Here is a 230,686-nt window from a genome sequence, read left to right on the forward strand (position 1 = left end):
CAGGTGGATGTGATCGGGATCAAGGCTGCCGACAGGCACAATTTCTTCGACCTCCATGACGCAGACCTTGCCGCACATGGCTGCGGGCGGATTGAAGTTGCGCGCTGTCTTGCGGAAGATTGCGTTGCCCGTGGCATCCGCCTTCCATGCTTTGACGATGGACAGATCGGCGAAAATACCTTCTTCGAGGATGTAATCCTGTCCACCCCAACTTTTTACGTCCTTACCCTCGGCAATCACGGTGCCTACGCCGGTTTTGGTGTAGAACCCGGGAATACCGGCACCTCCTGCGCGCATCCGCTCGGCCAATGTACCTTGCGGGTTGAACTCCAGCTCCAGCTCACCTGACAGGTATTGGCGCATGAATTCAGCGTTCTCACCCACATAGGACGCCATCATTTTGGAAATCTGACGTGTGGCGAGCAGTTTGCCCAAACCGAAATCATCCACGCCTGCGTTATTGGACGCAACCGTCAGGTTCTTGGCGCCATGCGCGACAATTCCGTCGATCAGCAATTCGGGTATGCCGCAGAGGCCAAAGCCGCCGGCCGCAATCAGCATCCCATCCTCCAGCACCCCGTCGAGCGCTGCCTGCGCTGTCTCAAACACCTTTTTCATGCTGATACTTCTTTCAATTCAAGGATCGCGCGGGCCTGCCGCCAGTTGGCCACGGGCCGTTCGTATTTCTCGCACAGTTGCGCTGCTCGGGTTACGAGGGCCGCATTCGATGGGGCCAGCGTGTCGCGATCAAGGCGGACGTTATCCTCCAGACCTGTGCGCGCATGACCGCCCGAAGAGATCGCCCAGTCGTTCAGTGTGAACTGCTGCGCACCGATCCCCGCTGCGCACCAAGGCGCATCTGCCCCAAACAGGCGGCGCACGGTGCGGATGTAGTAATCAAACACATCACGGTCCACGGGCATCGCGTTCTTCACACCCATGACAAACTGTACATAAGGCGTACCCGCCAGCTGGCCTTTGTCGGCCATGTCCTTGGCCTTGAGGATATGCGACAGATCAAACGCCTCGATCTCGGGCTTCACATCATGCTTGAGCATCTCCCCCGCAAGCCAGTCGACCAACGCGGGCGGATTTTCATACACGCGATTCGGAAAGTTGTTGGACCCAACAGACAGCGAGGCCATATCAGGCGAAAGCGGCAGCATCCCACCACGCGTCTCCCCCGCGCCCGAACGTCCACCCGTTGAGAACTGGATGATCATGCCCGGACAGTGTTTCTCCAACCCCTCCTTGAGGCGCGCAAATTTCTCGGGGTCCGACGACGGTGTCTCGTCCTCGTTACGCACATGGGCATGGCAGATGGTGGCGCCCGCCTCGAAGGCTTCGTGGGTGCTCTCAATCTGCTCAGCGACTGTCACAGGCACGGCGGGGTTGTTGGCTTTTGTCGGCAATGATCCTGTGATGGCAACGCAGATGATACATGGGTTACTCATGCGGCACCTCCCGCAGGCATCCGCTTGAGTGCGTCGACAAAGAAGGGACGGAACCCCACAGGATGCTCGCTCATCGGGAAGTGGCCCAGCTTGTCCATCACCGCGAGGGTTGCACCGTCAATGGCGTCGGCCGTGCGCTTTGCGTCCTCGGGCGTGCAAGTCAGATCATATGCACCCACGATCAGATGAACTGGCGTTTTGGCCGTGTCGATATCCCCCAAACGGGCAATCAGACTGTCATCCTTGGTGTAGAAACTCAGGTCCCCACGGAACACGCCCGGACCACTTTGCATGAACATCCACAGCGTATTCCACCGCTCGGCGTTTGGCGCAAAGGGCGAGATATTGGCAGAGACGAGCGCCGCACCCATTTCGCCGCCATGGGCATCGGGGCGGTGAAACCAGTCGATGTCATACCAAGCGGGTTGGAAATCCGACGCCTCGATGGCGATAAAACCGCTGAATTTATCCGGATGCAGCGCCGCAAGTTGCAGCGCAATGCGGCCGCCCATGGAACAGCCTGCAAGCACGGGGCGGTGCAGCCCCAGCCCATCAATCACGGCAAGGACTGTCTCTATGTAGGCCTCGGTGGTGAGCAGGTATTCTTCCGTCTCAAAGCCTTCAGGCGGCAAGGATTTGCCGTGCCATGGAAGATCAAAGGCGATCATGCGATTGTTTGCCGTTATGCCCGCATCATTCATGAGATGCCGCCATTGCCGCGTGTCCGCACCCGCCGTGTGCAGGCACAAGACAGGACGGCCCTGCCCCGCTTCCTCGAAATAAATCCGGCGCGGCGCGCCCTCAACAGTGACGGTGAGGTAGCGGCCTGTGATCGGTTCAATGCTCATGCTGCGTCCTCCCGCTTGGCGCGGGGCAGCGCCATGAATTCTTTGAAAAAGCGCAGGTTTTTGACGAGGCACAGAATATCACCATCAATGTTGCCACGGCCGACTTTTAGAAGACCAAAGATGTCGTGAAACCCCGGTGCCGGCAGCGGTTGCCAAAACTGCGCCAGCGCCTCTCCATCGGTGCGCAGCGCAAAGCGCCAAGGCGTCTTGCGACTGGGGCCTGCGGTTACGTGGGTCAAATGCCCCTTATCGAAGGTCAGGTAAATCTCATCATCGCCCACCTGAACAAGAACGTTCTCGGAGAACAAGCGCCCGAGGCGCAGCAAATGCGGCGTGGCCTCCAGCTTTGCCTGCATGGTGTGGAACGTCTCAATCATCGCGCTTTCCTCTTCATATCCCTGACACTGTGGTGCCATGAGGGCGGGCTTTACGGCCATACCGATGCGGGTATTACGCAATACCGCCCACGGCATTGGATCATCTGCCCCTTTCGCAGACGGTACACACCAAGGGTCGCCCGCCAAGGCGCCCAAACCGGCACCAACATTGCCACTTTGGAGGAAGAAAAATGGGTATCGTTAACATCGACAACATCAGCGACGTGGTCATCGCAAGTCTGGGTCAGCACGGTGACATCACCGACCGCCAGCGCGAGATCATGTCATCGCTCATCCGTCACCTGCACGGTTTTTGCAAAGACGTGAACCTGCAGCACGGCGAATTCCTTGAGGGCTGCGAATACCTCAAGCGCGCAGGCCAGACCTGTGACGAGAACCGTCAGGAATTCATCCTGCTGGGTGACATTCTGGGCGTCGAAGTGCTGGTGGATATGTTGTCCAACCCCGTTGACGGACCCGAGAGCGAGTCCACCGTGCTTGGACCCTTCTACCGTGAAAACCCGCCGGTTCTACCAAAAGGTGCGTCTACCATCAAAAAGCACTACGACAACGAAGAAACCGCCTATTTCGAGGGGTACATTCGTGACGCAAACGGCAATGGCGTGGCCGGTGTCCAGATGGACGTCTGGGAAGATGCGCCAAACGGCGTGTATGAAAACCTCGACCCCGATCAGCCGGAATATAATCTGCGCGGCCGCTTCGAGACGGACGAGAATGGCCATTATGCCTTTGTCGCCGTGCGCCCCGTGCCTTATCCGATCCCCGACAATGAAACCGCTGGCGAATTGCTGCGCTATATGGGGCACCACCCAAACCGTCCGGGGCACATGCACTTCATCATTTCCAAAGACGGCTTCCGCCCGCTGATCAGCCAGATTTATGATGCAGAGAGCAAATGGCTCGACGATGATAGCGTGTTTGCTGTCAAGGAAAGCCTGATCGGTACGTTCAAAAAAGCAGCACCCGAGTTGAAGACAGACCTGCACTTCGAATTCGACTTTGTCATCAAGTCTGAGGCCATCGCCGCCGAGTAAACCGCAAAATCTCCCTGAGACTGGCCTCCGCTAATGCGGGGGCCTTTTTTTATGCAAACACGCGGTCTAAGGTAGCAAACCGGAAACGATTGCTTGGGAGAGCAGTTTGCGGGAGATCTCCATTTTCACGGGAGGATAAATGAACTTCAAACAGATGACCTATTTCATTGCCGTCGCGGAGGAGCTGCATTTCGGCCGCGCCGCAGAGCGGCTGGATATGGCGCAACCGCCGCTGAGCCGACAGATCAAACAGATCGAGGAGGAGCTGGAAGCGGTCCTATTCAACCGCGGGCGCAGTGCGATCAGCCTGACCCAAGCGGGCGAGAAACTGCTGGAGCGCAGCCGCGCGATCCTCGCCTTGCTGGATGATACAAAGCTCGAAATGCGCAGGCTTGGCCAAGGGGCGGAAGGGCGTTTGCGCATCGGCTTTGTCGGCTCCTCCACCTATGGAATTTTACCGAATATCGTCAAAGCGTTCCGCGCCGCCTATCCGTCGATCAACCTGAGCCTCCAGCCGATGAACAACGCCCAATTACGAAAGCAACTGGTGGCGCGCATGATTGATGTGGCTGTTGCACGTCCTGCGCTGGATGATGCAGAATTTGCGGTAAAGCATTTAGTTAAAGAGGATCTGATCCTGGCACTTCCCGACACGCTGGATACAGGCACGCGCGAGGTCGCCGACCTTCGGCGCCTTGAGACGCACAACCTGATCCTATACCCTGAATACCCCCGCCCCAGCTATGCCGATACAGTGATAAACGCCTGCACAGAAGCAGGGTTTCCTGTGCCAAAGCGAGTATTCACCATGGACCTGCAAACCGCGCTGAGCCTTGTGGCGATTGGCGAAGGGGTTTGTGTCGTGCCCAGCTCTGTAGGTTCTGCCCCGCGCAACGGGATCAAGTTCCTGCGGATCGAGCCGGAGATTGCGCGGACATCCCTATCCGTCAACTACCGCGTCGACGAACAGGGTGTGCATGTGCAGAACTTCATCAAGGTGGCACAAAGCGTCGCACGCGAGGCACGGTAAAACCCGCACCTCTCCGGGTTCAGACACCCAGCCATTTATGCTGTGTTTCAACGTCGGCACGGATTTCATCCGCGCTGCCGCTCCAGACCACCTGACCTTTACCCACGACGACGACATCGTCGGCCAGAGATGTGGCAAACCCGAAGTTCTGCTCGACCAGCACCATCGACAGGCCTTCGCGGCGCAGATCCTGCAATTTGTCATGGATCAGCTTCACAATGATTGGAGCAAGCCCCTCTGTCGGCTCATCCAGCACCAGCAGGCGCGGATTCATCAGTAGCGCACGTGCGATGGCAAGCATCTGCTGCTCTCCGCCCGACAGTTGCATGCCGCCATTGTCCAACCGCTCGCCCAGCCGCGGGAACAGGTCGATCACCCGCTCGATCGTCCACGCACCATCACCAAAGCGTTTCGAGGCGATCTCGAGGTTTTCGCGCACGCTGAGCGAGGGGAAGATATCGCGCGTCTCAGGCACATAGGCGATGCCGGATTTGGCGATGTCAAAAGGCCGCTTGGCAATGGGTGCGCCATCAAATGTGATCGTGCCAGACTTCGTCGGCAACAACCCCATGATCGTCTTGAGGGTAGTAGATTTGCCCGCTCCGTTGCGCCCCAGAATGGCCAGCACGCGGCCAGGTTGCGCGGTGACGTTCATCCCGTACAGGACCTGTGTTTCGCCGTAGCCGGAATTCACTGCATTCAGTTCAAGCATCTTCCCAGCTCCCCAAATAGATTTCTTTGAGCAGATCAGACCCGCGTGCAGCATCCGGCAGCCCATCAAAGACGACCTCGCCATAGTTCAGCACGGTGATCGTATCGGCCACGTCAAAAGCGAGGTCCATGTCATGCTCGATGATCAACAAGGTCAAATCACGTGGCAGGTTGTTCAGCAGATCATGGAAACCTTTGGCCATCTCCGGCCCCACACCGCTCGTCGGCTCGTCCATCAACAGAACCAGCGGACGCGTGGCCAGCGCCACACCGACCTCCAGCTGACGCCGCACACCATAGCTGATCTGCGAGACTTTTGCATGCAGGAACGGCATCAGGTCCACCTGATTGGCAACATCCTTGACGATCTCGCGCACCTCCGCTTTGCCAAGGCTGTCCGACCATAACGTGGTTGCATTGCCCGTATGGATCGCAGCCGCAAGGCCAAGGTTCTCTTCAACGGTCAGTCCGTCGAACAACGTGTTTTTCTGATAGCTGCGCGATAGTCCTTGCCGCGCACGCTTGGCCACCGGCAGTGCGGTAACATCCTCACCCGCCAGATTCACAGTTCCACTGTCGGGCGTCAGCTCGCCAACCAGCTGGTTAAACAGCGTAGTCTTGCCCGCCCCATTCGGCCCGAGGATCACCCGCCGCTCGCCGCGCTCAAGCTTGAGCGAGACATCTCGGGTGACATGAACCGCGCCGAAGCTTTTGTTCAAGTTGCGTGTCTCAAGCATCTTTTGTCACCTCCATGGCTTTCGGGTTTATCTCTGTCGTCTTGCTGCGCGCTGCGAAGGAATTCTCGATGAAGCCGAAAATCCCATTGGCGCGGCTCATCACGACACCGATCAGAATGACGCCCACGATCAGGTGCCAGTAGGTCGTGAGGGAGCTCAGCTCGTGCTTGAGCACCACAAAGACTGCAGCTCCCACCAGCGGCCCAACCAATGTGCCAAGCCCGCCAAGGATCACGACAACAAGGGCTTCGCCTGAGACGGTCCAGGCCATCAATCCGGGCGAGATATACATGATGTGTTGTGCTGCCAGAACGCCGGCAACGCCTGCAATCATGCCCGAAAGCCCGAAGACATCGGCCTTTATCCGCCACACGGTCAGGCCGAGTGCGCGCATCCGCTGCTCATTGTGCATCACCCCTGAGAAGGAGCGGCCAAGCCCCGAGCGCAGGATCATAACCGCAAGCCCGTACATGGCGGCCAGTGTGACGAGGCAGAACAGTGCAAATGTGCGCGTGTCATTCAGATCGACGCCGATGATGGACAGATCAAGACGCTCGATCCCGCCCAAGCCGTCATCACCGCCAAAGATCGGAGCCTCGAACACATAGGAATAGGCCATCTGGCCAAAGGCGAGCGTTGCCATGATGAAATAGATGCCATGGCTGCGCGAACAGATCGCACCGATGACCCATGAGATGCCAGCGGTGATACCCACGGCCGCCGCCATCGCTACTGGCGGGGTGAGACCTGCCGTGGTGGAGAGCACAGCATAGCCATAAGCCCCCACCCCCATTAGCGCGCCGTGGCACAGTGATACCATGCCGCCAAATCCGGCTACCATATCAAGCGCCAGCACCAACATGGCGAGGATGAGAATTTCGGTCAGAATTTCCAGCCCGAAGTATTGTGCCGTGAAGGCCTGAAACAGCGCACCCGATGCCAAGAGCACCAAGGCCGCATATCGGAAAGGCGTGTGATGGAACATGATCTATCCTTTCGCCGGAAAGAGGCCCACCGGCTTGATCACAAGGACCGCGGCCAACAGGGCGTAAATGAGAACAGAAGAGAGTTGCGGTGCCAACACGGCCCCGAAAGTCTGCACAAAGCCGTAGATAAGCGATCCCGCGACAGCGCCCTTGAGCGACCCGAGACCGCCGATCACGATCACGATCAGCGTGGGGATCAGGATTTGCAGCCCCATATCGGGCGAGACGCTGAGCAGCGGCGCAGCGACTGCACCGGCCAGACCCGCCAGCGCGCAACCGACGCAGAAAACGCAGAAGAAAAGACGCTCCACGTTGATGCCCAGACAGGCGGCCATCTCGTCGTTGTCGACACCTGCCCGGATCATCGCACCGATCTGAGTCCGCCCCAGAACGAAGGCGAGACCGGCTAAAACGACGAGGCCAAGAACAATGATAAACAAACGATAAGTCGGATATTCGACACCGAGGAACGCGAGCCGTCCGCCCAGCATTGCTGGCACTTCGATCGCAAGAGGCAGATCGCCCCAGACGATGCGGGTCAGGTCTAACAGCACGAAAATAAGGCCAAAAGTCACCAGAACTTGCGCCATCGGCCCCGATTTGCGCATCCGCTGGATGAAGCCAGAATAGAGCAGAACCCCCACTCCCGCGACAGCCACAGGCGCGAGTAAAAACGCCGCCCAGTAGCCCCAGATCGCGGCAAAAGAGGCCGCGAAATACGCACCAAGGGCATAAAGCGCACCATGGGCAAGGTTAACGAAATGCATCAGGCCGAAGATCACAGTCAGGCCGACAGATAGAAGAAACAAAAGCATCGACAGCTGTAGCGCGTTGAGCGCCTGTAGCGTCCAGAAGCCAAGATCGGTTGTCATTTTAGGACCTCCCCCCACATGAAAAACCCGGCCACAAAACGCAGCCGGGTTGTTGTTTTAGTTAGATACCGGATCCATCACGCAACCATTGGCAGGATCAGCTTCGGACGGCAGCTGGGCCAGAACTTTTTGCGTGAGGCCATCTGCACCTGCGACAGTCTCGTAGACATAGATCGGCTGCACGATGTTGTTGGTCGCAGGATCAATCGACAATGTGCCGCGTGGTCCGTCGAACGTGACCTGACGCAGGGCGGCAGCAAGCGAAGCGCGGTCTGTCGCACCCGCTTTTGTCGCCTCGATGAGCGCGCGTGCGGCATCATAGCCCTGAACCGCAAACTCGGACGGGGCGCGGCCGATTTTGGCCGTAAAGCCGTCCACGAAGACCACATTCGCATCGTTTTCGATTGTTGGGACGTAATGTGACGCAGCGATCACCCCCTCAGCCGCAGGACCTTGTGCGTTCACATAAAGCGACGATGTGAGAAAACCCGAGCCATAGAGCGGCAGTTCAGCCTTCAGACCAAAGCTGTCGTATTGTTTGACGAAGGAGATCGCCTCACCGCCTGCATAGAACACATAGACCGCATCGGCACCGCTGGATTTGGCTTGGGTCAGGTAGGGGCCAAAATCTTGTGTTTTCTGGAAGGGCGTGAAGTCTTGCCCGACAATCTCGCCACCTGCGGCAGTGAATGTGGCCTCGAATGCTTCGATCATCTGACGACCGGCCGCATAATCAGGGGCAAGGGTATACACCTTGCGGACACCCTGCTCATACATCCATGTGCCCATGGGGCGATTTACCTGACCGTTGGAAAACGACATACGTGTGATGAATGGGGAGCAATCTGCGCCCGTCGCCTCATCATTGCCCGCGTTAGACACAATCAGCGGCACGCCTGCACCGTGGACCATATCGCGAACAGCGCCCAGAACGCCCGAGCTTACGATACCCGCAATCACGTCCACATTTTCTTGCAAGATCAGCTTCTTGGCTTTGCCAAGGGCAACCGGTGGTTTCACTTCGGTGTCCTCGCGGACAATCTCGAAAGTAGCATCTGTCTCGCCGCCGAATTGCTCAAGCCCCAGCGCAAAGCCTGCGTCAATCTCGTTGCCAAGGGCCGCATAAACGCCGGAATAGGGCAGCAGCAGGCCGATCTTGATGTCCTCGGCGGTTGCTGTGGTCGCGATAGTGGTGGCAAGGCCGATGGCCGCCAGTGTTGTCGTTTTCATTTTGGTTCCTCCAGTTGATTTTCAGACCGTTCTTATGTCGGCCTATCCAAGGTCGCCGCCGCCCACGGGCACAGTGAGGCCCGTGATGTAGGAGGCGTCATCCGACGCCAGAAACAGGATTGGCCCTGCCTGTTCGTCGAGTGTTCCGTATCGTTTCATGGGCGAGGACTGGATCGTCTGGTCGACGATGGTCTGGTACCAATCCGCGCGTTGTTCCTGCTCTGCGTCCGGGTTGCGCGGGGTCACACGTTCGGGGGCTTCAGTGCCGCCCGGTGCCGTGGCTACAACGCGAATACCGCGCTCAGCCATTTCCCACGCCAGACTGGCAGTGATGGCATTCACGCCGCCCTTCGCCGCTGCGTAAGGCACACGGTTCAACCCGCGTGTCGCGATGGAGCTGACATTGACGATCACGCCTGACCCTTGAGGCAGCATCCGCTCGATCGCGGCGCGGCAACAATAAAGCGTCGGGAACAGCGAGCGGCGCACTTCGGCGTCGATTTGCGCGGGCTCATAATGCTCATATGGTTTGGCCCAGATGGTCCCGCCCACGTTGTTGACCAGAATATCAATGCGGCCCCAGAGGCTCTGGGCCTTTTCCATCGCCTCGTCGCAACCGGTCCATGTCTCCAGATCGACATTGATCGCCTCTGCTACACCACCGTTGGCGCGGATCGCTGCCACCACGTTGTCGCGCGCGGGCGAGCGGTCTACGATCAGCACCTTTGCGCCCTCACCCGCTGCACGCTCGGCCACGCAGCGGCCGATGCCCTGGGCGGCACCGGTCACGACCATCACCTTATCTTCAAAGCGGCGGATCATGCGGCATCCGCCTCTGTTTCTGTCGGGTTGAACTTCTCGAAGTAGAAATTGGCAGGTTCCACACCAAGTGTAGCGAAATGGCCACGCACCGCATCCACCATGGGCGGCGGGCCACACAGATAGACATCGACATTGCCCCCGTTCAGATCATCCCCCGAGAGATGATCGGTGACAAAACCCTTACGTTCGTGCGCGTCCTCTTCTGCCGCCAGAACCGTGATCACTGTGACATTGCCGATCTGCTTGGCCAGCGCTTGCACGCGGTCCAGTTCCACCAGATCCGCAGCACGGGTTACTGCATAATAGAGCGTGATCGGCTGATCGTTGCCCTGCTCCGCCAGATGCTCCAGCATCGACAGGAAGGGGGCAAGACCCGTACCACCTGCCAGCCAAAGCTGGGGACGTTCCATCGGGCGCAAGTAGAATGCGCCCATCGGTCCGGTCAGCGTGATTGCATCACCACCCTTGGCGCGCTCGCCCAGATAGCTGCTCATCACACCACCGGGGATGTTGCGGATCAAAAAATGGCCTTCATCCGCGCCCGGTTTGGACGAGAATGAATAGGAGCGGTGTTTGTCTGTGCCCGGCACGCTGACGTTCACATATTGACCGGGCAGAAAGCCCATAGTCTTGGCCATCTTAACGCGCAGGCCAAACGACGTATCGGACAGCCGGTCCACACCCAGAACTTCGCCGACCACAGGCTCAGGCGCTGTTTTGCAGACAGCAGAGGTAGCAGGCACCCGCACGACACAATCGCTCAACGGTGACATCTGACAGGTCAGGACATAGCCTTCGGCGGCTTCCTCCTCCGTCATCGCTTCGTCAAGGTAGAATTCCAGCTCGAACTCGCCCTTTTCGGCAAAGCACTTGCACGTCCCGCAAACGCCATCACGGCAATCCATGGGGATGTTAATTTTCTGGCGAAAGGCGGCCTCGGTCACCATCTCGTCGTCTTCACATTGAATGACGCGGGTGACGCCATCCTCGAAATTCAGGGCTACGTTATAGGTTGTCATGGCATACTCCTCCCTTGGTCGCGCGCCCGTCGGTGGGCGCGCGCTGTGTCAAAAACCGCAGTATTGGCCTGCTTTAGATGTGGTAGACGTCAATCACGTGGTGGATGTGGTCGTTCTTGAGCACGATTTTCTTGTCCGTGATCAGAGGCTTGGGGCCGGACGTATCCAGCGTGTAGAACGACATCCCCCAATGGCTGTCCGTATTGCCATAGCGGTAGGTCAGCGTGTGCCAGTTAAAGCGCAATTTGATCTGCGTCCCTTCGCGGCTCAGTACCTCAATGTTGGCAAGGTGGTGCTGGGTACGCGGCTCTGGCAGAGACGTGGCCGAGGAACGGTCCGTCTGGATGCGGAATACGCGGTCCTCGATCCCCGATTTGTTCGGGTAATAGATCAGGGACATCTCGTTTTGTGGATCTTCCGTCAGCATGTCCTCATCGTCCCATGCGGGCATCCAGAACGGGCAGTCAGCGTGATAAAACCCCAGCCATGTATCCCAATCGCGATCATCAAGGGCACGCGCTTCGGCATAAAGGAACGACTGGATGTCTTCGAAACCCAACGATGATGTCTTCTCGAGTGTTGCAGTTGTCATGATCTTATCTCCTCATTCAGCCGCAACTTGGGCACTGGCTGCGTTTTCGCGTTCCTTGGCAACGGCTGCTGCCATACGCTCGGCCCATTGAGTGTGCTGGATCACGAACAATCCCTCGTCCTCGGTGCGCGCACCTGACATGATCGGATTGATCCCCAATGCCTTTGCATCCTCGTCCGGCCCCTCGATCCACTGGGTTGCACCCCGGCAGATGTCGTTCCATTTGGCGTGTGCAGCGCCCGCATACCCGCGCTGGGTCGCACGGAATTCTTCGGTGTCATCGGGCGTCGCCATGCCGGAAGCGTTGAAAAAATCCTCATATTGGCGGATGCGCAAGGAGCGTGACACCTGATCTTCGCCCTTTGGCGCGATGCAATAGATCGTGACTTCGGTCTTATCGACACTGATCGGGCGAAACACTCGGATCTGGCTGCTGAACTGGTCCATCAAGAAGACGTTGGGGTAGACGCAGAGGTTGCGCAGCACGCCGACCATCCATTCGGCCTTGGTCTTGCCGTAGGTCTCGGTCCATTCGTCCAGACGGGCATAGTTCGGGCGTGTGGTCGGATTGTCCCATGTGGTCCAGAGCAGCAGGTGGCCGTTCACATAGGAATGAAAACCACCCTTCTGCTTGGCCCATTTGGAGGCATCAGTCGCTTTGATATTGTCCTCTTTACCGTCCACGGTGCGGTGCGATGTGGTGGCAACGTAATTCCAGTGAACCGCCGAGACGTGGTAGCCATCCGCGCCGTTCTCGGCCTGAAGCTTCCAGTTGCCATCGAAGGTGTAGGTGGAGGAGCCGCGCAGCACTTCCATGCCGTCCTCGGACTGGTCAACGATCATGTCGATCATCTTGCAGGCCTCGCCGAGGTATTCCTCGAGCGGTGCAACATCAGCATTAAGCGAGCCGAACAGGAACCCGCGATAGTTCTGGAACTTCGCCACTTTTGTCATGTCGTGGCTGCCGTCTTTGTTGAACTGCTCGGGGTAGCCCGCGCCTTTGGGGTCTTTGACCTTCAGGAGCTTACCGGTGTTGGCAAAGGTCCACCCGTGGAATGGGCAGGTAAATGTCTTTTGGTTGCGGCGCTTGAACCGGCACAGCATGGCACCGCGGTGCGAGCAGGAATTGACCAGTGCGTTCAGCTCGCCGTCTTTGTCTCGGGTGATGACCACAGGTGTGCGGCCCATATGCAGTGTGAAATAATCGCCCGGGTTCGGGATCTGGCTCTCGTGGGCCATGTAAATCCAATTGCCCTCATAGATGTGCTTCATCTCCAGCTCGAACAGCTCTTCGTCTGTAAACATGTCGCGGCGGGCGCGGAAAATTCCCTTTTCTGGGTCGTCTTGCACGATGCCGTCAAGGCGGCTTTCAAGCTCGTCGAGATTTGAATGGGTAAACATATTCAGTCCTCCTCTGGGTGCCGCGCCTTTGTGGCTGGCGGCGTTTTGATGGTGTTAAACTTCCGCGAGATGCTTTTGCGGGGTGCTCTTGTTACGGTCGAAATAGGCGACCTTGTCGTCGTCGAGCGCCACGCCAATGCCGACGCCTTGCGGGACCTCAACGCAGAAATCATTGTAATTTATCGGCTCTGCCAGAATATCGTCGGTCAGCAGAAGCGGGCCGAACAACTCGGTCCCCCAACTCAGCTTCTCGACGGTGCAGAAAAGCTGCAGCGCCGCCGCCGTGCCCAGCCCAGTCTCCAGCATGGTGCCTGCGTAGAGGCCAAGGCCCGCTGCCTGCCCGATGGCCACAACCTCGGAGGCGCGCTTGATCCCGCCCGATTGTGCGACTTTCACCGCGAAGACATCCGCCGCCGCATTGGCAGCAATCTCAAGCGCGTCCTCGGGGCCGTTCAGTACCTCGTCCGCCATGACCGCAATCTCGTATTTCGCTGTCAGTTCGCGCTGCGCCTCGACATAGCGGCCCTGCACTGGCTGCTCGACCAGCTCACAACCAGCGTCCTGCAACCCTTTGAGACCCCAGCGCGCATCGTGTAACGACCACGCTTGATTGATGTCCACCCGCACAGAACCTGCATCGCCCACAGCGCGTTTGATGGCGGCCACATGGGCTACATCATCGCGAACAGAGCGTTTGCCGATCTTGAGCTTGAATATATTATGGCGGCGCGTCTCGATCATCTCCAGCGCCTCAGCGATATCGGTATCGGAGGAGCCGGAAGCCAGCGTCCATGCCACCGGCATGCGGGCATACACCTGCCCGCCAAACAACTGCGAAACCGGCACACCAAGACGCTTGCCCAGCCCGTCCCATAGCGCGATCTCAACTGCCGCTTTGGCAATCCGGTTGCCGCGCACAAGCTTGTCCATCAGCTGGATTGAGGTGTTCACATCGTCCGCACCTTTGCCCTTGAGTGCAGGTGCGATGTAAGTAGCGATGGCAGATTGAATACTTTCGGGGCTCTCGACACAATATGTGAGGCCGCCGATTGTCGTGCCTTCCCCGATTCCAGTCGATCCATCCGAAAACCTGATCCGCACAAGAACGGCCGTTTGCGAGCGCATCGTCGCCATCGAAAGTACATGGCCGCGAATGGTCGGGACATCGACAACGACGGTTTCAATCTGATCAATCTTGGTCATGCGGCGTCCTCTGGTAGCAATGATGCTTCGAGGATCAGAATGCGCAGGAGGAGTGGTTGTCGGCGATACACGGGCAGGTCTTGGTTGATACCCTTCGCGGCAATGCTGCATTTGAGAGCCCGCGCCTGCGCCGCATCATGACTTGGATCATCAGCCGATTATCGAGCCTTGCACGGGCAACCAAAACCATGGCTGATTGCAGGTCGAAACATAGAATAGGACCTAAAAAAAACCGCCGTTCAGGCCGCGGCTCCATTTGCGACACAAATTGGCTGTGCATGGAGATTGACAGTATAGGGTACAGCGGTCCGTCAGTTGGAATAAGCCAATGGCCGAGTAAACCTTTCTTTTTCTAATTTCTGTTCATGAAGCGTAGCTATCATCAAACCAAATGCACAGTCTCAGGAATGTCGACTTTCGAAATCGCGAGAAATCGTATTTTAAGCCGCTGCGAACGACCGCATTCCGCCCGTTATACCTATAGTCGCTCCCGGCACAGACCGGACCGTCGTCAGGTAGATTATCGCTGCGTCGCAACCTACCCGAAGCTGTCATTCTTGTTGCGTCGATTGACCCCACTCGGATTGGCTTTTCGCGCCTCTTCAAGGCAAGGCGCGCACATCTTCGGCAGCGAAGTCGATGAGCGTCCGTATCTTTCGAGGTAAGGTCCGACCCTCAAGATAAACGGCAGTAATCGGCCCCCCATCCATGTCGAAATCCTCCAGCAAAGGAACAAGGCGCCCGGTCTCCAGCATGTCCGAGATAGCAAACCGCGGCGCATAGGCGACTCCCATGCCGACCGCGGCCAGCTCGATTGCTGCCCTGGCTGAGTTGACATGGAATCTGCCTCGCACTTGGGCGATGACCTCAGCACCGTCCTTTCTGAACCTCCACCGATGTGGCTGGCGCCGGTTGGTGTCGACGATGCAGGCGTGTCGAGAGAGGTCATCTGGTATTTGCGGACAACCATATTTATTCACGTAGTCCGGATGTGCCACCAGTGAGGTGTGAAACATGCCGAGCTTGCGCGTCTTCAGTGACAGCGTCTCCGACACGCCCATCCGGAACGCGAGGTCGATGCCGTCGGCGGCCAAGTCGACGTAGCGATCGTCCAGCCTCAGGTCAAAAGTCACATCCGGGTGTGCTTCGGCAAAGCGGGCCAGCATGCCAGCCACGTAGACCTCACCAAAAGTTACAGGCGCCGAGACCCGGATGATCCCGGTCAAACCGCGCGACCCCTCTGACACGGAGCCCAGAAGAGCGTCGAGTTCATCGAGGACGGCTGGCGCCCTCGCGAGAAGATCCTCTCCGGCCGGCGTTAGCCCGACCTTCCGGGTCGTTCGCTGGAGTAGCCGCGTGCCGAGGCGCGCTTCCAATTCGGCCACGTATTTCGAGGTCAGGCGGTTCGATACACCCAGTTGTGCGGCGCCCGCGGTGAAGGAGCCGGTCCGCGCGGTGGCCACGAAGGCCTTGAGCTCGTCGACAATATCCATGGGCATCCTTTTAGGAACAAAATCGCGACAGTCATTCCATAACATCGTCATTTGATGGAAGATTGGGAAGCCTTACTTTCGCTCCAGTGAACACAGGCTGCCCCGAGGGCGGCGAAGCGAAGGAGAGTGCAATGCGTATCGCTGTAATAGGAAACGGAAACGTCGGCTCCGGGCTTGCTTTGGCGCTGGGCCGGGCCGGTCACGAGGTGACCACCATCGGCCGCAGCGACGATCTCTCCGCCGCCGTCTCTTCGGCGGAGCTGGTGGTTCTGGCCACGCCATACGGCGCCCTTGCGGAACTTGCCGGCAAGGCCGACTTCATCGGCAAGACCGTCATCGATGTCTCGAACTCGGTAACCGAGGATTTCTCAGGTCTTCAAGTCAGGCACAAAACCTCGGCCGCCGAGGAGATTGCATCCCTGCGGGCTGGCGCGACGATGGTGAAGGCTTTTAACACGATCTTCGCCAAGAACTACGGCAAGGGCCTCAAGGTGAACGGACAACCGATCCGGGCTTTCGTCGCCGCCGATGACGATGCCGCGCGCGGAACGGTCAAGACCCTGGCAGCCGATATTGGCCTCGAGCCGGTCGATGCCGGCCCGCTCGTCAACGCTCGCTATCTCGAACCCATCGGCTTCCTCAATATCCAGTTCGGCTACGTCTTCGGTCACGGCACCGAGATCGCACCGCGCTGGCAGTTTTCTTAACCTACCCCCACGGAGTATTTCACATGACCACGCAAACTAATACCGCCTATGCCGCCGCCGCCCTTCGCATCTCGACCGGTGTCCTATTCCTCGCCCATGGCTGGATGAAGGTAAGCGTCTTCACGATCCCCGGCACGGTAGCCTTCTTCGAAAGCCTCGGCCTGCCCGGCGTGCTCGCCTACTTCACGATCTTCGCAGAGCTGGCGGGCGGCATCGCCCTGATCCTCGGCGTCGGCACCCGCCTCGTCTCGCTCGCACTGATCCCTGTCCTCCTGGGCGCGACTTGGGCCCATTCCGGCTTTGGTTGGAGCTTCTCGAACGAAGGTGGCGGCTGGGAATACCCGCTGTTCTGGGCGGTAGTGCAAGGTGTTGTTGCCGTCCTGGGACGCGGAGCCTTCGCGCTGCACATCACGGAACTCGACCGTCGGCGCGGCCAGTTCGCCTGAACGCCCTTGGCGGCCGCGAGCCACCGCCCGCGGCCGCGCTCTCTACGAAGGAGAACTGACATGACCATTAACAATAACTTTTTCGACACGCATGCAGCACCGCTTCGCGTTGGGACTGTCCGGCTCAAGGTGCGTGATCTCGATGCGGTCTCCACCTTCTACCAGAGTGTACTCGGGCTTAGCGCGGTCGCGACCAGCGACCATCGCGTCACCCTTGGCGTCGGCAGCTCTCCACTTCTGGTACTTGAGGGCGACTCGAGTCTCTCCCCGCTTGATCCGCGCCAGGCCGGACTTTTTCACACCGCCTTCCTTATGCCAACCCGATCTGACCTGGCCCGCTGGGTCGCCCATGTCGCCGAGGCGCGGGTGCCGCTTCAGGGGGCCTCGGATCATATCGTCAGCGAGGCAATCTACCTTGCCGATCCAGAGGGCAATGGCATCGAGGTCTATGCGGACCGACCGGTCTCGGCATGGCTTGGTGAGGCCGGCGAGATCCAGATGAGCACTGACCCGTTAGATCTGCCAGGCTTGCTGCAAAGTGCCGAAGGCACCGAATGGTCAGGATTTCCGAACAACGGCAGCATCGGCCATGTCCACCTGCAAGTGGGCGGCACGGCCGAGGCCGATGCTTTCTACCGCGACGTGCTCGGCCTTGATATCGCGGCGCGCTATCCGGGTGCCAGCTTCTACGGCAGCGGCGGTTACCACCATCAGCTTGCCGGCAATATCTGGAACAGCCGGCGGGTCGGCAAACGCCCCGAGGGGATGGCCGGTCTCGATGCTGTAGAGATTCTTGTCCGGAGCCCGAACGACCTCGCGGCCATTGCCGCACGAGCCGAAAGCGCCGGCAATGCAAGTATCACGGACACGAACGGCCTCACCCTGCACGACCCCTGGGGCACCGCCATCACGCTCAGGACCTGAGGAGAGACGACCATGCTGAAAAACGGAAAATGGGTTGCCGACTGGCAGCCGGTCCAGGCCAAGGACGAAAAAGGCGGCTTTGTCCGCCAGACCTCCAGCTTCCGCAACTGGATCACGCCGGACGGCAGCGCCGGGGCGACCGGCAAGGGCGGCTTCAAGGCCGAGCCGGGGCGCTACCACCTCTACGTTGCACTGATCTGCCCGTGGGCCTCGCGGACGCTTATCGGGCGCAGGCTGAAGGAGCTGGAAGATGCGATCTCGGTCTCCGTGGTCGAACCGGAGCTCTCCGACCAGGGTTGGCGGTTCGGCGATCCGGCCGAGGCTGAGGGTGCTTCCTACATGCACGAGATCTACACCCGGGCCGATCCGACTATCTCGGGCCGGGCGACGGTACCGGTGCTTTGGGACAAGAAGCGCGGGACCATCGTGAACAACGAGTCCGCCGACATCCTGCGGATGCTGAACTCCGGCTTCGGAGAGCTAACAGACGAAAACATTGATCTCTATCCGGTGGACCTTCGCGAGAAAATCGACGCTCTGAACGACCGCATCTATCCAAGCTTGAACAACGGCGTCTACCGCACGGGCTTCGCGACGACGCAGGTCGCCTATGAGGAAGCATTCCACGATGTCTTCGCGATGCTCAATGAACTTGAGGAGCGCCTCGCTGACGGCCGCAAGTTCCTTTTGGGAGATCGCTTCACCGAGGCCGATCTGCGGCTCTTCGTGACGTTGGTGCGCTTCGATGTGGCCTATTTCGGTCTCTTCAAGTGCAACCTGCGCCGCATCGCGGACTATCCCGCCCTGAGCCGCTATCAAGCCCGTATCCTCGCCATCCCCGGGGTGCGCGATACGGTCAGCATTGACCACATCAAGCGCGGCTACTACTCGATCAAGGCGCTGAACCCCACCGGTATCGTTCCTCTCGGACCGGAGCGGGCCCCGGTCTGAAGCTTCGGTCATCCGCCCGGATCAAAACCTTGGCACGCGCGGGGCGCACCAGCGCCGCCAGCCACTGCTCACTCGGAACCCGAAGGCCGCCACGACGTTGGTGACGGCAGTCCAAAAATGTCCGCTTTAAGATCACCGAAGTCGCCGCTTCGCACTTGCAGCGGAGGTCCGCTTTCCGCCCATTCTGTTGAAAAACTCTTCGCTGCGTCTGCAAATTTTCAGAAATCAGAAACCTGTTCTCCGTTAATCATAGCACACTCAGAAAATACGGAAAAACTTTAGAAAATCAAAATAGTATTCTGCCAGATTTGCCCTGAAGGTCCGATATCGGAGTTTTTCAACGAAATACGCCTATTGTGTTGAAAAACTTTAATGCACCGCATCAGGGCCAAATTTGGGAGAACAAAATTCCGAACTACCCAAATTTCGACGGCGTCAGGTGGCGCGATAAAACTCGTCAGAGAACCGTTTCCCACATTCCCGAAATTTTCAGTTGCAGCAGAGAGTTGGTGAACCCGGCCCGCAGGATGAAGCTGCGGCCTTCGTGAACCTCGTAATCGGTTCCGTCGTGGCTGGTGACGATGAAATGGCCGTTCAGGATGCCGCACTATTTCCATTCATCGTTCGGATGCGCGACTTGCCCAGTGTCGAACGCCAGATGCCACAATAAAGGCCATCGCGCTCATCGACATTCCAAGTCGTGAACACCGGGGTCCATTCTATGAGGCAGTCGGGCGCCGGCCTGTCGGTCTCGGACGCGACTTAGGTATCTACTCTGAAAAAAGCGTCGGTCACGTGGCACTCCCGGCATGCCCTCTGGATAGGTACTTCCTCATTTCGTTTTGCTCGTCGAACGGTCTTCGACAGGCATCTATATGCATGACAGTCCTGGGTATGAGATGGAACGAATGCCGTCAGCTCAAAACGGTTTCGTCCAGAAATGCCTGCACGCCGCGGATAGACGATGCACCAGCCTATGCGAACGGGGTTACAATTCGCAGGACAGCCAAATTTTTTATCTATTAAGATCATCGCATTACGCTGCAAACGGCCAGATTTCTGAGATTTCTGCCGAAGATTCCTTCCGTCATTTTCATATCGACCAACCTCCTTCTTAGGTCGGGCATTGTCCGGCCATTAGCATAGCAAAAAGGGAACAAAGATGGATCAAGACCGGATTGGCACTTCCAGCGAGAGGGCTGAGGGCATGATGCCCCATCGGGCCGACGATGCCACCGCCAACGCGCCCGCCAATGATGCGCTGCCTGAGCGTCCGGACACCGACCGCAAACCGGGGGTGGGTGCCAAGAAGCACTTCTCCTGTGCCTTCGTGTACGGCCCTGGCGCGGGTGTTGTTATGAACACGGACAGCCTCACCGAGAAACGTGTCGCGCTCGTGCTGCTGGCGCGACCCGATGTCGTCAAGCTGGAAAACCAGGTAGGCTTCATCTGGGAGGCACGCGACGGGTCGACTCACACGCACTTCTTCGACTTCCGGGCGACAATGGTGGATGGCATCCGTGTGGCGATCATGGTCAAGTACGACGCGAAGCTCAAGCAGGAAGAGTTCCGGGCCGAGATCGCCGAAATTGCAACCCAGGTCACCCCGGAGTTCGCGGACCGCGTAACACTGATGACCGAGAAGCATCTCGATCCCATCGACGTGTTCAATGCAACCCTGTTCAATTCCGTCCGGCACCCGGACGATGAAGCCGACGCCATCATGCGCCAAACCATCCGCAGGCTGAATGGCGCCGCGAAGGTTGGTGACCTAATCGCTCATACCGGCCTGAAGGGTCGTGGTTTTCGGTCCATAGCGCGCCTCATCGGGTCCCGCGAACTCGCACTCCAGGAACGGGTCCGCGTGGATTACGATAGCCTGGTCATGCGGGGTGTTGCCTGATGCTCAATTTACAATGCAGCCCGAACATGCCGCGCTTTGCCTTTGGCGAATATGATGAGGTGCTCATCGACGGGGTTTCGTACCGCGCGACGGATTGCTCCGTCGACGGCTACGTGTTCGTCCGAACCGACGCCAGAGGCGTTGCAGAGTCCTTTCCCCACGCCGTCCTGTCCCAGCGCGTAGCAAACGGGACGCTCGAACATCGGCGTGACGAGTTCCTCCCGGAAAATGCAAAACGGCGCCTTCGCCAGCCGACCCGGGAACTATCGACCCTTTCGCCGAAGGCTCAACGCAGGGCCAAGTATCACGAGTCACTCGTTCTGGCGTTCCTCAAAATGGAAAAGGAGGGCAAGGTCAAACGTACCGAAGCGTCCACCAAGACCGTCCTTGAAGAGATAAAATATCGAGCAGGTAAATACTACTCGGTGCCCAGCGACTCCGATGAAGGACAAGTTAAAAGGAACACGCGAGTGTCACCCAACAAGGTCAGTGCAGGCAGGCTGCTGAAGCGCGTTGCGGCATACTCCCGGGATGGTCTCACGGCGCTGTACGGGCAGGACATTCAGAACAACCGCGCGCGGCGCATCGGTCCGGATGAACTGTGCCTGCTGTCGAGGACAATTCGCAACTACCTGTCCCCAGAGCAGCCCACGATTGCTTTCGTTGTCGAAGACGTCCATCGCGCCTTCCTTGCGGAAAACGAACGCCGAAAGGCACTGATCGAACAGGAACGGAATGGCGAAGTTCGGGGGCGAAAAACTTCCCTCTTGGAATTGCCATCCCGCGAAACCATTCGGCGAGAAATCGGCAAGCTCGACCCTTTCGAAGTCGTCGTTTCGCGTGAAGGCCTCGAGAAGGCACGCAAGAAATTTGCCCCAGTTGGCATGGGGCTGACCGTGACCCGGCCGCTCCAGCGGGTCGAGATGGACGCATGGAAGGTCGATCTCAAGACTATCATGGCGACCGCTGGGATTTGGTCGAAGCTCGAAGACAAAGAGAAAGCTGCCTTCGGCCTGGAGGATGGCAAAAAGACCCGCTGGTTCTTGATCGCGGCCATGTGCACGACAACGCGGTGTATCCTCGCCATGAAGCTGGCCCGCGCCGAAAGCGGCCGGGCTGCGGTCCAGACGATCGATATGATCGTGCGCGACAAGGGGGTCTGGGCTGATGCCGTGGGCACCCTAACCCCTTGGAACATGTCTGGAACGCCCGAACTCATCGTCACCGATGCCGGTTCGGGCTTCATCGATTTCGACACCCGCGCAGGGGCTACCGACTTGGGCATCGCCATCGATGCAGGGCCGGCCGGCATGCCCGAGTTTCGCGCCAGGATAGAGAGGATGTTTGGCACCATGGCCAGCAGTTTCATCGGGCGCTTCACGGGCCGCACATTCCGCAACACGGTCGTCAAGGGCGACTACGATTCCGACAAGCGGGCGGCACTGACGTCTGAAGAGCTCAGCGAAGCCCTCGTGCGTTGGGTCGTGGACGTCTACCACCGCCGCCCGCATGCGGGCCTTGGCGGGGAAACGCCGCTGAATTGCTGGAACCGCCTCGTCGAGAAATTCGGGGTCGCCCCAATGCCGTCGCTGGAACGTCGCCGCAAGGCGCTGGGAACGCGCACAAAATACACCGCGCAGAAAGATGGCATTACTATCTTGGGCGTTCGCTACCACTCGAAGGTATTTGCACGGTGGTTCATGCATGCACGGGACAGGGAAGTCCGTGTTCGCTGGTATTCTGAGGACATCGGTGCCATCGCAGTAGAACTGAACGGCGCTTTCGTCGAGATCCCTGCGGTTCTGACGCGATTCTGTGGTCAGCGTGCGCAGACGTGGCTGATGGCCGTGCGTGAAATCCGTGCGGCGCGGGCTGCCGAGGCCAAGGTTAGCGAGCAGATCATCGCCCAGACCATGGACCACATCGTGGCCATGAATGCCAACGCGATGGCGCGCCAGGGACTGTTCGTCGAGGATTTCTCCGAGGAACGGCTCAAGCGGCTCGAAGACACACAGCTGATCGGCTTCGAGGTCGAGGACACGCCCCGCGAGCCCATTGCTCCGTCCGGAGACGATGGCCTCGGCGCGGAGTTGCTCACTAACCAATCGCGCTCGGGTCGCCAGCGCGCCGCGCGCTCTAAAGCTGCCGCAACTGACGCGACCGCAATCCATGGTGCCACGGACGCGGTCGACGTCTACGGCCTCACCAACTCCGACGTGGGCTGGTCCATCGAGGACAATTAACACGCCACCTCGAGTGCAATCTAAGCCCTCGCAGTCATTGACGGCTGCGGGGGCTTTTTCCTGGCCGCGTCAGACATGTTTTCTTCTGGTCGAAGCGACTTTCCAACTGCCCCGAGAAAACTTAGCGCGGTCCCTGTTTTTTTCTTCGTCATCGGTAGAGTCGGCCAATCTCTTCTATGCAAGGGCAGCAGATACGCTGCGCGCGCGACAACGAAACGACCAGCAAAGGATGACATCGGCGGACAGGCTTGAAGCTGCCATGAATGGCTCAGCACAGCTCACAGGAGGAATACCATGCTGCGCACCCTATCAACGAACCAGTCCACTGACCCTCAACACGCTGCTGTCAGCGGGCACCTTGCTCAGCAGGGCGAGGCGCTCCGCAATGCCGCCAACCTCTTACACGGCCAGACCGGCGAGGCCCGCGTGTTGCGGATCATGTCCGACCTCCGCACGACGACCAAGTTGAAGCTCGCCACGCGGCGCCGTCTGGTCAATCTCCACCGCATGATCTCTCTCGACCCGCTGTTCGGCGATCCGGAGACAGATGCGGGCCCCTGGCAATTCCTCGATCCGGGCAGCCGGGAGGTCGAGGATATCTGCCTGCTGGCGGAGGGACTCTTCGCCCTGCTCGTCGAAATCGGGAAACTGGACGACAAAATGGACGTCTTCGCGCTGGCAGTCCACGACCAGGACGCAGCCTGAACCCGCCCCCGGCCCACCTTCAAACGACATGAGGATACCGCGATGAAGCACTTCGAACACCTGTCCCTGGAAGAGTTCTGGACCCGGACGCTCCAAGAAATAGACCGCCTCCACGCTCAGACCGAGCGGACCGAAGAAGAGCTATCGGCAACCGAACGGAACACGCTGTTGCAATCCATTGCCAGGCTCCGCCACGATGGCCCCCTGGCAGACGGTGCCGAGGATCATGTCAGCCGTATCGAGGCCCTGCTGGTCGAAGCCGTCGACCGCGAAACCCTCGGCTTTCGCGGGGTATTCGACGGCCACAACGACCCGGATCACGGCGCAGTCGGCATAGTCCGCGCAGTCCCCATCCTTTCGGAACAGGGATGCGTTCTGGAAGGCATGCTCCAGGGTTTGCGGATGATCGCCGCGATGCGGGCGCTGCTCTCGGCGCGGGTCGATGCGCACCGCCAGTTGGCCCTGCTGAAAGCGGCGTGAAGCGGGCTCGCGTCATCAGCTGATTGCGTCTCAGACGCCAGGCCGGACCTCGGCCTGCAAGGTCGTCAGCTCACCACCGCACCAAGAAGGCCGCAGGGAGACCTGCGGCCTTCTTCGTTGGAATGGTGTGCGCCGGGTATCACTCCCATCAGGATTACCGCTCGAAAAAAGTTTCGACTTTCGCTTTCCGTCTCGGCCTACCGGACCCATATTCCAATCAAGGCCGACAAAGCGCGAAATCGACCGCACAGGCACGGGAACCCCGCTTTCCCAGCGGAATTCCCCAATGGACGTCGTTAGCGTGCGAATAGCCGTTTTTTCGGCCAAAATGGCCAAAGTAAGCGTGTTATCTCAACTGAAAATACGGCCAATTGAGAGACACTCCACAAAATCGGCCATTGATTTCATTGAATTTTCTAAGCGGCCCTGCAGGCAAAAGCGCCAGTCGGGCGGGCATAAAACTGCCAAAAATAGTTCGCAAGTTCCAACAAAAAAGCCGCCCAATCGGGCGACCTCATCTCACTATCAACAGTTTCTTGGGGCCGGGACCTACGAATCTACGAGCTCAAGAACCTCCTGCCGGACGTAGATCGCACGAAGCACGACTTCCCGCGGCGCAATGGGTGAGATGCCCTCGATCGTCAGCTTCATGCTGGCACTCCTCGAGCCAATCCCCATCGTCTCGGAATACTCTTTCAAAGTGATGTATCGCGTCGAAAACTCGGCAACCTCTTCGGCCGCAATCATACGCTGTTGGGCACTGCCCGAATTGCTGAAGAAATGCTCTGAGAAGAAGGGCTTCCCATCTGCATCACCAAGAGCAGAAAGTGCGTAGATGCTTTCGGGCGGAAGCCCCAACTTGCCAGAAGCCTGGTCGACAGTCATGAACCCAGCCGGCGGATTGTACGACATGGCGCGACGAACATCTTCCGGGTGGACGTGTAAGCTTTTGAACTTACGGCGCGGTTGGCACGCCTCAATTCGCTCCAAGACGCCATCAAGAATAGCGACGACGATATCGAGAGCTGGCCGGTGCAAGGCCTCCGCAGCGCCTGCAATGTCCAGGTAGCCCTTCGACGGCCTCGAGACCTTGACCGCATTTCCCATCAACTTGGCCAGAAACGCCTCTGCGTCCTCTCGCGCCACGTTCGTCAGGACCCCACTGCAGGCCTCACCCACCGGTACCAATCTCGGGATCGTGCCGGACCGCGTCAACTGCTCCGCCTGCCCCCGGGTGCAGTTCAGGAATTTTTCCAGTCTTTTGGTTGAAATCGAAGTTCGCATCTTTTCCGCTACGCTTTCCCCCGCCCGCGCATCAAAAACCTGATAGTGTAGACTTCTTCCCTTTACATCCGCAATGAGCCCTGCATTGACCAAAGCAATCCGCAAGGCATCCACTGGGACTCTGGCCTTGCCCGCCAGAGAATGGGTCGTATGCATACGCTGACGATCCACGGGTTCTCCCAGCACAATGACACCCTCCGGGACAGCGGAATGCTCCAGAACAAATTTCCGAAGCAAGGTTCGGAAGCTATTGGGATCCTCGTTTGGCTTACTGAGGTACGGCCACTGATACAGGCTGCCGAACGCTTTCGGCACACCTCCAATCCTTCCAGATTCCACATGTTGATCATAGATCACCTGAAAGGCCTTGAGCAGGCCCGCTGAACCAGCCTTTGCGTACTCGTAGCCCTCAACCTGCGCAGCAATACGTTGAATTGGCGCGAGCTTTTCCAGGTCAGCCCCTGGCTGCCCGATCAAGTGCTTGCCCAGGAGTTCGCAAGCCCTGATGGCAACGTCCAGCGGTTGATCGTCAAGCCAATCCGGCCCCTTCACACCGGCGATCCGTTTCATCATATAGTCTTGGAGATCTGAAACTTCACAAGTCTCGGCTGAAGCAGCCAATCGATCCAACTCGGCCTCGCTGTCAATGAACTCTGGCAAGTTCTTGAAGCGGTCCGGGTAGGCATTAATGGACCGCCTCTTCAGAACCAGATTGTGCCGATGACAAACTTGGGTTGCCTTGATTTGCCATACGATGCGCCCGACTGGCATTCCGTCGGAAGGGCTACCTGAAGCCAAATCCTCAAGAAGGCATCTCGGGCAAAACCGACGAGCACCCGTATCAACGAATTCGGCCTGGACAAGTTGGCCACCAATACTGCGCCTCCGCTGCCCGTTGTGCAGAAAGGTCATGCGCTCCAGCCGCCAGACTTGCTCCCCAGTCAGGCACGACACTCGCTCAATGGTCTTGGGCCCCGGCGCAAGAATTTCGTGCCGAGGCAGCTCGATCATGTCGAGAAACTTGGTCAAGGGCACATCCCCGTGAAACCGCGCCACACGGTTCAAGTATGAGGTCATGCTTTCCCCGGGGAGAGCTTCGAGCTTGGGCAACAACGGCATGATCAGGCCACCTTCTTCCGGTTGACCTTCTTTTGGACTGTGGGGCTCTGACTGACTTCCTCGCCTTCATCCTCCAGTTCGATGGCCATCCAGTCAGCCGCGGCGAAGACGTTGGCCTCAATCGCGCATCCCTCACGAACGCCCCAGGCGTCCACGAAATGATGCACCTCAAGAGTCGAGGCGCCGTCGTAGAGCGCGCACTCAATGGCTTCGATGATACAGACGACACTGCGCCCGAACCGATACCGGCTGCCATGGATAAGCCGATTGATGGTATCGTCATCAATCGCAACATCCAGCCCGGCCTTCGCGGCGTACGCTCCGACCAGGCCCTTGATCCGAGCGTTGTCCACGCCAAAGGCCAGAGAAGCTGGCCGGATTTTGGTGAACCGACGATTTACCTGCGGGTCAATGCCCGTGATCGCCCCAAGACGTTCGGTACCACTCAGCACAAGAACCACAGGGTGCTCGCCCTGCATCAGTCCTTTCAGCATCTTGAACATGTTTTCTGTCTCGGCGCCCGAGGCGGATTTGAACATGTCATGCGCTTCGTCGATCCAGAGCAGCGTTGCCCCAATGACCTTCAGGCGATGACGCACCATATCCCACACGTCGTAAACACGCGTCCGATCGCTGACCTTGTCGACACCCATCTTCTCCAGGATGTCGACGCCGAGACTGCGCAAGGTCGCAGGGACCGCCACCTTCAGGTGGACATAGCGAGGCGCGCCAGTCTGGGGATTGTGGGCCAAGGGTGCGAAGTTCTTCAGGACTTCAACGATAGCCGTGGTTTTCCCTCCTCCGGACCCCTCGATAAAGGCGATCCCCTCGGTTTCCGTCCCACCGGTGCAGCGGACAGGAAGATGCGTGAGTTCTCCGTCCTCATCACGGGTGAACTTGCGACTCAGCTGCTTCTCGAAGGCCTTGTCACGATCGGTCTCGATATGGGCAGCCCGCAGGGATTTCATCACGGCGGCGATTTCTTTGTTCGAAAGAGTCATGGTTTTTCTCCTGTTTCACGGTGCCTTGGGGATCAATCACGCATCTTCCAGGTATCGGCAGGCGCTTCCTGCGCAACGGAATCTCCGGCCGTATCCTTCAAGGTGTTGGGCTTGGTCTGCACCACCGGCGTCACGGTCCGGCCCACGCCATCCGAAGCCGAAACCTGTTTCTCGCGGGGAGAAACAACATCAAAGCTTGCCATGGCTTCCTGCTCGACAGCCTTGAAACGTTTCTCATCCCAGCCATGGTCGATAATGTGGCGGGCGGCTTTACGCTCGGCGTTCAGGGCTTCGATATCGGCAATGGTCTGGGCGATCACATCCTCTTCCCACTCCACCCGCTTCTGATCGCGGGAGCGGAGTGCGCGGCGCGTGGCCACCCAGGTCGAGGCATCGACCCCTTGGAAAGCGTCACTGACTGCAGGAACAGCGTACCAGGTACCATCAAGCTCGACCTCAACGGTCCCGATATCCTCCTCGAACCACCGCACATTCACCGGATGCTTGCCACGCATCAGATACTTGGCCGCCAAGTCGCCGGTCTGGTAGCGGACGTTCAGGATGCGGATGCCGTCTTTTTGCAGCTCACGCTGCAGGGGCAATCCGAATGCGAGACGTTTGCGCCGCATGGTCGGGGCAGACATCAGGGGATAGTTGCCATCCTCGAGATCCTTTTCCCACTGCTCCAGCGGCGTCCGCAGCCCCAGGGACTCCTGCGGCGTGTTGTGGTAAACATCGACCACCCAACGCACGAGAGCGTAGATCAGGTCTTCAAGGGCATGGCAGGCAAGTTTCTCGGAAGGGTGCGTTCCGCGCTCGACCACGCTGCCAAAGGTACGGCCCGACAGACGGGGCAGCAAAGTCGTCGCCAGCGTGCCGAACACCCGCTCAATCTTACCGCGCATCGAAGGCTGGCCGGCAATGGTCTGGACTTTCGCAATGCCGAGATCCGTGCAGGCATTGGTGAACAGCAGAGACTTGAACGCCCCGCCATTGTCGACATAGAGCGTTTCCGGCGTTCCGAACATCGACCAGGGCGACAGCGCACCCATTTTGTCGGCGAACTGCCCCTTGTCACTGACAACCATACGCAGACATTTAAGGGCGCTGCTGGTCTTGGGGTTCAGCGTCAGCGCCAAGCCCACCAGACAGTTGGTCCGGCAGTCGATCGCTCCAACCATCCACCAGCGCTTCAAGGTTCCGTCCAAGCCCATTGCCACCCGCTCTTCCGGCGTGAACATCAGGAGCAGCTTGCTCTTGCTCAGGATCGTCAGAAGATCGATCTTCCACTCGTCCATCTCGACGCGCTCGAACGGACGGAGAACCTCAACCCCCTTGTTGACCGGACGCATTTTCTTCATGGCCTCACCGTGACCATGCCGTGCAACCATGACATGGAACTTATCGAGGCATTTGATGAAATTGCTCACCGCATCGCGTCCCGGGGTGCGAAGCTTGACCTCCCCCTCCTCAGCGCGGCGTGCATTTTCCTCCTTGAAGGCGAGCTTCACATCGGCCAGCACAGTTGCCTTGCTCTTGCGCTGACGGGACATGTACTCCTTGTTCACAACCTCGGCGAGCAGAGCCATTTCTTCGATCGTGAAATAGCTGTTGGTGTTGCCACGCTTGTCCTGGTTGTCGATCAGGGCCTTCTTCCCGCCCCGTTTGTAGGCGGCCGCCCATTTCCGCAGAGTGCTGGCGGCGACCTTGTCAGGGAGCACGACAGAGCTTTTGGAGCGGGGTTTCGGCCCTTCGCCACGTTCGTACTTGGCCACCTTCAGGCTGTATTCCGGATCAGGAAGCGTTTCCTCCAGGTAGGCTTCAGCGCCATCGCGGATTTGCGACATTGCATGATTGATCTCGGTATCATCGACCTTGAAGATTTTCCGTTCCTTCAGCTCGAAGTAGGATTTGACCATGGCTTCACGCTGATTGGCACGCTTGCGCTTCGTAAGGCTGAGGCCGGCCATGAACACGTCATCAACCGTATTGGCCTGAGCGGGGCGCAGATGTTCCGGCAGCTGCGCATAGGGGCGCACTTCGATCTCCCCGCTGGCGTTCAGCCGGTTGAGCGTGCCGAGGTCATAGGTGGCCTTCTTGTGCGGATCATCAATGGCATAGAAGGTGGCCGTACCATTCGTCTGGTAGGCGTACCCCCAGCTCTCGCCATGCATGCAGTACACATGATCTTTGTCGAGGCTGAAGGTGAGGAAGGATTTTTCGTGCATGGACATGGGAAGTCTCCTGTTTAGGCAAGGTTGGCGCCCGTGATTGGGCAAGGGGGTGCTGTTCCCGCGCGCGGCATTGCGCACGGGTGGCAAACTTGAATGTTTCGGTTAGGCCTAGACGACCGTCAGAGCCGGTTGCGGTTCCGCGACGAGCACAGGGCGATCCGGCAGATGCTGGATCAACTTCTCAACCCGGGCATTGACGATCACAGCGTCCGGCGAAATCCGTTCTTTCGCCTGAAGTCGTGCTTCACCTGTCCGAAGCAGACGGATCAGCGCCCGATACCCCCGTGCGCCCAGACCCACGGCCGAAGTAAGCTCGCGCAAGCTCAAGCCACCGCCGGCCGGCAAACTGCTGAGAGCGTGTTGAGCGGCATCGTCGGCGTCGATGTCCACGGCACGCACTGCAGCCATGACCTTCGCGTTGTACAGGTCGACCGGATCCAGATCGACTTCGGTGAGGATACGCACTTCATCCACGAAACCCGTCTCGTAGGCCCACCAGGTGACGGCCTGCATGTGCTCCTCGAAGCTTTTCTTCTTCGACGAATAGAGGCGGACTTCCGGTTTGACTGCGAAGGCAATGCGTTCCCCGGACACGAGAGTCACAATCACGTCGAAGATGTGCGTCTTCTGTTTTTTCCGATCCCACCCAAAGTGAAAGATCACCTGCTCCTGCATGCTGGCGACATTCCGGACGGAGTTCAGAATGTAGGAACTGTCGATTTCCAGATGGCTCTCGTGCTGCATCCGAACACCGGCCCCATCGCCAAGCACCGAGTGTGCCGTGCAGTGTGCGGAAGATGCAGCGGGAACATCGCGGACCGCTTGAGAGGGTGCCGGCAAGACGATGCCGGTAAGTTCATCAGGGAGTGCGTCAAGATGATGATGCACATCGCGAAAATGGTAGGACATGGTCTTCTATCTCCAAATCAGGTTGCACTCCCCGGTCGGTCGGAAAGTGTGCGACCCCATGGATCTGCCCCAGCACAAGCCCACTCGGGCTACATTGCGGTTGGCTGCGGGCAGACCTTTCCCGTGGCGACAAATGCGTCGCAGAAAAGAAGGTCGTCATGTTCTGGAAGCATCCGAGTCCTTGAAACCGCCCCGATTGGGTGATAGGTTTCTGAATGAAAGAGGTGGATCTCGGTCTTCCAAATTGAGAGAGCGGTCTGTTGGCGCAGATCGCTGTTTCGTTTCCTGCTACATCGTCAGTGCCTCCTCTGTTGCGGCGTTGGATATTTGGTAGCCACCGATTTTGCCTCCAGAAAGAATTTTTCTTTTGTCGACAATGGGTTAGCGTCAGGAATCACCCATCAGATTGCGAAAAGGAAACCCGCGGATCTTTTCTGCTTTCTCGCAGGCACATCATCTTGTGCGGATCCGCTCTCCCCACCCCGCAGATCACCGAGGCCTTGCGACTCCTGCTGACGTTTTCGCAAAGTGAAACGGGCTGAGATATAGGCTTCCCACGGGATATTCGGCAACAGAACCATGGTGATCACACCGCTGATTGCGTCGGTTTTCAGAGAATCACCACGCGATTTTCGAGGTGCGATTCCACGAGACGGGACTGCAGAATCCTGGGCAGGCAATTGGGGGATGGGTTCGACAGCCATCGATACACTCTCCATTCTCAAATCTCGGATGCCAACCGCAGGGGAAGCGATTGGGCGGGTTCACGTCATATGAACAGTATGAGCCGAGGCGAGATATGGATGCGTTGCTGTGTCATGACCCAAACATAGAAATTCCATCCACTCCTCGACAAGATTTCTCCCGGTCAGAAAACACAGGCCGCGGGCAAGGCGTGGCCCCAGCGCCACAATTTTGAAAAGACCGCATCAGCATGCTTGCGGCCTCTTGTCGAGATCAGGCATTGGTTTCCCTATCAGGGCAGATTTGCCGACCCGTGGGTGATAGGGAAGTTTCGTCACCAGCTCGCGATGCCCTTCGGCTCACGCCAAAAGCAGCCCGTGACCCCAGAATTTATTTCGTGTCGAAGCTTGAAAAGGCAAACGGCGCTTCCCAGAAGCGAACGATTCCTGCCCCCAGGATCAGCAAAGACTTCCCGCTATCATACGCAATCTCAGAGCCGAAATTTATCAGCCACCAGAGAGCCCAAGCTGAAAACCATGGGCAGCCTCCAGCTTCTCACATGCGTGCCCGGCGGGGATGTCACTTACAACAGCATCAGTTACAGCAGATGATGTGATCGTCACCGCACTGCACAACCAGCAGGGGGCCAGTCGCCCTCGGGGAGTCAGTTAGAACAACGGTTAGGTGCAGTGGTAGCAATTGTTGTCGTTTTTCACAAATAAGTTCAGCAGCCTGTCACAGACGGTTCAGTGAGCGGCCGCAGCATCGAAGAAGCCGTTCGTGCAGACCGCAGCGAACGGCTTGAAGGAACCCTCTTTTCTTACTTTCTGTATTGCAGCGAATGTCGGCTTTTCGGAATTATCGTTCTTGCGGCTCACTTTCGTCAAATGTCCCGTGACCTGTCCCGCAACCAGTCCAGAAGTAGCGAGGCATCCTTGCCAAGGGGTATTTGGGACGGGTGTAGAACACCGTACCTCGATCCGTCTGGGTCGAAACCGAATGGGGCAACCAAACGTTCGCGGTTGATATCATCTAGTGCAACGATGAGTGGAACAAGACCAACCCCAAGTCCGCTTGACGCTGCCTCAACCATCAAAAAATGATGATCAAACATGCGGCGCTCACGCGGGCGTGGCGCGTCAGGATGTAGACGAAGCCAATCATCCCAAGCGTCTGGCCGTGTGTTTGATCCAAGAGCGATGTAGTCGCCTTGATCAAAGCTTGAACGCATATCAGGCGACATTACAGGCCCGATGGTTTCATCAAAAAGCGGTACGACAGACCATCCACTAGCGATTTCAAAATCCAGACGCCGCAATGCCAATGCTGCCCGGTTTTGTTTTGAATCTACCGGCCCGCCGCCGACAGAAAGGTGAACGGCAATCTCTGGGTGCGCATCCTGAAATTGACTGAGGCGCGGTATGAGCCAACGCATCGCGACAGAGCGTTCGCAGGAAAGTAGAATGGCGGCTGGCTCTGTTACCTGTGCCTCGCGTATCGTTGCTATTGTGCGCGACAAATCATCAAAGCTCCGACGGCAAACGTCCGCGAGTTGATCACCAGCGGTGGTCAGACGTAACCCTCGCCCGCTTCGCTCGAATAACGGCGTTCCGATCATGTCTGCGAGCCGGTTGATACGACGGCTGATTGCCGCATGGGTCAGCGACAGCTCATCGGCTGCCCCGCGAACAGTTCCGCAGCGGGCTGTTGTCTCGAACGCACGTAAATCGTCGAGGTAAGGAATATCTGATCTCTTCATTGGTGATTATATATCACCGGTAATGGTGCGAAACCATTGCTATTCAGAATCTTTGTAATCGGCATAATCACCAATATGATTATGCATTATCCTCCCCGTGTCGGCATCCTGGCCGATGATCTGACGAGCGCCGCTGACGGTGCTGGCCCTTTCGTTGGTCGGGGGCTGTCCGCGCTAGTCGGACGGGCCTGCCTTCCAACAACGAACGCTAATGTTTTTGCAATCGACACACGTTCCCGATCATTAGGCGTAAAGGCAGCCGTTGAAGTGACCCAAAGGTTCACTGCTTCGATGAAGAGCGCTGAGATACTGTACAAAACTCTGGACTCCACACTTCGCGGTCATGTTCGTGCTGAAATTGACGCTGCCCTCAAAGTGAGCGGCCGGAAAAAACTGGTGTTTGCACCTGCTTTCCCTGAAGCAGGGCGAACCACGCGTAACGGTATTCAGTTGGTAGATGGCGTGCCAGTAGATCAAAGTCGCTATGCACGTGATCCGGTTCACCCCGCGACAACCTCGGTGTTGGCTGATTTTGTACCCTCTGATGCGCGCTCTGCCTTTCTTCTGGATGCAGAAACGCAAGATGATCTGGATACGCAAATTGCGGCAATTTCCAATCCACACGACGTTCTTTGGGTCGGATCGCCTGGGATGGCGCAGGCCTTGGCTGCGCGCATTTCCAGTGAACGCCCCCCTGTGGTTCCGACGACGTCGCGCAAGGTTTTGGTCGTGGTGGGAAGCGCAAACGCCGTAAGCCATGAACAGTGCGATTTAGTCGAAAAAGTTTTGGGCATTTCGGTTCTGCGAGCTCCTACCGCTCGGACACAGGATAGCCCAGGCACTCTACATAAACTGGTGCAAGCCGCGATCAGCGCATTGGAAACTGGGGATTTTGGCGCGGTTATCGCAACCGGCGGCGACACAATGGAAGCTATTCTCGATGGTCTCGGCATCCACTGTTTTACACTGAGTGGCGAAGTCGAGGCGGGTTTTCCGGTAGGGCTATCCAGTCACGGTGGTCGGCCACTCATTCTTGGCATGAAGGCGGGCGGGTTCGGAACAGCGGATACACTGGCTAATGCCGCCAAACACCTCACCAAATTCAAGGAACCTACTGCATGATTAAGCCCCCTCTTATCGTCACGATGGGCGACCCTTCCGGTATAGGGCCGGAAATTGTTGCCAAGGCACTTGCCCAAGGAAACGCTGGTGCTTGCGTTGTGGCAGGATCAGCCGCCGTGATGCGCGAAGCTATTTTGTCCCTTGGCCTTGATCTGAAAATTGAAGAATTATCAGAGATCGAACAGGCGACAGGTCGTAAAGACTGCATTGAGGTTTTGGAGACCGGTGGCGATGGTCCCTTTCCTGTTGGCGAAGTCTCACCAGCCAGTGGACGTGCAGCATACGATGCTATCGTGGCAGGGGTCAAACTTGCCAAAGACGGACGCGCCGCTGGCATTGTAACCGCACCAATTCATAAAGAAGCACTTTCCGCCGCCGGTCTCAAATTTCCCGGCCATACGGAAATGCTTGCTGAGTTTGGGGGTGCTGACCGCGTGGCGATGATGCTTGCCAATGAAGAGGTCCGCACCGTCCTTGTGACAATCCATTGCTCGCTTCGCGATGCAATCGAGCGAGCGGATTATGCAGCACAGATGTCCGCCATCAGACTGGCCCATGAAGGGTGTCGCGCACTTGGGATTAGAAAACCACGTGTAGCCGTTGCGGGCCTGAACCCGCATGCTGGGGAGGGCGGATTATTCGGGCGCGAAGAAATAGAAATTATCGCGCCCGCGATCAAGGCTGCGTGCGATGAAGGTATCGATGCGAGTGGCCCTTGGCCCGGAGACACGGTCTTCATGCAGGCCCGCCGTCACCGCTTTGATGTAGTCGTGGCACAATACCACGATCAGGGCCTCATTCCCGTAAAATATCTCGGCGTCGAAAAAGGCGTCAACATCACGCTTGGTCTGCCCTTCGTGCGGACATCGCCAGATCACGGCACTGCTTTTGATATCGCAGGCAAAGGCATCGCCGATGCCACCAGCCTGTCCACCGCAATCGACTATGCCCGCCGCCTTATCTCGACCAGCACCAAAAAGAAGGAAGCCGCCTGATGGGTCTACGCTTTATATTCATGCTCACCCGCAACGATCGCACTGTGGATGATGCCGCCAAACATCTTGAAACCGCACTGTCCCTCGGTGTGCGTCATATCGGGTTCAAAGATATCGGCTTACCTGTCGGTGATCTGAAAGCCCTGAATGCGACGATACAAGCCAGCGGGGCCACGTCGTACCTGGAAGTGGTGTCGCTTGATCGAGACAGCGAAGTCGTATCTGCCAAAGCCGCTGTTGATATTGGGATCAATATTTTGCTTGGCGGGACGCGCGTTGATGACGTTTTGCCCGTGTTGAAAGGCACAGGCATCGAATACTACCCATTCCCGGGCCGCATCGTTGGGCATCCGAGCGTTCTAGAAGGGTCGGTTGAGGAAATAGCCGCCAGCGCACGCGATCTCGCGTCACGGGACGGCGTGCATGGCCTTGACCTACTCGCTTATCGCTCGCCGCTGCCGGATATTCCCGGCTTGATCGCGGCTGTCTGCAAAGCGGCTGGCAAGCCTGTGATCGTCGCGGGGTCCATTGCGGATAAGGATCGTATCGCATTGGTGCGGCAGGCCGGAGCAACCGGGTTTACGATCGGAACCGCTGCGCTGGACGGCGAGTATCCGGCAAATGGCATAGAGTTGGAAACCCAACTGGCAGCCATTGTTCGCGATGTCGCCAATCTAAATGGGCACCTGTCACCTTTCGGGAAAAAGGGTCTCGATACCGCCTTTGCAAGTTTCACGGAAACGTGGTCACCGCGTATCGCGGGTCAGGTGAACGACATGCAGATCAAGCTCGCCAAATTCGAGGGCGATTTCACATGGCACTTTCACGAACGCGAGGACGAATTGTTCCTTGTCCATCGAGGGCGTCTGCTGATGCGTTTTCGTGACCGCGAGGAAGTTGTCGAAGAAGGGGAATTCATTGTTGTTCCGCACGGAGTGGAACACTGCCCTGTCGCCTTGACGGAAACCTGTGAAGTGGTTCTTTTGGAACCCGCGACAACCATCAATACCGGAACAGCCGAAGATGCCCGCAAGGTTGAGGATTTAGCGACTGTTTGAACGACAGAAAACGAAAACCAATCAAGGGAGAATGACGATGTGCCATGTCTGTATAACGGAAGGTGTTCGGGCGGATGTGACCCGCCGCGCAATGATGGCCGGAGCAGCGACAGCCGCCGCAAGCGGACTGGTACTTACGCCAAGTCGTGTCATGGCTCAAAGTGAAGATCCCGTCAGCTTCAACCGTGCGGTTGATCTGACACATCGTTTGACACCAGACTTTCCAACCTACTTCGGAACGCCCGCGTTCACCGCCGAAGATACGTTCACGTGGGACGAGAACAAAGTGAACTTGAAAACCCTGACGTACCCAGAACACGTCGGCACCCATTTTGATGCACCCATTCATTTTTCTGAAAACGGCGCCACGGTAGATGAAATAGCAGTGGAACACCTTGTTTGCCCTCTCGCGGTCATCGACGTGCGGGCGGCAGTGACAGAAGACACAGATTATCGGCTGACACCCGACGATATACGCCGATTTGAGGCAGAACATGGCGACATCCCACAAGGCGCATGTGTTGCGATGCTTTCGGGTTGGGCGGATCACGTCGCAACCGATCAATTCCGAGGTGCGGATACCGATGGAGCACTGCATTTCCCTGGCTTCCACGTTGAGGCTGCTGATTTCCTCATGCGCGAGCGTGAGGTGAAGGGGATTGGCGTGGATACGCTTTCACTGGATCACGGCCCCTCGACAGACTCTCCGGTACACTACGCTTGGCTTCCATCCGGGAGATGGGGCGTTGAATGTCTGGCCGGACTTGCTGGTTTGCCTGCACTAGGCGCAACACTTGTCGCCGGTGCACCGCGCTTTGCCGGAGGTACCGGAGGGCCGGGACGCGCTATCGCTCTGGTTTGACCAGCATCATGAGATAGAAAAAGGGTGTAGCGGACATTCGGCAATTTGCAAGTCGATGACTGTTTTGTCCGCGTAGCTGCCAGCGGACCTAATCCGGGTCGGCGTCCGCTTTGGTATTTCCTGTATCCAGCGCCCTGTATACGGTCATGCGCGAAACACCCAGGTCTCGGGCAATCTGGGCTTTGGACGTGCCAGCTGCAGCCAGTCTCTGAATTTCAGCGTCATCGACCTCCTTCTGCCGCCCCTTGTAGATCCCTTTACCCTTTGCGGCCTCAATCCCTGCGCGCTGGCGGTCGCGAATGAACTTTAGCTCCATGTCAGCGACCATGCCGAGGACAGTGATCACCATGCGCCCCATATCGCCTGCCGTCGTCACCTCGGGTTCAAGGATACGCAACGATGCGCCCTTCGCATCCAGCTCATGCACCAGATTCAGAACGTCTCGGGTTGACCGCCCAAGGCGGTCGAGGCGATGCACGACCAGTTCGTCACCTGCACGCAAAAACTCCAGGACGGTTGCCAGTTCGGTGCGGTTGTCGCGGGACGCACCGGAACCGGTCTCCGAACGAATGATCTCGCAGCCTGCATCTTTCAGCTTGGCTTTCTGGATTTCGAGGTCCTGACTTGTTGAGCTAACGCGAGCGTAACCGATCTTAGGCATGGAAAAATGTCACTTTAGGGTGGCTGAAAACCTGATACTGTCACTATGCCTGCCGCGCCACTCATTTGTGACATTTTCTGCTGTCACATTTATGCGTCTCTCAAGGGTGTGCCCAAATGTTACGATTTCGGCGGGAAAGCCCACTCATATCTTTGCCGACCCTCGGGCGTGGCTATCCATGCTTCGAGTTCCGCGTATAGGCGTGCGACATTGCGGCGACGGCGCGCCTCGAAACCGCGCAATTCATCTATTGGAATACCAAGGTCGAAAGCGAGGCGCTCCAAGACATCCTCTGTGGGTTGCGTGAAGGAACGGGCCTCTTCATCCGCATGCGCAATCTTGAGAGCATGATAGCAGAAGCTTTCGAAGGTGACCCCATAGAGACGAGCCAAACCTTGCACATACTGCCGCAAAGTCTCGATCTCCTTGGGGGGCGGGTGCAGCGGCCATGCGGGTTCTCCCGTCATGCCCGAAGTTCCCGTTCTATCATCTGTCGCCGGTAGGAGGGTGCCTGGAAAGGGCAGCCCAGCAGGTCTTCTCTCTCGATGCGCTCCCGTCCTTCCGCAAGGGCATGTGGACCTGTCATGGGACACCCTCTTAGCACGACTGACAACATTGACCTGGTCGCCAATACCAAGATTATCGCCGTGATGGCATTGGCGGCAAGGCTTGCCAGGGAGCAGCGACAGACAGCCCATGAGTGATCGCCCCACCTTTGATGACATCCGGCGCGACCAAGAGAGCTTCATCGGCCCTCCTGAGCCCCCAACGGGGGCAAAGATGCCACGGAAGCTGACCAAGACCGACGAAGTTAATGCGGACACCCTGGTTACTTTGTCGATTATCCGCAGAGCGCTCAGGGCTGGACAGCCTATCGATCCAAAGCACCTCCCTGAGAGGGTTGTCGAAATCCTTGAGGCGAATTGCGTGTGCTCGAAAATGCCTATGGCGGATGGTCGGCCGCATTACCAGATTGATGATGTCGTCAAGGCGTTGGACATTTACGGAGGTGAGACGACCGGTGAATAGCACTATGAACATGGGTAAGCAGAAAGTCGGCTGATGCTTCTGCGGTCATCGACTGGGCACACCCTACACGAAGAGCGGACAGCCGACCTTCGTTGCGTGTCGGTCGAATGACTGAAATGGAACCGCTTCCAACTGGTCCGGTGCGGGTGCGCGCTGGAGGGTGGAGCGTAAATCGCTACCCCTTCCACCACATCGTGCAACAGCTACCGGCACGCTGCCTACATGCGCGAAAGCGCAACGCAAAGTGCTATTGGCCGGTTGCTACACTCAATGCGGCCGCTTCGGGCGGCGAAATCACTTTCTGGTACACCCCGACATTGTTTCCGGTGTCGGGATATAGGAACAAAGCTGTACGCAAGAATCCGTTCTTCACAAACAAGCCCGTACTCTCTTTATTGTTGTCCCTAATGGTACACTGCAAGATGCGCGCTCTGTCTCGGATGGCCCGCGCGGTAGCTGAAGTGAGAAGCGCTTGCGCGATCCCCCGTCGGCAATACTCCTCGTGGACCGTGAGGTGATTGACCTCCGCCTGGTACCACTGGACCTTCTTTACTTCGACGCAGCCGACGACCTGATCATCTCGCACTTCGAAAAGGAACCGTGCGCGAGCACCGAGGATGTCCTTGGCATTGTAGTTTTTGACGAGTTGATTGCGCGTGTTGAGTAAGACCGCAATCTGTCCGGCGTAGTTCTGGTCCATGCTTATTCCCCCAGTGAGTGCGCCGACCCAGAGCCGGCTATCGAATCTGGTCGCGGGCATCGGGCACGCACCATTTCATGCCGTCCGGGAAACAAGACCGCTTAAGCAATGGAACCGATTTGCGGCTTCCATCAAGGTATGGCCGAACGCCCCTGTTTAGTCGTAGTCTATGCGACGACGGCATTAAAATAGCATTTTGGGGCAGCGAATGTATTTATCTTCAACAAAGCTGAAAAACTTCCGCTCCTTCGACGATTGTGAGATCGACTTTCAGCCAGACCTTACCGTGTTGGTGGGCGAGAACAACGGTGGGAAAAGCAATGCAATTGATGCGATCCGTCTCCTGACGCTCCCACTTGGCGGCCGCCGAGAGATTTATTGCGAACCAACGGATGTAAGGTTTGAGAGCGCTATCCCGCACTTCGAACTCGAAGCCCATTTTACGGGCCTGACGCCGGGCCAGCAAGGGCGGTTGATCAGCGCGGCTAAGGATACAACACTGACCGAAGCTTTATTCGGACTAAGATTTGATGGCAGCCGGACAGGTGCCCGCCCGACAATTTGGGCTGGCAAGGATGATAACGCGCCCGAACCAGGTTGCCAGGACATGGTCCGTCATGTCTATTTGCCACCGCTACGGGACGCAAAACGGGCACTGGCGTCCGGCAATCCCACGCGCATCATGGCGCTATTGAATCACTTTCTCGGCGAGACCACACCTGACGAACTGGCAAAACACCTCGCCCGTAGCCATTCACATGACGTCCTGAGGAGTGTGGACGGAGCCGTGGAGAGGGGGCTCGCTGAACTCACTGCCGGGGTTCGACGGCAGACCGCTTCGCTCGGCTTCGCATCCGACGAGTCCCTGATCGACATCGCACGGGATCTGCGCTTTAAACTTGCCGATCATGGCGTGGTGCCGGAGGATTTGCGCTACTCCGGACACGGTTACGCGAACCTCCTTTTCATAGCGATCATTGCGGTTGAACTTGAGAAAGTGCAATCGGCTGACCTTACGCTGTTTTTGGTGGAGGAGCCCGAAGCCCATCTGCACCCACAATTACAGGCCGCCGTGCTTGCTTTCTTGCGTGACCGAGCTGACGCCTCGCGCAAGCAGCAAATGACGAACACATATGGTCCTGCCGGCGAGCTACAAGTAATCGTGGCGACCCATTCCCCCAATCTGTCTGCGTGGGTCAGCAGCGACCGGCTGGTGGTCTTCAAATCCATCATCGCATCACCCGAGACCAAGACTGAAGACGCCAGTGCCTCCCAATCTCCAGCCTCCGTTTCCATTGTGACCGAAGATTCCCTCGCGCGAAGTGGCCCCGAAGAAAGTGTCGAGCCTACTGATGGCCTTGCGACGGCAGTCGCAGCCGCCGCTTCCCGCCGCTCCACTCGCTGCATCGCGCTTGCTCGGATGGAGCTTGATCCCATCGATCGCCGCAAGGTGGACAGGTATCTGGATGTCACCAAAGCCGCGCTATTATTCGGCGGCCGGGTCCTTCTGGTGGAAGGGATTGCCGAGGCGCTGTTATTGCCCGCGATCGCGGAGCACCACACCTTGAAATCCGACAAGGACAAACTCCGTCTCTTTCGTTCAGCCGTCTTCATCCCGATCGACGGCGTGGATTTCGGCCCCTACGCGACGTTGCTGCTGTCCGCTGTCAACGGCACGCGGATCGCGGACCGCGTCGTCATCATGACAGACGGCGACAAGGCGACCGGCGGAGACGGCGATGAAGATGATGCCGAGAATCTGGAGGGGGGCATTCCTGATCCAGATGCGGTGCAATTAAATGTGGAAGACACCGCTCTATCCAAGGATGACGTGGCGGATGGGATCAAGGGGGCGGAACCATTGACACCTGCTCACAAGGGAAAAGTCGCTCCGGCACCGGTGTCGGCGCTTCCGGGCGAGAAGCGGAAGGCGGCCCTGGAAAAGCTCGCCGAGGACTTGGATGCAACGGCGCATCTTGCAGTCCTTACCAGCACCTACTCGCTGGAGGCCGAACTGCTTGAGGCCGGGAACGGCAATATCCTTCGCAAGGCCTATCTGACTCTTCACCAAAGATCGCAGAAAAAGTGGGACGCCGTTGCAGCTCTGTCCGGCGATGAGCGTGCGCAAGCTGTCCATGATCTATTCAAGACGACCCGCAAGGGCGACTTCGCCCAAGTGCTTGCACGGTTGGTAGAAGATGGCGAAGACACCTTTGTGGTCCCAGACTACATGGCAGCTGCGATCCAAGCCGTGGTGGCGCCGTGACCGCACCTTATTGTCCAACCGGCCAACAGAAGACGGTCATCATTCACGATGGTTCGGCCTTTGTGACGGCGTGCCCGGGCGCTGGCAAGACGCGCACGCTGGTTGAACGTGCCCGGCATCTCGCCGACCGAACTGACGACAAGCGTGGGGTCGCTTTTCTGTCCTTCACCAACGCCGCGGTGGATGAGCTTCAGAGCCGCCTGGGCTTGTTCGGGCTGCTGACTTCACCGCTGTTTCCGAGCTTCATCGGTACATTTGACCGGTTCCTGTGGCAGTTCTTCATTGCCCCGTTCGGCATCCCTGGCTGCACGGTGTTGCCGCAATTGGTGGTCGACAAGAATAATTGGGAGGTTAAGCCACCTTTTGCGAAAGCGCATGCGCTGACCCTCGAGTGCTTCGACAGGAAGACAGGTGCGATCGATGCTGCTCGCGCTGGAGAACACGGGTTCGACACGACGGAGCGGAATCCCGCAGCTTGGGAAACATGCGCCCGCAGGATCATCCAAAGCGCACGGGCCAATGGGCTGGTCGATTTTGACGATGTACGGTCGTGCGTAGCCGAACGGCTTGGGGACACGAACTTTGCCGAGCGTGTTGGCAAGGCGCTCGCCGCCCGTTTTCGCGAAATCGTTGTCGATGAAGCGCAGGACTGCAATCCATCCGACCTTTCCGTGGTCCATTGGCTGCGCCGATCAGGGCTGTCTGTAAAAGTGATCTGCGATCCTCAACAGTCGATTTTTAAGTTCCGGGGCGGCATCACCAACGAGTTGCTCGACTTCGCAGCTACGTTCGATCCTTCAGAACGGCTCGTGATGAACGGGAATTTTAGGTCAACGGCAGCGATTTGCTCGGCCATCGTCGCGTTGCGTCCGCCGAGCGCACGGGTCGATAAAGACGAGGCCATCGGTAAGCACAAGGACGATGCAACGCCGATCCATCTGCTGTCCTATAGTGGGAACGGTGTCTCGACCGCGATTGGGGCAAAGTTTGCTGACCTAGTCCGTTCGCTGGACATTACGATTGGGCACGCACCGCTATTGGCATCAACGCTATCAAGCGCCTCGAAAGCGATCGGACAGCCCACCTTGGGCAAAACGAACGAAAAATCGCTGCTCCTGGCGCAGGCTGTGATGAACTATCATTTTTCCTTTACCTCCGGCGGTCGCCGGGAAGCACTGGCGTCCCTGCACAGGATAATCCTGTTCATACAGGGCCACATCGGGACGATGGGCGACTACCACGCCCATCTCGCCGAAAGCGGTATGATAGACGGGCGCTGGCGGCCAGATGTCATCGCCGTGGCGAACGAACTCAGATACGAGCCGGGAGAAACTCCCAGCCAATGGCTCGCCAAGGCTCGCCTATCTGTCGAAGCCGACATGGTTAGGGGCCTAAATGTCAATCAGCGTCTTCGATCGCATGCCAACCTCGCGACTGCTCTGGCGGCTGCACCAGTGGATGCGCCACCGCCACGCACAATTCACTCTGCAAAAGGGCTGGAATTCCCGGCGGTGTGTGTCGTGATGACGAGCCAGAAGGCTGGCAAAATACTCGATTACCTTGAGGGCGACACAACAAATGGCGCCGATGAAGATGCGCGGAAAATTTACGTCGCGGCGTCACGCGCCGAGCGGCTGCTGGTTATGGCAATCCCAAAGAACACAGCGTGTGGGATGCAGGCGCTCCTCACAAGTTTCGGTTGTGCAGTCGAATTCCATAAGATCTAGCGGGCGATCTCGGAAGGGACGGATCCGCCGGTCTCATCGCCAAAATACTCTTACTCACAACGTATTGGGATCCAACATACCCCCAGTTCCTCGTACATGACGGCATCGATCCTCTGACTGCTATGGAGAGCCCAGGAGTTTCTTTTAATTAAGTGTGAGTGGGCGAAGCGGACGTTGATGACAGGGCGTGTCTACTTCAGCTCAGGGCCGGCCAAGAACGGTGATTCAAAAGCTATTGTGACAGAGGTCAAAAAGTTGGCTTCGAAGAACGCCCTGTAAGTCATTGTTTTTTAACAACCCATCACACGACTTGAAAAACGACGGGCTGCAAGGTAGTTATATTAATAAATTAAGCAGTGTGACATGCCATATGACGACCGTTGCGCAGTACCTTTCCGAACATGGTCCCTCACGTTCCTCACGGATCGTTGAGGCACTTGTCGCATCTGGTTTATCCGCAGAGGCAGCGCGTCAGCGCGTATCGCGAGCCAAGCCGCCGATCCGCAGCTTTCCTGTTCCGCTCCTGCCTAAGCGCGAGGCGTTCCTTTATCTGGAGAAGGATCGTAACGGCGAACGGTTCTGGCAACATTTCCTGCGCGATCTCCGCGAAACCAATTCGATTACGGCGGCGGCTATCGACGGCGTGATCGCTCGGGGGGGCATAATTCCTGCCGAGCAATTCGCGGTTGTTAGCGGTGCGACGGTCAGGCCCAAGACCGGGCAAGTCCCGGCCGATACGGTCGCCAGCCGTCTCATAAAGTCCGACTTCCTCAAGGAATTCCACGACCCGGAATATGGCCGCTGTTTCCATACGGCTCCGAGCTTGGCCATGGGCACACCCGCTGCCATGCGGGCGCGGGACATTACGGAACGTGTCTTGCTGGATGGCCTGCGCGAATGGTGTCGAAAAATTGGCCTCGCGAGCTACAACGCTATCCGCATCCGGGGCGACGAAGATTTGAAGCCGATCGGGCCTTTTGCATTCGATCTTGCCGGGCCGAGCTATCTTCTACCGTTGCAGGGATCGGCAAGCAAACCGGGTTTCGTTGTGGCGGATGTTTTCGCCGAAGGCATTTTGACCGTCCATGAGATTCAGTTCTTCATCCGCAAAGCTCGCGTTCTCAAAGCCAGCTTCAAGGATATCGGCATTCTGCCGATCATCGTCGCGGAAGGCTTCACGGGCGAAACCATGACTGCAGGACATGCGGCAGGCGTTATGCTGGCAACCCCGAAAGACCTGTTCGGGAGGCGTGTCGGGGAGGCAATCGCCTCGCTCTGCGAAGTGCTCAAGAATGCCGCGAAATATGCATCATCGAGCCCCGAACGCCTCACCATGCTGTTGAACAACCTGTTCGATATCGAAGGGCGCAACAAGAACCTTCGGGGTGTCCTGTTCGAGATGGTAGCGGGCTATCTTGCCAGGCGCACAGCCATGACGATGGATATGGGCGTCACCGCCAAAGACCCGCACACCGGGAGAACAGCGGATATCGACGTTCAGACGATCACCAACCAGAACGCAGTTGTCACGGCCATTGAATGCAAAGGTAAGGAGCCGGGCGGTGTGTTGAGCCTGGCAGAGGTGGAGGAATGGCTCGCGAAGATTCCCACATTCCGCGCTCATTACGCTCACCACGGGTATTTACGTGAGGCAGAGCAGCGCTTCGAAATCTGGACGAGTGGCAGTATCGCACCTGATGCGCTCGCGAAGCTGAAAGAGGAGCAGATCCGCCGCGTGAAGGCGAAGATCGACTGGAAGGGCGGCGATGCCGTTCTGGCACTGGCGAGGGCGGGAAAAGAGAAGGCGCTTGCCGACGCTCTCAACCAGCACTTCTTCCGTCACCCGCTGGCCGAAGTCGCCAAGCACTTGGACGCCGACGAGGCTGCAGGTAAAGTATCGTCATGAATGGTTTCAGCGAAATCTAACCTGCCGGAGTTCCGAGACCCGGCGACTGGAGTCGTCCCGTTGAATGGCGAATTGGGCGCCGCGGAGTGACCTAGCGCGCAATTCAGGATCGCGGGCCTGCCCTTGGCTCGAGTGCTTTCGCCCTAGAACCCACGCGAACTGAAAATAGTCTCTTTATGCTGGCCGCGCTCATCAAGGCGACGGCAGCTTCCGAGACCGGCGGCAATGCGCCGTTATTCCTTTAGCCCCACGCCGCTGCACACGAGCCCTCAATTCAGCCGCAACCTCTCACATCACGAAACCGAAGGCTCGTCACACGCCGAATTGCGGCCGGTCCCTGTTGTGCAACGTCAATCCTCACTGCCATCTTCGGCCCCGCGTTTCCGCTCGAAAGACGTCCATACGAACTCGCCAGTCTTCTTGTTCCTATGGATCGCCACCCGGTCGCGCCTGAGTTTTCGAAATGGCATGTTCTCCTCCTGCAGTTCCCGCGGTGAAATCTCCCCACGTTCCAGCCGCTCCTCGTCGCGTTGCCGAGCTCGCGTTTTTTGCCGTTGCCGCTCTTCGAAATCGAAGCACTTGGGACCATCCTCGTCACGCATGTCATCCCTCCCCATTGTCGTTGAACACCATACGTTCTCGCCAGGCCCCCAACAGTTCATCAAGCAGCGACAAGTCATCCAGCGGCCGATACCCAGGCACGTCGCTCTGCACGAATCCGGCAGGTGCCTCGTCCACCCCGAGCCCCATGGCGATGGACCTCTCATAATCGGAGAATTGGCGACCAAGCACATACCACCGGGATGCCGTGCGTGCCCAACCCCGGTTGGCGTCAATCGCGACGAGCTGTGAGGTCGTGATCCAACCGCCCGCAAGTCTCGGGTGACCCGACACCATGCCCCAAAGGATTGGTGCGCCGTGGCGAGACACATGGGGACGCCAGTAGTTCAGCACAGGTGCCTCGGCGAGGTCAGTTTCGGAAGGGCCACCATCGGCGGCTTTGATGGCGGCACGTATCTTTTTGGCCCAGTGGGGCTGAGCAGGTTTCTTGTTCATGGCGAACTCCAAAATTGAAAAGGCATGATTGATGGACGACGGCGGTCGGGGAGGTCATTGCCATCCCCTCGCGACAATTCTCAGTGCAACACTGGGCGGTTCACTGCATGCTCGACGGCATCCAGCATCCGAACGACCGATCTCAGGCTGACATGGTGCGGGGTCCGGATGGCCTCGACGACCTCCTTGACCGCATCAACGGCATCCTGGGGAAGATCGCGACGCGCTCCTTCCTGGTCCGCAAAGCCGGTCAGATGTTCCTGTGTGAGGGCCGTCAATTCGGTGGGAGGGCAACGGCTCAGGAATGGCTCTGACAGTCCGCGGACGGTGTTGGCGGTGAGCACCCACGTGACCCAGGACATGTCGAAAGAAATGCGGAAGTACGGACATGGCCAGTGGCGCGCAGTAGACCTCTCGAGCAGCGGCAGCAGCCCCTCATCCAGAGAATAGCGCTGACCGCCAGTCGTCTGGACACCCCCAGCCTTCTCGATCTCGTCGATCACGATCACAGGATTGGCAATTTGAGACGCCATGATCCCGTCCAGAACCTTTCCCGGGCTCGCCGATCCCCAGCCCCGCTGAGACCCCGTCACAGCAAATGGCGCAGGCTCCCCTGTGGCTTCGATGATCGTCGTTGGCACGGAGAGCAGATCCCCAAGCAGGCGTGCCCAGTGGCTCTTCCCGATCCCTGGCGGGCCGACGAGGAGCATCGGCCTCAGACGGGGCGCAGGATCGCCTTTGCGGACCGAAGCCCGCATATCCTGCCAGAGACGATCGGTGGCAGGTGCCATCCACGGCATGGCGGTATGAATGGCGCTAGCGATCTCGTCGGCGCGGTGCTCGGTCTCGACCGGCATCAGCATTGCACCCTTCCGGAAGACCTCGAGCCGCGCACGATCTTTTCTGTCGAGGTGCGCCAACCCGGATTGGTTCGCGACCGTACGGAGATATTTTTGCGTCCGGCGCTCTATCCTTGCGCGGTCCTCTTCCGACAAGCCCAACTCATCGGGAGGATTCTCCATGTGCTCCCTGTACCGCCGCAGGAAACGTTTCAGGCGCGTATTGATCTCGAATTCAGACTGCAGGTTTTCGGGAGGGAACCTGACATCGGCAAACGGTATTCGGGGCATTGGATGTCCTCTCTGAGCGGGCGCGCCATTCGATTGGCGACCAACATTTGGCAGCGCGGGGCTGCCAGGGGTTTCAGTAAGAGGATCCGGATCCTTGAGAACGTTATGAGAACATGGCGCCGGCCGGGTCAACCTGGGTGCCAAGGAGACCGCCCGGAACGCAAGAATGCCGGACCTCTCGGACCGGCATTCTTCAGATCAAGCATTATCAAAGACTTAGCTTCCAGTGGTCATTTTATACCCAGCAAGAGTCCGTTTTTTAGGCCGGAATGTCCCTCAATTGCCCGCCGAAACATCAACAGATGTGCCTAACCTTAAATCACCCGCACTTGCTGTGACCGCAGCTGCCGCAGGTCATGCAGCCTTCGACCATGCGTAGGTCGTATTGGCCGCAGCTGCTGCAGGCTTTACCACGCGGAGCGTCAAGGCCGACGACCTTGGCTTGCGGGTCGGATTTCAGCCCCTGCCCTTCGCCGGCGATAAAACCGGTGGCGATCAGGTGTTGTTCTATCACGCCACCGATAGCGGCCAGCATCGACGGGATGTACTTGCCCCGCATCCAGGCCCCGCCGCGCGGGTCAAAGACGGCCTTCAGCTCTTCGACGACAAAGGACACATCGCCACCGCGCCGGAACACGGCGGAAATCATGCGTGTGAGCGCGACGGTCCAGGCAAAATGCTCCATGTTTTTTGAGTTGATGAACACTTCGAACGGACGACGGTGGCCCCCGATCACCACATCATTGATGGTGATGTAAAGCGCATGCTCGCTGTCGGGCCATTTGATCTTGTAAGTGGACCCTTCCAGCTCTTCGGGGCGGTCCAGCGGGTCAGACATATAGACGACTTCACCGCCTTCTTCCGACGTAGCCTGCGCCGCAATTTCACCGGGCGCTGTGTCCGCGCTTTCGGAGACTGACAGAACCGATCCGGTAACATCGTTGGGGCGGTAGGTCGTGCAGCCTTTGCAGCCTTGATCCCACGCCGCCATATAAACATCCTTGAACGCGTCAAAGCTGATGTCTTCGGGGCAGTTGATGGTTTTCGATATGCTGCTATCGACCCACTTCTGCGCCGCAGCCTGCATTTTGACGTGGTCCAACGGTGCCAGCGTTTGGGCATTGACGAAATAGTCGGGCAACGGCGTGTCACCTTTCAGATCGCGCCACATTTGCACAGCGTAATCGACGACCTCTTCCTCGGTGCGGCTGCCATCCTTTTGCAGAACCTTGCGTGTGTAGGCATAGGCAAAGACCGGTTCGATCCCCGAGCTGACATTGCCAGCATAAAGACTGATGGTGCCGGTGGGCGCGATAGAGGTCAAAAGCGCGTTGCGGATGCCGTTTTCAGCGATGGCGTCGCGTACATCATCGTCCATCTGCTGCATGGTGCCCGACGCCAGATAGGCGTCCGCCTCGAACAGCGGGAAGGCACCCTTTTCCTTCGCCAGATCGACCGATGCAAGATACGCAGCCCGCGCAATCGCCTTGAGCCAGGCTTCGGTCTGCTCTGCCGCTTCGTCCGAGCCATAGCGCAGCCCGACCATCAACAAGGCATCCGCCAGACCGGTGACGCCCAGACCGATACGACGCTTGGCTTTTGCTTCGGCCTGTTGTTCGTCGAGCGGGAATTTCGACACATCGACGACGTTATCCATCATGCGCACAGCAGTCGCGACCAGCTTGTTCAGTGCCTCGACGTCCAGCTGAGGGTTGTCGCCAAACGGATCGGACACCATCCGCGCCATGTTGATCGACCCCAGCAGGCACGCGCCATAGGGCGGCAAAGGCTGCTCGCCACAGGGGTTGGTGGCGGCGATGGTTTCGCAATAGCTCAGGTTGTTGGCTTCGTTGATGCGGTCGATAAAAATCACACCGGGTTCGGCGAACTCATAGGTCGCCTTCATAATCCGGTTCCACAGATCACGCGCCTGAACGGTGCGGTACACTTTGCCGTTGAACAGCAGATCCCAGCTGGCATCTGCCTTGACCGCATCCATGAAGGGGTCGGTGATCAGCACGGACATGTTGAACATCCGCAGCCGCGCGGGGTCGGATTTTGCGGAGATGAAATCTTCGACATCGGGGTGGTCGCAGCGCATCGTGGCCATCATCGCGCCGCGGCGCGACCCGGCGGACATGATTGTCCGACACATCGCATCCCAGACATCCATAAAGCTCAGCGGGCCAGAGGCGTCAGCGGAGACCCCCAGCACATCCGCGCCACGGGGCCGGATAGTGGAAAAGTCATAGCCGATCCCGCCGCCCTGCTGCATGGTCACGGCGGCTTCTTTAAGCATATCAAAGATGCCGGCCATGCTGTCAGGCACGGTGCCCATGACGAAACAGTTGAACAATGTCACACGGCGCGCAGTACCTGCCCCGGCAGTGATCCGTCCAGCGGGAAGAAATTTGAAATCCTCCAGCGCTTCGTAAAATGCCTCTTCCCATATTTCAGGTGCATCTTCGATCTGCGCGAGATCGCGGGCAATGCGCCGCCAGCTGTCTTCGACCGTTACATCGCGCGGCGTGCCATCCGCATCTTTAAAACGGTATTTCATGTCCCAAATCTGTTCGGCGATGGGGGCGGCAAATCGTGACATATTCGATTCCTTGAGGGCTGTTTGGGAAGGTGTTCACCATACCCCAAATCAAAGCGCAAGCACAACAGGTTGAAGCCGACGCACTAACGTCTACATTATGTCGTGTCCGGAGCATGCGGATGCAGGAGGATTCTGTGAAAAATCATATTAATCTCATCAAGTTGTCGGTAGGCACTGAAACCGTCGATGATCTAGCTGCATGGCAGGAAAAAAAACAGGCGCGGACCAGCGACGGTTTTCCCCGTCACGTGACTCGCATGTGGCCCAAGCGCGAACCCGAAATTCTGAACGGCGGGTCAATTTTCTGGGTGATCAAAGGCGTCATCCAGTGCCGCCAGAAAATCCTGCGTCTGGAAGAGGCTTCGGGCGCGGACGGCGTACGGCGTTGCGCGATTGTACTTGATCCCAAGATTATCCGCGTTCAGGGCAGTCTCAAACGACCATTTCAAGGCTGGCGATACCTTGCCCCTGAAGATGCGCCCGCCGACCTGCCAGAGGGCCGCGAACATGAAGAGCCCCTGCCCACAGAACTGAACCGCGCCCTGGCCGAGATCGGCGTGCTCTAGCAGCAGCCCCTGAGCCCGCAGCCCCCGCGGGATTTGAGTTTATTTTGCAAAATGAAGCAGGGCTGCGCGTGCCGCTTCATTTTGCCCTTAAACTCCCGCCGGAGGCGCATCTGCAAGATGCCGCGCGTCAGCGCGTCAGGACAGCCCCGCCAGCAGGGCGGTCATCGTGGCGCGATCGGCGTCATCCATATCCGCCATCCGGCTTCGCCACAGCGTCGCCTGTGACCGCAGGATCAGCCCGTCAGACAAGATCTTGAGGTGATTGGCGCGCAACGTCTCCCCGCTCGAGGTGATGTCGGCAATCGCCTCTGCGGTTTCATTCTTGATCGTGCCTTCGGTCGCCCCCTGGCTGTCGACCAGCGCATAATCCGCGACACCGGTGCTGCGTAGGAATTCCCGCACCAGCCGGTGGTACTTCGTCGCGATGCGCAGGCGAAACCCGTGTTTGTCGCGGAACGCCGAGGCAGCGGCATCCAGATCGTCGAGCGTATCGACATCGACCCAAGCTTGCGGCACCGCGATGATCAGGTCCGCATGGCCAAAGGCGAGCTCTTCCACCGGTGCGACAAGCTGATCCCACAACGCCAGTTTCTCTTGCACAAGATCTGTGCCAGTGACGCCCAGATGGATGCGCCCTGCGGCCAGTTCGCGGGGAATTTCACCCGCAGACAGCAAGATCAGCGACACGCCGTCTATCCCTTCGACAGCACCCGCGTACTCACGTTCGGATCCCGTGCGCTGCAAGGTGATCCCCCGTACCGCAAACCATTCAAAGGTTTTCTCCATCAGACGCCCTTTGGAGGGCACACCGAGTTTGATCGTCATTGACCTGCCTCCAGTTCCAGCATCAGCCCGGGGCGCATCACGCCGCCGACCGCGGGGATTTCACCGCCCTGCCCCAAACGCCGGGTCAGCGCGTCATAGCGTCCGCCTGTGGCAATGGTGGGCAGGTCGGGCCGTGTCGCTGCGCGGAAGCCAAAGACGAACCCGTCATAATATTCCATTGATACGCGGCCAAAGCTGGCTTCGAACATCAGGTTCTCGGTATCGACACCGCGTGCGGCAAGCGCCTTTTCCCGTGCCGCGACACGGTCCACCGCGTCAGAGATGGCGGGCATATCAACGGCAAGGTCATGTAACTGACTGATCGCATTGGGCATGGTTTCACGCACATCCAGCAGCGCCAGCAGCAAGGAAACCTGTGTGCGCGACAGCGCCGGTTCGGCGGCGTCGGCACGCAGGGCCGCGATGCGGGTTTCGATCTCGTCCAAACTGCGCAGTCCGATCAGCGGCGCGGTGATCGCACCATCATTGGCCAGCAAAGCGGCACGCGATGCAGGCATCGGCGTTTTACCGGCATAGCGGTCAAGCAGCGCACGGAACCGGCGGGGCCGCCAGATGTGCCGCATCAACGCCGCCTTGCGCGACGCCGATGTATCGAGCCCCGCAACCGCTGCCATCAGGATGCCGATATCCCCCGTCACCGCCGTGACCGGCAGACCGTCCAACGCGCCATGGATCAGGGCAAAGACTTCGGCATCGGCTGCCGCGGGATCGCCGCGGTCGAAGACTTCGTAGCCCGCCTGAATATATTCATTGGCGCGGTTGGGGTCACGTTCCTGACGGCGGAACACTTCGCCTGCGTAGGTATAGCGTGCCGGGTCCGCACCATGGGCCATATGCATCTGCACCACAGGCAAGGTATAATCGGGGCGCAGCATCTGTTCGCCCCGCATCGCGTCCGACGTCACGTATGCACGCGCGCGAATGTCTTCGCCATAGAGATCGAGCAGGGTTTCGGCAGGCTGCAAGATCGGCGGCTCAACCACCGCTGCCCCCTGCGCCTCGAACAAGGCGCGCAGGCTCGCGGCCTTGGCAAGGATTTCGGATCGGGTCGCCATCAGCGGTTCAGCTCCAGTATTTCACGCACTTTGGCGACAAGGTCACCACGCGCCACTTCGTATTGGCTCGGGCGGTCTTTCCATTCCTCGAGCGTTGCGCTTTCAGCAATTTTCGCGCCCAGGATAAGGTCCTTGATCTGGATCATGCCCTTGTCAAATTCGTCGCCCCCCGCGATCACTGCCACCGGGCTGGCGCGACGGTCCGCGTATTTCAGCTGGTTACCAAAGTTTTTGGGGTTGCCCAGATAGACCTCGGCGCGGATGCCGGCCTGACGCAATTCGGCGACCATCGCCTGATAATCGGACATGCGCGCCTTATCCATCACGGTAACCACCACGGGCCCTTCGGCCTGCGCTGACATCCGGCCTTTGGCCTGCAAGGCCGCCAGTAGACGGTCGACGCCGATAGACACACCCGTTGCAGGGACTTCCTGTCCGGTAAAACGTTTGACCAGATCGTCATAACGCCCCCCGCCCGCGACAGAGCCAAAGTTGCGCACGCGCCCTTTGTCATCCTTGATCTCGAAGCTGAGTTCCGCCTCGAAAACCGGACCGGTGTAATAGCCAAGACCCCGCACGACCGAGGGGTCGATCTCTACGCGGTCAGAGCCATAGCCGCCGGCTGCCATCAGATCCGCGATGGTTTCCAGTTCGTCCACGCCCTGCGCGCCTGTCTCGGAACCCGCGACCAGTTCACGCAGCCGCGCGACGGTTTCTGCACCGCTGACGCGTTTAGCTTGCATAAAGCCCATGACCACGTCGGCCTGAGCATCGCTCAGTCCTGCCCCATCGGTAAAGTCGCCGCTGTCATCCTTGCGGCCCGCGCCCAGCAATGCGCGCACCCCGTCCAGCCCCAGCCGGTCGAGCTTATCAATCGCACGCAGCACGATGCCGCGCTCGTGGGCAAAATTGTCGGGGTTGGCAGGGTCGAGCACGCCTGCGACCTCCATCACACCGTTGAGCACTTTGCGGTTGTTCACCCGTACGATGTAGTCGCCGCGGTCGATCCCGACTTCTTCCAGACAATCGGCCAGCATCGCGCAGATCTCTGCATCCGCCGCAACCGACGGCGCGCCGACAGTATCGGCATCGCATTGATAGAACTGACGGAACCGGCCCGGACCCGGCTTTTCGTTGCGCCAGACCGGTCCCATCGCATAGCGGCGATAGGGCGTGGGCAGATCATTGCGGTGTTGGGCATAGACCCGCGCCAGCGGTGCAGTCAGGTCATAGCGCAGGGCCAGCCAGTCGCCGGGCTTGTCAGCCTCGGCATCCTCTTGCCACGCAAACACACCTTCGTTGGGGCGGTCCACATCGGGAAGAAACTTGCCCAAAGCCTGCACCGTTTCTACGCCAGAGCTTTCCAAAGCGTCAAACCCGTAGCGATGATAGACCTGCGCAATCTTGTGCAGCATCTCGGCGCGCTGCGTGACTTCTGCACCGAAATAATCACGAAATCCCTTTGGCGTTTCGGCCTTGGGGCGGGGAGTCTTTTTTGGCTTGGCCATTGGATCACATCCTGTGGGCTAAATATCGCGCTTCGCGTCTAGCCCAACCCCCCGCTAAGGGCAAGCGACGCGGCCCCGCGCTGTGCAGACCTGCGCACGCACCCCCCCTTATCTAACGCAGCGTAACCTGTTAGGAGAGCGGCAAATGCGCAAGCTGCGAAGGTGCCCTCATGGATAAGCTCGAAGAACAAATGGCCCATCTGATCCGCACGGTGGATGACCTGTCCGATGTCGTTGCCCGTCAGGAGACAGAGATCGCAATGCTAACGCGGCGGGTCCATATGCTGATGCAGCGCGAAGGTGAACGCGAGGCGTCAGGCTCCGAAGGCGTCGTTATTGGGAATGAACGCCCGCCGCACTACTGATCTGGGGCTACTGGCGGCGCAAGACAGCTGCCGTCGTGCCAGATGGCCGCCGTCAGATTTCCTCTACCTCCATCACGCCGGTCAGGGACCGGATCGCGCCCTTGATCTTGGGGGTGACAGGGTATTCGGCACAGAGGTCAACTTCGACCTCGCCGGGCAACGTGGGGTCCATCAGGCACAGTTGCACCGGCCCCTTGCCCGCGCTGCGCGCCGCAGATCGCGCACCTGCCAAGACATCGGCGACCGCCTGAATCGCCCCTGCGTCCTCCACAAAGATGCGCAGCCCCATATTGCCCGCATCCTCAACCACCGTGTCGATCGGCACCACAGACCGGCCCAGCAGTTTCAGCTGGTCGCTTTCCATTGTGGCCTCGACCATGACCACAACCTTTGATCCGGTTTCAAGGTGATCTCGTGCCAGTTCCAACGTGTCCGAGAACAATGTCACTTCATAAGCGCCCGTCGGGTCCGACAGCTGCGCAAAGGCAAAGCGATTGCCGCGCGCCGATTTACGTTCCTGCCGTCCGGCGACGATCCCGGCCAAACGGGCGTTCATCGCGCCTTTGATCGACACTTTTGCAGTTAGCTCGTCCAGCGTCAGAAACGGCACCCCGCCGGTGGCGGATTTACGCTTCATCGGCCCCATGTAGTCATCCAGCGGGTGGCCCGACAGATAAAAGCCGATGGCTTTGAATTCTTCGGTCAGTCGTTCAGCGGCCTCCCAGTCATCGCACGGCACGATACGCGGCTCGGGTAGATCATCGCCCGCCTCGCCAAACAGCGACACCTGATTAGAGGCTTTTTGTTCGTGGATCGCGGCAGAGTAGCTGACCAAACCGTCCAGCGATTGCCAGACACGACGGCGATTATTGTCCAGCTGATCAAACGCACCAGACCGTGCCAACATTTCAAGCGGGCGTTTGCCCACCCGTTTCAGATCAACCCGCCGCGCCAGATCAAAGAGCGTGGCAAACGGCTTGTCCACACCGTCAATCTTGCGCCCTTCGGTGATCAGCTTCATCGCCTCCACACCGACGTTCTTCAACGCCCCCAAAGCATAGACCAACGCGCCCTCGACCACTTTGAACGTCGCATCACTGCGGTTCACGCAAGGCGGCACCCACGGCAGTTCAAGCCGTTTGCGGACCTCTTCGAAATAGACCGCCAGCTTATCCGTCAGGTGGATATCGCAGTTCATTACGCCGGCCATGAATTCGACCGGATGGTTGGCCTTGAGCCAAGCCGTCTGGTAACTGACCACCGCATAGGCCGCAGCGTGGGATTTGTTGAAACCGTAGTTGGCGAATTTTTCCAAAAGGTCGAAAACTTCCGACGCTTTCTTTTTATCGACGCCGTTGGCCATCGCGCCTTTTTCGAACTTCGGGCGTTCCTTGGCCATTTCCTCGGCGATCTTTTTACCCATCGCACGGCGCAGCAGGTCAGCGCCGCCAAGGCTGTAGCCCGCCATGACCTGCGCGATCTGCATAACCTGTTCTTGGTAAACGATAATCCCCTGAGTTTCCTCTAGGATGTGGTCAATCGACGGATGCACGGATTCCCGTTCGCGCTGGCCGTTTTTGACCTCGCAATAGGTGGGGATATTCTCCATCGGGCCGGGACGGTACAGCGCCACAAGAGCCACGATATCCTCGATACAGGTCGGTTTCATCCGTTTGAGGGCATCCATCATGCCGCTGGATTCCACCTGGAACACCGCGACCGTCTTGGCGCTGGCATAAAGCTTGTAGGATGCCTCGTCGTCCAACGGGATGGTGGCGATATCGTCGATCAAGCCTTCGGGCGGCGCAAACAGCTCTGTCCCGTCAGCGGCGACATGCAGGTGACGGCCCGAAGATTTGATCTGGTCGACCGCGTTCTGGATGACGGTCAGGGTTTTGAGGCCCAGAAAGTCGAACTTGACCAAACCGGCCTGCTCCACCCATTTCATGTTGAACTGCGTCGCGGGCATGTCGGAGCGCGGATCCTGATACAGCGGCACCAGCGCGTCCAGCGGCCGGTCCCCGATCACAACTCCCGCCGCGTGGGTCGATGCGTTGCGCAACAGCCCCTCGACCTGCTGGCCATAGTTCAACAGCCGCGCGACGACTTCCTCGTTCTTGGCCTCCTCGCGCAAACGTGGTTCATCCGCCAGCGCCTTTTCGATGCTGACAGGTTTCACGCCCTCGACCGGAATCATCTTGGACAGACGATCCACCTGCCCGTAGGGCATCTGCAGCACCCGCCCGATGTCACGCACCGCCGCCTTGGACAAAAGCGCCCCGAAGGTGATAATCTGCCCCACCTTGTCGCGCCCGTATTTGCGCTGCACATACTGGATCACCTCTTCCCGGCGATCCATGCAAAAGTCGATATCAAAGTCAGGCATCGATACCCGTTCGGGGTTCAGGAACCGTTCAAACAGCAGTTGATAGCGCAGCGGATCAAGGTCGGTGATGGTCAGCGCATAGGCCACCAGACTGCCCGCCCCCGAGCCCCGCCCCGGCCCGACGGGAATATTGTTGTCCTTGGCCCATTTGATAAAATCCGCAACGATCAAAAAGTAGCCGGGGAACCCCATGCCCTCGATGATGCCCAGTTCAAAATCCAGCCGCTTTTCGTAGTCTTCGACGCTGGTGGCATGGGGGATCACCTTAAGCCGGTTCTTCAGCCCCTCATGCGCCTGCCGCTTCAGTTCTTCGATCTCGTCATCCGCAAACTTCGGCAGGATCGGATCACGGCGATACGCCATAAAGGCGCAGCGTTTGGCGATCTCTACGGTGTTGTCGATGGCTTCGGGCAGATCGGCAAACAGCGTTACCATCTCGGCCTGCGACTTGAAATAATGCTGCGCCGTCAGCCGGCGGCGTTCGTGCTGCTGATCGACATAGGCGCCGTCCGCGATACAGATCAACGCATCATGGGCCTCATACATTTCGGCCTTGGGGAAATAGACGTCATTCGTCGCGACCAAGGGAATACCCATAGCATAGGCCAGCTCGACAAAGCCGCGTTCGGTCAACTGTTCAGCCAGCGGTTGGCCGTCCTCACCGGGGTGGCGCTGCAATTCGACATAGAGCCGGTCCGCAAATGCCCCGTGCAACCGCGCCATCAATGCCTCAGCGGCAGGGCGCTGCCCGCCTTGCAACAACTGCCCCACAGGCCCGCCCGCGCCACCGGTCAGGCAGATCAGCCCGCTGTTCAGCGCCTCCAGCTCCTCCAACGTGACCTGCGGCAGCGCACCGCCCTTGTCGATATAGAGACAAGAGTTCAGCTTCATCAGATTCTCATAGCCGACCTCGGATTGGGCCAGCAAAACGACAGGGGCAGGATCGCGTGGCTTTTCCCCCGGTTGCACCGTCACATAGGCCAGATCAACCTGACAGCCGATGATCGGTTGCACGCCGGCCCCCGCCATAGCGACCGAAAATTCCAACGCGGCGAACATGTTGTTGGTGTCGGTCAGTGCCATTGCGGGCATTCCGGCACTCTTGCACAAATCAGGCAGCTTTTTCAGCCGCAACGCCCCTTCCAACAACGAATATTCGGAGTGCGTGCGCAGGTGAATGAATCGGGGTGCTTGTGCCATAGCGCCAACTTACCCAAGCCCACCCGCAGTCACCAGACCCACCGGTGTCACGCGCGTCGTTTTCCGGCAATACCGCGCACGACCAAGTCCTTATCCTACAAAATCTCTTGCCAAGCCCCCTCGCCCCCGCCTAGCCTCGCTGAACATTTGCCCGCGCCGCGTTCTACGTCGCATCGAACGTCGCGCAGATCACGGGCTAAGGTACCGCGGCGGAACGAACCTTATGGACATCACTTTTCTCCTCAACGGGGAAGTCGTGTCACTGACCGGCGTCTCTCCCACCACGACGCTGCTGGATTGGCTACGCGAAACCCGACATCTGACCGGCACCAAGGAAGGCTGCAACGAAGGCGATTGCGGCGCGTGTTCCGTCATGATCAGCGACGACCAGGGCCACCGCGCCCTGAACGGCTGCATCCTGTTCCTGCCCCAGATCAATGGCAAAGCCGTCACAACCGTCGAAGGGCTCGCGGCACCTGATGGCAGCCTGCATCCGGTGCAGCAAACCATGATCGACTATCACGGCAGCCAATGCGGCTTTTGCACACCGGGCTTTGCCGTCACCATGGCCACCGACCATTTGAACGGGGCCACTGACCACGACACGCAACTTGCTGGCAACCTGTGCCGTTGCACCGGCTACGCGCCGATCATCCGCGCCGCTCAAGCCGCAGAAACCGCCCCCGTGCCCGCGCACTTGAAAAACCTCAAACTTCCAAATGGCCCTAAATTCTCGGGGGGGCCGGCGCAGCCGGACGGGGGCGGACAGCCCCCAGCGACCTCGCACCCCACGACCACAGATGAACTCGCCCGCTGGTACGCCGATCACCCCGACACGACCTTGATCGCAGGGGCGACGGATGTGGGGCTTTGGGTCACCAAACAATTCCGCGATCTGGGGCCGGTGGTGTTTCTCAACCAGATCCCCGACCTGCGCGGCATCACCGATGGCGGCGATCACTGGCGTATTGGCGCGGCTACCACCATTTCAGCGCTCGAGGCGCATTTCACACCGCTCCACCCCAGCCTAGGCGCGATGCTGCGGCGGTATGGCTCGGCGCAAGTGCGCAACGCGGCCACCATCGGGGGCAATATCGCCAATGGCTCGCCCATCGGGGACGGCCCTCCGGCGCTCATCGCGATGGGGGCAACATTGCACCTGCGTCACGGCGACACCCGCCGGAGCCTACCGCTTGAGGACTTCTTTATCGACTACGGCAAACAGGACCGCGCCCACGGCGAATTTGTTGAGGCGATCACCGTACCAAAGCTGCCAACTGCCAAAGATGACACCCTGCGCTGCTACAAGATCAGCAAACGTTTCGATCAGGACATCTCGGCGCTGTGCGGCTGTATCAACATTACCCGAGAGGGCGACCTGATCACAGACGCGCGCATCGCCTTTGGCGGTATGGCGGGCACGCCGAAACGGGCGACACAAACCGAAGCGCTGCTGGTCAATCAATCCTTTGACGAGGCCACGATCCGCCGCGCCATGGATGCCTTGGCGCTGGATTATCAGCCGATGACCGACATGCGCGCCTCGGCGCAGTACCGCTTGCTGACCGCCCAGAACCTGCTGTTGCGCTATTTGCATGACCTGAACGGTTTGCCCACGAACCTGCACGAGGTGACAGCATGAGCGTTGCTAAATCCCTACCCCATGACGCCGCCAAGCTCCATGTTACGGGGGCTGCCCGGTATGTCGATGACATCCCGACACCGGCCACAACGCTGCACATCGCCTTTGGCCTGAGCACGGTGGCCGCCGGCACGCTCAACGGCATGGACCTGCGCGATGTCGCTGCCGCCCCCGGTGTGGTGGCGGTACTGACGGCGGCAGATTTGCCGTTTGACAATGACGTATCGCCGTCCAACCATGACGAACCGTTGCTGGCCACCAACGCGGTACATTACGCGGGCCAGCCTGTGTTCATGGTTGTCGCGACGACCCACCTTGCGGCACGCCACGCGGCTCGGCTTGGGGCGGTGGACATCACCCCAACCGCCTCGATCCTTTCCATTGAAAAGGCGCTGGCCGCCGAGTCCCGCTTCGAAGACGGCCCCCGCATCTACCAAAAAGGCGACGCCGCAGCCGCGTTGACCACCGCCCCCCAAAGCCTGAGCGGGACGATCAATATCGGCGGACAAGAGCATTTCTACCTCGAAGGTCAGGCCGCCCTCGCCCTGCCGCAAGATAATGGCGATATGGTCGTCCATTCCTCGACCCAGCACCCGACCGAGATTCAGCATAAGGTGGCAGAGGCGCTTGGCACCCCGATGCATGCCGTACGGGTAGAGACCCGGCGCATGGGCGGGGGTTTTGGCGGCAAGGAAAGTCAGGGCAACGCGCTCGCCGTGGCCTGCGCCGTCGCAGCCGCGCGCACAGGACGCCCCTGCAAGATGCGCTATGACCGTGACGACGATATGATCGTGACAGGCAAACGCCATGATTTCCGCATCGACTATACCGTTGGCTTCGACGCCGATGGCCGGATCAAGGCGCTGGATTTCACCCATTACACCCGCTGTGGCTGGGCGATGGACCTGTCCCTGCCCGTCGCCGACCGTGCCATGCTGCATGCGGATAACGCCTATCACCTCGATAACATCCGCATCACCTCGCACCGGTTGCGCACCAACACCCAAAGCGCCACAGCATTTCGCGGCTTTGGCGGGCCTCAAGGGATCGTGGGGATCGAACGGGTGATGGACCATATCGCACAATCACTCTGCCTTGATCCGCTGGCTGTGCGGCGGGCGAATTTCTATGCTGATGTGATGCAGCCTGACGCGACCGGAAAGGTCCATGACGACCGCGCTGTGCCCGATGATACCGAGGCTGACCTTGCTTCTCGCGGGGCACCGCCTGCACCGCAAGGCGGCACGCCACCTCAGCCCACGGATATGCAAACCACGCCCTACCACCAACCCGTGCAAGACTGCATTATCAACGCGCTAACCGACCGGCTGGCCCAGACATCAGACTACGCCGCCCGCCGCGCCGCCATTGCCGACTGGAACGCGACGCAGCCGATCCTGAAACGCGGCATCGCGCTGACGCCGGTCAAGTTCGGCATTTCTTTCACCCTCACCCACCTTAATCAGGCGGGGGCGTTGGTGCATGTCTATCAAGACGGGTCGATCCACCTGAACCACGGCGGCACGGAAATGGGTCAGGGCCTCTTCCAGAAGGTCGCGCAGGTCGCCGCCAACCGCTTTGGCGTTGACCTGTCGGCGGTCAAGATCACGGCGACGGATACGGGCAAGGTGCCCAATACCTCGGCCACGGCGGCGTCTTCGGGGACGGACCTGAACGGCATGGCGGTGCAAGCGGCCTGCGACACAGTCCGCGACCGCATCGCCGACCATCTGGCCGAGCGTTATCAGACCACCGCTGACCAGATACGCTTTGCCGATGGGCAGGTTCATATCGGGGAAGAGGTGATCAGCTTTGCCCAAGCCGCCGCCTCTGCTTACGAAAACCGCGTGTCGCTGTCGTCTACCGGCTTCTATAAGACGCCCGAAATCGAATGGGACCGCATCAAGGGCCGTGGCCGCCCGTTCTTCTATTTTGCTTACGGCGCCGCAGTCACCGAAGTGGTGATCGACACGTTGACCGGCGAAAACCGTATTCTGCGCGCCGACATCCTGCATGACGCGGGCGCATCGCTGAACCCCGCGCTGGACATCGGCCAGATCGAAGGCGGCTATGTGCAGGGTGCGGGCTGGCTCACGACCGAGGAACTGGTCTGGGACGCCAAAGGCACGCTGAAAACCCACGCGCCCTCGACCTATAAGATCCCCGCCATCTCTGACCGGCCCGATGTGTTCAACGTGGCGCTTTGGGACGCACCCAACCCCGCGCAAACGGTCTATCGGTCAAAAGCGGTGGGGGAGCCGCCTTTGATGCTGGGGATCTCGGCCTTCATGGCGCTGTCGGATGCGGTGAGCGCCTGTGGGGACGGGTTCGGCGACCTGCAAACACCCGCCACAGCCGAGGCAGTGCTGACCGCCATCGGGAAGGCCCGCAATGCCCTTTGACCGTGCAGCCCTGTCGCAGGCCGTCGCCGCGCATGGCACGGTGGCGCGCATCGTTGTGGTGCAGGTCAAAGGGTCTGCCCCGCGTCCGGCGGGCACGTCGATGTTGGTCTGGGCGGGCGGTGCGTCTGGCACCATCGGCGGCGGCCAGCTTGAGCTACAATCGATGCGCGATGCCGCCATGATGCTGGCGGGTGGCCCCCGCAGCAAACTGACCCGCGCCGCCCTTGGCCCCGCGATGAACCAATGTTGTGGCGGGGCGGTGACCGTGGTGATCGAGGTTTTCGATGCCGTCACGCTGGACGCCCTGCCCGACACCTACCCCGACATCTATCTGCGCGCGATTGATCCCGCGGCCCCGCCCCTTGCCGACAGCTTTCGCGCCAGAATTGACCGTGCCAGTGGCAGCGCGACACCGCTGGCCATTACCCTGCACGGCGGCTGGTTGGCAGAGCCGTTGTGGCAGCCCTCGCGTCAGGTGGTCATCCACGGCGCGGGCCATGTCGGCAGCGCGCTGGCGCGCATTCTGGCCCCCTTGCCGCAGTTCCGCGTCACACTGGCCGACCCGCGCCCCGGTTATCTGGATACCTTGCCCGAAGGCGTCACCGGCGTGGATGGCCCTTGGGGTGCAGCACTGCACGGCGCCGAAGATGACGCTGCGCATTTCATCATGACACCGGCCCATGATGACGATCTGGACCTGTGCCACCGCCTACTGCAACGCGATTTTGCCTTTGGCGGGTTGATCGGATCGGACACAAAATGGGCGCGGTTCCGCAGCCGTTTGGCCGCCCTTGGTCATGCGCCCGAACAGATCGCCCGCATCACCTGTCCCATCGGCGCGCGGCAATTTGGCAAGCATCCTCAAGCGATTGCCCTCGGAGTAGCCACGCAACTCTTGCAATTTGGCCCTGCCCGCACGAATAAACAGCCAAGTTTGACACAAAAGGAACGCTGCGCATGACCGACACGCCCCTTCTAGCGCTTTCCGGGCTGACCAAAGCCTACCCCGGTGTTGTCGCCAATGATGACGTGTCACTGCGGATCGCGCCGGGCGAGGTCCATGCGCTGCTGGGGGAGAACGGCGCGGGCAAGTCGACGCTGGTCAAGATGATCTATGGGCTGGTCAAACCCGACAGCGGCACGATGCAGATGCACGGCACCAGCTTTGCCCCGCACGAGCCCCGCGCCGCACGCGCCGCCGGTGTGGGCATGGTGTTCCAACATTTTTCCCTATTTGACGCGCTGAGCGTGGCAGAAAACATCGCCCTCGGGATGGAGAACGCGCCCAGGCTGCGCGCCCTCAGCAAGCAAATCCGCGACGTGTCAGAGGCCTACGGCCTGCCGCTGGCCCCCGACCGGATCGTTGGCGACCTATCCGCAGGCGAACGCCAACGGGTCGAGATTATTCGATGTCTGCTGCAAGACCCCAAGCTGTTGATCATGGATGAACCCACCAGCGTTCTGACACCACAAGAGGTTGAAATCCTGTTCAAAACCCTGCGCAAGCTCAGCGCCGAAGGCACCGCGATCTTGTATATCTCCCACAAGCTTGAAGAGATCCGCAGCCTGTGCGACAGCGCGACGATCCTGCGCTTGGGCAAAGTCGTGGGCCATTGCACCCCGTCGGAAACGACAGCGCGGGACATGGCAGAAATGATGGTGGGCAGCACGCTCAAGACGCCGACGCGGGCGGGCAAGACACCCGGCGCGGTGAAATTGGACCTAAGGGGGCTGTCTGCGGCCTCGCCGAGTTCCTTTGGCATGCCGCTGCGTGATATTACCGTGCAAGTCCGCGCAGGCGAGATTTTGGGCATCGGCGGTGTCGCGGGCAATGGGCAAGATGAACTGCTGTCGGCGCTGTCGGGCGAGTTGCTGACCGCCGCTGGCATGGTCGGGTTCGAGGGTCAGGACGTGGGCCAACTTGGCCCCACCGCGCGCCGCCACTTGGGCATTCTGACCGCGCCCGAAGAACGTCTGGGCCATGCCGCCGCCCCAGATATGTCCCTGACCGAGAACGCAATGCTGACCGGTGCCGTACGCGAAAAGCTGGAACGCCGCGGGATGTTGAACTGGCCCGCCGCCAAACGGTTTGCCGAACGCATTATCGCCGATTTCGACGTCCGCACACCCGGCCCCGGCAATGCCGCGCGGTCGCTGTCCGGCGGGAACCTGCAAAAATTCGTCATCGGCCGCGAGGTGTTGCAACGGCCGCAGGTGCTGGTCGTCAATCAGCCGACATGGGGCGTGGATGCCTCTGCCGCGGCGTCGATCCGGCAGGCGCTACTGGATCTGGCTGAAAACGGCACTGCGATGATTGTGATTAGTCAGGATCTGGACGAGCTGATGGAGATATCGGACCGCTTTGCCGCGTTGAACGAGGGCCGCCTGTCAGAACCACGTCCGGTGCAGGGGCTGACTGTGGACGAGATCGGATTGATGATGGGCGGGGCCAATGGGATGGAGGTGGCGCATGTTTGACGCGTCGCTTGCGGGGGTTTCACACCCCCACACCCCCGTGGAGTTTTCCCTGCAAAATGAAATATTTGACAAGAAATGGTGTGTGGCATGATGCGGCTTGAGAAACGGCCTCAGGCCAGCCGGGCGTTTTCCTATGCCACGCCGGTTCTGGCGGTGATTGCCACGATGGTTTTTGGCGGCGCGCTGTTCGCAGTGCTGGGAAAAGACCCGCTAGCGTCGATCATGACGATCTTTTGGGAACCTCTGTTTGGCGATTTCGCGTTTTATTACCGCCCGCAACTGCTGGTCAAAGGCGCGCCATTGGTGCTGATCGCCATCGGGCTGTCGCTGGGATTCAAGGCCGGAATCTGGAACATCGGAGCCGAGGGCCAGTATATCATGGGTGCCCTTTGTGGGGCCGGGGCGGGTCTGGCGTTCTATCCGGCAGAAAGCGTGTTTATCTTTCCGATCATGGTGCTCGCCGGGGCGCTTGGCGGATGGGTCTGGGCCATGATCCCTGCCGTGCTGAAGGTGAAATTCGGCACGAATGAAATCCTAGTGTCGTTGATGCTGGTCTATGTCGCAGAGCAGTTCCTTGCGTCGGCCAGCCTTGGGTTGCTGAAAAACCCCGAAGGCTTTGGCTTTCCGGGCAGCCGCAACCTTCAGCAGTATGCATCCGCCCATAATGGCGAGCTGTTTGCCGGATCGGGCATGCATTGGGGTGTGGTCGCGGCCTTGATCGCGGTGATCTTTGCCTATGTGTTGCTGGCGCGGCACCGTTTGGGCTTTGCCATCCGCGTCACGGGCGAAGCACCCCGTGCGGCACGGTTTTCGGGTGTGAACCCGACACGGCTGGTGTTGTTTTGCATGGGCATGTCGGGGCTGCTGGCCGGTCTGGCAGGCATGTTCGAGGTCGCAGGCCCCGCAGGGCAGATCACCATCGATTTCAACGTCGGCTACGGGTTTACCGCGATCATCGTCGCCTTTCTGGGGCGGCTGCATCCGGTGGGCATCCTGCTGGCCGGTGGCCTGATGGCGCTGACCTATATCGGCGGTGATATCGCACAAAGCCAGTTGGGCCTGCCCGCCGCCGCCATTCAGGTATTTCAGGGGATGTTGCTGTTCTTCCTGCTCGCCTTTGATCTTTTCACCCATTACCGGCTGCGTCTTGGCCGGACGGAGGTCGCGTAATGGATCTGTCTGCAATCAATCCGATCCTCTTTGTCGCCGGCTTTCTGGTGGCGGCGACGCCGCTGATCTTTGCCGCTTTGGGCGAGCTGGTGGTCGAGAAATCCGGCGTGCTGAACCTTGGCGTCGAAGGGATGATGATCATCGGTGCAATCTGCGGCTTTGCCACTGCCGTTGAAACCGGATCGCCGCTGCTGGGTTTTGCCGCCGCGGCCGTGGGCGGGGCGTTGTTGAGCCTGCTGTTCGCCTTCTTGACGCAGATCACATTGGCCAATCAGGTCGCGTCGGGCTTGGCGCTGACGCTGTTCGGGCTGGGGTTTTCGGCTTTGCTGGGGCAAAGCTATGTCGGGGTAAAACCGCCGCGGCTGCCGGATGTGAATTTCGGGCCCCTGCATGACATCCCCGTCATCGGACCGATTTTCTTTTCCCATGATATCATCTTGTACCTTGGCTTTGCGCTGGTCGTCGCGGTCTGGGCCGTGTTGAAATTCACCCGCATGGGGCTGATCCTGCGCGCCGTAGGTGAAAGCCACGAGGCGGCCCACGCCCTTGGCTATAAAGTCGTGCGGATACGAACACTGGCGATCATGTTTGGCGGGGCCTGTGCCGGATTGGGCGGCGCCTATATCAGCCTGATCCGTGTGCCCCAATGGACCGAAGGCATGACCGCAGGTGTGGGCTGGATTGCGCTTGCGCTTGTGGTTTTTGCCAGCTGGAAGCCATGGCGGCTGTTGCTGGGTGCCTATCTTTTTGGCGGCATCACCCAGCTTCAACTAAATCTGCAGGGTGCCGGCGTTGCTATTCCCGTAGAGTATCTGGCAATGTCACCCTACATCATCACCATCCTTGTACTGGTGATCCTTTCTGCGGATAAAAGCGCTGCTCCGGCATCGCTGGGCCGCATTTTTCACGCCTCAAACTAGGGGCATATCTTCAAGCGCCGGCAAAAAGGCGCGTTACTCAGGGGACTACGTTATGAAATTCACCACACTTATGGCCAGCGCGGCTTTGGCGCTTGGGCTTGCAGGCGGGGCCTATGCCCAGGACAAGACCAAGGTCGGCTTTGTCTTTGTTGGCCCCGTCGGCGATGGCGGCTGGACCTATGAACACAACCAAGGTCGTTTGGCTGTCGAAAAGGAATTCGGCGATGCCGTTGAAACCGTGTTTGTCGAGAGCGTGGCCGAGGGCCCCGATTCCGAGCGTGTGATGACGCAGATGGCATTGGACGGTGCGGATCTGATCTTTACCACCTCGTTTGGCTATATGGACCCGACCATCAACATCGCGGGCAAGTTCCCGGATGTGAAATTCGAGCACGCCACCGGCTACAAGCGCGCCGACAACGTGTCGACCTATTCCGCACGTTTCTACGAAGGGCGCGCCATTCAGGGCCACATCGCAGGCAAGATGACCAAATCGAACATCATCGGCTATATCGGGTCCTTCCCGATCCCCGAAGTGATCCGTGGCATCAACTCGGCCTATATCCACGCCAAGAAGGTGAACCCCGATGTCGAGTTCAAGATCGTCTGGGCCTACACATGGTTTGACCCTGCGAAAGAAGCAGACGCCGCCAAGGTTCTGATCGAACAGGGTGCGGATGTTGTCTTGCAGCACACCGATTCCACAGCACCTCAGGCGGCGGCACAAGAAGCAGGCGACGTGATCACCTTTGGTCAGGCGTCCGACATGGCGCAATACGCGCCCAAGCCGCGCGTCTCGTCGATCATTGACGACTGGGCCCCCTATTACATCGCCCGCACCAAAGCGGTCATGGATGGCACATGGGAAAGCACAGACACATGGGACGGCATCGGTGCCGGCATGGTTGGTATCGGCGAGATTACGGACGCCGTACCTGCTGATGTGAAAGAGGAAGCGCTGGCGCTGAAAGCGTCGATCGCGGACGGGTCCTACCACCCGTTCACCGGTCCGCTGAAAAAGCAGGACGGTTCGGATTTCCTGGCCGACGGCGAAACAGCCGATGACGGCACGCTGGCGGGCATGAACTTCTATGTCGAAGGCATCAAAGGCGACATTCCGAACTAAGCCGGACGTCCCGATAAACAATACAAAGGCCTCGCATCCGCGGGGCCTTTTTTATTTCGAGGTCATCACGTTACCCGCTGTCTTGCGACAAAAAGCGTCTGGCGCGTCTTGATCGAGCGGCCTACAGAAAGCACATGCGTTTTCTGCCCGCCTTTCCTTGTCAGCTGCTTGCCACCATTCTGGTGCTGCTGTCGCTTGCGACATCGGGGTTTGCGCATCGTTTCGCGCCAGTAGACTTGTCGCCCGAGCTGCAAGCCTATGTTGCCAATGGGGGCGCGCTGGCGGACCTCTGCGGCACTGGTGATAGCCCGCACTCAGGCAATATGGCCGATTGCAAGACCTGCCGTCTGATCGGTGCCATGGCGCTGCCCGAAGCGGTCACCGGCCTGCCCGTTCCCGTGCTTGAGAAAACGCAAACCCTGCGCTTTGTGGCGAAACGGCTGCTGCACACACGCAAGCCTGACCCCAGCCGGCTGACCCGCGCACCGCCCCAAGTCTGAACATCTATCCCATCTGTTCATTCTTTCCGCCTGCCGATGATGCAGGCCATTAGGCTTGGAGCCCTCATATGACCACCCCTACCCCCACCGCGCAGCCCCAAGGGCGCGTGAACAAACTCTATTTCGCGGCGTGGCGCTGGCATTTCTATGCCGGATTGTTCGTGCTGCCCTTCCTGTCGATCCTCGCCGTCACCGGCATGGCGATGTTGTGGATCGCGTGGATCGACGGGCGCGACGGTGAATATACCCCCGTGACCGTGCAAGAAACTGTCCTGTCGGTATCCCAGCAGTCGCAAGCCGCAGTCGAGGCCGTGCCCGGCGGCACGCTGGTTCAGTATGTGGCACCGCGCGCGCTCGATCTGGCGGCGCTGTTCCGCGTGGACCACGATGGTGATGCGGTCATGGTTGCAGTTGATCCCTATACAGCCAAGGTGATCGAGAGCTTTCCGCGTCGGTCCGGCTGGTATGATTTCGCGGATGGCATCCACAGTGATCTGATGCTGGGGGTGACCGGTGATCGCATGATTGAAGCCGCGGCTTCGATCGCCTTGGTGCTGATTGCAACCGGGCTTTATATGTGGTGGCCCCGAGGTGCAGGCTGGCGCGCAACGCTGGTGCCGCGTTTCACCAAAGGTCGCGCCACGTGGAAATCGCTGCACGGTGTCGTGGGCATCTGGGTGTCTGCGTTTCTGGTGCTCTTCCTGATCTCGGGCTTGTCTTGGGCGGGCATCTGGGGCGGCAAGATGGTGCAAGCCTGGAGCCAGTTCCCCGCCGAAAAGTGGGATGCCGTGCCCCTATCGGACGACATCCACGCCAGCATGAACCACCACCGCCGCGAGGTGCCTTGGGCGCTGGAACAGACGCCGATGCCTGCTTCTGGCAGCGACACAGGGGCTGCGGGCGTTGCAGGGGCCGTCACGATCGACAGCATCGACGCACTGGCGCGCGAGATCGGCTTTGACGCGCGTTATCAGATGAACCTGCCGCAGGGCGATACCGGTGTCTGGACGCTGAGCCGCGATTCCATGAACTCTGACAGTTCCGACCCGATGTCGGATCGCACCGTGCACATCGACCAGCACAGCGGCAATATCCTCGCCGATGTGCGTTATGCCGACTATTCGCTTGCAGGCAAGGCGATGGCGGTCGGGATTGCGCTGCACATGGGCACCTTGGGTCTGCTGAGCGTACTGGCCAATACGCTGGTCTGCCTGTCGGTCCTGTTCCTCTGCGTCAGCGCGCTGGTGCTTTGGTGGAAGCGTCGCCCTACCGCCGCTGGCCGTCTGTCCGCCCCGCCCATGCCGTCAGAGCTGCCGCTGTGGCAAGGTGCCGTGCTTGTCGGGCTGTTCGTCTCGATGGCCTTTCCCATGGCGGGGGCCGTGCTGCTGAGCGTGCTGGCGGTCGACGTGCTGATCCTGTCGCGCCTGCCCGCGCTGCGCCACCGCCTGACATGATCTGAAAAGCACCCCCGCGCCACCCGTCAAAGACGGCGCGGGGGATGCATCCCCACTATTCATCCGGCGGCAACACGCTATCATCAGCGTTATGATTAAAATCCACCACCTGAACCGGTCCCGCTCTCATCGCATTTTGTGGCTGCTCGAAGAAATCGGCGCGCCCTATGATGTCATTCCCTATAGCCGCGATACCAAGACCAATCTCGCCCCGCCCGAGCTCAAGCGCGTGCACCCGTTGGGCAAATCCCCCATGGTCGAGATTGACGGCACGCTGATTGCCGAGAGTGCCGCAATCACCGAAGTGCTCTGCACCCGTTTCGCCCCCGAGATGATACCGGATCGCGACAGCCCCGCCTATCTGCAGCACCTAGAACTGATGCATTTCGCAGAAGGCTCTGCCATGACGCCGATCCTGCTGAACCTCTATGTCAGCCGTTTAGGCGACGCCGGTGCACCACTGCATCCGCGCATCACGTCTGAACTGGACAACCACTATAGCTACATGAACAGCCGCGTGCGGGCGTCAGGCCACTTTGTGCAGGATACGCTGTCGGCTGCCGACATTATGCTCAGCTTTCCGGCAGAGATCGCGATGCAGCAAGGTCGCGCCAAGGATTATCCGGCGCTGGCGGGATTTGTCGAAATGATCCACGCGCGCCCCGCCTACGGTCGCGCCACCGCGCGCGGCAAGACCGACACCTAACCGCGCGGTTGCACGTCCCACCGGCCCGTGTCACCCATATGCGAACTGCTTGGGGCTGCTGAGACAGCCCCAAGCGGAAACCATTGCAACGGACAGGGGCCGCATATGAAACAGCACACATCCGATATCCTTGTCATCGGCGGTGGCATCGCAGGCATTTCGGCGGCGGCGCGCCTGTCCGGTGACGCCCAAGTCACGGTGATCGAAGGGGAAAAAGCGCTTGGCTATCACGCCTCTGGCCGGTCGGCCGCGCTGATCGAAGAGAACTACGGTGCCCCTTCCGTGCAAGCGCTGAACAAGGCCACCATCGGCTATCTGCGCGACGGCGGCTACCTGTCCCCGCGCGGACTGATGATCATCGCGGATCGTCATGAGGAAGAGGCGTTTTATAGCGATCTTGCGCATATGGGCGTTGAACAGATCTCCCCCGACGACGCCCTACGTCTTGTCCCGATCCTCGCTGCGGAACGGATCGCTTTTGCGGGCTATCACGCCGACGCCCATGATATTGATACTGACCGGCTGCTGCAGGATTTCGCCAAGGAGCTGCGCCGCAACGGTGGGCAGATCGACACGGGGCACCCCGTGACCGCGATCACCCGCAACGGCGACATGTGGGAGGTCACCGCAGGCGCACAAACCTACCACGCGAAGAAACTTGTGAATGCCGCCGGAGCGTGGGCCGACCAGATCGCCATTCTGGCAGGCGTCGCACCGCTGGGGATCACGCCTTTTCGCCGGTCGATGGCGCGGATCGCGGCACCGGGTGGGTACGACCTGTCGCGCTGGCCGATGTTCTTTGGCGTCGGCGAAACATGGTATGCCAAGCCCGACGCGGGCGCGCTGCTGATCTCGCCTGCCGAAGAGGACCCGACAGACCCCCATGATGCGTGGGCCGACGACATGGTGCTGGCAGAAGGGCTGGAGCGGTATCAGAATATGGTCGCCGTGCCGCTCACCAAACCCATCGCGACATGGGCGGGGCTGCGCAGTTTTGCCCCTGACCGCACGTTGGTGCTTGGCCCCGATCCCGCGGACCCCGATTTTATCTGGAGCGCGGGACAAGGCGGATACGGCTTCCAGACCAGCGCTGCTGCCTCGCAATTGGTGGCCGACCTGACCCTTGGCAACACCCCCTCCCTGCCCGACACAGTGGTCGCGGCACTGCGCCCCGACAGGCTACGCCCATGACCGGCAAGCTTCCCCCCTCCGCCAGCGTGGCGATCCCCGCCAGTGGCGCGATGCTGCACGCGCCCGCGGCCGACCGGAACAAAGACGCCCTGTGCGATCTGCTGCGCGAACACGCGCCGCAAAAAGGGCGTGCGCTCGAGATCGCCAGCGGCACAGGCCAGCATATCGCCGCCTTTGCCCGTGCCCTGCCCGATCTGCACTGGCAACCGACTGAACCCGCACCCGACCGCCGCGCCAGTATAGACGCCTATATCACCAAGGCGGCCTTGCCGAATGTCGCCCCCGCAGCACCGCTCGACGCCACGGCGACGAGCTGGAACGAAACTCTGCCAGCGCAAGACCTGATCTTTTTTGCCAACCTTTTGCACCTGATCCCGACGGACGCGGCCCAGCGTGTCATCACCGAAGCCGCCCTGGCCCTCGCCCCCGGCGGCGCGCTGATCTTCTATGGCCCGTTTGTCCGCGATGGCATCCTCACCTCGGAGGGAGACCTGAGGTTCGACGCCGAGCTGCGTTCCGCCGACCCTGCCATTGGCTACAAAGATACGGTCGACATCACGCGTTGGCTCAGCGATGCTGCGCTGAGCCCCATCGACCTTGTCGAGATGCCCGCCAACAATCTGGCCTTTATCGCACGAAAGCCGTGACCCTATGCCCCGACTTCGCGTTCTTGCCTTACTCTGCTCTTTTGCCCTCTCTGCTTGTGGCGCGCCGCAGATCTCTGTGCCCTTGGGGGACGTGACGGCAGCCAATTTCGGTGACCGCAAGCCGTTTGACTGGCCCGGCCAAAGCCCCGACCGCTATGCGGTGCACGGCATCGACGTGGCCCGTTTTCAAGACCCGCTGAACTGGGGCGAAGCACGGGTTTCGGGGGTGAACTTTGCCTTTATCAAAGCAACCGAAGGTGGTGATTTGCTGGACCCAATGTTCCAGAACCACTGGGACGGCGCAGGCCGTGCTGGCGTGGCACGCGGGGCCTATCACTTCTACTATTTCTGCACGACACCCGAAAAACAGGCCCGCTGGTTTATTGAAAATGTGCCCAAAACCGCCGGCATGCTGCCCCCCGTGCTGGATCTGGAGTGGAACCCGTTTTCGCCCACCTGCACACTGCGCCCGCCCGCCGATACCGTACGCCGCAACGCGCAAACCTTCCTGAGCATCCTGCGCGCCCACTATGGCCAGCAGCCCGTCGTCTACACCACGCCCGAGTTTTATGCCCAGAACGACATGGGGCGTCTGCGCGATGTGGAATTCTGGCTCCGCTCCACCGCCGCGCACCCGTCCGAGAAATACCCGAATGAACGCTGGACCTTCTGGCAATATACCAGCACAGGCCGCGTGACCGGAGCGCAGGGCGATATCGATATCGATATCAACGTCTACGCCGGCAGCCCCGCCAGCTGGGAAAACTGGCTTTCGCGGCGTCAGGTGCGGTAAGACGCGAAAGCAATCTATCAGGGTGCCACCTTGGACGTTGCAATTATAAAGTGAAGCTGGCACGATTTCTCAAGCGGAAATGGCAGGCACATGGCGACGCGTCGAAACTGGACCGAAGACGAGGTAACAGAGGCTTTGTCGCTGTATCTGCGGCTGCCCTTTGGCAAGTTCCACTCTGGCACACCGCAAATTATCCACATGGCCGAACGCATCGGGCGCACGCCGTCGTCTGTGGCGATGAAACTGTCCAACCTCGCCGCATTGGACGAAACGCTGCCGCAAAAGGGGCTCGCCAATCTGTCAGCGATGGACAGGCAGATGTGGGCGCGATATCGGCAGGATCCCTCCTTTGTATTTGCCGCCTATGAAGCACAGCTTGAGCCGCCAAAGTCCCAGATGGCCGGTTTTTCAGAACAGCGGCAAGCAGACTGAATCGCCAAGCAATCAGAGGTCACCCGACGTGCGGTGGTGCAGCGTCGCGGTCAAAGCTTCTTCCGCGAAATGATCCTGAACAATTACCGATCACGCTGCGCGCTGACAGGGATCGATGACGCGCGTCTTCTGACCGCAAGCCACATTGTCGGGTGGCAGGAGGACAAGGCGCAGCGGTTTTACCCTGAAAACGGTATATGTCTGAACGCGCTGCATGATCGCGCCTTTGACCGGCATCTGATCAGTTTTGACGACGACTACCGCATGCTCATCGCCGATGATATGCCTGATGAAGCCAAACACAAACTAACTGCCGGAGCCTCCGAAAGCCTGCAACCGCCCGAGCGGTTCCTGCCTGATCCTGCGTATCTACAACATCATCGGCAGCGCATGGCCGAGCGGCAAAACAGGCCGCCGCTCGGTTAAGGTCAGACTTTACCCATCCACGCGGATCGTCGCGTTCTTGGGATCATAAGGACTGTCCTCGACGATCTCGGCGTCCCACAGCTGGTCGAACATCTTGATCTTCAGCTTGGTCCCTACCTCAGACACATCAGGCTTGACATAGCCCATGCCAATCGACTTCCCGAAGGCGACGGAATACCCGCCCGAGGTCAAGCGACCCACGCGCGTATCTCCGTGGTACAACACTTCGCGGCCCCAAGGATCGGCATCCTCTGGTCCATCGATCAGGATCGTGACACATTTGCTGCGAATGCCATGTGCCTGCATCGCCTCCTTGCCGTGGAAGTCCTTCGACAAGTCGACAAAGCGCGGCAGGTCGGCCTCAAGCGGGGTCGCGTCGCGGCCTAGTTCATTGCCGAAGGCGCGGTATGATTTTTCCTGCCGCAACCAGTTTTGCGCCCGCGCGCCGACCAGTTTCATGCCATGTTTCTCGCCGGCTTTCTCCAGCAGATCGAATAGGTGGTTCTGCATCTCGATCGGGTGGTGCAGCTCCCAGCCCAACTCTCCGGTATAGGCGACGCGGATGGCACGCACGGGCACCATCCCAAGCTCTATGTTGCGCATGGTCAGCCAGGGGAACCGCTTGTTGCTAAGCACCGTTTCGGGATCAGCGTCCTTGATGATTTCTTTCAGCACGTCGCGCGATTTCGGACCGGCAATGGCAAAGACACCCCATTGCGTGGTCACATCGTGGCACTCGATATAGCCGAACTCGGGCGCTTTATCGGCGATGGCCTTGCGCAGGAAGTCGCTGTCATAGGCGGTCCAGGCCCCCGCAGACACGAGGTAGTATTCATCCTGCGCCAGACGCACGATGGTATATTCGGTGCGCGTGGTGCCATTGATGGTCAGCGCATAGGTTAGGTTGATCCGCCCGACGGACGGCAGTTTGTTACACGTGAACCAGCTCAGGAATTCCGTCGCCCCCGGCCCTTTGACCAGATGTTTGGTAAAGGCCGTGGCATCGATCAACCCCACGCCTTCGCGGATCGCCTTGGCTTCCTCTACTACATGCTCCCACCACGCACCGCGCCGGAACGACCGGCTGGCGTGATCGTCAAAGCCCATGGGCGCAAAGTAGTTCGGACGCTCCCAGCCATTCACATGACCAAACTGCGCACCACGGGCAGCCTGACGGTCATAGGCGGGCGAGGTCCGCAAGGGGCGACACGCAGGGCGTTCTTCGTCGGGATGGTGGAGGATATAGACGTGCTCATACGCTTCTTCGTTCTTGCGCGCGGCATATTCGGTGGTCATCCAGTCGCCATAGCGTTTGGGGTCCAGTGACGCCATGTCGATCTCGGCCTCGCCGTCGACCATCATCTGCGCAAGGTAGTATCCCGTGCCCCCTGCCGCTGTGATCCCAAAGGAAAACCCTTCGGCCAGCCACATATTGCGCAGACCGGGCGCCGGACCAACTAGCGGGTTGCCGTCGGGCGTATAGCAGATTGGCCCGTTGAAATCGTCCTTCAAACCGGAGTCGGCGCAGGATGGCACACGTTCGGCCATCGCCATATACTGATCCGCAATCCGGTCCAGATCCAGCGGGAACAGATCAGCCCGGAAGCTGTCCGGCACGCCGTATTCAAACCGGGCCGGTGCGCCGTGCTCGTAGATGCCTAGAATCCAGCCGCCGCGTTCTTCGCGCGCGTAGGATTCATTGTCGGCGTCGCGCACAACCGGATGCTCCGGATTGCCTTCGGCGCGCCATTTGACCAGCTCCGGATCCTGATCCATCACGATAAATGTATGTTCTACCGGAATGGCGGGCATCTTGATCCCAAGCATCTGAGCCGTCCGCTGCGCGTGGTTGCCGCTGGCGGTGACAACATGCTCGGCGGTGATCACGACCTGCTCGTCCGAGGGCACTAGGTTGCCGCCCTTCTCGACCATCTTGGTGACGGTGACTTCCCAAGCTTCCCCGTTCCAGTGAAACGCATCGGCCTGCCATCTGCGTTCGATCATCACGCCGCGCTGCCGCGCCCCTTTGGCCATCGCCATGGTGACGTCGGCGGGGTTAATGTAGCCGTCGGTATCGTGATACAGTGCGCCTTTCAGATCGTCGGTCTTGATCAGCGGCCATTTTGCCTTGATCTCATCCGGCGTCATGAAGGTGTAGGGCACGCCACAGGTCTCTGCCGTGGAGGCATAGAGCATGTATTCGTCCATGCGCGCGTCCGTCTGCGCCATGCGCAGGTTGCCGACCACGGCAAAGCCCGCGTTCAGACCGGTTTCTTCCTCAAGCGTTTTATAGAACTTGATCGAATAGTCATGAATGTGCGTCGTCGCAAAGGACATGTTGAAATAGGGCAACAACCCCGCCGCGTGCCAGGTAGAGCCAGAGGTCAGCTCGTCCCGCTCAAGCAGCATCACATCATCCCATCCGGCGCGGGCCAGATGATAGGCAATCGATGTGCCGACGGCACCGCCGCCCACTACCAGTGCTTTGACTTGAGTTTTCATGAATCCGATGCTCCGCCAGAATAGGTCCTAGCGACATCTAGCAGCCTTCGCGCAAAACGCAGAACCCAGCCGACCAAAGACAGCACAAATGCGACCAACGTCGAAAAACTCGCGCATCCGCCGCTTCCAAATGGAAATAAATCCCCGCCGGAGGCATCGCGTCCCTGCCCTAGGCAGGGACCGATTTAGTATTTTGCGCTAACCTGTTACGCGACAGCTTCGGGTAGAATCTTGCCCGGGTTCATAATATTGTCTGGGTCCAACGCCCGCTTGATCGCGCCCATGACATCGACTGCGGCCCCAAGCTCTTTGACCAGATAGGGGCGTTTGCCCTGTCCGATGCCATGCTCACCCGTGCAGGTCCCCTCCATCGAGATCGCGAGCTCGTTGAGCCAGCTGATAAAGCTTTCTGCGCGGGCGACTTCATCCGCGTCGTCCATATCCAGCAGCAGCGAGGCGTGGAAATTGCCGTCACCTGCGTGGCCGACGATGGGCGCGATCAGGTCCAGCTCCGCCGCTTTGGCGTTCGCGCGACCGACCGCTTCGGCCAGCCTTGAGATCGGCACACAAACGTCGGTCGCCACCGCCTTGCAGCCGGGGCGCAGGGCCAGCATCGCCCAATAGGCATCATGGCGCGCTTGCCACAGCTTGTTGCGTTCCTCCATCGTGGTGGTCGCCTGATAATCGGTGCCGCCGTTTTCATCGGCGAGCGCTGCGAATGTCTCAGTCTGTTCGACCACCCCCGCGTCAGAGCCGTGGAACTCCAGCAGCAACATCGGCGTTTCGGGTAGCGACAGCTTGGCATAGCCGTTCACCGCGCGCACGACCATCGCGTCCAGCAGCTCTATCCGCGCGACGGGCAGCCCGTATTGGATCACGCTTTGCACCGTTTCACAGGCCGCCTCGACCGAGGGGAAGGAACAGCGGGCAGAGCTGATCGCCTCGGGGATGCCTTGCAGCTTCAGCGTGATTTCGGTGATCACGCCCAATGTCCCTTCAGAGCCCACCATCAGACGCGTCAGATCGTATCCCGCAGATGATTTGCGCGCCCGTGCGCCAGTGCGGATTACCGTGCCATCGGCCATCACCGCCTCGACCGCCAGCACGTTGTCCTTCATCGTGCCATAGCGCACCGCATTGGTGCCCGAGGCCCGCGTCGCCGTCATCCCGCCAAGCGAAGCATTGGCCCCGGGATCAATGGGAAAGAACAGGCCCTGATCCCGCAGATGGGTGTTCAGCGCCTCGCGGGTGACGCCGGGTTGCACGCGGCAATCCAGATCGCCGGCGTTGACTTCGACCACCGCGTCCATCTGGGTGACGTCAATCGACACACCCCCCGCGGGCGCATTCACATGCCCCTCAAGCGAGGTGCCGGTGCCAAAGGCGATGACCGGCACCTTATGCGCGGCGCAGACCTTGACCACAGCGGCGACATCGTCGGTCGAACGGGCAAAGACCACGGCGTCGGGGGCCTGATTTCTGATCCAGGTCGTCGTATGCCCGTGCTGTTCGCGGATCGCTTCGCCCGTCTGGAATCGTTCGCCGAATTGCTGCTTGAGGATACCCAAAGCGGTGTCGATCCCGGTCTCGTTGCGGGGCATGTCGGTGGTCTGTGCCATGTGGTCTTTCCTTTGGTTCAGAATGGGCGATCACTCGCCAAGGGCGATGCCTTCGCGGCGCGGGTCAGCCCCGCCGCGCAGATCATCGCCAATCGAAATCATATGCAAGCCCGAGGTCAGCGCGCGGGTGTTCACCTCGTAGCCAAGCGCGGTCAACGCATCGGCCATCGCGGCGGCGTCGGTGCCTTCTTCTAAGTCGTAGGGGCCGAAACGGTTGATCGCATGGGGCAGTGCTGCAGCTTGTTGCACATCCATACCCCAATCCAGATGCGCGATGATCGCGCCCGCGACATAGCCGATGATGCGGCTGCCACCGGGGCTGCCCACGGCCAAAACCGGCGCGCCATCTTTCATTACAATCGTCGGTGCCATCGACGAGCGCGGGCGTTTTCCCGGCTCGACCCGATTGGCAATCGGCACGCCATCGGTATGCGACCGGAAAGAGAAATCCGTCAGCTCGTTGTTCAACAAAAGCCCGCGCACCATCAGGCGGCTCCCAAAGCCGTTTTCGATGGTGGTGGTCATGCTTGCGACATTGCCCATGCTGTCCACGATCGACACATGCGAGGTCGAGGGCAGCTCGATAGAGATATCATCGGCAAAGTTTAAGGCATGGTCAAAAGCGGGCGCGCCCGCGGTGACTTCGGGCAGCGCATCGTCGCCCTGCAACAACTGGGCGCGTTCCGCCAGATAGGATTGGTCGAGCATACCGGTCACCGGCACCGGCACATAATCGGTATCGGCCACATAGCGCCCCCGATCCGCAAAGGCGAGCCGCGAGGCATCGCCGATCAGCCGCAGCACATCTGCGTCCGCCGGTCCGGCGCTCAGGTCCGCGTTTTCCAACAGCCCCAGTATTTGCCCAACGGCCAGCGCACCAGAGGACGGCGGCCCCATGCCACAGACCTCATGCCCGTGATAGGGCGCGCAAAGGGCGTCGCGTTCCTTGACCCGATAGATCGACAGATCGGCCTCTGACAGCACACCGGGGTTGGTGGCCCCTTGGACAGCCCCCACGATGTCGCGCGCAATGTCGCCGGTATAGAAAGCATCGGCCCCGCGTTCCGCCAGCGCTGCAACCGTGCGGGCATAATCGGGATTCTTGAGCGTATCGCCTGCTTGAACCGGCACGCCATTGGGCATGAAGTAATCTGCGGTTGTCGCGGAGGTTGCCAGCCGTTCGGCGTCATCAGCCACCAGCCCCGCAAGGCGTGGGGACACGGCAAAGCCCTTCTCGGCCAGTGCGACAGAGGGGGCCAGCAGCTCGGCCCAGGGCTGGTTGCCCCATTTCTCATGCGCTGCGGCCATCAACGCAGGGGTGCCCGGCGTGCCGACCGACCGCCCGCCAACGACGGCGTCAAAGAACCCCAGCGGCACACCTTGATCGTCCTGAAAGAGTTGCGGCGTGACCGCCAGCGGCGCGGTTTCGCGCCCGTCCAGCGTGGTCAGCTTGCCCGATGCGGCGTCATACCAGACCAGAAACGCCCCGCCGCCCAGGCCAGAGCTTTGCGGTTCAACCAGCCCCAGCATCGCTTGGACGGCGACCAGCGCATCGGCAGCGGTGCCGCCCCGTGCCAGCACATCCGCCCCCGCCTGAACCGCATGAGGGTTGGCGGCGGCGACCATCCAGTTCTGAGCTATGACGGGTTCGCCCGCATCCTTAGCCTCGAAGGCGGCGGTGATCTGCGGCGACATGGCGGTAAAGCTGCCTTGGCCGGCACCTTCGGGGGCGACGCTATCGGCGGCCTGTTGCGCGATAGCGGCCCCGCTTACAAAACCGCCTATGGCGATGGCTGTGCAGGTCCGCCCGATGTATTTTACAATGTGATGTGCAAGCATGGTCCCCTCCCCGTTCCGGTGCTCGGGGTCAACCTACTTGTTTTTAGCGCCAGCGCAAATTGAACCGTGCCGGCGCCGCGCCTAAAGCATCGAGGGTACGACCTGATCCGGCGGACGGTGCCCGTCTTCGAAGGTCTTGATGTTGATGATGACCTTCTCGCCCATCTCGACGCGGCCCTCTAGCGTGGCCGACCCCATATGCGGCAAGAGCACGACATTGGTCAGCTCGCGCAGACGCGGATTGATGGCTGTGCCGTGTTCATAAACGTCCAGCCCAGCCCCTTGCAGCTCCCCGGCGCGCAGCATCCGCGTGAGGGCATTTTCGTCGATAACTTCCCCCCGAGAGGTGTTTACGATCACCGCATCCGGCTTCATCAGTTTAAGCCGGCGGGCGTTCATCAGGTGGAAGGTGCTTGGGGTGTGGGGGCAGTTGATGCTCATCACGTCCATCCGCGCAACCATTTGATCAAGGCTTTCCCAATAGGTCGCGCCTAGGCTCTCTTCGATCTCGGGGCGCAGGCGGCGGCGGTTGTGGTAATGAACCTGCATCCCGAACGCGGCAGCGCGGCGCGCGACAGCTTGACCGATACGCCCCATCCCTAGAATGCCCAAGCGACGGCCGCTGACACGCCCCCCAAGCAACGCGGTCGGGGCCCAGCCCTGCCAGTCGCCTGACTGCATCTGCGCCATCCCTTCGGACATGCGCCGCGTCACGGCAAGAATCAGGGCCATGGTCATGTCTGCGGTGTCTTCGGTGAGCACACCGGGGGTGTTCGAGACCAAGATACCGCGCTGCCGGGCCGTCATCACGTCAATATGATCGACGCCCGCCCCGTAGTTCGCGATCAGTTTAAGCCGGTCCCCCGCCTGCCCGATCAGGGCCGCGTCGATTTCGTCGGTCACGGTGGGCACTAGAATATCCGCGGTTTTCATGGCTTCGCCCAGCTCAGAGCGGGTCATCGGCGTGTCATCATCGCGCAACGTCACATTGAACAGTTCCGTCAATCGCTTTTCGACGACTTCCGGCAACCGTCGCGTGACTACAACACTTAGCGGTTGCTTTGACATTGTGGGCCTCCCAAATATGGCTTTGCACTGTGCTTGATGGCATGGTGTCCCAAGCAGAGACGAGGCACAAGAACCTCGCAGGGCAAAACTGCATTAAATCAACGGCAATAGACCAGACAGGCAGTCATGATACCGAAGTTACGTTCCGTCCTTTTAGGCGCTTTTGCAGCTGTTCACCTGTTCAGCGCCCCCGTTTATTCGGAAGAGGTCGGACAGGTGACGAACCTGCCGGTGCCCCGCTTTGTGTCTATGAAAGCCAGCGAGGGGAATGTGCGGCGCGGTCCTTCGCTGACGCACCGGATCGATTGGGTGTTCAAACATCGCGACCTGCCCCTGCGCATCACGGCAGAGCACGGCCACTGGCGCCGCGTCGAAGACCGCGACGGCATGGGCGGCTGGGTCCATTATTCCCTATTATCCGGCACGCGCACCGTTTTGGTCGAACAGGACCGCCTGCAATTGCGGGCGCGTCCCGACCCAAAGGCCCCTATCGAGGCAGAACTTGAACTGGGCGTGATCGCGCGGCTCGGGGCATGCGACCTTGAATGGTGCTACTTGCGGGTCGACGGCTTTAAGGGCTGGGCCCCTAAGGCGCGGCTGTGGGGCGTGGGCGCGCAAGAGCTGCGCGACTAGCCCTGCAATTGCACATGGCGCGATCTTGGGCTTAGGTGACGCAACACCTTACCCAGCGATCAGGAGCCCCCATGCAAGCAGTCACCTATTCAACCCTTGGCGAAGCGTGTGATGTGCTGACCCTGACCGAAATGCCAACCCCTGCCCCAGCCGCGAACGAAGTGCTGGTCCGGCTGTCAGTATCGGGGGTAAACCCCTCTGACGTGAAATCCCGGCGCGGCCGCCCCGGCGTGACCCATCCGCCGTTCGATCAGGTGATCCCGCACAGCGATGGCGCCGGCGTGATCGAAGCAGTCGGCGCAGGTGTGGACCCCGCCCGCGTCGGCCAGCGCGTCTGGATCTGGAACGGACAATGGCAGCGGCCTTTCGGCACTGCCGCAACACATATCGCCCTGCCACAGGCGCAGGCGGTACCGCTGCCCGATGACGTGAGCTTTGAAACAGCGGCCAGCCTTGGCATCCCCGGATTGACCGCAGCCCATGCGGTATTCAACGGGGGGGATGTCGCCGGACAAACACTTCTTATTCAGGGGGGCGCGGGCACCGTCGGCTATCTGGCGGTACAATTCGCCACTTGGGCCGGCGCACGTGTCATCGCCACCACCGGGCAAAGCGGGGCCGAACGCGCAAAGTCCGCCGGTGCCGATGTGGTGGTAGATTATAGTGCGACCGATCTGGCGCAACAGGTGCTGGATGCCAACGGTGGCGCACCCGTCGACCAGATCATCGAGGTAGAGTTCGGCGCAAATATCGCGCTGGATGCCGAAGTGATCAAACCCAACGGGCGCATCGCGGCCTACGGGTCTGCCAAGGTGATGGAGCCGACACTCCCTTTCCTGCCCCTGCTCTTCAAGGCGGTCACCATCGACATCATCCTCGTCTACCTGCTGACCGAAACCGAACGTGCCTTGGCAATCGAAAAAACCCACCAGGCATTAGCCGACGGCGCGCTGCACTGTCCGGTAGAGCAGACATTCGCATTATCGGACACAATCAAAGCACACGAGGCCGTTGAGGCCGGTGCCCGCGCCGGTGCCATTTTGATCGACTGCGAGGGCTGACAGCGTTAGCGCACGGCATACCCCGCGCCCCTGCAGCGGAGGAGACGGCGGGGGTGCGCCCCCTCGTCCCTTTCCGCGCGATCAAATTTTGTCTCAATAGCGCGATATTAGGAGGCGTTAGGTTCCCTCCGACGGCGTAAAGCCGTTGAACACCGCCAATAAGGCACAGCCTGCGCCGCCCGAAACGCGGATCAAAAATAAATTCCGAGATTCTCCTCACTTTTCCTCCAGAAAGGTATTGCACCCCCCCGCACTCCGGACTAATTACGCCCACACGTTGGGATGTAGCCAAGTGGTAAGGCAACTGTTTTTGGTACAGTGTACCGTAGGTTCGAATCCTACCATCCCAGCCAACACACATGAAAAATCGCATACTTTCCAATGGGATAGCCGTTGATCAAGCGGCCACCCTCCCATCTCCACTTCGCGGTGGTTCACAAACTGGTTCACATCGGCCGGGATGCAGGCCAAGTGACTCGCGAAGGAAGTGGGGACTTCACCTCGTTCGCAGAAACGGGGTCTTCTACTTTCGGAGACGCTGGACGACGCCATTGCGAAAAAATGGCGCCCCAGAATTTCTGTCTGTCTCTCTTCGAACAAATATCCTCTCTGAAGCGGTAAAGCGGTCGGCTGACCTGCTTTCCGCCGTGGAAGCAGGAGAACGAAACATGCTGATGGAACTTCAGGAGTCGCCAGTAAACTCGGGACGCATGCAAGAGATGCTCAAGGAGCTTGTGCGTCAGGCCTTTGTTCGAATGATTGCCAGACAAGAAAGCGATCTTTCAATCGGCAATCCAGACACACACCTCAGCCAAATTAGTGCAGAAAGCGATCGTATCCGAGCTGCTCAGAAAGCAAGGGACTGGTCTGTCGCATTGCCCTTCGCCGGTGAAATTGCACGTAAAAACGGTATGGATCCTGATGACCTTGCCGCTCCGGCGGTGGCTCGGCAAGTGTTGGCACTCATCCGCCAGCTCAACGATCTAAGCCTGAGTGTAGAGCAAAACTTTGAAGACCCGCTGAATGCCGGGCGAGAGATATTACTTGGCCATGGCATCGTGCCGACCCGCGAAGCCCTCAAACCACCGATGCAGCTATCGGAAGCAATTGAAAAGGCCTGTTCGGAAGCGCCCCGCGATGTTGAGACCAAAATCCGCGTTATCGGAAAGCTCGCACTCGCCTTCTTCGGTGACATCCCCGCCTCAGCGATCGTGCTCGAGCAATCTTTCGAGTTTCTACACTTGGTCTGGATGTTACCCAAAGCCTGGGGCAAGTCCCACGGACGGAACCGCCACGGACAGGTAGGAAAAGAACTGTGTCCCCACGATGAAATTCTTCAGGCCAATACAAATGACGCCAAACTTATTTCGGAGATCACGGACCTCGACACGATGTCGATACCCGACAAGCGTCGCCGATTGGTTCAAGAACTGACTCCTCGGATCACAGATGGATACTTGTTTACGCAGCGCGACATGTTCAATCGTATACTCCGCGCGGCGCTTGGAAAGAAGCGCGTAGCTCGCGATCTTGACGATGAGGACCGCATCCTCCCTTCTCATGCGCAACTGAATAGTCGCATGCGGGCATGGCATAAGGCACAAAAGACCCCCTGCGGTCTTCCGATGCGGGTGTCGCGTCCGAAACGTCGGATGTCCTGGTCGCTTGAACGCTTGTCGAAATTACTCAGCTCACCAATTTATTTTGGCACCTCTTCACAATCGCAGCGTAGTCGCAAGGCGACAGCGAGCAAGCGATATATCACCAGAGATGCAATCTATTGGGTTCCCTTAATAATGATCACGATGGGAGTCCGACCTGAAGAAATTCTCCAAGCGACCGTGGCAGACGTAATCCGCCGCGATGGCATCCTTTGTCTTTTTGTAGGAGACGAGGAAGATTCAATGCTCAAGAATGAGCAGTCGCGGCGTGTTCTCCCCATTCCGCAGATCTTGCTCGAACTCGGTTTTAGAGAATGGATCGTGGCGCGAAAAAAGGCAGGTGAAACTTGGCTCTTCCCTGAAATTCAGCCGGACAAAAACCACGGCCGTAGGTCGCAAATTTTCGGTGATAGGCTTCGTAATATGCTTAAAACACTGAAGCTTCACTCGGAACGAGAAGACATCTATGCAATGCGCCGAACCCTTTCTTCTAAACTTATGCAACTTGGCATCGATACGGGCACCCGGCAAAAAATACTTGGTCACCTTGAAGGCACGACCATTGACCGCCATTACACAGACCACGGTCTTCTCGAATTGAAAGACATCCTCGACGCTCTCGACTACGGCATCATTGTCGGGCGTGATCGCCGCTTTGATTTTCCAATTATTACGGGTAGCAGCGCGCTGCTCTTAACTGCCCTCGATGTTGAACTGGCAATGACCGATCAGCGAGAGGTTTCCGCCGTCCTACTCCGCGATTCAGAAACGGACGAGATAATTTTCGAAGCAACAATTTCAGGCCAGAAAGCCCCATCGGAACCACCCTGGGGTGAATGTGCCTCGCTTGATGCAGTGGAAGCCGCGACGCAGATCCTGTCGCTCAGTCGGCAGTATTCATTAACTATGCCAGCGAATGAAGAGGCAACGGCCGCGATCGAGCATTTGCTAATTTTGGTCGATGACAAACCTTTTTATAGTCAAGTGCGCCGCGAAGAGCGTCGTGCGCACGGCGATCAGGCAACGTTGGACAATAATCTTGAGCATGAGCCCAATTCGGAAGCGGATAACGCCGATCTGCGAACTGCTACCCTCGGTCGAGGCGACCTTGTAATCTGCTTGTTTCCTACGCGAAGCGCCGGTTCAAGCGGTTCCGCGCCACGTCCAGGGCTGATTGTCGATACTCGCACACTTGCTGGTCAAACTTATCTCGACGTTGCATGGGGTGGGCCAATGAATGCTTCAGGGGTGGTGCCCCATGAACTTGCCTTGGCACAGCCGAAAGAGATGATAGAGGCGCAAATCGACATTCCGACACGATTCAATCTACGCCGCCGCGTTCTCGTCCCTGAGAAATCCAAAGTTTACTTGCATGGACGATTAGGCCACATCGGCGATAGTGCTTGTGCACGGCTCGGAGAATGCCTCCTCCATGCCGGGGATGTATCCCCGGAGCCGATACAGGAAACCGGGCACCCTGCGCGCGCTCTGACCATTGAACGACGCCGCACTAAATCTGTCCGGCCAGGAACAAGTCGTTAACCTTGTTCTCTTGAATTTCACGATATTCAAAACATTGAAACCTGCAGCCAAGCCTGTGAGCGATACCTGAACCGCGACTCTTGCCGAACTCAGGGTAGGGGTGTCATCGCATTTCCTCCAATATCTTTTCGCGAAAGACCTCGGCTGGCGTTTTCCATCCAAGGCACTTGCGCGGCGTGTTGTTGAGGCGATCACAGATCACCTTCATATCGTGATCTGTGCATTGCCGGATGTCGCGTTTGCGGGGCAGCCACCTTCGAAGGCGTCGGTTTGTGTTCTCGACTGTGCCTTTTTGCCAAGGGCTGGAAGGGTCACAAAACCACGTCTGGGTTCCGATCTCGGCTTGGAGGTGCGGCCAACTGACAAACTCGGTTCCGCGGTCGAAGGTAATGGACCGACGGGCGACGAAGGGGAGATCTCTAATGGCACTCATGATCTTACCCATAACCGGCTTGGTGCGCTTGTTGGGGTTCTTTAGGATCACAGTGAAGCGGCTGACGCGCTCAACCAATGAGGTAACGTTGGACTGGCCAAGCTTTTGTTTGAACAGCATCAAATCAGCTTCCCAGTGGCCAAACTGACGGCGATGAGCAACATCATCAGGTCGGAACAGGATACTGACATCGCGGTGGAATTTGGGCTCTCTGCGTTTTCTGGTGCGACGTGGTCTGCGGGCGACACGGTGGGTCGGTAGATACCACCACAGGTCTTCGCGCTGACCTTCCTTGGAATAGATATAGCGATAGATGGTTTCCTGGCAGACCCTGAGGGGAGTGCGCTCGTGGATCATGCGGTTACTGATCTGCTCGGGTGTCCAACCGTTCTTGATACGCTCAATCACACGCTTGCGAAGCTCGGGATGTTTGATCAGTTTGCGCTCCCGAGCACGACGCTCCGCTTGCATCAGGTGCGCAGCGGCACCGTAATAGCCATCGCATCCAGGCATGTTTTCATCCGAGAAATTGTTGCGTTTTAGCTCGCGGAATATCGTTGATCTGCAGCGCTTCAGAACGCGCGCCATCTCATCGACAGGGACCTTTGCGTGTCTCCAGCGTTCTATCTTGCGTCGTTCTGTGATACTTAGTTGGTCGTAAACGGCTCCCATACCGATTCCTCTCATTAGATAAACTACTGTTTTCTAACAAGAGTCGCACTTGGGGATAGCGCGCGCCCCCCCCCCTGAATCTCGCGCATAATAAATCTCAGATTTGGCGAACCAAGCTTAGCCTCCCAGCAAAAAGCTGACGGCCAATCACGTCCAATTAGTAAATACTATTTGGCTCGAGGGGACATTTGTCAGAAATAATTGCTGTGAAATCGCAAGCACACCCACTTCCTTCAGACAACGAATGCGCACCCCGAGTTTGTCAAACTCGGTTTGACAAACAGTAAGGCAATCTTCAAATGACAAATAATGCATCGAAAATGAAGCACCGCGGACGCCCCCTGAGTTACCAGCCTGAATTGGTTTACGAGGTTGTCGAACGTCTTCTGGAAAACGGGACCCCACGAGCCAGCATCGATGCCTCTCTCGTCAAGCAAGAGCTTTGCCAGACATACGGCATTAAGGACACGATCCGCTTGGAGAGCCTAAAGCGGGTTGTAGACGATGCGGTTTCAGAGCTTCAACAAAATCAGGATCGCGCATTGCTTTCTACGTTGCCCGAAACCGTCACCGCATCAATAGATCACTTCATGAAGGGAGCGCGCGATGCCTTTGCGATACTGGTCGCAGAGCAGAACGCAAAATGTCAGGCCGAAGCGGAGACGCGATGCGCAGAACTGCAATTCGATAAGCGATCGGCGCAACGGCATATTTCAGAACTTGAAGCGGAAATAACCCAGCTCCAGAAAGACAAACAGAAGCTTGTCGAGCAAAGGGATTGTAGCATTGCTGATGCTGCATACATTCGAAATCAACTAAGTGAAATTAAGGAAGAGGTTACCCGGCTTCGCGGCGCAAACGATTTCGCGCAGCAGCTTATGGATCAGTATAAGCAGTATGGCGGCAGCGTCGAAAACCAGACAGACGTAGTCGGCCGCGGCCAGGCAACAAGAAGAGAAGCAGTGTCCAGCAAACTTAAATAATTGTGACGTTCAAAACAACGATTAGGCTGTTAATCAATTGGTCGTAGGTTCAATTCCTATCGCCGGGGCCAATCAAATCCCCTCAAGTCAATGATTTGAAGTATTTTTCATTGGTAACTTATGAGGTGTCCACCAACCCTATCCGTTGCTCGAGAGTTCTGTGAACTTTTCACAGTGCGAACTCTCTCTCACCGGATATCATCATCTAAATTCCTAAGCAATTTGCTCGCCAATGATCTCTCGTCGGCGCCGACACTATCATCTGCGGCTATCCTCATCAGTCTGCCTTGAACCAGTGAATGACCCCCGAAGAAAGTATCGAGGGTATTTATTCTGAGCTTATACTGGACACCGTGTGCCGAAGAATCGCTCCAACTCATCATCTTTTGCAAGACGTTCAGTAAGCCAGGGTCAGTCGTTGTTTGGTCAGCTTGAACCGCCCCGATTTTACCGGAGGGTGCTTTGTTCAACGTCAGGCTACTTTATCGAGTGTGTTTAGATTTGCATAGAATACCTCCTCTGCTTCTGCGGGTGTGATGTATCCGATGGGACCGAATAGCCGACGGTTGTTATACCAATCGACCCATTTCAGCGCTTCCCATTCGACTTCGCGCCTCGATTTCCATGGACCGATCTGGTTGATGACCTCTGTTTTGAACAGGCCAATGACGCATTCAGCGAGGGCATTATCATAGGAATCGCCGACTGTTCCAACCGATGGATCAATACCGAATTCGACAAGGCGCTCGGTATACTTGATCGAGAGATATTGCGATCCACGGTCTGAGTGGTGAACCAAGGTATTGTTATCAAGTGTTTTTCTTTGCCAGATTGCTTGATCCAAAGCGTCGAGAACGAACTGCGTCGCCATTGAGGTCGATACGCGCCAGCCAACGATCCGGCGCGCAAAGACATCGATGACGAAAGCGACATAGACCGTTCCCGACCACGTCGGGACGTATGTGAAGTCAGAGACCCAGAGCTGGTTAGGCCGATCTGCTTTGAACAAGCGGTTTACCTTGTCGTCAGGGCACGGCTGGGAGGTGTCCGGATTAGTCGTGACAACCTTTTTACCCCGAACTACGCCCTTGATGCCCAAATTGCGCATCAACCGCTCCACCGTGCATCGTGCGATCTCCTGATTATCGCGCAGTAAGACATGCCAGATCTTCCGCACACCATAGAGCTTGCGGTTCTCTTCCCAGGCCGCATTGATCTTGATGCACAGATCAGCGTCAGACTTCGCCCGGGCTGAAGCCCGATCAGGATCACGCGCGATGGAGCGCCGTTCATAATAGGTGGACTGGGCGATTTGCAGCATTTTTGCACATCGGCTCGACCCCGAACTCACCGCGATGTTCTTCAATGAAAGCAGTCACTTGCGAAACGGGCGGTCGAGCTCCGCCTGGGCAAAATACGCTGATGCTTTCTTCAGGATCTCATTGGCCTGCCGGAGTTCGCGCACCTCGCGCTCCAACTCCTTGATCCGCGCTTTCTCGGCACTGGTTTGGCCAGGCCGTTCGCCGCCATCACGCTGAGCCTGCCGGACCCAAACGCGAAGACTGTCTGGCGAACAGCCCAATTTGCTTGCGATCGCTGTGAATAAAGCAGCTTCGCTACGATACTCATCGCGGTGTTCCATCGCCAACCGCACCGCACGTTCGCGGAACTCAGGTGAATACGGCTTCGAGGTCTTCTTGTTGTGTGACTGTTCCATAATGGGCAATTCTCCGAAAGTTTTGCCCTCCGGTAAACCCGGGGCGGTTCAAACATCATGAGAGCGCATTCAAGGCGCGGGCAATCTCGGCAATGCGCGCCGCCGATGTGCCTGCATCCAATCGCACAGTGACACTCCCACAAATCAGATCCAACGGCGACGGCGGCTCAGGGTCAGGTGTCGCCTCAACATCTTCGCGCACAACCAACGCTGCAAAGCTTGGTTCCTCGGTCACAGCGGGCAGAACCAGTTTGCCCTCGCGCGCCATGCGTCGCCATTCCGATAAATGATTGGCCCGCATGTCATACCGCCGTGCCACAGCGCCAACTGTCGCACCTTCCACCAACGTCTCGGCCACGATCTGTGCCTTCACCGCATCCGGCCAACGGCGGTGACCACGCGGCCCCACCACCAAATCAATGTTACTGAGAAACTCCGTTGAGCGCTCCATGGAGAAACTCCCTGATAATCCATCCGTCAGGGCTGAATCTCAGATCAGAGGCTCACAAGGAAGGTGGGGGCGGCACATCGCTTACTCTTAACCTTTTATATTTGTATGTTGTACTATTGGTGCTGGCCATTAAAGCAGCTTCCGGTCGAGCAGTGACACCAGTCGACAAAGGACCGCGCGTTGCGACAGATACCGTTTATTGCTCAACCCGCGCGAAATTAGGCTAAACCGCGACCAAATGCCCGTCTCCCATGGCTCTATACTTAAGAATCTGTGGAGATTGGCCAATCGGCATTACCGGGCTTTTGAGCTCGGTTCCCAACACTTCGCTGACCGGAAGCTGGCGTTCCGGGTCCGGAAATGGTGCGGCCGCAATCAGACGTCGCGTGTATTGATGCTGAGGATTTCCGAATACCTGAGCGCTGGTACCGATCTCGACAATTTGCCCCAAATACATAACTGCCACGCGATCAGCAATGTTCTCAACTACTGCCATATCATGCGAGATAAACAGATAGGACATGCCCAACTCAGACTTGAGCTCCTGTAAAAGGTCCAACACCGTTGCCTGAACTGAAACGTCAAGAGCCGAGACGCTTTCGTCGGCAACGATAAGCTTAGGATTCAACGCTAATGCCCGCGCAATGCAAATACGCTGACGTTGTCCGCCTGAGAATTCATGGGGGTAGCGATCGAGAGCTTCGGGGCCGAGACCGACGCGCTTAAACAGCTCGGCTGCACGATCTGTTCGGCTTTGAGGTGTCCCGATCTCATGAATGACCATCGGCTCTCTGACCAGATCTCCCACGGTCATGCGACCGTTAAGTGCTGCCATAGGATCTTGGAATACCATCTGCATCGCGCGCGTATTGGTGCGCTGCGAGGAGCGGTCGCGCAAGATGGGCTTGCCGGAAAACTTGACGACCCCCTCGTGTGGGACAAGTCCAGTCAAAGCACGTGCAATAGTCGACTTGCCACATCCGCTTTCACCCACGACGGCAAAAGTCTCCCCGGGAAAGATATCAAAGTTTACTTTTTCCACGGCGTGGACGCGCGCTTGAACACGATCCAAAATTCCACCGCGAATATCATAGGTGACCTTGAGGTCTCTCACGGAAAGCAAGGGCTGTACCGTGGTATCAACGGTGTTGACGCGTCCCTTCCCCATGCGTGGAACACTGGAAAGCAGTTGCTGAGTATAAGGCATTTTGGGATCGCGAAATAGCGTGCGCACCGCGGCCTCCTCAACCAACTGACCCTTTTGCATCACCAAAACTCGGTCCGCCATCTCGGCGACAACGCCCATATCGTGGGTGATAAGAATTAACGCCATACCCATTTCTGAGGTGAGTACGCGCAGCAGGTCCAAAACCTCACGCTGCACGGTAACATCCAGCGCAGTTGTCGGCTCGTCTGCAATCATCACATCTGGGCGAAGTGCAATGGCCATAGCAATAACGACACGTTGGCGCATACCGCCAGATAGTTCATGCGGATATTGTTTCATTCTGCGCTCTGGTTCGGTCAGCCGCACGGCCTTGATCGCTTCTAAGGCACGAAGACGTGCAGCCCGTCCCGACATGGGCTCGTGCGCGCGAATAGCCTCGGTTAGTTGATCACCGATACGCATCACTGGGTTCAGCGCAGTCATGGGTTCTTGAAAAATCATAGCGATACGATCGCCACGCAGGCGCTGCAACTTATGCTCGGGCAAAGTAGTGAGGTCGGCGCCGTCGAACACTATTTTGCCACCCGAAACGTGGACAGCAGGTGGAGGCAGCAAACCCATTATAGCTAAGGAGGTGAGCGACTTTCCCGAACCGCTTTCACCTGCGATGGCAAGCGTCTCGCCTGGTTTGAGATCGAAGCTGAGGCCCCGTACAAGCGGTTGTATACCTGCATCGCTGCGTACCGAGATATCAAGGTTCCGTACTGACAAAACCGGGGTGCAGGCATCGGCAGCCACAGAGGCCGCCGATGAAATTTGTGCTGGTACCGTCATTCGAACACGCAGCGCGGAAAGTAGAAGGACACAATCCAGTTTGGCATATCGACAATCTCCGAAATACGCAGATCGCCACATGTAGATACCAGCATATAGGCATCTTCAGCTGATAGACCTCGCGTTTTGCATAACAAATCGACCATCTGGCTTACCGCTTCTTTTGCGCCGGTCATCAGGTCTGGGCCAATACCCGTGGTGACCTCATACCCCTTGGAATCCAGGTGGTTGGTAACAGGACCCGGTGTTGTAAAACGCGGCATTTTGAGATTTGCGTCTTTTATCAGGTCGAGCGTTACTGTGGCATTCATAGGGCTCTCAATCGCAGTACCGCAGACTTCGCCATCGCCTTGTGCCGCATGGGTATCACCGATGGAGAACAGTGCTCCAGCGACTTCGACAGGCAGGTACAACGTCGTTCCCGCAGCCAAGTCCCTGATATCAAGGTTGCCACCGACACGGCGAGGCGGGACGACTGTATGCAACCCTGGTTCCGCGAGAGCGCAACCAATGGTACCAGCGAAAGGCTTAAGTGGTACGCGCCCGTTTTTACCAAACAGAGCTGGCTCCAGCGTATCTGGATCATACTTCCAGATTGTTAGCGCCGGATCCTCAAACTGATCTGCCAGCAAGCCGAAACCGGGTATATTTGCGGTCCAACCGAAGCCAGAAGGTTTAAACCCTTCGATGGTGATTTTCAGCGCGTCACCGGGCTCTGCCCCGTCCACGTAGACGGGACCCGTCACCGGGTTGATCTTGCCAAAATCCATAGCCGCGACATCGGCAACGGTACTGTCCGCATTCAGTTGACCCGCTGAGCTGTCGTGGCATTCGAATTCGATTGTTTCACCAGGTGCCACTGTGATGGCTGGGACAAACGAGTTGTCCCAGCCAAAGTGGTGGCTCGCGCCGTGAATAGTATAGTCAGGACATTTATTGCACATCGTTTACATACACATAGTCATAGTTAACAGGGATAGAGACTGGATCGACGTAGAGTTTGTCATCGCCGCCCATACGCTCGGATTTCATGGTGTATCGCTGCTCGTTAAACACGGGCACCCAAGGCGCGTCTTCCATGACTGCCATATAGACATCGGACCACATTTTCAGACGCTCATCGACCATAGCCGGATCTGTCATGCTGTCGGCTTTAACTGCCATCGCATCTGCATCCGCATTACAGTACCATGACCAATTCCAACCGCCCTGCACAGCCCCGTCGCAGCCCAGGATTGGACCATAGAAGTTTGACGCATCTGGAAAATCCGCGATCCACGCCATACCACCTGACCATATCATAGGTGCTTGATCGGCTTCACCGCCAGCGGCAATAACGCTGGCTTGCGCGAGGGACTGAATAGTTGCTTTCACACCGATTTTCGAGAGGTCCTGCTGGATCGCTTGAGCGATGCGCGGGTTCGGGTCGGTATTCATGACAAACAGTTCTGTCTCGAAACCATCAGAGAACCCAGCTTCGGCCAAGAGTGCTTTTGCAGCTTCGGGATCGTAGGGATAACCTTCATACCCTTCTGTGTATCCGGGCATCGAAGGTGGAAGCGGTTGTGTTGCTGGAACCGCACGCCCGTTGATGACTTGGGTAATGCGCTCTTTGTTGATCGCCATATTGACGGCTTTGCGCACGTCGACATTGTCAAAAGGCGCCATCTTAACGTTGAGGGTAATATAGCCGGTGTGAAGCTGCCCGCCCTCGATTACGCGCGCTGCTTGTTCGGGATCACCCATGACCTCTTGGAATTTCGCTGGTGGAATACCGTCCCCAGGTACGTCGACTTCGCCATTTTGAAGACGTAGCAATGCGACAATCGGCTCCTGGCCCACCTCGAAAGTGACGCTATCCAGATAGGGCAGTCCTTCGCGCCAGTAATCCTGATTTTTTTCGAAAACCAACTTCTGACCGATCGTCCAGTCTGCCAATTTAAATGCACCTGTACCCATCGCTGTTTTGCCAAAATCGGCACCCGCGGCTTCGACCGCTTCCTTGGCCACTACAGAAGCGAAATTCAGCCCCATAACGTGCAGAAACGTCGCATCCGGCCGTGACAGAGTGATCTCTACTGTTTGCTCGTCCAACACCTTAACGCCAGACAGTTCAGTTACTTCGCCCGAGGACACAGCGTCATATCCTTCGATCGATCCAAAGAAGCCCGCGCCAGGGCTTTGGGTCGCCGGATTAGTTACGCGATCGAGCGTGTATTTCACGTCATCAGCCGTCATCACGCGACCGTTGTGGAACTTCACTCCTTCGCGAAGTTTGAAAGTGAAAACCTTGCCATCTTCCGAGATGTCATAGCTTTCGGCAAGTCCGGGGCGCAGTTCGGTTGTGCCCGGTTCATAATCCATAAGCCCATCATACAGAGACTTGATCATAGACCAGTTCTGCCAGTCATACCCGATAGCAGGGTCCAAGGTGGCCACGTCGTCCTTATAGGTCACCGTGATGTTGCCACCAGATTTAGCGTTCGGATCAAGATCGGAATGAGCATCGGCAGCTGCTATCTGGGGCAGAGCAATGGCTGCAACCAGTGCCGAGGTTGTGAGTAGTTTTTTCATTGTAAGTTACTCCTGTTGGGTAGGTTTTATTAGCGGACCTTGATCCGCGGGTCGGCGAACAGGGACGCAATATCTGCGACCAGATTGCCAATAACGATGGCGCAAGCTGATACCAGCGTGACGCCCATGATGATTGGTATGTCCACGCGCTGGATCGCCTGCCATGCAAGCTGTCCGATGCCCGGCCATCCGAAAACAGATTCAACGACAACGATACCGCCCATAAAGATGCCGACGTCGATCCCGATCATCGCGATGATCGGCAGAACGGCATTTGGCAAAGCGTGACGCATCAAAACCCGTATACGGCTCAACCCTTTAGCGCGTGCTGTACGAATAAAATCCTGTCGTAGTACATCAATCATCGAAGATCGCATCATGCGGCTGTACCAGCCCGAGCCAAGGATCCCTAAGGTGATCGATGGCAAAACCAGATGTGCAAATGTGCCGTAGCCACCGATGGGGAACCAATGCAACTGGACCGCAAATACATAAAGCATCAGTAGGCCAACAACGAACTGCGGTGCAGATACGCCGATAAAGCTCGCCATCATTAGGGTGTTATCGGTAGCCGTCCCTCGTCGCATTGCCGCGACGACTCCCATGGTGATACCCAAGATCAGTTCACAAACGATGGCTCCCAACATCAGAAGGAGCGACGCAGGCAACCGAGCTGCTATAAGCGTACTGACTTCGGTCTTTTGCAAATAAGACCGTCCCAGATCACCCTGAAGTAGATTGCCCAGATACCGCGCGTATTGGATGATAAACGGCTGATCTAAACCAAGTTGAGCCCGAATGTTGGCGACAGTTTCCGGTGTCGCTGAACGACCGGCAATCTGACGCACTGGATCTGCAGGAAAGAGGTACAAAAGTGCGAAGGTGATGAAAGAGACGCCCAGCAGTATAAGGCAGGACTGGATAAGACGCTTGGTGATAAAGGCCAACATTATGCGCGCCCCCGTTGTGTAGGGTCCAGCACATCACGCAGCGCGTCACCCACAAGATTGAAGGCCAAGGCTAAAGTAACGATTGCCACGCCGGGGAAAAACACAAGCCAGGGAGCCGCTTGAAAGTATGTTTGGTTCTCGAAGATGATATTGCCCCAGCTCGGTGTGGGAGGCTGGACCCCTACCCCAAGAAAGCTAAGCGTCGCCTCAAGCAGCACCGTGGTCGAGATGCCCAGTGTACCCCAGACAATTATTGTAGGTGTAAGGTGTGGCAGAATGTGCTTGAATAAGATGCGAACATTTCCTGCGCCTAAAGTACGCTCTGCAGCTATAAACTCACGCTGCGACAGGCTTGCAGTCTCGGCATAAAGCACCCGTGCGGTTTGTACCCAGTTCACTGTGGCAATAACCATAGCAACGATCCACAATGACGGTTGGAATATCGCCGCGAGGCAAATTGCCAGCAAAAGCGCAGGGAACGCCATCATGAGGTCGGTGAACCTCATGAGGATGTTGCCCCAAATTCCCCCGAAATAGCCCGCAGTGACACCGATAAAAGTTCCGATAATCAGGGCGACTCCATTCGCCAAAACACCAATAATTAGCGAGGTGCGTGCGCCGTATAAGATGCGCGTCAACAAATCCCGACCAAGCAGATCGGTTCCCAGTGCAAACTGCGCCCCAGGTGCCATCGGTGCGCCTTGCATCGTGAGACCATCAAACATCTGATCGTTTGGCTCATATGGAGTGAGGTACGGTGCGAACAGAGCACCAAAGATGGTCAAAGCAATTAATGCCATGCCAAACAGAGCAAGCTTACGCTTCTTCAATCGCTGCCAAACCGTAGGTGGCAAAAGTGCAGGTGTCGCCTCAGCAAATGCCACGGTTAGCTCCTGTCGTCTCCGAATGCTTAACGATCTGCACCGCTGCGTCCTCCATTGTCATTTTCCATGCCATCGCGAGTTGGCGCAGGTCGTCGTATGCGGTCTCTTCAGAGCCCGTTTTTTTCGCTAATAGGCTTACGGCTTGAACAATCGTCTGCCGCGCTGACACGCGATCCCGCAGGGCACCAATTTCAGCCAACAATGCTTTTCGTCTTTCGAACGATTGCCGCGCCATTAAAAGAGACGCAAAAACGCCACTCGCAGCCAGCGGCTTGACCAGCAATGCATCGGCCCCTGTCTTGGATGCCCATTCGATCCGCCCCGGCGCTTCAGATCCGACGAGTGCAATCATGGGCATAGGCGACTGCCCCGACGCCCAGGGAAATTGAGCATCATGGCCTGCGTCCGTGTCGTAAAGAATGAAATCGGCTGTGATCGCGGAAGCAGGCAGCTTTGGCCAAGCGGTTTCCGCCTCAAGACCGATGGCCCGCAATTGACGCAGCAATATTTGTAGACGGTCATGCGCTGGGTGCAAAACAATTGCACGAGCCCCTTCTAACCCCGCAATATCAATTTGTGTGCTCATGCTTGCACGACCTTCAGCATCGGATCGCTAAACTTAGGGTGTCTCGATGGTCGGGTGAGATACGGGTCGGGTGCAATATCCGACCAACTGTGCAGAATTTTAAAAGCGCTGTTTCGAACCTGCGCGATATGCACATCGAGCGACTTATGTTGTGTCGCGGGATCAATTCCGTAGCGGGCCCCATGTTGCGCCAAATAGCTGTCGAACGGTCCACTTGCACCGTGCGCAAGAGCTTCAGCCAAAGTCAGCACAGACTGAAAAGCAGTACGCTCTAAGGAAGAGCCCTCCCCGTTAGATGTGGGGTTCTTACGGAATGATGGACCGACCGAAATCAATCCCTCTGCTGCGTCGCCGAGTACAGGAAGTTCAGCTTCTGTTAGATTACACGATAGCAACGGGCAGTTGTCAGATGCGAAATATGGGTCACGTTGCCCCAGTTCAGCATAGGCTTTGATGAAAGCGTATGAGGAGGCTCCTACAAGTGAGTTCAAGATGAATTTCGGGCGACTTTTTTCGATATCCTCGATCAAGCTTTCTACGGATGTATCGCCAAGCGGCAGGTAACGTTCGCCCAATACAGAACCGTCCGCAGCTTCAAGCCGCGTGCGCATTACTCTGCACGTTTCCCACCCCCAAATGTAATTGGATCCAACAAGGTAGACCGACATACCGAAGTGACGCGTTGCCCAGCCAAGCAGCGGCAGAATGTTCTGGTTAGTAGCAGCATGGGAGTAGACAACACGTGCTGACGTCTCGAACCCCTCATAGGGCACGTTGTACCATAGGGTTGCCTGTGCGCGATCGAGCTCAGGAATAACTTCTTTGCGGCTTGAGGAAGTGACGCAGCCAACCACATGCTTCGCATTAGAACTGGATAGGATTTCCGCGCACATTGGGGCGTAGTTGGTCAGTTCCCCTGCTGGGTCCCGGACGATAGGGTTAAAAGAAACCGGCAAATCATGGTTGGCGTTAACACTTTCAATCGCCGACATTGCGCCGGTGAACAACGCCTCAGACAACAGCTGATACGTGCCTGAACGTGAGTACAATACACCGAGATCGAATGTCTTAGACATGGTTTCCCCACAAAAAAAGCCCCGACACAGCAACCCTTAGTTGCTTCTGTCGAGGCCCGAATGCCCTTGCCTGGTTATTGCCCAGGCATGATCTGACTTAAGATCACCTAATTTAAATGCCCCAGAGTCGGGTCTGGCGCAATTTATTTTCGAAAATATGTGACAAAAAGTCTGGCGAACCTGATTGACTGCCTAAAATTTGTGCCCAAGTTTACTGCCACGCGTATCTCGGTAGGCCAGATAACGTAAGTCGCGCAAAAAACCCTGCAGTGCGCACAAACGGCGACCCCGATTTACCTGGCAACATAAGCGGCTCAAACCCTGTCCCATTGACAATGCGACGTGACCGGAAGGACTGTATTAAAGCGGCTTTGGGAGAAACCGCACTCATGGGGGGAGAGAAGCATTGCTTGAAGGTGAACCACCTACGCAGATATTGCCGATTCCGATACGGGAAGATGGTAGGCAGCATACTGGCGCAGCGATCAATACAGTATTGGGCAAAAAGTACGAAGACGCGGGGAGCCTCTTGCTCGCTTCATCAAAAGGCTTGGGCTGGGGAGGTACCGTCAATGCAGAGCTACGGCGCCATAATTCGTTGAGCGGAGCGTCCTTCATCCAGCCTATCAACGAAGTAGCCATTGCCTTAGCTGGCAGTGCCGAAATCAGGCGCCGTGCGGATGGCGCTGAACAGCGATTTGAGTCTCGAGCCGGTGTATCCTGCATTTGCCCAAAAGGTGTATCAGTTCGCTACCTCAATATTGATGGAGATAGCCTGGATATGCTTCATCTCTATTTATCTAAGGACGCATCTGGCGGTCTAAACGATCGAGATACGAATGCCGAAGACGCAGGGCTTGTTTACACTGGAGGCATATTCGATCCGCTAATTCATCAGATCGGGTTGGCGATTGCTGAGGAGTTGCAGGCAAGTACAAAAAGCAACCGGATCGTATTCGATACATTGAGTTTAGCGCTTTCGGCTCGGATATTGCAGCGGCACACCCGAGCCGACGATTGGGCGCGCTCTGATGCCTACATTAGCTCCCAAAACGCCAAGGGCCTTGATCCGATGCGATTGAAGCGTGTGGTCGAGTTCATGACGGAAAACCTATCTGAAGACATTTCCCTTAGCGACTTGGCCGAAGTATCTTGCCTGAGCATGTTCCACTTTGCGCGAGAGTGTCCGATCTTCTGTGTAATTGCGATCTGGTCCATGCTTCCTGAGAGGAGCAAGGACGATGACCATATCCAAGGAACTGCTGGACGAACTACTGAAGGGCTGCGAGCGGCCTGAAGACCTGCTTGGCGATGCCGGTCTAATGAAAGAGCTCAAGATCAAGCTGATGGAGCGAATGCTCGGTGCTGAGTTGACGTCACATTTGGGCTATGAAGACGGCAAGGATGCCCCGCCTGATCAGACCAACCGTCGCAACGGGTCATCCGCCAAGAGATTGAAGGGGCAAGACGGCGAACTGCCTATCGCTGTGCCACGGGACCGGGACGGTAGCTTCGAACCTGAACTGGTGAAGAAGGGTCAGACCCGCATTGATGGGATGGATGACAAGATCATTGGCCTCTACGCAGCCGGTCTGACGGTCCGCGATATCCGTGCTCATCTTGAGGACGTCTATGGCCTGCAAGTTTCGCCAGACTTGATCAGCCGCGTGACCGATGCGGTGCTGGATGAGGTTCGGGAATGGCAGTCCCGGGCGCTGGACCGGATGTATCCCATCGTCATTTTTGACGCTCTACGGGTCAAAATCCGTGACGCCGATAGCCGCATGGTCAAGAACAAAGCCGTCTACGTGGCCCTTGGCGTCAGCAAGGATGGCGTGCGCGAGGTTCTCGGTCTTTGGATCACTGACAATGAGGGCACCAGATTTTGGCTCTCCGTGATGACAGAGCTTAAGAACCGTGGGCTGCAAGACATCCTGATTGCGGTCGTGGACGGACTCAAGGGCTTCCCTGATGCCATCACAGCAGCCTTTCCGGACGCGACCGTGCAAACGTGCATTGTCCATCTCGTGCGCCACTCGTTGAACTTCTGTGCCTGGAAAGATCGCAAGGAAGTGGCCGCTGATCTACGGCGGATTTACAGCGCCCCTACAGCCGATCAAGCTGGTTTGGAGTTGGATGCCTTCGAGGAAAAATGGGCCGGAAAATATGCTTCCATCGCACCGGCCTGGCGCAGGGCTTGGCAGGAAGTGATCCCGTTCTTTGCTTTTGATCCCGCCATCCGAAAGATCATCTACACCACCAACGCAATTGAAAGCTTGAACCGTGTAATCCGCAAATCGATTAAGACGCGGGGATCGTTCCCGACCGAAGACGCAGCCACGAAGCTGATCTACTTTGCGATCCGCAAGTTTGAGAAAGGCGGCCGAAATGTTCGAGAATGGTTTGCGGCCCGCAATCATTTCGCAATAATGTTCGAGGATCGCTTCAATGCGTGACTGTATCTAAAACCCGCATGGGCCAGGCCAGATACACAAAGTTTATGACACTCCCAGCCGGTCTGACGGTCCGCGATATCCGTGCTCATCTTGAGGACGTCTACGGCCTGCAAGTTTCGCCAGACTTGATCAGCCGCGTGACCGATGCGGTGCTGGATGAGGTTCGGGAATGGCAGTCCCGGGCGCTGGACCGGATGTATCCCATCGTCATTTTTGACGCTCTACGGGTCAAAATCCGTGACGCCGATAGCCGCATGGTCAAGAACAAAGCCGTCTACGTGGCCCTTGGCGTCAGCAAGGATGGCGTGCGCGAGGTTCTCGGTCTTTGGATCACTGACAATGAGGGCACCAGATTTTGGCTCTCCGTGATGACAGAGCTTAAGAACCGTGGGCTGCAAGACATCCTGATTGCGGTCGTGGACGGACTCAAAGGCTTCCCTGATGCCATCACAGCAGCCTTTCCGGAAACGGCCGTACAAACGTGCATTGTCCATCTCGTGCGCCACTCGTTGAACTTCTGTGCCTGGAAAGATCGCAAGGAAGTGGCCGCTGATCTACGGCGGATTTACAGCGCCCCTACAGCCGATCAAGCTGGTTTGGAGTTGGATGCCTTCGAGGAAAAATGGGCCGGAAAATATGCCTCCATCGCACCGGCCTGGCGCAGGGCTTGGCAGGAAGTGATCCCGTTCTTTGCTTTTGATCCCGCCATCCGAAAGATCATCTACACCACCAACGCAATTGAAAGCTTGAACCGTGTAATCCGCAAATCGATTAAGACGCGGGGATCGTTCCCGACCGAAGGCGCAGCCACGAAGCTGATCTACTTGGCGATCCGCAAGTTTGAGAAAGGCGGCCGAAATGTTCGAGAATGCTTTGCGGCCCGCAATCATTTCGCCATAATGTTTGAGGATCGCTTCAATGCGTGACTGTATCTAAAACCCGCATGGGCCAGACCAGATACACAAAGTTCATGACACTCCCGGTAAACCGCTTGTTCAAAGCAGATCGGCCTAACCAGCTCTGGGTCTCTGACTTCACATACGTCCCGACGTGGTCGGGAACGGTCTATGTCGCTTTCGTCATCGATGTCTTTGCGCGCCGGATCGTTGGCTGGCGCGTATCGACCTCAATGGCGACGCAGTTCGTTCTCGACGCTTTGGATCAAGCAATCTGGCAAAGAAAAACACTTGATAACAATACCTTGGTTCACCACTCAGACCGTGGATCGCAATATCTCTCGATCAAGTATACCGAGCGCCTTGTCGAATTCGGTATTGATCCATCGGTTGGAACAGTCGGCGATTCCTATGATAATGCCCTCGCTGAATGCGTCATTGGCCTGTTCAAAACAGAGGTCATCAACCAGATCGGTCCATGGAAATCGAGGCGCGAAGTCGAATGGGAAGCGCTGAAATGGGTCGATTGGTATAACAACCGTCGGCTATTCGGTCCCATCGGATACATCACACCCGCAGAAGCAGAGGAGGTATTCTATGCAAATCTAAACACACTCGATAAAGTAGCCTGACGTTGAACAAAGCACCCTCCGGTAAAATCGGGGCGGTTCAGACTGGCATCGCCAAGCAGGTCTTCAGGCCGCTCGCAGCCCTTCAGTAGTTCGTCCAGCAGTTCCTCGGATATGGTCATCGTCCTTGCTCCTCTCAGGAAGCATGGACCAGATCGCAGTTACACAGAAGATCGGACACTCTCGGCCAGCATTTTCTGAGCGCGTCGCACCCTGAAGAGGTGAACGAGCTCGCGCGATCGTTCATCAAAAAGTGGTCGTAAACTCTTACGACACATTAAACTGCCGTCATCAGCTTATCCACTACCTTAGCAGGTGACGGCTGACTGATGTTATTCAACGAAGCGCAGAGCTACTCGACTATAAAGAATTGCGCGCCGGATAAACTTGGCTCTACGCGTTCGGTTTAACCGGTAGCTCCCTCTTGCGGCGCGCAAGGATGTCGGACGACACAAGATATGAAGACGCGACGTGACTGCAAACCAGTCTGCGCGTCATTTCTACATCTAAGTTAAGTATCGCGTCAGCGATCTGACGATGCTCGCTTCGAGAGGACGCCAGCCGCCTACTGTCTTCTCGGAAATTGGCGGCTCGCCATGCAAAGGTTCGCATGCTGAGCTCGTCCAAGGTTGAGGCGAGTGTTGAATTCCGAGCACCCAACTTTATAGCCTCATGAAATTGCCTGTTGATATCGCTGTATGCGGTCGGGTCGTCGCAGGCATCGCCACTGTCAACAATCAACATAAGCTGACGGCGCTCGATTTCACTCATACGTTTGGCCGCAAGAGCGGCAAGAGCGCTCTCTATCTCGCCAGTGGCTTCAAACAATTGAGAAAGGTCTTCGGGTGCCATCTCGCGTACAAAGTAGGCGCGCCGGGATCCACGCTCGGCGAGGCCTGCTTGGGCCAGCCGATGCAAGGCTTCCCTCACCGGAGTACGCGATACACCGAATTTTTCGGCCAGTGACTTTTCGACAAGTGGTTCGCCCGCGGCCAATTCGCCGACCATGATAGTCTCTATCAGGCTTTCAAAGATGCAATCTGCTGCACGAATAATCATCAGCCATCCAATCCCGTCGTTTTGTGCTCTTTTAGCTTCCATTTGTATACATGTGCTTGCAAGCTTTAACCACATGACGCCGAGCAACTGGGAGGGTTCGGTTAAAAATGCCTCAAAATCGACGTGAGGCGGGCGAACTGGGGGAAACCCAGCGCGAGCATTTGTCGGCCGAAACGAACGAAGGGAGGAGACAATGCCAACAGGGATAATAAAATATGAAACCGATCGACCACAAAAAAGTTCTTGCCGAACGTCTGTCCGCACGCTTCGGACGTAGAACAGTACTTAAGGGCCTTGGTGCCGGCATTCTAACAGCTGCAACCGCTGGCGCACCTTCTCTTGTGCGTGCACAGCAAAGCGGTCACATCAAAATTGCGTCCATTAAAGTCATTGATACGCTGGACCCCCACTTCACTGGCTTCCTGTCTTCCATACAGATCATCAACAATATCCATAACGGTCTTCTCAAGATTGCTTACGACGGCAAGAACGTCACTTTTGAACCAGACCTCGCGGAAAGCTGGGATATCGAGGGCGACAAGGTCCACGTCTTCAAGCTGCGCGATGGCGTCAAGTTCCACGATGGGACACCCTGTGATGCCGAAGCTGTCAAATTCTCCCTTCTGCGTGTCAAAGAAGGGGAACCCAAGTCACCACACGCGTGGAAACTGGCGCTGTTGGAAACCATCGAGGTTGTCGACCCGCTGACCGTGAAGCTAACATTCTCTCAACCATACGCTTTCTTGCCCGTCGCACTGAACGGCTCGACCGGACGTGCGGGCACGATCGTTAGTCCCGCTGCCGTGCAGAAGTACGGTGCCGACTATGGACGTAATCCCGTTGGGACGGGGCCATTCAAATTTGTGTCCTGGAAAGAGAACGACGCAATCGAACTGGAAGCAAACCCCGATTATTTCGAACCAGGATTGCCAAAGCTTGAGCGTGCGACATTTGTTCTGATGAACGAGGCCTCGACTGCGCTTGCGGCGTTAATGTCCGGCCAAATCGACGGCATGACCGATTGCCCGATGCAGCTCGTCGATCAGGTCGAAGCTTTCCCGAATGCGAACCTGTACGGAGAGATCGAGGGGAACTACACCTTTGTCGGGATGAACTGCAAACGCGGTCCATTTGACGACGTTAACCTGCGTCGCGCTGTTGCTTGGGCTCTGGATCGAGATACCCTCGTGAAACAGGCGTACTTTGGTCGTGCGCAGAAAGCGTATACGCCTATTTCGCCTCCGATGACCGACTTCTTTGATCCTGACATTGCGTCCAGCGGCCGCGGTCAGTGGTATGATCTGGAAAAGGCCAAGTCCTTCCGCGCCAAGGCTGCTAACCAAGGTGAAGTGGAAGCCGTCTATATGATGGCAGAACGCGGTCCTGTTGGGACACGAGTGGCTCAAACTGTCGCCCCGATGCTGGCTCAGATCGGCATCAAGGCGAAGCTGGAACTTGTGGAGCCCGCAACATGGGTCAAGCGCCGCAACGCCTCCGATTTTGACCTCTATGACTTTGAATGGGTGGCCGACCTGGACCCTGATGAAACACTTTATCCCGAATTTAAATCGGACGGGGCATGGAACTTTGGCGGTTGGGTGAACACCGACTTTGACGACCTTTGCGCACAAGCTCAGGTCGAACTGGATCCAGCAGCACGACGCGCTTTGTACAACAAGGCAGAAGACTTGCTGATGGACGAAGCCGGCATTGCTGTCATGGCCCACATGCCAATTTACAAAGTGTTCTCTACCAAGGTTAAGGGGTTCCAATATATTCCGGCTGATCTTGTGAATCTACACACTGTGAGTATTGGCTAATGCTCGTTAAGGCACTGGGGAAAATCGCGCAGACATTCGTTGTCCTATTCGTCGTATCGGTCGCCAGCTTCGGACTTTTGAAGCTGGCACCGGGCGATCCAATTCAGATCATGCTCGGGTCAGAGTTCTCTCAAGCGAGCTACGATTCACTAAGAGCCGAACTGGGGTTGGATCAACCATTCCTTGTCCAATACGCGAATTGGGCGATCCAGTTTGTGCAGGGCGATTGGGGAACATCCTATGTCGCGCGCGCAGAGATTTTCACCTATGCCTTTAAGGAGGCGTTGCCTGTCACGCTGACCCTCGCCTCCTTTTCTCTTCTTTTTGCAATTCTTGTTGGTGTCCCTTTGGGCGTATTATCAGCCATTAAGAAGGACACGATATTTGACGCCGGATCGGCTGTACTTGCCCTGACAGGCACGGCATTTCCTTCGTTTCTTCTGGGCATCTTGCTGATCTGGTTCTTTGCGGTGAAGCTTCAACTCTTTCCGGTAATGGGCTACGTCTCGCCGTGGGAGAACTTCTGGCTGGGCATTTACCACATGATCCTGCCCGGCCTTACGCTTTCGACCTATTTCATTGCAATGATTACTCGCCTTACCCGCGCGACACTGATCGAAGTGTTAGAGCAACCCTATATCGCGGCGGCCCGCGCACGCGGTGAACCGAATTGGCGCGTCGTCTGGGTGCATGGTGTACGCAACATCGCTATGCCGCTCGTTACAATCCTTGGCCTGCAATTGGGTGTGCTGCTACAAGGGACTGTTCTAACAGAAACGGTGTTCAACCTTCCTGGTGTTGGGCAGATGCTGACCTCGGCTGTACTGGGGCGTGAATACCTTGTGGTTCAGGCTGGCGTTATGATGACGGCGGTTTTGTTCATCGGCGTCAACCTGCTGGTCGATCTGTCCTACCCCTTCCTTGATCCACGACTGAGGACCAGCAAATGAGCGTTCAAATGACCAAGGGCGTCGCTGCGGTACCGATTATGGACACCCCTTCACCCGCTGCAAAATCCCGTCGATCTGTTTTCATACGGCGGCCTTTCTTCACCGCAGCTTTGCTTGTTGCAGCGGCTTATGTGCTGGCCGCGATTTTCGCGCCCTTTGTCGCCCCGTTCGATCCCGTTAAGCAGGACTTTAACGTCATGATGAAAGCACCCACTGTGGTGCATTGGATGGGCACAGATAGCTACGGCCAAGATATCCTGTCGCGCGTCATCTTCGGTGCACGATATGCGCTCATTATCGGCATCTTCTCGGTCATGATTGGCGCGATAGGCGGACTCATTATCGGGCTGGCCGCTGGCCTTTCTGGTGGATGGGCTGAATGGGGCCTGATGCGCTTGATCGACGCCATCCTTGCATTGCCGTCGCTGATCCTCGCCGTCGCATTCATCGCGATCCTTGGTCAAGGCGTGGACAAAGTCGTCATCGCAGTTGGCCTTTCCATGATAGGGCCCTTTGCGCGCACGGTGCGCAGTGACGTGATGCAGGTACGCGTTCAGCTTTTCATCGAAGCTGCGCAACTGATGTCCATTTCATACCTGCGTGTGATCCTACGCCATGTTTTGCCAAACGTGATTTTCCCGCTCGCCGTTCAGGTCACAATACGCGTTTCAGAGGCCATTCTGGTTTCCTCATCGCTGTCTTTTTTGGGCATCGGCGTCACGCCCCCGACACCTGACTGGGGCCTCATGATCGCTGAAGGACGCGATTTTGTCAGCTTTGCACCTTGGATGTCTGCGATGCCGGGTTTTGCTCTGGCCCTTTTGCTGATCGCCCTGTCGATTGTCGGCGACGGGGTGCGCGAAGAGTTTGATCCTAAATTACGGAGAGATTCATGAGCGATATGACCGTGAAACATGTCTTGTCGATCAAGGACCTCACCGTCTTCCGAGGTGCCGCTAAAATCTTGGATCGTGTCACGCTTGCGCTCGGTCAGGGAGAGACACTGGCTTTGGTCGGCGAAAGCGGTGCAGGGAAATCGACTATCGCCACTGCAATCATGCGCTTGCTTGAAAACGCGAGGGTCACCGGAAGCGCTACCTTGGCGGGCGAAGGCGACCTTCTCACGCTATCTGAGCGAAAGATGGTGAAGCTTCGAGGCCGCCGTTTGTCTATGATATTTCAGGACGCGGGTACTGCGCTGAACCCGTCGTACACAGTCGGACGACAGCTGAGCACGACCTTGCGACGCATCCACGGGCTATCAAAGGCAGACGCCCGAGAACAAGCGATTACACTATTCACCTCTGTCGGGATCAACGACCCCGAAGGCAGAATGTCTGCCTTCCCGCACCAATTATCAGGAGGCATGCAGCAGCGGGTTATGGTTGCTATCGCATTGGCAGGTAGTCCTGATTTGCTTTTGGCTGACGAGCCGACCTCTGCTCTGGATGTCACGATTCAAGCACAAATTGTCCGTCTGATCCTGCACCTGACCCGTGAACGTGGCGCAAGTTGTGTGTTTGTGTTGCATGATCTAGCCCTTGCCAGTCAGGCTTGTGATAGGATCGCGGTGCTCTATGCGGGACAAGTCGTCGAAAGTGGTCCGGCGCGCGATGTGCTCGAACGACATCGCCATCCTTACACTAAGCAACTAAAATCCTGTGTGCTCGAAATCGGCACCAAAGACTTACCAGTTCCCGAAGGAACTGTGCCGTCTCACGGGCAAATGCCTAACGGCTGCCGGTTTTGCACGCGCTGTCCACGCGCAGTGACGCGATGCGCGGACGAAGCGCCCCCCCTTGTGCCGGCCCAGCAGACCGCGACAGGCTCGCTTGATCACCATATTGCGTGTTGGAACCCCGAATGACTGTGCAAACCTTAACCGAAACCAATGCGACTGTCCCCGAGCAACCCATCTTCGAACTAATCGAGGTCGAGCAGGTGTTCGAAGTCCCCAAACCAGGGCGATCCCTTTTCAGCCGCGAAACAGTAGGTCTTCGTGCTTTGGATGGGGTTCGGCTTAATATTCGCAAAGGCACGTCCCTTGCTGTCGTCGGAGAAAGCGGTTCGGGTAAGTCTACCCTGCTTCGGGTCCTGCTGGGGCTGGACCGACCAAGCGGTGGGCGTGCGCTTTATAACAGTAAACCCATTCTGGAAGGACGCGCCACGGGTATCGATTTTGCACGCGATGTTGCGATGGTCTATCAAGATGCTCGTGGGTCACTCGACCCTCGTATGACTATTGGCGCGCTCATTGCAGAACCGCTTCGGCACTTCAATATCGTATCGCGCGAAGAGGAAGCCTCACGTGTTGCGCAACTGCTTGATAGGGTCGGATTGCCTGCAGACGCTGCTGACCGGTATCCATCGGGGTTGTCAGGAGGACAGGTGCGACGCGTGGCTATCGCACGCGCATTAGCATCGGAGCCTACGGTGCTTGTGGCGGATGAAGCTGTTTCAGGGCTCGACGTATCGACCCAAGCGCAGCTGTTAACTTTGTTGCAGTCATTACAGCGAGACATGGGCCTGACGCTTATCTTCATTACGCACGACCTTGGCGTCGCGAGCTTCCTTTGCCAAGAAATCGCGATCATGTATCTTGGCCGTATCGTCGAAACAGGCCCGACCGACGCTGTTCTTAATGCGCCAGCTCATCCCTACTCTGCGGCTCTTCGTGCCGCTGCGCCCCAATTTTTTGAGCCGCTTTCAGAGCCATTGTCCGGGGAGATCCCAAGCCCTCTCAACTTGCCAGAAGGGTGCCGTTTTTCGACACGTTGCCCAAGCGCGCAGAACGATTGCCGGCTGAAAGATCCGCAGTTGGGAAAGCTCAGCCTTCAACGCGCAGTCGCGTGTCTGCATCCGCTGGCATTAAAATAGTCGTTCCTCTTCAGCTAAAACAAGATCATCGCGAGCCCGTGGCAAGTGGTGCTAACTACAGGAAACCCGTAATGTTTGACTTCTTCTCTGCTCGCCGTCCCAGTACGCTTGCTTCTTCAGCGATGATCGCAACTTCTCACCCGTTATCAACCTCAGCCGGCCACGAGATCCTGACCAAAGGGGGCAACGCAGTAGATGCGGCGATTGCTGCAGTGGCTGTGCAATGTGTCGTCGACCCTTTGATGACCGGTATAGGTGGAGACTGCTTTGCGCTTTATGCGCCAAAAGGCGGTAAGGTGAAGGCCCTGAATGGGTCGGGACGCGCGCCAGCTGCCGCGACAGTCGAAGCTCTAAAAAATGCAGGTCTCACGGATGAGATCCCCCAAACAAGTCCACATTCGGTCACGATCCCAGGTGCCATTTCGGGGTGGTGCCTTTTGCACAAGGATCATGGCTCTTTGCCAATGGACCAGTTGTTCGCACGCGCGATAGAATACGCTGAAAACGGCTACCCTGTAACACCGCGCGTCGCAATGGATTGGGCTGCGAACGCAGATATTATTGGAGGTGATGAACATGCCGCAAAGCTGTTTCTGCCCGAAGGTAAAGCGCCGAAAGCGGGCGACATGCACGCCCAACCCCTGCTCGCCGAAAGTCTGCGCATCATAGCAAAAAACGGCGCTGCAGGATTCTATGAAGGTGACGTGGCAGCGAAAATGGCGGCACATCTGCAATCTCTTGGTGGGCTGCACACCGAAGCGGATTTCCACGAAGGTCGGGATCAAGCGCACTGGGTTGAACCGATTTCATCGCGTTACGGAGATCATGACGTCTTTGAATGTCCACCGAACGGCCAAGGGTTGGCGGCCTTGCTAATTCTACGCATCCTGTCACGCTTTGACATGGGTAAGGGCCTCTCCGACGCTGACCGCATCCATCTGCACGCTGAGGCAACTAAACTTGGATACCATCACCGCGATGCTTTGATCGCTGATCCTGCAGACTGCCCAGATGTTGTCGAAACACTCTTGTCTGACGAGGCCGTAGACGCACTGGCCGCGCGGATCGACATGCGCCGAGCTATGCCCCCTACGCTTTGGAATGAGCCAGAGCATAAAGATACGATCTATCTCAGCGTCGTTGACACACAGGGAAATGCGCTGTCTTTCATCAATTCAATCTTCCACGGTTTTGGCTCGACGCGTTTAGACCCCACCACAGGTGTTCTTTTTCACTCTCGGGGTGCGTCGTTCAGGCTTAATGAAGGCCATCCCAATGCCATTGCGCCACGCAAACGCCCCATGCACACGATCATCCCTGGAATGCTTTGCAAAGATGGTGTCGCCGTGATGCCCTTCGGCGTCATGGGCGGGCACTATCAAGCGGCTGGCCACGCAGCCTTTTTGTCTGGCGTGCTGGACTTGGGAATGGATATCCAAGAAGCAATGGATGCACCGCGCAGCTTTGCGCATGATGGTGTGTTGGATATTGAACCAAGCGTTGCCTTGGAAGTCCGCGAAGATCTGACGGCGCGTGGGCACGTGCTGGCCTTGCAGGAATCCCCGATTGGTGGGAGTCAGGCAATCTATATCGACCCCGATACAGGCTTGCTGACAGGTGGGAGTGACTCAAGAAAAGACGGAATGGCTTTGGGATTTTAGTATTAGTTTCTTGTGATCTACTGGGGTTCAGAATGCATAAATTTCGGCGTCTTGCGGTATCTGAACCCCAAATTCTCTCTTCAATTTGCAGCCTCTCATTGGGCGCACCGGCAGCATAAAGGACTTTCACGCCAGCTTTACCATCCGGTTTCGAACCGATTAGATGGCCTGAGAATATCTGGCAGATAAGAACGACACACGAGACGGGGAAATTATGGCGGCAAAATGTGGTGGTAGTCCTAACGCCCCAACAAAATCCCCTAAATTCAGAAGTCGCGATGCGACACGGACACAAGCCGAAATATTGGCCGTCGCTATAGACGAGTTTGCCGAACACGGTTTTCACGGTGCACGGATTGACCGCATAACAAAGGCTGCCAAGTGCAACTCGCGTATGATCTACCATTATTTTGGTGGGAAAGAGCAGCTCTACATCGCGGCTCTTGAGGACATTTTTCAACAGATCCGAGACCAAGAAGCGCAGCTAAATTTTAGCGTAGGGGATCCGGTCGCGAAGTTGAATGAACTGGTGGAATTCACCTTCGATTACTTTAAAAATAACGCCGATTTTCGCAAAATGACGCGCAATGAAAACGCTCTGAACGGGATGTATATCGCGCGTTCAGCGGTGATGCGCGACATGTCGGAGCCTCTCATCGTAGCAATCCGCAATCTGGTAGAACGTGGATATTCAAGCGGAGTGTTCAGTCGAAAGCCTGATCCCGCCCAGCTTTATCTTAGTATTGTCGCCCTTTCAGCCCACCACCTGAACAACGCTGCCACTCTTGGCATTGTTGTCGGCCAGAACCTCCATGACGACGCGTGGCAAGAAGAACGTCGGCAACACGCCAAGGACGTCATTCTGAGCTACCTCGGCATCCAGAATCATTAACGCTGTTGCCGCTTCGGAATTGACGCCCAAACTGCCTCGAAAGCGAAAGAAGCGTCAATTCCCCCAATAGGGGAACATGGAGTGCTGTAATTTCAAGCCAGCACCCAGGACCGCGCCTCTTTCTTGAGCGGAGCCTTTTAATTCTAAAACTTTTTACTTAATTTTATTTATAGGCTCACCGCTCTGCAGTTTGATGACTGCATGAACATATTAAATCATCATAAACAAAGCACCGGCACCCCTCTCCAAGTAGGGCCGTCGCCATATCGCTATGCAGTAGAATTGCAGTCGGCGTCTGTTGTTTTCGGCAAGGGAGATGATGCTGTTACAGCACTGTCGCCTACGTCTTTAAAAATGGATGCAGGTGACTTCGTGGCACTTGTCGGCCCGTCGGGTTGCGGCAAGTCGACTATCCTGCGCCTTGTGAGCGATCTGATACAGCCGTCGTCTGGTGTAGTCCTTGTCGGCGGGCGAGAAGCTTCAGCCAAACAGCTGCGCATCGGTATGGCGTTCCAGAACCCCACTATGCTGCCGTGGCTGACAATCGAGCAGAATGTGATGCTGCCGCTCAAGATCGTGGCCCCGTTCAAGGCGACATTCCGCAAGGATCGTAAAGGGGCTTATCGGGACCGCGTCCATCGTTTGTTAAAACAGGTAGGCCTTCAGGATTTTGCCAATCACTATCCTTGGCAGTTGTCCGGTGGGATGTTGCAGCGATCAAACCTTTGTCGCGCACTCATCCATGAGCCCGATCTGTTGCTGCTTGATGAACCCTTCGGGGCGCTGGACCAATTCACGCGCGAAGAGCTTTGGCAAATTCTTCAAGACCTGTATCTGGACCGCAAACCGACGGTGCTGCTGGTCACACATGACCTGCGCGAAGCCGGTTTTCTGGCAAAACGTATCTGCGTGATGAGCGCACGACCCGGACGGGTCATATCGGACGAACCCGTCAACATCCCGCAGCCCCGGGACATTAGCATGATCTACAGCCCAGAATTTGTCGAAATGACCCAAGGCCTGCGCGAGTTGATCGCACAGGTGCGTAAATAGGATGAGTGCTATGACCGAGAAAAATCGCATCCGAATGCTGTCGTTTTCACTGATCTTCGGCTTCTTTCTGATATGGGAAGTACTTTGCGTCTTACTGGACGTCTCTGACCTTGTTCTGCCGCGCCCGTCCGAAATCCTCGTGACGCTCTGGGTCAAGTTTCCGATCTTGGTGCCCCACATCGCCCAGACATTATATTCAACGCTCACCGGCTTTGTGCTTGGTGTCGCGATTGGGACGGCATTGGGAATCATGGTGGGTACATCCAAAGTCGCCTACGCCGTCGCTTCTCCTTTGCTGGTTGGCTTTTCATCCATCCCCAAAGTCGCAGTAGTCCCGATTTTTGTGCTCTGGTTCGGATCGGGCACGACACCTGCGATCCTGACGGCGATGGTGATTTGCGTCTTCCCGATTGTGGTGAATATCGCCACGGGACTGGCCACAACAGAACCTGACCTTGAGGACGTGCTCAAAACGCTTGGCGCTTCAAAGCGGGAAATCTTGGTAAATGTCGGGCTACCGCGCACCATGCCCTACTTCTTTGCGGCGCTGAAGGTTGCGATCACGCTGTCCTTTGTTGGTGCCGTACTGTCCGAAACCGTGGCGTCCAACCGTGGCATCGGAAATGTCATGATGACCGCCTCATCGAACTTCCAAGTGTCGCTCGTATTTGCAGGTTTGATCATTCTCGCTCTGCTTGGTGTGGCCCTCTACTCCCTGTTTTCGCTTCTTGAGAGGCGCGTCACAGGATGGGCAACCCGCGGCAATGACATCGCAATGTCCTAACCAACCCTCCCCTCATCGAAATAAGGAAAGCTGAAATGAAGAATGTTCTCGTGGGTGCCACCTTGGCGCTAATGGCTGGCGCAGCCCCAGTGTTTGCCGAAATGACCGACATCCGATTCACCCTGGGCTGGAAAACGCAGGGCTCTGATGCGCCTTTCCTTCTGGCGCTGGACAAGGGTTACTTTGAAGACGAAGGGCTGAATGTGTCCATTGACCAAGGCGAAGGCTCGGCTGCGACCGTGACGCGGATCATGGGTGGTGCCTATGACGCAGGTTTTGGCGACATCAACGCAATCATTCAGAATGCTGCGGCACGCCCGGGTGAGGCACCTGTCATGGTTTATCAACTGTGGAATCGTCCCCCTTTCGCGATTGTGACACCTAAGACGGCAGGCATCGAAAACCCTGAAGATTTCGAAGGCAAGACACTTGGGGGCGCTCAGGGCACGCCGACAACACGGCTCTTCCCTGTTTTCGCCGAAATCAACGGCATTGACCTCGATAAAGTCGCCCAAGAAAACATGGCACCAAACCTGCAGGAACCAATGATGATCCGCGGGGATATCGATGGCGCGTTCGTGTTCACTTCGACAAGCTGGTTCAACCTGATTGCAAACCGCCAAGACCCGGCAAATGACTACAACTGGTTCAACTTCGAAGACTACGGCATGGACCTGTATTCCAACGGCATGATGGTGTCGCGTGAACTTCTGGCTGAAAATCCCGAAGCCGTTGCAGGGCTGGTGCGCGCGGTGAACAAAGCGACGATGGAGGTATCTGCCAATCAAGACACTTCGGTCGAGGCGATTATGGCATATGACAATCTGGTGGACGCCGACCTGGAACGCGCGCGGTTGGAATTTGCGCTGACCAATCTGATGAACGCCCCTGAAGTCACGGACATCGGCATGGGTGATCTTGTAGACGAACGTCTGACCCGCTCGATCGAGATCGTCGCGAAGGGCTATGATCTGGAGCGCCTGCCAGAAGCTTCAGAGATTTTTGACCGGTCCTTCCTTCCTCCGGTTGATGAGCGCCGCTTTGAGACAACCATTAACTAACGCTTAGCCTCACTGCGGCAGGTGATCGCCTGCCGCAGTGAGGTATTTCGAGAACTCAGTTCCCCCCAATTCGTTCACGGAATACTATATGTCCAAGCATCAAACCTTGCTCAGTGGTGGGCTCGTTCTTGTTGAGAATGAAACCTTCGAGCGGGTTTCAATTCTTGTGACGGATGGCATGATTACGGCCCTACTCACAGATGGCGACAGCCCAGAAGATGCAAAGCGCATTGATGTCAGCGACCGCCTTATCATTCCCGGTCTCGTGAACGGTCACACCCATTCACACGGTGCGCTTGGGCGTGGTGGCGTCGCTGGTGACATGACGCTTGAACCGTTCCTTGCGGGATCAGCTTGGCTGAATGCATCACGCAGCACCCATGATCTGCGCCTCGCAGCAGAACTTTCGGCAGCTGAGTTGATCCGCAAAGGCTGCACAAGTTGCTTTGACCTGTTCATAGAACTACCAGGCCCGACAGTTGAAGGTATCCATGCGGTTGCCGAGGCGTATCAAGGTGCAGGCTTACGCGCCGTCGTTGCCCCTATGATCGCAGACAAGACCATCTATCAGGCCTTGCCTGGACTGCTGGAGCAATTTGACCAGCCCCTGCGTGACATCGTTGCCGCCCTGTCGATGCCGGACTGGCAAGATATTATCGCAGTATGCAATGAGGCTTTCGCGACTTGGCCCGTACCAGATGGGCGTGTCCGACCCGGGATCGGTCCAACGATCCCGCTGCACTGTTCAGATGCTTTTCTTACCTCGTGCGCAGACGTTGCCGCACAGCATGAAATACCGCTGCAAACCCATTTGGCTGAAACGCGACTGCAACAGGTCATCGCACATCAGAAGTATGGCACCAGCCTTACCGCACATCTGGATCATCTACAGGTTCTAAGCCCGAAATTCAGCGGCGCGCATGGTGTTTGGCTATCGCAATCAGAGGCCGACCTCCTTGCGGCCCACGACGCCTGTATCTGCCACAACCCCCTTAGCAACCTGCGGCTCGGTTCTGGCATTGCACCCGTGCGGATGCTTTTGGATAGCGGTGTGTCTCTGGGGGTCGGAACGGATGCTTCGAATACCAGTGACGGTCAATCCATGTTCGAAGCCATGCGCCTTGCGGCGACGCTAAGTCGGGCACAGGCAAGCGACAGCGAAGAATGGATATCCACCCGTGATGCTTTTGCGATGTCAACGACAGGCGGCGCTCGCATTATGGGACTCAAGAATGTTGGTATGATCGCCGAAGGCTGGGCCGCAGACATGCTGTTTCTGGATGCTGGCTACTGCCACTATACGCCACTGCGTACCCCGCTTGACCAGATTGTGTTTGCCGAAAACGGTGCTGGCTTGCGTGAAGTGATGATTGCGGGTGAGTATGTATTCGCCAATGACCGCATGCTGACCCTCGACGAACAAAGCCTTGCTAAACGCGCCGCGGATGCCGCTACACGGCTGGATGAGACAAACACTCAAACACGTTTAATGAACGCAGCAGCATCCGCTGTCGTGCAAAGCTTCTGCCGCGCGACCTGCGCGCTCCCCTACCCCAATTAAAATGAAAGTTACCGCCATGACCCAGCAAACAGACCCTGTAGCCACAGCAAAAGCAATCGTGGAAAGCTATCTTGAACGGTCGATGGTGCCCGATCCTGAAGGAGCCGCAGCCTATGTCAGTGACGGTTTCAAATTGGTGTTTACCGGGGGACGCGTTTTCGCCGGCCCCGCAGAGAGCGCCGCCTTCAACGCAAAACGATATGACTGGGTCAAGAAGAAGTTCCTACGTACTGACGCCGCCCTCGACGAGGCGACAGGGGAGGTCCATGTCTACAACACCGGCTATCTTTACGGGGCGTGGAAGGACGGGACCACATTCGAAACGAACCGGTATTTGGATAAGTTCGTTGTTCGCCACGGCAAAATTGTCAGCACCGACGTCTGGAACGACAGTGCCGAAATAATATTGCACAAGGCTGGTTTAGCAGAAGCGGAACTCTGAATTATGCTCCCTCATCATGGTAGGTACGACTACTCTCCAATCTCTAAACGCGCCGACTATAACTGGCCTGAAGGCAAACGGCTTGCAGTCTACATAGGACTCAATCTCGAACATTTTTCCTTTGGCTCTGGACTTGGTGCCGAACTGGCACCTGGGGGCCCGCAACCAGATGTCCTAAACTACGCTTGGCGCGACTATGGCAACCGCGTTGGTGCATGGCGGCTGTTAGAGTTGTTTGATGCATTAGGGCTGCCTGCCAGTGTGCTCGCCAACAGTGAAATGTATGAATACGCGCCAGACCTCATGGCCTCGTTCAGCGCGCGCGGACACGAGATCGTCGGGCACGGGCGAACGAATTCCGAACGCCAAAGCGACCTGACGACAGAGAGAGAAGCCGAGCTGATCTCCGAAGCTACGAAAGTCCTCAACGATGCCGAAGGTAAACAGCCAAAGGGCTGGCTATCTCCCTGGATCTCGGAAAGCTTCGATACGCCAGATCTACTTTCAGAGACTGGGTACAAATATACGCTAAACTGGTGCATGGACGATCAACCTGTTTGGATGAAAACACGCCACGGACGTCTCTTGTCGATCCCCTATCCGCAAGAGGTCAACGACATTCCCTCTATCGCCGCACGCAAGGATGGTGCGGCCGAATTCGCGAATATGATCATCGATAACTTTGACGAAATGCTTGAACAGTCGTCGCGGCAACCACTTGTCATGGGCATCGCTTTGCATCCCTATTTGGTCGGACAGCCCTATAGGCTTAGACATTTACGCCGGGCGCTGTCTCATATTGTTTCCAATCAAGACCAGGTATGGCTGACGACAAGCGGGGCTATTTCAGACTACTGTTATGAAGTGATACCTGACTTGGTTCCCTGAGCGATACGGTAAGCCCACTTTATCGTATCGTGTTTTTCAGGATTGCGCTTCTCATGAGAACCGCTACCCGAGATTGTTAAATTTTCCCCTTGAGAGGCTCGGTTTCGCTAATGCAGACCACGAGCGTTCAGCCGTCACCGCATATCTAACACCTCGTTTACACCGAGAGTGATAGCGGTTGACGGCCAACATGCTTGTCCGTGACACACATTCGACTCAAACCTATTCTCAAGAAAACAAACCGGACAAACTTTCAAATGCCATCAAGTCACTGATATTATGGCAGAAAATCCTACCATCCCAGCCACTTCACTTTAGACATTCTTAAGATCAGGCCCTCGGGCCGCTGTAGGGTCCGAAATGCCCGATACGTAGGGTTGGCAATGCCCCACTACCTGCACCCTCATTCCGACACGACTGTATTCTAGCTGGATTTATTGAAGAGCGACTCTGGAAGTTTCAGACCGGTTCGATAAGGGTGATGAAAATCCGCAACCGAGGCATCTTTCAATGTTCCGCGATCTTTCAGTGCCCGCAGTTTCCATGGGCCTACTTGCCGCATTTGTCGGATATTCAGCGTCATTCGCGATTGTACTGGCCGGGTTGACCGCAATGGGGGCCACTGGCGCGCAGGCGACGACGGGTCTGTTTTTCGCGACCCTCGGCATGGGGATTTGCAGCATCTGGCTTCCTGCCGTAACGCGCATCCCCGCCGCAGTGGCATGGTCTACGCCGGGGGCGGCCTTTCTTGCGACAACGGCCATCTTGCCTGGCGGGTTTGCCGAAGCCGTGGGCGCTTTGATCTACTGCGCCGGATTGATTGTTTTGACGGGGCTGGTCCCCGCGCTTGGCCGGATCGTGGCCGCGATACCGAAGCCCATTGCAAATGCCCTGCTCGCGGGCGTTCTGCTCAAGCTCTGTCTTGCCCCTGCGCTTGCGCTTGGCAGCATTCCCTTGCTGGTTTTGCCGGTGCTCATTGCATGGCTGGCGGGCTTGACGTGGAACAGGCTGGCCGCGATGCCTTTCGCTGTGATTGCGTTTATCGTGGTCCTCTTTTTCGCCGTCGATACGTCGAGCAGCCCGCTTCAGAACGATGGGGGATGGCTCCCTACCTTTGCTTTAACAGCCCCGTTCTTTACGGTTCAGTCCTTCTTTTCTGTCGCTCTGCCGCTGTATCTAGTGACGATGGCGGGGCAGAATATCCCCGGTTTTGCGGTGCTGGAATTGAACGGCTATTCAGTCGAGCGCCAACCCCTAATCCGCAAGACCGGCCTTGTCAGTCTTGCGTTTGCACCGTTCGGGTCCATTCCTGTCAACATGTCCGCGATCACCGCAGCGATGATGGCTGGCGACGACGCGGGCCGCAATCCGGCAACCCGCTATTGGGCGGCAATCACTTCGGGGATTGTCTATATCCTGCTTGCGTTTGCTGCCGCGCTGATCACCGCACTGGCAAGCCTAGCACCGCTTGCTTTGATCACTGCGGTGGCCGGGCTTGCACTTATCCCCGCTTTGGTTGGCTCGCTCTCGGCGGCCTTCACCACGCCCACCCAATTAGAGGCACCGGCGCTGACGTTCTTGATCGCGGCAAGCGGTATGACGCTTTTTGGCATAAGCGGCGCGTTTTGGGGCGTCATCGTAGGGGCGATCATCTGGGTGGCAAAGGCCATCGCGCATCGATTAAAGGCCTGAGCTTCTATTGGCACCAGAGGTTAAAAAAAGTCGATGCATTGCACATATATTTTCCATGAAAAGATTTATATCTGATGATAACGTATTCCAACTGCCCAGTTTACACTTTGACCGAGTGACCTAGTTAACCAAAAATGAACAAACTGAAGAAAATGCAGAATGACTGAAACAACAACGCCCGACGTAGCGCAAAGGTTATCAACCGGGACTTCGGGTCTTGACGATGTGCTGTGCGGTGGCATTACACCCGAACGGCTTTATCTGGTCGAAGGCACCCCCGGAGCGGGCAAAACAACGCTCGCGTTGAAATTCCTGATGGAAGGACGTGCGGCGGGCAGTCAGGGGCTTTATATTACTCTGTCCGAAACCGTGAATGAGCTGACCGCCGTGGCACGGTCGCACGACTGGACCCTTGATAACATCGCACTGTTCGAGATGGTGGCAGAAGATGAATTCAGCCCCGACCACGAACAATCCCTACTACACCCAAGCGAAGTTGAACTTGGCGAAACCGTGCGCGGGATTATTGATTTGGTAGAAAAAACCAATCCGGACCGGGTCGTACTTGATAGCCTGTCGGAACTGCGTTTGCTGGCCCAGAATCCGCTGCGGTATCGGCGGCAAATCCTTGCGCTCAAGCATTTCTTTGCGCGTCGCAAATGCACAGTATTGATGTTGGATGACCGCACCGCCGAACCAGGCGATCTGCAATTACATTCGATCGCCCACGGCGTCATTTCGCTGGAGCACTTGGCGAATGACTTTGGCTCTGAGCGGCGGCGCCTGCGGGTGATCAAGATGCGCGGGCTAAAGTACCACGGCGGCTATCATGACTTCACGATCGAGCGGGGCGGCATTTGCCTCTATCCCCGTCTGATCGCAGCGCAACATCACCGCACGCATTCGACGGACCCTGTTACCACGGGGCTCAAAGAGCTGGACGCGCTCTTAGGCGACGGTTTGTTCCCCGGCACCAATGCGCTGATGGCAGGCCCTGCGGGCGTGGGTAAGACGACAACTGCGGTGCGCTGCATGATCGCGGCGCTGAAGCGTGGACAGAACGCCGCCTATTTCCTGTTCGACGAACGCCTCTCGACGCTCATGATCCGGTCCAAGGCGCTTGGTATGGACCTGCAACCGTTCATCGACAACGGGACGCTGCAGATCCGGCAAGTTGATCCGGCAGAATTGTCACCTGGTGAGTTCGCCCATGCCGTGCGTAGCGCGGTCGAGGATAGTGATGCCAGTGTTGTGGTGATCGACAGTCTGAACGCCTATCTGCACGCGATGCCCAGCGATAATTTTCTGGTGCTCCAGATGCACGAGCTGCTCAGCTACCTCGCCCAGCAGGGGGTGGTTTCGATCATGGTCCTTGGCCAACATGGCGTTACCGGCGACCTGCGCTCGGATATCGACATCAGCTATTTAGCAGACACCGTTTTGATGATGCGGTTCTTCGAGGCAGAGGGCGAAATTCGCAAATCCATATCTGTCATCAAGACGCGAACGTCGGACCATGAACGCAGTATTCGTGAGTTCAAAATCGATCAAGATGGTATCAGCATCGGCGAGCCGCTTCGGGGCTTCTCATCCATTCTGTCCGGTTCCCCTGTCTATAACGCCTCCAAGGATCACCTTATGGCGCTCAGGGGCGACGACAAGGATGGATCAAAGTGACAGGCCTGCCGCCACTCGGGGAAACTCAGGAAGCGCCGCCGTTAGATTTCTTCTCGTCCGTTGCGGTCATGGCACCGCGGGGGCGGGATGAGACCGTCGCGCGGCAATTGCTGGCGAAGGATGGGATCGCGTCGATCTCCGTCTTATCGCTGACGCAGTTGTCCGAGCTTATATCACAGCATATCGGCGCGGTGCTGATCACCGAGGAAGCCCTCAGCGGCGCGGATGCCGACGCGCTGGCCCTTGCACTGGATGCGCAGCCGTCTTGGTCGGACGTGCCGTTTATCGTTCTTGCCAATGGGACCACCGGCAGCCGCAGCGAGCGGGCTGCGCAGCGCATCGACACGTTAAGCAACGCCGTGTTATTGTCGCGCCCGCTTCATGCCGAAGAGTTAATCCGCGCCGTGCGGTCATCACTGACAGCCCGCGGTCGGCAGCATCAAGCGCGTCGCCAGCTCGAAGAATTGCAATTGCGCGAACGCCAGCTGTTCGAGAGCGAAGCAAAATTTCAAGCCATTGCCAATTCGGTGGACCAAATGATCTGGTCTACCTTACCCGATGGGTTTCACGACTATTTTAACGATCGATGGTACGAATTTACCGGCGTGCCTGCTGGCTCTACCGACGGCGAAGGCTGGAACGGAATTTTCCACCCCGACGATCAAGAGCGCGCATGGGAGCGGTGGCGCCACAGCCTCAGCACCGGTGAGAACTACGAGATCGAATACCGCCTGCGTCATCGTTCGGGCGACTATCGCTGGGTGCTTGGCCGGGCCCAGCCGGTATTAGACAAGGACGGTACCATTCTGCGGTGGTATGGCAGTTGCACCGATATTCACGAAATCAAAGTCGCCGAAGAACAGCGCCACTTGATGCTGGGTGAAATGAACCACCGTGTCAAAAACACGCTGGCCATGGTCAATGTAATGGTCTCGCAGACCCTCCGGCTGGCAGATAATCTGCGGGATGCGCAGACGTCTTTGCAATCGCGTATCGCCATGATGGCCCAGGCCCATGACCGCCTGATCGCGACGTCTTGGGCAGAAACCCGGCTGCCCGAAGTGGTCGACGCCGCACTGGCAGCGCATCGCACCGGTGAAGGTCGCTTTGATATCGAGGGACCGGATCTCGAAGTGGGTTCAAAGCAGGCGCTGGCGATGACCATGGCGATCCATGAGCTAAGCACCAATGCCAGCAAATACGGCTCTCTTTCGGCTCAGGGCGGCAAGGTCCGCATCTGCTGGGCGAAAAAAGATGATGTCTTCACGTTCACTTGGGTCGAGACAGACGGCCCCCGGGTTTCGCCCCCAACCAAACGCGGTTTTGGCAGCCGGATGATCGAACAGGCACTCGCAGGATATTTTCAGGGAAAGGTGGAACTTTCTTACGACCCGGAAGGTTTAAACTTTAAGCTCAGTGCGCCCGGCTCCGGATTGCTGTTCTGATACTTCCGTCTCTGCAGAATGAAAGGTTGCGCTGCGCTATGTATTCCGAAAACACCTCACGGCTTGCCGTTCTTGTCGTCGAAGACGAACCCCTGCTGCGCATGGACGCCGTCGACATGATAGGCGATGCTGGTTTCAAGACCTACGAAGCCTGTTCGGCCGATGAAGCGATGGCACTGATCCGCGACAATAATGATATCGGAATCTTGTTTACAGATATCGACATGCCAGGGTCCATCAATGGGCTAAAACTCGCGGCCTGCGTCCGCGAAGGCTGGCCGTCGGTAGAAATTCTTATCGCGTCGGGCGTCGTGGGCGTGACGGATGAGGTTATGCCGGAGGGTTCGAAATTCTATTCCAAGCCCTATGTAACAGCGCAAATTATTAGCGATATGAAAACGATCGCGGCGACCGAAGATCATTCCGTCTAGGCCGGAGTTCGAAGGTAGGGTCGATTTCATACCGACAGGGTCGCCCCCGCCGTTTTTTGTTTTCAATGCCAACGGCTAGGGGCCTACAGCTTATAGAAATCGCAAACCGACGTCGGCTTTGTCAAAAGAGGTTAAGGTCTGTCGCGACTTCGATTTACACGATCCTCAACCGACCGACGCGCCAAGCAGGCAAGCGTACAATCGCAGCTGTACCCTTATCCGTGGCTTGCACCTCGAATTCACCACCATGAAGCTCAACCAGTTTTCGGGTTAACGGCAAGCCAAGCCCCAAACCCCCGCGGGTATCTCTCGTTCTGATATGCCCCCCGACGACGAAAGGTTCATACAGCGCCGCGAGATCAATATTGTCGTCCAATGTGCCGGTATCAGTGATTGAAAGTTCAAGATTTCTAGCGCTATCCAACCTACTTCCGATGGTGATCTCTGATCCGCCGTGGTTGATCGCATTAAGGGCAAGCGCGTGCAAAGCAAGTTTGATCTGATGGGGGTCGATGTAGATGGATGCGGTGTGCGCATTCTCATCTAGCGCAATCGACTTCAACTCGCCATTCGCGCCCGGCAATACCAATTGGGCAACACCGTTCAGAATATCGCCCAATTCGCAGTCTTGTTCGTTCAGGGAAAGCTCTCCGGTCGACGCGTCACTGTAGGTGATAATCGCTTCAACCAGCCCCATAAGATGCTCTGTCGATTTTCGTGCCGAACTGATCAGCCCTGCATTAACGCCACGATCTGCCATCGCCTCGAGCAACCGCAAGCTCCCAAAGAGAATGGTCAGCGGCGTTCGTAATTCATGGCCGATAAGGGTGATAAAGGTCGATTTCGCGCCTTCGTCTTTCGTAAGATCTACCGGGGTTGGCGGCACGCCTTCCAACGCGGCGACGACGGCTTTTCCCAAATCTGTCAAGATCGACATCTGGTGATCCGATGGCGCTTCGTGAGGAACCAGATCAAGGACGCACAGGCTCCCAAATCGGTGCCCAGACGACAACACCAACGGGACCCCCGCATAGAACCGGGCACCAGGCCCGCCTTCAGCTACCATCGGATGGGTCTCGAACCGAGGGTCTTTGCTGAGATCCGGCACGACCATCGGTTTACCCGACATTATCGTATGGGTGCAAAAGCTGTTGTTCTTGGACATCCGGTCAAGCGCGATACCAACGACGGACTTGTACCACTGGGTCTCACCTTCAACGACACTGATGTGTGCAATTGGACAATCCAGTATCTTTCGTGTCGCGTCGCAAATGGCATCGAAAACGCCACTATTTGCTTCGGTCAGGCCGGGAACAGCAAAGACTGATCTAAGGCGTGCTTCTTCATTGAAGGGAATAGGATAGGTTCTCAATGTGCACCTCGTTAACTCTTTATTCAGCGACTATTGACTAGAAATTGTGTCTAATCAATTATTTATTAGCCACCGGTGCGTCTGGGTTTGGTTAAACGTTGCCGCAACTATCACAGCGGGAAGTTTGCCATGATTTCGCGCTAAGCGGGTGAGTATTCGACCGACACTGACTTACCCAGCGAGCTGTAAGTTTGGGGTGAAGCGCGCGGTCGACGCCTCTACCGCGTAGGCCTCTGTAAAGACTTCTGGATCGCGCGCGATACAGGACACGGCATCGGTGATAAATTCCACTTTGGCGTCGTCCATCAGGACCGAGAATGCAAGCCTGGTCCAGCCGGGTTTGGCGACTTCGTTGCCAGATGCAATTTCCGCACGCAGCTGATCAGATTGTGCCCGGTCGATCCCCAGCAAGCGGTGTGCATAAGGACCGGCACAGGCACATCCGCCGCGGGCTTGAATGCCAAAATGATCAGAGAGGATGCGACAGACCAGTTGCGGGTGCACGACACTCCCGTATCGGTCGCGGACCATGAAAGAAAAAATGGGCAAGGCCGTGGCATCGACCGTACCCAGAATAGTCAGCCCCGGCACGTTTCGCCACGCCGTCAAAGCTTTGCGCCGATGCGCGCTCAGGGTCGCTGCCATATGCGCCTCGCCGATTGCCTCTTTCACAATAAAACACAGTGCCGCGCGGATATCGCCGATGACATTGGGCGTGCCGGCTTCTTCTCGTGCGACCACATCGGCAGCATAATCCTGCCCCCAGGGGGATACAAAGCGCACTGTGCCGCCACCCGGGCTGGTCGGCCGGGCGCGCTTGACTGCATCGCGGCGCAAGATCAGCACGCCAGAAGCCCCCGGCCCCCCGATGAATTTATGCGGCGACACGACGACCGCATCCATCCCCATCCCCATATCAATGGGCAGATACGGCCCTGCCCCCGCATAATCCCAGACGCTCATCGCGCCGCTTCGCTTGAGCAAACGGGTGATCGCGGCGACATCGCTGACAATGCCCGTGACGTTCGATGCGGCCGAAAAACTTCCAATCACGGACCGGTCGGCATGGGCCGCGAGCCGTGCCGCCAGATCATCCATATCGGGCCCGCCAGCAGCGGCTTCGGCGATCTCTATGACCTCTGCGCCGGATTCGCGCCATGGCAAGATGTTGGAGTGATGCTCATAAGGTCCAATCAGCACCAGCGGGCGCTTTCCCTCGGCCAGCATCGCATCGACCCCAAGCAAAGCGGCCAGCTTTGTCAGTCCAGCTGTGGCCCCGGCCCCGGCAAAGATAACCGCATGATCCGTGTCCGCGCCACACGCCTGCGCCACAACGCGTCGGGCTTGCGCCCGCAAACGGTTCATATGTCGGCCGCAGTAAGACGCTTCGGTATGCGCGTTGGAATAATAGGGAAGCACATCCTTGGCGATCCGGTCTTCAAGCTGCTTTAGCGCCCGCCCGGAGGCGACATAATCTGCATAGATCAAAGGGTTGGGGCCGCGTGGCCCAGGGACCATCATGCCCTCTCCTATCAAGCCAGAGCGCAGATCGGGTATGATGTCGCCAGCAGTTATCTCGTGGCGAAAGCTGTCAAAGAGCTCGGGCGTCTCGGTCATGGGTCAATCCTTCTATCTTGCCGTAAGTTAAAGTGACAATGACATGAGAAGCTGCAATAAACTTACCCTATTACCACCAACTTTGCCAGGTTTTTCGTTCAAATGACCCAACAGCCAGCCCCAAAGCTCGACCGGATCGATGCCGCGATTTTGCGCGTGCTCCAAAAAGATGCGTCGCTGTCGCAACGTGACGTCGCTGATCGGGTGGGGCTGTCGCAGAATGCGTGCTGGCGTCGCATCGTCCGCTTACGGGAAACGGGGGTCATCACCGGCCAAACGCTGCGGCTGGATCATGAGCGGATCGGGCTGGGATTAACGGTTTTTGTCATGCTGCGCACACGGGATCACTCTCCGGAATGGCTCGAGACCTTTCGCAAGACGGTCCTTGGGATCGAGAACATCATTGACGTGTTTCGGATCGCCGGAGATTACGATTACATGCTGAAAATCGTCGCGCAGAACATGAATGATTTTGATCGCATCTATCAGCGATTGATCGCAGGGGCCGCGCTAGAAACAGTTACATCCTGCATCGCCATGGAAGCCATCGCCGATCGGCGCGACCTGCCGGTCTGACGCGGCCCAAAGGCGCATTGCGCGTTAAAAAGAAGGGCGTTCGGCGCAGCTCTTTGCACCATCGGCAAGGTCCCGCATACAAAACAGGCCGCGGCACAATAGCCGCGGCCTGTAGGGTCCAACGCGTCCGGTTGTTAGTCGGCAATACCGCCTCCGCGTAACCGAACGACGCGATGATTAGCAGTTACTGCATGCCGTAGTTTGCACGGTCCAGCTTGTCGTAGATCTCTGCTTTGGCCAATGCTGCCAATGCGTCCGTCTCGCTGTGCTCCACATCCGCCAGCAGATCGGCCCAGCGATCAACGATGCGCTTATAGTCTTCCAGCAGCGCTTCGGGGTTCTCGATGCCGCGGCCCTTGGCGTTCTCGATCAGGACGGCCTCGTCGGCGATCACAAATTCCGCCAGCGCATCCGTCAAAGCCTGATCAGGTTCAAACACCTCCATGCCGCCTTCTTTGGCCGCGGAAACCGCTTTTTCAACATCTTTGTCAAACTCGACCCGGTGCTGCGCAAGGTAGTATGCCATCTGGTCAAACAATACGCCGCGCGACTCTTCCGACAGGCCTTGCCAGAACGCAGGGTTATAGCCCCATTCGAAACCGGCATAATAGTTACCGACGGCCAACGTATTCATGTGCGTGACCACATCCGAAAGCGAGAAGGAATCCAACGCATCCGCAGCCGCAACCGCACAATCAAGCGATCCTGTGTCGAGGCCAGTGTACATCTCGCTTGACGGGATAGACACGGGTACCGCGCCCACATGTTCGGCAAAGCGTGACCAGGCACCGCCCGCCATGCGCAGACGCTTGCCCTGAATATCCTCGTAGGTAGCGACAGGCGTGTTGCACATCATGTAGTATTGCGAAGTCGAATATCCGCCGCCGAAAACGACGCCATTCTCTTTCCACTCGGCCAGTGCGGCCTCGTTGGTGAGGCCGAATTCGGTCGAGGCAAAGGCCATGACCATCGGATCGGTGTTATAGAAAGCAAAGTTGCCGATCAGGTTGGCAACGGGCAGTTCGGACGGGGTGTAGGTGCCCGCGTGATAGGTCACTTGTGCCACGCCATCGCGCACGCCTTGCAAGGATGCGGCCGGCGGCAGAAGCGATCCACCGGCGAAAACGGTAAAGTTCACGTCCCCGTTGGTTTCCTCGGCCACGCGCTTGGCGAACTCGACATAGGGGCCGCGCACCATCGAATGGCGTTCGGCAAAGAAGTGGTTGGCGTTTTGCGCGATGGCAGCAGTGCCAAGGCCACAGGCCGCGAGGGCCAAAAGGGATGTCTTCAGTTTCATATTGTCGTCTCCTCCGGTTGAAAAGTTTTCACTGCGCCATGAGCGAGGGCAGGAATAGGCTGATCGCGGGAAAGGCGATCAAGATGAACAGGGTTAAAATATCCATAGCGATGAACCACGTGGTGCCCGAGATGATGTCGCTGAGCTTGACCTCGCCCGATAGCGCGCTGTGTAGGACGTAAAGGTTCAGCCCAACGGGTGGCGTCACAAGGCCGATTTCAAGCAGTTTGATGCAGATGATGCCGAACCAGATCAGGTTGATGTCAGCGGCCTCTAGCACCGGCAGAAGGATCGGCAGCGTCAGCAGGATCAGACCGATGGAATCGATCACCATGCCCAGAATGATGAACAGCGCAGCGATCATCAGGATAATAACGATCTGATTATCCGAAACGGCCAGCATCATGTCGGTCAGCGCCCGTGGCACACCTGACAGCCCCATGAAACGGGTGAACATCACCGCTCCAATGGACAGAAAGAAGATCGAAGACGTCGCCAACGTCGTCTGACGGATCGCCTCGGCCAGTGCTTTGCGCGTCAGTGAACGACGCAACAGCGCGACGGTTGCAGCCAGAAACGCCCCGACGGCCCCTGCCTCGGTCGGCGTGAAAAACCCACCAAAGATGCCACCTAAAATGCCCAGAACCAACACAGGAAACGGCCAGACCGACCACAACAGGCGCAGCAGTTTCTTGCGGTCAATCCGCTCTACTACGGGTGGCGCAAGCGCAGGTGTCACCGTGGCACGCACGGTAATCATCGCCATATAAACAAACGCTGATAGCACGCCGGGAATAACACCTGCGATAAACAGCTGGCCGATCGATTGCTCGGTGAAGATGCCGTAAAGCACCATCAGGATCGATGGCGGAATGAGCGAACCAAGCGTCCCAGACGCCGCGACGACGCCGGTGGCCAGCGACGGGTGGTAGTTTGCCCGCAGCATCTCGGGCACGGCGATTTTCGACATGGCAGCAGTCGTCGCGATGGACGACCCAGAGGCCGCGGCGAACAGGCCACAGGCACCGACGCTCGCCGATGCCAATCCGCCCGGCACCCGCGCCAACAAAACGCGCAGCAGATCAAACGCGCCCGCCGTCAGGCCGGTATTGGCCGCGATAAAGCCCATAAACAGAAACATCGGGATCGCTGTCAGCGACCAGTCGCCGATCAGGTTAAACGGCATCGCACTCACGATCCCAAGTGCGGCTTGCAGGTTGAACATGACGGTGATGCCGACAAAGGACACCGCCATAAGCGCCGTGCCGATGGACATCCGAAAGGCCAGCAGGCCGAACAGGCTACCGACGCCGATCCATCCGATCAAAAGGTTGCTCATGACATGTTCCCATCAAGTTGAGATTGCGTGACGGGCTGCCCGCGCAGCACAAGGATGGCGCGAAGAAAAGCCGCGAGACTGGCAAGGCCGAAGCCAAGCGGCAACACCATGCGTGACGGCCAGACGATGACCTCGCGCCCGCCCATGACCACCTCTCCGACGCGCAGCGCCCGCGCGGCATCAAGCCCCGTACGCCATGTCATCACCGCAAGGATCGCCGCTGCGGCAAGGCAACTTAGTACCAAGGCCAGCTTCTGAAGCCAGCTGGGAAAGTGATTGAATAAAAGATCGACCGAGATCTGCTGGTCCTGCATTTCAACAAAGGCCATCGGCAGCATCACCAGCGCGATCATATAATAATAGGAAGACATCTCGACGGTGCCTTGGATCGGCGCATTCCACACCAGTTTCGCGACGACATCGGCCACGATATTCAGCATCATCGCGATGACCCCGAAGCCGCCAATAAACATCAGCGATGCGCATAATTTGTTGAATAGTGTCAGCATCGGGCCTCCTCCCCATACCAAAACGGGGACCAAGCCCGTCATTCCGCCTCAACCTCTCCGCTCAGGGGGCGGTTGACAAATAGCGATGATTGATCGAGTGATAACGAAACGCGATCACCCGGGAACATGCGCATGACCGACACCAAGAAACCCACCCGGCTCGACCTGCGGCATCTGCGATATGCTTTGGCCGTGGCGGACGCCAGCGGGTTTCGCGCAGCCGCCGAGACGCTCAATATCGCGCAGCCCGCCATTTCGAAAGCCGTGAAAGACACTGAAATCGATTTGGGGTTCCGTATCTTTGACCGCAGCGGCCCGCGCGTTCTGCCCACGCCCGAGGGGGCCGTCTTTCTTGAGGATGCGCGCCAGACGGTGGCCCAGTTCGAACGAACCATCCGCGCCTCGCGCCAGAATGCGGCCGGCGCACGGGGGCATATCATCGTCGGGTATTCGGCGCTTGCCACCTCGCGGCAAATCTCTGAAGCGCTGGATGCTTTCCACCGCAGCGTGCCGGGTGTGCAAGTCGAGATGCATGTCATGTCTACCGATAACATGCTGAAAAACCTGAAATCTGGCGTGATCGATCTTGGTTTCCTGCTGTCTCATCCCACCGTCGGCGCGCCGGGGATCGACCAGATGCCGGTTTGGCGCTCGCGCATTGGTGTGGTCGCCCCCGCCGGAGAAGCCCCCGAACGGGTCGAAGACCTAACAGGCGTGCCCTTTGTCATGGGGCTGCGCGAAAACTGGCGGTCTTGGCGCGCCCTTCTCGACAGCGCGTGTGATCGGGCGCGGCTTAGCCCCGTGGTGGTGGACGAGGCATGGGACGTACAGGTGATCTTGCAGCGCGTGGCCGAGCGGCGCGGCGTGACGCTGTTCCCCACGAGCATGGCCGATAGTCTGCCCGCCGCGCTGGAATTGACACCGGTCGAGGGGCTGGATGCAGAAGCGACGATCGCAATGGCATGGAGCATCAAGGCAGATACCGGCTTGCTGCGGCAGTTTCGCGGTCACTTCCCCCCGCTGGGTTGATCGCTTTCGGTTATCGCGCGATATCGCGAGTCTATTTGCGTAACCGCCCCATAACGCGATTTTATGGCAGCATGAAACAGATGCCGATTGCCCCATTCGACCTGCCCCAAGCGCAGCCTTTTCTCCTTGAGGGCAGCGATATCGGCTTTCTCTTTTTTCACGGCTTCACCAGCACGCCGCAAAGCGTGCGCGAAGTCGCCCTAGCTGTGCACGCGGCAAGCGGTGCGACGGTGTCTTGCCCATTGCTCGCAGGGCATGGCAAAGACCCGGCAGCCTTGGCGCAGACCGGCCAAAGCGATTGGGTCGGCTCTGCCGAAGCGGCTCTTGAAACGCTATCGGCGCGTTGTGCGCGGGTGATCGTCGGGGGGCTTTCCCTAGGCGCAACCCTGTCTCTTAATCTTGCCGCGCGTATGCCCGACAAGATACATGGCGTGGTCAGCATCAATGGCTCTACCGGGCTGTACCGCCCCGAAGTGGTCGCCCCGCTTTATGAGCCTCAGGGGGCGGCGTTCATCAGCGGCATCGGTTCGGATATTGCCGAACCGGGCACCACCGAAATCTGCTACGACCGCATCCCGCGTGAAACCCTGAAAGAGCGTTTCCTTCTTACCAATGCCACCGGTGCGCTGCTGCCACTGATCCGCCAGCCCATTTTGATCTTGCAATCGCGCCGCGATAACGTCGTTGATCCGCAAAATGCACCGCGTATCGCGACCTCGGTGGCGTCTAGCGATATCCAGCTTGGCTGGCTCGAGCGATCCTACCATGTTGCGACATTAGATTATGACCGCGGCCTGATCGCCGAACGGATCACCGAATTTTTGCGGCGTTGCACAGCCTGAGAAAGCCGCAATCCACGCGATTATACCGCCGCCGCCTACACAGATCCGCCATCAGGGCGGAACCCTGACCCGCTGACCGGGGTTCTATTCCCTAGATGTCATCGGACAAAGGGCCCCCTCTCATGCGAACCACACTGACTGTTAACGGCAAAGACCATAGTCTTGATGCAGACCCCCGCACCTCGCTGCTGGATGCGCTGCGCAATCACCTGAACCTCACCGGCACCAAAAAAGGCTGCGATCACGGACAGTGCGGGGCCTGCACGGTCATGATAAACGGACGCCGCATCAATTCATGCCTCAGCCTTGCCTGCATGCATGACGGCGACGAGATCACCACGATCGAGGGGTTGGGCGACGAACACAACCTGTCGGACATGCAGCAGAATTTCGTGAAACACGACGGGTTCCAATGCGGTTATTGCACCCCGGGTCAAATCTGTTCAGCCACCGCCATGCTCGAAGAGTTCAAAGCCGGCTGGCCCTCCAATGTTTCGGGCAGCCTTACCGCATCGCCCGAGCTGACCGATGCCGAAATATCAGAGCGGATGTCAGGAAATATCTGCCGCTGCGCCGCCTACCCCAATATCGTCGATGCAATCCGCGAAACCGCGGAGGAGAAGTCATGAAGCAGTTCGACTATATCCGTGCCAGTGCCAACAGCGATGTCACCCGCACCCCTGACGCGACAATCATCGCGGGCGGGACCAACTTGCTGGACCTCATGAAGCTAGAGGTGATGACGCCTGACAAACTTGTCGACATCTCGCGGCTGGACCTGAAACAGATCACTCCCACGCGCGACGGCGGGCTGCGCATCGGCGCTTTGGTCACGAACTCTGACCTCGCGGCGGATATGACGGTTCGCGAAGACTATGCCGCACTGTCGTCGGCCCTGTTGGCCGGTGCGTCGGGTCAGCTGCGCAACAAGGCGACCACCGGCGGCAACCTATTACAACGGACCCGCTGCTATTATTTCTATGACACCGACCAACCATGCAACAAACGCGAGCCAGGTTCAGGCTGCGGCGCGATGGAGGGGGCGAACCGGCTTCATGCGATCCTTGGCGTCACCGACAAATGCATAGCCAGCCATCCCAGTGATATGGCCGTCGCGATGCAAATGCTGGGGGCCGAAATCGAGATCGAGGGCACGGATGGTGCCTCTCGCACGGTGCCGCTGTCCGAATTCTACCTGATCCCCACCGATCCCGCAGTTGAAACAGTTTTGCAATCGGGTGAACTGATCACCGCCGTCACTTTGCCCGCCCCTGCGGAGGGGAACCAGACGTATCGCAAAGTACGCGATCGCGCATCCTACGCGTTTGCCATGGTATCAGTCGCGGCGCGGATCGAGGTGTCGGAAGGCAAAATTACCCAAGCCGCAATCGCCTGTGGTGGCATTGGATCCATGCCGTGGCGCGACCCGGCGGTCGAAGAGGCGCTCGTCGGGCAAGAGCCTTCGGCCACCTTGTTCAGCAAGGCCGCCGATATTCTGGTGGCAGATGCAGCACCCAAAGACGGCAACGCATTCAAAGTGCCACTGGCACGGCGCACGTTGATCGCCACACTCAAGGAACTGACGGGGGTACAGCAATGACCGACGGTAGCAACATCTCGACCGCCGAACTGACGATGAACGAACCCGACGACCGCAATCGGCTGGATGCCACGGTTCAAGGGTTGATCCACACCGGCATGGACCGTCCCGACGGCCCGCTCAAAGTCTCTGGCCGCGCCACTTATGCGCACGAAGACCAACCGGCGGACATGATGACCGGCGTGCTTGTCCGCGCGCCTGCTGCAGGTGGGCAGATCACCGGAATGAACGCGGAAGCCGTGCGCAAGCTTGACGGTGTGCGCGACGTGTTTCACGGCAAGACCTTCCTGCGCAACCCTGCCCAAGGCACCGCAAACGAGGCCCCTGTCCAGCCGGATGGCAAGATTTCCTATATCGGGCAACCCGTCGCGCTGGTTGTGGCCGATACCTTTGAACAGGCCCGTCACGCTGCCCATATGATCGAGCTTCAAATCACGCCCGAGGATGCCGTGACCGATCTTGATGTGGCAGAAATTGAAACGCCGAAGGACAAGCAATCGTCCCAAGGCGATCTGGATGCCGCGCTGTCAGATGCCGCCTATACCGTGGATGAAACCTATCGCACCAGCGGTCACAATTCGTCTGCGATGGAACCCCATGCCGCGATTGCCCAGTGGGATGGCGGCAAGCTGACCCTGCGCGGGTCGTATCAGATGCTCAAATACAATGTGAATGAACTGGCCGACGCGCTTGGAGTCGACGCTGAAAATGTGCATATTCTGGCGCCCTACGTCGGTGGTGGGTTTGGCTCGAAACTAGGAATTAGCCACGAGGCAGTCGCCGCGGCCCATGCCGCACGTGAACTTGGGGCCCCCGTAGCGGTTGTGCTAAGTCGCCAACAAGTGCTCGAGGCCACGATGCGCCGGTCCGAGACGGTTCAGCACATCAAACTAGCTGCGGACGCCGATGGGCGGATGACCGGTATCGGCCATGATTCCACCGTCTCGCAATTGTTGGATGAAAGCTTTGCAGAGCCGGTGTCGCAGGCAACGCCTTTCCTTTATCGCGGCGAAAACCGTGAAATCGGGATGCATATCAAACGGATCAACCGCATGTGTGCCGGCTCTGTTCGTGCACCGGGCGAGGCGGTGGGTATCACCGCGCTCGAGATTGCGATGGACGAGCTGGCAGACGTGAGCGGCATCGATCCGGTCGAACTGCGTAAACGCAACATTCCTGATGTGGACCCTTCGGACGGGCGCGAATTCTCGTCCCACAAACTGGCCGAGGCACTGGACGACGGGGCCAAGACCTTTGGCTGGGCCGACCGCGAGGCCGGCAAAACAGACGGAGAGTGGTTGATCGGCTACGGCATGTCTTCGGCCACGCGGGTCAACATGCTGGGCGAAAGCCACGCGCGTGTCACGCTGAACGAAGACGGCAGCCTGCTGGTCGAAACCGATATGACTGACATTGGCACCGGCACCTATGCGATCCTGACCCAGATCGCCGGCGAGATGCTGGGCGTGCCGGCGGACCGTGTAACGGTACGCTTGGGCGACAGCAGCTTGCCCAAAGCCGCCGGTTCAGGGGGCAGTTGGGGTGCCGCATCATCGGGCGGGTCAGTCTTTGTTGCATGCGAGGCGCTGCGCAAAAAGATTGCCGAGACCATGGGCGTAGAAGAACGCGACCTGACCCTGCAAGACGGTGTTGCCACCGCCAACAACCGCCGCGCCGATTTGCCAGAATTCACCAAGAACGGCCCCCTCACCGTCGAAGGCACAATCAACAAGGGTGATACCCAGACCGACCGTCGCCAAGCAACCTTTGGCGCATTCTTTGCAGAGGTCGGTGTGAACAGCGTCACCGGCGAAACACGTGTGCGCAGGATGCACGGCAGCTTTGCCGCAGGGCGCATCCTGAATGCCAAGACGGCGCGGTCTCAATGTCTAGGCGGCATGACCTTTGGCATCGGTATGGCGCTGACCGAAGAGCTGATGTTCGACAAGCGCGACGGCCATTTGGTGAACAATGATCTGGCTGAATACCACGTGCCTGTGAACCTTGATGTGCCTCAGCTTACAGTCAACTTCGTGCAGGAACGCGACCCTTGGGCTAATCCGATGCAGGCTAAAGGCATCGGCGAGCTTGGCATCTGTGGCGCAGGGGCGTCGATCATCAACGCAATCTACGATGCCTGCGGCGTCCGTGTGCGCGATTTGCCCGCGACGATGGACAAAATTCTGCCGGGTCTACCCGATATGTAAGGCTGCGTGCGCAAACCCCAACCGAACCGGCGCGGCTATGCCGCTGCGCCGGTGTCCGGCAGAACGCTGACGGTAGGGCCGCCCAGCTTGAGGATGACGTCGTCTGCGTCACCCTCCGGCGTCTCTTTCTGCCCGATGGCGTCTACCTACCCTGCGGAACCCCCGGCAGTGCACATAGCATTTCATACAGATAACTGGCCGCGATCATTGCCGTATTGCCCGCCGGATCATAGGGCGGAGAGACTTCAACCAGATCACAGCCCACCAAATTTAGTCCCGCCGTCCCGCGGATGATTTCCAGCCCCTGCATCGTGGTTAACCCACCCACCTCGACCGTGCCTGTACCGGGGGCGAACGCGGGATCAAGGCTGTCGATATCAAAGGTCAGATAGACCGGCGCGTCCTCGATCTTGGCGCGGATATCCGCCATCATGGGCGTCAGCGATTTGTGCCAGCATTCTTCGGCCTGAATACAGGTCCAGCCCTGTTGCCGCCCCCAATCGAAATCATCCTTACTATAGCCGGTACCCCGCAGACCAATCTGGAACACCTTGTCGTTTTGCAGACAGCCTTCCTCCCACGCGCGTCGGAACGGGCAGCCGTGAGCCTCTTTCTCGCCGAACATTTCATCGTTGGTATCCGAATGGGCATCCACATGGATCAGCGCGACAGGCCCGTGTTTTTCAGCGACCGCCCGCAAGATTGGCCAGCTGAGCGTGTGATCCCCGCCCAGTGTCAGCGGGATCACCCCATGGGACAGGACCTCGCGGTAGTGATCCGCGATAATGGCCACGGTTTTCTTGAGGTCAAAAAGGTTGATCGGCACGTCACCGATATCCGCCACCTGAAGATGTTCGAACGGGGCCGCACCGGTCGCCATGTTGTAGGGGCGGATCATGCGGCTTTCGTCGCGTATCTGGCGGGGGCCTAGCCGCGTCCCGGGACGGTTCGAGGTGCCAATATCCATTGGGATGCCCAGAAAACAGGCATCCAGCCCCGCCGCCGTTTCTGCCATCGGCAAGCGCATCATGGTCGCAGGCCCACCCGTGCGTGGCATGGAATTCCCGCTAAGCGGCTGATTATATGCTGGTTTGTTCATCGTCCCATTCCTTTTGGCTCTGGCATGGTACTTGGCGCACAGACCAATTCACGCGTCCCCGTTTGCATGCAGCTTCGCAGCTTTATCCGCAAAGCCAAGCAGCTTTCCGCGGCAACGCCCCCCATGCCTCTTGCAAACCGCGCCCGGCTTTGCCACCTATGGTACCGAGAGGACGACCTCCCCTGAATGGAAAATTGCCGGGACGACCCGGCCCTTCACCGAGGTATACCCATGCGCTCCGCATTAGACCGTCTTCGCCACGCCCTCAGTTTTGAAATCATCGCGCTGATCCTTGTGATCCCCGCTGGTGCGATCCTGTTTGACGTACCCTTACATGACTTTGGTGTCGTGGGCATTGTCAGCGCCACGCTCGCGACGCTTTGGAACCTTGGCTATAACGTGCTTTTTGACTTGGCCTTGCAACGGCTGACGGGAACCACCCTGAAATCGCGCATCGTCCGGGTGCTGCACGCGCTGGCATTCGAGGCGGGGCTGCTGGTGGTGCTGCTGCCGTTCATCGCTTGGTATCTGGGCATCAGCCTGTGGGATGCCTTCGTGCTGGATATCGCATTGGCGGCTTTTTATATCGTTTATGCCTATGTCTTTAACTTGATCTACGACACGCTCTTTCCGCTGCCGGAATGGGCGCAAGAGCAGGCAGAAAGCACCTAGCCTGCCACGGCGTCGTGGTGATCAGACCGGCAGCGTGAAAGACGCCTTGATCCGGTCCATCACCACGGTGGTTTTGAACCCTTTGATATCCGGGTTGTTATAGAAAAAATCGCGGGTGAACGCCTCGTAATCCTGCATGTCCTTGGCGCTGACGATCAACATAAAGTCGGTCTCTCCCGTCACGTAATAGGCGCTCATCACCTCTGCCCGCTCACGCACCGCCCGTTTGAACCTGTCAATGATATCAGAGCGTTCCCGCGCCAGCTCCACCGCGATGAGCATGGTCAGCGGGCGCCCCACCGCTTCGGGCGATACGACGGCAATATCGGCCTCGATCGCCTTGGTGGCCCGCAGCCGCGCGAGCCGCCGCTGGATCGACGTTTGCGACAACCCCACCAGTTCTGAAAGACGCGCGCTGGTCAGCAGATTGTCACGCTGCACGTGATGCAGGATTTTCCGGTCTATCGCGTCAATCATCCTGAATTCCCCATATTTTCCAAAAGTTTGCAGCTTTTACCCACGTGACGTTGATATTCGCATAAATGCGGAGGCCGAAAAAGCTAAACTCGCACAATACCCTGGCAGGATTTCCCACATGATTGACCATTCTTTTACGCAGCCCGAATATGCAGCACGTCTGGCAAAAACACGCGCCGAAATGGCCACCCGCGGGCTGGACGCACTGTTTGTCACCGATCCGTCAAATATGGCGTGGTTGGCGGGCTATGACGGGTGGTCGTTCTACGTGCATCAGGGCGTGCTGCTCACCCACGAGGGCCAGCCTGTCTGGTGGGGCCGCGCGATGGACAGTGCAGGTGCCCAGCGCACCACCTATCTGGATGATGACAATATCGTCGGCTACGACGACACCTATGTCCAGAACCCCGACAAACACCCGATGGAGGATCTGGCCCGCCTGATCGCCGCCCGCGGGCTAGAAAACGCCCGTATCGGGTTCGAACTGGACAATTATTATTTCACCGCCTCTGCGTTTCTGACGCTGCAAACACGGCTACCGGGCGTCAACATTCAGAACGCCACCGCGCTGGTGAACTGGCAACGCGCCGTCAAATCCCCCACTGAACTGGAATACATGCGCCGCGCCGCCCGGATCGTTGAACGGATGCACGAGGTAATTCGCGAAAAGGCCGAAGTCGGCATGCGCAAGAACGATCTGATCGCGGATATCTACCACGCCTCTGTCAGCGGTGCCCACGGGCACTGGGGCGACTACCCCGCTTGCGTGCCCATGACGCCCTCCGGTCTGGATGCCACCGCGCCGCATATCACATGGGATGACGCCCCCCTGCGGAATAACGAAGGCACGTTCTTTGAAATCGCAGGGGCGCACCGGCGCTACCAATGCCCGCAGTCGCGCACCTTGTTTCTGGGCAAACCGCCACAAAAGTATCTGGATGCGGAAAATGCCGTTCTCGAGGCAATTGACGCGGGGCTAGAACAAGCCAAACCAGGCAACCGCTGCGAAGACATCGCCCGCGCCTTCAACACCAACCTGCGCAAACGCGGGTTCGAGAAAGACAGCCGTTGCGGGTATGCGATCGGGTTGTCTTATCCGCCCGATTGGGGCGAACGCACCATGTCCTTCCGCGCGGGCGACACCACAGTGCTTGAACCGGGGATGACCTTTCACTTTATGCCAGCGCTGTGGCTGGACGACGGCGGCATCGAGATCACGGAACCTATCGTCATCACCGAAACGGGTGCCGACTGTCTGTGCACCACCCCGCGTGCGCTTATGATCAAGGAATAGCGCCATGCGAGACAATCCAATCTCGGCCACCATCGATTTTGAAGGCACGGGCGTGCAGCACGGCTATTTGCGTCTGCCCTATAGCCGTAACGACAGTGCTTGGGGGGCGATCCAAATTCCGGTGACCCAAGTGAAAAACGGCGACGGCCCCTCTGCCCTGCTAACCGGCGGCAACCACGGCGACGAATACGAAGGCCCGTTGGCCTTGGTCGAGCTTGCCCAGACCTTGCAGGCCAAGGACGTCACGGGTCGCGTGATCATCATCCCGTTCATGAACCAGCCTGCCTTTGCGGCCGGCACACGCGTGTCTCCGCTCGACGGGGTGAACATGAACCGCAGCTTTCCCGGTCGTCCCGATGGCACGCCCACGCAGAAGATCGCGGATTACTTTCAACGGGTGCTGCTGCCGATGGCGGATGTCGTGCTTGATTTTCACTCGGGTGGCAAAACGCTTGATTTTCTGCCCTTCGCTGCCTGCCACACGCTGGAAGATGCGGACCAGCAGGCCCGCTGCCGCGCCGCGCGCGATGCGTTCAACGCGCCGTTCAGCGTCGAGATGCGCGAGATCGACGCGCTAGGCATGTACGACGATGCGGCAGAAGCTATGGGCAAGACTTTCGTCACCACCGAAATGGGCGGCGGTGGCACCGCCACGCCTGAAACAGCACAGATCGCTCGGAAAGGGGTGCGTAACCTGTTGATCCACGCCGGTATCCTTGAGGGGCGGCCCGTCACCGCCCCATCACGCGTCCTGTCTCAAGACGACGACCGCTGCTTTCATGTCACCAATCAAGGTGGGCTCGTCGACTTCAACGTCACCCTTGGGCAAACCGTAGCCGAAGGCGACCTGATTGCACGTCTGTGGGACGGCCAACTCACCGGTGCCCCCCCGCGCGAGATCCGCGCCCAGATGGGGGGCATCGTGATCGCCCGCCATCACCCCGGACTGGCACAGCCGGGCGATTGCCTTGCCGTGCTGGCCACCGAACTCACCTAAAACTCTCCTAAACAGAAAGCCTGACCTATGCTTCGCAATGATGATCAACTCGCCACATGGGACCGCGAAAACTTTTTCCATCCCTCTACGCATCTGGCACAGCATGCGCGGGGTGAATCCGCGACGTGGGTGATCAAAGGGGCGTCGGGCGTCCATATTGAGGACCGCGATGGCAACCGGATGCTGGACGCCTTTGCCGGGCTTTATTGCGTGAACGCAGGCTATGGCCGGACCGAAGTAGCCGACGCCATCGCCGAACAGGCGCACCAACTGGCCTATTACCACTCCTATGTGGGCCACGGCACCGAGACCTCGATCACGCTGGCCAAGATGATCATGGACCGCGCACCGGCGCATATGTCCAAGGTCTATTTCGGTCTGTCAGGCTCGGACGCGAACGAGACGAACATCAAGCTCGTCTGGTACTACAACAACATCCTTGGCCGCCCGCAGAAAAAGAAAATCATCTCGCGCTGGCGCGGCTATCACGGGTCGGGGCTGATGACCGGCTCGCTGACCGGCCTGTCACTGTTCCACGACAAATTCGACCTGCCGATGAACCCCGTGATCCACACGGACGCCCCCTATTACTATCGTCGCAAGGACCGCACCCAGTCCGAAGCCGAGTTTACCGCGCAATGCGCCAACGCGCTTGAGGCGCTGATCCAGGCCGAAGGGCCGGACACCATCGCGGCCTTTATCGGGGAACCCGTATTGGGCACCGGCGGCATCGTGCCCCCGCCCGCCGGATACTGGGACGCAATCCAAGAGGTGTTGAACCGCCACGACATCCTGCTGATCGCGGATGAGGTCGTGACTGGCTTTGGCCGTCTGGGAACGATGTTCGGGTCCGATCACTATGGGCTGAAACCCGATCTGATCACCATCGCCAAGGGACTGACATCGGCCTATGCACCGTTGTCAGGCTCCATCGTATCGGACCGGATGTGGAAGGTGCTGGAACAGGGCACGGACGAGAACGGCCCCATTGGTCACGGCTGGACCTATTCGGCGCATCCCATTTGTGCGGCGGCGGGTGTCGCCAACCTCAAGCTGATCGACGACCTGAACCTTGTGAGCAACGCCGCCGAGGTGGGCGGATATCTGAACGCCTCGATGAAAGAGGCGCTTGGCGATCATCCGAATGTGGGGGACATCCGTGGCGAAGGGCTGCTTTGCGCGGTGGAATATGTGGCCGACAAGGCAGACGCCACGCCGCTTGACCCTGCACGCAAGGTGGGCGCTGCGATCTCTGCCGCGATGCTCGAACGCGGCGTGATCGCGCGTGCTATGCCCCAAGGCGACATTACCGGCTTTGCGCCCCCCTTCTGTATCTCCCGCGAAGAGGTCGATACCGTCGTCGCCACAACCACCGACGCGGTGAAAACTGTGCTGGGATAAGCGTCTCGGTTCGCCTTGTTTCGCAGGGCGAACCGCCCGTTGGAAAGGGTTACCCTATAAGGGCGCTAACACCGCTCTTGCCCGTTGCAGCCCCTGATCGTTTGCGCAATGACTAACCCCAAGCTACGGGAGGAGCGCAGATGCCACATTGGTCACAGGCGATCACGGATCGCATACAAACAGAAACCCATTTCGACGGTCGCGAGATCAAGTGCTTTAAGGATCGCCCCGCTGACCTGAACGCCATGCTCGCCGCGGCCCTTGCCCGCGCCCCCGATCAAGAGGCCGTGGTCAGCGGCGACACCAGACTGACCTATACCGAGCTTGACCTGCACGTGGGCCGCATCGCCGCAGGGCTGCGCGCGCGTGGGGTCGAAAAGGGCGACCGCGTTGCGCTGCTGCTGTCGAACCGCTGGGAATTCATCGCGACCATGATGGGCTGTCTGCGGCTCGGTGCGATTGCCGTACCGATCAACATCCGCGAAGGCACGCCAGAGCTGGCGTTTATCTTGCGACAATGCGGTGCCAAGATCGCCGTGCATGGCACGGATGTCGCCGACCGCCTGCCCGCGCCCGCCGATCTGCCCGCTCTGACCCACCGCTTTTGTGTTGGCGGCACCGCAGCCGGAACTGACGTTTTTGACACGCTCCCCGCCGAGGCACCGCTGACCGACGCCGTGCCACTGCACGAGGACGATATCGCGGTGATCCTCTACACCTCCGGCACCACAGGCCAGCCCAAGGGCGCGACACTGACCCATCTTAACATTGCCCATTCGGCGATGCATTTTGAACTTTGCATGGAACTGGGCGCGCGCGAACGCTCCCTCCTCTGTGTGCCTGCGAGCCACGTGACCGGCCTTGTTGCCACCGTCTTTACCATGCTCCAAACCGCTGGCTGCACCGTGATGATGGAGCACTTTGGCGCACATGAATTCCTGTCGCTAACCGCAGATGAAAAAGTCACGCAGACGCTGATGGTGCCGGCGATGTACAACCTCTTTCTGCTGCGCTGCAATGTCGAGGACTACGACCTGCAACACTGGCGGATCGGGGGCTACGGCGGCGCACCGATGCCGCAATCCACCATCAGTGAACTGTCGGAAAAGCTGCCGAACCTCTGCCTGATGAATGCCTATGGCGCGACCGAGCTTACCTCTGCCGTATCGATCCTGCCTATGGGTTTCGGCACCAAACGCGCGGACAGTATCGGCATCGCCGTGCCCTGCGCCGACATCCGTATCGTTGACAGGCAAGGCAATGACGTGCCTGACGGCACCCACGGAGAGCTTTGGATCAAGGGCGCGATGACCGTGCCCGGCTATTGGGATAACCCTGACCGCACTGCTAGCGAGTTTCACGACGGCTACTGGAAGAGCGGCGACATGGGGTCACGCGATGCCGAGGGGTTCATCTGCCTGCACGACCGTCGTAAGGATATGATCATTCGCGGCGGCTATAACATCTACAGCGCCGAGGTCGAAAACGCCCTGACCGCCCACCCGTCCGTGATCGAATGTGCCGCCATCGGCTGCCCTGATCCGGTGCTGGGGGAAAAGATGCATGTGTTCATCCACACCACGGATACCGCGCTGGATCTTGACGCGATCAAGGCTTTCGCACGCACAAAGATGGCGGACTACAAAGCCCCCGATTTCGCGACGTTCGAACCCGATCCCCTGCCGCGCAATGCTAATGGCAAGATCGTCAAGAACACGCTTCGTGATAGGCTGAAGGCGCAGGCCTGAGGGCATAAAGAAAGCCGCAGCGCACATTGGCGCTGCGGCTTTCATCTGTGTCGGTTCAGGCGCGATCAGGTCGCGGCCGGTTGCTCGTAGGCCAGTTCATGGTCGCCAAGGTCCATGATGTCTTCACCGGATTTTTCCCACTCTGCCCGATCCTCGTCCGTCGCTTTGGGAGAGAACAGACCGGTCACCGCATAGAACACGCCGATCAACGGTGCGGTCCAGCAGGCAAAGGCCAGCGGGATATACAGCAGGTTGGTCAGGTTACCATCCATCACACCCAGCCCCAGCGCCGAGATCACAAAGGCACCACCGGCGTTCCAAGGGATCAGCGGGCTCATCAACGTGCCGCCCTCTTCGACCGCACGGCTCAGGTTCAGGGTCGAATACCCCATCCCACGGTACAAGGGCGCATACATACGACCCGGCAGCGCAATCGAGATATAAGGATCACCCGCCACCATGTTGGTCGCAAATGCCGTCCCGATGGCCGAACTTTGAACCGCGCCGAAGCTTTTCACGCGGCTGACGATCGCCATAATAATCGCCTCGAGGCAGCCGGTACGTTCCAGCGCACCGCCAAAACCCAAGGCAATCAACATCAGCGAGATGGTCCACATCATCGACTGGATGCCGCCCGCGTTCAGCAGGCTGTCGATGTCGGCGATGCCAGTGTCGATAGAATAGCCCGACTGCGCAAAGGCAAACACGTCATGCAGACCGGCACCCTGCCAAAAGATCGCGACCAGCCCACCGGCCAGCACACCCGCAAACAGCGACGGCAGTGGCGGCTTTTTCATCAACGCCAGCACAATCACGATCAACGCAGGTGTCAGCGGGATGATCCCTAGGCTGAACCGTTCTTCCAGACCGGTCGTGATCGCATTGATGCTGCTTACATCGCCAACGCCCTCTTCGATCAGCATGAAGCCAACCACAATATAGATCACCAGCGCGATAATCATTGCAGGCACAGTGGTGGGCAGCATGTTCTTGATGTGGTCGAAGACGTTCGTGCCCGTTACCGCAGGGGCAAGGTTCGTCGTATCCGACAGCGGTGACACCTTATCTCCAAAGAATGCGCCCGATACCACAGCACCTGCGGTCCAATAGGCCGGAATACCAAAGCCCGCACCAATGCCCATCAACGCCAGTCCGATGGTCCCGACCGTGCCCCAGCTGGTCCCCAACGACAGCGACACCACGGCACACAAGATCATGGCGGCTGCCAAAAAGATCGACGGCGTCAGCAACGTCAGCCCATAGTATATCAACGTCGGCACCGTGCCCGACGCGATCCATACACCGACGATCATGCCCACCACGATCAACACCGCAAGCGACGGCATCGACACGTGGATCACGTGAAACACGCCCTCGCGGATGTCCATCCACGTCTGCCCGCGAAACACACCAAGCAGGGACGTAATGGCCAATCCGAGGATCAGCGGAATATGCGGCGTGAAATCGCCGTAATAGAAGAGTTGCAGCGCCAAAAGCCCAAGCGTCAGAACGACGGGCAGCAGCGCCAGCGGGAGCGATGGAAGATCTTTATTGTCCATTTTGTCCTCGTTTTTATTGTCTTATTTACTTTTACACACACAGATTCCCCTTAAGGTGGCATTGCAGCCCTGTGATGCCAACCAATCTTATTCTAGGGCGTCTGATTGAAATTTCAGGCAATTTTCCGCTGTTATTTGAAGGCGCTAAATAAAATTGGCCCTCTGTCCCGCTGGAAATTTGGAATTACAGATGGTTGATTCCGCGTTAAAATCGCAATTTTCGCGCAAACCCCGCATTGGGCAGCAAAATTCAGCGCATTCCGCTTCATGTCATTGAACTTCCCGCGTAATTATAAGAATTCTGCAATGCAGCAACGAACAGGAATCAGTTTTGATGCATCATTTGTCTCGCACCCGCCCGATGTCTCGCCGCTCTGTTTTGCGCGCAGGGGGGGCTGCCTTGGCTTTCGCAGCTGCAATAGGTGTGCAGGATACGGCTGCATGGGCGCAGACCAGCGATGCGGCAGAGCCTTTTACCTTCGAGACATTGATCGCACAGGCGCGCAGCCTTGCCGGCGAAGACTATGTCGCGCCGACGCAATTGGGCGACCCGTTTACCTCGTTGGACTATGACGACTATCGCAACATCCGGTTCCGCGAAGACAGCGCGGTCTGGAAAGGCCCCGCGGCGCAGGCTGTGGTACACGCCTATCACCCCGGCTGGCTATTCGACGGCACCGTGGCACTCTACGAGGTTATAGACGGCACGGTACAGCCGCTTGGCTTTACCTCGGACGACTTCATCTATCAGGCCAAGGCGCTCGAGAAAATTCCGACTGGCACAGAGCTCCCCGGCGTGGCGGGCTTTCGCATGAACGCGCCGTTGAATGACCCGCAACAGTTCGACGAGATCGTGTCGTTTCTGGGCGCGAGCTATTTCCGCGCCTTAGGGGCGGGCAACCGCTATGGCCTCAGCGCACGCGGGTTGGCGGTGAACACCGCGACCTCAGAACCCGAAGAATTCCCCCGTTTCAGCGCCTTTTGGCTGCAACGGCCAAAACCCGGTCAGACGGCAATGACCTTCTTTGCCCTGCTCGAAAGCCAGTCAGTCGTGGGGGCCTACAAGTTCACCGTGACCCCCGGGGCCACCACCACGATGGATGTGACAACCGAATTGTTCTTCCGCCAAGACGTGCAGCAGCTGGGCATCGCACCGCTGACCTCTATGTATCTGTTCGGGCTGAACGATCAGGGCAGCTTTGATGATTACCGCGCCCGCGTCCACGACAGTGAAGCCCTGATCGTGAACACCGGCGAGGACACGCTGTTTCGGGTGCTCAACAACCCGCCGAAACTCGCGAATTCATACTTTGGCGCGCAATCACCCAAGTCCTTTGGCCTTGTGCAACGCCACCGCGCCTTTGACGACTATCTGGATGCCGAAGCCCATTACGAGTTGCGCCCCACCCTCATGGTCGAACCCAGGGGCGACTGGGGCGAAGGTATGGTCCGCCTGATCGAGATTCCTTCGGATCTGGAAGGAAACGACAATATCGTCGCCTTCTGGACCTATAAAAACGGGTTCTCTGCGGGGGACAGCAAAAGTATTTCTTACCGCCTGAACTGGGGCATGACCCCACCCGGTGCCTCTTCTACACTTGCTCAAGTTTCACGCACACTTGCCGGACATGGCGGCGTTGCAGGCGTAAAACCGCGCAATGATCGCCGAAAATTTGTCATCGACTTTGAAGGTGCAACTTTAGCGGAACCAAATGCCGAGAACGTGGTTGAGGCCCATGTAAACATCGTCGGCGGCAAAGTTGCAGGACAAGTGCTTCAGCAGATCGACGGCCACGACCACATGTGGCGACTGGTTCTAGAGGTCGTCGCCGAAACTGATGCTACGGTTGAACTGCGTGCCAATCTGGCCGCGGGTGACCGACGCTTGACCGAGACTTGGGTATACCAATGGCTGAAAGAATGAATACGTCTGTGACATCAACTTCTTCCGAACCAATGACCGACTTTGACCGCTACGCGCCCCGTGCTGCCCCGCTGGATATGCCGCGGCAGGTACTTGAACATGATGCCCGCCCGTCGCTTTTCGAGGTGCTGAGCCGTATCTTCATGCGTAATGCCTGACATGCCCTCCTATGTGCGCGATGGTGCCACGCGGTTCAGCCGTGTCGGTGCCATTTGCTTTGCCCTGCTCTGTGCGACGGCCGCAGCCGCGACGCTAGCGCAAGCAGGCCTTAACACGGGCTTTGATATCTGGGACGGCTTTGCCGTGGCGCTGATTGCACTTACTACTGCTTGGTTGGCTTGGGGGGCGGGACAGGCATTTTTGGGCGTGCCGTCCTTTGACCCGCTGCCCGACATGGACCTGTCCAACGCAGCCTTCCCCCCCACAGCGATCCTTGTGCCGATCTGCAACGAAAACCCTACAGAGGTTTGCGCCCGCATCACTGCGATGCGCCAATCCATGCAAGCTGCCATTGTGCCGGTCGATTTTGCGATCCTATCCGATACCTTCGACCCTGACGCGCTGATCGCAGAGCGAGCGGCACTCGCCCCGCTTTTCGCCGATGATAGCGCCTCTAATCCAGTCTTCTACCGCAACCGCACAGACCGCCATGGCCGCAAGGCTGGAAACGTCGAAGATTTCATCCGCAAATCCGGCGGGGCGTATGAATACGTCGTGATCCTTGACGCCGATAGCTTGATGGAGGGCAATACGATCCGCCACCTCGTCGCGCGGATGGAGGCAGATACGACCCTCGGACTGCTGCAAACACTGCCCAATATTTTCGGGGCGGGGTCACTATTTGGCCGTGCGATGCAGTTCTCTGCGAGTTTTCACTCACCTGTCTTTGCCCGCGGTCTGGCACGGATGCAGGGCCGTGCGGGCCCGTTTTGGGGGCACAATGCCATCGCCCGTGTACGCGCTTTGTCGCAGTGTTGCGGCCTGCCCGAACTCAGCGGCCCTGCCCCTTTCGGCGGCACAATCCTGAGCCATGATTACGTCGAAGCCGCGCTGCTTGTGCGTGGCGGTTGGCGCGTGGAAATGGACCCGCGCATCACCGGATCGTTCGAAGAGGGCCCCGACAACCTTCTGGCCTTTGCGCGTCGGGATCGTCGGTGGTGCCAAGGCAACCTTCAGCATATGCGTCTTGTCGGTGCCCCCGGTCTGCATGGCTGGAGCCGTTTTGTCTTTGTCCAAGGCATCATGGCCTATCTGGTGTCGGTCGCTTGGGGCGCATTCCTGATCGTATCGCTGCTGGCCGCCGCGACCAATGCCAGCCCTGATTACTTCCCCAATGCCTATCAGCTTTTTCCGGTTTTCCCCGACGACAAGACCTTTCAGATTGTTGCGCTGGCCTTTGGCATTGGCGTGCTGCTTTTGCTGCCAAAACTCGCGATCTTTGGCGAAGCTGCTGCAACGGGGCGCGCACGGGGCTTTGGCGGCGCACTGCGTGCACTTGGGTCCGTGTTGGCCGAGATCCTGCTCACCGCGCTGATCGCGCCGATCATGCTGATGTACCAAAGCCGCGCCGTAGCCGAAGTCTTTGCGGGCAAGGACGGCGGCTGGCCTGCGACTGCACGTGGCGAAGGGCGACTGACGCTGACGGAAAGCTGGCGTGCAAGCCGCTGGGTGTCGCTGTTCGGGATCGTGGTCACAATTGCGGTCTATCTGTTGGTGCCAAACCTGATTTACTGGCTGCTACCTGTGACGCTTCCCATGTCGATTGCCCCGCTGCTGATCGCCGTGACCTCGCACCCCAGCAATGGCCGTGTCTTTACCACGCCGCAAGAACGGGTCACGCCCGCTGTAATTGCCGCCTACCGCGAGAACCTGAGAACGGGTACCGCCCAACAAGGATCGTCGCATGACCCAATCGTCCAACCGGCCTGACGCCCAGCTTATTCCGATCCGGCGTGGCGTTGATCTTCCACGTCGCGCCCGCGATCCGCGCATTGACGCCTTTCGCGGGCTGGCGCTGATCATGATCATCATCGACCACATGCCCGGCAACCCGTGGGAGCATCTGACCATCCGCAACATCGGGTTCTCCGACGCGGCAGAGGCGTTCTTTATCATGTCCGGCATTGCCGCAGGCATCGCCTATTCCCCCGCGATCGGTCGGTGGATGTCGGGCGATCTGCGCCTATGGGATACGGTTGCCCCGTTGTGGCGGCGTGCGTGGCAGCTTTATATCGTGCACATCGTGCTGACGGTCGCCGCCATCGGGCTGTATGCTTGGGCGGCGGATACGTTTGTTCGATCCGAATTTCGGGTGATGCACAACCTCGCCTTGCTCTATGAGCAGACCGGTGCCGCGATGGCGGGGCTTGTTACGTTGGGCTACCAAATCGGCTATGTGAACATTTTGCCGTCTTATACTGTCTTGTTGCTGGCAGGCCCTGTTCTGATTGCCGCCGTGCTATATGCGCCGCGTACGACGCTGGCTGTCGCGGGGGCGTTTTGGCTTTATGCGGGTGCCACGCGGCTTACCATCCCGAACCACCCCGGTGGCGGCGGCTGGTTTTTTAACCCGCTCACGTGGCAGCTTATCTTTGTGATCGGTCTGGCAATCGGTGTCCGCCACCGCAAGGGCGAACGGCTGGTCCGCAACTCTGCGCTGTTGTTCAAACTGGCGGTCAGTGTGTTGCTGTTCATCGCGGCGTGGCGCTACGTGCCCGGTCTGGGCAGTTTTATGAACCACAAGATGGCGCAACTTGGCGGGATTGGCCTGCCCGCTAATATCGTGACTCATAATAAGTCCATGCTGGCGCTGCCGCGTTTGGTCCATGTCCTTGCGCTGGTCTATGTGCTGTCCTGCCTTCCCATCGTGACACGCATATGCGCGCACCGTCTGGCCGCCCCGTTCCGGCTGATGGGCAGTCACGGGCTGCTGGTGTTCGGTCTTGGCACCATTCTGGCACTGGCCGGCCAAATCATGATGGACATCGAACCCACCGTGACGGCCTTGCCGTGGATCCTGCCGCCGGTCGCGGTCGCGGTCTGCTATGTCGCTGCCTTGCTGGCCGAAGCTGCACGCAAACAACCGCAGCCAAAGCAGCCAGCAGCCGCCACAGCCCCACGCCCCGAGATGGTTGCCAGCAGTTCAACGGCTTAAGGCCACGGCCCCGCCCCCCCCATTGACGCAACACCCGATGTGCGACCTTATCCCGCGCATCGGGTTTTCTTTGCGTTCAAGACCACCCATAAGCACAAAACAGTGGAAATAGGGATCATTCCCCTATCTCGTAGCGTAATTTAGAAATGTCGAAAGAGGCCCCCATGTCAGGAACCGGAAAGAGCGCGATACCAACCCGAGGGTGGCTACAGTTCATCGCGAGCCTTTTGATGGCGGTGTTTCTGACGCTCTCCCCCCTCGCGGTACAGGCGCAGTCCCTGTTTATGGGGGGCGGGTCCTCTGACAAAGAAACGACCGAAGCGGCGCCTGATGCCGTAGCGAAGGCACCGCTGGATAGCCTGCTTGAGGTTCTGAAAGATGACGACGCGCGTGAGGCGCTGATCGCGGACCTTGAAAAATCGCTGGACGCCTCGGGCAACCCTGCGGGCGACGAGAACCCCGCGATTGAAACCATCACCGCTGCGGCCGATGCCGAAGGTGTGTCAGTCGGGCGCCAGATCGCGCTGATTACCCAGCAGATCGGGCAAGACACGGTGAGCACGCTTTCGTCGTTCTGGACCGCGATCGAAGGCGGCGGCGGCGTGTTCTCCGGCCTTAGCGGATCAGAGCTATCTGTCTTGCTAGACGCCCTGCCCGGCCTGTTGGTGGTGATTGCGATCACCGTTGTCTTGTTTCTGGTGCTGCGCTATCTGGCACGCGGGCTGTATGCCCGTATGGGCCGAACGGCTGAAAACGTCGGCATCTTCCGCTCTATCGGCCTGTTTCTGGGGTCGAACCTGCTGGACGCGTTTATCGTCATTGTGGCCTGGGCTGCGGGCTATCTGATTACCATCCTGGCCGTGGGCGAAGCCGGCCAGATCGGCATCCGTCAGTCGATGTATCTGAATGCCTTTCTGCTGGTCGAGATGACCAAAGTTATCATCCGGTCGTTCCTGTCCCCCGTCGCCTCGGGCCTGCGGCTCGTGCCCGTAGGAGATGCGGCCGCCAAATCACTGACCCGGTACCTAAGCGTCGTGGTCAGCCTGCTGGGGTATGGCCAGCTGCTTGTCGTGCCCATCGTCAATCAAAGCGTCAACGTGGCTGCGGGTGCAGGCGTTTCGGCACTGCTGTCGGTGATGGTACTGCTGTATCTCGTCTATATCGTGCTGCGCCGCCGCAAGGCCGTTACCCGCTGGCTTCAAAGCGAGGCAGACCCCGTTGAGGCGACGGCGGCAGAGGGTGTCGACCCGGCCACCATCGCCAAGGCACGGCGCGGGTTCATCGCTCGTATTTTGCATGGGCTTGCCGGCATCTGGCATTGGGTTGCACTGACATATATTGCGGTAATGTTCATCGTCCTGATGACCCAGCCTGCTGATGTGACGCTCGAGGCGATCGTCGGGTCGGGCAAGATTTTGGCCGCGATTATCATTGCAGCCCTGCTGTCGGGCTGGTTGGCGCAGGCCGTGCACCGTGGTATCTCTTTGCCCGATGACGTGAACGCCAAACTGCCGCTGCTTGAACGCCGTATCAACACGTTTGTCCCGCGTGCCTTTAGCACATTGCGTCTTTTCCTGCTGATCTGCGTGCTGTTCTTTACACTGGACGTGATTGGCATGATCGACATGCGCAGCTGGCTTGAGGGTCAGGTCGGTCTGGCGGTCACCAAGGCGCTGATCTCTGTTGGGTTGATCCTGACCGTGGCCTTCGGCATCTGGCTCGCGCTGACATCCTTTGTTGACTACAAGCTGAACCCTGAATACGGCGCTGTGCCGACCTCGCGGGAAACCACCTTGCTGACGTTGCTACGCAACGCGGCGACCATTGCGCTGATCATCCTGACGCTGATGTTCGTGCTGAGCGAAATCGGGCTGGATATCGGGCCACTGTTGGCGTCTGCTGGGGTGTTGGGTCTGGCGATTGGTTTTGGCGCTCAAAAGATGGTGCAAGACATCATCACCGGTGTGTTCATCCAGTTCGAGAACGTCATCAACGTCGGCGATGTGATCACCGTGGGCGGCACCACAGGCACGGTCGAAAAGCTGTCAGTGCGGTCCGTTTCCCTGCGCGATGTGCAAGGGGTGTTTCACATGATCCCCTTCTCGACCGTGGATGTGGTCAGCAACTATATGCGCGGCTTTGCCTATACGGTGTGTGACATGGGCATCGCTTACCGCGAGAATGTCGAAGAGGCCAAACAGGCCATGTTCGATGCCTATGACCGGATGATGGAGAACGAGCCCGAGATCGCAAATAGCATCATGGGAGAGCTGGAATGGTTCGGCGTGCAGTCGCTTGGCGACAGCGCCGTGGTTCTTCGGGTACGGATCAAGACCGATCCGGGCAAGCAATGGGGCATCGGGCGCATGTACAACGGTTATCTCAAGACGGTCTTTGACGAGCGTGGGATCGAAATCCCCTTCCCGCAGCAAACTATTTGGCTGGGCGAGAACAAGGACGGCACCACTCAGCCGTTCAAGATCGAAGGCCCCGCAGCCCAAGATTCCGACAAGGGCCCCAAAAAGGCCAAGACGGTGTCCAAGCCGATCAAGGCCGACGATGTGCCCGACAGCGATGATGCCGACGGCGACGGTGGCGCAGACCGCTAACAGACGCGGATGACTGACATAAAAAAGGCCCCCGATCAGCGCTGATCGGGGGCCTTTTTGTATCGGATAGTCTTCGCGGGCGCTACATCACCGCTTCGATCAGATACGGGCCTTTGTGCGCCAGCCCTGTCTCGATCGCCAGTTCCAGCGCTTCGCAATCGCTGACCTGCGTTGCCTCCACGCCCATCGACTTTGCCATCTGTGCAAATTCAAGCGTTGGTTGGTCAAGCGACAGCATATCCATCGCCTTGGGCCCCGCATTGCTGACACCAACGTTGGTCAGCTCGCCGCGCAGGATCTTATAGACGCGGTTGGCGAAGATCACGATGGTGATGTCCAGCCCCTCCCGCGCCATCGTCCAAAGCGCCTGCACGGTGTACATCGCGCTCCCGTCCCCAACCAGCGCCATCACCTTGCGGTCAGGGCATGCCACCGCTGCCCCAATCGCCACGGGCATGCCATAGCCGATGGACCCGCCGCAGTTGTTCACCCAAGTGTGTTTCGGGACGCCTGCCGTTGCGGGGAAGAATGCGCGGCCTGTGGTAATCGCCTCGTCGACGATAATCGCATCCTCGGGGATACTGCGCGCCAAGGCTTGCGCGATGCCGCCGGGTTCCAGCGGGCCGCTGGGTTTGTCCGGCGTCGATGCCTCTGCCACATGCGCAGGCGCGGTGCCCGTCGCGTCAGCCCCGCTGCAAAGCGCTGCCAGTGCCGCTTCGATATCCTGACCAGTGGTGCACAGATTGGTAATCTGCGTGCCTTCGGCGGTCAGGATGGCGGGCTTGTTTGGGTAGGCAAAGAAACCGACCGGCGCGCGCGCGCCCACCAGAACGATGCGTTTGAACGGGGCCAATGTCTCTAGCGCTTGATCAATCGGATAAGGCACGCGGTTGACCACCACACGACCCGCCCCGCGTTCCTGCCGCGCATTGGCCCATTCGCTCAGCAATTTGCAGCCTGTCTTTGCCGCGATCCGCCCTGCGACCTCCAGCATCTCGGCGCTGAGCGCGGCACCGCCCAACAACAGCAAGCTGTCGGGACCGGACAGCGCGGCGACGGCTTCCGCCAGCGCGGCCGCGTCAAAGGCGGGGCGCACTGCGGGTTCAAGCGCGGGCGCGACGGTTCCGCCCTCGTTCCAGGCGGTATCACTGGGCAGCATCAGCGTCGCCACCTGCCCCGGTGCCACATTCGCCGCCTGCACGGCACGGGCTGCATCCGCGCCCACATCCGCCGCCGACAGCGATGTATGCACCCAATGCGACACGGGCCGCGCGATCCCTTCGATGTCAGAGGTCAGCGGCGCGTCCAGCTCGATATGCGTGACCGCATGTTCGCCGACGATGTTCACCACGCCGGACCCGGCCTTTTTTGCGTTGTGTAGGTTCGACAACCCGTTGGCCAGACCCGGCCCAAGGTGCAGCAGGGTGCAGGCGGGCTTGCCGGCCATACGGTAATAGCCATCCGCCGCCCCCGTCGCCACGCCCTCTTGCAGGACAAGGATCGACCGCATGCCGGGCACGTGATCCAGCGCAGCAACAAAGTGCATTTCCGACGTACCGGGGTTGGTGAAACAGGTGTCGAGCCCGCTATCGAGCAGCGTCTGCACAAGGCTATCCGCGCCGTTCATCTTGTCCGTATCCGTTTGATCGTTCATGAGTTTTTCCTTGTTCACGCAGAGACCGCCGCCCAGAAAGGCGCACGCAATTCTTTCTTGAGAATTTTCCCGATAGAGCTGCGCGGCAGTTCGCCGCGCAGTTCCACCGCCGACAGACGCTGGCTTTTGCCTAGTTTGGCATTGGCATCCGCGCAAACGTCATCGCCCGAACGCGTCGCCCCTTCGCGCAGCACAACCAAACCATAAGGCGTTTCACCCCATGCCTCAGACGGCACACCGATCACGGCGGCATCAATCACATCTGGGTCCGCCAGCAGCACCAGCTCGAGATCGTCAGCATAGATGTTCAACCCGCCCGAGATGATCATATCTTTCTTGCGGTCCGACAGGATCAGAAAGCCGTCGTCGTCAAAGCGCCCCATATCACCCGAGCGGAAGAAGACGTTGCCCGCTTCGTCACGCCAGATGTAATCCGCCGTCAGATCATCGCGCCCGAAATAGCCCGCCATCATCGTTGGACCACGGCCGCAAATCTCTCCCACCTCGCCCTTGGGGACCTCTTTGCCGGTCTCGTCAATCAGCCGAATTTCATTGCCCGGCGCAGTCTGGCCCACCGTATGCAATTTGTCGGGATGTTCGGCAGAATTCAGCACCGTGACCCCGCCCCCTTCGGTCAGGCCATAGTATTCAAGCAACTTACCGGGGAACCGTGCCAGCACGTCCGCTTTGACCTCGGCCCGCAGCGGCGCGGAGGTCGAGAATTTGACCTGCATCGACGACAGATCAAACTGGTCAAAATCGGGCACATCCATGATCCGTTTGTACTGCACAGGCACCAGCATCGTGTGGGTTATCTTTTCACGCTGCACAATCTCGAGATACCCACGCGCGTCGAATTTCGGCATCAGATACACTGTGGAGCCGCCGTAAAGCGTGGGCAGGAACGACACGATCGTCGTGTTGGAATAAAGCGGTGTCGACAGCAGAGTACGCGCATTATCGTCGTATCCGTTGGGCGACACACGATCCATCTGCGCCGACCGCATCCAGTGATTGTGCAAGATGCCCTTGGGCGTCCCCGTTGTGCCCGAGGAGTAGATCAGGTTGAACGCATCCGACATCTCGGTCTTGATTTCGGGGTCGGTGTCAGACGCCGCGGCGACCGCCGCTTCATAGGGGTCGAACGCGGGGTGGTCAAAATCAATGGCAAACCGAGCCAGATCCAGATCAGCAATAAACCCGTCGACCAATTCAAGGTATTGCGCCGCGACAAAGATCGCACGCGCGCCGCAATCGGTCAGCATCTTTTGCAGCGCATCGGGCGACGCCATCGTAGACAGCGGCGTCACACAGGCCCCCGCCCGCAAGATGCCCATAAACAGCTCTGCATAAGGAATGGAATTAGGAGAGATGATTGCGATGTTATCGCCCTTGCCCACCCCCAGCGACAGCAGCAGATTGGCGATCTTGTTGATGCGCTGGTCGAACGCCCCCCAGCTGACGGTTTTTCCGTCACAGACCAGCGCGGGTTTGTCCGGATGCGCTTTGGCGTTGCCTCGCACGACCTCGACGATGGTTTGCGTGGGTGTGTTTGCCGGTGCCGGCGGATTGATCGGTATCATATCAACTGTCCTGAAATAGTTCTCTCCCCGCTGCGGAACGCCGTTCCGCAGCCCCTGACAGCAGTTGTAACGATCAATCAGAAACTTGCAAACTATGGGTGACTATGCGGCAACTTTTCCCAAGGCGACATAGGCCTCATGCTGGGACAGGAACACGCTGCCTGTCAAATCGGAGATGAAGTGCTGCTTTTTCAGGCGATCCATAACGGGGCCTTTGACCTCGGACAGGTGCAGCTTGATTCCCATATCCCGCAGCCTTGTGTTGATCGCCTCGAGCGATTCCAGCGCGCTAAAGTCGATCTCGTTGATGGCAGAGCACATCAGTACCACGTGGCGCAGGCAGGTATCTCCGGCCAAACGGTCATAGATGCAGTCCTCAAGGAAACGCGCGTTGGCGAAATACAGGCTCTCGTCGATGCGTAGGGTCAGCACGGTCGGGCAGGTTTCGACGTCGTGGCGGTTGATATTTCGAAAGTGTTCGGTGCCAGGCACCAGGCCCACCTCGGCAATATGGGGTTTGGTGGTCTTATAAAGATGCAGGAAGATCGAAAGGACCACCCCGCAGGTGACCCCCAGTTCGACTCCGCTGCCCAAAGTGATCAGCATGGTGGTCAGAACGGCCGCGAAATCGGATTTGGAATAGGACCACGACTTTTTCAAAATCGTAAAATCAACCAGCGTCAGGACAGCAACAATGATCGTCGCGGCCAGTGTCGCTTGCGGTAGAAAGAACACCAGCGGCGTCAGCGCCAATGCGGCAATGGCCAGCCCCACGGCGGTATAGGCCCCCGCCGCCGGTGTCTGGGCCCCTGCGTCAAAATTGACTACCGACCGCGCGAAACCGCCCGTGACCGGATAGCCGCCGGTAAACGCCGCCCCGATATTCGCGGCCCCCAGCCCGATCAGCTCTTGGTCCGGATTGATGCGCTGCCGCCTCTTTGCGGCAAGGGTCTGAGCGACCGATATCGATTCCACAAACCCGATGACAGAGATCAGGAACGCGGGCAGCAGCAGGTTGCCCATCAGGTCGAACGACAGATCCGGCATCGTCAGCGGCGGCAGGCTTTGCGGGACAGCGCCCACAATTTTGACGCCCTGCCCCGCGAGATCAAAGAACCAGACCGCTAGCGTCGTGACCACAACAGCCGCCACCGGCCCTGCCTTGGTCGCCACATCCGCCGCCCGCGGGCCGACGCCGCGGGCACGTAAAAACGGCTTGAGCCCCTTGCGCACCCAGAACAGGAACAGCGTCGCTGACACGCCGATGGAGACCGTCGTCCAGTTCACATTGCCCAGATTGCCCCAAATCGACATCAGCAGCTCTGCAAGATTGCCGCCCGAGGCATCAATGCCCAGAAGGTGCTTGATCTGGCTGGCCGCAATGATCACGCCTGAGGCGGTGATAAACCCCGAGATGACGGGGTGTGACAGGAAGTTCGCCAGAAACCCCAGCTTGAACACCCCCATCACCAGAAGCATCACACCCGACAGCAACGCCAGCGTCAGCGCTGCGAGGGCATAGCCCATCGTGCCCTGATCGGCGATATTGCCCAAGGCAGCCGCCGTCATCAGCGACACCACCGCCACAGGCCCCACCGCCAGCGCACGGCTGGTCCCAAACACCGCATAGAGCAGGATCGGCACGATGGACGCATAAAGCCCCGCCTCGGGCGGCAGTCCGGCCAACAAGGCATACGCGAGAGACTGCGGGATCAGCATGATGGTGACGATCACCGCCGCCATCAGATCATTGGACAAAGCCGACTTGTCATAGTCGCGCCCCCAGTCGAGGACTGGCAAATAGCGGCGGACAGCGACAGGAATACGCACCCGCTTACAACCCGTTCACCGGCACCTTGAGCATTAAATTTCCATCCTTGTCGCGCGGCATATGCCCTGCACGCATGTTCACCTGAAGCGACGGGATGATCAGTTTCGGCATGGCAAGCTGCGCGTCACGTTCGGTGCGAAAGGCAATGAATTCGGCGCGGGTTTTACCGCCGCCCACGTGGATGTTATGCGCCTTCTCGTCGCCCACCGTGGTCTCCCACTGTATATCGCGACCGTTGGGGCCATAGTCGTGGCACATGAACAGGCGCATATCTTCGGGCAAGGCCAAGACCTTTTGGATGCTGTCATACAGCTCTCCGGCGTCGCCACCTGGGAAATCCGCGCGGGCAGAGCCACCGTCGGGCATGAAAAGCGTATCGCCCGTGAAGGCCGCGTTGCCCATGACATGCACCATACAGGCGGGCGTATGGCCGGGGGTGTACATCGCGAAACATGCCATACCGCCAACGCTGTAGCGGTCGCCGTCCTTGAACAACGCATCGAACTGCGACCCGTCGCGCTGGAATTCGGTGCCTTCGTTGAACACTTTCCCAAAGGTGTCCTGCACGGTCATGATCTGCTCTCCGACGCCGATTTTGCCCCCCAGCTTTTGCTGGATGTAGGGCGCGGCAGACAGGTGGTCGGCGTGGACATGGGTCTCTATGATCCACTCCAACGCAAGGCCCTGCGCTTCAACCTCGGCAATCAGCTTGTCCGCGTGGTCATAGGTGATCCGGCCGGCGGCATAGTCGATATCCATCACTGAATCGATGATCGCACAGGCGTTGGAATCCGGATCGCGGACAATATAGCTGATCGTATTGGTCACCGGATCAAAATGCCCCGACACGATAGGGGTGACATCCATATTTACAGGGTACTCAGTCATTGTCATCCGCTCCACTTGCGTTTGGCCGGCCTGAAATGCAGGCTTGCCATCAGTCTTCGAGTCAAACATATTCATACTATGGAATTCTTAGCGAGGGAAGCGGATTATGAGACTTGATCGACGCAGTTTCTTGCAGCAAAGCGCTGCGACATTCGCCTTGACCGGTCTGGCCCACCCCGCCCTCGCGCGCATCACCATCGCAGAGATGACGCTGGATGTTGTCAGCGACGGCCACCTAGAGCTGCCCGGCAGCTTTGCGTTTGAGGGACTGCCCAAGGATGATCTGATGCCGGTGCTGCAAGCCCTTGGCCAACCCTATGATCCGCTGACCCCACCTTGCAACCTCAGTCTGCTGCGCGGTAACGGACGTACCGTGTTGTTCGACACGGGCGCAGGATCGGCCTTTATGCCAAGCGCAGGCAAGCTGCCTGACACGCTCGATGCCCTTGGCGTTGCCCCCGAAGAGATCACGGATGTCGTGTTCACCCACGGCCATCCCGACCATCTGTGGGGCGTGCTGGATGATTTCGACGACCCGTTGTTCGCCAACGCCAGCTATCATATGGGCCAGGAAGAATGGGCACATTGGACCGACCCCAACACCGTCAGCACCATCGGCAGCGCCCGCCAGTCCTTTGCCGTGGGCGCGGCACGCCGGCTAGAGGTCATTGCAGAACGGACGCAGTTTTTTACCGACGGGGCAGAGGTCCTACCCGGCGTCGGGGCGCGGCTGACGGCGGGGCACACGCCCGGACATATGTCATTCGAAGTGCGCGCCGGTAACAGTGCAGCGATGATCGTGGGCGATGCCATCGGCAATGACCATATCGCGCTGGCCCGCCCGTCTTGGGAGGTACCATCAGACCAGAACCCGCAACAGGCCGCGCGTACGCGGGTCGGATTGATCGGCGATCTTGCCGCTTCACAAATGCCGATTGTAGGGTTTCACCTTGGGCAGGGCGGTATGGGGCGCATCGACAAAAGCGCCGAAGGTTACGCGTTTATCCCCGTCGCCTAAGCACCCAGACGGCGCTCAAAATCCGTCAAGCGCGCTTTGCGTGATCTCGTCCAGCAAGCTCTGGACCTCTTGCATCGGGCCGTCAGGATAGGTCGGGTAGCCGACAGAGACTTCACCCTCGATATCCGTGACAAAGATACTGTAGGGACAATGGGCGATGTTCATCGGATCTGCCTCCATCATCTTGCGAGACACCACGGCAGAGCAGAATAAAAACACATCCGCCGCGCGGAAAATCTCTACGTCGCTGCCAACATCCCGAGCTGTGCGGGCCAGCATTGCGCCGGTGTGGCTGACGTGATCAATCACCAGCCCCTTGCCGACAATCGCGTTCTCGACCGCGAATGTCGCATCGTCAAAGCTGCCGTCATAAGGGTAGGTCACCGCCTGATCCTGCGCGGCCAGCGGGGCCGCACTTAGGCAAAGGGCGGCGGCAATAAGCATCGGTTTCATACTCTGTCCTTTCGCGACGGGCACGCCCTTAGTGTAGCACCGAAAGGTCATTCCGCCAATCGGGCGCAGGATCAAGGCGCCGGAAAGCTCTTGAGATAGGCGATCACTGCCTCGATCTCGGCATCGCTTTTCAGACCCGCAAACCCCATCTTGGTCCCCTTCATGAACCCGCGTGGCGAGGTCAGGAAGGCGTCAAGCGTCTGGGGTGTCCAGACCAATCCTTCGTCGGCTTGCGCCGTCAGTGCACGCGAATATTTGAACCCGTCGACCTGCCCCGCAGGCGCATCAACGATCCCGTTCAGCACCGGACCCGCGCGGTTCTTCGCCCGCTCGCCCAGTTGGTGGCAGGCTTTGCATTTGCGAAACACCAGCTCGCCATCGGCAAGCAATTCCGGGTCGACGGAGGCCTCTTTCGGCGCGTCCTTGGCCACTACGGGTGTCTCTGGCTGTGCTGTATCGGTCGCCGTATCCGGGACCTCATCCTTGGGCGTCACATCCAGCGACAGCGCCCGCATGGTCACCTCAACGCCGTCTTTGCAGTCGGTCATACAGGGTTCGGCGCGCCATTGGGCAAGCTCTGCGGTTTCGCGGTCGTCACGGATAAAACCGTCAGCATTGGGCATCTCGACCGAGGTAAAGTTATCCTGCGTCAGCACGAAATCCTCGTCCACCAGATCGTTGGAATACAGGATATAGGCCACGATGCTATAGACCTCGTCCACTGTCAGCGTCCCTGCATCGCCGTAAGGCATGGACCGGCGGATATAGTCGAAACTCGTCGATAGATGCGGCCAGTATGACCCCACCGTTTTCACTGGATCGGCATCAGCAAGCGTGTCTTGTCCGCCCGCCAAGGCTGGCCAGTTTCCGCGCCCCTCGGCAAAGTCCCCATGGCAGGCAGCGCATTTCTCGGTAAAGATGTCCTCCCCCGTGAGGGCATCCCCCTGCCCTTGCGGCAGATCGCTTCCATCGGGGTGCACATCGATATCCCACGCCGCGATTTCCTCGGGCAGCGCTGCGCGACCTAACCCGTAGGGGGCCGCATCCACGGGCAGCGCCATAACCGATACGCCCAAACACAGGGCGATGGCCTTAAGATACTTCGACATTTTCAACGCTCCCGTCCTTGTGCAGCCACCACGTCTGGATGCCGTTGTTGTGGTAGATAGAGTTCAGCCCCCGCACATCGCGCAGCTGGGTTTTAGTCGGCTGGACATAGCCGGTGTCATCCATCGCGCGCGATTGCAGCAGCATCTCTGCGCCGTCCCACTGCACATCCAGATAAAAGCGGGTCAGGGCCATGGGCGTACCCGGCTGCGCCAGCCGCGCTGTCTGCCACGAGGCCCCGCCATCCGTGGAGACATCCACGCGGGTGATCGCACCGCGCCCCGACCATGCCAGCCCCGTGATCACCAAAGGCCCCGCCCCATGCGGGACTGGCGATTGCGGACTTGGCGCTGTGATGACGGATTTGGCGTCCATCTCCCACGTCCATTTTCGGCTGGTGCCATCGGCCAGCGTATCGGTATATTTCGAGGTTTCCTCGCGGCTCTCAACCGGCGCGTCCGTGACCTCTATCCGGCGCAGCCATTTGACCCACAGGTTGCCCTCCCAGCCCGGAACGACCAGCCGCACGGGATAACCGTGTTCCTTGCGCAGAGCCTCGCCATTGGCCTTGAATGCGACCAGCACATCGTCAAGCGCCTTGTCCATCGGGATCGACCGCCCGTTCGACGACGCATCCGCCCCCTCGACGTAAACCCACTTGCCCGCGGTGTCATAGCCCGCTTCCTCTAGCAGCAGGCGCAGGGGCACGCCGGTGTATTCCATGTTGTGGATCATGCCGTGCGTGAACTGCGCACCGTTCAACTGCGCGCCAGCCCATTCCATCCCCGAATTGGCGGCACATTCACAGAAATACACATGGTTTTCGCGCGGAAAGCGTTCCAGATCGGCGTAGGTGAACACCAGCGGGCGGTCCACCAGCCCATTCAACATCAGGCGATAGTCCTGCTTTGACAGTTCAATCGCGCCCGAATGGTGCCGTTCAAAAGCGCAGCCCTGCGGGGTGATCGTGCCGTCCAGCGCATGGATCGGCGTAAAGTTGATCGAGCTGATGGTATCCGCCGTCAGCCATGGCACATTGCGCCGGACCACATCGTCTTCGAACCGGATCGGCAAGCCGTAGGAAGTAACATCTACGCCCTCGCCCAGTCCCTGCGCCCAAGGTTGCGGGTCGGTGATCAACGGGTCCGGCGATTGCGCCGCGGCGCTGCGGGCGGCCATCGCCCCCAGACCGGCCGTCGCCGCGCCGCGCAAAAAGGCCCGTCTGTTTGTTTTGTTACGTGGTGCCATGGCGTTGCCCTCCCGTGCTGCCTTGTTACGTGGCTTTGACGCTGACGCTGGTGTTAGGGTCCAGCGACACCGTGCCCTGCTTGCGAATGTGGTTTTCCACGACATCCCAGATCGGAGGGCCTTCGGTGCCTTCGTTCACACTGGCCCACCCCGCGACCTGATAGGACTTGGCCGGATCAATGCGTTCGCCGGTTTTCAGCAAGGTTAGTTCGGTGATGCGGCTGCCTTGGGGTTGGGTCACATCAATCCGGTAGCCAAGCCCACCTGTGCGCACCATATCGCCGCCCTGCTGGTAATAGGGATTGGGGTTGAACAGGTTGTCGGCCACGTCTTCCAGCACGACATGCAGAAATTCACCGGTCATCTCGGTCCGGTAGGCTTCGGGATAGGTCATGGAGGTGACGTTAAAGATGTCCTCGCGGGTGATGTCCTGCCCTGGCAGGATCGATGGTCCCCACCGCACGCCGGGGCTCAGCGCGATGTCGGCCTCGCGCTCGGACAGCAGTGCGTCGCAAATCAGGTCATCCCACGTGCCGTTGAAGTTGCCACGCCGGTACAGCAGCGTGTCCTCTGCGGTGGTGCCGATCACCTCGGTCAGTTGGTCAAGGTAAGGCGCACGCTGTTCGTCGATCACTGCGGTCATCGCGGGATCAGGTGCAATCACATCCGAGAAGATCGGGATCAGCTTGTGCCGGAACCCCATCATACGGCCGTTCTGCACATCCAGATCGACGCGGCTAACGAATTTGCCGTTCGACCCTGACGCCACGATAATCGTCTCGCCCACCAGCACAGGCTCGGGCAGCGCGTCATGGGTGTGGCCGGACAGGATCACGTCGATCCCCGTCACCACGCCCGCCATCTGCTTATCTACATCAAAACCGTTGTGGCTCAGGCAAACGACCAGCTCGGCCCCTTTGGCGCGCACCTCGTCTACCATTTCCTGCATACGTTCGTCGCGGATCCCAAAGGAGTATTCGGGGAACATCCAGCCGGGGTTGGCAATCGGCATATAAGGGAACGCCTGCCCGATCACCGCGACCTTGACACCACCGGTCTCGTAGAACTTGTACGGGGGGAACAGCTCGGCTGGTTCGTCCCATTCGGCGTCAAAGATGTTTTGGCCAAGGGCGGCAAAAGGCAGCCCTTCCACGATCTCGGCCACGCGGTCAGAGCCGAGCGTGAATTCCCAGTGAAAGGTCATTGCGTCGGGCTTGAGCGCGTTCATCACATTGACCATGTCCTGACCTTGGGTGTGATAACAGGTATAGCTGCCGTGCCACGTATCGCCGCCATCCAGCAGCAGCGCGTCAGGCCGGTCGGCGCGGATCTGGTTGACCACGGTCGCCACGCGGTCCAGCCCGCCCATCTTGCCATAGCCCTGCGCCAAAGCTGTGAAATCGTTATAGGTCAGCGCATAAGCCGACGGGCTGCCATCAGCGATGCCATAAAGCTTGCGGAAATCCGCACCGGTCACATGCGGCACCTGCCCGCGGTTCTCGCCCACACCGATATTCACCGACGGTTCGCGGAAATAGATCGGTTTAAGCTGCGCGTGGATGTCGGTCACGTGGATCAGGCTGACGTTGCCAAACGTGTCGAATTCCAGCAGCTTGTCCTGCGTGAGCGCCTGTTGCGCGGCCAGCTTGCCCCAGTTGCCAAAAGAAGACGCACCATACAGAGCTGTTGCAGCCATACTAGCCTGAAGAAAATCACGACGAGAGATCATAGATTGGCCTTTTCGACGCGCAATTCATATGCGCATGTTTGAATAACATTGTGAGAAAAAAACCTGCCTCGCCTCAGCAAGACAGGTCTTTTCAGGTTAGTTGCGGACAGAGGGTCCTTCGACCGAAAGCCCGTTACCGCGCGAGCCGACATAAAGCTCCAGAGCCACGAACTCGGGGCTGCCGGGGGCAAAGGTTTCGGCACGGGTGTCGCGCACGCAGCCTTTGAAGCGGGCCTGCACCGCGTTCAACTTGGTGTTTTTCAGACGGTAGGTTGGAAAGCCGTTGATCTGACCCTGGCTCAGGTGATCCGCGCGGATCATGTTGCCATAGTTGTCCTCGTGGCAATTCGCGCAGGACAGTTCAAGCTGGCCAAAACGGGTATAATAGATGTCCTTGCCCTGCTCCCATGTGGACTGGGCCGGACCGTCGATGGCGACATTCACCGGCATCCCGCGCGACACAGAGGAAATTAGCGCGGTCATGTTCACCATGTCCCCGCCCGTGTATTTCCACTTTTCCGCACCCATGCGGTTCTCGCGGCAGTCGTTGATCTGCATTTCAAGCGTACGCACTTCGCCTGCAGATTCCACATACTTTGGATAGACCGGACGCACACCGGCCATCTCGGACGACGCACCGTGACAATCAGCGCAAGATTTACCCTCTGCGCCGTCGGCGGTGTTCCAGACCTCTTCGGCCTGTTCCACAAAGATCATACCGGGGTTGTCAAAGTCATCTGCTTCCATCGCGCGGGTTTCGGTGCCGCGAAACAGCCAGCCTGACATGACTTCGTCGACCGCATCCGACATATGCGCGGGTGCGGCAGTACGGGTCACGATGTCGATCTCTTCGTTGATCACCAGCGTATCGTCAGCGGGTTCAGCAAAGGCCCCCGTCGACATCAGCACCGCAGCAAGGCACGCGCTCAGACCTTTTGTGAAATTGCTCATTCCTGTTCCTCCCAAGGATGCGGACGCTTAGCTGATCGTGATGTCTTTGGTTTCCTCGTAGACATCGCCGTCATCGTCATACCACGTGAAAGTGAATGTCCCCGCTTCGGGCACTGTCGCGTCGAATTCGAAATACGGGTTGGTCGAGATCGCAGGTTCCATCGTCACGTCGACAACATTCTCACCGTTAAAATCGCAAGTAAAACGGTTGATGATCGACCGCGGGATCGTGTTGCCGTCGCCGTCCTTGCGTTGACCGGATTCCATCTTGTGGCTGATCAATGTCTTGATCGTGATGGTTTCGCCAGCCGCTGCTGACTTGGGGACTTTGACGCGGGGTTTTACACCAGATGCCATAATATTCTTCCTCTAAGCCTTAGCCGCCGCAGCCGCCGATTGTTACTTTAATGGTACTGGTTGCCTTGGCAAAAGAGCCGTCCGCCAGCTTGGCAATGGCGATCACATCTTGTGTGCCGGCCAGACGAATGCGTGTGGATGCGTGCTGTGTCGCGGCAAGCGGACCGAACTTGAAAGTCGCCACGGGCGGCGTGGGATTGCCAAGCGCCAGCACCAGGATTTCGGTCGCGCCGGGGGCGTCCACCTCGATCGGGACGGTATTGCCGTTTTCCGCAATCTCGGGGGCGGTCAGGGTCACACCTGTGTCCGCCATCTCAGCGCCACCGGTAAAGGCAGCAATCGCGTCGTCACCGGCAGCAGCCACCGCCAGCTTGGGCAGGAACAGCGCGGCAAAGGCACCTGCCCCCATCACAATCGCACTACGTCGTGTAAATTCCATTATCATCACTCCTGATCAGATCCCGCGCGGGGGCTCTTACTCTTTCAATGTGGCAAGATAAGCCACGACATCCTCGATCTGCTGGGCGGCCAGAATAGGCCCCAGCGTGTCGTCGGCTGCCTTGCCGGTATAGGCTTTGCCCGGACGGATATAGCCGCTGTCCTTGTAAAAGGCGGGCATCATTGTCCCTTCGAACATCATCTTGGCGTTGGCAACAATGCCGCGCAGTTCGGCTTCGGTCCAGCGGTCACCTGCACCATCCAGCATCGGGCCGATTTCACCCTGCCACGGCACGTCAGGCAAAGCGCTGATCTGGTGGCAGGCAATGCAGTTGCCAAGCTTTTTGCTGCCCACGATCTTGGCCCCCTCTTCGGGGTTGCCGGGCGTGCCGGTCAGCGATTGCTCGACCGCGCCATAGTCGTCATAGGCCACGTCACCGGGGATCACGTCGGCCGCATGGGCAGCCGCCGCAAAGCCAACAGAGGCCACCAAGGCAAATACGGAAACTTTCATGCGTCCTCCCACAGACATTACTTTTGAAAACACTACTGCCCGCGCCAAAGTGACGCAACTATAAATTCAACTTTTTGAATTTCTAAGCACAGCTAAGCATTTAACCATTCCTACCGCCGCTATTCCTGTTCTTCAATCAGCATACGGGCATGATATTTCTGAAATGTCTCATCGCCGTCATAGCCCTTGTCCACGACCCAGTTCATCATGTGAAACGTCGTCGCCGGACCAAAGGCCCCTGGCACCGTCGCAACCGCGGCTTCGACCGCTGTTTGCCCTTCGGCCACGGTTTGCGGAAAATACATCAGCGTCGGCGTGAACATCTGCCGCCATTTGCGCACCATATCCTTTTCGGGCAGCGTTTCTCCGTCAAAGTCGGTGACATCGACGTCGCCGAACATATTGATCTGCACGACATAGAAGTTGTCCTTGAGGTAGGCGTCAATCTTGGGCAGCGGAAAGACCTCTTCGTGCATCTTGTTGCAGTAGATGCAGCCACGCTGTTCGATGATGACCATCAGCCGCTTGCCCTCGTCCGTGGCTTCGGCCAGATCGTCGCGCAGGTCCTTGAAGGTGTCGCGCATCCATGCGGCCTTGTGCAGACCGTCATCGCCCAAAGTTGCAGCCCCGACCGCCGTCGCCAGACATGCCGCAGCCACAAGCACGGCCAAACTGTTTCGGATCATCTTCATCACAAGGTCCCTCCGGTTGTTAGCCAATGACGCTGAAAACGGGGAAGGTTTCAAGCATCCACTGCGCAATATAGTTGATCGAATTCGTAGCGATCAGCAGACCAAACACGATCAGCAGCACCCCCATCGCTTTCTCTACCGTCCCCAAATGCTGCCGGAAACGCGCCATCCAGCGCATGAACGGGCCGATGAACAATGCCGCCAGCACGAAGGGCGCGGTCATCCCGATGCCATAGGCCAGCAAAAGCAACCCGCCCGTCACTGCCGTTTCTGCGCCGGCGGCGGTGAACAGGATCGCCGCCAGGACCGGGCCGACGCACGGCGTCCAGCCAAAGGCAAAGGCCAGCCCGATGACATAAGCCCCCCAAAAGCTGGTCGCGGTGGTGCTGCCCGCATCCGCGCGAAACTGGCGGTACAGAAATCCGATGCGGATCACCCCCAGAAAATGCAGCCCCATTGCAATAATAACCGCCGCCGCAACCCATCGCAGAACGTCAAAGTAATCACGCACGATTTGGCCAAAGGTGGTCGCTGCCGCGCCGAGTCCCACAAAGATCGTGATCACCCCAGCCGCAAAAAACAGCGCCGCGATCACCGCGCGACGCCGTACGCCCGCGTCAATCGGCCCGTCTGCGGTGATCTGGTTCATGCCAACCCCCGCCAGATAGCTCAGGTAGAATGGGACAATCGGCAGAATGCAGGGCGATAAAAAGGACAATAGCCCAGCCAGCGTCGCGCCTACAAAGGTGATTTCTAGCATGCAACTTGCCTTTATCTTGTACCATTCACATATTCACATTATGTATTTTGAAATCAACAGGTGAATTCCCTATGCGGCTGCGCACTGCTTTCTTATCCCTATCGGTGGCCGCGGGTCTGGCGTTTACCCCGATGATCGCGGCGGCTCAGACCACGCTGGTCATGGTCGAAGAGCAGGGCTGCGTGTGGTGTGCCCGCTGGAACGAACAGATCGCGCCGATCTACCCCAAGACCCAAGCCGGCCAAGCCGCCCCGCTGCGCCGCGTCGATATTAACGATGAAAAACCGGCGGATCTGCACTTTGCCCGCAGCCTGCATTATACGCCGACCTTTGTGCTGATGGTCGACGGCAAGGAAATCTCTCGGATCGAAGGCTATCCGGGTGAAGATTTCTTTTGGGGCGTGCTGGAAAAGATGCTATCCGACGCCGATCTGATGCCAGACCCCGCCAAAAGCTAGCGCATCCCTTATGCGCACGCCAATCCCTTCTCTCTACGCTAAGGATTTTAATCAGTGCGTATCCCCGGTTCCGATACAGAAATGAGCCAAGCCGATCTGGACCGTATGTCCGAGAACGCGATACGGGCCTCGAACTTTCTCAAGGCGATCAGCCATGAAGGGCGTTTGATGATCTTGTGCCATCTGTCTGCCGGCGAGAAATCAGTCACCGAGCTGGAGGCGCTGCTGTCGGCGCGTCAGGCTGCCGTATCGCAGCAGTTGTCACGCTTGCGGCTTGAAGGGTTGGTGACCCCGCGCCGCGACGGCAAGACGATCTATTACCGGCTAGCGGATGACCGGCCCCAAAAGATCATGGAAGTGGTCTACGAGATGTTCTGCAAGCCAGACATTCAGGACTAGCCCGCGTTCAGCACTGCTCCAGATAGGCCAATAGCCGCGCTTCGGATGCGAAAAGGCCCGTTTTGCGGCCCACGTCGATCGCCGGCGCGTCTGCGCCCGCCAAATCAATTACCGCCGGATGAATATAGCTGTTGCGTGCCACCGTGGGCGTATTGCTGAGCTGTGCGGCAGCGGCCTCGGCCAGTTGCTTGATCGTCGCGTGCCCTTGTTCAGCGGCCTCAAAGGCGGCGACGGTGCCTGCCCAGGTGCGAAAGGTCTTGGCCGTAAAATCATCGCATCCCGCCGCTTCGGCGATATAGGCGTTCAACCCGGCAGAGTTGAGTTGTTGCACGTCACCCTGCGCGTCCGACCATGTCAGCAGTTCAGCACCCGGAAGGTCGCTGACCTTCTCGAGCGTCTTGGCAAGCGTCCGGTCATTGATCTGACGCCGCACCTTCTTGCCCCCTTTGGCAGTGTACCGCAGACGGATCACATTGCCATCGAGCTTGACGTGTTTCGCCCGCAACGTCAGCGTGCCATAGCTGCCATTCTCGCGGGTGTAGTCAGCGTTTCCCACCCGCAAGGACGCGCGATCGATCAACGTCACAGCGCTCGCCAGTGCAAAGCTTCGCTCACCTGCCTCTTGATCCAGATCTCGGGCCACAAAGCGCCGCAATCGGGGCAACGCATGGGCGAAATCTATCAGACTGGCGAACTTCGTCTCGGACTGTGCCTCGGACCATTTCTCGTGATAGCGGTACTGCTTGCGGTCACGTGCATCACGCCCCGTGGCCAGCAAATGCCCGTTCGCGAGCGGCGTCATCCACACGTCTTCATAAGCAGGCGGTACCGCCATCGCCTCGAGCCGCGCGCGTTCCGCGCCGCGGGCAATCGTTGTCCCGTCTGGCGCTTTATAGGTGAACCCGCGCCCGTGGCGCTGGCGGGCAATGCCGGGGCGGTCATCCCCGTAATAGGTCAGCCCCGCGCCGCCCATCCGGTCAGGTCGCCTCGACTTCGGAGGAAAGCTTGAGCACCTCATCCCCGTCGTCCTGTTCGATTAACAATGCGGGATCATCGTCGGACCCGTTGCGCGTCACCTCTGACCCTTTCAGGGTGCGTGTTACGCTTTTGGTAAACCGTTCCGTCACTTCGCCGGTGGCAGTCCCCTGCCCCCAGTCCCATTTCACTTTTGTGCCTTTGGATATACCAGACATCGTCGTCCCCCCCCCAACTGCTGTGTATGGAGGGATAACCACGGATGCGAGAAACGGTTCCCGCGGCTCAGACCCGCCAGCGCAACACGCGCGTCTCGATCGCCGCGATCACGGCACTGACGCAAACCCCCAATACCGACAAGATCACCACGCCCGCGAACAGACGTTCAAGATCGTAAAGGCTGCCAGCTTCAAGGATATATGCCCCGATGCCATATTCCGCGCCCAGCATTTCAGCGGCCACAAGCAGGATAATCGCAATTGCCAAGGAAATCCGCAGCCCCGACAGGATGCCCGGCATCGCCCCTGGCAGAACGATTTTCCGCACGATCGACCACCATGACAGGCCAAAACTTTGCCCCATCCGGATCAGCCCGCGGTCCACGTTGTCCACCGCCGCATAGGTCGCCACGACCGTGGGCGTAAACGTCCCAAAGGCGATCAGCGCGTATTTACTGCCCTCGTCAATGCCGAACCAGATCACGAACAGCGGCAGCAGCGCGATCTTGGGGATCGGAAACAGCGCCGCAACGAGGGGCACCAGCCCTGCACGCACATAGCTGAACAACCCGATCATAACGCCCACGCCCACGCCAACCAAAGCGCCAAGGGTCGCCCCCACGGCCAGCCGGCTCAGCGACGGGGCAAGATGTTTATACAGCATTCCCGATTGCCATAGCTCGACAAAGGTCATCGCCACATCCGACGGGCGCGGCAAGGTAAGGTTCGTGATAAACCCACTGCGCGTTCCCCATTCAGCAAAGAGGATCAGCAGGACAAAGACCAGAATACCCATGCCCCGCCGCTGTTTCGGAGCGAACCCGCCCCCGCGAAAATCGACGCGGCGGCTGGTTGTGTGTGCTGTGTCAGACATGAATGAGCTCCGCATCGGCGGCAGCGGCTTCTTCGCGCATCAGCCCCCACAAATGTTGTTGTTGTGCCTCAAGGGCGGCGTCGCCATAGGCGCGCTCTGCCAACGGGGTGGTCAGATCAACCACCTCGCGGATTTGTCCGGGACGGCGCGACAGGACGACGATCTTATGCCCCAGACGCACGGCCTCTGCCAGATTGTGCGTGACATAGACGGCGGTGAATGGCTGGCGTGTCCACAGGCTGATCAGATCGTCCATCAGCAGCTCGCGCGTCTGGCTGTCCAGCGCGCTGAGCGGTTCGTCCATCAACATCACCGCAGGGTTCACCGCCAAGGCGCGTGCAATGGCCACCCGCTGTTTCATCCCGCCAGAAAGCTGTTTGGGCAGGGCATCGGCAAATTCGGTCAGCTTGGTGCGCGCCAGCACATCGTCGATGATCCGCGCCCGCGCGGCGGCGTCCAGCCCGTGATCCTCGAGCACCAGCGCCACATTGCCGCGCACGCTGCGCCATGGCAGCAACGCGAAATCCTGAAATACATAGGTCAGCGGGTTCAGACAGCCAGCAGGCGGTGTGCCCAGTTGCAGTACCTCGCCCGACGCCGGCTGCTCCAGCCCGCCCAGCATCCGCAACAGGGTCGACTTGCCACAGCCCGAAGGCCCGACGATGCAGACAATCTGCCCCGACGGTATATCAAGGTTGATGTCGCGCAGCACTTCGGTCTCGCCATAGGTATGGCTGACGTTCGCTAACCTAAGATCCATGAGAAACGTCCTGAAATATAAAAGGCCGGGCAAAGGCTGCCCGACCTTACGTTGGTGAAGGCGACGCGATCAGGCGCCGATGGTGTCGACGAACGACGTGTCGATCAGTGTCTCAAGCGTGATATCCGCATCCACGAGACCTTCGAACTGGAACCAATTAAGCTGGTCGCGCACCGATGCCACGTTCAACGCGGCACCTTCGTTCAGACGCATGGTGCCGTTGACGATGCCCGGTGTCGCGGCCTCTAGCGTCTTGTCGGTATAGACATAGTTGTGGATCAGCTTGACCATCTCGGCCACACCTTCAGCGCCGGCGGTCTGTTCGATCATCGCCGCGTTGTAGTCGGCAGCCCCCTTGGCATAGGCCGCAAGGTAATCCTGCGTTTGCTGCTTTTCGTCGGTCGCATTCTTGGTCGAGGTAAAGACCGTGGTGACCTGATAGTCGGGCAGATAATCGGACACGTTCCCGATGATATGCACCGCGCCCGACCCCGCCAGAGGCTTGGCGATATGCGGCACGATCGACCAGGCATCAATTTGGCCGGTTTTCAGCGCGCCGATGATGGCTCCCACCTTCTGCAACGGCTTGAACGACAGGTCGATCCCCTCGGCCTGCGCCATCTTCGAGCCCATATAATGGAACGACGATCCTGCCGTGGTCATGCCAAAGCTCTTCCCGTCCAGCATCGCCGGCGCCGTCACACCCGCCTGATAGGCCGCGTCCGAGGCTAGAAACTTCTGCCCATCGATGCCCTTTTCCTCGGACAGCGCACCGCCGATCACCTTGATCGCGCCCTTGTCCGCGAGGGACACCAACCCGCCCGAGATCGCGGTCACGGCATAATCGACATCCCCGCTGGCGATCGCCACGGCCATCGGCTGCGCCGCCTGAAAGAACTTGATCTCTACGTCCAGACCCGCCTGCTTGAAATACTCGCGCTGATACGCCACGAATGTGCCTGAATGGCTGGTAAAGCGCAGCGCACCCAACGTGATCTTTTTACCTTGCGCAATGGCCGGCGCGGCCAGCCCGACGGCAGCGGCAGCACCCATGGTGGCCAGTGTCTGGCGGCGGTTGAATGTGGTCATGCTATCCTCCCCTTGGATTTGCGCGCACAATGGGTCGTGGCAAGACGGTGTGTCAAGCACCCGTCCCCCGAAAACTATCCTCAAGAACGAACCGTCACCACACGCGGCACCCAGCCTCGCCAGCTTCCAAATGGTCTTAAATCCTCGCCGAAGGCTCCCCAGATTGCCTCCGACAGCGACAGTGCCTATATGGGCGCAAAGGGTGCTCCTGCCCGTCCTCTCTACAAAAGGCCCGATCCCATGACCTTCGACCGTTCGATCAAAATCGCCCCGTCTATCCTTGCCGCCGACTTTGCCAATTTCGGAGCCGAGTGCGAAGCCATCGAGGCGCAGGGCGCTGACTGGGTACATGTCGATGTGATGGACGGGCATTTCGTCCCGAACATCAGCTTTGGCCCGACCACCTGCGCCGCGATCCGGCCCCATATCAAGGGCGTAATGGACGTACACCTGATGATCGAACCCGTTGATCCCTATATCGATGCGTTTGCCAAGGCCGGTGCCGATGTGATCACCGCCCACGTAGAGGCCGGCCCCCACATCCACCGCACGCTGCAAGCGATCCGGGGCGCGGGTGCCAAGGCCGGTGTCGCGCTGAACCCCGGCACGCCTGCCTCTGCAGTAGAGCACCTGTTGGACGTCGCCGATCTGGTCTGTGTGATGACAGTGAACCCGGGTTTTGGCGGACAAAAATTCATCGACATGAGCGACAAGATCCGCACCCTGCGCGCGATGATCGGCGACCGTCCGGTGCATATCGAAATCGACGGCGGCGTTGATGTGAACACTGCGTCCAGCGTGGCGCAAGCAGGGGCCGATGTGCTGGTCGCAGGCTCCGCCGTGTTCCGTGGCGGGTCTGTCAGCAACCCCGCCCCCTACGGCGAAAACATCCGCGCCATCCGCGCCGCGGCCGAGGGCGTTTACGTCTAAGCATCAGCGCAGACCAGCCATGACCGAGAAAGGCCGGCCCCCGCACGGGGACCGGCCTTTCTCTATTGGGTATCGCAAAGGTACTTAGGCAAGCTGGTCCTTGAACGTCTCGATCAGCTTGTGCTTGAGAATCTTGCCCGTAGGTGCTGCGGGCAGTGACGTCCCGATGATGAACTGGCTGGGGCGTTTATAACCGGTCAGCCGCTCTTTGACGAAGGCCTTGAGGTCTTGCGGGTCCAGCGTGTCGCCCTCGGCAATCTGAACAAAAGCCAGGACCTCTTCGTCATTGCCGGTGGACCGGCCGACCACAGCGGCCTGAATAACCTGCGGATGATCGTTAATCGCGGCCTCGACTTCGGGCGGATAGACGTTGAACCCGCCGTGAATGATCAGCTCTTTCGAGCGCCCCAGAATATGCAGGTGGCCGTGTTCGTCAAAGGACCCCAGATCGCCAGTGCGGAGCCAGCCGTCAGCACTCAGGACTTTGGCCGTCTCTGTCGGGTTCTTGTAGTAGCCCTTCATCACATGGCCCCCGCGGGTCAGGACCTCGCCCTTGCCGTTGCTGCCGCCCTCGACTGTATCGTCGATCTTGGTCTCGACGCCGGGCAACGAAGGCCCGACCGAAATATCAGGCGATCCCAGCGGGTTGCTGGTGGCCGAGATACCAGCCGTGGATTCCGTCATGCCATAGCCATTCTGGATCGCGACGCCATAGAACCCTTCGGCCTTGCGCTTCCACGTGGGGTCAAGCGGTGCCGCCCCCGACGACACATAGCGCAGCGTTTCGGAGTTCAGCTGCGTCAGCCCTTGCTCCTTAGTGTATTGCATCAACAGCGCATGCATCTGTGGCACAGCGGATAGGAAATTCACCCCCGTTGTGAGGGCCGTGTAGAGTTTTCCGGCCGAGAAACGCGCCTCGAGCCGGATTTCGGCTCCGGCACAGCAAGATGCGGTCATGACCGAGCACAGGCCAAAGACGTGGGTCAGCGGCAGCACCCCATACACCACATCGCCCGGATTGATCCCGCGCAGTTTTGCCGACGCCTTGCCGCCAAAGCGCACGTTGTCATGGGTCAGCATCACACCTTTGGGATCGCCTGTGGTGCCGGTCGTATACAGCAGCACGGCCACATCGCTTAGTTCATCATCGGGGTTGCTTGCGATCGGCGTCGCCAGATGCATCGTGCCGAAGGCACCGGTGATTTCTGCGGCATTCAGGGTTTCGGCGTGGACGGTTGCATCGATTGAAGCATGGCAGGTCAGCACCACCGCAGCCGGTGCTGCATGGTCGATGATCCGCTGGATTTCGCCCGCACTTTGCCGTGCATTGACAGGGATAATGACGGCACCCGCTTTCCATGTGCCAAACACCGTCGCCACGGCGGCGGCACAGTTTTCCGACAGCATCAGGACGCGGTCATTGGGCTGCACACCGGCATCCTTGAGCGCCTGCGCGATGTCGTCGCTTGCCTTGTCGAAATTCTTGTACGTCCAGCGTACCCCTGTGCTGTCGCTCAGCGCGGGCGCGTCCCCGCGTGCGGCCACTTGATCCGCCAGAAATTGCTCTACACGTACCATAATATTCTCTGCCTCCCCGCAGTCAGTCAGAACCCGGTCAGCGCGTCTGGCTGCGGGTTGGGTCAATAGATCGGTGGCTGAGGCTCAGCCGCCGTAATTCGGTGTGCGCTTTTCCAAGAAAGCGGCGATGCCTTCGGCGGCCTCATCAGCGCCGGTGGCGTGAGCCATCGCATCACATTCTGCGTCAAGCTGGTCAGCCTCGGACACGTCATAGCCCTGCGCGACCAAGCCGCGGATCACCCCTTGGGCATCGCGGGGTCCTGCGGCCAAACGATCGGCCAGCGCCATAGCAGCATCAAACGCGCCGCCTTTTTCGGTAACGACATTCACCACGCCCAGATCATGCATCCGCTCTACCGTCACGGGCTGCGCCAGCAGACACATCTCCATGGCGAGCTGCCGTGGCAAGGCACGGGCAAGCGAGGCGGTCAGCCCCCCGTCAGGCACCAGACCCGCCTTGACGTAGGCGGCGGTGAACTTGGCACCGGCAGCGGCAACGATCAAATCGCAGGCCAGCGCGAAAGACAGCCCCGCGCCCGCGGCACCACCTTCGACGGCGGCGATGACAGGCACCGGACAGGACCGGATCGCGCGGATCAAGCTGTGCAATTCGTTGATCTTGCCGCGGCGTTCATCTTTGGGCATGTCGCGGCGCGCGATCAGAACGTTCAGATCGCCCCCTGCGCAAAAGAAATCCCCTTCGGAGGTCAGGATCACGGCACGGATACGCGGCTCGGCGGCCATTTCAATCGCTTGGCCGATGCAAGCGTAAAGCTCGGGCGACAGGGCACCCCGCTTATGCGCGTTTCCGTTCCAGATGACGATCCGGTCACCCTTGTCTTCGATCCGAGCGCTCATTTCAGTTTCTCCTGTGGGACGCGCTTGAACACGCCTGTGGATGTCGCAATGACCGTGCCGTCTTCGTGGACGAGTTCAGCGTCGATATACAGCAGGCTGCGGCCACCGCCCTTGATCGTTCCGGTCGCGGTCACGCGACCCGGCATACCAGCGGCCAGAAACTGCGTCGTCAGCGAAATCGTGAGGAACGGGTGCTGGCCCGTGGGGTCCACGCTGAGCGATCCGGTCATACCACAGGCGTTATCCAGCAATGTGGCGGCAATACCGCCATGAAGAACCCCATGGCGGTTAAAGTGCTGCGGACCCAGATCGAGAAAGCAGCGCCCGTGGGCCTTGTCGGATATATCCACGACATATCCGACAAGGGTTTGGGTGCCGGTCTCGTTCCGGATCAGCTGGCTTTCATCAAGCTGCTGCAAGGGCAATGAAACGCTCCAGATGGTGGTCTGTGTCCCCAAAGCGGTGATCGGCCATGATGATACGCTTGGCGATATGAGCCAGTTCGTATTCTTGGGTCATGGCGATACCACCGTGCATCTGGATACTGTCTTCGGCAACCAGACGGCCCGCGCGGCCCAGCAGGTTCTTGGCGGCAGAGATATGTGTCTCGCGCGCTTTGTAATCGGCGTCGAGGTGGCCAGCCGCAACGATCACGGCGGAACGCGCCTGTTCCATCTCGATCAGCAGATCGGACATCCGGTGCGCAAGCGCCTGGAACGTGCCGATGGGCTTGCCGAACTGTTTGCGGGTCATCAGGTATTCGCGGGTCAGGCGGGTTGCCGTTTCCATTGCGCCCAGTGTTTCCGCACAGATCGCGACATTGGCCGCTGCGACGCGGGCCTCAATGGCCTTGAACGCCTTACCGGCTTCACCCAGACGGGCAGAGGCAGGCACGGACACATCATCCAGCGTGACTTCGGCGGCACGGCCACCGGCCAGCAGCGCATAGCCTTGCAGCGTGATACCCTTGGCGTCCGCCGGAACGAGGAACAACGAAATACCGTCTTCGTCGCCCGCATCGCCGCTTTCGCGGGCAGAGACGATGAGCATGTCGGCGTTTTCTGCGTTGACCACAACAGCCTTGCGACCGTTCAGCACCACGTTGTCGCCATCGACCTTGGCCGTAGACGTGACCTGGTTCAGGTCATAGCGGCTGGTGGGTTCACCGTGGGCAAAGGCCACCTGCAGCGTGCCTCCGATCAGCTCTTCGATGTGGGCCTGCTGGTCGTCGTTGCCCAAATCGGCAATCAGACCGCCGCCCAGAATGGCGGTATCAAGGAAAGGTTCGACCACGCCTGCGCGGCCCAGTTCCTCGAACACAACTGCGATGTCGAAACCAGCGCCGCCAAAGCCGCCCTGATCTTCAGTGAACAGTGCGCCAATGACACCCAGTTCGGCCAGACCGTTCCAGATATCCGCGGAAAAACCGGAGTCGCTCTCGAGGATTTTGTTACGCGTTGCCGTGTCGTATTTGTCGCGCAGGAAACGGCGCAGGCTGTCTTGCAGCATTTGGCGTTCTTCTGTCAGGTCGAAGTTCATGCTCCGCCTCCCATCGTTGTTTTGGCAATGATCTGGCGCTGGATTTCGTTCGAGCCGCCAAAGATCGACAGTTTACGGTTGTTGAAATATTGCGCGGCGACGGGGCCGGCATTCAACGGATCAGGCAGGGCCAGGTTTGACCCTTCGATCGCTTCGGATGCGAATGGCATCGCATAGGCACCAGCGGCACGACGCGCGAGATCGTTGATCTCTTGACGGATGATCGTACCTTTGACTTTCAGCATGGACGATTCAACACCCGGTGCCGCGCCCGCTGCCGCCTTGGAGACGATGCGCAGGTTTGTCGTGCTCATCGCCATCAGGTCGATCTCGACCTGTGCGACGCGCGCCGCAAAGTGCGGGTTCTGCATCAAGGGTTTGCCGCCGGACATCTCGGCTTTGGCGATACGTTTGACCGCGGTCAGACCCGCTTGCGAGAAACCGACGCCCGCAATGTTGGTGCGTTCGTGGGTCAGCAGGTACTTGGCGTAGGTCCAGCCTTCGTTCTCTTTGCCGACAAGGTTTTCAACCGGTACTTTCACGTCCGAGAACCAGACCTCGTTCACCTCATGGGTGCCGTCGAGCAGGATAATCGGGCGCACTTCGACACCGGGGGTGTCCATGTCGATCAGCAGGAAGGAGATACCCTCTTGCTGCTTCACCGTCTTGTCGGTGCGCACGAGGCAGAAGATCATATTCGCGTGCTGACCCAGCGTGGTCCAGGTCTTCTGGCCATTGACGATGTAGTGCGTGCCTTCGTCGTTCAGAACCGCTTCGGTCTTGAGCGAGGCAAGGTCGGAACCGGCACCCGGCTCGGAATAGCCCTGACACCACCAGTCTTCACCCGCCAAGAGGCGCGGCAGCCAGTAATCGTTCTGCTCTTGCGAGCCGAATTTCTGCAGCACGGGTGCCAGCATCGACAGGCCAAAGGGTACAATGCGCGGCGCATAGGCGGCGGCGGCTTCTTCTTCGAAGATGTGACGCTGAACCGCGTTCCATTCCGCACCACCAAATTTCTTGGGCCAGTTCGGGGCCAGCCAGCCTTGGGCGTTCAGGATCGCATGCCACTGTTCCTGACCGTCTTTACCAAGCTCTTCACCCTTGCGGATTTTGTCGCTCATTTCCTTGGGGAGCTTTTCCTCTAGAAAGGCCCGCACTTCGGCGCGGAAAGCCTTTTCTTCGTCGCTATAGCTCAGATCCATTTGTCTTCCTCCGGTTTATATTGTCGGGCATTGCGCCCTTGTCATTTACTTTGCGGCTTGTTTGTTCAGGTCATCAAAGGTGCGACCCTCTGCGACCAGCTGTTTCAGCAGCGGCGCGGGTTCCCAGAACCAAGCGTCTTCCTTGGCGTAGCCTTCGATATCGGCCAGCAGCGCGGGCAGGCCTTGCAGGTCGGCCCATTTCATCGGCCCGCCCCAATAGCGCGGGAAGCCGTAGCCAAAGAGCAGGACCATATCCACGTCCAAGGGCCGCTTTGCGATGCCCTCGCCCACGACCTTTGCCGCCTCGTTGACCATCGCGGCCATATAGCGGCGTACGATTTCTGCGTCGGTAAAGTCACGCGGGGTGATGCCGCGTTCGGCGCGTTCGGCGGCGATCAGTTCGGACACCTCGGGGTTCGGCACCCCGCCGCGCGATCCGGCCTCATAGATGTAGAAACCTTTGCCGGTCTTCTGGCCAAAGTTGCCGGCTTCGCAGATCTTGTCGGGGTATGTCGGTACGCGTTCGGCAGGGTGGCGCGTCGCCGCCTTGCGCTTTCGTGTGGCCCAGCCGATGTCGAGACCGGCCAGATCGCCCACGGCAAACGGGCCCATGGCAAAGCCGAAGTCGACCAGCGCCTTGTCGATCTGGTATGGCGACGCGCCATCCAACACCATATGATCGGCCGCAGTGCGGTAAGTGGCCAGAATACGGTTGCCGATAAAGCCGTCGCAAACACCAGCGCGTACTGAAATCTTGTTCAGCGCCTTACCAAGAGCAAAGCCCGTGGCGACCACATCGGGGGCGGTCTTTTCGGCGACCACCACTTCGAGCAGCTTCATGATATGCGCGGGCGAAAAGAAGTGCAGCCCGATCACATCCGCAGGGCGCGAGGTGCTGGCCGCGATCTCGTCCACATCCAGATAGGACGTGTTGGACGCCAGAATTGCACCCGGTTTGCACACGGCGTCGAGCTTGCCGAACACGTCTTTCTTGACGCCCATGTCCTCGAACACCGCTTCGATCACCAGATCGACCGAGGCGAGGCTGTCATAGTTGATCGACACCTCAAGCGCGGTGTTGGTCATCGCATCGTATTTCATTTGGGTGATCTTGCCGCGCTTCAGCGCGCCGGAAAGATTGCCCGCGATGCGACCGCGTGCGGCCTCTGCGGCATCTTCCTTCATCTCGATCAGCACGACGTTGAAGTCTGCCAACAGCGCCGCCGTGGCGATGCCTGCGCCCATGGTGCCACCGCCGATGATGCCGATGGATTGCAACGCCCGTGGCTCGACGCCTTTCAGTTCCGGCAGGTTGCCTACCGCACGCTCAGAGAAGAACGCGTGGATCATGCCCTGACGCTGGTCTGTCTCCATCAGCCCCATGAAAATCTTGCGCTCGGCCAGCATGCCTTCGTCAAAGGGCAGCTCTGCCGCGGCTTGAACCGCACGAACCGCTTGCGCCGGAGAGATTTGCCCGCGACCTTTTTTCAGCGTCCCGCCATAGGCCGCATCCCAGTCGATCGGCGCGGGTGCGGCCATCTCGCTGACGGGGCGGCGCGGTGCGTTGGTGGCGATCAGGTTCTCGGCGTAGGCGACGCCCACATCCTCGGGGTCGCCCTCGGTGACCTGATCGATGATGCCAAGGCTTTCGGCTTCGGCCGCTTTGACCTGACGGCCCGAGGTGATCAGATCAAGCGACGGATCCACCCCGATCAGGCGGGGTAAACGCTGGGTCGCACCGGCACCGGGGATCAGGCCCAGATGTACCTCGGGCAGACCCACTTTGGCCGACGGCTGCGCCACACGGTAATGCGTCGATAGCGCGATCTCGAGCCCACCGCCCAACGACACACCATGCATGGAGGCGACAACGATCAACGGAGAATCCTCGATCCGTTTGCACACATCCGGCAGGAAAGGTTCAAGCGGCGTTTTACCGAATTCGGTGATATCCGCACCGGCGATAAAGGCACGGCCCTCCCCGACGATAACCACGGCTTTAACGCCTTCGTCCGCTTCAGCCTGTGCCATGCCGGCAACCAGACCTTCACGAACAGCATGGGACAACGCGTTGACCGGGGGGTTCTTGATCCGCAGTACGGCCACGTCGCCTTTGCGGGTATATCCAATCTTGTCAGTCATTTAGCATATTCCTTGGTCTAGTCTTGTTTCAGTCGCGGCGGCTCAGCGCAGGCGTGCGCCCGGTGCGCTGTTCAAGCGCGCGCACCAGTTCACGTAAGGCGGGGCCCACCTCTTGCACGATACGGGAATCGGGCAAATCATGAGGCATGGCTCCGGCGGTGAACGATACCGGCTCGCCGAACTCTTCGGCAAAATAGGGGACACTTACGGCGTTGATTGTTCTGGCATATCGCGTGCCTTCCATCGCGTAAACGAACCCTTGTTCTATCAATTGCGAATATCCCTCCGCCCGGAACCTTCGCATATCCGCTTCGGGCGTCAACTGCTCAAAGCGCTCTTCACTAAGTGACGCCACGACGGCCATGCCCGAAGACGATCCGAACACGGGAATCCTGTGCCCCGGCTCCAGCCAGATGGTCGACCCATTCTGCGGGCGCCAAGTGCGCACCAGCATCATCTTTTCGTCGTCGCGTACGGCCACCAGCAACAATGTGCCCGTCTCATCGGCAAGCTGCTGCATCGCATCAGACACCAGATCCAGAAAGTTGACCGCCACCGACGCGACAGAACCAAGGGCGATGGCCGACGGCCCCAGACGAAAGCGGTCATTGCGCCCGCCGTGGCTAAGATAGCCCAGTTCGCACAGGGTATAGGTCAACCGCGATACGGTGGGTTTCGGCAGCCCAGTGCGATCTGCAATCTGTGCGTGGGTCAGCCCGCTGTCACTGGCGCGAAAGGCCCGCAATATAGCAAGCCCCCGCGCCAGAGTGTTGGCAAATTTCCGATCTGTGGTATCGCCACTCATCGCGCCGCCATAGGAATAAGCAACGAGATCATCGGGAAGGACATGATCAGCACCAGCACGATCACATCAACGCTCAGGAAGCGCGTGATACCAGCAAAGATCTTGTCGATCGGAGCCTCCTTGCCCACCACATTAGCGATGACAAAGACGTTCAGGCCGACAGGCGGCGTGATCAGCCCGATTTCCAGCAGCTTGATCACCACAACACCGAACCAGATCAGGTTCATGTCATAGCTTTCTACCAGCGGAATCATCAGTGGCAGGGTCAGAACCATGATGCCAATCGGATCAAGGAACATGCCAAGCAGCAGATAAATCGCCGCAATCGCCAGCAGCAGGACCACAACGGACAGCTCGGCCTCGGCCACGACATTCACGATCATCGGGGCGACGTTGGTCAGGGCGATAAAGGCCACAAAAATCTTGGCCCCCGCCGCGATAAAGAAGATCGCCGCGGTCTGTATGCAGGTTTCTTTCACCGCGTCCCAGAGGCCCTGCAAGGTCAGCTTGCGCTGCGCAAAACCGATCAGCGTCGCCGCGACCACACATACAGCCGCCGCTTCGGTTGCGGTAAAGATGCCGCCGTAGATGCCGCCGATGATCAGCACGAACAGCATCACCGCAGGCCAGCTTTCCGCAGCTGCAGCGAACCGTTCCTTGGTGGAATAGCGCGTCGCTGTGGACGGAGCGATTTCAGGCGAGCGCCAGACCCAGACGGCAATCACAAGGATAAAGCCTGCCAGCGTCAGCAAGCCCGGCAGAACACCCGCGAGGAACAGCGACGAGATAGAGGTCTCGGTAAAGATACCGTAGATGATGAACAGAACAGACGGCGGGATCAGCGACCCCAGCGTGCCCCCTGCGGCGACCGACGCGGTGGCAAGCCGGGGGTCATAGCCCATGCGCAACATCTCGGGCGTGCAGATTTTCCCCATGGTCGAGGCGCAGGCAATAGAGCTGCCGGTAATCGCCGAGAATCCGCCACACCCCATGACGCTTGCCATCGCAACACCGCCGGGCAGGCGCGTCAGCCAAACCTTGGCCGCGTGGTAGATCTTGGTCGTGATGTCGGCGCGATAGGCGATGTGCCCAAGGGCCACGAACAGCGGGATCATCGATAGATCGTAGGAGTGTATCAGGTCAAAGGAGTTCGAGAACACCATCGACGTTGTCGCGCGAATGGCACGTTCTGGCATAAATGTGCCGGTGCGGAACGCGAAGATAAAGAAGGTGGCGATGGTGGCCACACTGGCCAGAGCAAACGCAATCGGCACCCTAAGCGCCAGCAGGATTAACACTGCGGCAAAGGCGATCAGGCCAATGGTTGACGCGTCCATTACAGCACCTCTTTTTCAGCAACGAGTTCGATTGTGTGGTTTTCTTCGTCCGAGACAGTACCGCCGGACAGGATCGTGCGAACATCGCGGATCGCCAGTTCGGCCAGACGCAGCCAGCAGGCCGCGATACCGACCACAAACAACAGACGTCCGGGCCATTTTGGCAGGTTCAGGTCGCCGTAGAAAAAGCTGCCTTTTTCCCAAACGCTCAGGAATTCGCGGCCACCGGCATAGATCAGACCGCCCAAGGCGATCATCCCCATGACCGACCCCAGCACGATAAGCCAGGACCGCAGCTTGGGCCCGAACCGGTCGGACACAAAGGCCACGCTAACGTGCGCGCGGTTGGCAGTTGCTGCCGCAAGGGGCAGGAGGATGGCCGCGACCATCAGCTCCCGCACCAAAGTAACGCTGTCGGGTACGCTAGATGCGAAGACGGCGCGCGCGACCACGTTGGACGTGATCAAGATCCCCAGCAGGATGACCGCAGCCGCGCCCAACCCCAACAGGATTTTCTCAAGTGGTACCAACATGGTCCCTGCTCCTCCCAAAGCTAATGCTTAGTTGTTGTCAGCTGCCCAAGGGTAACCGTTCTCATCGCGCTCTTTCGTGTACTTCGCGATCAGCGCCTTGTAGTCTTCCAGCAACTGCTCGCCCGGCAGGCCGGTGCGGTTGGCTGTCTCGACCCACTCGGCCAGATACTTTTCGCCGCCGGCGACCAGCTTGGCACGCTCTTCTTCGGGCAATTCCAGAACTTCGACACCTTGCTCTTTCATCGCGGCAATGGCGTTGTCGTTCGCGGTTGTGATCATGCGGCCGAATTCATCGGACAGATCAGCACCGGTTTCCAAAAGCACGCCTTGCTGATCTTCGGACAGCGCATCGAACATGTCTTTGTTCATGAAGATGCCGACGCCGCCAACCTGGCCCCAGTTCAGCAGGGTGTAGTTGTCCATGACTTCGGCCTGCTTCAGCGCTGCAACGGCGTAGGAATACCCTTGGCTACAGTCGATCAGCCCAGTGTCGAGCCCTTGGTACGCGTCATAGATCGACATGTTGACCATGTTCGCGCCTTCGTCGCCAAAGACCTTACCGTAGGCCCCTGTACCACGTACTTTTTTGCCCGCGATATCGGCAACCGAACGGATCGCGTCGCCTTTACAACCGATGTTCACCTGGCTGGTGGTCCATGTCCCGATGTAGACAAGGTCCTTGTCTGCCAAGTTGTCCGCAATCGCTGGGTTCGAACGCATCAGCTCGTCCGTGGCGCGCATACCGACCCAGGCATCGGGGTTGTTTACGGGCAGATCAGCGATGCCATAGGCGGCCATTTCTTGCGGGTAATAGACAGCGATCACAGACCCCATGTCAGCCACACCGTCACCGATAGACTGTACGGCAGCGTTCGCTTTGAACAGCGCGCCGCCCCACTGGATGTCCAGACGCAGATCGTTTTCCGACCGCTCGGCCACTTGGTCTGCGAACCACTGCAAGGCGTCTGCGCGGGCACCGCGATTCGGGCCTGCTTCGCCGTGGATCAGGACGGTTTCGGCACCGGCAACGGAGGCTGCAACGCTCATTGCGGCTGCGAAGGATAGGTTTTTCAAAAAGGACATGTAATTCCCTCCCAAGAATTGTTTTACCATGCGAAACATCGTTTCACTATGTCTCGGACGCACACTAGGGAGGGGACTTGGAACACGCAAGAGAAACTTAAAACGGCACCGGAATACCGGTGCCGACGATAATTTGTATAAGACTTACATATACTTAAGTCACATCAAGACATTTCACGGCGGTACATAAAGCAGCGCCCGGCGACCGCTTCGGGCGGCAAAGCGATTTCGATCAAATTGTCGAAATACATCCTATCGCTCGACACCATCACGCCGCCTACGGCCAATAAAGGCTCGATCAGAGGCGAAAGAACACGCGCAAAAGCATCGTTTTTCGCGAGGTTATGACCGCCGAGGTCCGCGTGAATCAGTGCGGCATTTGGTCCGAACCGGTTTAACGCGGCCGGCAGGGTTTCATGCACATCGCCCAAAATCAGCTGATGATCTTCGGGGGTGCTATCAGGATTCGATGCAACCGCGCGTTCAAACACAAAGATATCGCGGTTGGGCATCGTTTCGCGGATATGATGAAACGTCCGTCCGTTGCCCAACCCCAGTTCGAACACCGGCCCTGTCAGTGTTTGCGTCAACGCGGCGGCATGATCGATACACGCACGCTGCGACACCATACGGTCGATAAAAATATCCAGGCGGCTCATCGCGGTTCTCCTTCGGGTTGGGTCGTACTGATGCAACATGGGGACGCAGCCCCCCTTTGTGTACCGATGACGCTTGGTTTTTACGCTGCCCCCTAGACGCCTAGGCGTTTATCGGCTTCACTCGGTTGGTAATTTTCGCTTTGATGCGCTTGGGATGACCATGGCCCCCCTTCTTGAAGTAAATGATCTGTCGATCGGTTTCGGTGCCGGCCCGCCCGTCGTTGATCGCGTCAGCTTTGCGCTGAACGCAGGCGAGACCCTTGCACTGGTGGGCGAAAGCGGGTCGGGCAAAACGTTGTCATGCCGGTCTGTACTACGTTTGCTGCCGGATGCAGCTCAGATGCGCGGCGGCTCGATCCGATTTAACGGAGCCGAAGGCCCCGTCGATCTTCTGGCGCTCCCCGAGAAACAGATGCGCGCCATTCGGGGCGACCGCATTTCAATGATCTTTCAGGAACCGATGCGGTCCTTGTCGCCCTTGCACCGTATTGGTGACCAAGTCGCCGAGGTGCTGCGTCTACATCGCGACATGGGGCGCGGTGCGGCCAAACGCGCGGTTTTGCAGCAGTTCGAAAAGGTCGGCTTTGCCGATCCAATGCGCGCCTGGAAAAGCTATCCGTTCGAGATGTCAGGCGGGATGCGCCAACGTGCGATGATCGCCATGGCCATGGTCGCCAAGCCCGAGCTGCTGATCGCGGATGAACCGACGACGGCACTGGATGTGACGACGCAGGCGCAGGTGCTCGGGCTGATCCGGTCGCTACAGGCTGAAACCGGCATGGGCGTCATCCTTGTGACCCACGATCTGGGCGTCGTGGCAAATATGGCGCAAAAAGTCGTCGTGATGCACAAGGGGCGCGTGATGGAACGGGGCGATGCACAGGATGTGCTGGGCAGCCCTGCCCACCCCTACACCGCCAAGCTGTTCGCCGCCGCCCCGATGATCCCGGCCGTGGCCGCCCCTGCCCCTGCATCTGAGACACCCGCCGACGACGTGATCCTTGAACTGCGCAATGTATCCAAGACCTATACCATGCGGGCGGGCGGCTGGCGCAAGCCGGTGGCCGTATCCGCCTGCCAGCACGTTGACCTACAGCTGCCCCGTGGCAAGACGCTCGCGATTGTTGGCGAAAGTGGGTCGGGCAAGACCACCTGCGCCCGCATCGCGATGGGGGCCGAACGCCCCGATGCTGGCGGCGAGGTGCTGTTTCGCCCTGCCCCCGCTGCCCCGCCGCTGGCCGTTCATGACCTGTCGCCCGCCGAGCGGAAAGCGTTTCAACGGCAGGCGCAGATGGTGTTCCAGGACCCGTATTCATCGCTCAGCCCGCGTATGCGCGTGCAGCAAGCCCTGACCGAACCGATGGAGGTGCACAACATCGGCACCGCCCGCGACCGCCGCGAAAAGGCGGCCGAAATGCTGCGGTGGGTCGGATTGAACCCTGATATGCTTAGCCGTTTCCCGCACGCGTTTTCAGGCGGCCAGCGCCAGCGGCTGTCCATTGCCCGCGCGCTGACGCTCGACCCGAAGCTGCTGATCTGCGACGAACCCACCTCGGCGCTGGATGTGTCGGTGCAAGAGCAGATCCTGACCCTGCTCGAAGACATCCGCGACCGTGCCAACCTAAGCTATCTATTCATCAGCCACGATCTGGCTGTCGTTGCCCGCATCGCGGACGAGGTTGCGGTCATGCGCGCTGGCGTTATCGTCGAACAGGCCCCGCCCGACACGTTGTTCTACAACCCGCAACACCCCTACACCCGCGCCCTGATCGCGGCACAGCCCGAACCCGACATCAGTCGCCCGATTGACCTTGATCTGGTCGCCAAGGGGGCGGGCTCTCCCACGCTCTGGCCCGAACAGTTCCGCTTTGAAGGCCATCACGCGCCCGCCCTGCGCGAGCTTGAGCCCGGCCATAAGGTACGTTGTCATGCGTAAGCTCTTCCTTGCCCTCGCCGCGACCCTCGCCTTTGCCCCCCTTGCCGCACATAGCAACGGCCCCGTGCTGCAAGAAAGTAGCTTTTGGGCGCAAGAGGTCAACGCCGGCAGCCTGCCCCACGTTCAAGACCGTATCCCGTCAGAACCGCTGGTCGTCGATCTCGAAGCCAAGGGCCGCAGCTTTGGTCGTCAGGGCGGTACACTCCGCACGCTGATCTCGCGGACCAAGGATGTGCGGCAGATGGTCGTCTACGGCTACGCGCGGTTGGTCGGGTACCAGTCTGATTACACGCTCGCCCCCGATATCCTTGCCCGCGTGGACGTAGAAGAAGGCCGTAAATTCACGCTGCATCTGCGCCCCGGTCACCGCTGGTCGGACGGCGTACCCTTTACCTCGGCTGATTTCAAATACTGGTGGGAAAATGTCGCCAACGACCCTGACATCACCCCCAGCGGGCCGCCTGATTTCATGATCGTGGACAACCGGCTGGGCAAGGTCACTTTTCCCGACGCGCAAACGGTCGTGTTTGAATGGCAGATCCCCAATCCGAATTTCCTACCGCTGCTGGCACAGGCCAGCCCGCCGTTCATCTATCGGCCCGCCCACTATCTGTCACAGTTCCACGTGAAGTTCGCCGACCCTGACGCGCTGATCGAAAAGGTCAAATCCGCGCGAGTCAAAAGCTGGGCAGCGCTGCACAACAAACGCGACAACATGTACAAGTTCGACAATCCCGCGCAGCCAACGCTACAGCCGTGGATCAATACGTCGGATACGGACAGCTCGCGCAAACTGTTCGTGCGTAACCCCTATTTCCACCGCATCGACAGCCGCGGCGTGCAACTGCCCTATATCGACGTGGTGCAGATGACCGTCGTCGGCGGCGGGCTGATCGCGGCCAAGGCCAATGCGGGCGAGGTCGACCTGCAGGCACGCGGGCTCGATTTTCCGGATGTGGCGATCCTCAAAAAGGGAGAGGTCGACGGCGGCAAATACCGCACCTTGCTGTGGGCCAATGGTGCCGCCAGCCAGATCGCGATTTATCCCAACCTGAACTTCGCCGACCCTGTCTGGCGCGACGTGATGCGCGACGTTCGCTTTCGCCGGGCCCTCAGCCTTGGCATCGATCGGCGGATGATCAACCGCGCCTTATACTTTGGTCTCGCCAGCGAAGGCGGCATGTCCGCCCTGTCGCAAAGCGCGCTTTACAACGACGATAATACGCATTCGTGGTCGATGATGAACCTCGCCCACGCCAACGCGCTGCTGGATGATATGGGCCTGACCGACCGCACCCCCGCTGGCCTGCGCCAGTTGCCCGATGGCCGCCCGATGGAATTCGTGATCGAAACCGCCGGCGAACGCAGTGAGGAAGAAAACGCGCTGGCGATCATCGCGGACACATGGCGTGATCTGGGCATCCGCCTGATCATGCGCCCGCTGGACCGCGACATCCTGCGCAACCGGATCTATGCGGGGCGGACCATGGCGTCGGTGTGGTACGGCTGGGACAACGGGCTTCCGGGGCCGTCGACCTCTCCGTCCTATCTGGCGCCCACCAATCAGGAATTCTTTGCCTGGCCGATGTGGGGACAATACTACCAAACAGTCGGACAGGCCGGGTCGCCCCCCGATATGCAGCCCGCGAAACGGCTGATGCTGCTGGCGAATGACTGGAACCACACCGACGACCCACAGATGCGCGAAGACATCTGGAAGCGGATGCTCGCCATCCACGCCGAACAGCAATTCGCCATCGGCTTGCTGGCCGAGGCCCCGCAACCCGTCGTCGTCTCGAACGATCTGATGAATGTACCGGAGCATGGGATCTGGGCCTTTGATCCCGGCGCGCATTTCGGCATTCACCGCATCGATGAATTCTACTTCCAAGACCCCCATGTGCAGGTAAGCCGATGATCTTCCTCAGATACGCCGTGTGGCGTTTCATCACCATGCTGCTGACCCTCTGGGTGGTCTCCCTACTGGTCTTCGTCATCATCAACCTGCCGCCCGGCGATTATCTGTCGAACCAGATCGCCGAACTGCGCGCCACGGGTCAGGCCGAAGGCGTCGCCAAGGCCGAGTTTCTGCGCCACGAATACGCGCTGGATGAACCGATCTGGAAACAATACCTGATCTGGGTCGGCATGGTGCCGGGGCCACAGGGGTTCGCCGGCTTGATCCAGGGCAATTTCGGCTGGTCGTTCGAATTCGATCGCCCCGTAGGCGAAATCGTCGGCGATGCGCTGTGGATGACGGTGCTGGTCAATCTCGCCGCCGTGTTGTTTGTCTATCTCATCGCCTTGCCGCTTGGGGTGCTCGCCGCCGCCAAATCCGAGACTTGGGTCGATTATACCGCCGGCTTTCTGGGCTACCTCGGGCTCGCGACACCGAACTTCCTGTTGGCGCTGATCCTGTTTTATTATGGCCATAAATACTTTGACCTGCCGATTGGCGGGCTTATGGCCCCCGAGCTTGAGGGCCAGCCCATGTCATGGGAAAAAGTACGCTCCGTCCTGCTGCACCTGATCGTCCCGACCTTTGTGATCGGCACCGCCGGTGCCGCCGCAATGATGCAGCGATTACGGGCGAATATGCTCGACGAGCTTGATAAACCCTATGTGGAAACCGCCAAGGCCAAGGGCATGGGCCCCGCACGGCTGCTGTCGAAATACCCGTTGCGCGTGGCCTTCAACCCCTTTGTCGCCGATATCGGGAACCTGCTGCCTGCTATGGTATCGGGCTCCGTGCTGGTATCGGTGGTGCTGGGCCTGCAAACCATCGGGCCCTATCTGCTGGTCGCACTAAAGTCCCAAGACCAGTTCCTCGCGGCGTTCATCCTGATGTTCGTAGCCCTGCTGACGCTGATCGGCACGATGATCTCTGACATGCTGCTGGTCCTGCTTGATCCGCGCATCCGTTACGGGGCACGCAGCTCATGAGCATCCAGCCTGACAACCGCTTTGTCGACACAACCCCCTGGACCGACGACGGCGATCTTTCCGCGCTTGAGCGGGCCGAGATGGACGCCTCTGTCACACGGCTCATGTGGCGCAAGTTCCGGCGGCACAAGCTGGCGCTGGTATCCGGGCTGTTTCTGGCCTTCTGCTATCTGATCTTGCCAGTGGCGGGGTTCATCGCGCCCTACACACCAAACGAGCGCAATGCCGAACACATCTACGCGCCACCGCAAAGCATCAACCTTTGGCACGAGGGCAGTTTCATCGGCCCCTTTGTATACGAGACGACGGGCACTGCGGATCTGGTGAATTTCCGCTGGGTCTACGACACCGATACCAGCAACCCGCGCAAGATTGAGTATTTTTGTAAGGGTGAAACCTACCACCTCTTTGCGCTCATCCCCAGCGACACCCACCTGTTTTGCGCCCCTGACGGCGCGACGGTGTTTCTCTGGGGCTCGGATCGGTTGGGGCGCGATGTGTTCAGCCGCATCCTCTATGGTGCGCAGCTTTCTTTGACGGTGGGGTTGATCGGCATCACGGTCAGTTTTGTGCTGGGTATCTTCTTTGGATCTTTGGCCGGTTACTTCGGCGGCAAGACCGACTGGCTGGTCAACCGCGCGATCGAGATTTTGCGGTCACTACCAGAACTCCCGCTCTGGCTGGCGCTTTCGGCGGCGGTGCCGTCGAACTGGGGGCCGGTGTCGGTGTTCTTTATCATCTCGATCATCCTCGGCATTCTGGATTGGCCCGGGCTGGCGCGGGCGGTGCGGTCAAAATTCCTGAGCCTGCGTGAAGAGGAATACGTCAAAGCGGCCGAGATGATGGGCGCGTCCCCGGCGCGGGTGATCCGCAAACACCTGTTGCCGAATTTCATGTCGCATCTGATCGCCAGCGCGACCCTATCGATCCCGGCAATGATCCTTGGGGAAACCGCGCTTAGCTTTCTGGGGCTCGGTCTTCGCGCGCCCGCCGTCAGCTGGGGCGTCATGCTGAATGACGCGCAAAATCTGGCGAGCATCGAAATCTACTGGTGGACCGCTATTCCCATGCTGCCGATCATTGTCGTGGTGCTGGCGTTCAACTTCTTGGGCGATGGTCTGCGCGCAAGTCTTGATCCGTATAAATCCTGACCCACCGGGGCCTTCAGTTCCAAATGGTCTAAATCCCGGGGGGTGCGGGGGGCTGGCCCCCCGCTGCGCTGGCTTAATACCAGTCGCCCATTTTGACTTCGATCCCTTCGCCGACCATGGCGGCAAAGGCGGCGGGGTCTTGCGTGCCATCATCGCGCCCGCGGTAGTGATAGGGGTAGACGAACGCGGGTTTGAACGTCGACACTGCCGCTGCAGCCGAGGTCGCGTCCATGGTAAACGGCAGGTTCATACAAACAAACGCCAGATCGATATCCTCTAGCGCCAGCATCTCCGGCGTCGCTTCTGTATCGCCGGAAATATAGACACGGAAGTCGGCGAGGTTCACGATGTAGCCGTTGTCGCGGCCTTGCGGGTGGAACTGCTTGCGCTCTTCGGTGGTGTTATAGGCAGGGATCGCCTCGATTGATACTTCGTTGAACATCGCGTTCTCGCCGTTGGCCAGCGCGTTCGCCTTGGCTTTAAGCGCGGCGGGCAGCATGTCGAATACGGCAGGGTTGGTAATGATCTGCGTGTTGTCACCAACGATACCGGCCAGCGTTTCGGCATTGTAGTGATCCCCGTGCTCGTGGGTGATCAGGATCAGATCGGGCGTGGCAAAATCACTGTAGTTCGCAACATCGCCCACGGGATCGCAATAGATCACACCGGCTGGTGTCTCCATCACGAAGGACGCGTGGTCGACGGGGTGAACTTTGACTTCGCCACCACTGACGGGGAACATGTTGCCGCCGTGGGCTGCGGCTTGTGCGGCATAGGGCAGTAGCGTCACAACACCGGCTGTAGCAGCTGTGGTCGCGAGGAATTGGCGTCTGGACTGTTTCATAGGAACTCTCCTGTTGCAGATGCCTAGATGCTAGCGCCAGCGGAGCCCGTTTCAATGTCACAACTGCGTCAAAGGCGACTAACGGTCGTCCTCGCTTTGCACGGGGCTTGCTTCTGCCTCTTCTTCCATCGATGCCTGTGCTGCGGCGGTCACCGCGTTGCGTTCCTCATCGCTAAGGTCCTGCACCTTTCCATCTGCCAGACGCACGGTGACTTCGCGGTGGGCAAAACGGATGCCTTCGCGTTCGAACAGGGCGCGGATTTCCTCGTAGACCTTCTTGCGCACCAGCCATTGATCCCCCGGTTTGGTCATAAACTTGACCCGGATAATCATCGCAGAGTCCTGCATTTCGATGACGCCCTGCGATTTGAGCGGCTGGATAAAGTTATCTCCGATTACCGGATCATCCAGCAGTTCGATGCCGAGCTTTTTGATCAGCTTGCGAACCCGTTCGACATCCGTGTCATAGGTCACACGCAAGGGCAGCTTCATGATCACCCAGTCACGGCTATAATTCGTCATTACCTGTAGCTCGCCAAAGGGGATAGTATGTAATGCACCCAGATGGTGGCGCAGCTGGAACGACCGAACCGAAATTTTTTCGACCGTGCCCTTCACCCCGCCCACGTCGAGGTATTCGCCCTTGCGAAAAGCGTCATCGAACAGAAAGAATGCACCGGCAAAGATATCGCGCACCAGCGCCTGACTGCCAAAGCCGACAGCAACACCGACGATCCCCGCGCCCGCAAACAACGGGCCGACGTTGATCCCGAATTCCATCAACACGATCAGAGCAATGGTCACGATCAGGACGATCAGGACAAAGTTGCGAAACAGCGGCAGCAGCGTGGCCAACCGGCTGGCTGAGGACGCCCCGCTGCCTTCGTCTCCCAGCTCTGCCTCGGGCTGGTCGGCGGTTTCGGCCTCGATCTTGCTGTCGATCCAGATGCGGAAGGCGTGATAGACGACGTAGCCGATAAACAAAATTACCATCACGTCGAGCAGCTTGTCCGCGTGGCTTTCGACCATTACGGTGGCTTCGGTGTCCCAAATATAGAAAAACGCGTAAGCCCCACTGACAAAAGCGAGGATACCGGCCACCCGCCGGGCCAAACTCTCGAAGCTGGTCAGGCTCTGACGCGATGTCAATGCGGCCTGTTCAGCGGCAGCATCTAGCGCATTCGTGCCATCCGCGCCCGTGATATCTGCGGCTATCGCATCGCCATCGTCCGGCAAAATACCGGCCTGTTTCTCGCGGCGCAGCGCATTCAGGCGCCGCATCATCCGCGCGCGTGCAAAGCCGCGTTCAATGGCATAGTTGATCACGCCGTAGACTACGATGATCGACACCAAGATACCGTAAGCCCCCGCGATAAGCGGCACAGAGCTAGGGTTTTCAAGCACCAGATCATAGGTCAGTTCGACCCAGGCGAAAAGCGCATAGGCCACCACCAGCGGGGCCCAGGCCCGCGACATGAAGCGCCCAACCGCGCTACATTCCGAGGCGGGTTTGCCCTGCCGAAGCGCGTTTGAAATGGCCCGCCGGTTGACCCAGATCATCAGGATATTCGCGACCACAATTGCCGCTGACATCAGCGACGCAATGAACGCGTAGACGTCGTAGTTCAGTCCCAGCTCTCCGATCCATATCCCGAACAGGATCGCGCAAGTGTCTAGGCTGGCCATTATCCACAGCCAGCGATGCAGGCGTTTGGCATCGCGGTCGCTGAACACCGGAATGCGGTATTGCATCAGGAACGGCGACAGGATCATCCGCCACAGCCCTGCCGCCACGCGACAGACAAAATAGCCGATGTTGATCAACGTCGCAGTGAACTGGATCGCGGTATCTTCAAGTGGGCCGAACAACAACGCCCCGAGGACATAGGCGACCAGCATCGACACCAGCACGCCGATGATACCCATAAAAAAGCGAAACACCAGGAACGGCATCGTTTTCGGCATAGCCGACGGGGGCCTCCTGAACCTTGGCGGTAACAAACCTGCGCGCGATCCGTTTGCCAAAAACCTCTACCTCGACCACGACCCCGACAGCAAAAAGCGCGAGCGCAATCAGAAGCGTCTTACCAAAGGCCCACAGCGTGCCATCCGGGCTAGCGGCGCGCAGGATATAGACGACCTCGTTGATCGCGTCGGGCAATTGCACGATGCGCTTGATCAAAGCGGTGCGGAACTGGTTGCCCCGTTCCTGCAGATGCATCAGCGGCGAGGCGTCAGTTGCCAGCGCGTCCTCTGGCTGGGCACCCTCGCCGGTTCGGGCGGGCGCAGGCTGGTTCAGCAGCCCGCCTGCGCTGTCGACGACCACCACGCTCACGCCGCTTTCGGCAGCCTGTCTGATGACCTCTTGCAGCCGTACGGCGTCGGTATCTGTGTCGCTGGCGGCTTTTTCTTGCGCTTTTGGCAAAAGGGATAGAACCCCTTGCGCCATTGATGCGTTAGCTAGGGGTATGAACCAAAGCGACATGAGCAGGGTGAAGATAAAATGCCGCATAAGTCCTCGCTCGTGATGTGGGAGAGCAGGAGTAGAACGCTATGCGACCCCCGTTACCATTGCAATATGAACCCCGCGGCCCCACCTAGTTCCCCTGACAATGAACCGCGAAGGAAGACGACCATGACAGGCGCCGCAGCTTCTGGTGGGCTTGCCCCGTTCAAATGCCGGCTTTCGCAGCCCACTCAGGGTCGACGATGGCGGAAGGTGCTGAAATGCATGACATGTTCGCCAGAGATGCCTAAGGTATTTTCACTGGCCTGTTCGGCCGGCAGACCATGGTGATGTGAGTGTATTCGGTTTCTGGGTGCATCGGGCGGGACGGGTTCACCTGCCTTCGACAATAAACGCTTTCTCGCCGCCCGACTGATAGGCGCGGCCAAGAATATTTGACCAAGTTAGGATCGGCCCATGCGCCAGACGGTCTCGAAGAATACCCGCAACGGCAAACCAGCGCGGCGGGTCCTTTTTTACAGTCACGACACTTTTGGGTTGGGGCACCTGCGCCGCTCGCGGGCACTGGCCGCTGCGTTGATGGATGGGGACGAAGACGCCTCCGCCATCATCCTGACCGGATCGCCTGTAGCAGGGCGGTTTACATTTCCCAAAGGGGTCGACCACATCCGTCTGCCCGGCGTGACCAAGTTGGTTGACGGCAGCTATGTGGCGCAGTCGCTGCATCTTGATATCGACCAGGTTACCTCTTTGCGGGCCAACCTGATACGTACGGCCCTTGAAGAATATACCCCCGACCTGCTGATCGTCGACAAAGAGCCCACAGGCTTTCGCGGAGAGCTGCTGCCCGGCCTTGACTGGCTGCGCGAAAACGGCACGACCAAAGTCGTGCTTGGCCTGCGCGACGTTCTGGACGAACCGGATGTACTGGCCGCCGAATGGGAACGTAAAGGTGCCGTCGAAGCGGCAGAGAAATACTATGACGAAATCTGGGTCTATGGCATGCACGACGTCTATGATCCGACTAAGGGTTTGCCCCTGTCACAGGCGGCGCATGACCGGATGCACTGGACAGGATATCTACGCCGCGAAGCCCCCGAAGAAACACCCCCGGCCGAAGAGCCCTATGTATTGATTACCCCCGGTGGGGGTGGTGACGGGGCCGCGATGGTGTCGCTTGTGCTGGACGCCTACGAGCAAGACCCCGACCTGACCCCCAATGCCAAGCTGATCTATGGGCCTTTCCTTTCGGGCGACGTGCGCGAAGCCTTTGATGCGCGGGTGGCCAAGCTGGGTGGACGCGTAACCGCGCTTGGTTTTGATAGCCGGATTGAGCAATTGTATGTCGGTGCCGAGGGCGTGGTTTGCATGGGCGGTTATAACACCTTTTGCGAAGTGCTTTCCTTTGACAAACGCGCCGTGATCGTGCCCCGCACCGTGCCGCGCCTGGAACAATGGATCCGTGCCAGCCGTGCCGAAGAATTGGGGTTGGTCCGCATGCTTGACGAAACCCGCGACGGCATGACGCCACAAGCGATGATCGCCGCGATCCGCAACCTGCCCCATCAGAACAAACCATCGCAGGCGGGTGCGAACGGTCTGCTGGACGGGCTGGACGTGGTTGTCGAACGGGGCCGCGCCTTGATGGATGGTGCCGCATGACCGATATCCCTGCCCCCCTCGCCATTGTCGTCAAAGGCTGGCCGCGCCTGTCAGAGACGTTCATCGCGCAAGAGCTCGTCGCGCTAGAAGAAGCGGGATTGCGGTTTGACATATGGTCTTTGCGCCACCCGACCGATGTCAAGACCCACCCCTTGCACGACCGGCTGAAGGCGCGTGTGCGTTACTTGCCCGAATACCTGCGCGACGATCCCGAACGCGTGGCCGCAGCGCAGGACGCCGCGCAGTCCATGCCTGGCTACGCTGCCGCGTGGGATGTCTTTCAGCAGGATCTGGCACGCGACGATACCCCTAACCGCCGTCGCCGCTTTGGGCAGGCCTGCGTCATGGCACATGAGCTACCCGCCGACACCCGCGGCATCTATGCCCATTTCTTGCATACGCCCTCGTCTGTTGCGCGATACGCGGCGATCCTGCGCGGACTGCCGTGGAGCTTCTCTGCACACGCCAAGGACATCTGGACCTCGCCCGAGTGGGAACTGCGCGAAAAGCTTGACCCCGCCAATCGCGGAGCCGCCTTCGGGGCCACCTGCACAGATTTCAATGCGCAACATCTGCGCAGTCTCTCTGGCGATCCCGACCGGATTGACCTGGTCTATCACGGGCTTGATCTGGCACGTTTTCCCAAACCCCCAACACGGGTCCAGCGCGCCAAAATCGATCCGTTCCAGATGATGTCCGTCGGGCGCATGGTAGAGAAAAAAGGCTTTGATAATCTGATCGACGCGCTAGCGCTGCTGCCAGAAAGCTTTGACTGGCACTGGACCCACATCGGCGGCGGTGACCTGTCAGATACGATGCAAGCGCGGGCAGAGGCGCATGGAATCAACGACCGTATTACGTGGCGCGGGGCCTGCGATCAGCCAGAGGTGATCGACGCCATGCGGGCCGCCGACCTGTTCGTGCTGCCGTCGCGTATTGCCAAAGACGGCGACCGCGACGGCCTGCCCAATGTGTTGATGGAGGCCGCGAGCCAGAAGCTCCCTATGCTCAGCACGCCAGTGTCAGCCATCCCCGAATTTATCACCAGCGGCAGTACCGGCCTACTCAGCGATGACGCCCCCGCCGCCTTGGCCGATGCGATGCGGCGTTTCGCCGATGACCCTGCGCTTGGCCCGCGACTGGCCGAGGCAGCCCACGACCGCCTGCACGCCGAATTCACCATGGCCCCGGGCATCCGTCAGTTGCACAAACGGCTGAACGCGATGCTGGCACAGGTCGGCTGATGCAGCTCGCGTTCTACGCTCCGTTAAAGTCGCCGGATCATCCTGTGCCGTCGGGGGATCGTGCGATGGCACGGGGGTTGATCGCGGCGTTGAACGGTGGCGGCGCTACAGTTGCGATGGCCAGCACCCTGCGCAGCCGCGACGGCGCAGGCGACAGCGCAGTTCAACGCGACCTCATTGACGCCGCACAGACCGAAATCATAAACGCAATCGCCCGTGGTCGTGCCGAGGGCTGGCAGGCGTGGATCACCTATCATAATTACTACAAGGCACCTGACCTCATTGGCCCCGCTGTCACACGGGCCTTGGGCATACCCTATTTACTTGTCGAATCCAGTCGCGCGCGCAAACGTCTGGCCGGTCCTTGGGCCGGTTTTGCCCAAGCCGCAGAGGCCGCTAGTGACGCGGCGGATGTGATCTTCTATCTGACCCACCGGGATGCCGAAACGCTGCGCCGCGACCAGACGCCGGACCAACGCCTCGTCCATCTGCGCCCGTTTTTGGCACAAGAAGCCTTGCCACCGCCCTCGACGCTGAACGGCCCCATGCTGGCCGTCGGCATGCTGCGCGGAGGCGACAAGCGCGCCTCTTACCAAATCATTGCCGACACGCTGGCGCTGCTTCCCCCCGATACTTGGCGTTTAGACATCGCAGGCGACGGCCCCGCCCGCGCAGAAGTCGCGACGTTGCTGGCCCCCTTTGGCAACGCGGTTCGATTTCTGGGCCAGCTTGATGCGGCGGCGATGGCACAGGCCTATCAACAGGCCGCGCTCTTGTTCTGGCCCGGTGTGAACGAAGCCTTCGGGCTGGCCTATCTTGAGGCGCAAGCTGCGGGTCTGCCCGTCGTGGCGCAAGACCGCCCCGGCGTGCGCGATGTACTGGCCCCTGCCGCCTATCCCGCGCCTCAGGATGGGGAAGCGCCGCTGGCATCCCAGATCACAGCGCTGCTGACAGATGACGCGATGCGCCAGCAGCGCAGCACTGCCGCACGCGCCTTTGTCGCCCGCCAGCATTTGCTACCCTCGGCCACGGCGACCTTGCTGGCGGGGCTGGCCGACTGCGGGGTGCACCCGTGATCCACCTTGCCCTGCTCCGCCACGGCCATACGGCGTGGAACCGCGCTGGCCGGATTCAGGGGCGCACGGATATCCCGCTGGACGACGAGGCGCGTGCGCAACTGGCCGCGCAACAGCTACCCGCGCCTTGGGACCGCGCCGATCTGGCATCAAGCCCCTTGGCCCGCGCTGTTGAAACCGCCCAGCTTGTCGCAGCGCGCACGCCAGAGACCTCCTTTGCCCTGATGGAGATGAACTGGGGCCAATGGGAAGGGTTGCACGGCACCGACCTGAAGGCAGACCCGGCCAGTGGATTTCGCGACATCGAAGATTGGGGATGGCACTATACCCCGCCGGACGGCGAAAGCCCCGATAGCCTGCGTACACGACTGATCCCTTGGGCGGGCACCCTGACCCGCGATACCGTCGCTGTCTGTCATATCGGCGTCATGCGCGTACTGCTGGCCCATGCGACCGGCTGGGACTTTGACGGCCCCGCCCCCTTTCAGATCAAGCGCAACCGCTTATATCTCCTAGTGATTTCACCGAGCGGCTGGTCCGCCCTGCCCGACCCGATCCGACTGGAGCCGCGTTTATGAAGGTCAGCATCATCGTCACCCACCTGCTGGGCACCGGCCATCTGGCTCGCGCCCTGACCCTAGGCCGTGCCTATGGGGCGGCGGGGCATGACGTGCAGGTCGTCTCGGGCGGGATGCCTGCGCCACAGTTGAACAGGGACGGCGTTGACGTGGTGCAATTGCCGCCCCTGCGGTCCGACGGAGTGGATTTCGCGCGTTTGTTGGATGATCGCGGGGACGTCGCCTCGGATGCGGTCATGACGGCACGGCGCGAGATGCTGGTGACACATATCAAGTCTTCGCAGCCGGATCTTCTGATAACAGAGCTGTTCCCCTTTGGCCGCCGCACGCTCAAGGCAGAATTCGTCGCCCTACTTGACGCTGCACAGGCGCTGCGCGTGCGGCCGCTGATCTGCGCCTCGGTTCGGGATATCCTCGCCCCGCCGTCGAAACCCGCCAAGGCGCAGCTGGCAGATGACCTGATCGCGCAATACTATGATGCGGTGATGGTGCACGCAGACGGCGACGTCACACCGCTGTCGCTCAGCTGGCCGGTGTCACTCGCGTTGCAGGACAAACTGCACTATACCGGCTTCGTTGCACCGCCCGCCGCCAGCCCCCATCCCGACCAGCTGGGTGAAGGTGAGATCATCGTCAGCGCCGGTGGTGGCGACGTCGGGGCGCATGTCTTTGACACCTGCCTTGCGGCTGCGGCGCGCGATCCGGATAGGGTATGGCGCTTGCTGCTGGGTGGTCAGGACGCTGCGCGGCGCAGCGCCGAACTGATGCAGAATGCCCCCCCGAATGTCATGATCGAACCCGCCCGCCCCGAGTTCCGGCAGATGTTGCATCACGCCGCCGCTTCGGTGTCGCTATGCGGGTATAACACCGCACTGGACGTGCTGCAAAGCGGGGTGCGCGCCGTGTTTGTGCCCTTTGATGCAGGCAATGAAGTTGAACAGGGGCTTCGGGCCGATGCTCTCGCCGTGCTACCGGGAATCGAGGTGCTGCGCAGTGCCGCCCTGACGCCGGATGCGTTGCTGTCCACCTTGCACACGGTACTGGCCGATACGCCTCGCCCTGCACGGACCGACGGGTTTGACGGGGCGGCGATGACCGTCACCTTGACCGAATCGCTCAGAAAGACAGCGCCATGACAGTAGATTGGTCCCGTCTAGACACCGAGCTTGCCGTGTGGCGCGCGCATGGGCTGACCCTGCCGCTTTGGTGGCGTGACGATGATGCCATTGCGCCGACGCCTGCGTTGGACCGTCTGGCTACAATGGCGGGTGACCTCTCACTCCCCGTGCATATCGCCGTGATCCCGAAGCATGCAGACCCCGCGCTGGCACAGCTTTGCCAAGAGCGCCCGCTGGTCCGACCGCTGGTTCACGGCTGGCAGCATATCAGCCACGCGCCCGAAGGGGCGAAAAAGGCAGAGTTCGGCCACCCCCGCCCTGATGCGGCGCACGAGCTGACCCAAGGGTTGGACCGGATGCAAAGCCTGTTTCGCGACGACCTGCTGCCGGTCTTTGTGCCGCCGTGGAATAGGTTGGACGACGGGTTGCTGCCGGTTCTGGCGCAGGCGGGCTATGTCGGGGTATCGACCTATCTGCCACGCAAAGACCGGATCGCCGCCAGCGGGCTGGTGCAGATCAATACCCATATCGACCCGATTTTCTGGCGCGGCACACGCAGCCTTGTCCCGCCGGTCACGCTGATCGCAGATATCACCAAGCTGCTTCAGGACCGCCGCAACGGCCTGGCCGACCCACAGGAACCGCTGGGGTTTCTGACCCACCACTTGGTGCATGACGAAGATATCTGGGGGTTCACCCACGCCTTTCTGGCGCGGCTGCTGGACGGTGGGGCGGTACCAGCGGATATGCGTAGCCTGCCCTAATCGTTCGAAAAAAGGGGGCGCTTAATGCGCCCCCTTTTGAATAACTTGCCTTAGTTGTCCATCTTGAGCGCGGAAATGAACGCTTCCTGAGGGATGTCGACCTTGCCGAACTGGCGCATCTTTTTCTTACCCGCCTTCTGCTTGTCCAGCAGTTTGCGTTTGCGCGATGCGTCGCCGCCGTAGCATTTCGCGGTCACATCCTTGCGCATTGCGCTCAGGGTTTCGCGCGCGATCACCTTCCCGCCGATGGCCGCCTGAATAGGGATTTTGAACATGTGCCGCGGGATCAAATCCTTGAGCTTTTCAACCATCGCACGGCCCCGCATTTCGGCGCGGTCGCGGTGCACCATGGTGCTGAGCGCATCAACGGGTTCGTCGTTAACCAGAATAGACATCTTGACCAACGCATCCTCGCGGTAGCCAATCATCTGGTAGTCGAACGAGGCATAGCCCTTGGTGACCGACTTCAGCCGGTCATAAAAGTCAAAGACGACTTCGTTCAGCGGCAGGTCATAGACCACCATGGCGCGGCTGCCCGCATATGTCAGGTCCATCTGCATCCCGCGGCGGTCCTGACAGAGCTTTAGCACGTCGCCAAGATAGTCGTCGGGCACAAGGATCGTCGCCTTGATCCGCGGCTCTTCGATGTGATCGACAAAAGTCAGGTCGGGCATGTCGGCGGGGTTGTGCAACTGCTCGACTGTGCCGTCTTTCATGTGGATGTCATAGATAACCGATGGCGCGGTTGTGATCAGATCGATGTCATACTCGCGCTCGATCCGATCGCGGATCACCTCGAGGTGCAGCAAGCCGAGGAAACCACAGCGGAAGCCGAAACCAAGAGCGGCAGATGTTTCCATCTCGAAGCTGAAGGACGCGTCGTTCAGTGCCAGCTTTTCGATGCTGTCGCGCAGGTCTTCGAATTCGGCGGCGTCCACGGGGAACAGACCACAGAACACCACGGGCTGCGCCGGTTTAAAGCCCGGCAGCGGGGTCTCGGTGCCTTTTTTCTCGTGCGTGATCGTATCGCCGACCCGCGTGTCGCGCACCTGTTTGATCGACGCGGTCAGAAAACCGATTTCACCGGGGTTGAGGCTGTCGATTTCGGTCATGGCGGGGCGGAAAACGCCGATGCGGTCAACGTGGTGCACCGACCCGTTCTGCATCATGCGGATACGGTCGCCCTTTTTCAGCTGACCATCCATGATCCGCACCAGAACGATGACACCCAGATAGCTGTCGTACCATGAATCGACCAACATGGCCTTTAGCGGCGCGTCTTGCGTGCCGGTAGGCGCGGGCAGCTTGTGCACGATGGCTTCAAGCGTTTCGACAATGCCCTGACCTGTCTTGGCCGAAACACGTATCGCTTCGGAGGCATCGATGCCGATCACGTCTTCGATCTGCTCGGCAACACGGTCGCAGTCCGACGCGGGCAGGTCGATCTTGTTCAGGACCGGCACGATGTCATGATCCGCGTCAATCGCGTGATACACGTTGGCAAGCGTCTGCGCCTCTACGCCTTGGGTACTATCGACAACCAGCAGCGACCCTTCGACCGCGCGCATGGACCGCGAAACCTCGTAGGCGAAATCGACGTGACCGGGGGTGTCGATCAGATTGAGGATATATTCCTCGCCATTTTTGGCCGTGTAATTGATCCGCACCGTCTGGGCCTTGATCGTGATCCCGCGCTCGCGCTCGATATCCATCGAATCGAGCATCTGCGCCTTCATATCGCGCAGGGAAACGGTGTTCGTCTCTTGGATCAGGCGATCGGCGAGCGTGGATTTACCATGATCGATGTGGGCGACGATGGAGAAATTGCGGATATGTGAAAGTGGTATCATGGATCAACGATATGGTGCGGATTCATGCGCTGGTCAATGGGCTGGATCGCCTGTTCCCGTTGATCCTTGGGGCGTCATGGACGCATGGGCGGATTTACCTGCATTCTGATCGCGACTGTCAAAGGGGAGATGCGATTTTTTCGCGGGCATCTGGCATGCAAAATCCGCATACCGTCGTTCGAGCCAATGTAGCAAGGAGGCGCGCGGTACCGAGCGGTACCCTCGCCCTACGCAAGGATGCAACACAGCCATTTAGTATGGCCGCCTTACAGTTCCACCCATCGGAGCCTCCTGTTAGAGGAACCTTCTCAAATGATCTGCACCCTCGCAGATAGGGCGAATAAGGAATTTTGAGATGAAGATGAAACACTCGCTTGGCACAGTGACCGTTGCAGCTCTTGGCTTGGCATCGCTTCCCGCGTTGGCTCAGGCCCAAGAAGGTCCCGTCTGGGACGTTTACGGCCAGCTGAACTTTGGAGAGTGTCCGATCTTCTGTGTAACTGCGATCTGGTCCATGCTTCCTGAGAGGAGCAAGGACGATGACCATATCCGAGGAACTGCTGGACGAACTACTGAAGGGCTGCGAGCGGCCTGAAGACCTGCTTGGCGATGCCGGTCTAATGAAAGAGCTCAAGATCAAGCTGATGGAGCGAATGCTCGGTGCTGAGTTGACGTCACATTTGGGCTATGAAGACGGCAAGGATGCCCCGCCTGATCAGACCAACCGTCGCAACGGGTCATCCGCCAAGAGATTGAAGGGGCAAGACGGCGAACTGCCTATCGCTGTGCCACGGGACCGGGACGGTAGCTTCGAACCTGAACTGGTGAAGAAGGGTCAGACCCGCATTGATGGGATGGATGACAAGATCATTGGCCTCTACGCAGCCGGTCTGACGGTCCGCGATATCCGTGCTCATCTTGAGGACGTCTATGGCCTGCAAGTTTCGCCAGACTTGATCAGCCGCGTGACCGATGCGGTGCTGGATGAGGTTCGGGAATGGCAGTCCCGGGCGCTGGACCGGATGTATCCCATCGTCATTTTTGACGCTCTACGGGTCAAAATCCGTGACGCCGATAGCCGCATGGTCAAGAACAAAGCCGTCTACGTGGCCCTTGGCGTCAGCAAGGATGGCGTGCGCGAGGTTCTCGGTCTTTGGATCGCTGACAACGAGGGCGCCAAATTTTGGCTCTCCGTGATGACAGAGCTTAAGAACCGTGGGCTGCAAGACATCCTGATTGCGGTCGTAGACGGTCTCAAGGGCTTCCCTGATGCCATCACAGCAGCCTTTCCGGACGCGACCGTGCAAACGTGCATTGTCCATCTCGTGCGCCACTCGTTGAACTTCTGTGCCTGGAAAGATCGCAAGGAAGTGGCCGCTGATCTACGGCGGATTTACAGCGCCCCTACAGCCGATCAAGCTGGTTTGGAGTTGGATGCCTTCGAGGAAAAATGGGCCGGAAAATATGCCTCCATCGCACCGGCCTGGCGCAGGGCTTGGCAGGAAGTGATCCCGTTCTTTGCTTTTGATCCCGCCATCCGAAAGATCATCTACACCACCAACGCAATTGAAAGCTTGAACCGTGGAATCCGCAAATCGATTAAGACGCGGGGATCGTTCCCGACCGAAGGCGCAGCCACGAAGCTGATCTACTTGGCGATCCGCAAGTTTGAGAAAGGCGGCCGAAATGTTCGAGAATGGTTTGCGGCCCGCAATCATTTCGCCATAATGTTTGAGGATCGCTTCAATGCGTGACTGTATCTAAAACCCGCATGGGCCAGACCAGATACACAAAGTTCATGACACTCCCGAACTTTGGCGTTCTGAGCGTTGACGACGGCGTCGATACAAACACCACGTTTATCGACAACGATAACTCCAACAGCCGCGTCGGCCTGACCATGACCCAAGCGCTGCAAAACGGCTCCGAATTGCGCCTGACCTTCGAAGCGGGCCTTGGCCTGACCGGGTCTTCCGCCATCAACGGTTCCGACGACAGCCTGGACGTCGACTACCACCGCACCGAGCTGCGCAAGCTGGAACTGGCGTACCGCACACCAAACGCGGGTATCTTCTCGTTTGGTCAGGGTAGCACGTCGACAGACGGCTCCGCCGAAGCAGACTTCTCGCGTACCGGCGTTGCAGCCTATGTAGGCATCAGCGATATCGCGGGCAGCCAACTGCTGCGTTTTGCAGACGGCTCCCTGTCGAGCGTCGCAATCGGGGACACCAACGGGTCGTTTGACGGCAGCCGTCGTTTCCGCGTTCGCTATGACACCCCAGTCTTCAACGGCTTCTCTGCCTCCGTATCCTACGGTCAAGAAGTCCTGAGCTCGGGCAATGACAACGACTACACCGATGTTGGTACACGCTACGTTCAAGACTACGGCGACTATTCGGTCGATGCACGTCTAGGCTATTCGTTCCGTGACACCAGCAACGATCTGGTCATGGGCTCCGCCGCTGTTCTGCACCAACCAACCGGTCTGAACCTTGCCGTTTCTGCTGGCCGCAAAGTCGCGGGTGACGCGGATTACGCTTACATCAAAGCAGGCATCACGCGCGATTACATCGCCGCGGGCGAGACATCCTTCTCGGTTGATTACTACGACGGGAACGATTTCGTTGTCGCAGGCTCCAGCACCTCTTCCGTGGGTGTCGCCGTTGTGCAGCGTCTTGATGCGTATAACACCGAGCTTTACGCGACACACCGCAGCTATGACTTCGACGACGCGTCGGCATCCTATCAGGATCTGGACGTGACCTTCGTCGGCGCACGCTGGGAGTTCTAAGCAACATTCGCCTTTGCCCGATCTTTTTGGGCAAAGGCATTTCCGTTTGCATCATCAATCGTGAATTGCCCAACCTGCAGTTTTACGGCATAAATGCCAGCAGCAGTTAGGGCAGCCTCGGGATCAACCCGGCGTCCAAGAGATGAGGCAAAACGATGGTACGACTTTTCACGATTTTATGTGTTGTTGGCACGCTGGCCGCTTGCGGGGGGCCGCGCGGCTATAACCCCAGCGGCGGACTTGGCCGGGGCGCTGTGCTTTTTGCCACGGGACCGATTAATTCCGCTTGCTTGCAGTCGGGTCGCAAACAAGCCAGCGCCGCACGCTGCGGATGCATTCAGGCCGTCGCCGACAGAGAGCTTTCCTCGTCTGATCAACGCCGCGGTGCGCGCGTATTCGGCGACCCGCACACCCTGCAAGAGGCGCGCCAGTCCGATAACAAAAGCGACAATGATTTCTGGGCCGTCTGGAAAGCCTACGGGCAGACCGCATCGACCCTGTGCAGCGCCACCTGAATAATTAAGGTTCCGGCGGCAGGGGGGCCCCCTGCCCTAAGACGTTGGGCGTGTTGGCGGGCCGAAACGGTCGATCAGGCGATCCTTGATCTGATCGCGGGCCGCCCGATACTGTTCTATCTTGGCCTCACGGGTTTCACCCAAGCCCGTCGGATCAAGAATGGGCCAATATTCCACCGTCAGGTGATAAAAGCGTGTCAGCTCCAGCGCGCGGCGTTGGCTGGCAGGGCTCAGCGCGATGATCAGGTCAAACGAACTTAGGTCATCGCCCCAATTTTCCATCTCGTCAAAGCTGCGCGACCGATGGCGCGACAGCTCAACGTCCAGTTCTTGGCAAACTGCGATCGAAAAGCCGTCGATCTCGAGATCGTTCATCACGCCGACGGATTGTACATAGGTGCCCGTGCCGTAGAACTTTTTCATCAACCCTTCGGCCATAGGCGACCGTACCGCGTTGTGATCGCAGCAAAACAGCACCGATTGGGGCAGTTTCTGGATCATCTAGCCGCCGTAATGCAGAACGCAGATCAGGGTGAACAGGCGGCGGGCCGTGTCGGTGTCGATCTCGGCCTTGCCTTCAAGCCGCTCTTGCAGCACCCGAGAGCCTTCGTTGTGAATCCCGCGTCGCGCCATATCGATGGTCTCGATCTGAGCTGGCGCTGATTTCTTGACGGCCTCAAAGTAGGATTCGCAAATCTGGAAGTAGTCTTTGACAACCTGCCGGAATGGCCCCAGCGACAGATGGAATTCTGCCGCCTTTTCAGCGGCTTCAGTGTTCACATCAAACACCAAACGTTTGTCGCGGATCGACAGTCCCAGATGGTACGGCCCCTGTGGCACAGGACGGTCGTCGCGCACTGGCAGGGTAAAAACGTTATCCTCCAGCAGGTCAAACATCGCGACCTTGCGCTCTTGTTCTATCTCGGGCGTGGGTGGGGGCAGGTTCGCGTCGTCAAGCGCAATATGCGTGATCCGGGACATGGGGACGTCTCATTTAGTGTCAATCCCGCCGACCTTAGACCGGGCGGCGGGGTTCTACAATTGGCATCGGCAGACCGAACATGGGGCCGTTGCGTCAGTCGTTCAGTTTGCGCAACCGCGCGGTCACCGACAATCCGTGTGCCTCGAGGCTTTCGGATCGCGCCAGTCGTTCTGCCGACGGGCCAATGGCGCGTAACGCATCCGGTGTCATCCGCGCCAAAGTCGTCCGCTTCATAAAATCTAACACGGACAGCCCGCTGGAGAACCGTGCAGAGCGTGCCGTTGGCAACACGTGGTTCGGCCCGCCAACGTAATCGCCAATCGCTTCTGGCGTCCATTGACCAAGGAAGATCGCGCCCGCGTGGGTGATCTGCGCGCTCAGCGCATCCACATCCGCGACGCAAAGTTCAAGGTGCTCAGGAGCGATACGGTTGCTCAGCTTGGCGGCGGTCGCCAGATCCGGCACGGTGATGATCGCCCCGTTCTCGCGCCAGCTGGTGCCCGCAATCGCGCGCCGTTCCAGCGTTTCCAGTCGGGCATCCACGGCATCCGATACAGCGCGGCCAAACGCCGGATCTGTGGTGATCAGGATCGACTGGGCGCTTTCATCGTGCTCGGCCTGGCTGAGCAGATCGAGTGCGATCCAATCGGCGTCATTATCCCCATCCGCGATCACAAGAATTTCCGACGGCCCCGCGATCATATCAATGCCAACCTTGCCGAACACCCGCCGTTTCGCGGCGGCAACATAGGCGTTGCCGGGGCCGGTGATCTTGTCGACGGGCGGGATCGTGTCGGTGCCATAGGCCAGTGCGGCCACTGCCTGCGCCCCGCCGATGCGGTAAATCTCATCGACGCCCGCCAGCCGCGCAGCCAGCAACACCAGCGGGTTCAAAACCCCATCCGGCGTGGGCACAACCATCGCAAGCCGTTCGACGCCCGCAACCTTGGCAGGGATCGCATTCATCAAAACAGAGGACGGATAGCTCGCCAGACCGCCCGGCACATAAAGCCCTGCGGCAGAAACCGCGCTCCACCGCCAGCCGAGCGTTGCACCCGTGTCGTCCTGCCATTCGGCATCCTCTGGCAATTGGCGCGCGTGGTAGGCGCGGATACGCGCGGCGGCAAGCTCAAGCGCGGCACGGTCCTCGGTCGATACTTCGGCCACGGCCGCGTCAACTTCGGCTACCGTGATGCGCAGGGTCTCGGGCGTCAGGGCGATACGGTCGAATTTCTTGGTCAATGCGATCACAGCCGCATCACCCGACGCGCGAACCTGCGCGATAATGTCGGCGACCGTGTCGTCCACATCGGGGCTGTCTTCGCGTTTGGCCGACAGCAGCGCTGTAAACGCCTGTTCAAAATCGGGCTGATCAAAGTCTAGGAATTGGGGCATCGGATGTCCTTTGCGCGGCGCAATGGGCTTTGAAGAATCGTCGCACAGTCAGGCTGCGCGACGAGGGACAAGAAAGAACGCTTAGGCCGGATGTTCCGGAAGCTTGCGTGACGGGGCCGCATAGGGGCGCGTCACATCCTTCAAGGTCACATCCAGCGCTTCGACGGTCAGACGAATCACGCCGTCCCCTGCGAGTGTCAGCAGCACGTCACCCGATGGCGCGTCGGTTTCGGTGAATTCGATCTGCAACAGCGACAGGATGGTATCCGCATCGCCCTTGTTCACGCCCTGGCTTGAGACGCGCTGCACGTTGCTGAACATCAAAATGGTTTGCACGCGTTCCGGGGCGTGACGCGACTTGCCGGCGTCCTCCCAGCGAACGCGGTTCAGCAGCAAGGCAAAGCGCCCTTCCTTTTGCAGCCAACGCATTTCCGACCCCGGAAACACAGCATCCTGCGCCAGCGACGAGATCACCTTGAGGTCTTCGACGTCCAACGCGCCGAGGTTCAGCGGGGCTTCGCGCCCGTCTTCGAAACGTGCATCTTCGGTCATTCTTTGATCCGTTCAATATTTGCGCCCACGCCGCGCAGTTTTGCCACCACATGTTCGTACCCGCGATCCAGATGGTAAACGCGGCTGACGCGTGTTTCACCTTCGGCGGCCATACCGGCAAGGATCAACGAGATCGACGCCCGCAAATCGGTCGCCATCACCGGCGCACCTTTCAACTTTTTGACGCCATGAACAGTCGCGGTGCCACCATGGACTTCAATATTTGCCCCCATGCGGATCAGCTCCGGCGCGTGCATAAAGCGGTTCTCAAAGATTTTCTCTTCCAGCACCGAAGTGCCGTCCGCCGTACAGAGCAGCGCCATCATCTGCGCCTGCAGGTCGGTTGGAAAGCCCGGGAAAGGTTCGGTCGTCACATCGACCGCGCTGATCACACCATTGCGCCGCGCGACCTTGAGCCCCTTGTCGGTCTCGGTCACATCGATCCCTGCGGCATCCAGCTTTTCACAAAAGGCCGATAGCAGGTTGATGCGCCCGCCCAGCAGTTCGACTTCGCCACCGCACATCGCGGGGGCAAGCATATAGGTGCCCAGTTCGATCCGGTCGGTCACAACCCGGTGGGTGGCCCCATGCAGACGGTCCACGCCCTGAATCTCGATCCGGCTGGTGCCGTCGCCGTCAATCTGTGCGCCCATAGCGCGCAGGCAGTCGGCAAGGTCCACGATCTCGGGCTCGCGGGCGGCGTTGTTGATCACCGTCGTCCCCTTGGCCAACGTCGCGGCCATCATGATGTTCTCGGTCGCGCCGACAGAGGCAAAGGGGAAGTCGATGACCGCACCTCTCAATGCGCCGCCTTGCGCCTTGGCGTGCAGATAACCGTCACGCAAGTCGATCTCTGCGCCCATCAGGGCCAGACCATCGGTGTGAATATCCATCGGACGCGCACCGATCGCGCACCCACCGGGAAGCGACACCTGCGCGTGCCCTTCGCGGGCCAAGAGCGGGCCTAGCACAAGGTTCGACGCCCGCATCTTGCGCACGATGTCATATTCGGCGCGTGTGTTGATGTCGCCATGACACGACATCGCCAGAACCTGACCGTCCTGCATTGATGTCACCTCTGCGCCCAAGGACCGCAGCAATTCGGTCATCGTGCGAATATCGGACAGGCGCGGCGCGTTGGTCAGCGTCAGCGGCTCTTCGGACAGAAGGGTCGCGGGCATCAACGTCAGACAAGCGTTCTTGGCCCCCGCAATCGGAATTTGTCCGGACAGCTCACCGCCGCCTTTGACCACAATAGAATCCATCCTTCAGCCTTCCTTGCTTTGGCCGGTCGGGCCGTTATCTGTCTGCGTGCTATCATTCTGCGCGTCGTCGCTTTGGGTTTTGTCGCTGCGCGCACGCGCTTGCGCCTTGCGTCGGCCCATATTGGCTTTCAGCGCGGCCTTTAGCCTGTCTTCCCGCAATTCATTGGGTTTTGGCGGCTTTTGAGGGGCGGTATCCTTTGACATGTCGATTGTCTAGCGTAGCGAACCGATATGGTCCAGATTACGCTTGCACCATATTGCGAATGGGGCTAATCACCCGCCCACAGTGCTGGAGTAGCTCAGTGGTAGAGCGCGTCATTGGTAATGACGAGGTCGGGAGTTCAATCCTCCCCTTCAGCACCAGATCCCCCTTAATGATCATATCTTATTGCCTTTGCCTCTGTTCAAGTTTCGCAGCTGAGTTGCCCAGCTGATCGGCGTTCTGCTGACCAGTTACGGTTCCGTGCCGTGCACACCTTCGCGAATCGCCGCTGGAACGAAAAAACCCCGACCACATGTGCAGCCGGGGTCTCAATTTTCACGTAATGCGGATTAACCGCGGTATGTCAGACCGGCAAACAAGCGGCCTTGGTCGCGGTGACGGCCACCGTGGACCGACCCTGCAACTGATGCGACACCGGCGATCAACGACGCAGCAGCCAGAACAAAGGCTGTCAGAATGGCCGCGTTACGGGCTGCCTGAGCTGCGTCAATTGCAGCTTCTTTCGCTTCTTCAGCAGCTTGCTCGGCTTCTGCCTTGGCTGCGGCGATTGCCTCTTCGGCCTCTTGGCGCGCGTCCTGCGCTTCGGTCACGACCGTATCGACACGCGTTTTCGCCTGAGCTTGTGTCAGATCGGTACGTGCAGCGACGGCACCGGCAAGATAGGTCCGATCCTCTTCGCTCACTTCGCCCGTCCGGTAGACATTAGCCATAATGCTGGCGGTCTGTTGTGCCAGCTCCTCTGGATCAGCAGTGGTCGGGTTAACCTGATTTGGACGCAAAAGCTGGTTCGACAGGTAGTCAGTCGGATCGTTCTTTGCTTCGTCCGGAATCGCCGCACCGGCAGCATCAGCCAGCCCAGCTGCAGCGCCGCCCACGGCAGAGCCTGCAGCTTCGACAACAGTACCGGCTGCTTTGCCTGCACCAGCAGCAACATTGCCTGCGGTGTTGGCGGCAAAAGTAAAGGCGGTGGACAGCATAACGGCAGTGATAACCGACCCGAGGCCCCAAACAACCAGACCATTGATGCCGTCACGTGCAGTCACTTCGTCTTCCGTCGCGCTTTCAACGCGGCGGCGCATACGGCCAGCGATATAGCCCCCTGCAAGGTAGGACGCGACCAGTGTGATCACCAGCCACAGCGCCGTCAGCACCAGTTCAAGTGTAGAAGAGTCATCTGTCCCGTCCAGCGTGATCGACGCCAAGCCGAGCGCCGCGCCAAAGCTGGTCAGCAACAGGCCAATGGCCACGGCGACAACGGTACCTGCGAAAATTGCAGGCCAGTCGACGTATGATCCGTCGGGTGTTTTGTCAGTAAGTGTCGTATCCATGTTAATGCCTCCCCGGCGTTGAATTACGCTAGGCCGATGAGCGAAAGAACCGCCATGACAACAACCACAAGACCTACGAGATAAATGATGCCGCCCATTTGAAATAATCCTCTGTCAGCGCCCGCGCGACATACGCAGGCTTCACAGGGGGAACGTCATGGAACCGGCAAAGTTCCGCCAGTTGCTCAAATATTCGACATGTCCTGTGACACAGCGGTCAAAGCCTCCTTTAAGGGTCGCCCTGCCATTTGCCGTCAAAGATCATATCATTTACGGGGAGCCGCTTGCTCCAGCCCTTCACTTCAAGCTCGGGCGTTTGATACATCTCGTCGACGTGCCCCAAACACAGGTAGCCGACGATCTCTATGCGGTCTGGGATATCCAGCAAGCTGCGCAAATCCGCATCGTGGAACACACTGACCCACCCCATGCCGATGCCTTCCGCGCGCGCGGCAAGCCAAAGGTTCTGGATCGCGCAAACGGTGCTATAAAGGTCCATGCTTTGATTGTGGGTGCGGCCCAACACGACCTTGCCGCCACGGCTGCGGTCACAGGTCACGCATATATTGACGGGAGCCTTGCGTATGCCTTCGAGCTTGAGCGACCGGTAGGTCGTCTGGCGGTCGCCCTCGAACATCTGGGCGGCTTCCTCGTTCGCGGTGTTAAAGGCCTCCCAGACCTGATCGCGCGCCTGCTGGTCGCGGATCACGATGAAATTCCACGGTTGTGACAGGCCGACCGAAGGCGCGTGATGCGCGGCGGTCAAAATCCGGTACAAGACATCATCTGCAACGGGGTCAGGCAAAAACTGGTCGCGCACATCACGGCGGGTAAAGATCGCCTTGTACACGGCATCACGTTCAGCATCTGAGAAAGGCGCGGCGGGTGCCAGCGCGGACGGTATCGGCATTGTTCATTCCCCAACAATACATTTCAGCGCCTGTCCCGCTGTCCATGCGGTGCAAGCTGTACTGTCTGGCCGGTCTTCTGACTTAGGGTCTTCTGGTTCACGCGCCTTCCCGGATATCTCCAGTGGCCTAGGCGCAAACCATCCCCATTACAGCGTTGGGCACGTGCGGGACTTTCACCCGCTTCCCGATTCTTCCGCCATGCGGACACCAGACCGCCCTATTGGGCCACGGCGATCCGCCCGGAACAAGCCCTATCGCGGGATCAGCCGCGTTTGGTCGCGAAAATCTTTCTCATGACGGCGTCGAACTCGTTCCACGAAATGACTGCCTTGTTGCCGGCATAGCCGTGATAATAGGACCGCCCGCTCGCCGTGGGAAACCCGGCCCAGATGCGCGCAAGGTTCTCCATGAACCGGTGACGGCTGATCTCGCCCTTCTTAAACGAGACAAAACCCGCATCGGCCAAGAGAATATCTGCCAGCCCGTCCTGCAGCTTTGGCGTAAAGCGGTCGTTTTTGCTAAGCCCTGCCTGACGCACAAGGCTGCGCAAGGTGGCTGGTATGAACTGATACCGCCCAATGGCGTGTTGCTGTCCGGGTGTGCGGTCAATCCAGCGATAGATTTCGCCGATGGTCATCTGTGTCGGGCGCTGCGGCGGCAGGCGCTTGGCCCCGTATTGCACGGCGTCGTACCCTTTAGGGCCGGCCTCGGCCCAAGCAATGAGGCTTTTGAGGTCAGCCGCCGTGCTGATACCACTGAACGCCTGAAAGGACCGGCTGCGGCTGCTGATGGTAGTCGTGCGGGCATGCACCTTGGGCTGGACCTTGGGACGCAGTTTGATCTGCCCCTGTCCGGCGGATTGCATAACGTTGAACGAAATATCGCTTTGCATGGCTGACCGGGTGCCCGAGAGGCTGAAACTATCAGCGCTGGCAGCGGTGGCGGCCATCAGTGCGGCCGTGGCAAGAATTGGCAGTGTGTGTGTAACTTTCATGTCTTCCCCCAAGATAAAAAATCGTCATGGTCCTATCGTGACCGCTGACGGCTGCGCTTTCATTTGCGCAAGCAGGGGGGTCGGGGGCATCGACGGATAGGGGGCAGTATCTTTTGGGATAGAGAGCTATGCCGCCGTGCGGTTGCCCCCTTCGTTCAGACGGAACTTAGCGGCGCGATAGGTCAAAGCATCTGCCGCAAGCGCCTAAGCATCGGCACAGGGGATTCGCGGTAAATCGGGGTAAAAACGTATAGCCGATGCCCCACCAATGGGCGTCAACCCCGCATTCAGGATCTAAACCACGATATTCATTGCTTAATCCGACGCGTCACGGTGGCCGTTTTGTCGGAGTTGCGCTATGTTCGGTCGCATATACTTTAGAATGGAGTGCATCTCATGACGGATGAAACGTCGCCGGGTATCCCGACACCCGACGGGGCCGCTGCCGTAATCGACACCGATTACGAAATTGGCCAAGACAACAAAGAAGGCAGCGTCGGGCCCTTCGGCTTTGACATTCACAACCCGGTCTTTGCGATCTCGGGCGTGTTCATCATCGCCTTTGTTTTCTACACGCTCGCCCTGCCCGAACACTCGGGCGCATTGTTCACTTGGCTGTTTTCGTCAGTGACAAAGGGCTTTGACTGGTTCTTTATCTCTGCCGGCAACGTGTTTGTAATTTTCTGCCTGATGCTGATCGTCACGCCTTTGGGTCGTGTGCGTCTTGGCGGTGCGGATGCGACCCCCGACTATACGTACCTTGGGTGGTTCTCGATGCTGTTCGCGGCCGGCATGGGCATCGGTCTGATGTTCTATGGCGTCTCTGAACCGCTGTCGCATTTCTCAAGCTCCATGGGCGGCACTGCTGTTGGCGAAGACGGCCTGCGCACCGATTGGGCACCTTTGGGCGCGGCCGCGGGCGATCAAGCCGAAGCGGTGCGTCTGGGTATGGCGGCCACGATCTACCACTGGGGTCTGCACCCTTGGGCGATCTATGCCGTTGTCGGGCTGGCGCTGGCGCTGTTCAGCTATAACAAGGGTCTTCCTCTGACCATCCGCTCTGCGTTTTACCCGATCCTGGGCGAACGTGTTTGGGGCTGGCCGGGTCACCTGATCGACATTCTAGCGGTGTTTGCCACGCTCTTTGGCTTGGCGACGTCGCTGGGTCTCGGTGCAACACAAGCCAACGCGGGTCTGAACGAGCTCTTTGGCCTGCCAGTCGGCCCGACAGCTCAGGTTCTGTTGATTACCGGTATCACCGCGATTGCGACAGTCTCAGTGCTGCGCGGTTTGGACGGTGGTGTTAAAATCCTGTCCGAGATCAACATGGGTCTGGCGTTCCTGTTGCTGGTGTTTGTGCTTCTGGTGGGTCCGACATGGGCGATCCTGTCAACCTTTGGATCGTCCCTGCTGGCCTATGGTGAATACCTGCCTGCCCTGTCCAACCCGGTTGGCCGCGAAGACGTGAACTTCATGCAAGGCTGGACGTCATTTTACTGGGCATGGTGGATCAGCTGGTCGCCTTTCGTGGGGATGTTTATCGCCCGCGTCAGCCGTGGCCGTTCGGTGCGCGAGTTCCTGACCTGCGTCCTACTGATCCCGAGCGTAGTCTGCGTCCTGTGGATGAGCGTCTTTGGTGGCATGGCAATCGACCAGGTGATCAGCGACGGTTACACCGCCGCACAAGAAGCAGAGCTGCCGCGCCAGTTGTTCGCGATGCTTGATGCGCTACCCCTCGCCGGGATCACATCGCTGATCGGCATTGTGCTGGTCATCGTGTTCTTTGTGACCTCGTCGGACTCCGGCTCGCTGGTGATCGACACGATCACGGCAGGCGGCAAAGTCGATGCGCCCGTGCCACAGCGCGTGTTCTGGTGCATCTTCGAAGGTGCGGTCGCGATCGTGCTGCTGCTTTCGGCAGGCGGGCTCAAATCCTTGCAGTCGATGGTTATCTCGACCGGTTTGCCGTTTACCGTGGTTCTGCTGTTCTTGTGCTATGCCATCATTCGTGGCCTGCGCGACGAGATGAAGTCGCATTAACACCTGAACCTGATGCGTTCATTATCTGAGCGCCGACAAGATCAATACCCCCCGTGGCCCTACGCTGCGGGGGGTATTTTTATGCCCCGCCTCGGGGGCAATATCACTGGCACTCCTCCGTCCTCTATATTCCGACTAAAACTGTCGGATTGACATGCCCTATTAATTCAATCAGGTTTAGTGCAACGTCTAGCCACCCCGCGTACAATCACGGGGACGCCCGACACATTTGATGTGAGGAGTCCCATGATGATCCCAATTCCCAAAACGCATATTGCCGTGATCCGTCAGGTCTGCGCCAGCAGACCGCCTGATTTTGCGCGCCGCGTGCCGCCCCCCCTATTCACGCCAACCGAGAGAGCAGCCCTATGACCTTTCACGCCCCCCCAAAGACCCAGACCCCGATGAACGCGCTTCCGACCTATTCCGCCCGCGACCTGACCGAAGGCGGAGATCTGGCGCAAATCGTGCTGGATACCCAGACCTACACGTTGCGGATCACGCGTGCTGGCAAGTTGATTCTGACCAAATGAGGGATGCACATCAGCACCCCGGCGGTGCGCCGGTAGGGTTTATCACAGAGCTAGACAGCCTTCAGGCGGCGTCGGTTATCTATTTGCGGATGTGGTGTGACGGGCCCGATGCGCAGGAAAAAGTCGGCAGCGATCTGGCCAGCGTTCTGGGTAACACCAGCGGGTCCAAGGCGCGCGCCACGTTTGAACAGCTCTGCTCGCTTTGTGCGCGGTTCGGTCGCCGTCCTTTGATGCGCCACTCTGTGACGTGCAAATGTCTTGGCGCTGATGAATCCTGCTTTGCGCATTTCATCGCTACAGCCACCGAGGGCCAGCGCGAAGATGCAATGCTGATCGCAACCCTGCTGGTACGCGCAGATATGGCCCCGCTGGTGGCATCGCTTGCGGCTGATTTTGGCCTCGCGCTCAAGCGCATGCACCTGAGTGCGCCACGCGACATCGCCCGGAGTGAAGCAGCACGAACGCTGCATTGATTAACGCAGGCCTGCGCTTTTCGCCGCAAAACGTGCAGGGCGGCAACCCATAAAAAATTTCATAAGGCGACTGAACTTTAATACTTGATTGTTTTAATCGGCTTTAGTACCCCGCCCCATAACAGGTAGCCAATCGTCGTGACCAGCCCCCTAAAAGCAGCCCGAATGGGCAATGACGAGGGCGATATGACACAGATGAAAACACCCCACAGCTTGCGGGGCCATACGGCCAGCCGCAGCATCGGCATGATGACGGCCGCCGCCATCGGCGCAACGTCTCCTGCAGCACTTTATGCGCAATCCAGCGACGAGCCGCTGCTGCTTCCCGGGATCGAGGTTGAAACCTCAGAGCCGCAGGCTGCCAAGCCCAAGCCACAACCCGCCAAGAAACGCGCCGCGGCGGCCCCTGCCCCCCGCGCGACACCGGCACCCGCCCCTGCACCTGTCGTGGCCGAGGCCCCCGTTGCAGCCGCCCCCGCCGCGCCCGTCGCTGGCGAGAATGGCTTGTCGCCCTACGCCAACCCCGAAGCCGGATATCAGGCCGTACAATCGGGCAACTCGCTGCTGACGCAACCGCTGGTCGATACACCGCGGACCGTCACCGCAGTCACTCAAGACGTGCTGCGCGACAAGAACGCGACCTCGGTGCGTGAACTCGCCCGCACCACCCCCCGGCATTACATTGGGCACCGGCGAAGGCGGCAACGCATTCGGCGACGTTCTGTTCATTCGCGGTTTCCGGTCCTCTAACGACGTCTTCATCGACGGCGTGCGGGATTCCGGCGTGGCCGTGCGCGAAACCTTTATGGCCGAACAGGTCGAGATCACCAAAGGGCCGTCCGGCTCCATCGGTGGGCGTTCCACCACGGGCGGCGCGGTCAATCTGGTGACCAAAAAGGCGCAGGACACGGACTTTGTCAAAACCACCACGACCTTTGGCACCGCCGATCTGGCACGTCAGGAAGTGGACTGGAACAAGGTCTGGAACGACCGTTTCAAGACCCGCATCGGTGCCGTCGCCCAAGTCAGCGACGTTGCAGGCCGCGATGGTAGCAAAGACGACCGTCTGGGCCTGTCCATCGCTGCCGAATACGAAGCGACCGACCGTTTAACACTGGATTTCGAAGCCTACCAGCTGCAGATGAAGCAGATGCCCGACTGGGGCGTTCCATGGGATGGCACCAACAACGTGCCCTTCACCGAAGCCGGTGCGGGTCGTCCGACGCTGGACCGCGACACCTTCTACGGCAACCCCGACCGCGACTTCCACGATGCGACACAAAGCGTCGCCACATTCGGCGCGACCTTTGAAATCACACCGGGCATGACCTTCACCAACCGATCGCGTCTGAGCCGGACCGAGAACGACTATATCGTGTCGGCGCCTGAGCGCCCTGACACCTCGGATGCCGATCCGCAGAACTGGACGCTGACCGCCTCTCCTAAAAGCCGGTATCAGGTCAACGAAGTGGCGTCGAACACCAGCGAGCTTTCCTTTGGTTTCAACACCGGCTCGGCGCGCCATGACATGATCGCGGGCTTCGCGCTTTCGCGTGAAGAGATCAGCCAGCGTGGCTATGTCGGGCTGTCCTCCGAAGTGGGTGGCGGCACAGCCGAAGACCGTCTTGAAGGGTGCTCCGTCGCGATCTACAACCCCGACACCAGCGGCTGTTCCACAGCGACACCGGTGCGCAGCGCAGATGCGACGCTGACCGATGTCACCACACGGTCGCTGTACCTGAACGACACGATCACCTTTAACCCGAAGTGGCAGCTGAACCTTGGTGCCCGTCTGGATGATTACAGCGTCAGCCGGACCAGCACCCAAGCCGGTGCTGAAACGCTGTCGCGCGATGACACCTTGTTCAACTGGAACGCCGGTGTTGTCTGGAAGCCACGTGAGAACGGGTCGGTCTACCTGTCCTATGCCACCTCCTCCAACCCTGTCGGGGATGAACTGGACGCAGGTGGCGGTAGCTATAACGGGATCGATTCCTCGAACCTTCTGCTTGAGCCCGAAGAAAACACCGCGATCGAACTGGGCACGAAATGGCAGTTCGGCAACCTGACCGCCACCGCTGCGCTGTTCCAGACCACCAAGGACAACGCCCGTGAAAGCACAGGCGGCCGCGGCTCCCCTGTTGTGACCACCGCGACCGGTGAATACCGCGTCCGCGGGATCGAACTGGGCTTTGGCGGCAACATCACCGAAAAGCTGAGCCTCTTCGGCGGTGCGACCCTGATGGACAGCGAAGTGCTGAAAAGCAGCAACCCCGACAACGTTGGCGAAGAGTTCGCGAATATCGCGCACGAGCAGTTCAACGTACTGGCCCGTTACGACTATAACGACCAGTGGAGCTTTGGCGGTCAAGCCACATGGCGCGGCAGCGTTCAGGGCGGCGCATTCGCGGCCACCAACGGCAACGAGCTGCCGAGCTACTGGCGCTTTGACCTGATGGCGGATTACCACATCACGGATGATGCCTCGGTCAACTTCCGCATCGATAACGTGCTGGACGAAACCTACTATGACGCGCTGTACCGCTCCGGCACGCCGTTCGTCTATGTGGCACCGGGTCGCTCTGCGTCCATCTCTGTCAGCATGAAGTTCTAAACCACACACCAAGGCTGGCGGCGCAGACCCGCGCCGCCAGCCGATCCCCTCGAAAGGATACACCATGTTGCTCTGCGTCGAAAATATCCTGTCACCGCAGGAAGTTGCCCACATTAGATCTGTCATTGAAACGGCCCAATGGGATGATGGTTGCAACACCGCCGGTGCGCAGTCGGCGCAAACCAAACGCAACCAGCAAATTCCCCTCGACAGCCCCGTCCTGCCTGATCTGCAGACGCTGGTGCTCCAGCGGTTGATGGGCAACCCCACGTGGGTTTCCGCCGCCCTCCCGCTGCATGTCCTGCCCCCGATGTTCAACCGTTACGAAGAGGCAGAGACCTTTGGCGTGCATGTCGACAATGCCATCCGCGTGAACCCGCAAACCGGCCAGCGCCTGCGGACCGATCTGTCGTGCACGCTGTTCCTGAATGATCCCGAAGACTATGACGGTGGCGAGCTGGTCATCGAAGACAATTACGGCACCCAATCGGTCAAGCTGCCTGCGGGGCACTGTGTGCTCTACCCGTCGACCTCGCTGCATCAGGTCACGCCTGTCACCCGTGGTGCGCGTGTTGCATCGTTCTTCTGGGTGCAGTCGATGATCCGCGACGGCGGCCAGCGCGAGATCCTTTTCGATCTGGATCAATCCATCCAAGAGCTGTCGGCCAGCGCGGGTCTGAACGACCCGACCGCTGTGCGCCTGACCGGCATCTATCACAATCTCATCCGGCAATGGGCAGAGACCTAACATGAAATTTCCGAGTATCCTTCTGGCGGCTGTCCTTATCGCGACGCCGCAACTGGCCGCAGCCGACACCGCGTCGGTCAACATCGCGCTGATCACATGGGTCGATGAATGGATCGGGCCTACCCTATCCGACCCCATGCGCATTGCTGCGCAGCAGGGCGGCCATTCACCGCTGGCGATGTTCATGGGGGCCGATATCGTCGTGAAGGCGGTGATGTTCGGGCTGGCCATCGCCTCGGTTCTGGGCTGGGCCGTATGGGCGGGCAAAATCCTGCAGGTCAGCTGGGCCAATGCGCGGCTGCGCCGGTCTTACCGCAAGCTTGTCAAAGCAGGTGCCGTCAAAGGCGCGCAGGCGAAATCCTTTTCCGGCCCCATGCGCGCCATGATCCGCGCCGCTTTGGCTGAGATCGACATCTCGGACGGGTTGAACAAGGCGGGCATCAAGGAACGCGTCGCATCCGAGCTTTCGCGGATCGAGGCGGGGGCCGCGCGCTCGATGCAGTCGGGCGCGATGGTCCTCGGCTCCATCGGGTCGACAGCGCCGTTCATCGGGCTTTTCGGCACGGTCTGGGGCATCATGAACAGCTTTATCGGCATCGCGGAAAGCGGCAGCACCAGCCTGACAGTTGTGGCCCCCGGTATCGCCGAAGCGCTACTGGCCACCGCCATCGGTCTGGTCGCCGCGATCCCTGCCGTGCTGCTTTATAACCACATCACCCGCGTCGTCACCGGCTACCGCGCGCGTGTGGGGGATGCCGCGGCGCTGGTGGAACGCTGCTTGTCGCGCGATCTGGACCGCGCCGAGCGTATCACCGACGTGCCCCACACCACCGCTGATATCGCCACCAAACTGGCAGCGGAGTAACCCACATGGGCGTGCGACTTTCAGATGGCGGCGATGACCTAGCCCCGAACGCAGATATCAACATCACCCCGTTCATCGACGTGATGCTGGTGCTGCTGATCATTTTTATGGTGGCGGCCCCGCTGTCCACCGTGGACGTCAACGTGGAACTGCCGGTCGCCACCGGCACCCCCACGCCGCGCCCCGATGATCCGGTCTTTGTTACCATTCATCAGGACCTGAGCCTCAGTGTCGGCGAAGAGGATGTATCCTTGGGTGATCTCAACATGCGTCTTGGTATCCTGACCCGTCTGGATCTGGGCACGCGCATCTATATCAATGCTGATCGCTCTGTCCCTTATGGCGAAGTGATGGCGGTGATGAACCGCATGCGCAGCGAAGGCTATCTGAAGATCGGGCTGGTCGGGCTTGAGGAGGAGGGCGGTCCCGCGCCCGCTGCGGCTGGCGACCTTGCCACGTCTCCGCCTGCCGCCGCTTTGCAGGACGCACCCGAATGAGCTTTGCCTACGCCCCGAAATACGGAGCCGGTTTGATGCTGGGTGCGGGGCTGAGCATCGGCCTACACGGTGCGCTGGTCGCACTGTGGCTGACGCAGGCCTCTGCCTATGAGCCGCCGGAAGAAGCGGGCATTCAGGGCCGCGAGCTGATTGATCTGGCCGAGGTCGAGATGATCATGGCCGCGCCCGAAACGGACCTGCCCGATGGCCCGCCCGCCGAGGATAGCCAAGCCACATTGGAAAGCCCTGCCGAGCGCGAAGAAGCCAAAGCATCCAACGATCCGCTGCTCGCACAGATACCGCACACGCCGGACGACCCAGAACTGCAATTCAAGATCGCCAACCCCGATCAAGAAGTCGACACGGACAAGGAAGCGACCGAAACGCCGACCGAGTTGCAGGAAGAGACCGAAAACGAAAACGCCGCGCAAAGCACCGCAGCTGCCCCAAAGGCGAGCCCCGGTCAGGATGAACAGGATCAAAGCTCTGCCAAGGAACAGGGTCTGACAGACGCAGAGCGGGCAGAGATCACCGAGTGGCAAAAATCGCTGGTACTGGCACTGAACGCCGCCAAGGATTACCCCCGCCGCGCCCGCGACGCCCGAGCCGAGGGCACAACGACGGTAGCGTTCACGCTGGATCAATACGGTCAGATCAAAGCGCGCGAGGTGTCGAAGTCATCGGGCTGGCCCGTACTGGATCAAGCCGCGTTGAACATCTTTGACCGCCTTGAAACCCTGCCCCGTCCGCCATCGGCGATGGGGGGTGGTCCGTTCAATCTGGCGATCCCGATCAGCTACCGCTTCCGCTAGGGGCGCGACTCTTCGAACGGGGCGAGCATGTCGGGGGTAATGCCTGCAACCGTCGCGCAGCCACAAAGTGCCATCGTCACCTCTAGCTCGTCACGCAGACGCCGCAGCACCTGACTGGCCCCCCGCGCCCCGTCGACGATCAACCCATGCATCACGGGGCGGCCGACCAGCACCGCTTCGGCCCCAAGCGCCAGTGCTTTGAACACATCGCTCCCGCGCCGGATGCCGCCGTCTAGATAGACCGGCACTTCCGGCCCCAACGCTTGCACCACGGCGGCCAGCTGCGTCACCGGTGCGGGCACGGTATCCAGCACCCTCCCCCCGTGGTTCGACACGATGATCCCCGCAACACCGGCATCGACAAACCGGCGGGCATCCTCGGGGCGCAGGCACCCCTTGATGATTACCGGAACGGGGCTGTCCGCGATCAGTCGTGTCAAATCCTTCCACGTGGGCGCAAAGACCATCATGCCGTCGAACACCACGCTTTGCCCGTCCTGCAACTGAGGTCGACGCGGTTGCGGCAGAGGATCCAGCATCACGGGGCGCACCCCGTCCGGCAGGGCGAAACCGGCCGCGACTTCGCGGTCTCGCAGGCCATTAATCGGCGCGTCCAGCGTGACCACCAGTGCCTCCGCTCCGCAGGCAACGGCGCGGGTGACCAGAGACATCGTGCTGTCATGATCGGCTTGCATATAAAGTTGAAACCAGCGCCGTCCGGGAATGGCTGCGATCTCTTCGGGCGCTGTGCTGGTCTGGCAGCTCAGCACCATCACCGCCTCTTGCGCCGCACAAGCCAGCGCGGTCGCATTTTCGCCCTGCGCATGGAAAAGCCGCTGAAACGCCATGGGTGCGACCATGATAGGATGCGCGGCAGGTTTCCCCAGTATCGTGACGCGCGTATGCCCGCCGCCGCAATCGCCCAGCAACTTCGGCAGCAAGCCAATCCGGCCAAAGGCGGCACGGTTCTGATTTAGCGACAGCTCTGCCTCCGCGCCGCCTTCGAGGTAGGCAAACACGTCATTGGCAAGGGTCGTATGGGCGGATTGTTCGAAGTCTGACAAGGTAATAGGCATGGCCCATAGATCGCGCAAAACGACCGCCACTACAAGCGACTAAAACAGTCAGGTATGTGACTTATACGTCTTTAACAAACTCCAGCATGGCGTCATCTATCTCGTCCCCACACAGGACAGAAACCTCGCCCGTCGTCTCAAACACCGCTGCACGTACATCGCTTAATCGCGAGACGTTGGATTCGCGCAGTTTCTCCATCAAGTCGCTACGCGACACACGCTTTACCCGCATGGCTTCTTCGCAGATTTTACCGTCCTTCATCAGATATACCGGCGCATTCTGAATGGTATGAAGCACCGTCGAGGAGCGCCGCCGAAAATACGATAAAGTAAACTGGAACAGAAACAGGCACGCCGTCGCGACCAACGTCTGGAAGAACGCCTTCCAATCCGATGCCTGCGCCGCCCCCGCCAACAAAGAGCCGAAGGCGATTGTCGTCACAAAGTCGAAATTGGTCATTTTGGAGAATGAATTCAGCCCGACGATCCGCACCATCAAGATGATCCAGAACAACGCCACACCGCTTAGGACAAAGCCGCGCGCCAGAACGTCGAGCACAGTGTTGTCGAAAAACATGTAGTTCCTCCTCTGATGGGGTCTCTAGGCGTTGCTGGAACGGTCTTGTGGCTTTTGTTCGTCGCGTTTCTGGGCACGCGATTTTGGCACATCGCCCTCGCCCGCGGGCCACCCTTCGCGCTGAGCACGGCGGTTGCCGTCGGTTTCTTCTGTCTGGTCGTGGAACAGATGCACCTGGGTCGGATACGGCATGTCGATCCCCTTTTGATCCAGCGACTTGTAGACCGCCTGCAGCACGGCCCCGAACGTATGGATTTGCGACGCGCGGTCAGATTTGGTCCACCAGCGTAGACGGATGATATTCGCTGAATCCCCCAGCTCGACGGGAATTGTTTCGGGTGCAGGGTCTGCTTCCACGCCCTCAACGCCAGCGCAGGCGTCTTGCATGACCTTGCGAGCCGTATCCCAGTCATCATTGCAGCCGACACCAATGTCATATTCAGACCGCCGCGTGTCAAAGGCCGTGTTGACCACCACACTGTCGGTATAGATGTCCGAGTTGGGAATTACGACGCGACGACCATCATAGGTTTTGATCATCGTGGCACGGGTTTCGATCTTTTCGACAGTGCCCTCATGGCCCCCCGACACGATCTGATCGCCAACCTCGAACGGTTGACGCAGCAGGATCAGAATACCGGCGAGCATGTTTTGCAAGATATCCTTGAACGCGAACCCTATCGCAACCGAGCTGACGCCGAGCCCGGCAATCAGATCCCCCGGAGTGACCGTTGGCGCGATGATGGTGACGGCCAGCATAAAGCCGATAATTGTCACCGCCCACCGCATCAGCGAGCCACCAACGTTCCCAAGATTATCACGCCCGCGCCGACCTGCCGTCTTGCGGATCAACGCACCGATGCCCATTCCCAAGAACCAAAAGACGACCGCCACCACCAGTGCGACACCGATATTTGGGAGCAATCTAAAGAAGCCGTCCAGCCACCCATCAAGTTTATCAAAAATCAGGCCGGGGTTTGCATCGACTTCTTCCATAGGGGGCGATCCTTTATTGTTCGCGACTTAGCCTAAACGGTTCGTCGCGCAGAACCTATGTGGCTTTTTAATCACATTTAAGGAACAAACAACGCGTCACCCCCGCGGGTTCCGAACTACCTCTGGGAAATGCGCCCAAATTACGTCCAACGCTGCGCAAGCCTTGTGTGAAATACGCAACAGCGCCATAATTCCGCCAGTTTCCCCACCCAATACGTACCACAGATAGCTTTAACGACCCAGAGCGCCCGACCCACGACGCTCTTCTTGATGACAGGGCAAAGATGATAATTCCGCGTAAGCTCGCACACTTTCAGCTGATCACCCTCTGCGTCTGCCTCGGCTTATCGTTCCTGTTCTTTTTCGTCGCGCGCAATACCGTGCACGTTCAGGCACAAGACCGGTTCCATGCATTGGTGGACCAAGGACTAGCCGCCATGGGACAGCGCGCAGAAGAATACGGCAGAACGCTGGACGGGGTTGGGGGGTTTATTGCGGCCTCTGACGAGGTGACGGCGCAGGATATGTTGACCTATGCTGCATCTGTCCATGTCGCCGACGGTTCCTATGTGCTTGATGGCATTGGTTTTGCCATGCCCGATAACTTGGAAGCGGATTCAAGCCGCACAGATTTTACAGTGCGTCATATGGCACCCTTGAATGCTTTTGATGGCATGTTGGGAAACATTTTTTCAGATCATCCCGATTTTCTGGCCACTGCAATAGCAGCACGCGATAGCAACCAAACCCTGTCCAGCTTACCTATGGAGCATGGCGGCAAATGGCACTCATTGCTGATCAAGCCCATTTTCCTGCCTCTTGCGTCGGGCGAAAGCACGCCCGATCGTGAGGGATCATTCTTTGGGTTTGCTTTTGCAATGTTGGATGTCCCGGAAATATTTCGCGATTTATTCCCGTCTCAAAAGGACCTTATTAACCTAGAGGTGTCTTTCTATCGATCCGACAGCACGGCCTTTCAGCCCGGAACAACAAGCGCCTATCCAGATCACGTTCCCCAGTTTTCTTACAAGCGCGATCACTATGGCTATGGCCAGCGCATGACCTTTAGTTGGGGCAGCACGCCGACCTTCGAAGCGGCGCAACCCAACAGGGCCAAGTGGATTGTGCTAGGGCTTTCACTGGTCATTACCACGCTGATCCTCGTGATCCAGTCGGTGATCCTGAAACGCAATCTGACGATCAGCCAGACCGTTGCCGACAAAACCCGCGAACTTGAGACGCAGCATCAGGAAAAACGCTCGATCCTTGAGAACGCAATGCTTCCCATAATTTCGGTGCGGCAATCGGGAGAGATCCTGCATCTCAACAATGCCGCCCGCCGACACTTGAACGCCGCAGGCCTTACCAAGGATGCCACCGGCGATTTCATTCAAGACCATCTGCCCCAGGTTGACATTTATCGCGCTGACGGGGGCACCAAGATCGTCGTGCCGCCCCTGCCCGGCACCAACGAACCGCGCACGTTGGAGGTCGAGAAAAACACCTGGCTTACTGCAGACCGGGAAACCCGCATTACGCTGATGCTGCGTGATATCACCGACAGCCAGCGCCGTGCACACAAGATCGCGGAAACCGAACAACGCTGGAGCCTTGCGCTGAGCAGTGCGCATATCGGCGTTTTCGACATGGACCTGGAAAACGACACGTCGGTGGTGTCAGACACATGGCGCGAGATCATGCAGTGCCTTGCTGACCACAATCGCCCGAACCCCTATGCCAGCAAGATGCAGCATATACACCCCGACGACATCGCAATTGTCGAAAAGAGCGAAATGGCCTGCATCAACGGTATGACCGACCGCGCCGAGGCCCGCTTTCGCGTTCGGGTCGGTCGCGACAACTGGCGCTGGATCAAATCTGACGCCGTGGTGGTGGAAAGAGCCAAGGACGGGACCGCACTGCGGATGCTGGGTATCCAGATCGATATAACCGAAACCTACAAGCTCGAGCAGATGAAGCACGACTTTGTCGCCACCGTCAGCCACGAACTGCGCACGCCGCTGACCTCTATCAAGGGCGCATTGGGCCTGCTTGAGGCGCAAACCAAGGACAACACGAACGCAAGTGCCGTTCGTCTGGTCCAGATCGCCTCGGCCAACTGCGACCGTCTGGTCGCGCTGGTAAACGACATTTTGGATATGGAAAAAATCAACGCGGGCAGCATGAGCGTTGCCTCCAGACCCGAAAAGCTTGGTGATATTGTCGCACTGGCAGCCGAGCAGGTCGAACCCTATGCCACCGAATGGAAGGTCGAGATCGCCGTCGCGCCTCCCGCACCCGACCACCATGTGCTGACAGACAAGAACCGCATCATGCAGGTGCTGACAAACCTGCTGTCGAACGCATGTAAATTCGCCTATCCAGATACTGCCGTAACCGTGACCGCCACCCCGATGGGCGACATGACGAGAATCTCTGTCACCAATCAAGGCAACGGTATCTCGGATGAATTCCGCGAGCGTATTTTCCAACCCTTCTCGCAGGCCGAGGCCTCTAACACGCGGCAACGTGGCGGGACCGGTCTGGGGCTCAATATCTCGCGCCATCTGGTCGAGGCAATGGGCGGCGAAATCGGGTTTGATAGCGTCCCCGGCGAGGAAACCGTGTTCTGGTTCACCTGTCCCTCCACCGATGAAGATCCCGACGTCGCAATGGTGGCTTAAGTGCGCAGGCTAAAGCGCCAGATCAGCAATCAGCATGTCCTTGGTATAATCTGCCTTTAGCTTGCGCGTACCGTTGCGCCCGCCTTCGACCACGATAAAGCTATCGCCCAGCGCATAGGCAAAATCGGCGTTCTGTTCGACCAGCACAATCGCCATCTCGCCTAGGCTGCGCAACAACCGTAGAGCGTCTCCGATCTGCTGGATCACATTGGGCTGGATGCCTTCGGTCGGTTCGTCCAGCAACAAAACCCGCGGCCGTGTGATCAGCGCCCGCGCGATGGCAAGCTGTTGCTGCTGCCCGCCCGACAGATCGCCCCCGCGCCGCGCTTTCATGTCACGCAGGACGGGGAACAGGTCGTAGATATGGTCGGGAATGTGATGCTCGGCCTTGGGTAGGCAGGCAAACCCCGTCTCAAGGTTCTCTTCAACCGTCATCATCGGGAAAACCTCGCGCCCCTGCGGCACATAAGCAATGCCCGCATTCGCCGCCTGAAAGGCTGTGGTCAAACGTACAGGGGTTCCATCAACCGTAATCGTCCCCGCCGACGCCGGATGCCGGCCTGCAATCGCCTTGAGGGTGGAGGTCTTCCCCACCCCGTTATTGCCGATCAAGGTTGTGATCTGCCCCTTGGGGGCCTGAAAGGACACCTCGTAAAGAATGCGGCTTTGACCATAGTGCAGGTCCAGATTTTCAACTTCAAGCATGGCCACGCCCCAGATAAACTTCGATCACTTTCGGGTTGGATGTCACGTGGTCCAAACTGCCTTCGGCCAGCACCGATCCTTCGTGCAGCACCGTGACCTTGCAGTCGAGCCTGCGCACGAATTCCATGTCATGTTCCACCACCACCACGGCGCGGGTCTTGGCGGCACGTTTCAGAATGTCGGTGGTCTTTTCGCGTTCCTCTACCGTCATGCCGGCGGCGGGTTCATCAACCAACAGCAGACGCGGCTCCTGTGCCAGCAACATGCCGATCTCCAGCCATTGTTTCTGGCCGTGGCTCAACTCTCCGGCGATGCGGGTCAAACTTTCGGTCAGGCCGATCTCTGCCGCGATGCCTTCGATCCGCGCAGCGTTGGACGGGGTCTTGCGGTGCAGCAACACTGCCAGCGGCCCGCGCGGGTTCTTCAGCGCCATGGCAAGGTTCTGCCGCACGGTCTGCGCCTCGAACACGGTGGGTTTCTGAAACTTGCGCCCCACTCCTTCGTTCGCGATATCCGCCTCTGACATGCCAAGCAGCGATATATTCCGCTCCCCCCAGACGACATGGCCACTGTCGGGGCGTGTCTTGCCCGTGATGATGTCCATAAAGGTGGTCTTGCCCGCCCCGTTGGGCCCGATCACGGCACGCAGTTCGGGCTCTGCGATCTGGATCGACAAGTTGTTGATCGCTTTGAACCCGTCAAAGGATTTTGACACGCCAGAGACTTCTAACAGGGTATCGTTCATGACGGTTTCCTCACCAGATAATCAAACAGGCCGCCGATCCCCTTGGGGAAGAACAAGGTGACGCAAACAAAGGATACGCCAAGCAGAACCAGCCACCAGTCAGTCCATAGGATCGTATAGAACCCGAGGTTAATGGCAGGTGCGCCGCCGCCCGTGAACCAGCTGGAAAGCAATGACACAAACGCCGCCCCGATCACCGCGCCGTAAAGCCGCCCGCGCCCGCCAATCGCGACCCAGACCGCCAGATAGATCGACGCAATCGGCGCGATCTCGGCCGGATTGATGATACCGGCCTGCGGGTAATATAGCGCCCCGGCGATACCCGCGATCACGGCGGTGAGGGTAAAGATGAACAGCTTGTAGCGTTCCACCCGGTAGCCAAGAAAGCGGACGCGGGCCTCGTTGTCGCGGATGCCTTGCACCACGCTGCCCATCTTGCCCGACACCACCCAAGCAAAGAGGGTATACCCAAGCGCCAGCGCCAGCGCTGACCCCATAAAGAACACAAGGCTTGTGGTCGCCTGCGAAGTGTCTTCGTACCCCGGAATATTCTGCAACCCTGACAGCCCGTTGTTACCGCGCAAGCCACTGTCGTTCTGGAACAGCCACAGTGACAGGGCCAACGTCATCGCCTGCGTCAGGATCGACAAGTAAACGCCCGTCACACGGCTCCGGAACGCCAGCCAGCCAAAAACCAGTGCCAGAAGCCCCGGCACGATCACCACCATCAGCAGTTGCAGAAACAGACTGTCCGAGAACGCCCAGAGCCACGGAAAGTCAGAGCTACCAACGACGCCGAAAATCTGATTGCCGATGGCGTCCTGCACCTCTTGCGGCGTGGGCGGGATAACGTGGCCTTCGAGACTGGTCATAACGATGCCTTCGGTCCGCGCATACATCAGCCACATGCCGATGGCGTAGCCGCCGATGCCGAAGAAGGCAAAGTGCCCAAGGCTTAGGATACCGCAATACCCCCAGACCACATCCATTGCGATGGCGATGAGACACAGGCACAGCGTCTTACCCAAGGTCTTGACCATCGAGGTAGAGATAAGGCCGGTGCCTGTTGCCTCTGACCCGATTGCGACAGCCAAAGTGAATAGCCCCAGAAAGGCGATGAACCACATGACAGAGGGGTTTTGTGAAAGGAATGTTTTACGCATGGATCAATCCGCCGCTGCCCGACCCTTTTGGGCAACGATGCCCTTGGGACGGAATTGAATGAACAGGATGATGAACAGCACCATATACGTCTGTGCTGCGAGGGTATTGGACGGGTTGAACCATTCGATCCCCTTTTGCAGGAAGCCGATCAGCGACGCGCCCGCAAGCGTGCCCCAGACATTACCGACGCCCCCCACGACCACAGTCATGAAGGATTGCACGATATAGTCGGCCCCCATCTCAGACGTGACCTTGGCATAGAGCCCGATGGCCACCCCCGCGATCCCCGCGATGCCGGACCCAAGACCAAAGGTCATCATATTGATGCGGTCGGGATTGATGCCCATGCTGGCCGCCATACCGGGGTTCTGCGTTACGGCCCGCACCTCGAGCCCCAATCGTGTGCGTTTGAGCACAAACAGGATCAGCCCCAGAAACAGCAACGCCAGCACGAAGATCGCAATGCGGATATAGCTGATCTGGATCACATCCGAGATCACCCAAGCCCCGTCTAGCCAGCCCGGAGATGTAAGTGGCCGTGCCTGCGTGCCAAAGATGTTCTTGGCCAGCTGTTGCAACGCGATCGAGATGCCAAAGGTCGCCAGCAATGTCTCTAGCGGGCGGTGGTAGAGATGACGGATCACCAACCGCTCCATCACCACACCGGCGGCGAAAGTTACCGCAAAGGCCAGCGGCAGGGCGATGATGATCGACAGCGTGTAATCTGGCACGAAAAGCTGAACGACGTAGCCGGTATAGGCCCCCATCATGATAAACTCGCCATGCGCCATGTTGATGACTCCCATCACCCCAAAGGTGATGGCAAGACCAATCGCGGCAAGGAAATAAATCGACGCAAGCGACAGCGCGTCCAGCGTCAGGTCAACAGTTTGGGCAGCGGCAACGCGGGTTTCAATACTGTCGAGTGTGGCCCGCGCGGCGTCTGTGACA

At 58.7% G+C, this 230,686-nt stretch carries 205 protein-coding genes, 2 tRNA genes, 4 pseudogenes, 1 riboswitch and 1 other annotated feature (2 of these 213 running past the window's edge); of the genes and pseudogenes, 107 read left to right on the forward strand and 104 right to left on the reverse strand.

Annotated features, from left to right (window positions below; genetic code table 11):
• The 4 genes in view from GLP52_RS08150 to GLP52_RS08165 are tightly spaced (each overlapping or abutting the next) and all read right to left on the reverse strand, a layout consistent with a single transcriptional unit that may run on beyond the window.
• A protein-coding gene (locus GLP52_RS08150; protein ID WP_237272076.1) for a CoA transferase subunit A crosses the window boundary here: on the reverse strand, positions 1-618 show its 5' portion. The gene continues 78 nt to the left of window position 1, outside the view; only the first 618 of its 696 coding nucleotides appear in the window; the start codon lies at positions 616-618; its stop codon lies beyond the left edge, outside the window.
• Entirely contained in the window at positions 615-1,454 is an 840-nt protein-coding gene (locus tag GLP52_RS08155; protein ID WP_237272077.1) for a 3-keto-5-aminohexanoate cleavage protein, read from the reverse strand. Before GLP52_RS08155 ends, GLP52_RS08150 begins: the two co-directional genes overlap by 4 nt.
• Positions 1,451-2,302, reverse strand: coding sequence for an alpha/beta fold hydrolase (locus GLP52_RS08160; RefSeq protein ID WP_237272078.1), 852 nt, complete (start codon positions 2,300-2,302; stop codon positions 1,451-1,453). The genes GLP52_RS08155 and GLP52_RS08160 overlap by 4 nt, the downstream gene beginning before the upstream one ends.
• On the reverse strand, positions 2,299-2,760 hold the full coding sequence (locus GLP52_RS08165; protein ID WP_336885943.1) for a hypothetical protein: 462 nt from the start codon (positions 2,758-2,760) through the stop codon (positions 2,299-2,301). The genes GLP52_RS08160 and GLP52_RS08165 overlap by 4 nt, the downstream gene beginning before the upstream one ends.
• 110 nt (positions 2,761-2,870) lie before the next feature.
• Here GLP52_RS08165 and GLP52_RS08170 point away from each other — a divergent pair, with 110 nt between their 5' ends.
• The gene (locus tag GLP52_RS08170) at positions 2,871-3,734 is read left to right on the forward strand and encodes a dioxygenase family protein (RefSeq protein WP_237272080.1); all 864 of its coding nucleotides are present in this window, start codon (positions 2,871-2,873) and stop codon (positions 3,732-3,734) included.
• Between the two features lie 139 nt (positions 3,735-3,873).
• Entirely contained in the window at positions 3,874-4,764 is an 891-nt protein-coding gene (locus tag GLP52_RS08175; RefSeq protein WP_237272081.1) for a LysR family transcriptional regulator, read from the forward strand.
• Between the two features lie 19 nt (positions 4,765-4,783).
• Here GLP52_RS08175 and GLP52_RS08180 read toward each other — a convergent pair whose 3' ends face one another.
• From GLP52_RS08180 to GLP52_RS08230, 11 genes are all read right to left on the reverse strand, one after another.
• Entirely contained in the window at positions 4,784-5,476 is a 693-nt protein-coding gene (locus tag GLP52_RS08180; protein ID WP_237272082.1) for an ABC transporter ATP-binding protein, read from the reverse strand.
• Positions 5,469-6,212: an ABC transporter ATP-binding protein gene (locus GLP52_RS08185; protein ID WP_237272083.1), complete on the reverse strand. Its 744-nt coding sequence runs from the start codon at positions 6,210-6,212 to the stop codon at positions 5,469-5,471. The genes GLP52_RS08180 and GLP52_RS08185 overlap by 8 nt, the downstream gene beginning before the upstream one ends.
• Entirely contained in the window at positions 6,205-7,197 is a 993-nt protein-coding gene (locus GLP52_RS08190; protein WP_237272084.1) for a branched-chain amino acid ABC transporter permease, read from the reverse strand. The genes GLP52_RS08185 and GLP52_RS08190 overlap by 8 nt, the downstream gene beginning before the upstream one ends.
• A 3-nt stretch (positions 7,198-7,200) precedes the next feature.
• Positions 7,201-8,070 carry a branched-chain amino acid ABC transporter permease gene (locus GLP52_RS08195; RefSeq protein WP_237272085.1) on the reverse strand — a complete coding sequence of 290 codons (870 nt, stop codon included), beginning with the start codon at positions 8,068-8,070 and terminating at the stop codon, positions 7,201-7,203.
• A gap of 57 nt (positions 8,071-8,127) precedes the next feature.
• Positions 8,128-9,300: an ABC transporter substrate-binding protein gene (locus GLP52_RS08200; protein ID WP_237272086.1), complete on the reverse strand. Its 1,173-nt coding sequence runs from the start codon at positions 9,298-9,300 to the stop codon at positions 8,128-8,130.
• Between the two features lie 42 nt (positions 9,301-9,342).
• Entirely contained in the window at positions 9,343-10,122 is a 780-nt protein-coding gene (benD, locus tag GLP52_RS08205) for a benzoate diol dehydrogenase BenD (RefSeq protein ID WP_237272087.1), read from the reverse strand.
• Positions 10,119-11,141 carry a benzoate 1,2-dioxygenase electron transfer component BenC gene (benC, locus tag GLP52_RS08210; protein WP_237272088.1) on the reverse strand — a complete coding sequence of 341 codons (1,023 nt, stop codon included), beginning with the start codon at positions 11,139-11,141 and terminating at the stop codon, positions 10,119-10,121. Before benC ends, benD begins: the two co-directional genes overlap by 4 nt.
• 73 nt (positions 11,142-11,214) lie before the next feature.
• Entirely contained in the window at positions 11,215-11,733 is a 519-nt protein-coding gene (gene benB, locus GLP52_RS08215; RefSeq protein ID WP_237272089.1) for a benzoate 1,2-dioxygenase small subunit, read from the reverse strand.
• A 12-nt stretch (positions 11,734-11,745) separates the two neighbouring features.
• On the reverse strand, positions 11,746-13,134 hold the full coding sequence (gene benA, locus GLP52_RS08220) for a benzoate 1,2-dioxygenase large subunit (RefSeq protein WP_237272090.1): 1,389 nt from the start codon (positions 13,132-13,134) through the stop codon (positions 11,746-11,748).
• A 54-nt stretch (positions 13,135-13,188) separates the two neighbouring features.
• On the reverse strand, positions 13,189-14,337 hold the full coding sequence (locus GLP52_RS08225) for a muconate cycloisomerase family protein (RefSeq protein WP_237272091.1): 1,149 nt from the start codon (positions 14,335-14,337) through the stop codon (positions 13,189-13,191).
• 602 nt (positions 14,338-14,939) lie between these two features.
• On the reverse strand, positions 14,940-15,830 hold the full coding sequence (locus tag GLP52_RS08230) for a LysR family transcriptional regulator (protein WP_237272092.1): 891 nt from the start codon (positions 15,828-15,830) through the stop codon (positions 14,940-14,942).
• 131 nt (positions 15,831-15,961) lie between these two features.
• On the opposite strand from GLP52_RS08230, the gene GLP52_RS08235 reads away from it, so the two are divergent.
• From GLP52_RS08235 to GLP52_RS08275, 9 genes are all read left to right on the forward strand, one after another.
• Complete coding sequence (locus GLP52_RS08235; protein ID WP_237272093.1) at positions 15,962-16,537, forward strand: NADPH-dependent F420 reductase; 576 nt, start codon at positions 15,962-15,964, stop codon at positions 16,535-16,537.
• Between the two features lie 23 nt (positions 16,538-16,560).
• Positions 16,561-16,983 carry a DoxX family protein gene (locus GLP52_RS08240; RefSeq protein WP_237272094.1) on the forward strand — a complete coding sequence of 141 codons (423 nt, stop codon included), beginning with the start codon at positions 16,561-16,563 and terminating at the stop codon, positions 16,981-16,983.
• Between the two features lie 60 nt (positions 16,984-17,043).
• Positions 17,044-17,907, forward strand: coding sequence for a VOC family protein (locus GLP52_RS08245; RefSeq protein ID WP_237272095.1), 864 nt, complete (start codon positions 17,044-17,046; stop codon positions 17,905-17,907).
• Between the two features lie 12 nt (positions 17,908-17,919).
• A complete protein-coding gene (locus GLP52_RS08250; protein WP_237272096.1) occupies positions 17,920-18,858 on the forward strand; it encodes a glutathione S-transferase family protein in 939 nt (312 codons plus the stop codon).
• 493 nt (positions 18,859-19,351) lie between these two features.
• On the forward strand, positions 19,352-19,528 hold the full coding sequence (locus tag GLP52_RS19670) for a hypothetical protein (RefSeq protein ID WP_272903356.1): 177 nt from the start codon (positions 19,352-19,354) through the stop codon (positions 19,526-19,528).
• A gap of 492 nt (positions 19,529-20,020) precedes the next feature.
• A complete protein-coding gene (locus GLP52_RS08260; protein WP_237272097.1) occupies positions 20,021-20,761 on the forward strand; it encodes a hypothetical protein in 741 nt (246 codons plus the stop codon).
• A complete protein-coding gene (locus GLP52_RS08265) occupies positions 20,761-23,004 on the forward strand; it encodes a transposase (protein ID WP_237272098.1) in 2,244 nt (747 codons plus the stop codon). The genes GLP52_RS08260 and GLP52_RS08265 overlap by 1 nt, the downstream gene beginning before the upstream one ends.
• 294 nt (positions 23,005-23,298) lie before the next feature.
• A complete protein-coding gene (locus tag GLP52_RS08270; RefSeq protein ID WP_237272099.1) occupies positions 23,299-23,709 on the forward strand; it encodes a hypothetical protein in 411 nt (136 codons plus the stop codon).
• Positions 23,710-23,751: 42 nt separating this feature from the next.
• Positions 23,752-24,189 (forward strand): hypothetical protein, encoded by a 438-nt coding sequence (locus tag GLP52_RS08275; RefSeq protein ID WP_237272100.1) that lies wholly within the window; start codon positions 23,752-23,754, stop codon positions 24,187-24,189.
• A gap of 549 nt (positions 24,190-24,738) precedes the next feature.
• Here the strand turns inward: GLP52_RS08275 and GLP52_RS08280 are convergent.
• From GLP52_RS08280 to GLP52_RS08300, 5 genes are all read right to left on the reverse strand, one after another.
• On the reverse strand, positions 24,739-26,592 hold the full coding sequence (locus GLP52_RS08280) for a TniQ family protein (RefSeq protein ID WP_272903616.1): 1,854 nt from the start codon (positions 26,590-26,592) through the stop codon (positions 24,739-24,741).
• Positions 26,593-26,594: 2 nt separating this feature from the next.
• Complete coding sequence (locus GLP52_RS08285) at positions 26,595-27,593, reverse strand: TniB family NTP-binding protein (RefSeq protein WP_237273486.1); 999 nt, start codon at positions 27,591-27,593, stop codon at positions 26,595-26,597.
• 32 nt (positions 27,594-27,625) lie between these two features.
• A complete protein-coding gene (locus GLP52_RS08290) occupies positions 27,626-29,827 on the reverse strand; it encodes an integrase (RefSeq protein ID WP_237273487.1) in 2,202 nt (733 codons plus the stop codon).
• Between the two features lie 108 nt (positions 29,828-29,935).
• The gene (locus GLP52_RS08295; protein WP_237273488.1) at positions 29,936-30,736 is read right to left on the reverse strand and encodes a hypothetical protein; all 801 of its coding nucleotides are present in this window, start codon (positions 30,734-30,736) and stop codon (positions 29,936-29,938) included.
• 1,567 nt (positions 30,737-32,303) lie between these two features.
• Positions 32,304-33,179, reverse strand: a complete 876-nt coding sequence (locus GLP52_RS08300; RefSeq protein ID WP_237273489.1) for a LysR family transcriptional regulator — start codon at positions 33,177-33,179, stop codon at positions 32,304-32,306.
• A 75-nt stretch (positions 33,180-33,254) separates the two neighbouring features.
• Here GLP52_RS08300 and GLP52_RS08305 point away from each other — a divergent pair, with 75 nt between their 5' ends.
• From GLP52_RS08305 to GLP52_RS08320, 4 genes are read left to right on the forward strand one after another with little or no spacing between them, the layout of a single operon-like run.
• Positions 33,255-34,301, forward strand: a complete 1,047-nt coding sequence (locus GLP52_RS08305) for a four-carbon acid sugar kinase family protein (RefSeq protein WP_237273490.1) — start codon at positions 33,255-33,257, stop codon at positions 34,299-34,301.
• The gene (gene pdxA, locus GLP52_RS08310; RefSeq protein ID WP_237273491.1) at positions 34,298-35,296 is read left to right on the forward strand and encodes a 4-hydroxythreonine-4-phosphate dehydrogenase PdxA; all 999 of its coding nucleotides are present in this window, start codon (positions 34,298-34,300) and stop codon (positions 35,294-35,296) included. The genes GLP52_RS08305 and pdxA overlap by 4 nt, the downstream gene beginning before the upstream one ends.
• Positions 35,296-36,354 (forward strand): cupin domain-containing protein, encoded by a 1,059-nt coding sequence (locus GLP52_RS08315; protein ID WP_237273492.1) that lies wholly within the window; start codon positions 35,296-35,298, stop codon positions 36,352-36,354. Before pdxA ends, GLP52_RS08315 begins: the two co-directional genes overlap by 1 nt.
• 37 nt (positions 36,355-36,391) lie before the next feature.
• Positions 36,392-37,216 carry a cyclase family protein gene (locus tag GLP52_RS08320; protein ID WP_237273590.1) on the forward strand — a complete coding sequence of 275 codons (825 nt, stop codon included), beginning with the start codon at positions 36,392-36,394 and terminating at the stop codon, positions 37,214-37,216.
• Between the two features lie 88 nt (positions 37,217-37,304).
• On the opposite strand, the gene GLP52_RS08325 is transcribed toward GLP52_RS08320, so the two are convergent.
• Complete coding sequence (locus tag GLP52_RS08325) at positions 37,305-37,877, reverse strand: recombinase family protein (protein ID WP_237273493.1); 573 nt, start codon at positions 37,875-37,877, stop codon at positions 37,305-37,307.
• Between the two features lie 119 nt (positions 37,878-37,996).
• Positions 37,997-38,344, reverse strand: a complete 348-nt coding sequence (locus tag GLP52_RS08330) for a TniQ family protein (protein ID WP_237273494.1) — start codon at positions 38,342-38,344, stop codon at positions 37,997-37,999.
• Positions 38,345-38,573: 229 nt separating this feature from the next.
• Here GLP52_RS08330 and GLP52_RS08335 point away from each other — a divergent pair, with 229 nt between their 5' ends.
• Positions 38,574-38,906, forward strand: a complete 333-nt coding sequence (locus GLP52_RS08335) for a hypothetical protein (RefSeq protein WP_237273495.1) — start codon at positions 38,574-38,576, stop codon at positions 38,904-38,906.
• Positions 38,907-39,153: 247 nt separating this feature from the next.
• Here GLP52_RS08335 and GLP52_RS08340 read toward each other — a convergent pair whose 3' ends face one another.
• Entirely contained in the window at positions 39,154-39,606 is a 453-nt protein-coding gene (locus tag GLP52_RS08340; protein WP_237273496.1) for a GNAT family N-acetyltransferase, read from the reverse strand.
• A gap of 208 nt (positions 39,607-39,814) precedes the next feature.
• Between GLP52_RS08340 and GLP52_RS08345 the strand changes: the two genes are divergently transcribed.
• The 3 genes from GLP52_RS08345 to GLP52_RS08355 all read left to right on the forward strand — a co-directional run bounded on the left by GLP52_RS08345 (position 39,815) and on the right by GLP52_RS08355 (position 45,505).
• On the forward strand, positions 39,815-41,872 hold the full coding sequence (locus GLP52_RS08345; RefSeq protein WP_237273497.1) for an ATP-dependent nuclease: 2,058 nt from the start codon (positions 39,815-39,817) through the stop codon (positions 41,870-41,872).
• The gene (locus GLP52_RS19600; protein ID WP_237273498.1) at positions 41,869-43,599 is read left to right on the forward strand and encodes a UvrD-helicase domain-containing protein; all 1,731 of its coding nucleotides are present in this window, start codon (positions 41,869-41,871) and stop codon (positions 43,597-43,599) included. Before GLP52_RS08345 ends, GLP52_RS19600 begins: the two co-directional genes overlap by 4 nt.
• A gap of 310 nt (positions 43,600-43,909) precedes the next feature.
• Positions 43,910-45,505 carry a hypothetical protein gene (locus tag GLP52_RS08355; protein WP_237273499.1) on the forward strand — a complete coding sequence of 532 codons (1,596 nt, stop codon included), beginning with the start codon at positions 43,910-43,912 and terminating at the stop codon, positions 45,503-45,505.
• 350 nt (positions 45,506-45,855) lie between these two features.
• On the opposite strand, the gene GLP52_RS08360 is transcribed toward GLP52_RS08355, so the two are convergent.
• The 4 genes from GLP52_RS08360 to GLP52_RS08375 form a co-directional block, all read right to left on the reverse strand.
• Positions 45,856-46,107 (reverse strand): hypothetical protein, encoded by a 252-nt coding sequence (locus GLP52_RS08360; RefSeq protein ID WP_237273500.1) that lies wholly within the window; start codon positions 46,105-46,107, stop codon positions 45,856-45,858.
• A 1-nt stretch (position 46,108) separates the two neighbouring features.
• Positions 46,109-46,561 (reverse strand): DUF6634 family protein, encoded by a 453-nt coding sequence (locus tag GLP52_RS08365; RefSeq protein ID WP_237273501.1) that lies wholly within the window; start codon positions 46,559-46,561, stop codon positions 46,109-46,111.
• Between the two features lie 80 nt (positions 46,562-46,641).
• Positions 46,642-47,691 (reverse strand): AAA family ATPase, encoded by a 1,050-nt coding sequence (locus tag GLP52_RS08370; RefSeq protein ID WP_237273502.1) that lies wholly within the window; start codon positions 47,689-47,691, stop codon positions 46,642-46,644.
• Between the two features lie 319 nt (positions 47,692-48,010).
• Positions 48,011-50,293 carry an adenosylcobalamin-dependent ribonucleoside-diphosphate reductase gene (locus GLP52_RS08375; protein WP_093734310.1) on the reverse strand — a complete coding sequence of 761 codons (2,283 nt, stop codon included), beginning with the start codon at positions 50,291-50,293 and terminating at the stop codon, positions 48,011-48,013.
• Between the two features lie 134 nt (positions 50,294-50,427).
• Here GLP52_RS08375 and GLP52_RS08380 point away from each other — a divergent pair, with 134 nt between their 5' ends.
• A complete protein-coding gene (locus GLP52_RS08380) occupies positions 50,428-50,859 on the forward strand; it encodes a DUF1489 family protein (RefSeq protein ID WP_093734336.1) in 432 nt (143 codons plus the stop codon).
• A gap of 135 nt (positions 50,860-50,994) precedes the next feature.
• On the opposite strand, the gene hisG is transcribed toward GLP52_RS08380, so the two are convergent.
• The 3 genes from hisG to hisS are packed head-to-tail and all read right to left on the reverse strand — an operon-like array spanning position 50,995 to position 54,268.
• Positions 50,995-51,684 carry an ATP phosphoribosyltransferase gene (hisG, locus tag GLP52_RS08385; protein ID WP_237272101.1) on the reverse strand — a complete coding sequence of 230 codons (690 nt, stop codon included), beginning with the start codon at positions 51,682-51,684 and terminating at the stop codon, positions 50,995-50,997.
• On the reverse strand, positions 51,681-52,760 hold the full coding sequence (locus tag GLP52_RS08390; protein WP_237272102.1) for an ATP phosphoribosyltransferase regulatory subunit: 1,080 nt from the start codon (positions 52,758-52,760) through the stop codon (positions 51,681-51,683). Before GLP52_RS08390 ends, hisG begins: the two co-directional genes overlap by 4 nt.
• Positions 52,760-54,268: a histidine--tRNA ligase gene (gene hisS, locus GLP52_RS08395; RefSeq protein WP_237272103.1), complete on the reverse strand. Its 1,509-nt coding sequence runs from the start codon at positions 54,266-54,268 to the stop codon at positions 52,760-52,762. The genes GLP52_RS08390 and hisS overlap by 1 nt, the downstream gene beginning before the upstream one ends.
• Positions 54,269-54,438: 170 nt before the next feature.
• Here hisS and GLP52_RS08400 point away from each other — a divergent pair, with 170 nt between their 5' ends.
• On the forward strand, positions 54,439-54,633 hold the full coding sequence (locus GLP52_RS08400; RefSeq protein WP_093734314.1) for a SlyX family protein: 195 nt from the start codon (positions 54,439-54,441) through the stop codon (positions 54,631-54,633).
• Positions 54,634-54,685: 52 nt separating this feature from the next.
• Here the strand turns inward: GLP52_RS08400 and dnaE are convergent, their stop codons facing one another.
• Positions 54,686-58,219, reverse strand: a complete 3,534-nt coding sequence (gene dnaE, locus GLP52_RS08405) for a DNA polymerase III subunit alpha (protein WP_237272104.1) — start codon at positions 58,217-58,219, stop codon at positions 54,686-54,688.
• A 223-nt stretch (positions 58,220-58,442) separates the two neighbouring features.
• Here dnaE and xdhA point away from each other — a divergent pair, with 223 nt between their 5' ends.
• From xdhA to GLP52_RS08480, 15 genes are all read left to right on the forward strand, one after another.
• On the forward strand, positions 58,443-59,861 hold the full coding sequence (xdhA, locus tag GLP52_RS08410; protein WP_093734316.1) for a xanthine dehydrogenase small subunit: 1,419 nt from the start codon (positions 58,443-58,445) through the stop codon (positions 59,859-59,861).
• On the forward strand, positions 59,858-62,263 hold the full coding sequence (gene xdhB, locus GLP52_RS08415) for a xanthine dehydrogenase molybdopterin binding subunit (RefSeq protein ID WP_093734317.1): 2,406 nt from the start codon (positions 59,858-59,860) through the stop codon (positions 62,261-62,263). Before xdhA ends, xdhB begins: the two co-directional genes overlap by 4 nt.
• Positions 62,253-63,224: a xanthine dehydrogenase accessory protein XdhC gene (gene xdhC, locus GLP52_RS08420; protein WP_237272105.1), complete on the forward strand. Its 972-nt coding sequence runs from the start codon at positions 62,253-62,255 to the stop codon at positions 63,222-63,224. Before xdhB ends, xdhC begins: the two co-directional genes overlap by 11 nt.
• Entirely contained in the window at positions 63,221-64,741 is a 1,521-nt protein-coding gene (locus tag GLP52_RS08425) for an ABC transporter ATP-binding protein (protein WP_237272106.1), read from the forward strand. The genes xdhC and GLP52_RS08425 overlap by 4 nt, the downstream gene beginning before the upstream one ends.
• 87 nt (positions 64,742-64,828) lie before the next feature.
• Complete coding sequence (locus GLP52_RS08430; RefSeq protein ID WP_093734320.1) at positions 64,829-65,911, forward strand: ABC transporter permease; 1,083 nt, start codon at positions 64,829-64,831, stop codon at positions 65,909-65,911.
• The gene (locus tag GLP52_RS08435) at positions 65,911-66,831 is read left to right on the forward strand and encodes an ABC transporter permease (protein WP_093734321.1); all 921 of its coding nucleotides are present in this window, start codon (positions 65,911-65,913) and stop codon (positions 66,829-66,831) included. Before GLP52_RS08430 ends, GLP52_RS08435 begins: the two co-directional genes overlap by 1 nt.
• A 52-nt stretch (positions 66,832-66,883) precedes the next feature.
• Positions 66,884-67,957 (forward strand): BMP family ABC transporter substrate-binding protein, encoded by a 1,074-nt coding sequence (locus tag GLP52_RS08440; RefSeq protein ID WP_237272107.1) that lies wholly within the window; start codon positions 66,884-66,886, stop codon positions 67,955-67,957.
• Positions 67,958-68,091: 134 nt separating this feature from the next.
• Positions 68,092-68,457 (forward strand): hypothetical protein, encoded by a 366-nt coding sequence (locus GLP52_RS08445; RefSeq protein ID WP_093734323.1) that lies wholly within the window; start codon positions 68,092-68,094, stop codon positions 68,455-68,457.
• Positions 68,458-68,525: 68 nt separating this feature from the next.
• On the forward strand, positions 68,526-69,911 hold the full coding sequence (locus tag GLP52_RS08450) for a PepSY-associated TM helix domain-containing protein (RefSeq protein ID WP_093734324.1): 1,386 nt from the start codon (positions 68,526-68,528) through the stop codon (positions 69,909-69,911).
• 91 nt (positions 69,912-70,002) lie between these two features.
• Positions 70,003-70,617: a glutathione S-transferase family protein gene (locus tag GLP52_RS08455; RefSeq protein WP_093734325.1), complete on the forward strand. Its 615-nt coding sequence runs from the start codon at positions 70,003-70,005 to the stop codon at positions 70,615-70,617.
• A gap of 105 nt (positions 70,618-70,722) precedes the next feature.
• Entirely contained in the window at positions 70,723-71,808 is a 1,086-nt protein-coding gene (locus GLP52_RS08460; protein ID WP_237272108.1) for an NAD(P)/FAD-dependent oxidoreductase, read from the forward strand.
• Positions 71,805-72,455, forward strand: coding sequence for a DUF938 domain-containing protein (locus tag GLP52_RS08465; RefSeq protein ID WP_093734327.1), 651 nt, complete (start codon positions 71,805-71,807; stop codon positions 72,453-72,455). Before GLP52_RS08460 ends, GLP52_RS08465 begins: the two co-directional genes overlap by 4 nt.
• 4 nt (positions 72,456-72,459) lie before the next feature.
• Positions 72,460-73,248 carry a glycoside hydrolase family 25 protein gene (locus GLP52_RS08470; protein WP_237272109.1) on the forward strand — a complete coding sequence of 263 codons (789 nt, stop codon included), beginning with the start codon at positions 72,460-72,462 and terminating at the stop codon, positions 73,246-73,248.
• 90 nt (positions 73,249-73,338) lie between these two features.
• The gene (locus tag GLP52_RS08475; RefSeq protein ID WP_237272110.1) at positions 73,339-73,680 is read left to right on the forward strand and encodes a hypothetical protein; all 342 of its coding nucleotides are present in this window, start codon (positions 73,339-73,341) and stop codon (positions 73,678-73,680) included.
• Between the two features lie 36 nt (positions 73,681-73,716).
• On the forward strand, positions 73,717-74,106 hold the full coding sequence (locus GLP52_RS08480) for an HNH endonuclease (RefSeq protein WP_237273503.1): 390 nt from the start codon (positions 73,717-73,719) through the stop codon (positions 74,104-74,106).
• 9 nt (positions 74,107-74,115) lie between these two features.
• On the opposite strand, the gene GLP52_RS08485 is transcribed toward GLP52_RS08480, so the two are convergent.
• The 4 genes from GLP52_RS08485 to GLP52_RS08500 all read right to left on the reverse strand — a co-directional run bounded on the left by GLP52_RS08485 (position 74,116) and on the right by GLP52_RS08500 (position 81,134).
• Positions 74,116-76,608: a GcvT family protein gene (locus GLP52_RS08485; RefSeq protein WP_237272112.1), complete on the reverse strand. Its 2,493-nt coding sequence runs from the start codon at positions 76,606-76,608 to the stop codon at positions 74,116-74,118.
• A gap of 206 nt (positions 76,609-76,814) precedes the next feature.
• Positions 76,815-78,227 (reverse strand): FAD-binding oxidoreductase, encoded by a 1,413-nt coding sequence (locus tag GLP52_RS08490; RefSeq protein ID WP_237272113.1) that lies wholly within the window; start codon positions 78,225-78,227, stop codon positions 76,815-76,817.
• Positions 78,228-78,257: 30 nt separating this feature from the next.
• On the reverse strand, positions 78,258-80,066 hold the full coding sequence (ggt, locus tag GLP52_RS08495; protein WP_237272114.1) for a gamma-glutamyltransferase: 1,809 nt from the start codon (positions 80,064-80,066) through the stop codon (positions 78,258-78,260).
• Between the two features lie 81 nt (positions 80,067-80,147).
• The gene (locus GLP52_RS08500; RefSeq protein ID WP_093734333.1) at positions 80,148-81,134 is read right to left on the reverse strand and encodes a 2-hydroxyacid dehydrogenase; all 987 of its coding nucleotides are present in this window, start codon (positions 81,132-81,134) and stop codon (positions 80,148-80,150) included.
• Between the two features lie 126 nt (positions 81,135-81,260).
• Between GLP52_RS08500 and GLP52_RS08505 the strand changes: the two genes are divergently transcribed.
• The 4 genes from GLP52_RS08505 (at position 81,261) to GLP52_RS08520 (ending at position 86,031) form a co-directional block, all read left to right on the forward strand.
• Positions 81,261-81,767 carry an SH3 domain-containing protein gene (locus GLP52_RS08505; protein ID WP_093734334.1) on the forward strand — a complete coding sequence of 169 codons (507 nt, stop codon included), beginning with the start codon at positions 81,261-81,263 and terminating at the stop codon, positions 81,765-81,767.
• Between the two features lie 71 nt (positions 81,768-81,838).
• Complete coding sequence (locus tag GLP52_RS08510) at positions 81,839-82,828, forward strand: NADPH:quinone reductase (RefSeq protein WP_093734335.1); 990 nt, start codon at positions 81,839-81,841, stop codon at positions 82,826-82,828.
• A 278-nt stretch (positions 82,829-83,106) separates the two neighbouring features.
• Positions 83,107-83,181 (forward strand) — tRNA-Gln (locus GLP52_RS08515).
• Positions 83,182-83,496: 315 nt separating this feature from the next.
• Positions 83,497-86,031 carry a site-specific integrase gene (locus GLP52_RS08520; protein ID WP_237272162.1) on the forward strand — a complete coding sequence of 845 codons (2,535 nt, stop codon included), beginning with the start codon at positions 83,497-83,499 and terminating at the stop codon, positions 86,029-86,031.
• A gap of 103 nt (positions 86,032-86,134) precedes the next feature.
• Here GLP52_RS08520 and GLP52_RS08525 read toward each other — a convergent pair whose 3' ends face one another.
• Positions 86,135-87,136, reverse strand: a complete 1,002-nt coding sequence (locus GLP52_RS08525) for an IS30 family transposase (protein WP_237272163.1) — start codon at positions 87,134-87,136, stop codon at positions 86,135-86,137.
• A gap of 299 nt (positions 87,137-87,435) precedes the next feature.
• Here GLP52_RS08525 and GLP52_RS08530 point away from each other — a divergent pair, with 299 nt between their 5' ends.
• Positions 87,436-88,119 carry a hypothetical protein gene (locus tag GLP52_RS08530; protein WP_237272164.1) on the forward strand — a complete coding sequence of 228 codons (684 nt, stop codon included), beginning with the start codon at positions 87,436-87,438 and terminating at the stop codon, positions 88,117-88,119.
• A gap of 472 nt (positions 88,120-88,591) precedes the next feature.
• Here GLP52_RS08530 and GLP52_RS08535 read toward each other — a convergent pair.
• The 9 genes and pseudogenes from GLP52_RS08535 to GLP52_RS08575 form a co-directional block, all read right to left on the reverse strand.
• A pseudogene (locus tag GLP52_RS08535) lies at positions 88,592-89,836 on the reverse strand (IS3 family transposase).
• Positions 89,423-89,540, reverse strand: a sequence feature (AL1L pseudoknot). (Overlaps the previous pseudogene by 118 nt.)
• Before the next feature lie 55 nt (positions 89,837-89,891).
• Positions 89,892-90,287: a transposase gene (locus GLP52_RS08540; protein WP_237271144.1), complete on the reverse strand. Its 396-nt coding sequence runs from the start codon at positions 90,285-90,287 to the stop codon at positions 89,892-89,894.
• Positions 90,288-90,510: 223 nt separating this feature from the next.
• The gene (locus GLP52_RS08545) at positions 90,511-92,289 is read right to left on the reverse strand and encodes an ABC transporter ATP-binding protein (protein ID WP_093734502.1); all 1,779 of its coding nucleotides are present in this window, start codon (positions 92,287-92,289) and stop codon (positions 90,511-90,513) included.
• Positions 92,286-93,233 (reverse strand): acetamidase/formamidase family protein, encoded by a 948-nt coding sequence (locus tag GLP52_RS08550; RefSeq protein ID WP_237273504.1) that lies wholly within the window; start codon positions 93,231-93,233, stop codon positions 92,286-92,288. The genes GLP52_RS08545 and GLP52_RS08550 overlap by 4 nt, the downstream gene beginning before the upstream one ends.
• A complete protein-coding gene (locus tag GLP52_RS08555) occupies positions 93,223-94,863 on the reverse strand; it encodes an ABC transporter substrate-binding protein (RefSeq protein ID WP_237273505.1) in 1,641 nt (546 codons plus the stop codon). The genes GLP52_RS08550 and GLP52_RS08555 overlap by 11 nt, the downstream gene beginning before the upstream one ends.
• Positions 94,864-94,892: 29 nt before the next feature.
• Positions 94,893-95,813, reverse strand: coding sequence for an ABC transporter permease (locus GLP52_RS08560; RefSeq protein WP_237273506.1), 921 nt, complete (start codon positions 95,811-95,813; stop codon positions 94,893-94,895).
• The gene (locus tag GLP52_RS08565; RefSeq protein WP_093734506.1) at positions 95,813-96,697 is read right to left on the reverse strand and encodes an ABC transporter permease; all 885 of its coding nucleotides are present in this window, start codon (positions 96,695-96,697) and stop codon (positions 95,813-95,815) included. The genes GLP52_RS08560 and GLP52_RS08565 overlap by 1 nt, the downstream gene beginning before the upstream one ends.
• Positions 96,684-97,283 (reverse strand): ANTAR domain-containing response regulator, encoded by a 600-nt coding sequence (locus GLP52_RS08570; RefSeq protein ID WP_093734507.1) that lies wholly within the window; start codon positions 97,281-97,283, stop codon positions 96,684-96,686. Before GLP52_RS08570 ends, GLP52_RS08565 begins: the two co-directional genes overlap by 14 nt.
• A complete protein-coding gene (locus GLP52_RS08575) occupies positions 97,280-98,359 on the reverse strand; it encodes a transporter substrate-binding protein (RefSeq protein ID WP_167354579.1) in 1,080 nt (359 codons plus the stop codon). Before GLP52_RS08575 ends, GLP52_RS08570 begins: the two co-directional genes overlap by 4 nt.
• A 406-nt stretch (positions 98,360-98,765) precedes the next feature.
• Between GLP52_RS08575 and GLP52_RS08580 the strand changes: the two genes are divergently transcribed.
• The 4 genes and pseudogenes from GLP52_RS08580 to GLP52_RS08595 all read left to right on the forward strand — a co-directional run.
• Positions 98,766-99,656 (forward strand): hypothetical protein, encoded by an 891-nt coding sequence (locus tag GLP52_RS08580; RefSeq protein WP_237272166.1) that lies wholly within the window; start codon positions 98,766-98,768, stop codon positions 99,654-99,656.
• Positions 99,601-100,815 carry an IS256 family transposase gene (locus GLP52_RS08585; RefSeq protein ID WP_237273507.1) on the forward strand — a complete coding sequence of 405 codons (1,215 nt, stop codon included), beginning with the start codon at positions 99,601-99,603 and terminating at the stop codon, positions 100,813-100,815. Before GLP52_RS08580 ends, GLP52_RS08585 begins: the two co-directional genes overlap by 56 nt.
• Positions 100,816-100,874: 59 nt before the next feature.
• Positions 100,875-101,741 (forward strand): annotated as a pseudogene (locus tag GLP52_RS08590) (IS256 family transposase); the annotation flags it as partial.
• Between the two features lie 56 nt (positions 101,742-101,797).
• Positions 101,798-102,343 (forward strand): annotated as a pseudogene (locus tag GLP52_RS08595) (IS3 family transposase); the annotation flags it as partial.
• On the opposite strand, the gene GLP52_RS08600 reads toward GLP52_RS08595, so the two are convergent.
• Entirely contained in the window at positions 102,307-102,462 is a 156-nt protein-coding gene (locus tag GLP52_RS08600; protein WP_237272168.1) for a hypothetical protein, read from the reverse strand. The pseudogene GLP52_RS08595 and the gene GLP52_RS08600 overlap by 37 nt on opposite strands.
• Before the next feature lie 271 nt (positions 102,463-102,733).
• Complete coding sequence (locus GLP52_RS08605) at positions 102,734-103,441, reverse strand: GntR family transcriptional regulator (RefSeq protein WP_237272169.1); 708 nt, start codon at positions 103,439-103,441, stop codon at positions 102,734-102,736.
• 173 nt (positions 103,442-103,614) lie between these two features.
• Here GLP52_RS08605 and GLP52_RS08610 point away from each other — a divergent pair, with 173 nt between their 5' ends.
• From GLP52_RS08610 to GLP52_RS08690, 17 genes are all read left to right on the forward strand, one after another.
• Positions 103,615-105,219 (forward strand): ABC transporter substrate-binding protein, encoded by a 1,605-nt coding sequence (locus GLP52_RS08610; RefSeq protein WP_237272170.1) that lies wholly within the window; start codon positions 103,615-103,617, stop codon positions 105,217-105,219.
• Positions 105,219-106,169, forward strand: a complete 951-nt coding sequence (locus GLP52_RS08615; protein ID WP_093734519.1) for an ABC transporter permease — start codon at positions 105,219-105,221, stop codon at positions 106,167-106,169. Before GLP52_RS08610 ends, GLP52_RS08615 begins: the two co-directional genes overlap by 1 nt.
• Entirely contained in the window at positions 106,166-107,065 is a 900-nt protein-coding gene (locus GLP52_RS08620) for an ABC transporter permease (protein WP_237272171.1), read from the forward strand. Before GLP52_RS08615 ends, GLP52_RS08620 begins: the two co-directional genes overlap by 4 nt.
• Positions 107,062-108,036, forward strand: a complete 975-nt coding sequence (locus tag GLP52_RS08625) for an ABC transporter ATP-binding protein (protein ID WP_093734521.1) — start codon at positions 107,062-107,064, stop codon at positions 108,034-108,036. Before GLP52_RS08620 ends, GLP52_RS08625 begins: the two co-directional genes overlap by 4 nt.
• Positions 108,033-109,046, forward strand: a complete 1,014-nt coding sequence (locus GLP52_RS08630; protein WP_237272172.1) for an oligopeptide/dipeptide ABC transporter ATP-binding protein — start codon at positions 108,033-108,035, stop codon at positions 109,044-109,046. Before GLP52_RS08625 ends, GLP52_RS08630 begins: the two co-directional genes overlap by 4 nt.
• Before the next feature lie 71 nt (positions 109,047-109,117).
• Complete coding sequence (gene ggt / locus GLP52_RS08635; RefSeq protein ID WP_237272173.1) at positions 109,118-110,707, forward strand: gamma-glutamyltransferase; 1,590 nt, start codon at positions 109,118-109,120, stop codon at positions 110,705-110,707.
• Between the two features lie 214 nt (positions 110,708-110,921).
• Positions 110,922-111,599 carry a TetR/AcrR family transcriptional regulator gene (locus GLP52_RS08640; protein ID WP_237272174.1) on the forward strand — a complete coding sequence of 226 codons (678 nt, stop codon included), beginning with the start codon at positions 110,922-110,924 and terminating at the stop codon, positions 111,597-111,599.
• Between the two features lie 201 nt (positions 111,600-111,800).
• Positions 111,801-112,652 carry an ABC transporter ATP-binding protein gene (locus GLP52_RS08645; protein ID WP_093733497.1) on the forward strand — a complete coding sequence of 284 codons (852 nt, stop codon included), beginning with the start codon at positions 111,801-111,803 and terminating at the stop codon, positions 112,650-112,652.
• A 10-nt stretch (positions 112,653-112,662) separates the two neighbouring features.
• Positions 112,663-113,436 carry an ABC transporter permease gene (locus GLP52_RS08650; RefSeq protein WP_208596058.1) on the forward strand — a complete coding sequence of 258 codons (774 nt, stop codon included), beginning with the start codon at positions 112,663-112,665 and terminating at the stop codon, positions 113,434-113,436.
• A 35-nt stretch (positions 113,437-113,471) separates the two neighbouring features.
• The gene (locus GLP52_RS08655) at positions 113,472-114,497 is read left to right on the forward strand and encodes an ABC transporter substrate-binding protein (protein ID WP_237272176.1); all 1,026 of its coding nucleotides are present in this window, start codon (positions 113,472-113,474) and stop codon (positions 114,495-114,497) included.
• 88 nt (positions 114,498-114,585) lie between these two features.
• Positions 114,586-116,058 (forward strand): amidohydrolase family protein, encoded by a 1,473-nt coding sequence (locus tag GLP52_RS08660; RefSeq protein WP_237272177.1) that lies wholly within the window; start codon positions 114,586-114,588, stop codon positions 116,056-116,058.
• Positions 116,059-116,074: 16 nt separating this feature from the next.
• The gene (locus tag GLP52_RS08665) at positions 116,075-116,500 is read left to right on the forward strand and encodes a nuclear transport factor 2 family protein (RefSeq protein WP_167354542.1); all 426 of its coding nucleotides are present in this window, start codon (positions 116,075-116,077) and stop codon (positions 116,498-116,500) included.
• 3 nt (positions 116,501-116,503) lie between these two features.
• The gene (locus GLP52_RS08670) at positions 116,504-117,388 is read left to right on the forward strand and encodes a polysaccharide deacetylase family protein (RefSeq protein WP_093733492.1); all 885 of its coding nucleotides are present in this window, start codon (positions 116,504-116,506) and stop codon (positions 117,386-117,388) included.
• Positions 117,389-117,898: 510 nt separating this feature from the next.
• Entirely contained in the window at positions 117,899-119,080 is a 1,182-nt protein-coding gene (locus GLP52_RS08675) for a benzoate/H(+) symporter BenE family transporter (protein WP_093733491.1), read from the forward strand.
• A gap of 159 nt (positions 119,081-119,239) precedes the next feature.
• The gene (locus tag GLP52_RS08680; RefSeq protein WP_237272178.1) at positions 119,240-120,757 is read left to right on the forward strand and encodes an ATPase domain-containing protein; all 1,518 of its coding nucleotides are present in this window, start codon (positions 119,240-119,242) and stop codon (positions 120,755-120,757) included.
• Complete coding sequence (locus GLP52_RS08685) at positions 120,754-122,202, forward strand: sensor histidine kinase (protein ID WP_237272179.1); 1,449 nt, start codon at positions 120,754-120,756, stop codon at positions 122,200-122,202. Before GLP52_RS08680 ends, GLP52_RS08685 begins: the two co-directional genes overlap by 4 nt.
• A gap of 38 nt (positions 122,203-122,240) precedes the next feature.
• Positions 122,241-122,633 (forward strand): response regulator, encoded by a 393-nt coding sequence (locus tag GLP52_RS08690; protein WP_237272180.1) that lies wholly within the window; start codon positions 122,241-122,243, stop codon positions 122,631-122,633.
• A 154-nt stretch (positions 122,634-122,787) separates the two neighbouring features.
• On the opposite strand, the gene GLP52_RS08695 is transcribed toward GLP52_RS08690, so the two are convergent.
• Both GLP52_RS08695 and GLP52_RS08700 read right to left on the reverse strand, forming a co-directional pair.
• Positions 122,788-124,005, reverse strand: a complete 1,218-nt coding sequence (locus tag GLP52_RS08695) for a GAF domain-containing sensor histidine kinase (RefSeq protein ID WP_237272181.1) — start codon at positions 124,003-124,005, stop codon at positions 122,788-122,790.
• Positions 124,006-124,176: 171 nt separating this feature from the next.
• Positions 124,177-125,622 (reverse strand): aminotransferase class V-fold PLP-dependent enzyme, encoded by a 1,446-nt coding sequence (locus tag GLP52_RS08700; protein WP_237272182.1) that lies wholly within the window; start codon positions 125,620-125,622, stop codon positions 124,177-124,179.
• Positions 125,623-125,724: 102 nt separating this feature from the next.
• On the opposite strand from GLP52_RS08700, the gene GLP52_RS08705 reads away from it, so the two are divergent.
• Complete coding sequence (locus tag GLP52_RS08705) at positions 125,725-126,198, forward strand: Lrp/AsnC family transcriptional regulator (RefSeq protein ID WP_093733487.1); 474 nt, start codon at positions 125,725-125,727, stop codon at positions 126,196-126,198.
• A 184-nt stretch (positions 126,199-126,382) separates the two neighbouring features.
• Here the strand turns inward: GLP52_RS08705 and GLP52_RS08710 are convergent, their stop codons facing one another.
• The 3 genes from GLP52_RS08710 to GLP52_RS08720 are packed head-to-tail and all read right to left on the reverse strand — an operon-like array spanning position 126,383 to position 129,343.
• Entirely contained in the window at positions 126,383-127,495 is a 1,113-nt protein-coding gene (locus GLP52_RS08710) for a C4-dicarboxylate TRAP transporter substrate-binding protein (protein WP_237273510.1), read from the reverse strand.
• 28 nt (positions 127,496-127,523) lie between these two features.
• Positions 127,524-128,834 (reverse strand): TRAP transporter large permease, encoded by a 1,311-nt coding sequence (locus tag GLP52_RS08715; RefSeq protein ID WP_237272184.1) that lies wholly within the window; start codon positions 128,832-128,834, stop codon positions 127,524-127,526.
• Complete coding sequence (locus GLP52_RS08720) at positions 128,831-129,343, reverse strand: TRAP transporter small permease (protein ID WP_167354541.1); 513 nt, start codon at positions 129,341-129,343, stop codon at positions 128,831-128,833. Before GLP52_RS08720 ends, GLP52_RS08715 begins: the two co-directional genes overlap by 4 nt.
• Positions 129,344-129,475: 132 nt before the next feature.
• Here GLP52_RS08720 and GLP52_RS08725 point away from each other — a divergent pair, with 132 nt between their 5' ends.
• The 5 genes from GLP52_RS08725 to GLP52_RS08745 all read left to right on the forward strand — a co-directional run bounded on the left by GLP52_RS08725 (position 129,476) and on the right by GLP52_RS08745 (position 135,021).
• A complete protein-coding gene (locus tag GLP52_RS08725; RefSeq protein WP_167354540.1) occupies positions 129,476-130,372 on the forward strand; it encodes a LysR family transcriptional regulator in 897 nt (298 codons plus the stop codon).
• A 71-nt stretch (positions 130,373-130,443) separates the two neighbouring features.
• Complete coding sequence (locus tag GLP52_RS08730; RefSeq protein WP_167354539.1) at positions 130,444-131,214, forward strand: alpha/beta hydrolase; 771 nt, start codon at positions 130,444-130,446, stop codon at positions 131,212-131,214.
• Positions 131,215-131,336: 122 nt separating this feature from the next.
• Entirely contained in the window at positions 131,337-131,843 is a 507-nt protein-coding gene (locus GLP52_RS08735) for a 2Fe-2S iron-sulfur cluster-binding protein (RefSeq protein WP_093733482.1), read from the forward strand.
• Positions 131,840-132,814, forward strand: coding sequence for an FAD binding domain-containing protein (locus GLP52_RS08740; protein ID WP_237272186.1), 975 nt, complete (start codon positions 131,840-131,842; stop codon positions 132,812-132,814). Before GLP52_RS08735 ends, GLP52_RS08740 begins: the two co-directional genes overlap by 4 nt.
• The gene (locus tag GLP52_RS08745; RefSeq protein WP_237272187.1) at positions 132,811-135,021 is read left to right on the forward strand and encodes a xanthine dehydrogenase family protein molybdopterin-binding subunit; all 2,211 of its coding nucleotides are present in this window, start codon (positions 132,811-132,813) and stop codon (positions 135,019-135,021) included. Before GLP52_RS08740 ends, GLP52_RS08745 begins: the two co-directional genes overlap by 4 nt.
• Before the next feature lie 142 nt (positions 135,022-135,163).
• Here GLP52_RS08745 and speB read toward each other — a convergent pair whose 3' ends face one another.
• Positions 135,164-136,120 carry an agmatinase gene (gene speB / locus GLP52_RS08750; protein WP_237272188.1) on the reverse strand — a complete coding sequence of 319 codons (957 nt, stop codon included), beginning with the start codon at positions 136,118-136,120 and terminating at the stop codon, positions 135,164-135,166.
• Between the two features lie 231 nt (positions 136,121-136,351).
• Between speB and GLP52_RS08755 the strand changes: the two genes are divergently transcribed.
• Positions 136,352-136,792 (forward strand): PACE efflux transporter, encoded by a 441-nt coding sequence (locus tag GLP52_RS08755; RefSeq protein ID WP_093733478.1) that lies wholly within the window; start codon positions 136,352-136,354, stop codon positions 136,790-136,792.
• 21 nt (positions 136,793-136,813) lie between these two features.
• On the opposite strand, the gene GLP52_RS08760 is transcribed toward GLP52_RS08755, so the two are convergent.
• Positions 136,814-137,269 carry an Lrp/AsnC family transcriptional regulator gene (locus GLP52_RS08760; RefSeq protein ID WP_093733477.1) on the reverse strand — a complete coding sequence of 152 codons (456 nt, stop codon included), beginning with the start codon at positions 137,267-137,269 and terminating at the stop codon, positions 136,814-136,816.
• A gap of 118 nt (positions 137,270-137,387) precedes the next feature.
• On the opposite strand from GLP52_RS08760, the gene doeA reads away from it, so the two are divergent.
• The 4 genes from doeA to GLP52_RS08780 all read left to right on the forward strand — a co-directional run bounded on the left by doeA (position 137,388) and on the right by GLP52_RS08780 (position 142,709).
• Positions 137,388-138,563: an ectoine hydrolase DoeA gene (gene doeA / locus GLP52_RS08765; protein ID WP_093733476.1), complete on the forward strand. Its 1,176-nt coding sequence runs from the start codon at positions 137,388-137,390 to the stop codon at positions 138,561-138,563.
• 4 nt (positions 138,564-138,567) lie between these two features.
• Positions 138,568-139,560 (forward strand): N(2)-acetyl-L-2,4-diaminobutanoate deacetylase DoeB, encoded by a 993-nt coding sequence (gene doeB, locus GLP52_RS08770; RefSeq protein WP_237272189.1) that lies wholly within the window; start codon positions 138,568-138,570, stop codon positions 139,558-139,560.
• Between the two features lie 27 nt (positions 139,561-139,587).
• Entirely contained in the window at positions 139,588-140,961 is a 1,374-nt protein-coding gene (locus tag GLP52_RS08775; protein ID WP_237272190.1) for an aspartate aminotransferase family protein, read from the forward strand.
• Positions 140,962-141,101: 140 nt separating this feature from the next.
• Complete coding sequence (locus GLP52_RS08780) at positions 141,102-142,709, forward strand: class I adenylate-forming enzyme family protein (RefSeq protein ID WP_237272191.1); 1,608 nt, start codon at positions 141,102-141,104, stop codon at positions 142,707-142,709.
• Between the two features lie 65 nt (positions 142,710-142,774).
• Here GLP52_RS08780 and nhaC read toward each other — a convergent pair whose 3' ends face one another.
• On the reverse strand, positions 142,775-144,268 hold the full coding sequence (gene nhaC / locus GLP52_RS08785) for a Na+/H+ antiporter NhaC (protein ID WP_237272192.1): 1,494 nt from the start codon (positions 144,266-144,268) through the stop codon (positions 142,775-142,777).
• 361 nt (positions 144,269-144,629) lie between these two features.
• Here nhaC and GLP52_RS08790 point away from each other — a divergent pair, with 361 nt between their 5' ends.
• From GLP52_RS08790 to GLP52_RS08810, 5 genes are all read left to right on the forward strand, one after another.
• The gene (locus GLP52_RS08790) at positions 144,630-146,192 is read left to right on the forward strand and encodes a glucan biosynthesis protein (protein WP_237272675.1); all 1,563 of its coding nucleotides are present in this window, start codon (positions 144,630-144,632) and stop codon (positions 146,190-146,192) included.
• A complete protein-coding gene (locus GLP52_RS08795; protein WP_171048930.1) occupies positions 146,189-146,350 on the forward strand; it encodes a hypothetical protein in 162 nt (53 codons plus the stop codon). Before GLP52_RS08790 ends, GLP52_RS08795 begins: the two co-directional genes overlap by 4 nt.
• On the forward strand, positions 146,343-148,121 hold the full coding sequence (gene mdoH / locus GLP52_RS08800) for a glucans biosynthesis glucosyltransferase MdoH (protein ID WP_237272194.1): 1,779 nt from the start codon (positions 146,343-146,345) through the stop codon (positions 148,119-148,121). The genes GLP52_RS08795 and mdoH overlap by 8 nt, the downstream gene beginning before the upstream one ends.
• Positions 148,096-149,346: an OpgC family protein gene (locus tag GLP52_RS08805; RefSeq protein ID WP_237272195.1), complete on the forward strand. Its 1,251-nt coding sequence runs from the start codon at positions 148,096-148,098 to the stop codon at positions 149,344-149,346. The genes mdoH and GLP52_RS08805 overlap by 26 nt, the downstream gene beginning before the upstream one ends.
• Before the next feature lie 164 nt (positions 149,347-149,510).
• Positions 149,511-151,955 carry a mechanosensitive ion channel domain-containing protein gene (locus GLP52_RS08810; RefSeq protein WP_237272196.1) on the forward strand — a complete coding sequence of 815 codons (2,445 nt, stop codon included), beginning with the start codon at positions 149,511-149,513 and terminating at the stop codon, positions 151,953-151,955.
• 82 nt (positions 151,956-152,037) lie between these two features.
• On the opposite strand, the gene GLP52_RS08815 is transcribed toward GLP52_RS08810, so the two are convergent.
• The 4 genes from GLP52_RS08815 to GLP52_RS08830 form a co-directional block, all read right to left on the reverse strand.
• A complete protein-coding gene (locus GLP52_RS08815; protein WP_237272197.1) occupies positions 152,038-153,609 on the reverse strand; it encodes an acetolactate synthase large subunit in 1,572 nt (523 codons plus the stop codon).
• 14 nt (positions 153,610-153,623) lie between these two features.
• Complete coding sequence (locus GLP52_RS08820) at positions 153,624-155,192, reverse strand: class I adenylate-forming enzyme family protein (protein WP_093733468.1); 1,569 nt, start codon at positions 155,190-155,192, stop codon at positions 153,624-153,626.
• Between the two features lie 102 nt (positions 155,193-155,294).
• Positions 155,295-157,022: a SulP family inorganic anion transporter gene (locus GLP52_RS08825; protein WP_420544123.1), complete on the reverse strand. Its 1,728-nt coding sequence runs from the start codon at positions 157,020-157,022 to the stop codon at positions 155,295-155,297.
• Between the two features lie 4 nt (positions 157,023-157,026).
• On the reverse strand, positions 157,027-157,911 hold the full coding sequence (locus GLP52_RS08830) for an MBL fold metallo-hydrolase (RefSeq protein ID WP_093733504.1): 885 nt from the start codon (positions 157,909-157,911) through the stop codon (positions 157,027-157,029).
• A gap of 106 nt (positions 157,912-158,017) precedes the next feature.
• On the opposite strand from GLP52_RS08830, the gene GLP52_RS08835 reads away from it, so the two are divergent.
• Positions 158,018-158,929: an MBL fold metallo-hydrolase gene (locus GLP52_RS08835; RefSeq protein WP_093733466.1), complete on the forward strand. Its 912-nt coding sequence runs from the start codon at positions 158,018-158,020 to the stop codon at positions 158,927-158,929.
• A gap of 15 nt (positions 158,930-158,944) precedes the next feature.
• Here the strand turns inward: GLP52_RS08835 and GLP52_RS08840 are convergent, their stop codons facing one another.
• The 10 genes from GLP52_RS08840 to GLP52_RS08885 all read right to left on the reverse strand — a co-directional run bounded on the left by GLP52_RS08840 (position 158,945) and on the right by GLP52_RS08885 (position 167,178).
• The gene (locus GLP52_RS08840) at positions 158,945-159,382 is read right to left on the reverse strand and encodes a DUF302 domain-containing protein (RefSeq protein WP_237272198.1); all 438 of its coding nucleotides are present in this window, start codon (positions 159,380-159,382) and stop codon (positions 158,945-158,947) included.
• A gap of 71 nt (positions 159,383-159,453) precedes the next feature.
• Positions 159,454-160,491 carry a c-type cytochrome gene (locus tag GLP52_RS08845; protein ID WP_093733464.1) on the reverse strand — a complete coding sequence of 346 codons (1,038 nt, stop codon included), beginning with the start codon at positions 160,489-160,491 and terminating at the stop codon, positions 159,454-159,456.
• Entirely contained in the window at positions 160,475-161,737 is a 1,263-nt protein-coding gene (gene soxC / locus GLP52_RS08850; RefSeq protein ID WP_237272199.1) for a sulfite dehydrogenase, read from the reverse strand. The genes GLP52_RS08845 and soxC overlap by 17 nt, the downstream gene beginning before the upstream one ends.
• Positions 161,738-161,762: 25 nt before the next feature.
• Positions 161,763-163,466 carry a thiosulfohydrolase SoxB gene (soxB, locus tag GLP52_RS08855; RefSeq protein WP_237272200.1) on the reverse strand — a complete coding sequence of 568 codons (1,704 nt, stop codon included), beginning with the start codon at positions 163,464-163,466 and terminating at the stop codon, positions 161,763-161,765.
• Between the two features lie 96 nt (positions 163,467-163,562).
• The gene (soxA, locus tag GLP52_RS08860; protein ID WP_237272201.1) at positions 163,563-164,417 is read right to left on the reverse strand and encodes a sulfur oxidation c-type cytochrome SoxA; all 855 of its coding nucleotides are present in this window, start codon (positions 164,415-164,417) and stop codon (positions 163,563-163,565) included.
• 27 nt (positions 164,418-164,444) lie between these two features.
• Positions 164,445-164,774: a thiosulfate oxidation carrier complex protein SoxZ gene (gene soxZ, locus GLP52_RS08865; protein ID WP_093733460.1), complete on the reverse strand. Its 330-nt coding sequence runs from the start codon at positions 164,772-164,774 to the stop codon at positions 164,445-164,447.
• A 19-nt stretch (positions 164,775-164,793) separates the two neighbouring features.
• Entirely contained in the window at positions 164,794-165,213 is a 420-nt protein-coding gene (gene soxY / locus GLP52_RS08870) for a thiosulfate oxidation carrier protein SoxY (RefSeq protein ID WP_093733459.1), read from the reverse strand.
• 36 nt (positions 165,214-165,249) lie between these two features.
• Positions 165,250-165,726, reverse strand: a complete 477-nt coding sequence (gene soxX, locus GLP52_RS08875) for a sulfur oxidation c-type cytochrome SoxX (protein ID WP_093733458.1) — start codon at positions 165,724-165,726, stop codon at positions 165,250-165,252.
• Positions 165,727-165,845: 119 nt separating this feature from the next.
• Positions 165,846-166,418, reverse strand: coding sequence for a thioredoxin family protein (locus tag GLP52_RS08880; RefSeq protein ID WP_093733457.1), 573 nt, complete (start codon positions 166,416-166,418; stop codon positions 165,846-165,848).
• A gap of 19 nt (positions 166,419-166,437) precedes the next feature.
• Positions 166,438-167,178 carry a cytochrome c biogenesis CcdA family protein gene (locus GLP52_RS08885; RefSeq protein ID WP_237272202.1) on the reverse strand — a complete coding sequence of 247 codons (741 nt, stop codon included), beginning with the start codon at positions 167,176-167,178 and terminating at the stop codon, positions 166,438-166,440.
• 71 nt (positions 167,179-167,249) lie between these two features.
• On the opposite strand from GLP52_RS08885, the gene GLP52_RS08890 reads away from it, so the two are divergent.
• Together GLP52_RS08890 and GLP52_RS08895 are read left to right on the forward strand one after the other, a co-directional pair.
• Positions 167,250-167,636, forward strand: coding sequence for a hypothetical protein (locus GLP52_RS08890; RefSeq protein WP_093733455.1), 387 nt, complete (start codon positions 167,250-167,252; stop codon positions 167,634-167,636).
• Between the two features lie 81 nt (positions 167,637-167,717).
• Entirely contained in the window at positions 167,718-168,035 is a 318-nt protein-coding gene (locus tag GLP52_RS08895) for an ArsR/SmtB family transcription factor (RefSeq protein ID WP_237272677.1), read from the forward strand.
• A 7-nt stretch (positions 168,036-168,042) separates the two neighbouring features.
• Here the strand turns inward: GLP52_RS08895 and GLP52_RS08900 are convergent, their stop codons facing one another.
• The 5 genes from GLP52_RS08900 to GLP52_RS08920 all read right to left on the reverse strand — a co-directional run bounded on the left by GLP52_RS08900 (position 168,043) and on the right by GLP52_RS08920 (position 171,951).
• Complete coding sequence (locus GLP52_RS08900) at positions 168,043-169,008, reverse strand: DNA topoisomerase IB (protein WP_237272678.1); 966 nt, start codon at positions 169,006-169,008, stop codon at positions 168,043-168,045.
• A gap of 4 nt (positions 169,009-169,012) precedes the next feature.
• Positions 169,013-169,228: a DUF2945 domain-containing protein gene (locus GLP52_RS08905; protein WP_093733453.1), complete on the reverse strand. Its 216-nt coding sequence runs from the start codon at positions 169,226-169,228 to the stop codon at positions 169,013-169,015.
• A 67-nt stretch (positions 169,229-169,295) separates the two neighbouring features.
• On the reverse strand, positions 169,296-170,102 hold the full coding sequence (locus GLP52_RS08910) for an ABC transporter permease (protein WP_208596057.1): 807 nt from the start codon (positions 170,100-170,102) through the stop codon (positions 169,296-169,298).
• Positions 170,095-170,862, reverse strand: coding sequence for an ABC transporter ATP-binding protein (locus tag GLP52_RS08915; RefSeq protein ID WP_237272203.1), 768 nt, complete (start codon positions 170,860-170,862; stop codon positions 170,095-170,097). The genes GLP52_RS08910 and GLP52_RS08915 overlap by 8 nt, the downstream gene beginning before the upstream one ends.
• Positions 170,863-170,931: 69 nt before the next feature.
• A complete protein-coding gene (locus GLP52_RS08920; protein WP_237272204.1) occupies positions 170,932-171,951 on the reverse strand; it encodes an ABC transporter substrate-binding protein in 1,020 nt (339 codons plus the stop codon).
• A 240-nt stretch (positions 171,952-172,191) separates the two neighbouring features.
• Here GLP52_RS08920 and rpe point away from each other — a divergent pair, with 240 nt between their 5' ends.
• Positions 172,192-172,881 (forward strand): ribulose-phosphate 3-epimerase, encoded by a 690-nt coding sequence (gene rpe, locus GLP52_RS08925; protein ID WP_093733450.1) that lies wholly within the window; start codon positions 172,192-172,194, stop codon positions 172,879-172,881.
• 84 nt (positions 172,882-172,965) lie between these two features.
• Here rpe and GLP52_RS08930 read toward each other — a convergent pair whose 3' ends face one another.
• The 11 genes from GLP52_RS08930 to GLP52_RS08980 form a co-directional block, all read right to left on the reverse strand.
• Positions 172,966-174,459, reverse strand: coding sequence for a class I adenylate-forming enzyme family protein (locus GLP52_RS08930; protein WP_093733449.1), 1,494 nt, complete (start codon positions 174,457-174,459; stop codon positions 172,966-172,968).
• 84 nt (positions 174,460-174,543) lie between these two features.
• Complete coding sequence (locus GLP52_RS08935; RefSeq protein WP_237272205.1) at positions 174,544-175,317, reverse strand: oxepin-CoA hydrolase, alternative type; 774 nt, start codon at positions 175,315-175,317, stop codon at positions 174,544-174,546.
• Positions 175,314-175,742, reverse strand: coding sequence for a PaaI family thioesterase (locus GLP52_RS08940; RefSeq protein WP_093733447.1), 429 nt, complete (start codon positions 175,740-175,742; stop codon positions 175,314-175,316). Before GLP52_RS08940 ends, GLP52_RS08935 begins: the two co-directional genes overlap by 4 nt.
• Positions 175,723-176,856: an acyl-CoA dehydrogenase family protein gene (locus GLP52_RS08945; RefSeq protein WP_093733446.1), complete on the reverse strand. Its 1,134-nt coding sequence runs from the start codon at positions 176,854-176,856 to the stop codon at positions 175,723-175,725. Before GLP52_RS08945 ends, GLP52_RS08940 begins: the two co-directional genes overlap by 20 nt.
• A complete protein-coding gene (locus GLP52_RS08950; protein WP_093733445.1) occupies positions 176,853-178,058 on the reverse strand; it encodes an acyl-CoA dehydrogenase family protein in 1,206 nt (401 codons plus the stop codon). Before GLP52_RS08950 ends, GLP52_RS08945 begins: the two co-directional genes overlap by 4 nt.
• A gap of 45 nt (positions 178,059-178,103) precedes the next feature.
• Positions 178,104-180,200, reverse strand: coding sequence for a 3-hydroxyacyl-CoA dehydrogenase NAD-binding domain-containing protein (locus GLP52_RS08955; RefSeq protein ID WP_237272207.1), 2,097 nt, complete (start codon positions 180,198-180,200; stop codon positions 178,104-178,106).
• 28 nt (positions 180,201-180,228) lie between these two features.
• The gene (locus tag GLP52_RS08960; RefSeq protein ID WP_093733443.1) at positions 180,229-181,005 is read right to left on the reverse strand and encodes an IclR family transcriptional regulator; all 777 of its coding nucleotides are present in this window, start codon (positions 181,003-181,005) and stop codon (positions 180,229-180,231) included.
• Positions 181,002-182,342, reverse strand: coding sequence for a TRAP transporter large permease (locus GLP52_RS08965; RefSeq protein ID WP_093733442.1), 1,341 nt, complete (start codon positions 182,340-182,342; stop codon positions 181,002-181,004). Before GLP52_RS08965 ends, GLP52_RS08960 begins: the two co-directional genes overlap by 4 nt.
• On the reverse strand, positions 182,342-182,875 hold the full coding sequence (locus GLP52_RS08970) for a TRAP transporter small permease (protein ID WP_093733441.1): 534 nt from the start codon (positions 182,873-182,875) through the stop codon (positions 182,342-182,344). The genes GLP52_RS08965 and GLP52_RS08970 overlap by 1 nt, the downstream gene beginning before the upstream one ends.
• 27 nt (positions 182,876-182,902) lie before the next feature.
• Complete coding sequence (locus GLP52_RS08975) at positions 182,903-183,958, reverse strand: C4-dicarboxylate TRAP transporter substrate-binding protein (RefSeq protein WP_237272208.1); 1,056 nt, start codon at positions 183,956-183,958, stop codon at positions 182,903-182,905.
• Positions 183,959-184,122: 164 nt separating this feature from the next.
• Positions 184,123-184,617 carry a class I SAM-dependent methyltransferase gene (locus GLP52_RS08980; RefSeq protein WP_093733440.1) on the reverse strand — a complete coding sequence of 165 codons (495 nt, stop codon included), beginning with the start codon at positions 184,615-184,617 and terminating at the stop codon, positions 184,123-184,125.
• A 160-nt stretch (positions 184,618-184,777) separates the two neighbouring features.
• Between GLP52_RS08980 and GLP52_RS08985 the strand changes: the two genes are divergently transcribed.
• Genes GLP52_RS08985 through GLP52_RS09000 form a run of 4 tightly spaced genes read left to right on the forward strand, consistent with a single transcriptional unit; the run spans position 184,778 to position 190,647 of the window.
• The gene (locus GLP52_RS08985) at positions 184,778-186,553 is read left to right on the forward strand and encodes an ABC transporter ATP-binding protein (protein WP_237272209.1); all 1,776 of its coding nucleotides are present in this window, start codon (positions 184,778-184,780) and stop codon (positions 186,551-186,553) included.
• Positions 186,546-188,471: an ABC transporter substrate-binding protein gene (locus tag GLP52_RS08990; RefSeq protein WP_237273511.1), complete on the forward strand. Its 1,926-nt coding sequence runs from the start codon at positions 186,546-186,548 to the stop codon at positions 188,469-188,471. Before GLP52_RS08985 ends, GLP52_RS08990 begins: the two co-directional genes overlap by 8 nt.
• Complete coding sequence (locus GLP52_RS08995) at positions 188,468-189,496, forward strand: ABC transporter permease (protein WP_005851921.1); 1,029 nt, start codon at positions 188,468-188,470, stop codon at positions 189,494-189,496. Before GLP52_RS08990 ends, GLP52_RS08995 begins: the two co-directional genes overlap by 4 nt.
• Positions 189,493-190,647: an ABC transporter permease gene (locus tag GLP52_RS09000; RefSeq protein ID WP_093733437.1), complete on the forward strand. Its 1,155-nt coding sequence runs from the start codon at positions 189,493-189,495 to the stop codon at positions 190,645-190,647. Before GLP52_RS08995 ends, GLP52_RS09000 begins: the two co-directional genes overlap by 4 nt.
• Before the next feature lie 73 nt (positions 190,648-190,720).
• On the opposite strand, the gene GLP52_RS09005 is transcribed toward GLP52_RS09000, so the two are convergent.
• Positions 190,721-191,491 (reverse strand): MBL fold metallo-hydrolase, encoded by a 771-nt coding sequence (locus GLP52_RS09005; protein WP_093733436.1) that lies wholly within the window; start codon positions 191,489-191,491, stop codon positions 190,721-190,723.
• A 78-nt stretch (positions 191,492-191,569) separates the two neighbouring features.
• Positions 191,570-194,003 (reverse strand): annotated as a pseudogene (locus tag GLP52_RS09010) (mechanosensitive ion channel family protein).
• Between the two features lie 411 nt (positions 194,004-194,414).
• Between GLP52_RS09010 and GLP52_RS09015 the strand changes: the two are divergent.
• The 6 genes from GLP52_RS09015 to GLP52_RS09040 are packed head-to-tail and all read left to right on the forward strand — an operon-like array spanning position 194,415 to position 200,400.
• Positions 194,415-195,620, forward strand: coding sequence for a glycosyltransferase family protein (locus tag GLP52_RS09015; RefSeq protein WP_237272212.1), 1,206 nt, complete (start codon positions 194,415-194,417; stop codon positions 195,618-195,620).
• Positions 195,617-196,864, forward strand: coding sequence for a glycosyltransferase family 4 protein (locus tag GLP52_RS09020; protein WP_237272213.1), 1,248 nt, complete (start codon positions 195,617-195,619; stop codon positions 196,862-196,864). Before GLP52_RS09015 ends, GLP52_RS09020 begins: the two co-directional genes overlap by 4 nt.
• Positions 196,864-197,940, forward strand: coding sequence for a glycosyltransferase family 4 protein (locus GLP52_RS09025; RefSeq protein ID WP_336885924.1), 1,077 nt, complete (start codon positions 196,864-196,866; stop codon positions 197,938-197,940). The genes GLP52_RS09020 and GLP52_RS09025 overlap by 1 nt, the downstream gene beginning before the upstream one ends.
• Complete coding sequence (locus GLP52_RS09030; RefSeq protein WP_237272214.1) at positions 197,937-198,518, forward strand: histidine phosphatase family protein; 582 nt, start codon at positions 197,937-197,939, stop codon at positions 198,516-198,518. Before GLP52_RS09025 ends, GLP52_RS09030 begins: the two co-directional genes overlap by 4 nt.
• Positions 198,515-199,654: a glycosyltransferase family protein gene (locus GLP52_RS09035; RefSeq protein ID WP_237272215.1), complete on the forward strand. Its 1,140-nt coding sequence runs from the start codon at positions 198,515-198,517 to the stop codon at positions 199,652-199,654. The genes GLP52_RS09030 and GLP52_RS09035 overlap by 4 nt, the downstream gene beginning before the upstream one ends.
• Entirely contained in the window at positions 199,651-200,400 is a 750-nt protein-coding gene (locus tag GLP52_RS09040; protein WP_237272216.1) for a polysaccharide deacetylase family protein, read from the forward strand. The genes GLP52_RS09035 and GLP52_RS09040 overlap by 4 nt, the downstream gene beginning before the upstream one ends.
• Before the next feature lie 50 nt (positions 200,401-200,450).
• On the opposite strand, the gene lepA is transcribed toward GLP52_RS09040, so the two are convergent.
• Positions 200,451-202,250 (reverse strand): translation elongation factor 4, encoded by a 1,800-nt coding sequence (gene lepA, locus GLP52_RS09045; protein WP_237272217.1) that lies wholly within the window; start codon positions 202,248-202,250, stop codon positions 200,451-200,453.
• A 355-nt stretch (positions 202,251-202,605) separates the two neighbouring features.
• On the opposite strand from lepA, the gene GLP52_RS09050 reads away from it, so the two are divergent.
• The 4 genes from GLP52_RS09050 (at position 202,606) to GLP52_RS09065 (ending at position 205,556) form a co-directional block, all read left to right on the forward strand.
• The gene (locus GLP52_RS09050; RefSeq protein ID WP_237273512.1) at positions 202,606-202,845 is read left to right on the forward strand and encodes a hypothetical protein; all 240 of its coding nucleotides are present in this window, start codon (positions 202,606-202,608) and stop codon (positions 202,843-202,845) included.
• Positions 202,790-204,004, forward strand: coding sequence for an IS256 family transposase (locus tag GLP52_RS09055; RefSeq protein ID WP_237271104.1), 1,215 nt, complete (start codon positions 202,790-202,792; stop codon positions 204,002-204,004). Before GLP52_RS09050 ends, GLP52_RS09055 begins: the two co-directional genes overlap by 56 nt.
• A gap of 44 nt (positions 204,005-204,048) precedes the next feature.
• Positions 204,049-205,041: a porin gene (locus GLP52_RS09060; RefSeq protein WP_237273513.1), complete on the forward strand. Its 993-nt coding sequence runs from the start codon at positions 204,049-204,051 to the stop codon at positions 205,039-205,041.
• A gap of 155 nt (positions 205,042-205,196) precedes the next feature.
• The gene (locus GLP52_RS09065) at positions 205,197-205,556 is read left to right on the forward strand and encodes a hypothetical protein (RefSeq protein ID WP_093734279.1); all 360 of its coding nucleotides are present in this window, start codon (positions 205,197-205,199) and stop codon (positions 205,554-205,556) included.
• 36 nt (positions 205,557-205,592) lie between these two features.
• Here GLP52_RS09065 and GLP52_RS09070 read toward each other — a convergent pair whose 3' ends face one another.
• From GLP52_RS09070 to GLP52_RS09095, 6 genes are all read right to left on the reverse strand, one after another.
• Positions 205,593-206,057, reverse strand: coding sequence for an arsenate-mycothiol transferase ArsC (locus GLP52_RS09070; RefSeq protein WP_093734280.1), 465 nt, complete (start codon positions 206,055-206,057; stop codon positions 205,593-205,595).
• Positions 206,058-206,537, reverse strand: coding sequence for a UPF0262 family protein (locus tag GLP52_RS09075; protein ID WP_237272219.1), 480 nt, complete (start codon positions 206,535-206,537; stop codon positions 206,058-206,060).
• 94 nt (positions 206,538-206,631) lie between these two features.
• Positions 206,632-207,933: a histidinol dehydrogenase gene (hisD, locus tag GLP52_RS09080; RefSeq protein WP_237272220.1), complete on the reverse strand. Its 1,302-nt coding sequence runs from the start codon at positions 207,931-207,933 to the stop codon at positions 206,632-206,634.
• A gap of 81 nt (positions 207,934-208,014) precedes the next feature.
• Positions 208,015-208,485, reverse strand: coding sequence for a DUF2948 family protein (locus GLP52_RS09085; protein ID WP_093734283.1), 471 nt, complete (start codon positions 208,483-208,485; stop codon positions 208,015-208,017).
• The gene (gene murA / locus GLP52_RS09090) at positions 208,482-209,750 is read right to left on the reverse strand and encodes a UDP-N-acetylglucosamine 1-carboxyvinyltransferase (RefSeq protein WP_237272221.1); all 1,269 of its coding nucleotides are present in this window, start codon (positions 209,748-209,750) and stop codon (positions 208,482-208,484) included. The genes GLP52_RS09085 and murA overlap by 4 nt, the downstream gene beginning before the upstream one ends.
• Positions 209,751-209,753: 3 nt before the next feature.
• Entirely contained in the window at positions 209,754-209,954 is a 201-nt protein-coding gene (locus GLP52_RS09095) for a hypothetical protein (RefSeq protein WP_093734285.1), read from the reverse strand.
• 84 nt (positions 209,955-210,038) lie between these two features.
• Here GLP52_RS09095 and GLP52_RS09100 point away from each other — a divergent pair.
• Positions 210,039-210,113, forward strand: a tRNA-Thr gene (locus GLP52_RS09100).
• 189 nt (positions 210,114-210,302) lie between these two features.
• Here the strand turns inward: GLP52_RS09100 and GLP52_RS09105 are convergent.
• From GLP52_RS09105 to GLP52_RS09115, 3 genes are all read right to left on the reverse strand, one after another.
• The gene (locus tag GLP52_RS09105; protein ID WP_237272222.1) at positions 210,303-211,301 is read right to left on the reverse strand and encodes a hypothetical protein; all 999 of its coding nucleotides are present in this window, start codon (positions 211,299-211,301) and stop codon (positions 210,303-210,305) included.
• A gap of 229 nt (positions 211,302-211,530) precedes the next feature.
• Positions 211,531-212,211 (reverse strand): 5,6-dimethylbenzimidazole synthase, encoded by a 681-nt coding sequence (gene bluB, locus GLP52_RS09110; RefSeq protein WP_237272223.1) that lies wholly within the window; start codon positions 212,209-212,211, stop codon positions 211,531-211,533.
• A 50-nt stretch (positions 212,212-212,261) separates the two neighbouring features.
• Positions 212,262-212,439, reverse strand: a riboswitch (cobalamin riboswitch).
• Between the two features lie 35 nt (positions 212,440-212,474).
• Positions 212,475-213,206, reverse strand: coding sequence for a hypothetical protein (locus GLP52_RS09115; RefSeq protein ID WP_237272224.1), 732 nt, complete (start codon positions 213,204-213,206; stop codon positions 212,475-212,477).
• Between the two features lie 396 nt (positions 213,207-213,602).
• Between GLP52_RS09115 and GLP52_RS09120 the strand changes: the two genes are divergently transcribed.
• The 9 genes from GLP52_RS09120 (at position 213,603) to GLP52_RS09160 (ending at position 221,788) form a co-directional block, all read left to right on the forward strand.
• The gene (locus GLP52_RS09120) at positions 213,603-215,246 is read left to right on the forward strand and encodes a BCCT family transporter (RefSeq protein WP_093734289.1); all 1,644 of its coding nucleotides are present in this window, start codon (positions 213,603-213,605) and stop codon (positions 215,244-215,246) included.
• 368 nt (positions 215,247-215,614) lie between these two features.
• Positions 215,615-215,779 carry a hemin uptake protein HemP gene (gene hemP, locus GLP52_RS09125; RefSeq protein WP_093734290.1) on the forward strand — a complete coding sequence of 55 codons (165 nt, stop codon included), beginning with the start codon at positions 215,615-215,617 and terminating at the stop codon, positions 215,777-215,779.
• Positions 215,776-216,252, forward strand: coding sequence for a hypothetical protein (locus GLP52_RS09130; RefSeq protein ID WP_093734291.1), 477 nt, complete (start codon positions 215,776-215,778; stop codon positions 216,250-216,252). The genes hemP and GLP52_RS09130 overlap by 4 nt, the downstream gene beginning before the upstream one ends.
• Before the next feature lie 165 nt (positions 216,253-216,417).
• Positions 216,418-217,002 carry a hypothetical protein gene (locus tag GLP52_RS09135; protein WP_237273514.1) on the forward strand — a complete coding sequence of 195 codons (585 nt, stop codon included), beginning with the start codon at positions 216,418-216,420 and terminating at the stop codon, positions 217,000-217,002.
• Positions 216,902-218,866, forward strand: a complete 1,965-nt coding sequence (locus GLP52_RS09140) for a TonB-dependent receptor (protein WP_237273515.1) — start codon at positions 216,902-216,904, stop codon at positions 218,864-218,866. Before GLP52_RS09135 ends, GLP52_RS09140 begins: the two co-directional genes overlap by 101 nt.
• Positions 218,867-218,930: 64 nt before the next feature.
• Positions 218,931-219,614: a Fe2+-dependent dioxygenase gene (locus tag GLP52_RS09145; protein ID WP_093734293.1), complete on the forward strand. Its 684-nt coding sequence runs from the start codon at positions 218,931-218,933 to the stop codon at positions 219,612-219,614.
• A 1-nt stretch (position 219,615) separates the two neighbouring features.
• Positions 219,616-220,479 (forward strand): tonB-system energizer ExbB, encoded by an 864-nt coding sequence (gene exbB / locus GLP52_RS09150; RefSeq protein WP_237273516.1) that lies wholly within the window; start codon positions 219,616-219,618, stop codon positions 220,477-220,479.
• Positions 220,480-220,484: 5 nt separating this feature from the next.
• The gene (exbD, locus tag GLP52_RS09155; protein WP_093734295.1) at positions 220,485-220,976 is read left to right on the forward strand and encodes a TonB system transport protein ExbD; all 492 of its coding nucleotides are present in this window, start codon (positions 220,485-220,487) and stop codon (positions 220,974-220,976) included.
• Positions 220,973-221,788: an energy transducer TonB gene (locus tag GLP52_RS09160; RefSeq protein ID WP_237272226.1), complete on the forward strand. Its 816-nt coding sequence runs from the start codon at positions 220,973-220,975 to the stop codon at positions 221,786-221,788. Before exbD ends, GLP52_RS09160 begins: the two co-directional genes overlap by 4 nt.
• Here GLP52_RS09160 and GLP52_RS09165 read toward each other — a convergent pair.
• From GLP52_RS09165 to GLP52_RS09175, 3 genes are all read right to left on the reverse strand, one after another.
• Positions 221,785-222,864, reverse strand: coding sequence for an alpha-hydroxy acid oxidase (locus GLP52_RS09165; protein ID WP_093734309.1), 1,080 nt, complete (start codon positions 222,862-222,864; stop codon positions 221,785-221,787). The genes GLP52_RS09160 and GLP52_RS09165 overlap by 4 nt on opposite strands.
• Before the next feature lie 61 nt (positions 222,865-222,925).
• Positions 222,926-223,441, reverse strand: a complete 516-nt coding sequence (locus tag GLP52_RS09170; protein WP_093734297.1) for a DUF421 domain-containing protein — start codon at positions 223,439-223,441, stop codon at positions 222,926-222,928.
• A 24-nt stretch (positions 223,442-223,465) separates the two neighbouring features.
• Complete coding sequence (locus GLP52_RS09175; protein WP_093734298.1) at positions 223,466-224,437, reverse strand: mechanosensitive ion channel family protein; 972 nt, start codon at positions 224,435-224,437, stop codon at positions 223,466-223,468.
• A 437-nt stretch (positions 224,438-224,874) separates the two neighbouring features.
• Between GLP52_RS09175 and GLP52_RS09180 the strand changes: the two genes are divergently transcribed.
• A complete protein-coding gene (locus GLP52_RS09180; protein WP_237273517.1) occupies positions 224,875-227,121 on the forward strand; it encodes an ATP-binding protein in 2,247 nt (748 codons plus the stop codon).
• Between the two features lie 9 nt (positions 227,122-227,130).
• On the opposite strand, the gene urtE is transcribed toward GLP52_RS09180, so the two are convergent.
• The 4 genes in view from urtE to urtB are tightly spaced (at most 3 nt apart) and all read right to left on the reverse strand, a layout consistent with a single transcriptional unit that may run on beyond the window.
• On the reverse strand, positions 227,131-227,826 hold the full coding sequence (gene urtE / locus GLP52_RS09185) for an urea ABC transporter ATP-binding subunit UrtE (protein WP_093734300.1): 696 nt from the start codon (positions 227,824-227,826) through the stop codon (positions 227,131-227,133).
• Positions 227,819-228,571, reverse strand: a complete 753-nt coding sequence (urtD, locus tag GLP52_RS09190) for an urea ABC transporter ATP-binding protein UrtD (RefSeq protein WP_005851852.1) — start codon at positions 228,569-228,571, stop codon at positions 227,819-227,821. The genes urtE and urtD overlap by 8 nt, the downstream gene beginning before the upstream one ends.
• Positions 228,568-229,734, reverse strand: a complete 1,167-nt coding sequence (gene urtC, locus GLP52_RS09195) for an urea ABC transporter permease subunit UrtC (RefSeq protein ID WP_237273518.1) — start codon at positions 229,732-229,734, stop codon at positions 228,568-228,570. The genes urtD and urtC overlap by 4 nt, the downstream gene beginning before the upstream one ends.
• 3 nt (positions 229,735-229,737) lie before the next feature.
• A protein-coding gene (urtB, locus tag GLP52_RS09200; protein WP_237272229.1) for an urea ABC transporter permease subunit UrtB crosses the window boundary here: on the reverse strand, positions 229,738-230,686 show its 3' portion. 986 nt of this gene lie beyond the right edge of the window; only the last 949 of its 1,935 coding nucleotides appear in the window; its start codon lies off the right edge, out of view; its stop codon occupies positions 229,738-229,740.

The organism is Sulfitobacter sp. M22, from assembly GCF_021736025.1.
In the GTDB taxonomy this organism is placed as follows: Bacteria; Pseudomonadota; Alphaproteobacteria; order Rhodobacterales; family Rhodobacteraceae; genus Sulfitobacter; species Sulfitobacter litoralis.

Coding starts and splice junctions, on each gene's coding strand:
- GLP52_RS08185 (WP_237272083.1), bottom strand. CDS start 6,212: ATGCTTGAGACACGCAACTTGAACAAAAGCTTCGGCGCGGTTCATGTC.
- GLP52_RS09000 (WP_093733437.1), top strand. CDS start 189,493: ATGAGCATCCAGCCTGACAACCGCTTTGTCGACACAACCCCCTGGACC.
- GLP52_RS09175 (WP_093734298.1), bottom strand. CDS start 224,437: ATGGAAGAAGTCGATGCAAACCCCGGCCTGATTTTTGATAAACTTGAT.
- pdxA (WP_237273491.1), top strand. CDS start 34,298: ATGATTAAGCCCCCTCTTATCGTCACGATGGGCGACCCTTCCGGTATA.
- GLP52_RS08425 (WP_237272106.1), top strand. CDS start 63,221: ATGACCGACACGCCCCTTCTAGCGCTTTCCGGGCTGACCAAAGCCTAC.
- GLP52_RS08445 (WP_093734323.1), top strand. CDS start 68,092: ATGCGTTTTCTGCCCGCCTTTCCTTGTCAGCTGCTTGCCACCATTCTG.
- GLP52_RS08315 (WP_237273492.1), top strand. CDS start 35,296: ATGGGTCTACGCTTTATATTCATGCTCACCCGCAACGATCGCACTGTG.
- GLP52_RS08505 (WP_093734334.1), top strand. CDS start 81,261: ATGATACCGAAGTTACGTTCCGTCCTTTTAGGCGCTTTTGCAGCTGTT.
- GLP52_RS09025 (WP_336885924.1), top strand. CDS start 196,864: ATGCAGCTCGCGTTCTACGCTCCGTTAAAGTCGCCGGATCATCCTGTG.
- GLP52_RS08400 (WP_093734314.1), top strand. CDS start 54,439: ATGGATAAGCTCGAAGAACAAATGGCCCATCTGATCCGCACGGTGGAT.
- GLP52_RS08890 (WP_093733455.1), top strand. CDS start 167,250: ATGCGGCTGCGCACTGCTTTCTTATCCCTATCGGTGGCCGCGGGTCTG.
- GLP52_RS08805 (WP_237272195.1), top strand. CDS start 148,096: ATGACCCAATCGTCCAACCGGCCTGACGCCCAGCTTATTCCGATCCGG.
- GLP52_RS09005 (WP_093733436.1), bottom strand. CDS start 191,491: ATGAAACAGTCCAGACGCCAATTCCTCGCGACCACAGCTGCTACAGCC.
- GLP52_RS08655 (WP_237272176.1), top strand. CDS start 113,472: ATGAAGAATGTTCTCGTGGGTGCCACCTTGGCGCTAATGGCTGGCGCA.
- GLP52_RS09040 (WP_237272216.1), top strand. CDS start 199,651: ATGACAGTAGATTGGTCCCGTCTAGACACCGAGCTTGCCGTGTGGCGC.
- GLP52_RS08465 (WP_093734327.1), top strand. CDS start 71,805: ATGACCGGCAAGCTTCCCCCCTCCGCCAGCGTGGCGATCCCCGCCAGT.
- xdhB (WP_093734317.1), top strand. CDS start 59,858: ATGAGCGTTGCTAAATCCCTACCCCATGACGCCGCCAAGCTCCATGTT.
- GLP52_RS09015 (WP_237272212.1), top strand. CDS start 194,415: ATGCGCCAGACGGTCTCGAAGAATACCCGCAACGGCAAACCAGCGCGG.
- GLP52_RS08705 (WP_093733487.1), top strand. CDS start 125,725: ATGACCCAACAGCCAGCCCCAAAGCTCGACCGGATCGATGCCGCGATT.
- GLP52_RS08980 (WP_093733440.1), bottom strand. CDS start 184,617: ATGAGCCGCCTGGATATTTTTATCGACCGTATGGTGTCGCAGCGTGCG.
- GLP52_RS08615 (WP_093734519.1), top strand. CDS start 105,219: ATGCTCGTTAAGGCACTGGGGAAAATCGCGCAGACATTCGTTGTCCTA.
- ggt (WP_237272114.1), bottom strand. CDS start 80,066: ATGCTTGCACATCACATTGTAAAATACATCGGGCGGACCTGCACAGCC.
- GLP52_RS08200 (WP_237272086.1), bottom strand. CDS start 9,300: ATGAAAACGACAACACTGGCGGCCATCGGCCTTGCCACCACTATCGCG.
- GLP52_RS08575 (WP_167354579.1), bottom strand. CDS start 98,359: ATGTCTAAGACATTCGATCTCGGTGTATTGTACTCACGTTCAGGCACG.
- GLP52_RS09160 (WP_237272226.1), top strand. CDS start 220,973: ATGAGCTTTGCCTACGCCCCGAAATACGGAGCCGGTTTGATGCTGGGT.
- GLP52_RS08700 (WP_237272182.1), bottom strand. CDS start 125,622: ATGACCGAGACGCCCGAGCTCTTTGACAGCTTTCGCCACGAGATAACT.
- GLP52_RS08290 (WP_237273487.1), bottom strand. CDS start 29,827: ATGTCCATGCACGAAAAATCCTTCCTCACCTTCAGCCTCGACAAAGAT.
- GLP52_RS08905 (WP_093733453.1), bottom strand. CDS start 169,228: ATGTCTGGTATATCCAAAGGCACAAAAGTGAAATGGGACTGGGGGCAG.
- GLP52_RS08610 (WP_237272170.1), top strand. CDS start 103,615: ATGAAACCGATCGACCACAAAAAAGTTCTTGCCGAACGTCTGTCCGCA.
- doeA (WP_093733476.1), top strand. CDS start 137,388: ATGATTGACCATTCTTTTACGCAGCCCGAATATGCAGCACGTCTGGCA.
- GLP52_RS08285 (WP_237273486.1), bottom strand. CDS start 27,593: ATGACTCTTTCGAACAAAGAAATCGCCGCCGTGATGAAATCCCTGCGG.
- murA (WP_237272221.1), bottom strand. CDS start 209,750: ATGGATTCTATTGTGGTCAAAGGCGGCGGTGAGCTGTCCGGACAAATT.
- GLP52_RS09105 (WP_237272222.1), bottom strand. CDS start 211,301: ATGGATACGACACTTACTGACAAAACACCCGACGGATCATACGTCGAC.
- GLP52_RS08840 (WP_237272198.1), bottom strand. CDS start 159,382: ATGAAACCGATGCTTATTGCCGCCGCCCTTTGCCTAAGTGCGGCCCCG.
- GLP52_RS08545 (WP_093734502.1), bottom strand. CDS start 92,289: ATGACGGTACCAGCACAAATTTCATCGGCGGCCTCTGTGGCTGCCGAT.
- GLP52_RS08550 (WP_237273504.1), bottom strand. CDS start 93,233: ATGTGCAATAAATGTCCTGACTATACTATTCACGGCGCGAGCCACCAC.
- lepA (WP_237272217.1), bottom strand. CDS start 202,250: ATGATACCACTTTCACATATCCGCAATTTCTCCATCGTCGCCCACATC.
- GLP52_RS08755 (WP_093733478.1), top strand. CDS start 136,352: ATGCGCTCCGCATTAGACCGTCTTCGCCACGCCCTCAGTTTTGAAATC.
- GLP52_RS08835 (WP_093733466.1), top strand. CDS start 158,018: ATGAGACTTGATCGACGCAGTTTCTTGCAGCAAAGCGCTGCGACATTC.
- GLP52_RS08435 (WP_093734321.1), top strand. CDS start 65,911: ATGGATCTGTCTGCAATCAATCCGATCCTCTTTGTCGCCGGCTTTCTG.
- GLP52_RS08690 (WP_237272180.1), top strand. CDS start 122,241: ATGTATTCCGAAAACACCTCACGGCTTGCCGTTCTTGTCGTCGAAGAC.
- GLP52_RS08795 (WP_171048930.1), top strand. CDS start 146,189: ATGAATACGTCTGTGACATCAACTTCTTCCGAACCAATGACCGACTTT.
- GLP52_RS09095 (WP_093734285.1), bottom strand. CDS start 209,954: ATGTCAAAGGATACCGCCCCTCAAAAGCCGCCAAAACCCAATGAATTG.
- GLP52_RS09120 (WP_093734289.1), top strand. CDS start 213,603: ATGACGGATGAAACGTCGCCGGGTATCCCGACACCCGACGGGGCCGCT.
- GLP52_RS08520 (WP_237272162.1), top strand. CDS start 83,497: ATGCTGATGGAACTTCAGGAGTCGCCAGTAAACTCGGGACGCATGCAA.
- dnaE (WP_237272104.1), bottom strand. CDS start 58,219: ATGGCACAAGCACCCCGATTCATTCACCTGCGCACGCACTCCGAATAT.
- GLP52_RS08360 (WP_237273500.1), bottom strand. CDS start 46,107: ATGCGTGACGAGGATGGTCCCAAGTGCTTCGATTTCGAAGAGCGGCAA.
- GLP52_RS08555 (WP_237273505.1), bottom strand. CDS start 94,863: ATGAAAAAACTACTCACAACCTCGGCACTGGTTGCAGCCATTGCTCTG.
- GLP52_RS08670 (WP_093733492.1), top strand. CDS start 116,504: ATGCTCCCTCATCATGGTAGGTACGACTACTCTCCAATCTCTAAACGC.
- GLP52_RS08970 (WP_093733441.1), bottom strand. CDS start 182,875: ATGTTGGTACCACTTGAGAAAATCCTGTTGGGGTTGGGCGCGGCTGCG.
- GLP52_RS08975 (WP_237272208.1), bottom strand. CDS start 183,958: ATGTCCTTTTTGAAAAACCTATCCTTCGCAGCCGCAATGAGCGTTGCA.
- GLP52_RS08300 (WP_237273489.1), bottom strand. CDS start 33,179: ATGAAGAGATCAGATATTCCTTACCTCGACGATTTACGTGCGTTCGAG.
- GLP52_RS08275 (WP_237272100.1), top strand. CDS start 23,752: ATGAAGCACTTCGAACACCTGTCCCTGGAAGAGTTCTGGACCCGGACG.
- GLP52_RS08950 (WP_093733445.1), bottom strand. CDS start 178,058: ATGGATCTGAGCTATAGCGACGAAGAAAAGGCTTTCCGCGCCGAAGTG.
- urtD (WP_005851852.1), bottom strand. CDS start 228,571: ATGAACGATACCCTGTTAGAAGTCTCTGGCGTGTCAAAATCCTTTGAC.
- soxZ (WP_093733460.1), bottom strand. CDS start 164,774: ATGGCATCTGGTGTAAAACCCCGCGTCAAAGTCCCCAAGTCAGCAGCG.
- GLP52_RS08320 (WP_237273590.1), top strand. CDS start 36,392: ATGTGCCATGTCTGTATAACGGAAGGTGTTCGGGCGGATGTGACCCGC.
- GLP52_RS08430 (WP_093734320.1), top strand. CDS start 64,829: ATGATGCGGCTTGAGAAACGGCCTCAGGCCAGCCGGGCGTTTTCCTAT.
- GLP52_RS08235 (WP_237272093.1), top strand. CDS start 15,962: ATGCGTATCGCTGTAATAGGAAACGGAAACGTCGGCTCCGGGCTTGCT.
- GLP52_RS08780 (WP_237272191.1), top strand. CDS start 141,102: ATGCCACATTGGTCACAGGCGATCACGGATCGCATACAAACAGAAACC.
- nhaC (WP_237272192.1), bottom strand. CDS start 144,268: ATGGACAATAAAGATCTTCCATCGCTCCCGCTGGCGCTGCTGCCCGTC.
- GLP52_RS08880 (WP_093733457.1), bottom strand. CDS start 166,418: ATGAAGATGATCCGAAACAGTTTGGCCGTGCTTGTGGCTGCGGCATGT.
- GLP52_RS08810 (WP_237272196.1), top strand. CDS start 149,511: ATGTCAGGAACCGGAAAGAGCGCGATACCAACCCGAGGGTGGCTACAG.
- GLP52_RS08730 (WP_167354539.1), top strand. CDS start 130,444: ATGAAACAGATGCCGATTGCCCCATTCGACCTGCCCCAAGCGCAGCCT.
- doeB (WP_237272189.1), top strand. CDS start 138,568: ATGCGAGACAATCCAATCTCGGCCACCATCGATTTTGAAGGCACGGGC.
- GLP52_RS09165 (WP_093734309.1), bottom strand. CDS start 222,864: ATGCCTATTACCTTGTCAGACTTCGAACAATCCGCCCATACGACCCTT.
- GLP52_RS08745 (WP_237272187.1), top strand. CDS start 132,811: ATGACCGACGGTAGCAACATCTCGACCGCCGAACTGACGATGAACGAA.
- GLP52_RS08170 (WP_237272080.1), top strand. CDS start 2,871: ATGGGTATCGTTAACATCGACAACATCAGCGACGTGGTCATCGCAAGT.
- exbD (WP_093734295.1), top strand. CDS start 220,485: ATGGGCGTGCGACTTTCAGATGGCGGCGATGACCTAGCCCCGAACGCA.
- GLP52_RS09070 (WP_093734280.1), bottom strand. CDS start 206,057: ATGATCCAGAAACTGCCCCAATCGGTGCTGTTTTGCTGCGATCACAAC.
- GLP52_RS08330 (WP_237273494.1), bottom strand. CDS start 38,344: ATGACGGGAGAACCCGCATGGCCGCTGCACCCGCCCCCCAAGGAGATC.
- xdhC (WP_237272105.1), top strand. CDS start 62,253: ATGCCCTTTGACCGTGCAGCCCTGTCGCAGGCCGTCGCCGCGCATGGC.
- speB (WP_237272188.1), bottom strand. CDS start 136,120: ATGAACAAACCAGCATATAATCAGCCGCTTAGCGGGAATTCCATGCCA.
- GLP52_RS08625 (WP_093734521.1), top strand. CDS start 107,062: ATGAGCGATATGACCGTGAAACATGTCTTGTCGATCAAGGACCTCACC.
- GLP52_RS08945 (WP_093733446.1), bottom strand. CDS start 176,856: ATGAACTTCGACCTGACAGAAGAACGCCAAATGCTGCAAGACAGCCTG.
- GLP52_RS09020 (WP_237272213.1), top strand. CDS start 195,617: ATGACCGATATCCCTGCCCCCCTCGCCATTGTCGTCAAAGGCTGGCCG.
- GLP52_RS08960 (WP_093733443.1), bottom strand. CDS start 181,005: ATGAGTGGCGATACCACAGATCGGAAATTTGCCAACACTCTGGCGCGG.
- GLP52_RS08265 (WP_237272098.1), top strand. CDS start 20,761: ATGCTCAATTTACAATGCAGCCCGAACATGCCGCGCTTTGCCTTTGGC.
- GLP52_RS08845 (WP_093733464.1), bottom strand. CDS start 160,491: ATGTCGAAGTATCTTAAGGCCATCGCCCTGTGTTTGGGCGTATCGGTT.
- GLP52_RS08460 (WP_237272108.1), top strand. CDS start 70,723: ATGAAACAGCACACATCCGATATCCTTGTCATCGGCGGTGGCATCGCA.
- GLP52_RS08995 (WP_005851921.1), top strand. CDS start 188,468: ATGATCTTCCTCAGATACGCCGTGTGGCGTTTCATCACCATGCTGCTG.
- GLP52_RS08225 (WP_237272091.1), bottom strand. CDS start 14,337: ATGACCAAGATTGATCAGATTGAAACCGTCGTTGTCGATGTCCCGACC.
- GLP52_RS08195 (WP_237272085.1), bottom strand. CDS start 8,070: ATGACAACCGATCTTGGCTTCTGGACGCTACAGGCGCTCAACGCGCTA.
- GLP52_RS08790 (WP_237272675.1), top strand. CDS start 144,630: ATGTCTCGCCGCTCTGTTTTGCGCGCAGGGGGGGCTGCCTTGGCTTTC.
- GLP52_RS09130 (WP_093734291.1), top strand. CDS start 215,776: ATGAGGGATGCACATCAGCACCCCGGCGGTGCGCCGGTAGGGTTTATC.
- benD (WP_237272087.1), bottom strand. CDS start 10,122: ATGATCCGCCGCTTTGAAGATAAGGTGATGGTCGTGACCGGTGCCGCC.
- GLP52_RS08895 (WP_237272677.1), top strand. CDS start 167,718: ATGAGCCAAGCCGATCTGGACCGTATGTCCGAGAACGCGATACGGGCC.
- GLP52_RS08340 (WP_237273496.1), bottom strand. CDS start 39,606: ATGGACCAGAACTACGCCGGACAGATTGCGGTCTTACTCAACACGCGC.
- GLP52_RS08370 (WP_237273502.1), bottom strand. CDS start 47,691: ATGCCCCGAATACCGTTTGCCGATGTCAGGTTCCCTCCCGAAAACCTG.
- GLP52_RS08240 (WP_237272094.1), top strand. CDS start 16,561: ATGACCACGCAAACTAATACCGCCTATGCCGCCGCCGCCCTTCGCATC.
- GLP52_RS08585 (WP_237273507.1), top strand. CDS start 99,601: ATGACCATATCCAAGGAACTGCTGGACGAACTACTGAAGGGCTGCGAG.
- GLP52_RS08740 (WP_237272186.1), top strand. CDS start 131,840: ATGAAGCAGTTCGACTATATCCGTGCCAGTGCCAACAGCGATGTCACC.
- GLP52_RS08915 (WP_237272203.1), bottom strand. CDS start 170,862: ATGGATCTTAGGTTAGCGAACGTCAGCCATACCTATGGCGAGACCGAA.
- GLP52_RS08620 (WP_237272171.1), top strand. CDS start 106,166: ATGAGCGTTCAAATGACCAAGGGCGTCGCTGCGGTACCGATTATGGAC.
- GLP52_RS08820 (WP_093733468.1), bottom strand. CDS start 155,192: ATGATACCGATCAATCCGCCGGCACCGGCAAACACACCCACGCAAACC.
- GLP52_RS08450 (WP_093734324.1), top strand. CDS start 68,526: ATGACCACCCCTACCCCCACCGCGCAGCCCCAAGGGCGCGTGAACAAA.
- GLP52_RS09065 (WP_093734279.1), top strand. CDS start 205,197: ATGGTACGACTTTTCACGATTTTATGTGTTGTTGGCACGCTGGCCGCT.
- hisS (WP_237272103.1), bottom strand. CDS start 54,268: ATGGCCAAGCCAAAAAAGACTCCCCGCCCCAAGGCCGAAACGCCAAAG.
- exbB (WP_237273516.1), top strand. CDS start 219,616: ATGAAATTTCCGAGTATCCTTCTGGCGGCTGTCCTTATCGCGACGCCG.
- GLP52_RS09075 (WP_237272219.1), bottom strand. CDS start 206,537: ATGTCCCGGATCACGCATATTGCGCTTGACGACGCGAACCTGCCCCCA.
- GLP52_RS08920 (WP_237272204.1), bottom strand. CDS start 171,951: ATGACCACATTCAACCGCCGCCAGACACTGGCCACCATGGGTGCTGCC.
- xdhA (WP_093734316.1), top strand. CDS start 58,443: ATGGACATCACTTTTCTCCTCAACGGGGAAGTCGTGTCACTGACCGGC.
- GLP52_RS08645 (WP_093733497.1), top strand. CDS start 111,801: ATGAACATATTAAATCATCATAAACAAAGCACCGGCACCCCTCTCCAA.
- GLP52_RS08500 (WP_093734333.1), bottom strand. CDS start 81,134: ATGTCAAAGCAACCGCTAAGTGTTGTAGTCACGCGACGGTTGCCGGAA.
- GLP52_RS08955 (WP_237272207.1), bottom strand. CDS start 180,200: ATGACTGACAAGATTGGATATACCCGCAAAGGCGACGTGGCCGTACTG.
- GLP52_RS08990 (WP_237273511.1), top strand. CDS start 186,546: ATGCGTAAGCTCTTCCTTGCCCTCGCCGCGACCCTCGCCTTTGCCCCC.
- GLP52_RS08830 (WP_093733504.1), bottom strand. CDS start 157,911: ATGACTGAGTACCCTGTAAATATGGATGTCACCCCTATCGTGTCGGGG.
- GLP52_RS08665 (WP_167354542.1), top strand. CDS start 116,075: ATGACCCAGCAAACAGACCCTGTAGCCACAGCAAAAGCAATCGTGGAA.
- hemP (WP_093734290.1), top strand. CDS start 215,615: ATGACCTTTCACGCCCCCCCAAAGACCCAGACCCCGATGAACGCGCTT.
- GLP52_RS08930 (WP_093733449.1), bottom strand. CDS start 174,459: ATGGTACGTGTAGAGCAATTTCTGGCGGATCAAGTGGCCGCACGCGGG.
- GLP52_RS08260 (WP_237272097.1), top strand. CDS start 20,021: ATGGATCAAGACCGGATTGGCACTTCCAGCGAGAGGGCTGAGGGCATG.
- GLP52_RS08475 (WP_237272110.1), top strand. CDS start 73,339: ATGGCGACGCGTCGAAACTGGACCGAAGACGAGGTAACAGAGGCTTTG.
- benC (WP_237272088.1), bottom strand. CDS start 11,141: ATGACAACCTATAACGTAGCCCTGAATTTCGAGGATGGCGTCACCCGC.
- GLP52_RS09115 (WP_237272224.1), bottom strand. CDS start 213,206: ATGAAAGTTACACACACACTGCCAATTCTTGCCACGGCCGCACTGATG.
- GLP52_RS09060 (WP_237273513.1), top strand. CDS start 204,049: ATGACACTCCCGAACTTTGGCGTTCTGAGCGTTGACGACGGCGTCGAT.
- GLP52_RS08570 (WP_093734507.1), bottom strand. CDS start 97,283: ATGAGCACACAAATTGATATTGCGGGGTTAGAAGGGGCTCGTGCAATT.
- soxB (WP_237272200.1), bottom strand. CDS start 163,466: ATGATCTCTCGTCGTGATTTTCTTCAGGCTAGTATGGCTGCAACAGCT.
- GLP52_RS09135 (WP_237273514.1), top strand. CDS start 216,418: ATGGGCAATGACGAGGGCGATATGACACAGATGAAAACACCCCACAGC.
- GLP52_RS08910 (WP_208596057.1), bottom strand. CDS start 170,102: ATGTCTGACACAGCACACACAACCAGCCGCCGCGTCGATTTTCGCGGG.
- hisD (WP_237272220.1), bottom strand. CDS start 207,933: ATGCCCCAATTCCTAGACTTTGATCAGCCCGATTTTGAACAGGCGTTT.
- bluB (WP_237272223.1), bottom strand. CDS start 212,211: ATGCCGATACCGTCCGCGCTGGCACCCGCCGCGCCTTTCTCAGATGCT.
- GLP52_RS09170 (WP_093734297.1), bottom strand. CDS start 223,441: ATGTTTTTCGACAACACTGTGCTCGACGTTCTGGCGCGCGGCTTTGTC.
- GLP52_RS08250 (WP_237272096.1), top strand. CDS start 17,920: ATGCTGAAAAACGGAAAATGGGTTGCCGACTGGCAGCCGGTCCAGGCC.
- GLP52_RS09050 (WP_237273512.1), top strand. CDS start 202,606: ATGAAGATGAAACACTCGCTTGGCACAGTGACCGTTGCAGCTCTTGGC.
- GLP52_RS08725 (WP_167354540.1), top strand. CDS start 129,476: ATGACCGACACCAAGAAACCCACCCGGCTCGACCTGCGGCATCTGCGA.
- GLP52_RS08985 (WP_237272209.1), top strand. CDS start 184,778: ATGGCCCCCCTTCTTGAAGTAAATGATCTGTCGATCGGTTTCGGTGCC.
- GLP52_RS08640 (WP_237272174.1), top strand. CDS start 110,922: ATGGCGGCAAAATGTGGTGGTAGTCCTAACGCCCCAACAAAATCCCCT.
- GLP52_RS08440 (WP_237272107.1), top strand. CDS start 66,884: ATGAAATTCACCACACTTATGGCCAGCGCGGCTTTGGCGCTTGGGCTT.
- GLP52_RS08660 (WP_237272177.1), top strand. CDS start 114,586: ATGTCCAAGCATCAAACCTTGCTCAGTGGTGGGCTCGTTCTTGTTGAG.
- GLP52_RS08375 (WP_093734310.1), bottom strand. CDS start 50,293: ATGTCACGATTTGCCGCCCCCATCGCCGAACAGATTTGGGACATGAAA.
- GLP52_RS08675 (WP_093733491.1), top strand. CDS start 117,899: ATGTTCCGCGATCTTTCAGTGCCCGCAGTTTCCATGGGCCTACTTGCC.
- GLP52_RS08305 (WP_237273490.1), top strand. CDS start 33,255: ATGATTATGCATTATCCTCCCCGTGTCGGCATCCTGGCCGATGATCTG.
- GLP52_RS08525 (WP_237272163.1), bottom strand. CDS start 87,136: ATGGGAGCCGTTTACGACCAACTAAGTATCACAGAACGACGCAAGATA.
- GLP52_RS08175 (WP_237272081.1), top strand. CDS start 3,874: ATGAACTTCAAACAGATGACCTATTTCATTGCCGTCGCGGAGGAGCTG.
- GLP52_RS09180 (WP_237273517.1), top strand. CDS start 224,875: ATGGGACAGCGCGCAGAAGAATACGGCAGAACGCTGGACGGGGTTGGG.
- GLP52_RS08530 (WP_237272164.1), top strand. CDS start 87,436: ATGACAAATAATGCATCGAAAATGAAGCACCGCGGACGCCCCCTGAGT.
- GLP52_RS09055 (WP_237271104.1), top strand. CDS start 202,790: ATGACCATATCCGAGGAACTGCTGGACGAACTACTGAAGGGCTGCGAG.
- GLP52_RS08965 (WP_093733442.1), bottom strand. CDS start 182,342: ATGGACGCGTCAACCATTGGCCTGATCGCCTTTGCCGCAGTGTTAATC.
- hisG (WP_237272101.1), bottom strand. CDS start 51,684: ATGACGATCAAACTCGGTGTGCCCTCCAAAGGGCGTCTGATGGAGAAA.
- GLP52_RS08600 (WP_237272168.1), bottom strand. CDS start 102,462: ATGACCATATCCGAGGAACTGCTGGACGAACTACTGAAGGGCTGCGAG.
- GLP52_RS08605 (WP_237272169.1), bottom strand. CDS start 103,441: ATGGAAGCTAAAAGAGCACAAAACGACGGGATTGGATGGCTGATGATT.
- GLP52_RS08710 (WP_237273510.1), bottom strand. CDS start 127,495: ATGAAACTGAAGACATCCCTTTTGGCCCTCGCGGCCTGTGGCCTTGGC.
- GLP52_RS08510 (WP_093734335.1), top strand. CDS start 81,839: ATGCAAGCAGTCACCTATTCAACCCTTGGCGAAGCGTGTGATGTGCTG.
- rpe (WP_093733450.1), top strand. CDS start 172,192: ATGACCTTCGACCGTTCGATCAAAATCGCCCCGTCTATCCTTGCCGCC.
- GLP52_RS08455 (WP_093734325.1), top strand. CDS start 70,003: ATGATTAAAATCCACCACCTGAACCGGTCCCGCTCTCATCGCATTTTG.
- GLP52_RS08760 (WP_093733477.1), bottom strand. CDS start 137,269: ATGATTGACGCGATAGACCGGAAAATCCTGCATCACGTGCAGCGTGAC.
- GLP52_RS08935 (WP_237272205.1), bottom strand. CDS start 175,317: ATGAGCGCTCGGATCGAAGACAAGGGTGACCGGATCGTCATCTGGAAC.
- GLP52_RS08680 (WP_237272178.1), top strand. CDS start 119,240: ATGACTGAAACAACAACGCCCGACGTAGCGCAAAGGTTATCAACCGGG.
- GLP52_RS08245 (WP_237272095.1), top strand. CDS start 17,044: ATGACCATTAACAATAACTTTTTCGACACGCATGCAGCACCGCTTCGC.
- GLP52_RS08155 (WP_237272077.1), bottom strand. CDS start 1,454: ATGAGTAACCCATGTATCATCTGCGTTGCCATCACAGGATCATTGCCG.
- GLP52_RS08280 (WP_272903616.1), bottom strand. CDS start 26,592: ATGCCGTTGTTGCCCAAGCTCGAAGCTCTCCCCGGGGAAAGCATGACC.
- GLP52_RS08365 (WP_237273501.1), bottom strand. CDS start 46,561: ATGAACAAGAAACCTGCTCAGCCCCACTGGGCCAAAAAGATACGTGCC.
- GLP52_RS08560 (WP_237273506.1), bottom strand. CDS start 95,813: ATGTTGGCCTTTATCACCAAGCGTCTTATCCAGTCCTGCCTTATACTG.
- GLP52_RS08230 (WP_237272092.1), bottom strand. CDS start 15,830: ATGGATATTGTCGACGAGCTCAAGGCCTTCGTGGCCACCGCGCGGACC.
- benA (WP_237272090.1), bottom strand. CDS start 13,134: ATGTTTACCCATTCAAATCTCGACGAGCTTGAAAGCCGCCTTGACGGC.
- GLP52_RS08335 (WP_237273495.1), top strand. CDS start 38,574: ATGAGTGATCGCCCCACCTTTGATGACATCCGGCGCGACCAAGAGAGC.
- urtC (WP_237273518.1), bottom strand. CDS start 229,734: ATGCGTAAAACATTCCTTTCACAAAACCCCTCTGTCATGTGGTTCATC.
- GLP52_RS08180 (WP_237272082.1), bottom strand. CDS start 5,476: ATGCTTGAACTGAATGCAGTGAATTCCGGCTACGGCGAAACACAGGTC.
- GLP52_RS08345 (WP_237273497.1), top strand. CDS start 39,815: ATGTATTTATCTTCAACAAAGCTGAAAAACTTCCGCTCCTTCGACGAT.
- GLP52_RS08885 (WP_237272202.1), bottom strand. CDS start 167,178: ATGCTAGAAATCACCTTTGTAGGCGCGACGCTGGCTGGGCTATTGTCC.
- GLP52_RS08650 (WP_208596058.1), top strand. CDS start 112,663: ATGACCGAGAAAAATCGCATCCGAATGCTGTCGTTTTCACTGATCTTC.
- soxC (WP_237272199.1), bottom strand. CDS start 161,737: ATGGCACCACGTAACAAAACAAACAGACGGGCCTTTTTGCGCGGCGCG.
- GLP52_RS08715 (WP_237272184.1), bottom strand. CDS start 128,834: ATGAGCAACCTTTTGATCGGATGGATCGGCGTCGGTAGCCTGTTCGGC.
- GLP52_RS09085 (WP_093734283.1), bottom strand. CDS start 208,485: ATGACCGAAGATGCACGTTTCGAAGACGGGCGCGAAGCCCCGCTGAAC.
- GLP52_RS08295 (WP_237273488.1), bottom strand. CDS start 30,736: ATGTCCTACCATTTTCGCGATGTGCATCATCATCTTGACGCACTCCCT.
- GLP52_RS08900 (WP_237272678.1), bottom strand. CDS start 169,008: ATGGGCGGCGCGGGGCTGACCTATTACGGGGATGACCGCCCCGGCATT.
- GLP52_RS08540 (WP_237271144.1), bottom strand. CDS start 90,287: ATGGAGCGCTCAACGGAGTTTCTCAGTAACATTGATTTGGTGGTGGGG.
- ggt (WP_237272173.1), top strand. CDS start 109,118: ATGTTTGACTTCTTCTCTGCTCGCCGTCCCAGTACGCTTGCTTCTTCA.
- soxX (WP_093733458.1), bottom strand. CDS start 165,726: ATGAAAGTTTCCGTATTTGCCTTGGTGGCCTCTGTTGGCTTTGCGGCG.
- GLP52_RS08160 (WP_237272078.1), bottom strand. CDS start 2,302: ATGAGCATTGAACCGATCACAGGCCGCTACCTCACCGTCACTGTTGAG.
- urtE (WP_093734300.1), bottom strand. CDS start 227,826: ATGCTTGAAGTTGAAAATCTGGACCTGCACTATGGTCAAAGCCGCATT.
- GLP52_RS08775 (WP_237272190.1), top strand. CDS start 139,588: ATGCTTCGCAATGATGATCAACTCGCCACATGGGACCGCGAAAACTTT.
- GLP52_RS09035 (WP_237272215.1), top strand. CDS start 198,515: ATGAAGGTCAGCATCATCGTCACCCACCTGCTGGGCACCGGCCATCTG.
- soxA (WP_237272201.1), bottom strand. CDS start 164,417: ATGAGCAATTTCACAAAAGGTCTGAGCGCGTGCCTTGCTGCGGTGCTG.
- GLP52_RS08735 (WP_093733482.1), top strand. CDS start 131,337: ATGCGAACCACACTGACTGTTAACGGCAAAGACCATAGTCTTGATGCA.
- GLP52_RS09145 (WP_093734293.1), top strand. CDS start 218,931: ATGTTGCTCTGCGTCGAAAATATCCTGTCACCGCAGGAAGTTGCCCAC.
- GLP52_RS08815 (WP_237272197.1), bottom strand. CDS start 153,609: ATGAACGATCAAACGGATACGGACAAGATGAACGGCGCGGATAGCCTT.
- GLP52_RS08190 (WP_237272084.1), bottom strand. CDS start 7,197: ATGTTCCATCACACGCCTTTCCGATATGCGGCCTTGGTGCTCTTGGCA.
- mdoH (WP_237272194.1), top strand. CDS start 146,343: ATGCCTGACATGCCCTCCTATGTGCGCGATGGTGCCACGCGGTTCAGC.
- GLP52_RS08490 (WP_237272113.1), bottom strand. CDS start 78,227: ATGGCACAGACCACCGACATGCCCCGCAACGAGACCGGGATCGACACC.
- GLP52_RS08390 (WP_237272102.1), bottom strand. CDS start 52,760: ATGGCGACCCGATCCGAAATCCTTGCCAAGGCCGCGAGCCTGCGCGCC.
- GLP52_RS08470 (WP_237272109.1), top strand. CDS start 72,460: ATGCCCCGACTTCGCGTTCTTGCCTTACTCTGCTCTTTTGCCCTCTCT.
- GLP52_RS08485 (WP_237272112.1), bottom strand. CDS start 76,608: ATGAAAACTCAAGTCAAAGCACTGGTAGTGGGCGGCGGTGCCGTCGGC.
- soxY (WP_093733459.1), bottom strand. CDS start 165,213: ATGGAATTTACACGACGTAGTGCGATTGTGATGGGGGCAGGTGCCTTT.
- GLP52_RS08325 (WP_237273493.1), bottom strand. CDS start 37,877: ATGCCTAAGATCGGTTACGCTCGCGTTAGCTCAACAAGTCAGGACCTC.
- GLP52_RS08270 (WP_237272099.1), top strand. CDS start 23,299: ATGCTGCGCACCCTATCAACGAACCAGTCCACTGACCCTCAACACGCT.
- GLP52_RS08630 (WP_237272172.1), top strand. CDS start 108,033: ATGACTGTGCAAACCTTAACCGAAACCAATGCGACTGTCCCCGAGCAA.
- benB (WP_237272089.1), bottom strand. CDS start 11,733: ATGACAACTGCAACACTCGAGAAGACATCATCGTTGGGTTTCGAAGAC.
- GLP52_RS08720 (WP_167354541.1), bottom strand. CDS start 129,343: ATGCTGACACTATTCAACAAATTATGCGCATCGCTGATGTTTATTGGC.